This window comes from Nocardioides sp. LML1-1-1.1 (assembly GCF_040676175.1).
GTDB lineage: Bacteria > Actinomycetota > Actinomycetes > Propionibacteriales > Nocardioidaceae > Nocardioides.
On sequence record NZ_JBEGHK010000001.1, the window covers coordinates 1,111,128 to 1,331,328 of the forward strand.

The following is a 220,201-nucleotide window of genomic DNA, read 5'->3' on the forward strand; positions in this document are numbered from 1 at the left end:
TGGCCGAGCAGGTCCGCGGCGGTGGCCTTGCGCAGCGCCTTCTCCATCCGCGAGAAGCCCGCCCGCAGGTCGTCGCGCACCCGCGGCAGGTCGAGCACGACCAGGGCGTGGCTGTGCGCGATGTCGGCGTCGACCAGCCAGCCGTCGCCGGCGGCGCGGTAGAGCGCCGCCACCTGTGACTGCACGTGCTGGATGCTCGGCAGACCGGTGAGCGGGTCCGCGCAGCTCAGGCTGTTGTAGCGCTCCTGCGCGGCCTCGGCCCAGCCCAGCGACACCTGCCGGGTCAGCACCAGGTCAGCGGGCTCGCCGCCGACTGCCCGGCAGGTGTCGTCGAGCTCGGCGAGGCAGACGTCGAGGCCCTCCCCGTCGTGGGCGTACGACGTCCCGAAGGCCCACGACGCGTCCTCCAGCGCCACGCCGTGGATCAGCGCGTCGGCCAGGTCGCGGGCGCGGTGCGGCACCAGCGCGGTCGGGCGCGCGCCGCGTCGTACCGGCCGGAAGAGGGACATCACGCGACCGCCGCGGCGGCACCCACGCCGAGCAGCGCGGCGATCGCCTCGGCGGAGCGGACGCCGGCGGTGCCGTCGCCGAAGGGGTTCGCGATCCGGGCCATCGAGCGGTAGGCGACGGGGTCGTGCAGCAGGCGCAGCGCCTCGCTGACCAGCAGCCGCGGGTCGGTGCCGACGAGCCGCGCGGTGCCGGCCTCGACCGCCTCGGGCCGCTCGGTGCTCTCCCGGACGACGAGGACCGGCTTGTCGAGGCTGGGCGCCTCCTCCTGGATCCCGCCGGAGTCGGTGACGAGCAGGTCGGCGGCGGCGAGCAGCGAGACGAACTGCGGGTAGGGCATCGGTGCGCAGACGGTGATGTCGGGGCAGCGGTCGACGACCTCGCCCACGCTGGCGCGCACCTGCGGGTTGGGGTGCAGCGGCAGGACGACCTTGAGCCCGGGGGAGCGCCGGGTGAGCTCCTCCAGCGCCTCGGCGACCCGGCGCAGCGGCGCGCCGTGCGACTCGCGGCGGTGCAGGGTCGCCACGACCAGCCGCTCGGCGGAGCCGATCGTCGCCTGGACCGCCGCGTCGTCGATCGGGTGGGCACGGTCGCTGGTCTCCAGCAGCGCGTCGATCACGGTGTTGCCGGTGACCACGATCGCCTCGTCGGCGACCCCCTCGGCCAGCAGGTTCCGCCGCGAGAGGGCGGTCGGCGCGAGGTGCAGGTCGGCCATCACGCCGGTCAGGCGGCGGTTCAGCTCCTCCGGGAACGGCGAGAGCAGGTCATGGGTGCGCAGGCCGGCCTCGAGGTGCACGACCGGCACGCCGGCGTACCGGGCCGCGAGGGCGCCGGCCATCGAGGTGGTGGTGTCGCCGTGCACCACGACCGCAGCGGGCCGCAGCCGCTCCAGCTCGGCGCTCAGCGCGACGAGCACCCGGCTGGTCAGCCCGGGCAGGCCCTGGCCGTCCGTCATCACCGCGAGGTCCACGTCCGGCTGCATCCCGAACCAGGCGTGCAGCTCGCCGAGCAGGTCGCGGTGCTGGCCGGTCGAGACCAGCACCGGGCGCAGCCGCGGGTGGGCCTCGAGCGCGCGCCACAGCGGGGCGACCTTCACGGCCTCGGGGCGGGTGCCGTAGACGATCGCGACAGGCAGGCGGGTGGGCGGGTGGTGCACGGGTCCTCCGGGGTCTCGGGTGGTGGGCGGCCTCCCTCCAGCCGCCCACCACCATCCGGACACCCCTCGTGCCGGTTCCTTACGCGGCTCGGCGCATCCCGTGTTGCCGGATCCGGTCCCACCCCGAAGGTAAAGAAATCCAGAACCGCGTAAGGAAATGCCTCCTGCGCCGTCTAGGTCGTGTCGGCTTCGCCGACTCGGCCCGCGCTCCCAGAGGCGCGGGCTCGGGGAACCACCAGCAGTACCGGGGACCAACAGTGGAGCAACGAGACCGAGTGACGGCGCTGCCGTCGCGGCGGGAGCCTGCGCCCGCGCCGGACGGGACGGCCCGTCACCGCGCCGGGGCGGTACGACGCGCGCCCGCCGAGCGTCGTCGGCTCGGCGTGCTCGTGACCGCCGAGCTGGTGCTGACCGCCAGCGTGCTCGTGCTGCTCTACCTCGGCTGGTACCTCGTCGTCGACGACCGGGTCGCCGCCCACCGGCAGACCTCCTCCGCGACCGACCTGGAGCGGGCGTGGGACGCCGCGCCCGCGCCCTCGCCCGTGCCGGAGGCGAGCGCGCCGCGCACCGGCGAGGCGTTCGCGACGATCCGGGTGCCGCGCTTCGGGGCGGACTGGCGCCGGATGGTCGTCGAGGGCACCGACGTCGAGGAGCTGGCGCGCGGGGTCGGTCACTACACCGGGTCCGCGCTGCCCGGGCAGGTCGGCAACTTCGCGGTCGCCGGCCACCGGCTCACCCACGGCAGCGCCTTCACCGAGATCGACCGGCTGCGGGACGGGGACGTGGTCGGCGTACGGACGGCGGGGACGTGGTTCGTCTACCGCGTCACCGGCCACGAGATCGTCGAGCCCCGCCAGGTCGACGTCGTCGCCGCCGTGCCGGGCGAGCCCGGGGTGGCGCCCACCCGCGCGCTGATGACCCTCACCTCGTGCCACCCGCTCTACGGCAGCAGCCAGCGCTACGTCGTGCACGCCGCCCTGGACCGCACCCAGCCGGCCGCCGACGGGGTGCCCGTCGAGCTGCGCGAGGCGGTGCGCTGATGTACGCCTGGCTCTGGCGCCACCTCCCCGGGGGCCGACGCGCCCGCCTCGCCCAGCTGGCGGCGGCCGCGGTCCTCCTCCTGCTCGTGTGCTTCGTGTGGGTCTTCCCCGCGATCAGCACGCTCTCGGAACGCAATGGCGCGACCGTGGGGTCCGCGCCCTCCTCCACCGAAGGAACTGTCCCGTGACCGCTCAGATGGTCGACCCGCTGCAGGACGGCGATCCCGTCCTGCTCAGCCGGGTCCGCGCCGGTGATCCCGACGCCTACGCCCAGCTCTTCGAGCGCCACCGCGGCGCCGCCACCGCCTTCGCCGGCAGCCTCGCCGGCCACAGCCACGCCGACGACCTGGTCGCCGAGGCCTTCGCCAAGGTCCTCGACGCGCTCCAGCGCGACCTCGGCCCGACCGTGTCCTTCCGCTCCTACCTGCTCACCTCGATCCGCAGCATCTGGAGCAACACCGTGCGCACCGAGCGCCGCTACGACCTGGTCGACGACTACGAGACGCTGCCGCCGACCGAGGCGCTGACGTTGAGCGACGACCCGGACCAGCGCTTCGACAACCAGGCCGTCGCGGAGGCCTACCGCAGCCTGCCCGAGCGCTGGCAGGCCGTGCTCTGGTACACCGCCGTCGAGGGCCTCCCGCACCACGAGGTCGCCCTGCACCTGGGCATCAAGGCCAACGCGGTCGCGGCGCTGAGCTTCCGCGCCCGCGAGGGACTGCGCCAGGCCTACCTCTCCGCCCACCTGAGCACCGCCGCCGAGCCGGCCTGCCGGACCTGGGCACCGCTGCTGCCGGCGTACGCCCGCGGCACGCTCGACCGCCGCAAGCGTCCGGGCCTGGTCGCCCATCTCGACGGCTGCTTCGAGTGCGCGCTCGCGCTCGCCGACCTCGACGAGGTCAACAACCGCCTCGGCGCGCTGCTGGTCCCGATCGTGCTGGGCCCTGGCGTGCTCGGCCTGCGGGGCCTGTGGTCCGCGGTCAGTACGACGGGCGCCGCCACCCACGGCGGCGGTGGTCTCCTCTCCGCGGCCAAGACCGGCATCGTCGCCACGGTCGCCGCGGGTGTGGTCGGCGGCGCCGTCGTGCTGCCGATGGTCCTCACCGGCTCCGACGCGCGGCCCGACCAGGCCGCGGCCACCAGCGCGCACGCGGTCGACCCGGCCCCCGCCGAGGTCCTGCGGCAGCACGGCCCGGCACCGGTCCGCCGGCACGCCGTCGGCCCGCGCACGACCCGGACGGCCCCGGCGGCACCGAGCACCCCGGTCGCGCCGAGCACCCCGGTCGCGCCGAGCACCCCAGCGGCGCCGGTGAGCGAGGAGCCGTCGACGAGCATCCCGACCACCCCGACGGCCCCGACCACCCCGGCGCCGACGGCGCCGACGGCGCCGACCACTCCCACGACCCCCACGACGCCGACCACCCCGACGACGCCGACGACCCCCACGACCCCGCCGGGCATCTCGCCGGACGTCGCGATCGCCACGCCGACCGTCGGCACCACGTCCGTCCTGGGCCAGCCGCTGACCCGGCTCACCGTGCCGCTCACCAACGTGCGCACCGGCACCGAGGTGACCGTGGTCCTCACCAACGTGGTCGGCTACCCGGTCAAGGTGGGCAGCGCCGGGTGGCGCTGCCCGGGCCTGATCGGCGGCCTGATCGGCTCGCTCCTCCAGCCCACGACGACGGTCACCTGCACCTGGACCGGCGCCGACACCGCGGCCACCGAGCTCAGCCTCGGGATGCTCACCGACGGCACCTCCGAGGCGACCGTCGGGGTCGCCCAGGTCGCCGGTGTCGTGGACCCGAACCCGGCCAACAACGGCGCGACGGTGACGATCGCCGGATGAGCACGCTCGCGGGACACCCGACCGCGCGCGACGTCCTCGACGGCGTCGCGCGGGCGGACGCCCTGCTCCTGGACCAGCCGCACATCCTGGTGTGCACCGACCGCGGGACCGGCGTGACGACGTACACCGGCCCCTTCCCGACGGGGTACGACGCCCTGGCCGCCCTCGACGAGCACGAGGCCGGCCAGCAGCCGGTCCCCGGCGGCCAGTCGGTGGTGTGCGGCCTCGCGCCGCTGCTGCCGCGCGGTCCCGACGAGACCTGAAGCAAAATCCCCGCCGACTCGCGTAAGCAACGGCGTCCTCGGTTGTCAGGAGAGAGACAGCACGAGAGCAGCGCGAAGCGAGGAACGATGTACAACGGCGGCACGACGGTCACCGGCGCCACGGGAGGCGTCCTGGCGGCGACCGGTTTCGAGGGTGTCGGGTTCCTGCTCCTGGCCCTGGCGGGCGCGATGGCGGGGCTGTTGCTGCTGCGCTACGCGGCGATCGACCTGAGCCAGCGGACCCGCTGACGTGGCGCGGGGAAAGCGCGCGGCCGAGCGGCCGCGCCGGTTCGCGCGCCGTCACCTGGTCGCGCTCGGGCTGCTCACCGTGGCGGTGCTGCTGTTCGCCTTCGCCCGCGAGGTCCGGCTCGGCGAGGCCTGGGTGCAGACCCGGCTGCTCGAGCTCGGCGGGGTCGACGCCCAGCAGATCGGCACCGCGGTGCTGGTCGACATCGACGGTCAGCAGGCCGGGGTGAGCCTCGCGGCCGGCTGCAGCATCGGCCCGTTGCTGGCGATCCTGCTGCTCTGCTGCGCCCCCTTCGTCTGGTACCGCTCGATGCCGGTCGGCCGGGTCGCGGTCTCGGTCGCCCAGCTCGCCGCGGTGCTCGTGCTCGCCAACGAGATCCGGATCGCGGCGATCATCTTGTCGATGCGCGAGTGGGGCTTCGAGCGCGGCTACGACTTCTCGCACGTCTTCCTCGGCAGCGCGATCACCACGGTCGGCTTCGTGCTCGGCGCGATGCTCTTCCTCCGGCTGTTCGTCTCGCGACCCAAGGACGCACTGCGGTGATCCTCGGTTCCGCCGCGGTCGACCTGGCCGCGCTCGTCCTGTGCGTGCTCTTCCTGGCCTACGTCCTCGCGATCCTCGTGCCCTTCCTGCGCCGGCGACCGGAGCCGGCCGGGGACGCGCGCGACCTCGACGTGCACCTGATCCTGCCCTGCCTCGACGAGGAGGTGGTGATCGCGCGCACCGTCGCGCGGCTGCGCCACGACCACCCGACCGCGCACCTGTGGTGCGTGGACGACGACTCCGCGGACGCGACCGGCGCGATCCTCGCCGGGCTGGCCGCGGCCGACGACCACGTCCACCTCGTCAGCCGCCGCGCCCCGGAGGCCCGCCAGGGCAAGGGCGCCGCGCTGAACGCCGCCTGGCGGCTGATCAAGGCGTGGCTGGCCGCCGACGACCCGTCGTACGACGCGACGCGGGTGGTCGTCGGGGTCGTCGACGCCGACGGCCGGCTCGCCCCCGACGCGCTCGACGTGATCGCCGGGCCCGGTGGCTTCGGCGACCCGCGGGTGGGCGCGGTCCAGGTGCAGGTGCGGATGATGAACCGCGGTCTCGCGGGCCGTCCCGACGCCGACGACCCGGCCGCCGACACCCGGCTCGGGCGGCTGCTGGTGAGCCTGCAGGACCTGGAGTTCCGCACCGTCATCGCCGCCATGCAGCACCTGCGGCACCGGATCGGCTCGGCGGGCATGGGCGGCAACGGTCAGTTCACCCGGCTCGTCGTCCTCGACGCGATCGCCGCGGAGAACCAGACGCCGTGGCACGGTGCGCTGCTCGAGGACTTCGAGCTCGGCCTGCACGTGCTCCTCGCCGGCTGGGACAACCGCTACTGCGACGACACCTGGGTCGCCCAGGAGGGCCTGCCCCGGGTGCGTCCGCTGATCCGGCAGCGCGCCCGGTGGGCGCAGGGCGGGATGCAGTGCGCGAAGTACTTCCGGCGCGTCCTGCTCAGCAAGCAGATCTCGACGCCCTCGGCGGTGGAGATCTCCTACTTCCTGATGATCCCGTGGACCCAGCTGGTCGGGACCCTCGTCTACACCGCCTCGACCGCGATCCTCGCCTACTGGGCGCTGATCCACCCGACCGGCGTGACCGGCTGGTTCCTGGAGGGCGCCTGGGGGCTGATCCCGCTCGTCGCGGCCTTCGGCATCGGCCCGCTCGTGGTGTGGGGCCTCGTCTACCGGCTGCGCTGCGAGCCGACCCTGTCGCGCCGGGCCGCCGTCGGCCTCGGTCTCGCGTACTGGGGCTACACCTACCTGATGCTCGCGTCCGTGTGGACCGGCTTCTACCGCGTCCTGCGGTCCCAGCACGGCTGGGCCAAGACCAACCGCGTGCTCGCTCCCAGCACTTCGGCCGTCGTACCCGACGGTCCCTCGATGTCCGGCGCCAGCAGGGCCCCGGCGATCCAGTGAAGGAAAGAAACATGTCCCGTACCCCCGGACTCCGCGGCCTCACCCACGGGTTGCGGATCGTCTCGGCCGCTGCGGCTCTGACCGTGCTCACGGCGGGCACCGCCCAGGCGGCCACCGTGAGCCAGGCCGAGGCCTCCGCGATCCAGATCGCCGCGCTGACGGTGCCGTTCATCCCGGACTCCGACGCCGCCAATGACGGCTCGGTCCCGAAGGTGACCGACTCCCTCGACGGCATCATCCCGCTGTTCCCCGGCGTCAGCCTGACCAACACCGGTGTCTACAACCAGACGGCCGTTGCCCGTGACAACGGCACCTCGGCAGCCTGCGCCGGCATCGTCGGCAACGGCGGCACCCTGTCGGTCGGCAACGACAACACCTGTGTCCCCTCCACCTCGGGCCCGGCGATCGTCAACCTGCCGAGCTTCGCGGTCGCGGGCACCGGCTTCCGGTTCCGGCTCGAGGCGAGCGCGCTCTACTCGTACTGCACCGCCGGCCCGTCCGACGCGAAGACCGGCTTCTCGGCCGGCTCGACCCTGGCGAACGTCACCCTGGTCGCGCAGACGGTCGTCCTCGGCATCCCCGGTCCCGAGGTGAAGATCCCGATCAACGCCAACGGCTCGTTCTCCATCCCGGCGCCGTTCTCGTCGGTCATCAGCCTCGACGTCAACAAGGTCGACACCACCGCCCCGCAGACCTCGGCCACCGCGCTGCACATCGGGATGGGCCCGAACAGCTCGATCGCCTCGATCGACATCGGCAAGTCCGTCTGCGGTGGCAACGCGCTCACCGCGGACGTCCCCAGCCTGCCGCTGACCCCGGCCGGCATCGCGACGGCCGCGGCGACCGCCGCGGTCCTGGGCGGCTCGGTGTACGCCGGCCGCAAGCTGCGCAAGGGCTCGGCCACCGCCGCCTGAGCGCACTCCCGGCGCCCCGGGTGTCCTGACGTCCTCAGGGCACCCGGGGTCCGGCCATACTCGGGGACATGAACCCGGTCGACATCGCCGAGCCGCTCCGCTCGCGCTGGAGCCCCAGCGTCTTCGACGCCGAGCACGAGCTGTCCGCCGCCGAGGTCACCCGGCTCCTGGAGGCCGCGCAGTGGGCGCCCAGCTCGGGCAACCGCCAGCCCTGGCGCTATGTCGTCGCCACCCGCGGCAGCGCCGCCCACCGGGTCCTCGTGCCGCACCTGAGCCGGGGCAACTCCGGCTGGGTGCCGCGCGCCTCGGTCGTCTTCCTCTCGGTGGCCGTGATCGGCCAGGACGGCACCGAGCTCAGCGACCTGCTCGTCCCGCTCCACGACGTCGGCCAGGCCTCCGCGCACCTCACCCTGCAGGCGCGGGCGATGGGCCTGCACGCCCACCAGTTCGGGGGCTTCGACCACCACGCCGTCGCCGCCGGGCTCGGGGTGCCCGCCGACGCCCGCCTCGTCGCCGGCATCGCCGTCGGGGTGCGGGGCAACCCCGCCGAGGTGCCCGAGCGCGACGCCGAGCGCGAGCACCGGGTCCGCTCCCGCCGGCCCCTCGCCGAGACCGCCTACGACGAGCAGTGGGGGTACGCCTGGCCGGGGCTGGTCCCGTCCGGGCCCGAGACCGCATGACCTCGGAGGTCATCGTCACGGACACCTGCGCCGGGTGAGGCTTCGGGCAACCGATCCCCAGCCCTCCCAGGAGGAGACATGACCACTCTCGCCACCACCCCGGCCCCCGCGACCCGGCTCCGTCTCTGGTTCGGCGCCGATGCCGTCGTCACCGGCGCCAACGCGCTGGTCTACCTCGCCGCCGCCGGCCCGCTCGCCGACCTGCTCGGCGGGGAGGCGGCGACCTACCGTGTGCTCGGTGCCTTCCTCGCCCTCTACGCCGCCGGCGTCGCGCTCTACACCCGCGGCAGGCTCGGCCCGGCGGGCGGCTGGACCATCGTCGGCGCCAACGCGGTCTGGGTCGCGGCGTCCCTCGACGTCGCCGTCACCGGCGCCCTCGACCTGGGCACGACCGGACGGGTCTGGGCGCTCGCGCAGGCCCTCGTCGTGGCCGAGCTCGCGCTGCTCCAGGCGCGCGGGCTGCGGCGCCGGTGACACACTGGACGCCATGACCAGCCTCAGCGACTTCACCGCCACCGGCATCGACGGGCAGCAGGTCGACCTGTCGTCGTACGACGGCTCGGTGGTCCTCGTCGTCAACACCGCCTCCAAGTGCGGCTTCACCCCGCAGTACCAGGGCCTCCAGGAGCTCTACGACACCTACGGCGAGCGCGGGTTCACCGTGCTCGGCTTCCCCTGCGACCAGTTCGGTCACCAGGAGCCGGGTGACGAGGACGAGATCGCCACCTTCTGCGAGCGCAACTTCGGCGTCAGCTTCCCGCTGTTCTCGAAGATCGACGTCAACGGCGACGACACCCACCCGCTGTTCGAGTGGCTCAAGAAGGAGCAGGGCGGCCTGCTCGGCGGCAAGATCAAGTGGAACTTCACCAAGTTCCTGGTGGGCCGCGACGGTCAGGTGATCGACCGGTTCGCCCCCACCACCAAGCCCGAGAAGCTCACCTCCGACATCGAGAAGGCCCTCGGCTGAGCGCACCCCCCACGTCGACTTGGGACTTCCCACCCGCGAGTTGGGACTTCCCACCGGCGAGTTGGGACTTCCCACCGTCAATGCACGAGTCCCCCGGCCGAGGTGGCCGGGGGACTCGTGCGTGAAGGGTCGGAAACCCCCACTCGACGGTGGGAGGTCCCCAGTCGACGTCAGACGCCGGCGAGGGCGCGGTCCTGGTCGAGGTCGTTGTCCAGGTCGCCCCGCTCGCCGGGGGCGCGGCGCTCGAGGGACTCACCCTCGACGTCGACGTTCGGCAGGATCCGGTCCAGCCACTTCGGCAGCCACCAGGCCTTCTCGCCGAGCAGGTAGAGCGTGGCGGGGATCAGCACCAGGCGGACGATGAAGGCGTCGAACACGATCGCCGAGGCGAGCGCGAAGCCCATCGACTGCACGATCGGCTCGCTCTGCAGCATGAAGGCCGCGAAGACCGCGATCATGATGGTCGCCGCCGCGGTGACCACGCGGGCGCTGTTGCGGAAGCCGTCGACGACCGCCTCGCGGGTGGTCATGCCGTGCACGTGCGCCTCACGCATCCGGGTCACCAGGAACACCTGGTAGTCCATCGCCAGGCCGAACACCAGGCCGATCAGGAAGATCGGCATGAAGCTCACGATCGGCTGCGGCTCGAAGAGCCCGAAGGTGCCGTTCTGGAAGATCGCGACCGTGGCGCCCAGGGTGGCGAGCACCGAGAGCAGGAAGCCGAGGGTCGCGGTCAGCGGGACCAGGATCGAGCGGAAGACCAGCATCAGCAGCAGGAACGCCAGGCCGATCACGATCGCCAGGTAGATCGGCAGCGCCGAGCTGAGGCGGTCGGAGATGTCGGTCGTGATGGCGGTCAGGCCGGTGATGCCGATCGTCGCGCCGGTGTCGGACTCGATGCCGGCCTGGCCGTCGCGCATCGCCAGCAGCAGGTCCTGGGTGGCGGTCTCGTCCGGGCCGGAGGAGGGCGTCACCTGGATCATCGCGCCGGTGCCGTCGGCGTTCGGGGCGACGAGCTGGGCGTTCTCGACGTCGTCCAGGCCACCGGCCCAGGCGGTCACGTCGGCGAAGGCCTGGCCGCGGTCGGCCTCGGGCACCTCACGGGCGTCCACGACCACCAGGAGCGGGCCCTCGCGGCCGGCGCCGAAGTGCTCGGTCATCAGGTCGGACGCCTTGCGCTGGGTGGTGTCGCTCGCCGCGGTGCTGTCCGTCGGGAACGCCAGGTGCAGGTCCTTGAGCGGCAGGGCGAGGGCGCCGAGGGCGACCACCACGACCGCGGTGAAGGCGAGCGGGTACTTGCCCACGGTGCGAGCCCAGCGCACGCCGTTGTTGAGGACCCGGCCCTCGTCGTCGCGCTTCGGCTCGTAGCGGCGTACCCGTCCGCGGAAGGCCCACGACTTCAGCAGGCCGAGGATGGCCGGCAGCAGGGTCAGCGCGACCAGCACGGCGACGAACACGGTCGCCGCGGCGGCGAGGCCCATCGCGGTGAGGAACGGGATGTTGACCACGGAGAGCGCCGACAGCGCGATGAGCACGGTCAGGCCGGCGAAGACGACGGCCGAGCCGGCGGTGCCGACGGCGAGGCCGATGGCGTGGGCGCGGTCGTCGGTGTGCTGCAGCTCGTTGCGGTAGCGGGCCAGGATGAACAGGGCGTAGTCGATGCCGACCGCGAGGCCGACCATCGAGGCGAGCATGGTCGTGGAGGAGTTGAGGTCCATCAGCGCGGTCATCGCGGTGACCCCGGACAGGCCGATGCCGACGCCGATGACGGCGGTGACCAGCGGCATGCCGGCGGCGATCAGCGCGCCGAAGGTGAGCACCAGCACCACGAGGGCGACGGCGATGCCGATGAGCTCGGAGGTCATGCCCATCTCGGGCTGGGTCTGCGAGCCGGCGCCGTTGTACTCCGCGACCAGACCGTCGTCGCGAGCCTGGTCGAGCACCTTGTCGAGGGCGTCGATGCTCGTCTGCTTCACGTCGGCCGGGCTGTCGACGTCCCAGGAGAACGTGAGGAGGCCGAACCGGCCGCCGTCGGCCACCGGCGAGGTCGCGGCCGCGTTCGCACGGGCCTCGGCGACGTCGCCGCCGGAGTCCTGCGCGCCCTTCACGTAGCGGTCGAGGTCGCTCTTCGCGAGCTCGACCGGGTTGGCCAGCCGGGCGGTCGCGGCCGGGTCGTCCGACATCTGCGGGAGCTTCTTGAGCTCCTGCACCAGGTCGGCGACGACCGGCGCGGTGGTCGCGTCGTCGAGGGTGTGCCCCTCGCGCGCGCCGACCACGATGGTGACGCTGGCGTCGTCGAAGGCGTCACCGGAGTCGGGGAACAGCTCCTTCTGGATCTGCGCCGCCTTCTCGGACGGGATGCCGGGGATGCTGAACTCGTCGTTGAACGGCTTCGCGACGGTGCCGGCGAGGGCACCGACGACGACGGCGAGCAGCAGCCATGCGGAGATGAAGATCGGCCAGCGCCGGTAGGCGGTGGAGCCGAGCTTGTAGAGCAGGCGGGCCATGGTGGAGGTCTCCTGGTGGGAAGGTCCTGTCCGGGGTTCTCCGGGCAGGTGCTGCGTGGGGGAGGGGTGGAGGGAGATCAGGTGAGGATCGTGCGGAGGTCGGCCACCGTCGCGTCGAAGTGCTCGGCGAAGGTGTGCTCGGCGTCGTCCGCGGTGCGCTCGAGGGCGTGGTCGAAGCAGGTCATCAGGGTGCGCAGGAGCAGCCGGACCCGGTCGTCGGGGAAGTCGGCGCCCTCGCGCTGCCGGACACAGTCGCCCAGCAGGGCGGCAGCCATCTCGAAGCGCTCGTGCACCAGCCGGAGCAGGCGCGGGTCGTTCATGACCGCCTCGCGGACGGCCGCGATGTGGTGGTCCGACTCGGCCTTCTCGCGGGTCGCCTCGTGGGCGAGCTCGAGCAGGTCGTCGAAGAGCCGGCCGGTGGGACCGCCCGCGACGAAGGCGTCGAGGCGCTCCTGGTCGACCTCCGGCTCCGGGCCGAGGACCACCTCGGCCTTGCCGTCGAAGTAGTTGAACACGGTGCGGCGCGAGACGTCGGCGGCGACGGCCAGGTCGTCGATGGTCCAGCCGTCGAAGCCCTTGTCCACGGTCAGCCGCACCGCGCACTGCTGGAGACGCAGCGCGGTCTGGTACCGCTTGGCCTCTCGGCGATTGCACAGCTGATCCATGAGTGCATCTTTGCACTCTTTGGTACAACGGTGCAACTTTGTGACGACCGTCACGTGGGTTTCCGCCGGGGTGGGCCTGGATACGATTCGCGGCACCTGCCGGATCCGCCGGCCCCAGTGCTGGAGCATCCGTGACCGTCTTCCTCGTCCTCGGCCTCGTCGGGCTCGCCGTCCTGCTGGTCTCGCTGGTCGCCGGCGACGTCCTCGACGGCCACCTGGACGCGCTCGAGGCCGACTGGATCTCGACCGCCGTCATCGGCGGCTTCGTCTCCGCCTTCGGCTTCGGTGGCGCGATCGCCGACGGTGCGGGCGCGCCGATGGTCGTCAGCCTCGCGGTCGGCACGGGCTCCGGGGTCGTCGTCGGCTGGTTCGCCTCGTGGCTGACCCGGCTGGTCAAGGACGGCCCGAGCGACGGCACCGTCAGCATCGGCGACAGCGTCGGGCGCACCGCCCGCGTGATCACCGCCATCCCCGCCGAGGGCTACGGCGTCGTACGGGTCCTCGTCGGCGGCCACCCCCTCCAGCTCAACGCCAGCGCGCACCTGCCCATCGAGGCCGGTGCCGAGGTCAACGTGACCGGCGTGCTCTCCCCGACCGCGGTCAGCGTGACCGAGGTGTGGCAACCCCCGAACCCCGAGTGAAAGTCGAGTCCATGGATTCTGTGTGGGTGCCGATCGCCGGCATCGTCGTCCTGCTGGTGCTCCTCGTGCTGCTGGTCACCAGCCGCTACAAGGTGGCCGGTCCCAACCAGGCGTTCATCGTCACCGGCCGCAAGGGCAAGGCCGTGGTCAACCCGGAGACGGGCGAGCTGACCACCGACCTGTCCGGGCAGAAGGTCGTGCTCGGCGGCGGTGTCTTCGTGGTGCCCTTCGTGCAGAAGCTCGCCACGATGGACCTGTCCAGCCGCCGGATCTCGGTGCAGATCCGGGGCGCGGTCTCCGGCCAGGGCATCAAGCTCAACCTCGACGGCGTGGCGATCGTCAAGGTCGGCGGCAACGCCGACCAGATCCGGCTCGGCGCGCAGCGCTTCCTCAGCCAGCAGGCGGACATCGAGACCTTCACCCAGGAGGTGCTCGCCGGTGCACTGCGCTCCATCGTGGGTGGCCTGACCGTGGAGCAGATCATCCGCGACCGGGCGGCCTTCGCCCAGCGCGTCGCGGACGAGTCGGAGAGCTCGCTGACCGGCCAGGGCCTGATCCTCGACGCCTTCCAGATCCAGGACGTCACCGACGACGGCACCTACCTCGCCGACCTCGGCCGCCCCGAGGCGGCCCGGGCCAGCCAGGCCGCGCGGATCGCGGAGGCCAACGCCCGGCAGGCCGCCGAGCAGGCGCAGATCGCCGCCGAGCAGGAGATCGCCGTCGCCCAGCGGGCGCTCGCGCTCAAGCAGGCCGAGATCAAGGCCGAGACCGACGCCGCCGCGGCCACCGCCGCCGCATCTGGCCCGCTCGCCCAGGCCGACCGGGACCAGGCGATCCTCACCGAGCAGGAGAAGGTCGCCGTCCGGCAGGCCGCGCTGACCGAGCGCCAGCTGGAGACCCAGGTCCGCAAGCCGGCCGACGCCGAGCGTTACCGCGTCGAGCAGGAGGCCGAGGCGCGCCGTACCGCCGAGATCGCGGCCGCCGACGCCCGCAAGGCCGCCACCATCGCCGCGGCCCAGGCCAAGGCGGAGGAGACCAAGCTCAGCGGTGAGGCCGAGAAGGGCCGCCGTGCCGCGCTCGCCGAGGCCGAGGCAATCGAGGGCATCAAGCGCGGTGAGGCCGAGAAGGGCCGCCGTCTCGCCGAGGCCGACGCGACCCGGGCCGAGGGTGAGGCACAGGCCGCCGCGACCCTGGCGATCGGCCAGGCCGAGGCGGAGGCGATGGACAAGCGCGCCGAGGCGTTCGCCAACTACAACGACGCCGCGGTGCTGCAGATGCTCATCGAGGTGCTCCCGCAGGTGGCCAAGGAGGTCGCCGCGCCGATCGCCGCGATCGACCAGCTCACCGTGCTGTCCACCGATGGCGCGGGCGCGCTGCCCAAGCAGGTCACCGACAACGTCGCGCAGACCCTGCAGATGCTCAAGACCTCGACCGGTCTCGACCTGGAGGGCCTGATCCACAAGTCCGTGCAGCGGGCCGCCTCCACCGACGGCAAGGACGGTACGACGCCCGTCGAGTGACGCATCAGGACCGGCCCGGCCGCACCAACCCGTTGTCGTAGGCGTAGACGATCGCGGCCGGCCGGTCCCGCAGGCCGAGCTTGGTGAAGATCCGTCCGACGTGGCTCTTCACCGTCAGCTCGGAGATCACCAGCTCGTCGGCGATCTCGCCGTTGCTGCGGCCCAGCGCGATGGCCTGCAGCACCTCCAGCTCGCGCGCCGTCAGCGGGTCGACGGCGGAGCGGGCGGGCGCGGGCGCCGGGCCGGTGCGGAACTGCTGCAGCACCCGGCCGGTCACCGACGGGTCGAGCCAGTGCCCGCCGTCGGCGACCGTGCGGACCGCGCGGATCAGGTCGTCGGCCGAGGAGTCCTTGAGCAGGAACCCAGCGGCGCCGGCGCGCAGTGCGCCCGAGAGCATCTCGTCGTCGTCGAAGGTCGTCAGCACCAGCACCGGCAGCCCGTCGCCGCGGGCCAGGATGTCCGCCGTGGCGGTGATCCCGTCCACGGTGCGCATCCGCAGGTCCATCACCACGACGTCGACGCCGCGGTCCTCCCCGGACGACAGCCCGTCCAGGGTCGCGGGCACCTCGCTGCCGTCGCCGCACTCGGCGACGATCTCGAAGCCGTCGCGCCGGCGCAGGATCCGGCGCAGCCCCGAGCGCACCAGCTCCTGGTCGTCGACCAGCACCACCCGGACCTCGCTCATGCCAGCCCCGACCTCCACAGCGTGCGCCCGCAGGGCAGCTCGACCCCCGACCGGGTCCGTACGTCGACCGCCCAGCCCTCCTCGTCCGGGCCGGCCTCCAAGGTCGCGCCCAGCTGGGCCGCGCGGGCCTGCATCCCGGCGAGCCCGGATCCCAGCCCGTCGCCGCGCGGGCGGCCGGCCGGCAGCGGGTTGGTGATCCGCAGGTGCGCGCCGCTGCCGTTGACCCGCAGCCGCACCCGGGCGTGCGCGTCGGTGCCGCCGTGGCGCGCCACGTTGGCGAGCGACTCCTGCACGATCCGGTAGAGACCGAGGCCGGTGGCGGCGGGCAGCGAGCCCGGGTCGCCCTGCTCGTCGTACTCCACCGCGAGGCCGGCACCGCTCATCTCCCGCACCAGGGCGGCGATGTCGCCACCGCCGGGCAGCGCGTGCCGGTCGGCGCTGCCGTCCGCCATCGCACTGACCGTACGACGGATGTCGGCCATCGCCCGGCGCCCCACCTGCTCGGCGTCGGACAGCGCGGCGTCCACCTCGGCGACGGCGTCCGCGGTCTCCTGCGGGTCCGCGGACGCGGTGACGTCCCGCAGCGCCCGCCGCGCCCCGGTGACCTGCAGCAGGGAGATGCTCAGCGAGTGGGCCACGAGGTCGTGGATCTCGCGGGCGATCCGCTCCCGCTCGGCCGTGGTCGCCTGGTCCCAGGCGCGTTCGCGGGCCGCCCGCTCTGCGACCAGGGCCCGCATCTGCCACAGCAGCATCGCGCCGACGACGAACCCGAGCACCAGCTCCAGGGTGTGCACCGGCGCACCGGTGAGACCAGGCCCGAGCGTCGCACCGACGACCACCGCCCCACCGATCACGGCGACGGCGAGGCCCTCGCGCAGGCCGTCGCGGGCGGTGATCTCCGCCGTCGCGAGGGCGAGCAGCGCCGGCGCCAGGTCGACGGCACCCTCGACCGGCCGCGTGAGCAGGAGCACCGCGGCCAGCACCGGGCCGAGGATGTCGATCCACCAGGGCAGCCAGGCCCGGGTGCGGAACTGGACGACCGGCGGCGCGAGCACCAGCAGCACGCAGAGCAGCAACGGGTCCAGCGGCCACAGCGCGTCCCGGGCCCAGAGCGAGCCGACCACCGCGACGAGCTGGCCGAACGTGCACACGGCCGGCACCCACCAGGGGTAGAGGATCCCGTGGTGGTCGAGGTTCGCCTCGATCCCGGACCGCAGCCAGCGCAGCATGACAACAGCGTAGGGAGCCGCGCGCCGCCGGTCATCCCGCCGCGGCAGCACCGCACCCTCCTCCCTGGGTAGGAGGCCGGTTGCCTGCCGTCGGCCGATGTCCGGGTCCGGGCGCGCGACGTAGCGTCGGGCCATGACCTGGAACGAGACGCACCGGCGCTGGCAGGCACTGCGCGCCATCGAGGAGCAGCTCGCGGCGTCCGAGTCCGCCGAGCTGCCGTGGAGCGAGGAGCACGCGCTGGTCTTCGGCGACCGCGCCGGCCTCGTCGCCGCCCTGCGCTACCGGTGGGAGCTCACCGTCAACGCACAGCTCGACACCCACCTGCCCGAGCGCGAGCTCGACGAGCACCGGCAGCGGCTGGCCCGCCGGGCCCGCGGTGTGCTCCGGGTGCTGGAGGCGGAGGACGCCCGTGCCGTCGCCTGAGGCCGTACGGCGCCTGGCCGGCACGCCGCGCTCGTTCACCGCGTGGGCGCTGGCCCACGGCCTGCAGCGGGCGGTCATCCGGCGCGGCGCGCGCAAGGGCGACCTGATCGGCCGGATGGTGGTGGAGCCCGGGCTGCGGGAGGACCCCTTCCCGGCGTACGAGGAGCTGCGGGCGCAGGGGCCGATCGCGGCCAACCCGTACATCTCGGCCAGCGTCGACCATGCGGTCTGCAACGAGGTGCTGCGCAGCGACGCCTTCGGCACGGCCGGTGGCCAGGGCGAGCTGCCGAAGCCGCTGCAGCGGCTGCACCACTGGGCGATCCAGGACGACACCCTCGGTCCGGTCGACCCGCCGTCGATGCTGGCGGTCGACCCGCCCCTGCACACGCGCTACCGCAAGCAGGTCGCGCGGGCGTTCACCGCGCGCAAGGTCGGCCGGATGGGCGACCGGGTCGAGCAGGTCGCGAGCGCGCTGCTCGACGACCTCGACGGGGCCACCGGCTTCGACCTGGTGGAGCGCTACGCCTCGCAGCTGCCGGTGACCGTGATCGCCGACCTGCTCGGCGTCCGTGAGCAGGACCGCCCGCGCCTGCTGACGCTCGGCAACGAGGCCGCGATCACCCTCGACCCGGGGCTGAGCTGGAAGGACTACCGCCGCGCGGAGGACGCGCTGCGCGAGCTGCACACCTGGTTCCGCGGGCACGTCGAGGACCTGCGCGCGCACCCCGGGGACGACCTGCTGAGCCAGCTCGCGCTCGACGACGGCCCGGACCGGCTCAGCCCGGTCGAGCTGCACCAGGTCGGCCTGCTCGTGCTTGCGGCCGGCTTCGAGACCACGGTCAACCTGATCTCCAACGCCGTCGTGCTGCTCGACCAGCACCCCGAGCAGGTGCGCTGGCTGCGGGACAACCCCGACGGCTGGGGCAACGCGGTCGACGAGGTGCTGCGCCACCAGTCGCCGGTCCAGATGACTCTGCGGGTCGCGCTGCGCGAGACCGAGGTCGCGGGCAAGACCTTCGCGCCCGGGCACGGCATCCTGGTCTACCTCGGCGGGGCCAACCGCGACCCGGCGGTGTTCCCCGACCCGGACGCCTTCGACGTCACGCGGGCCAACGCCGACCAGCACGTCGCCTTCTCCGCCGGCGTGCACTACTGCCTGGGCGCGAGCCTGGCCCGGCTGGAGGCGGCGGTGGCACTGCGCTCCCTCTACGAGCGCTTCCCCGACCTCACCGTCAGCGGCACGCCGCAGCGGCGCCCCACCCGGGTGCTGCGCGGCTACGAGTGGCTGCCGGTCAGCACCCGGGCCTCGGTGAGCGCCTGACCCAGACCTCGCGGCCGGCCCGTCGACGCCGACGAATGCTCGGGAACCATCGGTACCTCCCACCGACCTCCGACGCCCCGGCGCTCCCCGCAACAGCCCTTGCCGGGCCGGCCGCGAGTCCCGCTCACGCCGACTTGGCCGTGAGCGTGGCGATCGCCTGCGCGGCCCGCTCGGCCTGGGGGAGCCCGAGCCCGGCGTACCGGGCGTGGGCCTCGGCCCAGTGCGTCACGGCGGTGTCCGTCTCACCGCGACAGGTCGCCGCGGCCGCCAGCCCGGCGTGCGCCCGGGCCTCCTCGTAGCGGTCACCGGCCGCGGTCGCCGCCGTGAGCGCCCGCGCGTGCGCCGCGCCCGACTCCGCCGGCGCACCGTCGCCGAGCAGCACCTCGCCCAGGGTGTTCAGCAGGTCGGTCTCCACGCCCTCGGCGCCGACCGAGCGGGCCAGGGCGAGTGCCTCGTCGAGGTGCGCGCGGGCGGTCGCGGTCTCCCCGAGCGCGGCCCGGATCTCCCCCAGGTTGCCCAGCGCACGGGCCGATCCGCCGCGGTTGCCCAGCCGGTCGAAGATCGCCAGCGCGTCCTCGGTGTGCCGCAGCGCCAGCTCGGGCTCCCCGAGCCGCAGGTGCACGACCCCGATGTTGATGCCCAGGGTCGCCGCGCCGTGCTCCAGGCCGAGGTCCCGTGCGATCGTCCACGCCCGGCCGTACGACGCGAGCGCGTCGGCGTAGGCCCCCTGCTGCTCCTGCACGTTGCCCAGGTTGTTGAGGGCGCCGGCCTCGGCGTACCCGTCCCCGGTGCGGCCGGCGATCTCGATCACCTCCAGGTAGTGGGCCACGGCCTCGCCCGGCCGGCCCAGGCGCAGGCAGCCCGCCCCGAGCGTGGAGATCAGCGAGAGCTCCTCGCTGACCAGGCCCTGGGCGCGGGCCGCGGCCCGGCCCGCCTCGAGGACCCGGATCCCGTCGAGGTGGCGCCCGCTCTCGTCGAGGTGGCGGCGCAGCCCGCCGGCGAGCGCGGTGGTCCGGGCCAGCTCGCCGGCCGCGAGGGTGGCACCGACGAGGTCGACGAGGTCGGTCCAGTGCCCGTCGAGCCAGCGCCGCGCGGCGTCGACGTCGGCCTCGCTCGCGACGTCCCTGCGCTCCAGCGGGTGCAGCACCTCGACGGCCGCCCCGAGCCGCGCGACGAGGTGGTCGAGCAGGCGCTCCCGCGCCTCGTCCAGGCCGGGCTCCTGCGCCGCCCGGTCGCGGCTGTAGTCGGCCAGCAGGTCGTGCATCGTCGTCGCCCCGCGCCCGTCCAGGCCGACCAGGTGCGCGTCGACCAGCTCGGCGAGGGCCCGCCCGGCGGCCGACGCCGTCACCCCGAGGTACGCCGTCAGGTCGTCCGGCTCCAGACTGGCCACCGGCGCCGAGCCGAGCAGCCGGAACGCCCGGCCGGCGGCAGCGCTCAGCCGCTGCTCGGACCAGCCGAAGACCGCGCGCACCGAGGTCGCCGGGTCGCCGCTGTCGCCGCTGTCGAGCCCGTCGAGACCGGTCAGCCCGTCGAGCGCGGCGGGCTCGCCGGCCAGCCGGGCCGCGACGATCCGCAGCAGCAGCGGCAACCCGCCGCACCGGTCCGCGAGCGCCGGCACCCCGGGCACGCCGCGCAGCTGGGCCCGCAGCAGCCGGGCCGCGGCCCGCGGCGCCAGCGGCTCCAGCGCGAGCGGCTGCGCACCGGGGCTGACCGCCAGGCCGGACAGGGTGCGCCGGCTGGTGACCAGCGTCAACGACTCGCCGCTGCCCGGCAGGAGCGGCCGCACCTGCTCGGCGTCGAGCGCGTTGTCGAGCAGGACGAGCAGCTGCCGGCCGGCGACCGTGCTGCGCCAGCGGTTGACCCGCTCGTCGGGATCGGTGGGGATCGCCACGTCGCTGGTGCCGAGGCTGCGCAGGAAGGCCGCCAGCACGTCGTGGGGGTCGCGGGGCTCGCGTGCGGAGAAGCCCAGCAGGTCGACGTACAGGATGCCGTCGGGGAAGCCGTCGGCCACCTGGTGGCCCCAGTGCACCGCGAGCGCGGTCTTGCCGACACCGGGCTGGCCGGACAGCACGACCACGCCCGGCCCGCCCGCCGCCGCCTCGGCCCGGGCGGCGTCGAGCAGCGCGCTCTCCGCCTCGCGCCCGGTGAACCGCGCCGGGGCGATCGGCAGCTCCCGCGGCACCACCCGGGACGGTACGACGGCGGCCGGGCCCGCCGCGCGGGGCTTGCGCCGCCGGGTGTCGAGCTCGTCGCGGGCGGTGCCCAGCGCCCGTGCGGCATCGGCCGGCACGGCGAGCTCGTGCAGCAGGAGGTCGAGGACGTCGCTCGGCGGCAGGGTCGTCCCGGCGAGGTAGGCGTAGAGCGTGCTCTGGGAGATCCCGAGCCGTTGCGCGAGCGCGCCGACCTTGAGGTGCCGCAGCGGGCTCTGGTGCAGGGCCCGCTTCAGCTCCTCGCCGAACGCCTTCACCGAACGAGCAGTCATCCCGAGATTCCAGACTTTTCCAGAGTTCTCCACTTCGCGTCGTCGCCCATGATGCGCTAGCGCCGGACACCTGACAATCGGGCGTCCAGCCACGACCCTCTCGGGAAAGGTACGTCGTGAACCCCTTCACCTCGCGTGCGCGTGTGCGCCGCCTCCTGCTCACCTTCTTCCTCCTGCTCGGCGGTGTGGCGCTGCCCGGCATGACCCTGGCCTCGAGCCCCGCGAACGCCGCGGGCCCGCACTACTACGTCCTCATCGGCGGCACCTGCGACGGCAACGCCACCGTCTACAACGGCCTCGACCTGCGCGGCGGCGTGCCGCTGGTCGTCAGCTACCCCGCCGGCGGCGTCGGCCTGCCCAACTGCAACCAGACCCCGATGGACCAGTCCTGGGAGATCGGCCGGCAGAACGCCCGCCAGGTGATCCTCGACCACTGGGACCCGACCGCCCGCTACACGCTCGTCGGCTACTCGCTCGGTGCGATCGTCGTCAACAAGGTCCTCGCCGACCTCGTCGACGGCCGGCTGCCGCTGGACCGCAGCCGCTTCGACGCCAAGATGTACGGCGACCCGATGGCCCCCGTCGGTCCTCCGGGACGCGGTGTCGGCGCGGTCATCCCGGCCGGCTGGGGCGTGCCCTCGCCGTTCCTCGGATACGTCTCGCCGGGCGCCGGCCGTACGTCGTACCCGGGCATCCCGTTCGTGCGCTACTGCATCGACACCGACGGTGTGTGCGACTTCGACGACATCCAGGGCCCGGGCGGCTACTTCGCCCAGCACTGGTGCTACCGCTGGGTCCGCCCGAGCGACGGCCGCTCGATCATGGGCGACACCATCGCCGACGGCTTCTACAACAACGGTCCGGTCGCGATCGGCAAGCAGGACTGCTGGGGCGGCCCGATCAAGCCGTAGCGCACCCGTTCCTCCACCACTCGCCCGCACGAACCGATGGGAATCCCCATGTCCGTACGCTCGTCCCTGCCTGCCCGCGTGGCGCTGCGCGCCGTCGTCCTGGCGCTCGCCGCGTTGGCGCTCGTCGTACCGCTCGGCCAGCAGACCACACCCGTCGCCTCCGCGGACTCCGCGGTCGACGGCCCGATCACCCGCACCGAGATCCTGCAGCGCGCGGAGTTCTGGGTGAACCGGAACGTCCCCTACAGCCAGGAGGCGTGGTACCCCGACCCCCAGGGCCGCAACTACCGCACCGACTGCTCCGGCTTCGTCTCGATGGCGCTGCACCTGTCGTCCTCGCCGAACACCGTGTCCCTGCCCAACTACCTGGTCCCGATCGGCTGGGCGGACCTGCGCCCCGGTGACGTGGTCGGCACGCTCGGCCCCGGCACCAGCGGGGACGCCGGTCACGTGGTGCTCTTCAACGGCTGGTCCAACGCCGCGCACACCCGCTTCTTCACCCTGGAGGAGCAGGGCGGCGCGGGCGCGGTGCGCTACGAGCGGCCGATCAACTACACGGTCGGCTCGTTCGTCGCCAAGCCCTACCGCTACCCGAAGGTGATCGAGGACGCGCCGCAGGCGCGCTCGGCCCAGGAGTCCGGCCGGGTGGTCTCGGCGCAGTCGGCCGACGGCCGGCTGGAGGCCTTCGCCGCCGGCTCGGACGGGGTGTGGCACGCCTGGCAGACGAAGGTGAACGGCGACTGGTCGGCCTGGGAGAAGATCGGCGGCCCGGCGAACGCCGAGCTCGCCCTGGCCCCCAACGCCGACGGGCGCCTGGAGCTGTTCGCGATCAACGGCTCGACCTTCGAGCACCGCTGGCAGACCGCGCCGTCGGGCTCCTGGTCGGCGTGGGAGAACTTCGGTGGCGGTGGCGCCGACATCGCGGCGGGCTTCAACAAGGACGGCCGGATCGAGGTCTTCGCCTCCAGTGGTGCCGGGGTCTTCCACCGGTGGCAGACCGCGCCCTCGGGCGGCTGGTCGGCCTGGGAGGGCACGCACGGCGGCCCGGCGAACGCCCAGCTCGCCGTGGAGTCCAACACCGACGGACGTCTGGAGGTCTTCGCGCTCAACGGCTCGACGTTCGGCCACCTGTTCCAGACCGCGGCGTCCGGCGCCTGGTCGGCGTGGGAGAGCTTCGGCGGGGGTGGCACCGACCTGACGGTGGACCACAACGCCGACGGCCGGATCGAGGTGTTCGCCTCGGGCCCGGTCGGGGTGTTCCACAAGTGGATGACCGGCGCGACCACCTGGTCGGCCTGGGAGTCGCTCGGTGGGCCCGCGAACTCGGACCTGACCAGCGACCGCTCGCCCGACGGCCGGATCGAGGTGTTCGCCATCAACGGCGACACCGCCGCGCACACCTTCCAGACCGCCCGCAACGCGGGCTTCGCGGCCTGGGAGTCGTTCGGCACCGGTGGCACGGAGATCGCCGCGACCCACAACCGGGACGGCCGGATCGAGGTCCTCGCCGGCAACCCGACCGGGGTCTTCCACAAGTGGCAGACCGGCGCGACGACCTGGTCCGCGTGGGCCTGGCTCCGTGACGCCGGCCCGGGCCTCAGCTGACGACGGATCGGAGAACGACGATGAACCGCAACCGCTCGCTCCGCGCCGGCCTCGCCGCCGTCGCGGGCCTGGCCCTCACCCTGTCCGTCGCGGCGCCCGGCTCGGCCGAGCCGCGGCCCAAGGACCCGGACGAGATCTATCCGAGTGACACCGCCAAGCTCGCTGCGGCCGCCACCGTGCCGTGCGTGGCCGGCGGTCCGACCGCCGACGACCACGCGCTCGCGACGCAGCTCAACGGCCAGCTCACCAACAAGATGGCCGGCTACCTGAACGGCTACCGGGTGTCCTGCGCCCGCGCCGTCGTGCAGACGGTCAAGGGCGACGGCTTCAACCAGAAGGCGGCGGCGATCGCGATCGCCACCACCATCGTGGAGTCGAGCATCGACAACCTGCGCGACCCGGTCGACTACGACTCGGTCGGGCTGTTCCAGCAGCGGCCCTCCGCGGGCTGGGGCACGGCCGACCAGTGCCGGGACGCGGTCTACGCGACGCGCTCGTTCCTGCGGGTGATGCAGCAGTTCTACCCGAACGGCTCGTGGGACAGCGCGCCGATCGGCGAGGTCGCCGCCGACGTCCAGCGCCCCGCCGCGCAGTACCGCTACCGGTACGGCGTGGAGGCCAACGACGCGATCAAGATCGTCGCGGCCCTGTGGAGCCGCGGCGCCCGGCCCCGCTCGGCCCAGGAGTCCGGCCGGATCGTCTCCGCACAGTCCGCCGACGGCCGGTTGGAGGCCTTCGCCGCGGGTGCGGACGGGGTGTGGCACGCCTGGCAGACGCAGGTGAACGGCGCGTGGTCGGCCTGGGAGAGGATCGGCGGCCCGGCGAACGCCGAGCTGGCGGTGGCGCCGAACGCCGACGGGCGGCTGGAGCTCTTCGCGATCAACGGTTCGACCTTCGACCACAAGTGGCAGACCAGCGCGTCGGGCTCGTGGTCGGGCTGGGAGAGCTTCGGCGGTGGAGGCAAGGACATCGCCGCGGGCTACAACGCCGACGGGCGGATCGAGGTCTTCGCCTCCAGTGGTGCCGGGGTGTTCCACCGGTGGCAGACCGCGCCCTCGGGGGGCTGGTCGGCCTGGGAGGGCACGCACGGCGGCCCGGCGAACGCCCAGCTCGCGGTGGAGTCCAACTCCGACGGACGTCTGGAGGTCTTCGCGTTGAACGGCTCGACGTTCGGCCACCTCTTCCAGACCGCCGCCTCGGGGTCGTGGGGCTCGTGGGAGACCTTCGGCGGCGGGGGCACCGACCTCACGGTGGACCACAACGCCGACGGCCGCCTAGAGGTCTTCGCCTCCGGCCCGGTCGGGGTCTTCCACAAGTGGATGACCGGCGCCACGACCTGGTCGGCGTGGGAGTCGCTGGGTGGGCCGGCCAGCTCGCAGCTGACCAGCGACCGGTCGGTGGACGGGCGGATCGAGGTGTTCGCCATCAACGGCGACACGGCGTCGCACACCTTCCAGACCGCCCGCAACGCCGGCTTCGCCGCGTGGGAGTCGTTCGGCACCGGTGGCACGGAGATCGCCGGCACCCACAACCGGGACGGCCGGATCGAGATCCTCGCCGGCAACCCGAGCGGGGTGTTCCACAAGTGGCAGACCAGCGGCACCACGTGGTCCGCCTGGGCTTGGCTGCGCGACGCCGGACCGGGGATCGGCTGAGCGTCGTACGCCGGGGTGGGGCGGCCCGGCGACCGGAGACGGTCGCCGGGCCGTGGCCCTTTTGTGGCGTCCGACACTTTACAACCAGCGCCCTCTTGTCAAAGCACCTTTACAAGTCCTACCGTTCTGTCAAGCAGCCGACGATGGCGGCGCGGAAGGAAGGCACCACGATGACCGGATCGACGCAGATCGGACAGACCGTCCCCGACGGCTCCACCGAGAAGTGGAAGGACAAGAAGCGCTACCTCTGGCTCTGGGGCCTGATGGTGCCCGGCTTCGGGGTGCTCTTCGCCGTCGCCTACATCGCGACCGGCGGTTGGTGGGGCTTCACCCTGGTCGCGCCCTTCCTGATCAACTTCATGATCCCGCTGTTCGACCTGATGATGGGCACCGACCAGAGCAACCCGCCGGACGAGGTCATCGACGAGCTCGAGAACGACAAGTACTACCGCTGGGTCGTCTTCGCCTACGTGCCGATGATGTTCGCGCTGGTCTTCGCCGGCTACTACATCATCGGTGAGGGCAACCCGGTGGCCTGGCTCGTCAACCACGTCGGCCTCGGCGACTGGGGCGAGGCCCACCTGAGCGCCAACCTGATGGCCGACCACCTCGAGCTGCCCTGGTGGGAGAAGGCGCTGTGGGCGCTCTCGATCGCCGGTGTCGTCGGCATCGGCATCAACACCGCGCACGAGCTCGGCCACAAGAAGGAGTCGCACGAGCGCTGGCTGGCGAAGATCACCCTCGCGCCGACGTTCTACGGCCACTTCTACATCGAGCACAACCGCGGCCACCACGTCCGCGTCGCCACCCCCGAGGACCCGGCGTCCTCGCGCCTCGGCGAGAGCCTCTACCGCTTCTGGCCGCGCACCGTGTGGGGCTCGCTGAAGAGCTCGTGGGAGGTCGAGGCCAAGCGCTACCGCCGCAAGGGCACGCACCCCTTCCACATCGGCAACGACGTCCTCAACGCCTGGGCCATGTCGGTCGCGCTCTGGGCCGCCGTCATCGCGCTCAACGGCTGGGAGGTCGCGGTCTACATCCCGATCACCGTCGTCTTCGGCTTCTCGCTGCTCGAGGTCGTCAACTACCTGGAGCACTACGGCCTCAAGCGTCAGCGGGTCGGCGAGAAGCAGCGCTACGAGCGGGTGCTGCCCATGCACAGCTGGAACAGCAACAACATCGTGACCAACATCTTCCTCTACCACCTGCAGCGCCACAGCGACCACCACGCCAACCCGACCCGGCGCTACCAGGCACTGCGCGACTTCAAGGAGTCCCCGGCCCTGCCGACCGGCTACGCCGGCATGATCAACCTCGCGCTCATCCCGCCGCTGTGGCGCAAGGTGATGGACCACCGAGTGGTGGAGCACCTCGACGGCGACGTCACCCTCGCCAACATCGCGCCGGGCAAGGAGGCGAAGTACCTCGCCCAGTTCCCGCCGCCGGTGGAGCACGTGCTCAAGACCGACGACCTCTTCGCCCAGAAGTTCGAGGGCGAGGTGCTCGCCGCCAAGTGCCCCGGCTGCGGCTACGTCTACGAGGTCGCCGCCGGTGACGAGCACGAGGGTTTCGCCGCCGGTACGGCGTGGGCCGACATCCCCGACGACTGGTGCTGCCCGGACTGCGGCGTCCGCGAGAAGATCGACTTCGTCCCGTTCGACCCGGAGAAGGTGCAGGCCTGATGTCCATGAAGATCGTCGCTGATCTCGACAAGTGTGAGGGCCTCGGCATGTGCGAGGCGATGGCCAACGACTTCTTCGAGGTCGACGAGGACGAGGACCGCGTCCACGTCCTCGACGAGAACCCACCCGAGTCCGAGCGCGCCCACGTCTTCGCGGCCGTGCAGGCGTGCCCGGTCCTGGCGCTCACGCTCGAGGGGTAGGTTCGAGCCATGTCGATCCTCGCGGGCCGCTCCGCGACGCGCGAGCAGGGGGCGTTCGCCGGTGCGCCGGCCGCCCCCTCCTCGCTGCGCGAGCGCCTGCTCGAGGCCGCCGTCGAGATCATGACCACCGACGGCTGGGGGCGGGTCACCATGGCCCGCCTCGCCGACCACGTCGGGGTCAGCCGGCAGACGGTCTACAACGAGATCGGCACCAAGAACGACCTCGCCGAGGCGGTGGTCCTGCGCGAGCTCGACCGTTTCCTCGCCGGCGTCAACCGCTCGTTCGACGAGAACCCCGACGACCTGATCGGCGCCATCCGCGACTCCGCGCGCCGGGTCCTGAAGTACGCCCAGGACAACGCCCTGCTGCACGCCGTCGTCTCCGCCACCCACGGCGCGGACACCGAGCTCCTGCCGCTGCTGACCACCCACTCGGAGTACCTCCTCGAGGGCGCCAAGCTCGTCGTCGCGGAGCGGGTGGCCTCCTACGACGTCGACCTGCCGGAGGCGCGTCTCGACGCGAGCATCGACATGGTCGTGCGGCTGGTCCTCAGCCACGTCATGCAGCCCACCTCGACCCCCGCGCAGACCGGCGAGGACATCGCCTGGATCGCCGCGCGGGTGCTGGGCTGACCTGGGCGTTCGGGCCCTGGTCCTGTTGCCACGTACTACCCTCGGTGGCGGGAGGACTACCGGGAGGGCCGGTGGCGGGGAAGGGGCCATGGCGCTGGCGAGACGCGCGCGGTTGACGGCTGGGCTGACGGCAGGGGCGTCGGCCCTGCTGGTCGCTGCCCTCCTGTCCGGCTGCGGCACGTCGAGCAAGGACGCCGGCGAGAAGGACGACCCGACCAAGGCGGCCGCCTCGACCAGTGCGGTCCCGACGAACGCCCTCGACCCCGCGCACGCGGTCTCCGCGCCGGGGAGGTTCGACGGCACCCAGTACGGCGACGACCTGCTGCTGGTCAGCGACGAGACCCTCCCGGCCGACGTGCTGAAGCAGATCGTCGGGATCACGGTCGGCACGGGCAAGGCCCAGAAGAAGGGGATCGCGGCCTACGACCTGCTGTCCTACGGAAACTTCTCGGTCGAGAACAAGCTCTACAACATCGCGGCCGTGGACGCGGCGAAGTACCGCGCCTTCACCGGCTCGCGCAGCGCGGAGTTCCAGGAGCAGTGGGACCGCGTCGCAGGCGGCGAGATCGCGATCATGGACCGGCTGCAGAAGGAGATCCCCGTCGACGGCGAGGGGTACGTCGAGGTGGGCAAGCAGCGCCTCCACGTCGGCGCCTGGTCGCCTGCCGAGGTCGACGCGATCGACGCGATGGTCAACGAGAAGTGGGGCGAGACGCTCGGTCTGCCCGAGGACAACGCGATCCTCATCAACACCGGCATCGCATCGCCCCAGGCCGTCCGCGAGGTCATCGAGAAGAGATTCGGCGTCAAGCGCTTCTCGATCACCGCGCTCGACATCGTCGCCTCCGAAGGCCTCGACCTGAAGGCGTACCAGAACGTGATCCCCGTCGGCGCCTTCGGCGACGCCGTCGGTGTCTTCCGCTACCGGCCCATCGGCGGCGGGCGGATCGCTCCGGATCCTGGCTGGGTCAAGGCCCACATCGTGACCGAGCAGGTGCCGATCCTCGGCACGGTCACGTGCAACCGGTACATGATGCCGCAGCTGAAGGCGGCTCTCGCTGAGGTGCAAGCGAGCAAGCTGGCCGACAAGATCCACCCGGACGAGTACGCCGGCTGCTACTACCCGCGCTTCATCGCCGGCTCCAACAAGCTGTCGAACCACTCGTTCGGGCTGGCCCTCGACTTCAACGTGCCCGGCAACCAGCGCGGCACCGTCGGTCAGATGGACCGTGGCGTCGTCGCCATCTTCAAGCGCTGGGGCTTCGCCTGGGGTGGCGACTGGGCCTACACCGACCCGATGCACTTCGAGCTGGCCAAGATCGTCAACCCGGGCTGATCCAGCCCCGCCCTCGCTGGTGGAGCAGCCCCCGTCGGTCGAGCAGCCCGAGCCCCTGGGCGAGGGCGTGTCGAGACCCGGCGAGTCGGTGCCGGGACCTCGCCCGCGTCCGGCTCCAGATCTCGGCACGCGCGTCGCGACCTCGGGCCTCGGTCGCGGCGCTGCTCGATCTCGCTGCCCGGGGGCGCTTCTCGTTCCTCGGAGTGCCTCCGGACAGTGACAGCACTACTGTCACGATCCGTGCCATGATGCGGCCATGACGTTCGCGCTGGGTCAGGGAACCGGTCCGCTCAAGGGCCTCAAGGTCGTCGAGATCGCAGGCATCGGGCCCAGCCCGCACGCCTGCATGATCCTGGCCGACCTCGGCGCGGACGTGATCCGCGTGGAGCGTCCCGGCGGCCAGATGCTGACCGGCGGCTCGCACGACCTGCTCAACCGCGGCCGGCCGAGCGTGGCCCTGGACCTGAAGAACCCCGAGGCCGTCAGCACCGTGCTCGACCTGGTCGAGCAGGCCGACGTGCTCGTCGAGGGGATGCGGCCCGGCGTCGCGGAGCGGCTCGGGTTCGGTCCCGAGGACTGCCACGCGCGCAACCCGCGGCTGGTCTACGGCCGGATGACCGGGTGGGGCCAGGACGGCCCCTGGTCGCAGGCCGCCGGCCACGACATGAACTACATCGCCATCACCGGCACCCTGCACGGCCTGGGCCAGGTCAAGGAGAAGCCCCAGTTCCCGACCAACCTGGTCGGCGACTTCGGCGGCGGCTCGACGTACCTCGTGATCGGGATCCTGGCGGCCGTCCTCGAGGCGAAGACCTCCGGCCAGGGCCAGGTCGTGGACGCGGCGATCGTGGACGGCACCGCCCACCTCAACGCGATGACGGCGGCCTTCCTGGCCGGCGGCGGGTTCAAGGAGGAGCGGGCGGCCAACCTGCTCGACGGCGGGGCGCCGTACTACGACATCTACGAGACCGCCGACGGCGAGCACATGTCGGTGGGCGCGCTGGAGCCGCAGTTCTACGACCTCTTCCTCACGCTGCTCGGCATCGCGGACACCGCGCCGGACCGCTGGGACCTGGAGAAGACCGACGAGCTGCGCACGCTGATCGCGACCACCTTCGCCACCAAGACCCGCGACGAGTGGTGCGCGATCTTCGACGGCACGGACGCCTGCGTCGCGCCCATCCTCAAGATCAGCGAGGCTCCCGAGCACCCGCACATCAAGGGCCGCGAGGTGTTCGTCGAGCACGAGGGGATCGTCCAGCCGCAGCCCGCGCCGCGCTTCTCGCGGACCGGTGCCACGCTCTCCCACCCGCCCGCGCCGGGCGCCGGTGCCCACACCCGTGAGGCGCTGGAGGCCTGGGGCGTCGAGGACGTCGACGGCCTGGTCGAGCGCGGCGCTGCGGTGCAGATCACGGAGTGAACGCGCGCCGGGATTGAGGTCCTCGGTACGCCGGCCGGTAGCCTGAGAGCACCGATCCGGCCAGTCTTGCCCCGGATCCCGGCGCATCGCGAAGCCGACGCGCCCCTCACCAGAGGCACCGCTCCGACGCTCGTCGCCCGACGAGCAGCACGGCGAGACGCCCACCTGAGGGGATCGCCGCGTCCGCGCAGCGCTCTCCGGAGAGAAACACCGTGACTTCCACCTTCGCCGACCTCGGCGTGCCCGCCGACCTGCTCGCCGTCCTGGACGCCGAGCAGATCACCGTCCCGACGCCGATCCAGGCCGCGACCCTGCCCGACTCGCTGCGTGGCCGCGACGTCCTCGGCCGCGGCCGCACCGGCTCCGGCAAGACCTACGCGTTCGCGCTGCCGCTCGTCGCCCGGCTCTCCGCCGCGCCCCGCAAGCCCGTCGCCCGCCGCCCGCGCGCGCTGGTGCTCGCCCCGACCCGCGAGCTCGCCTCGCAGATCGCCGCGACCGTCACCCCGCTCGCCGAGGCCGCCGGCCTGCGCACGACGATCGTCTTCGGCGGGGTCGGCCAGGGCCCGCAGGTCACCGCGCTGCGCAACGGCGTCGACGTGCTCATCGCCTGCCCCGGCCGGCTCGAGGACCTCATCGGCCAGGGTCACTGCAGCCTGGCCGACGTCGAGGTCACCGTGCTCGACGAGGCCGACCACATGGCCGACCTGGGCTTCCTGCCCGCCGTACGACGGCTGCTGGACCAGACCCCCAAGGGCGGCCAGCGGATGCTGTTCTCCGCCACGCTCGACAACGCGATCGACGTGCTGGTCAAGCGGTTCCTCAAGGACCCGGCCGTCCACGAGGCCGACTCGGCGCAGTCGCCGGTGGCGAAGATGGACCACCACGTGCTGCACGTCGAGCGAGAGCACCGCCTGCCCGTCCTGCTCGACCTCGTCAGCGCGCCGGGGCGCACGGTGGTCTTCACCCGCACCAAGCACGGCGCCAAGGCGCTGGCCCGCCAGCTCAACAAGAACGGCGTGCCCGCCGTCGACCTGCACGGCAACCTGAGCCAGGGCGCCCGCACCCGCAACCTCGACGCCTTCCACAGCGGGACGGCGACCACGCTCGTCGCGACCGACATCGCCGCCCGCGGCATCCACGTCGACGACGTCTCGCTCGTCGTGCACGCGGACCCGCCGGCCGAGCACAAGGCCTACCTGCACCGCTCGGGCCGCACCGCCCGCGCGGGCGCCGCCGGCACGGTGATCACGCTGATGACGTCCGAGCAGCGCAGCGACGTCCGGGCGCTGACCCGCGCGGCCGGCATCACGCCGACCACCACCAAGGTCAACAACCCCAACCACCCGCTGCTGCAGGACCTGGCCCCCGGCGAGCGCTCGCGCCCCGGAGGCATCGACCTGACCCCGGCCGCGCCCCAGGGCGGCGGCAGGGGTGGTGCGAAGAGCGGTGGCGGCAACGGCGGCGGCCGCCGTCGCAACGGCCCGAAGAAGCCGGCGGCGAAGAAGACCGCGGCGGCCAAGCCCGCCGGCCAGAAGTCCGGCGGCGGCCGCAACCGGTCCCGCTCGCGCGGCGGCCACGGCTCCGGCGGCAGCCACAGCGCCGCCGGCTTCAGCTCCGGCCGGCGTTGAGCCTCAGCGGGTCGCGCGCGGGTTGCGCGCGGCCCGCGCCACGGCCGCCTCGTACGCCGAGACGAGGCCGCCGACCGAGAGCGGCTTGAGCCGCTCCATGATCTCGCGGAAGTGCTCGGAGGCGGCCGCGTCGTCGTAGAGCGGCGCGAGCTTGTCGTTGACCACCTCGGCGAGCTCCTTGGCCATCTGCTCGCCGTGCACCTGGTAGACGGCCGCGGCCGCGACCGCCACCTCGCGCGGGAAGCCGAGCTCGAGCAGCCGGGTGCCGATGGTGAGCTGGTTGGCCGCCACCAGGTACGACGAGCCGCGCACCCGCAGCACGCCCAGCGCCTGCAGGGTGGCGATGTCGTCGGCCGTCAGGGGGTGCCCGACGCGCTTCTCCAGCTGCGCGCGGTCCATCTCCACCGGGAGGTCGGACTGCCAGGGCGCGAGCATGGTCCGGGCCAGCGCGATCTCCTCGGGGGTGGCGTCGTCAGGGATCCCGGCGACGTACCGCTCGATGGCCGAGAGCGTGAACCCGTGGCTCTGCAGCTCCAGGACCAGCTCGATCCGGGCGACGTGCACGGCGGAGTAGTAGCCCGAGCGGCCGCGCCGGATGGGCGGCGGGACGAGGTTGCGCGAGGTGTAGAAGCGCACCGTCCGCACGGACAGCCCGACCCGCTCGGTGAGCTCGTCGAGGGTGAGCAGCGCGGCCTCCTCGTCGCGGCCGGGTGCGGTGTGCGTCACACCCTCGGACGGGCCCTCGCTCTTGACCATGACAGTAATAGTGTCACAATCGTCCGTGGGGACACCCCACTCCACGCCAAACGAACCAGGCAGAGAAACAAGGACGGTCATGGCAGAAGCATTCGTGTACGACCACCTCCGCACGCCGCGCGGAAAGGGCAAGGCCAACGGCTCCCTCCACGAGTCGAAGCCGGTCGACCTCGTCGTCGGGCTGCTCGACGCGCTCCAGGAGCGCAACCCGGGCCTCGACCCGAACCGCGTCGACGACGTCGTGCTCGGTGTCGTCTCGCCCGTCGGCGACCAGGGCGGCGACATCGCCAAGACCGCGGCCATCGCCGCCGGCCTCCCGGACACCGTCGCCGGTGTCCAGCTCAACCGCTTCTGCGCCTCGGGCCTCGAGGCGGTCAACCAGGCCGCCAGCCGCGTCCGCGGCGGCTTCGAGGACCTGATCATCGCCGGTGGCGTGGAGTCGATGAGCCGCGTCGCGATGGGCTCCGACGGTGGAGCCTGGGCGTCCGACCCGGCCACCGCGTTCAAGGCGGGCTTCGTGCCGCAGGGCATCGGCGCCGACCTGATCGCCACGATCGAGGGCTGGAGCCGCGAGGACGTCGACGCCTACGCCGCCGAGTCGCACCACCGCGCCGCCAAGGCCTGGGCCAACGGCTACTACGACAAGCCCGTCGTCCCGGTGAAGGACGTCAACGGCCTGGTCCTGCTCGACCGTGACGAGACCGTGCGCCCCGACACCTCCGTCGAGGGCCTCGCCGGCCTCAAGCCGTCGTTCGCCCAGCTCGGCGCCGACGCCGGCTTCGACGACGTCGCGCTGGAGAAGTACCACTGGCTGGAGAAGATCAACCACGTCCACCACGCCGGCAACTCCTCGGGCATCGTGGACGGCTCGGCGCTGACGCTGATCGGCAGCGAGCAGGTCGGCCAGGACCTCGGCCTGACCCCGCGCGCCAGGATCGTCGCGACCGCCGTCTCCGGCGCGGACCCGATCATCATGCTCACCGGTCCCGCCCCGGCCGCCCGCAAGGCGCTGGCCAAGGCCGGGCTCGAGGTCGGCGACATCGACCTGTTCGAGATCAACGAGGCGTTCGCCGCCGTGGCCATGCGGTTCATGCGCGACATGGACATCAGCCACGAGATCACCAACGTCAACGGTGGCGCCATCGCGATGGGGCACCCCCTCGGTGCGACCGGCGCGATCATCCTCGGCACCCTCATCGACGAGCTCGAGCGGCGCGACCTGCGCCGCGGCCTCGCCACGCTCTGCGTCGGCGGCGGCATGGGCATCGCCACGATCGTCGAGCTCGTCTGAGCAGCGGACCAGAGACTTCAGGACAGGAACGACATTGAGCACCGACACCCAGAGCGCCGTCCGCTACGACCGTGACGCCGACGGCATCGTCACCCTCACCCTCGACGACCCCAACCAGAGCGCCAACACCATGAACGAGCTCTACCGCTCGTCCATGGAGGCGGCCGTCGAGCGTCTGTACGCCGAGCAGGACGACATCACCGGCGTCGTCATCGCCTCCGCGAAGAAGACCTTCTTCGCCGGCGGTGACCTCAAGCTGATGGTCCAGACCACCAAGGAGAACGCCGGCGACGTCTTCGCCCAGTGCGAGAGCATCAAGCAGTCGCTGCGCCGCCTCGAGCTCTTCCCCAAGCCGGTCGTGGCCGCCATCAACGGCGCCGCGCTCGGTGGTGGCTACGAGATCACCCTCGCCACCCAGCACCGGATCCTCGTCAACGACCCGAAGATCAAGGTCGGCCTGCCCGAGGCGACGCTCGGCCTGCTGCCCGGCGGTGGCGGCGTGACCCGCGCCGTGCGCAAGTGGGGCCTGCAGACCGCGCTGATGGACGTCCTGCTGCAGGGCACCCAGTTCAACCCGGAGACCGCGCTGAAGAAGGGCGTCGTCGACGAGCTGGTCGCCACCCAGGACGAGCTGCTCCCCGCCGCGAAGGCGTGGATCAAGGCCAACCCCGAGGCCGCGCTGTCGCCGTGGGACGCCCCGGGCTACAAGATGCCCGGCGGCACGCCGAAGAGCCCGGCGCTCGCCGGCTTCCTGCCGGCGTTCCCGGCGCTGCTGCGCAAGCAGCTGAAGGGTGCCGACTACCCCGCCCCGCGCGCCATCCTCTCGGCCGCGGTCGAGGGTGCGCAGGTCGACTTCGACACCGCCTCGCGGATCGAGTCGCGCTACCTGGCCAACCTCGTGGTCAACCAGGGCTCGAAGAACATGATCCAGGCGTTCTTCTTCGACCTCCAGGCGATCAACTCCGGCTCGCTCCGGCCGCAGGGCATCGAGCCCTACAAGGCCAAGAAGGCCGTCGTCCTGGGCGCCGGCATGATGGGTGCGGGCATCGCCTACGTGCTGGCCAAGTCCGGCACCGAGGTCGTCCTGAAGGACATCTCCGTCGAGGCCGCCGAAAAGGGCAAGGCCTACTCCGAGGGCCTGCTCGACAAGGCGATCAGCCGCGGCAGGTCGACCGAGGAGAAGAAGGCCGAGCTGCTCGGCCGGATCACCGCGACCGACGACCCGGCCGCCGCGGCCGGTGCCGACATCGTGGTCGAGGCGGTCTTCGAGGACCCGGCCCTCAAGGCCAAGGTCTTCGCCGAGATCCTGCCGCACCTCGCGCCCGACGCCGTGCTGTGCTCCAACACCTCGACGCTGCCCATCACCGAGCTGGCCGCGGGCCTGGAGAACGCCGAGGACGCCAAGCGCTTCATCGGCCTGCACTTCTTCAGCCCCGTCGACAAGATGCCGCTGGTCGAGATCATCGCCGGCAAGGAGACCTCCGACGAGGCGCTCGCCAAGGCCTACGACGTCGTCCTGCAGATCCGCAAGACGCCGATCGTGGTCAACGACAGCCGCGGCTTCTACACCTCGCGGGTCATCGGCTTCATGGTCAACGAGGGCATGGCGATGCTCGCGGAGGGCGTGGCGCCGTACTCCATCGAGCGGGCCACCACCTCGGCCGGCTACCCCGCCCCGGTGCTGCAGCTCTCCGACGAGCTCAACCTGGAGCTGATGGCCAAGATCGCCAAGGCGACCATCGAGGCCAACCCCGAGCTGCCGGTGCACCCGGGCCAGGCCGTGGTCGGCAAGATGCTCGAGGCGGGCCGTGCCGGCCGCCTGCGGGGCGCGGGCTTCTACGACTACGAGGACGGCAAGCGCGGCTCCATCTGGGCCGGTCTCGCCGACCTCTTCCCGGTCGCGAAGGAGCAGCCGCCGATCGAGGACATCCGGGACCGGATGCTCTTCGCCGAGGCGCTGGAGACCGCGAAGACCTTCGAGGAGGGCGTCATCACCTCGGCGGCCGCCGCGAACATCGGCTCCATCATGGGCATCGGCTTCCCGCCGAACACCGGTGGTGCCGCGCAGTTCATCACCGGCTACGAGAACAAGGCCACCGGCGAGATCGGCATCGACGCCTTCCTCGCCCGGGCCGACGAGCTCGCGGCGACGTACGGCGAGCGGTTCCAGCCCACGCAGTGGCTGCGTGACCTCGCCGCGTCGGGCAAGGGCTTCCCCGCCTGATCCCGCTGCGCTGATCGGTCGACCGGGCCGGCACGAACGGACTACCCGTTCGTGCCGGCTCGGCCCTTTTTCGCGCTCTCCCGGGTCGCGAGGATGGGGACATGACGGGGAGGGCAGCCTTCCGCGGCGTCCGGGTGGACGGACTGCGGGTGCGCTTCGGCGCGGTCGAGGCGGTGACGGGGGTCGACCTGCGGGTCGAGCAGGGCCAGGCGATGGCCCTGCTGGGCCGTGAGGGCGCGGGCAAGTCGACCACGATGCGGGTGCTGGCCGGCGACGTACCACCGAGCGAGGGCACCGCCTCCGTGGGTGGGTACGACGTCCGCAAGGCCGCCCACGACGCGCGGCGCAGCGTCGGCTACTGCCCCGAGACCGGCGGCCTGCTGCCGGGCGCGACGCCCTGGGAGCACCTCCAGGCCACCGCCCGGCTGCACGAGCTGCCGCGCTGGGAGGCGCGGGGCCGCGGGCTGCTGGAGCGCTTCGGCCTGGCCCCGGTGGCTCACCGGGTGACGGCCGGGCTGGGCCACGGTCCGTCCCGGCGGCTCGGCGTCGTGCTCGCGGCGCTGCCCGAGCCCGACGTGCTGCTGCTGGACGAGCCCTTCGACGGGGTCGATCCCGTCGGGGTGGAGGCCACCTTCGACGTGATCGAGGACGCCCGGTCCCGCGGTGCCGCCGTGCTGGTCTCCACGCGCCTGCGCGACCTCGCCGTCGAGGTCTGTGCCGAGGTGGCCGTGCTCAGCGGTGGCAGCCGCCTGGCGACCATCCCGGCGGGGTTCATGGCCGGCACCGAGGGTGCCCGCGCCTACCGGGCGCTGCTCGCCGGCTGAGCCACCGCCGGGCCCACCGGATCGGTAGGGTCGGCCGGGTGACCGACCACCCCACCCGCGTCCTCATCACCGGCGCCGCCTCCGGGCTCGGCGCGGCCCTCGCCTCGGCCTGGGAGGCCCGCGGCGCGCAGGTGCTGCGCACCGACCGCACCGACGCCGACGGTGTCCTCCGCCTCGACATCACCAGCGACGCCGACTGGGCCGCCGCGCGCGAGCACGTCGAGCGGACCTGGGGCGGGCTGGACGTGCTCGTCAACAACGCCGGCATCGCGGGCGGTGGCCGCCTCGACGTCTCCGGCATCGACGAGTGGCAGCGGTTGGTCGACATCAACCTGCTCGGCGCGGTGCGCGGCACGGCCACGTTCACGCCGCTCTTCAAGACCCAGCACAGCGGCCGGATCGTCAACGTCGCCTCGCTGGCGGGGCTGGTGCACCCGGCCGGGATGGCGGGCTACAACGCCACCAAGGCCGCGGTCGTCGCGCTCACCGAGACCACCGGGCACGAGCTCGCCGCCCACGGGGTGAGCGCGCACGTGGTCTGCCCGTCGTACTTCCGCACCAACCTGATGGCCGGCGTCGAGGGCCGTGACGCCGCGCTCCAGCAGGTGATGAGCAAGCTCGTCGAGGACAGCCCGGTCAGCGCCGACGACATCGCCGCGGCGGTGCTCGACGCGATCGACGCCGGGACCGAGCTGATCATCCCGGACGAGGCCGCCCGCGGGGCCTACGGGCTCAAGCAGGCCGACCGGGCGTCGTACGACGCGGTGATGCGCGCGCAGGCCCGCAAGCTGGAGGCGATCGCCGATGAGTGAGCCCCGCGACGACTCCCGTCCGGTCCGCGACGAGGACGCCTTCGACGTCGCGGCCGTCGCCGACTGGCTGGGCCGCGGCCCGGTCGCGGAGGTGCGCCAGTTCCCCGGCGGCGCGTCCAACCTGACCTACCTGCTGCGGATGGCCGAGGGCCCCGAGCTGATCCTGCGCCGTCCGCCGGCGGGCACCAAGGCCAAGGGCGCCCACGACATGGGCCGGGAGTTCCGGATCCAGGAGGCGCTGGCGCCGGTCTTCGCGCAGGTGCCGGCGATGGTCGCCTACTGCACGGAGGCGGACAGCCCGATCGGCAGCGAGCTCTACGTGATGGAGCGCCTGCACGGGCTGATCCCACGCCGCGACTTCGGCTTCCCGGTCAGCGCCGAGCAGGCGGACGCACTGTGCGGCAACGCCGTCGACACCCTGGTCGCCCTGCACGCCATCGACGTCACCGCGGTGCCCGGGCTGGCGGCGTTGGACAAGGGCGAGGGGTACGTCGCCCGCCAGGTCGGCGGCTGGACCAGGCGCCTCGACGGAGCCCGCACCGACGACACCGGTGACTGGTCCGACATCACCGGTTGGCTCGACGCGCACCAGCCCGCCGACGTCGGCTCGGCGATGATCCACAACGACTACCGCTTCGACAACATGGTGCTCGCCGCCGACGACCCCACGCGGATCGTCGGCGTCCTCGACTGGGAGCTGTCGACGGTCGGCGACCCGCTGATGGACCTCGGCTGCGCGCTGTCGTACTGGGTGCAGGCCGACGACGACGAGTTCTTCACAATGACCCGGCGCCAGCCCACCGCGGACCCCGGGATGTGGACCCGCCAGCAGGTGATCGACGCCTACCTCGAGCGCAGCGGCCGCTCGCTCACGCCGGAGCAGTGGCACTTCTACGAGGTGTTCGGGCTGTTCCGCTTCGCGGTGATCGCCCAGCAGATCTGGTACCGCTACTTCCACGGGCAGACCACCAACGAGGCCTACGCCGCCTTCGGCCCCGCCGTCGCCGGCTTCGAGGCCCGCTGCCGCCGGATCCTGCGCGGCTGATGGGCGTCCTGCTGCTCGTCCGGCACGGCCAGGCCTCCTTCGGTGCCGACGACTACGACGTGCTCTCGGAGACCGGCTGGGAGCAGGGCCGGGCGCTCGGCCGCTGGCTCGCCGAGCACGGTCCCGCGCCGGTCTCGGCCGTCCACGGCGGGATGCGCCGGCACCGCGAGACCTGGGAGGCGATGGAGCTCGGTGGGCTGAGCGCCGCCGTCGACGAGGACTGGGCCGAGTTCGACCACCTCGCCGTGCTCGCCCGGCACGCCGAGGCGACCGGCGTCACGATGGGCCACGACGCCGACCGCCGCGCCTTCCAGGAGCACTTCGAGGTCGCCACCGGGCACTGGACCACCGCCGGCGACACCGCCGGCTACCCCGAGCCGTACGACGCCTTCGTCGCCCGCGCGCGCCGGGCGCTCGCCGCCGCGGCGGACCTGCCCGGGCCCACCGTGGTCGTCACGTCCGGGGGAGTGGTCGCGGCGCTGGCGGCCTCGCTCGTCGTACCGGAGGGTGGGGAGGTGGGTCCGGTCTGGGCCCGCTTCAACACGGTCGTCGCGAACACCTCGGTCACCCGGGTGATCGTCGGCGCGAGCGGCGCGCGGCTGCTGACGTTCAACGAGCACCCGCACCTGCCGCGTGCGCTCGTCACGTACCGCTGATGTCCGACCAGCTGACCAACGCCCTGGTCGCGATCGTCCTCGGCACGGCGGTCGCGGTCGTCCTGCTGCTGCCCGTCGCAGCGGTGCAGTACCGCCGCGACGGCCGGCTCGGCCCGCGCGACCTGCTCGTGCTGCTCACCGGAGCGGTCTACGGGCTGGCGCTGTGGACCTACACCCTGCTGCCGATGCCGGCCGACGGCGACTACACGTGCGCAGGCCGCCAGACCACCCCGTTCGACACGATCGGCGCGATCGCCTGGCGCGACGCCGGGACCCGGGAGGGGCTGGCCGCGCTGGCGCGGGACCCGGCGTTCTTGCAGGTCGCGCTCAACGTGCTGCTGTTCGTCCCGCTGGGCTACTACGTGCGGCTCGTGCTGCGCCGCGGGGTCGTGGCCGCGACCCTGCTCGGCCTCGGCATCTCGTTGCTGATCGAGACCACCCAGGCGACCGGCGTGTGGCACCTCTACTCCTGTGCCTACCGGCTCTTCGACGTCGACGACCTGATCGTCAACACGGCGGGCGCGACCCTCGGCTCGCTCGTCGCCGCCGTGCTCGTACGACGCAAGCGGCCCGAGGTCGTCTGGCCGACCTCGCTCACGGCGGGCCGCCGGCTGGTCGGGATGGGGTGCGACGTGCTGTTCGTGCTGCTCCTCGGCTCGGCCCTGGCCGTGGCCTACCGCGGGGTGCAGCTGTACCTGCTCGACGTGCCCTTCGCGGACCTGGAGACGACGCCGCAGCGCCTGCTGCAGTGGGGCGTCCCGGCCCTCGTCGAGGTGGTGGCCGTGCTGCTCGCCGGCCGCACGGTCGGCGAGTGGGTGGTCGCGGTGCGCGCGGTGGCGCGGACGATCCCCGCTCCGCTCGCGCGGGTCGTCAAGCTGCTCTCCGGCGTCGGCCCGTTCCTCGTGCTCGGCGCGGTCGAGGCGGCGTGGAGCGGGCCGGTGCTGCTGGCCTTCGCGGTCCTGAGCGTGGTCGGCGTGCTGAGCACCCGCGATCGCCGCGGGCTCTCCCACGCGCTCTCCGGGATGGACCTCGAGCTGCGGGAGCCGCCGCGCGGGTCATGAGGCCTCCGCGTCGAGACCGCCACCCCGTCCAGGCTCAGCGGGCGTCGTCGTAGCCCCACCGGAGGCCGAAGCTGCCCGGCCCGAAGCCGCGGCGCACGGTGTGCACGCTGGACCCGGCGAGCTCGCGCGGGATCGGCGGCGAGCCGTCGTCGGAGAACTCCTCGACCCAGCTCGGGGGTGCCTCCGGCGCGAAGCGCACCCAGATCAGGGTCTCCCGGTTCTTGCGGGCCACGCCGTGGGCGACCTCGCGGATCGTGGGGAAGCCCTCGGGCAGCTCGGTGCACCAGTCGAGGATCGCCGTGTCGGGCGCGGTCAGCGGCTCCTCCAGCTCGAAGACGACGCCGAAGACCCGGCCACCGGGGTGGTCGTGGCGCCGGCTGACCCGCGCCCCGGCGCCGGTGACGATCTCCATCGGGAGGTCGGTCGGCTCGGGCGAGGAGTCGGTGTAGGGGATGTCGCGGATCGTGCCGGACGTCGCCTGCAGGAGGATCCGGGTGTGCCGGCGCCGCAGCCGGCCCTGGGCGTCCACGTCGACGACGACGGTGGCGGAGAGGTCGCGCAGGTTGCGCACGTCGGCGGCGCCGAGCTCGTCGAGGGTCTCCTGGACCGCGGTGAGGAGCACGTCGCTGTGGAAGCTCGCCGGCTCGCTGACCGGGACCGTGCGCCGGCTGTCGCCGACGAGGTCGAGCAGCTCGCCGGGCAGCAGGCCGAGCAGGTCCTCGATCTCCTCCAGGGCGTTCAACGAGCTCGTGCCCTCGGGCCGGCGGCGTCCGGACCGCCAGTAGCTCAGCGTCGTCAGGGAGACCGGGCTGCCCCGCTCGGCGAGGCGCTCCTTGAGCCAGACCAGGGTCACGCCCCGGCGCGCGATCGCGGCATGGAGCACCGGCGCGAGCTCCTCCGGCTCGCTCGCGCGCTCTTGTTTCACAGCAGACCCCCCGGTATGTGAAATCACCGAACTAGCGTGATCGTACGGCTGGGGACACCGGCGACGAGGAATCTCGGGGGATGACGATGGCGTGGGTGGGTGACCCTTCGGGGGACAGCTTGCGGGACCGCGTGCTGCGGGCGTGCACGGCATCGGCCGCGCGCGGGCCGGGACACGGCCGGATCCTGGCCAACCTGGCCGCGGTGGTCGAGCAGGGCTCGGCGGAGGACTTCCGCCTGCTGGCCCGGCTGGTCACCGAGCAGGGGCCGGAGCGGGTCGCTTCGGTGCAGCGCGAGGTCGACGTCCTCCTCGGCTCGGCCGACCGGCTGCCGGTCACCACGGCCGCGGTGGTCGCGATGTGCGACCGCGCCCGGGTGGTCCGCCTGCTGCTGGACGACGGCGCGACGGCGAAGGGCGCCGCCGTGGTGGCCGACCTCGTCGAGCGTCAGGCGTGGCACCTGCTGGTCTCCGGGATCGACGCCTCGGGCAGCACGGCCACTGCCGTCCCGCCGGTCGGTACGGCGGCCACCTTCGACGCCGCACGCTGGCGGGTGCTGCTCGGGCCGCTGCTCACCGCGCCCTGGTCCGGCCGCGCCGACCAGCTGCAGCGCGAGGTCGCCGCGAGCGAGGACGCCTGGCTGGTCCGCCTGCTGGAGGGCTGCTCGGTGGTGATCCGCGAGCTCCAGGCCGAGTGGGACCGTCAGGCGATCGCCCGCGAGATCCGCCGGCTGGTGACCTCGAGCGGCGTCACCCAGCGCGACTTCTCGGCGCTGGTCGGCACCTCGCAGTCGCGGTTCTCGACGTACATCAACGGCCGGGTGACGCCCTCGGCCACGATGATGCTGCGCATCTCCCGCACCGCGCGGACCCTGCGCAAGCGGAACGCCGCGACCGACCCCGAGGTCAGATCAGCTTCTTGAGGACGCCCAGCGGGGCGTGCTTCATCACCGGGGCCATCGCGGCCCAGGGCAGCGGCGGCACGCACGCGTCCGCCACCTCCTTCTCGATGGCCGCGACCATGGCGGCGACGCCCTTCTCGGTCGAGGCCATCAACGGCGTCGACTGGTCGACCTTGTCGTTCATCTCCGAGCGGATGTAGCCCGGGTAGAGCACGCTCACCTTGATCTTCTTCTGCAGCCGGGTGCCGTGCAGCTCGGTGCGCAGCCCCTCGGCGAGGTGGGCGACCCCGGCCTTGGTGGCGGCGTAGGTCGTCATGGCCGACGGCATCCCGCGCATCGCCGACATCGAGGAGACCATCACCAGGTGGCCCGCCTCCTGGTCGCGGAAGATCTCCATCGCCGCCTCGGTCTGCGCGAGCGCGCCGACGAAGTTGGTCATGGCGGTCTCCAGGTTGGCGTCGAAGCGCCCGGTGCCGAGCTTGGCACCCTTGCCGAGACCGGCGTTGACGACGACCCGGTCGAGCCGGCCGAGCTCCTCGCGCAGCGCGCCGAAGACCCGGAAGACCGCGGCGTGGTCGGTGACGTCGAGCGCGCCGAGGGCGACCCGGCGCTCCGGCGAGGTGGCCAGGATCTCGGCCTTCAGCTCCTCCAGGCGTTCGGTACGACGGGCGGCCAGCCCGACGTCGTACCCCTTGGCCGCGAACTGGCGGGCCATCTCGGCGCCCAGCCCGCTGGACGCACCGGTGATGAGGATCGTCTTCGCCATGGCGCCCAGTGTGGCCCATCCGGGCGCGGTGACTGAGGCCACCCTTCCTTGTTCTTGCAACTCATTTGCAATAGCAATTGGATGTCAGCAACCCCGATCGAGGAGTCCCGGTGTCCGTCTACGCCCTGCCCGACCTGCCCTACGACTACGCCGCTCTCGAGCCCTACATCTCCGGCGAGATCATGGAGCTGCACCACAGCAAGCACCACAACGCCTACGTCACGGGCATCAACACCGCCGTGGACCAGCTCTCCGAGGCCCGGGAGAAGGAGTCCTTCGGCAGCCTGTCGACGCTGGAGAAGAACCTCGCCTTCCACCTCGGCGGGCACGTCAACCACTCGGTGTTCTGGCCGAACATGTCGCCCGACGGCGGCGACAAGCCGACCGGCGAGCTCGCCGCGGCGATCGACGAGTACTTCGGCGGCTTCGACAAGTTCCGCGCCCACTTCCAGGCCAACGCCCTGGGCGTGCAGGGCTCGGGCTGGTCGGTGCTCACCTGGGACTCGCTGGCGCAGCGGCCGTACATCATCCAGCACTTCGACCACCAGGGGAACGTGCCGATCTGCATGACCCCGCTGCTCATGCTCGACATGTGGGAGCACACCTACTACCTGCAGTACAAGAACGACAAGGCGACCTTCGTCCAGCAGTGGTGGAACATCGTCAACTGGGCCGACGTGCAGCGGCGGTTCGAGGCCGCCCGGTCGCAGACGCCGGGGCTGATCGCATGAGCGAGCGCCGCGCGGAGCTGGCGCCGGTCGTCGAGGCGGCGCAGCGGGTGGCCGGCCTGCTCGCCGCCCGCGGGCGCGGTGACCGCGACGGCGCCGCCGCGCTGATGGCCGGCTTCGCCGACGACCGGGAGCTCGCGGGCGGTGCGCTGCTGGTCGCCGAGCTGTGCCTGGGCCAGCTCGGCGCGGAGCGCGGCGAGGAGGTCGGGGAGTCGGTGCGCCGGCTCTGCGTGGACATGGAGGCCGCGCTGGGCTGAGGACTCGACAGGCGTCTGCATACCGGGTATACATATCTATACCCGGTATGCATTCCCCGCTCGGAGGTCCCCCATGTCCGTCAAGCACGCCCTGCTCGCCCTGCTGGAGCATCAGCCGATGTACGGCTACCAGCTGCGCGCCGAGTTCGAGCAGCGCACCGGCACCACCTGGCCGCTCAACGTCGGGCAGGTCTACACGACCCTGACCCGGCTCGAGCGCGACGGCCTCGCCGCCGCCGAGGGCGAGGACGCCGAGGGCCACCAGGTCTACCGGATCACCGAGGCCGGCCGCGACGAGGTGGCCGCCTGGTTCACCACCCCGGTCGCCCGCACCCAGCCGCCGCGTGACGAGCTCGCGATCAAGCTGGCGCTCGCCGTGACGGTGCCCGGCGTCGACGTCGGCACGGTCATCCAGCAGCAGCGCAGCGCCACCATGGCCGCGCTGCAGGACTACACCCGGCTCAAGCGCCGGGCCGGGGCACCGACCACCGCCGAGCCCGCCGACCTGGCGTGGAGCCTGGTGCTCGACTCGCTCGTCTTCGGCGCCGAGGCCGAGCTGCGCTGGCTCGACCACTGCGAGGCGCGGCTGCGCCGGGCGGCGACCACCCGCCCCGCCAGCAGTACGACGGCCTCCGCCCCCACCACCGAGCGGAGCGTGCGATGAGCGGCACCGTCCTCGACCAGGCCCGGCGCCTCGACAGCGTCGAGCGGCGCTGGCTCGCCGACGCCCGGGACCGGCTGCGCCGGACCCGCCGGACCCGCCGCCCCGTCGCCGTCCCGGTCCGGAAGGCGGCCGGGCGATGAGCGTGGTGCTGCAGCTGCGCGACGTCACCCGGGTGCACGGCTCGGGCGCCGGCGAGGTGCGCGCGCTCGACGGGATCTCGTTCACGGCGTCGGCCGGCGAGCTGGTCGCGGTGATGGGGCCCTCCGGCTCCGGCAAGTCCACCCTGCTGACCATCGCGGGCGGGCTGGACACCCCGACCGCCGGTGCGGTGAGCGTCGAGGGCACCGACCTCGTGGGGCTCTCGGCGGAGGGCCGGGCGCGGATGCGGCGTACCTCCATCGGCTACGTGTTCCAGGACTTCAACCTGATCCCCGCGCTGACCGCCGCCGAGAACGTCGCCCTGCCGCGCGAGCTCGACGGGATCGCCACCCGCCAGGCCCGCGAGGAGGCCCGGCAGGCGCTGGCCGAGGTCGGCATCGGCGAGCTCGCCGAGCGCTTCCCCGACGACATGTCCGGTGGTCAGCAGCAGCGGGTCGCGATCGCCCGCGCGATCGTCGCCGACCGCCGGCTGATCCTCGCCGACGAGCCGACCGGAGCGCTCGACACCGAGACCGGCGAGGAGATCCTGCGGCTGCTGCGCGCCCGCTGCGACGCGGGCGCGGCCGGCGTGATGGTCACCCACGAGGCGCGGCACGCGGCCTGGGCCGACCGGGTCGTGTTCCTGCGTGACGGCGTGGTGATCGACGAGACCGGGGCGGACCCGGTCGAGTCGCTGACCGAGCCGGCCACCCGATGAGCACCCGGGGCGGGTGGCGGGTCGCCCTGCGGCTGGCCCGCCGCGAGGCCGTGCGCCGCAAGGGCCAGACGCTGCTCATGCTGCTGCTGATCGCGCTGCCCGTGCTGGCCGTCACCGCGGCGGCGATCGTGTGGCGCACCCAGGACGTGTCCTCGGTCGAGAGCGTGCAGCGGCGGATGGGCGCCGCGGCCGCCGTGGTCGAGGACAGCGGGTCGGCCGTCGTCTACCAGGCCGGCGACCCCGACGACCGGGTCAGCTACGGCGACCAGGCCGCGCCCGCGCCGCGCACCGAGCGCGACCTGCGCGCCGTGCTCGGCGACGAGCGGGAGCTCGTGCCCTACCTGCGCGACTCGCTCTCCTTCGTGACCGACAAGGGCCGCGCCGACGCCGGCGTCGTCGCGACCGACCTCGACAGCCCGCTCACCACCGGCCTCTTCGAGCACGTCGCCGGGGCGAGCAGCCCCGGCCCCGGGGAGGTGCTCGTCAGCCCGGAGGTCGTCGAGCGCGGCCCGGGCATCGGCGAGCAGCTGACCCTGCTGCGTGCCGTCGACGGCAAGGAGCAGCGGATCCAGGTCCGGGTCGCCGGCGTCGTGGACGCGACCGACACCCGCGGGGCTCCCTTCGTCGTGGGCGCACCCGCCACCTTCGGCACCGTCGAGGGCTACGGCCGCTGGCTCGTCGGTGGTGGGCCGGTGACCTGGGCGGACGTCCGGGCGCTCAACGCCGCCGGCTTCATCGGCGCCTCCCGCGCGGTCCTCGCCGACCCGCCGCCCGACTCCGCGCTCCCGCCGGAGCTCGCCGACGACGGCGGCACCGACCAGGCGGCGCTGACCGCCCTCGCGACGATCATCGCGATGGTGCTCCTCGAGGTGGTGCTGCTGGCCGGGCCGGCGTTCGCCGTACGGGCCAAGGCGCAGGCGCACACCCTCGCCCTGGTGGCGGCGACCGGCGGTACGCCGCGCCAGGCACGCCGTACCGTGCTGGCGACGGGGGTCGTGGTCGGCCTCGTCGGCGCCACCCTGGGCGTCACCCTCGGCATCGCCGCCGGGACCCTGGCGGTGCCGGTGGCCCAGCACTTCGACGTGACCCGCTTCGGGCCGTTCGAGGTGCCCTGGCTGCTGCTGGTGCCGGTCGTCGCCTTCGGCATCATCTCCGCACTGCTCGCGGCCGTCGTCCCGGCCTTCTCGGCCTCGCGCCAGGACGTGGTGGCCGTGCTCGCCGGGCGCCGCGGCGAGGGCCGCCCGGGGCGGCGCTCGCCCCTGGTCGGGGTGCTCCTGCTCGCCGTGGGCATCGTCGCCGCCGTCCTCGGCAGCGGCCCGGGCTCAGCCGCGCCGGCGCTGGTCGCCGGCTCCGCGCTGATCTGCGTGCTCGGCATGATCCTGCTCGTCCCCGTCGCGGTCAGCCTGGCCGCGCGGCTCGCCGCCCGGCTGCCCCTCGCGCTGCGCTTCGCGACCCGCGACGCCGCCCGGCACCGCACCCGCACGGTCCCGGCGGTCGCGGCCGTCGGCGCCACCGTCGCCGGCGTGGTCGCCCTGGGCATCGCTCTGAACAGCCAGGAGGTCGCCAACGCGCAGCGCTACACCCCGCAGCTGCCGGAGGGCTACGGCTCGGTGTCGATCGGCGACGGCAGCGACCGCGCCGCCATCGAGGCCGTGCTCGCCCGCTCGTTGCCGGCGGACCGGGCGATCGCGGTCGAGGGCGTGAAGACCTGGGACGCCGAGGGCGGCTTCTCCGAGCTGGAGTTCCGGGAGGGCCAGGGCGTGCTCGACCTGCCGTACACCTCGAGCCTGGGCACGCCGTACCTCGTCGCGACCGGGATCCCGGGCTGGATCGGCATGACGGAGGCGGACCGGCAGCGTTCCGCCGAGGTCCTGGAGCGGGGCGGCATGGTCCTGCTGTCCTCGCCGCCGGCCGAGGACGGGGCCGGTCCGCCGGCGCCCCGGCTCACCGGGGACGAGGCCACGCTGGACGTCCTGCACACCTCGACGGAGTCGATCGAGGCGGGGACCGGGCCCGAGCGGACCGGCTCGGCGACCGCTCCCGCGCGTGTGGTGACGGTGACCCGGACCTCACCCGTGATGGCCGTCCTCGCGCCCCGCCTCGTCCAGCGGGTCGGCCTGGAGCGCACGACCATCGGCCTGCTGCTGCCGGGCCCGATCAGTCGCGCCGCGCAGCAGGACATCACCGAGGCGATGGGGGCGATGTCGAACGGCGGCTACCTCTACGTCGAGCGCGGCTACGAGACCGGGACGGACGTCAAGGTCATCCGCGCGGTGCTCGTCGCGCTCGGCCTGGTGCTGATGCTCGGGGGCACGCTGACCGCGACCTTCCTCGCCCTGTCCGACGCCCGTCCGGACCTGGCCACGATGGCCGCCGTCGGTGCGCGGCCCCGGACCAGACGCGCGGTCGCGGCGTCGTACGCCGCGGTGGTGGGCTTCGTCGGCGCGCTCCTCGGGGCACCCGTCGGCTTCGTCCCCGGCCTGGCGGTGAGCCGGCCGCTCACCCAGGACTTCGACACCGGCGCGACGGTGCTCGCCGTCCCGTGGCTGCTGGTCCTGCTGGTCGTCGTCGGGCTGCCACTGCTCACCGCGCTCGTGGTGGGGGCCTGCGCCCGGGGACGGCTGCCGATGACGGCGCGGCTCGGGTGAGACAATAAACAGTCAGTCTTGACTGTTTGTTTGTCAGCGGCCATGCTGGCCGCATGACCGCCACCACCCGCGTCCCGCAGGAGGAGCGCACCCGCGCCATGCGGCAGCGGCTGATGGAGGCGACCGTCGAGCTGCTCGTCGAGCGCGGCTTCAGCGGTACGACGACCACGCTGGTCTCCGAGCGCGCCGGCGTCAGCCGCGGGGCGCAGCTGCACCACTTCCCGACGAAGAACGACCTGGTCGTCGCGGCGGTGACCCACCTGACCGAGATCCGGGGCTCGGACCTGGAGGCGGCGGTGGCCCGGCTGCCGCGGGGCCGGCACCGCACCGCCGCGATCATCGAGATGCTCGGCGACCACTTCGCCTCCCCGGTGTTCACCGCGGCGCTGGAGCTGTGGGTCGCCGCGCGCACGGACCCCGCCCTGCTGGAGGCGGTCGCGCCGCTGGAGCAGCGGGTGGGCCGGGAGACGCACCGGCTGACGGTCGAGCTGCTGGGCGCTGACGAGTCGCGCCCCGGCGTACGCGAGCTGGTGCAGGCGACCCTCGACCTGGTCCGCGGCCTGGGCCTGGCCAACACCCTCGGCGACGACGCCCGTCGGCGCCGCAAGATCCTCGCCCAGTGGGCGCGCACCCTCGACGCCGCCCTCGACCCCCAGGAGAACCGATGAGTGTCCTCGACGACGTGGTCGCCGACCTGACCGCGGAGGGTGACCAGCTGCGTGCGGCGGTCGCCTCCCTCGACGAGGCGGGCTGGCGCACGGCCACCCCTGCCGAGGGCTGGGACGTCGCGACCACCATCGCCCACCTGCTGTGGACCGACGAGGTCGCCGTGCTCGCCGCCGGCTCGCTCACCGAGGAGGGCAAGCAGGCCTGGGACGCGGTCGTGCTCGACGCGATCGCCGATCCGGCCGGCTTCGTGGACACCGAGGCGCTGCGGATCGGCAAGGAGTCGCCCGAGGTGCTGCTGGCCCGCTGGGACGCCGCCCGCCCGGCGCTCACCGATGCCCTGCGGGCCTACCCGGACGGCCTCAAGATGCCGTGGTTCGGCCCGCCGATGGCGCCGGCCTCGATGGCGACCGCGCGCTACATGGAGACCTGGGCACACGCCCTCGACGTCTACGACGCGCTGACCTCGACGGGCTCGATCCCCGGTCGGCCCGCGGTGACCGACCGGATCCGCCACGTCGCCCACATCGGCGTCCGCACCCGCGGCTTCGCGTTCGCCAACAACGGCCTGGAGGCACCGGCCGAGGAGGTCCGGGTCGAGCTGACCGCGCCCAGCGGGGACACCTGGACCTGGGGCCCGGAGGACGCCGCCCAACGGGTCACCGGCGACGCCTACGAGTTCTGCCAGCTGGTCACCCAGCGCGTCCACCGCGACGACACAGCGCTGGAGGCGGTCGGTGCGGACGCCGAGAAGTGGTTGACCATCGCGCAGGCGTTCGCCGGTCCGGCCGGCGGCGGGAGGGAGAAGAAGTGAGCATCGTCAGGATCGCCAACTGCTCGGGCTTCTACGGCGACCGGCTGTCCGCGCTGAAGGAGCAGCTCGAGGGCGGTGAGGTCGACGTCATCACCGGCGACTACCTCGCCGAGCTGACCATGCTGATCCTCGGCATGGACACCCTGCGCGACGCCGACCTCGGCTACGCCCGCACCTTCCTGCGCCAGCTCGAGGGGACCCTCGGCCTCGCGCTCGACAAGGGCGTCAAGATCGTCACCAACGCCGGCGGGCTCAACCCGGCCGGCCTGGCGACCCAGGTCCAGAAGGTCGCGGCCGAGCTGGGGCTCGACGCCAAGGTCGCCCATGTCGAGGGCGACGACCTGCGCGCCGCCAACCTCTTCGACGGCGCGCTCACGGCCAACGCCTACCTGGGGGCCTTCGGCATCGCCTCCGCCCTGACCCGTGGCGCCGACGTCGTCGTCACCGGGCGCGTGACCGACGCCAGCGTCGTCGTCGGTCCCGCGATCGCCCACCACGGCTGGACCCCCACCGACCACGACGCCCTGGCCGGCGCCGTCGTCGCGGGCCACGTCATCGAGTGCGGCACCCAGGCCACGGGTGGGAACTTCTCCGGCTTCACCGAGCTGTTCCGCGCGGGCGCCCCGATGGACAAGCCGCTCGGCTTCCCGATCGCCGAGGTCGCCGCCGACGGCAGCAGCGTGATCACCAAGCACGCCGGCACCGGCGGCGCGGTCACCGTCGACACCGTCACCGCGCAGCTGCTCTACGAGATCCAGTCGACGCGCTACCTCAACCCCGACGTCACCACCCGGCTCGACTCGATCCGGCTGCGCCAGCAGGACGCCGACCGGGTCGAGATCACCGGCGTCACCGGGGCTCCGCCCGCCGAGCAGCTCAAGGTCGCGGTCAACACCCTGGGCGGCTACCGCAACCAGGTGGAGTTCGTGCTGACCGGCCTCGACATCGACGCCAAGGCGGCGTGGCTGCGCGCACAGCTCGACCCGCAGCTCACCGCCGCCGAGGTCACCTGGGCCCAGACGCCCGCCCGCGGCGGCGACTCCGAGACCGAGGAGGGCGCCTCGGTGATCCTGCGCTGCATCGGCAAGGACGCCGAGGCCGGTCCGCTCGGCAAGCCGTTCACCGGCCCGGCCGTGGAGCTCGCGCTCGCGAGCTACCCCGGCTTCACGATGACCACCCCGCCGCAGAAGCCCAGCCCGTTCGGCATCTACCGGCCCGAGTACGTCGACCGGAGCGCCGTCGAGCACACCGTCGTCCACCACGACGGCTCCCGCGAGGTGATCGCCGACCCCACCGAGTTCGCCGGCCCCGAGGAGCTCGACGGCGACCTGGGCAAGCGGCCCTCGCCGTACCCCGCGCCGGCGGACACGATCACCCGCCGCATGCCGCTGGGCACCTTCGTGCACGCCCGCTCCGGCGACAAGGGCGGCAACGCCAACCTCGGCCTGTGGGTGAAGAACGACGGCTCGGACAAGTACGAGGCACGGGTCCAGTGGCTCGCCAAGATCGTCAAGGACCGCAAGGTCCGCGAGCTCGTGCCCGAGGCGGACGAGCTCGACATCGACGTCTACGTGCTGCCGAACCTCGGCGCCGTCAACGTCGTCATCCACGGCCTGCTCGGCGACGGCGTCGCCGCGTCCACGCGCTTCGACCCGCAGGCCAAGGGCCTGGGTGAGTGGGTCCGCAGCCGCATCGTCCACATCCAGGAGGACCTTGTATGACCTCGTTCGACCACGGCTGGACCGAGGAGCAGCGCGCTCTCAAGCAGTCCGCCATCGCGTTCACCCAGCGCGAGGTGACGCCCCACCTCGATCAGTGGGAGAAGGACGGCGAGCTCCCGCGCGAGCTGCAGAAGAAGCTCGCCCACGCGGGCCTGCTCGGCGTCGGCGTCCCCGAGGAGGTCGGCGGCGACGGCGGCACCCTGCTCGACATCTGCGCCGCCCAGGAGGGCTTCATGGAGGCCGGCTGGTCCGGCGGCGCCATGGCCAGCGCGTTCACCCACGGCATCGCGATCCCGCACATCATCCAGAACGGCAGCCCGGAGCTCATCGACGCCTGGGTCCGCCCGACCCTGGCCGGCGACCTGATCGGCTCGATGGCGGTCACCGAGCCGGGCACCGGCTCCGACGTCGCGAGCATCACCACCCGCGCCGTGCGCGACGGCGACCACTGGGTGATCAACGGCGCGAAGACCTTCATCACCTCCAGCGTCCGCGGCGACTTCGTCACCACCGCGGTGCGCACCGGCGGCGAGGGCGCGCACGGCATCTCGATGATCGTGGTGCCGAAGGGCACGCCCGGCTTCACCGTCTCCCGCAAGCTCGACAAGATGGGCTGGCTGGCCTCCGACACCGGCGAGCTGTCGTACGTCGACGTACGGGTCCCGGCCGGCAACCTCGTCGGCCAGGAGAACCACGGCTTCTACTACATCGCCGAGAACTTCGTCACCGAGCGGATCTTCCTGGCGCTGATGGGCTACGGCCACGCCCTGCGCTGCCTCAACCTGAGCGTGCAGTACTGCAAGGACCGTGAGACCTTCGGCAAACCCCTGGTGAAGAACCAGGTGGTGCGCGCCAAGCTCGTCGAGATGCACCGCCAGGTCGCGGTGGCGCGGGGCTACACCCTCGAGGTCGCCCAGCGGTACGTCGCCGGCGAGAACGTCATCGCCGAGGCATGCCTGGCGAAGCAGACCGCCGTCGACACCGCGGTGTGGGTGGCCGACCAGGCCGTCCAGCTGCACGGCGGGATGGGCTACATGCGCGAGTCGGAGGTCGAGCGGCACTACCGCGACGTCCGCCTGCTGCCGATCGGCGGTGGTGCCACCGAGGTGCTGACCGACCTGGCCGCCAAGCTGCTGGGCTACTCCTGAAAGGGCCGACGATGAGTCTGATCAAGCCGCTGGGCGGCGAGGTGACGGTGCACATGAAGGCGCCGGTCGAAGAGGTCTGGGCGCTGGTCAGCGACGTGACCCGGATCGGGGAGTTCTCCCCGGAGACCTTCGAGGCGGTCTGGACCCACGGCGCCACCGGTCCCGCGGTCGGGGCGCGCTTCAAGGGACACGTGAAGCGCAACGGCGTCGGGCCGGTCTACTGGACCCCCTGCACCGTGACGAAGGCCGTCGAGAACGAGGTGTTCGAGTTCGGCGTCGGTCTCGACGCGAGCCCGATCAACACCTGGGGCTACCGGATGCAGGCCGAGAACGGCGGCACCCGGGTCACCGAGTACTTCCGGCTCACGCCGGCCTGGTACATCCGCGGCTACTGGCTCCTCCTGGGCCGGCTGCGCGGCAAGACCAACGAGCGCGGCATGCGCACGACCCTGGAGAGGATGAAGGCGGTGCTTGAAGAGGTGAGCGAGGCATGACGACGCAGACCACGGAGACCGCGTCCGTCGCGCCGGAGGTCGAGCCTGTCGAGACCCCCGAGCAGGCGCGTCGAGCGGCCATGGAGGCCAAGCTCGACGCGCTGCACGCCGAGCAGGCCAAGGCGGTCGAGGCGGGCGGGAAGTACATCGCCCGGCACAAGGACCGCGGCAAGCTCACCGCCCGCGAGCGGATCGAGCTGCTCGTCGACGAGGGCTCGGCGTTCCTGGAGCTGATGCCGCTGGCGGGCTGGGGCAGCGACTTCGCGGTCGGCGCCTCGCTCGTGACCGGCATCGGCGTCGTCGAGGGCGTGGAGTGCATGATCATCGCCAACGACCCCACGGTGAAGGGCGGCGCCCTCAACCCGTGGTCGTTGAAGAAGTCCTTCCGCGCGGCCGAGATCGCCGAGAAGAACTTCCTCCCCTCGATCAACCTCACCGAGTCCGGTGGCGCCGATCTCCCCACCCAGAAGGAGATCTTCATCCCCGGCGGCCGCGGCTTCCGCGACCTGACCCGCTCCAGCGCGCGCAAGCAGCCCACCATCTCGGTGGTCTTCGGCAACTCGACCGCGGGCGGCGCCTACGTCCCCGGCATGAGCGACTACGTGATCATGGTCAAGGAGCAGGCCAAGGTCTTCCTGGCCGGCCCGCCGCTGGTGAAGATGGCCACCGGTGAGGAGTCCGACGACGAGACCCTCGGCGGCGCGGAGATGCACTCGCGGATCTCCGGCTCCTCCGACTTCCTCGCCGTCGACGAGCACGACGCGATCCGGCTCGCCCGGCGTGCCGTGGCCCGGCTCAACTGGCGCAAGCGGGGCGACGTCCCGACGGCGCCCTTCGCCGAGCCGGACCTCGACCCCGAGGACCTGCTGGAGCTGATCCCGACCGACCTCAAGGAGCCGTTCGACCCGCGCGAGGCGATCCTGCGCATCGTCGACGGGGTCTCGACGGGCTCGACCTCCGGGGAGGGCAACGAGGTCGCCTTCGACGAGTTCAAGCCGCTCTACGGCTCCGCGCTGTGCGTCGGCTGGGCCAAGCTGCACGGTCACCCGATCGGCATCCTCGCCAACGCGCGCGGCGTGCTGATGAGCGAGGAGGCCCAGAAGGCCGCACAGTTCATCCAGCTGGCCAACCAGAAGGACACCCCGCTGCTCTTCCTGCACAACACCACCGGCTACATGGTCGGCGCGGAGTACGAGCAGGGCGGCATCATCAAGCACGGCGCGATGATGATCAACGCGGTCTCCAACTCCAAGGTCCCGCACCTGACGGTGATCATGGGCGCGTCGTACGGCGCGGGCAACTACGGCATGAACGGCCGCGCCTACGACCCGCGCTTCCTCTTCACCTGGCCGTCGGCGAAGTCCTCGGTGATGGGCCCGGCGCAGCTCGCCGGCGTGCTGGAGATCGTCGCGCGCGAGTCCGCGGAGAAGAAGGGACAGGTCTTCGACGCCGAGGGCTTCGTCGCCATCAAGGAGATGGTCGAGACCCAGATCGAGGAGCAGTCGCTGCCCTACGTCCTGTCCGGGATGGTCTACGACGACGGGGTCATCGACCCGCGCGACACCCGGACGGTGCTGGGCATCTGCCTGTCCGTCATCGACAACCAGCCGATCGAGGGCGCCATGAACTTCGGCGTCTTCCGGATGTGAGGGCCTGATGGTTCCGACAAGCTCAACCACCGTGCGGCGCCTGCTCGTCGCCAACCGCGGCGAGATCGCCCGCCGGGTCTTCCGCACCTGCCGCGACCTCGGCATCGAGACCGTGGCCGTGCACTCCGACGCCGACGCGGGGATGCCCTTCGTGCGCGAGGCGGACGCCGCCGTACGGCTGCCGGGGAACACGCCCGCCGAGACCTACCTGCGGGGCGACCTCGTCATCGAGGCCGCCCGCAAGGCCGGCGCCGACGCGATCCACCCGGGCTACGGCTTCCTGTCCGAGAACGCCGCCTTCGCCCGCCAGGTCACCGAGGCCGGGCTGACCTGGGTCGGCCCGGACCCCTCCTCCATCGAGCGGATGGGCTCGAAGATCGAGTCCAAGAAGCTGATGGAGGCGGCCGGCGTCCCGGTGCTCGGCAACTTCACGGCTGACACGGCGAGTGCCGACGACCTGCCGCTGCTGGTCAAGGCCTCGGCCGGTGGCGGTGGCCGCGGCATGCGGATCGTCCGGGCGCTCGACGACCTGGCCGGCGAGATCGAGAAGGCGTCCTCGGAGGCCGAGTCGGCGTTCGGCGACGGCACCGTCTTCGTCGAGCCGTACGTCGAGAGCGGTCGTCACATCGAGGTCCAGGTCCTCGGTACGCCGGACGGCACGATCGTCTTCGGCGAGCGGGACTGCTCGGTGCAGCGCCGCCACCAGAAGGTGGTCGAGGAGGCACCGGCCCCCGCACTGCCCGAGGCCACCCGCACCGCGCTGCACCAGGCGGCGCAGGCCGCGGCCGAGGCGATCGACTACCGCGGCGCCGGGACGGTCGAGTTCCTCTACGACCCCGCCAAGGACCGCTTCTACTTCCTGGAGATGAACACCCGCCTCCAGGTCGAGCACCCGGTCACCGAGGCGGTCTACGGCGTCGACCTGGTCGCGCTGCAGATCGCGGTCGCCGAGGGCGGCCTCGACCGGCTCGACCCGCGGATCGCCGAGCTCGGCGAGCCGAACGGGCACGCCGTCGAGGTCCGGCTCTACGCCGAGGACCCGGCGCGCGACTACCAGCCGCAGAGCGGGCGGATCAGCCGGTTCGACGTGCCCGGCGTCGTCTCCGCCTTCGAGGGGCCGTCGTCGTACGGCGTCCGGCTGGACTCGGGCGTCGGCTCGGGCGAGGAGATCGGCACCTTCTACGACGCGATGATCGCGAAGGTGATCGTGCACGCGCCGACCCGCGAGCAGGCGCTGCGCCAGCTCGCCGGCGCCCTCGCGAAGGCCCGTCTGCACGGGCTGGTCACCAACCGCGACCTGCTGGTCAACCTGCTGCGCGACCCGGTCCTCGTGGACGCGCGGATGCACACCACCTGGCTCGACACCGCCGACCTGGCCGCGCTCGCCGCGGCGCCGGGCGGCGAGGGCACGGTGGAGCTGTCGGCGTTCGCGGCGGCGGTCGCGCTCGCCGAGGCGGCCCGGCTGGCGCGTCCGGTGCAGGGTGCGATCCCGGCCGGCTGGCGCAACGTCGTCGCCGCGCCGCAGGTGACGACGTTCCTGGTCTCGACCGGCTCGACCGGCGAGCCGGCCGAGCTCGCCGTGCGCTGGTACGGCGGCCGGGGCTTCCGCTCTGCCGACCTCGAGTCGGTGACGGTGGTCGCCGCCGGCCCGGACCGGGTGGAGGTCGAGGTCGACGGTGTGGCCCGCACCTTCGAGGTCTTCGTCGACGGCGACCGGGTGGACGTGGAGTCCTCGCTCGGCCACGTGGCCCTGCGTCGCAAGCCCCGCTTCGTCGACCCCTCCACCCAGGTCGCGGAGGGCTCGCTGCTCGCGCCGATGCCGGGCAGCGTCGTCAGCGTCCGCGCGGCGGTCGGCGACGTCGTGACCGAGGGCCAGCCCATCCTGGTGATGGAGGCCATGAAGATGCAGCACACCATCGCGGCGCCGTACGCCGGCACCGTCACCGAGCTCTCGGCCACCGCCGGGCAGCAGGTCGAGGCGGGCACCGTGCTCGCCGTCGTCGAGCCGGAGGGCTCGGAGGAGGAGATCGCATGAGCACGTTCACCGAGCCCGAGGAGCGCGTGGCGCTGCGCGAGTCGGTCAAGAAGCTCGCCGGCAAGTACGGCCGGGAGTTCGTCGAGAAGCAGGCCCGTGAGGGCGGCAAGATGACCGAGATGTGGCTCGAGATGGGTCAGGCCGGCTTCCTCGGCGTCAACATCCCCGAGCAGCACGGCGGCGGGGGCGGCGGCATGGCCGACCTGGCCGCGGTCCTGGAGGAGTCGGCGGCGGCCGGCGCCCCGCTGCTGATGATGGTGGTCTCGCCCGCGATCTGCGGCTCGATCATCGACCGGTGCGGCACCGAGGAGCAGAAGCAGCGTTGGTTGCCCGCCATCGCCGACGGCAGCCTGCTGATGGCCTTCGGCATCACCGAGGCCGACGCCGGCTCCAACTCCCACCAGATCACCACCACCGCGACCCGTGACGGCGACGGCTGGGTGCTCAAGGGCCAGAAGACCTTCATCTCCGGCGTCGACGAGGCCCAGGCGGTGCTCATCGTCGCGCGCACCGAGGACGCCAAGACCGGCAAGCTCAAGCCGGCCCTGTTCGTCGTGCCGACCGACGCGGAGGGCTTCTCCAAGCAGCCCATCCCGATGTCGTGGCAGGCGCCGGAGAAGCAGTTCACGCTCTTCATCGACGACGTCCGGCTGCCGGCCGACGCGCTCGTCGGCGACGAGGACGGCGGCCTGTGGCAGCTCTTCGCCGGCCTCAACCCGGAGCGGATCATGGGCGCGGCGATGTCGTGCGGGCTGGCGCGCTACGCGCTGGAGCGGGCCACGGAGTACGCCAAGGAGCGCTCGGTCTGGAAGGACCAGCCGATCGGCGCGCACCAGGGCATCGCGCACCCGCTGGCCAAGGTGAAGATCGAGCTGGAGCAGGCCCGCCTGCTGTGGCAGAAGGCCGCGGCGCTCTACGACGCGGGTGACGACTTCACGGCCGGTGAGTACGCCAACATGGCCAAGTACGCCGCCGGCGAGGTCGCCTGCAACGCCACCGACGTCGCGGTGCACACCCACGGCGGCAACGGGCTGACCCAGGAGTACGGCCTCGGCAACATGCTCGTCGCCGCGCGCCTGGGCCGGATCGCCCCGGTGAGCCGGGAGATGATCCTCAACTTCGTCGCCATGCACTCCCTGGGCCTGCCGAAGTCCTACTAGATCCGATACCGGGCCGCCGCGATCCGCGGACACGGCGGCCCGGCTCGGGCATGATCCCGCCATGCTGCGCTTCCTGCCCTACGCCGCGGTCGGCGTGCTGTGGCTGTTCTGCCTCGTCGACGTGATCACCTCGCGCGAGGACAGCGTGCGCAACCTCGCCAAGACGTGGTGGCTGCTGATCGTGCTCTTCTTCCCGCTGGCCGGCTCGATCGTGTGGCTGGTGGCCGGGCGACCGCAGGCGGCGCGGCCGATGACGCGCGACCAGGGCGCGGCGCCGGGCTTCCCGGAGTACGAGCGCCGCGGCCGCTTCGCCTCGGCGGACCCGGCGAAGGACGACGACTTCCTGCGCAAGGTCCGCGAGCGGGCCGAGGAGCAGCGCGCGCGCTACGAGGCGGAGCGGCGCGAGGAGCAGCGCCGCCGCGAGCAGGGTGAGGATCCCGTTCCCTAGGACGCTCCTCATCAAAGTCGAGTAAGTCTGTGTACTATCTCGGCTTATGACTCGGCATGATGTGCTCCCCTCCCGTCGCACCGTCCTCCAGGGAGCGGCGGTGGGCGGCGCCGCCGCCCTGGTCCCGCTGGCGGACGTGGCCACCGGCGCCACCGCCTCCGCCGGCGTGCTGCCCACCCGGGCCCGCCCCGCCGTCGACCGGCCCAACATCATCGTGGTGTCGATCGACGACCTCGGCTGGGACGAGCTCGGCTGCTACGGCAACAAGTTCAACGAGACCCCGCACATCGACCGGCTGGCGCGCGAGGGCACCCGCTTCACCCAGGCCTACGCCGCCGCACCGCTGTGCTCGCCCACCCGCGCCGCGCTGGTGACCGGCCGCTACCCGGGCCGGACCGGGATCACCGACTACCTGCGGGCCGAGGGCGCGGCCAGCGACCTGCACCTCTCGACGCGGATCCCCGGCATCCCGTCGGTGCTGAAGCCACGGGGCTACCGCGTCGGGCACATCGGCAAGTGGCACCTGACCGAGACCTACCACGGGGCCTACCGCTCGCGGCCGGGCAACCCGTACGCCCACGGCTTCGACGAGGTGATCGCCTCCGAGCGGCGCTACATCGGCGGTGGCGACTACTTCGCGCCGTACGCCCACCTGCCGGGGCTGCCGAAGGGCGCGTCGCACGAGTACCTCACCGACCGGCTCGGCCTGGAGGCCGACCGGTTCATCCGCCGCCACCGCAACCGGCCGTTCTTCCTGCACGTGTCCAACTACGCCGTGCACACCCGGCTCGCCGGGAAGGCGGGGCTGGTGGCGAAGTACCGGCGCAAGCACGGTGCCGGTCACGCCGGCGCCCGGCCGGCCCTGGCGGCGATGCTGGAGAGCGTCGACGACCAGGTCGGCCGGATCGTGCGCACGCTGCGGGAGCTCGGCCTGGCCCGCAACACGCTGGTCCTCGTCACCAGCGACAACGGTGGCCAGAACCGGCCGGCCAACCGCCCGCTGCGCGGCGGCAAGGGCGAGCTCTACGAGGCCGGGATCCGGGTGCCGCTCATCGCCTGGTGGCCGGGCCAGGCGCGCGCCGGGACGGTCACCGAGGAGCTCGCCAGCACCATCGACATCCTCCCGACCGCGGCCGCACTGGCCCGCGGCCGCACGCCGGCCGGGGTCGACGGGATCGACCTCAGCCCCGTGATCCGGGGCCGGGCGAGCAGCCGGGACACGCTGTTCTGGGCCTACCCGCACCACATCGGTGCCTGGCACCCGGCCGCCGCGGTGCGCCAGGGCGGCTTCAAGCTCGTCCGCCGGCTGCGTGACGGCCGCGACCAGCTCTTCGACCTCGTCGCCGACCCGGCCGAGACGACCGACATCGCCGGCCGGGCGCCCGAGGTCCGCAAGCGGCTCGCCACCCTGCTGACCCAGCACCTCGACGAGCTCGACCTCTACCCGCCGCCGCCGAGCGCGACCGACTACCCACGGGCCGCGACGGCCACCGGCTTCCGCCCGGTCGCCGGGCGGCCGCTGCGCCGCAGCGCGCAGCACCTCACGTCCAGCCGGTTCGCGCTCACCCTGCGGACCGCGCCGCTGGTCGCGGCCGGGCGCAAGGAGATCCGGCTCGGCGTCGTCCAGGACGCCGGCAACCTGCTGGTGCTCCGCTACTCCCACCGCCGCCGCGCCATCCGCTGGGAGCTGCGCCACCGCGGCCGCCTGATCACCCAGGGCGCCGAGCCGCTGAGCGGCCTCGACGGCACGGTCGACCTGTCCCGGCCCGGTGCCCGGCTGGCCATGGCGGTGCGCGGCAGCCAGGTGACGGCGTACGCCGACGAGGGCTCGGGCCGGTGGGAGATGCTCTTCCGCTGCGACGTTGGCGGGGTGCTCGACTTCGCCTCGCGCACGAACCGCGGGCGCTACCGCTACGCCACCACCGGCACGCGGGGGTTCCAGGCCCGGGTCGCCTGAGCCCCGCCCGCCGGGCCGGGCGCGGGGGATGATGGGATCGTCCGGTGGGAGGTGTGCTGGAGGGCTTCGCGACGCTCGCCGTCGTGATCGCCCTCGGTGCCCTGCTCGCCCACCTCGGGATCATCGACCTCAAGGGCCAGCGCAGCCTGTCGCTGACCGCCTTCTACGTCGCCAGCCCGGCCCTGCTCGTGACGGTGCTGGAGGACTCCGACCCCTCGCGGGTGCTGTCCGGGCCGCTCGTCGCGACCGCGGCGGGGGTGGTCGTGAGCGCCGGGCTCGTCGTGGCCTACGCCCTGGCCCGCCGCCGCGACCCGGGCACGACGGTGGTCGCCATGCTCTGCTCGGCGTACGTCAACGCCGGCAACCTGGGCATCCCGATCGCGGCGTACGCGCTGGGGGACGCCGCGCTCGTCGTACCGGCGCTGATGATGCAGCTGCTCGTCCTGCAGCCGCTGGCGCTGACGGTGCTCGACGTGGTCACCAGCCCGCAGCGGCCCTCGATCGCCAAGATCCTGGCCCGGCCGGTCACCAACCCGCTGACCATCGCCTCCTTCCTCGGGCTGACGCTGGCGATCACCGGCTCCGAGCTGCCCGCGGCCGTGCACCAGCCGCTGGAGCTCGTCGGCGGGATGGCGGTGCCCGCCATGCTGATCGCCTACGGCGTCGCGCTCCGTCTCGGCCCGCTGCCCGGGCGCGGCGTGGCGCCCGAGGTGCTCGCCACGGTGTCGGTGCTGAAGATGGCCGTGCAGCCCGTCGCGGCGTACGTCGTGGGGCGCTTCGCGGTCGGGCTGGACGGCCACGACCTGTTCGCCGTCACCCTGCTCTCGGCGCTGCCGACCGCGCAAAACGTCTTCGTGATCGCGACCCGCTACGACCGGGGGACGTTGCTCGCGCGCGACGCCATCTTCGTCACCACCCTGGCCTCCGTGCCGGTCGCCGTGGTGATCTCGGCGCTGCTCGCGTAGCCCGTTCGGGGCGGTGGTCCGCCGGTCGTCGTACCCGATGCCATAGGTTTCGTTCGTGGGAGTCGTCGGAGACATCGATCGCGGTCAGCGCCGCAGTTCGATCTTCGGCTTCCCGCTGGCCGTGGTCTACAAGTTCTTCGACGACCAGGGCAACTACCTCGCGGCGATCCTCGCGTTCTACGCCTTCCTCTCGATCTTCCCGCTCCTGCTGCTCGCCACGTCGATCCTCGGCTTCTTCCTCGACGGCAACCCGCGGCTGCAGGAGCAGGTGCTCGACTCCGCGCTCGGGCAGTTCCCGATCATCGGCGACACCCTCGGCCGCCCGGGCGGGATCAAGGGCTCGACGGGCGGCATCATCGTCGGCTCGCTGACCGCGCTCTACGGTGCCCTGGGCCTGGGCCTGGCCCTGCAGAACGTCCAGTCCGCCGCCTGGGCCGTGCCGCGCAACAGCCGCCCGCACCCGGTGATGACCCGCGTCAACAGCCTCTTCATCCTCGGCGTCGCCGGCACGATCATCTTCACCATCTCGATCGGCTCCGCGGTGCTCACCGAGACCCGCCTGGTCGGCGAGCTGTCCCAGCACGGCTGGTTCCACTGGCTGGTGCGGCTGCTGACCGTGCTCATCCTCGGCTTCGCGATGACCCTGCTGCTGCGGATGGCCGCCGCGCGCGCGATCCGCGCCAACGTGGTCCGCGCGGCGCCGGGCGGGTTCACCATCGCGGTGCTGTGGCAGTTCCTGCAGTGGATCGGCACGGCGTACGTCACCAACGTCATCGCCAGCGCCGACCGCAACAGCATGGCGCAGGTGTTCGGCATCGTGCTCGGGCTGATGGGCCTGCTCTACATCGGCGCCGTGATGGGTGTGCTCGGCATCGAGGTCAACGTCGTGCTCGCCCGCCGGCTGTGGCCGCGCGCGCTGCTCACCCCGTTCACCGACTCCGTCGACCTCACCGACGCCGACCGCCGCGCGTACGCTATGTACGCCCAGATGCAGCGGCACAAGGGCTTCGAGACCGTGGCCGTGCGCTTCGAGGGCCGCGACGGCGACACCCACGACATCGTGCTCGACCCGCGCACCGAGAAGGTCATCAAGCAGCACCTGCCGGGCATGCCGCCGCGCCCCGAGGCCGCCGACGAGCCGACCCAGCCGTTCAAGCTGCCGCCGCCCCCGGCGATCTGAGAGCGGCGCGCGCGGCGCTTGTAACTACGTGTTCATGCCTCTACCAGGGTGGTAGACCACCCTGGTAGAGGCCACAACACCCGGGTAGAGGTCTGGACACGTAGTTACATGTTCGTCCCGTATGGCCATCACGAGGTGCGGAGCAGGCCGCGCAGCGCGTCCAGGGTGGCGTCGTCGAGGCCCAGCCCGTCCCGCAGGTACGACGCCCGGTCGCCGTGCACCTCGGTGATCGTGGCGGCCGCGGCCCGCAGGTAGCCCACGTCCACGACGAGGGTCGGCTCGAAGACGTCGACCGCATCCGGCCCGAGGTGCCGGGCGATCTCGGCCTCGGCCCGGGCCCGGCTCGCGGCGGTGCGCGCGTTGGTGAGCAGGTAGTCCGCCTCGATGGTGGCGTCGTCGACCCCGGCGACGTGCAGGAGCAGGGCGGCGACCCAGCCGGTGCGGTCCTTGCCGGCGGAGCAGTGGAAGAGCTGGGGGCCGCCGGTGGCGAGCTGGCGGAGCACCGCGCCGAAGGCGGCGAGCGACTTCGGGTGGGTGACGAAGGCCCGGTAGACCTCCTCCATGATCGCGACCGCGTCGGCCCGCGAGGTGAGCGCGGCGATCCGCTCCATCGGGATGCCGATGGCGTCGAAGTGCAACGCCTCGGCCCCCGGTACGTCGGGGTCGGGGTGCAGCGCGATCTCGGCGGGCGAGCGCAGGTCGATGACGGCGCGCAGCCCGATCCCCTCGAGCAGGCCGTGGTCGGCGTCGGTCAGGCGGAGGTCGTTGGACCGGTAGAACACCCCGGTGCGCAGCCGGCCGCCGTCCGCCGTGGCGTAGCCGGTGCCGGCGACGTCGCGGAAGTTGTCGGCGGAGGCCAGCCGGAGGTACTCCTCGTTCTCGCTCACGACGAGCAGCCTAGGGACTCCTCAGCGGCGGGGCGGCAGCGGCAGGAAGCCCGACGTGCGCGCGGCGTACTCCGGGTAGCCGGGCCGCTGCATCATCGTCTGCTCCAGCAGCCGCGCTCCCGTGGCGAAGACCAGGAAGTAGGTCATCACCACCGGCGCGAGCACGGTGGCGAGGCCGGCGACCCAGCCGGAGGCGAGCCCACCGGCGAGCCAGATGCCCCACCACACGCACGCGTCGCCGAAGTAGTTCGGGTGGCGGGTGTAGCGCCACAGCCCGGTGTCGAGTACCTGCGGACGCTGGTCCTTCGGCTTCGCCCGGTACGCCGCGAGCTGGGCGTCGCCGACCGCCTCGAAGACCACGCCGACGAGCCACAGCACGGCCCCGACGACGACCAGCGGCCACCAGCGCACCTCGTGGGCGGCGCCGACGGCGACGGGCAGCGCCACGAACGCCAGCGCGACGCCCTGGATGCCGAAGACCTTGCGCACGGCCACGCCCATCCCGACCTCACGGAGCGGGCCGCCGAGGACCTTCTCGTAGCGGGGGTCCTCCTCCGTGTGCGCGGCCGTACGACGGCCGATGTGCCAGGCGAGGCGCCCGCCCCAGACCACCACGAGGCCCACCAGGACCAGCGTGCGCCACGCGTCACCGGTGTCGCGCAGCAGGCCGACCGCTCCGGCCGCGAGCGCGGCGACCACGAAGCCCAAGCCCCACGCCACGTCCACGACCGCCACCCGGCCCTGCCGGCGCGCGACGAGCGCGGTCGTCGTCATGACCGCCGCCGCGGCCACGACGACGGCCAGGACCGAGACCAGGACGTCCATCACCAGTCCCGCGTCCAGGGCAGCTGGTGCGGCGCACCAGGCCGCACCAGCAGGAACTGGTCGACGCCCATCCGCCCGTCGCGGAAGGCCATCGACCCGCCGACGAGGTAGAGCCGCCAGACCCGCACCAGCTCCTCGCCGACGAGCTCGGTGATCGCGTCGATGTTCTTCTCGAAGCGCTCCAACCAGCCCGCGACGGTGAGGACGTAGTGCTCGCGCAGCGCGTGCACGTCGCGCAGCTCCAGGCCGGAGGACTGCAGCAGGTCGGCGGTCTCGCCGGCCGGGCGCATGTGCATGTCGGGGGCGATGAAGGACTCGATGAACGGACCGCCGCCGGGGTGCTTGCCGTTGCGCGACATCTGCTGCACCAGCACCCGGCCGCCGGGGCGGACGTGGTCGTGCAGGACCTGGGCGTAGGTGCGGTAGTTGGCCTCGCCGACGTGCTCGCCCATCTCCAGGGAGACCACCGCGTCGTACTGGCCGGCGACGTCACGGTAGTCCTGCAGCCGGATGTCGACCCGCTCGGACAGGCCGCGCCGCACCGCCTCGGCCGAGGCGTAGCCCTGCTGCTCGGCGGAGATCGTGACGCCGGTGACCTCGACGCCGTAGTGCTCGGCGGCGTAGAGCGAGAACGAGCCCCAGCCGCAGCCCACGTCGAGCACCCGCATGCCGGGCTCCAGGCCCAGCTTGCGGCAGACCAGGTCGAGCTTGGCGCGCTGCGCCTCGGCCAGCGGCTGCGACGGCGAGGTGTGGTAGCCGCAGGAGTAGGCCATCGTCTCCGGGTCGAGGATCAGCCCGTAGAACTCGGCACTCGTGTCGTAGTGGTGGCTGATCGCGCTGCGGTCTCGCTGCTTGCTGTGCAGGCGGCCGCGGAGCTTGGCCTGGGTCGCGGGAGGAGCGGGCGGACGGCCGATGAGCTCCAGTCCGATCGCCGTCCGCACCGCTCCCGTCAGTGCCCGCAGGCTCGGCCGCCGGTCGGCCAGCCCGCGCTCCCGTGCCACGGCGAAGGCGTGCGTCAGGGCGATGTCGAGGTCGCCCCACACGTCCAGCTCGCCGGTGACGTAGGCCTGGGCCGCGCCCAGCTCGCCGGGGTGCCACAGCAGCCGGCGCAGCGCGTCCGGGGAGCGCAGCTCGACGACCGGCGCGCCCTCCGGGCCGGCGTAGCTGCCGTCCCACGCGACCAGCCGGACCGGCAGGTCGCCACCGATGAAGGGGCGCAGCGCCTCGGCCAGGGTGTCGGCGATCATCGGGCCGCCTCCGGGGTCGCCTTGGTGAAGGTGAGCTGGTGGTCGTCGATGTAGCCGGCGGTGAACCCGGCGCGGCAGTACTCTAGGTAGAAGTGCCACATCCGGGCGAAGGTCGCGTCGAAGCCGAGCGCCGTGACCTCCTCGCCCGCCGCGACGAAGGCCTCGTCCCACAGCCGCAGCGTGGTCGCGTAGTGCTGGCCGATCGCGAGGTCGTCGGTCACCCGCAGGGCGGTGTGCCGTGCGGTGACCTCCTCGATCGCGCGCACCGACGGCAGCGCGCCTCCGGGGAAGATGTACTTGGTGATGAAGGTGTGCGTCGAGCGGGTCGCGAGCATCCGGTCGTGCGGGAGCGTGATCGCCTGCAGCGCGACCTTGCCGCCCGGCACGAGCACGTGGTCCAGCGTCTGGAAGTACGTCGGCCAGAACTCCGCGCCGACGGCCTCGATCATCTCCACCGACACCACCGCGTCGTACGCCGCGCCGGGCTCGTCGAGCAGCGCGCGGTAGTCGCACAGGTCGACGACCACGGCGTCGGTGTGCCCGGCGGCGGCGATGCGCTTCTCGGCGAGCCGCTGCTGCTCGACCGACAGCGTGATCGAGCGGACCTCGGCGCCCCGGGCGGCGGCCCGGATCGCGAGCTCGCCCCAGCCGGTGCCGATCTCCAGCAGGCGGGTGCCCTCGCCGACGCCGGCCTGGTCGAGCAGCCGGTCGATCTTGCGGTGCTGCGCGGCCACGAACTCCGCCGTACCGGCGTTCGCGGGGTCGTCGAAGAGCGCCGAGGAGTAGGACAGCGTCGGGTCGAGGAAGGCCGTGAACAGGTCGTTCGACAGGTCGTAGTGGTGGGCCACGTTGGCCTGGGTGTTCTCCCGGGTGCCGCGCTGGCTCCGCGGCAGGCGCGGCACGACGAAGGCGCGCAGCCGCTGCAGGGGCTCGGGCACCAGGCTCGCCATCTCCGCCGCGAGGACGGCGAGGAAGTCGCCGAGCACCCCGTCGCCGGGGACCCCGTCCTCGGACCAGGCGCCGGTCAGGTAGGCCTCGCCGAAGCCGATCAGCTGGTCGCGGCCGATCCGCGCGAAGAGCTCGGCGGGACGGTGCACCACGATCGCGGGCCCGCCGCGGCCGATGACCTCCTCGGTGCCTCCGGATCCCCCACGGATCCGGACGGTCACGTCGAGCCGGTTGATCGCGGAGCGGAAGAGCCACTCGGCGATGCGCGCGGCCACGCCGCCGGGCGCGGGCGCCGGGTGGAGGTCGGGCCAGGTGCGGACGTCGGGAGCCTCGGTCACGGTCATCGGATGCTGCCTTCCCGGTCAGAGGTGCGGGGGGATGCGGGCGACTGCTGGGGGGAGTGCTGGGGTGAGTGCTCGGGGCGCGGCTGCACGGGCAGCCGGCGGGCCCACAGGGCGATGCCGTGGGCCCGGATCAGCGCGGCGCCGCGGAGCCCGGCGAGCGGGACACGGGGGACGGGCGCCGGCTCGCCGCTCACGGCGGCGTCGAAGCGGGCGCCGTCGGCGGTGACGAGACGGACCGCGACCCGGAGCCGGCCGGTCGCCGGGTCGGGCGGCGGCGCGAGCACCTCGTAGTGGCCGTCGACGCCGTGGAAGGGCGAGACGTAGAGCGCCTTGTCGACGCGTCCGCGGCCCTGCTCGTCGGTGTCGAGCAGGTAGGTGTGCCGCTCGCCGTAGGTGTTGTGGACCTCGACGACGGTGGCGTCGGGGCGGCCGGTGCCGTCCGCGTCCCGCCACACCCAGTGCACGCTGATCGGGTTGAAGCAGTGGCCGAACGCCCGCGGCTGCGCCGCCATCAGCGCCCGTCCGCCCCGGAGGTCGATCCCGTTGGCGTCGAGGAACCGGTCGAGGCCCTCGCGCACGCTCGCGGTGTCACCGCCGAAGTGGTCGCGGCCCAGGAAGCGTCCGCGCCCGCCGGGGACCCGGCCGTCGCGGCCGACCCGGTCGAGGTCGACGACCCAGGAGCGGGTCTGGTGCTCGAAGCGGTGCTCGATCGGCTGGCGGCGGTGGTGCACCAGCGTGGTCCGGTACGACGTCGCGGCCGGTGCCGCCCAGGACAGGCCCAGCCGCTCGGCGGCCCGCAGGCCCGAGCGCGCGCCGTCCTCGTGGAAGCCCCACCCGTGGTAGGCGCCGGCGAAGACCAGCCGGTCGGAGTCGATCTCCGGCAGCCGGCGCTGCGCGGCGACGGACTCCGGCGTGTAGAGCGGGTGGGCGTACTCGCGGCGCACCAGCACCGTGGCGGGGTCGACGAGGTGCTCGCCGCCGAGGGTGACGAGGTAGCGGGTGTCGGTGGGCAGCCGCTGCAACCGGGTCAGGTCGTAGGTCACCAGCACCTGCGCGCTCGGCTCGGCCGGACGGCGGAAGTTCCACGACGCGGAGGCGTCCGTCGCCCGCGGCAGCAGCCGGGTGTCGGTGTGCAGCAGCGCGGTGTTGCTGGCGTAGGGCAGCGCGCCGAGCACCTCGCGCTGGGCGGCGGTGGGCTCGGTGAGCAGGCGCAGCGCCTGGTCCGGGTGGGTGGCGACCACGACGGCGTCGTACTGCTCGGCGCCGGCGGCCGTGGTCACCTCGACGCCGTCGGGCAGCTCGCGGATGCCGAGCACCGGCGTGCTGCGACGCACCTCGCCGCCGCGCCCCCGGAGCGCGGCGGTGAGGGCGTCGACGTAGGTGCGCGAGCCGCCGCTGACGGTGCGCCAGGTGGGGGAGCCGAAGACCTGCAGCATCCCGTGGTGGGCGAGGAAGGAGAACAGGTACGCCGCCGGGTAGTCCAGCGCCGTGTCCGGGTCGCACGACCAGACGGCTGCGACGAGCGGCTCCATGAAGTGCCGGCGGAAGTACGGCGAGAAGCCGCCGGCGTCGAGGAAGGCGGCCAGCGTCGTCGGGTCCCCGGCCGGGTCGGCGCAGTCGTCGAGCAGGCGGCGGGCCCGGCGGTGGAAGCGTGGGATCTCGCGCAGCATCCGCAGGTACGCCGGGTTGCGCAGGTTGCCGGTCCCGCGCGGGAAGATCCCGCGCCGGCCGAGCGCGCCGGCCCACTCCAGGCCGGTGCCGTCGTCGCTGATCGACATCGACATCTCCGACTCCTGGGTCGGGACGCCGAGCTCCTCGAACAGCCGCAGCAGCACCGGGTAGGTGCGCCGGTTGTGGACGATGAAGCCGCTGTCGATGCGCAGCGTGCGTCCCGACGGGTCGGTGACCACGTGGGTGTCGGCGTGCCCGCCGATCCGGTCGTCGGCCTCGAGCAGCGTGACGTGCGCGGTGCGCGAGGCGACGTAGGCCGCGGTGAGCCCGGCCACGCCGGAGCCCACCACGGCGACGCGCCGCGGAGGAGTCGCGGTCATCACGCCTCCAGCGGGAAGAGCGCGATCGGCTTGGAGGTCGGGTGGTCCGACCCGCCGTCGGGCTCCACGGTGATGCCGACACCGGTCGCCTTGGAAGCGTCGCCGTCGAGGACGTACGTCGTGTCGGCCTCCTCCGGCATCAGCCCGGCCGGCACCATCTCGCCGGCGGGCGACTGCAGCCACAGCTGGTAGGTCTTGCCGCTCGGCGGCAGCGCCATGTGCCGGGTCCGGATGACCGCCTTGCCCTGGCTCCGGGAGACGACGAGGGTCGCCTTCGAACCGTCGGGGAAGGCCTGGGCGACCTCGGTCGCGTCGGCGGCAGAGAGCACGCGGTCGGCCGCGGTGGGCGGCTCGTTCGCGGTGTCGTCGCCCGTCCAGGGCCGCACGAGGGCGGTGCCGACGGCGAGCAGCAGGACGACGGCGGCGGCGACGAGCAACGGGGTGCGGGTGAGCCGGTGGACCAGGCCGCGGCGGGCGCGGCGCTCGGCGAGCTGGTCGACCTCCGCCGGCACGGCGGCCGGGGTCTCCACGATCGGGGGCAGCGGACGGATCGACTGGATGCTCGCGAGCACGGCGTCCCGGACGGAGGCCGGCGGCTCGACCGGGTCGGTGCCCAGCAGGGCAGCGGCCTCCTGGAGGCTGGCCACCTCCTCCTGGCAGTCCCGGCACTCACGCAGGTGCGCCTCGAAACGGGCGCGCTCCTCGGCGTCGAGGGCGTCCACGGCATAGGCGCCGGACAGCGCGTGCTCGTGATCGGTCATCGTCCTACTCCGATCGTGTCGCGCAGCCTGATCAGGCCGTCGCGGATCCTTGTCTTTGCAGTCCCGACCGGTAGGTCGAGCAGGGCGGCCACCTCCGTGTGGGTGTAGCCGCCGAAGTACGCCAGCTCGATGGCCTCGCGCTGGACCTCGGTGAGCTGCCCGAGCGCGGTCCGCACCCGGTGCGCCTCCAGCGAGGCGTGGGCCGCCTCGGCGGTCTCGTCGTGGGGCACGCTCTGGTGGCCGTGCTCGTAGGTGAGGTCACGCCGGGTGGCGGCCTCGGCGCTGCGGACCCGGTCGACCGCCTTGCGGTGGGCGATGGTCATCAGCCAGGCCGAGGCGCTGCCGCGGGCGGCGTCGTAGCGGCTGGCCTGGCGCCACACCTCGAGGAACACCTCCTGGGTGACCTCCTCGGACTGGGCCCGGTCGCGCACCACGCGCAGCACCAGGCCGTGGACGCGGGGCGCCGTGGCGTCGTAGAGCTCGGCGAAGGCCGCGGTGTCACCACGCGCGGAGCGCTTCAGCAGCGCGCCGAGGTCGGGACCAGCGCCGGACGGCGCCCCCACGTGGGGGGCGCCGCCCGGGTTGCCGGGGACCGGATCCATGGTGCTGATCCTTCCGCCTTCTGCTCTCGCTGACGAGGGGTCACTTGACCCCGGTCAGCACCTTGTCGATCACGTAGACGGTGGCGTTGGCGGTCGGGATGTTGCCGCACAGGACGTTCGCCGTGACCGTGCCGTCACTGACGGTCATACCCGACTCGGGGTCACCCGAGACGGTCAGCTTGTCGCCCTTGAGGGTCGTCTTCTCGCCGGTGACCGCGTCGGCCTTGTCGTTCTCGCCGAGCACGTGGTGGGCCAGGATGCCGTAGAGGGCGGACTTGTCGCCCATCTTCTTGCCGTCGGCGACCATCGCGTTGAGGTCCTTCTCCGGGATCGCGGCGAAGGCGTCGTTGTACGGCGCGAACACGGTCAGCGCGGCGGCACCGTTGAGCGTGTCGCCCAGGCCGTCGATGCTGCCCACGGCGGTGACCAGGGTGCTCAGCAGCGGGTTGTTGCTGGCGGCGGTGGCGACCGGGTCCTTGACCATGCCGTCGAACGAGCCCTTGCCGGAGGTCGGGATCTTGGAGCAGCCGGGGCCGAAGGTGTCGGCGGCCGCGCCCTGGGCGTCGCTGCTGCTGTCGGTCATCGAGTCCGAGCTGGACTTGTCGTCCGAGCCGCTCGCCTTGGTGTCGTCGTCACCACAGGCCGCGAGGCCGGCGGAGAGGGCGAGCACGCAGGTGGCGATGCCGGCGTTGCGGCGAAGGTTCTGGAGCTTCATGGTGATGCCTTCCGTAGAGGGAGTCTCTGTCATTGATTCGGAGTGGTGCGGGACCCGGATGGGCCATTTCTCGGGCTTTTTCGCGCTACTTCACGGTGACGAGGAACTCGTGCAGGCCACTGGCGCCGTCGGGGAAGGGCTCGGCGCGCACCGCGGTCTGCTCGTCGCCGTTGCCGGCGACGGCGCGCACCGCGATCCGGTGCGACCCCGACGCGGCGTCCCAGCGGTAGAACCACTGCCGCCAGTAGTCGTTGCCGCCGTCCGGCCCCAGCTGCGCGTCCACCCAGCCGCCCCCGTCGATGCGGACCTGCACCTTCGCGACGCCGCCCCGCTCCTGCGCCCACGCGACGCCGCCGACCACGACGTCGCCCGGGTCCACCTGGGCGAGCGCCTTCGGGGTGTCGATGCGCGCGGAGATCTTGATCGGGGCGTCCGTCGCCCACTTCCGCTCGGTCCAGTAGGCCTGCTGGTCGTCGTACGTCGTCAGGGTGAGCCGGGTGACCCACTTGGTGGCGCTGATGAACCCGTAGAGGCCGGGGATCACCATCCGCACCGGGAAGCCGTGCTCCCGCGGGAGCGCCTTGCCGTTCATGCCGATCGCCAGCATCGCGTCGCGCCCGTCGGTCGCCAGGTCCAGCGGGGTGCTGATCGTCATCCCGTCGAAGTCGGTGGACAGGATCTGGTCGGCCTTGGTGCCGTCGATGCCGGCCTTGGCCAGCACGTCGGTGAGCCGGACGCCGAGCCAGCGGGCGGCGCCGACGTACGGGCCGCCGACGCTGTTGCTGACGCAGGTCAGCGTGATGTCCCGCTCGATCAGCTCCATGCCGAGCAGGTCGTCGAAGGTCAGGGTGACCTCGCGCTCCACGTCGCCGTCGATGGTGAGCTCCCAGTCCTCGCTGTCCACGACCGGTACGTCGAGCCGGGTGTCCACCCGGTAGAACTTCCCGTTGCTCGTGCGGAACGGGGTGATCCCGGGGACCTGGTCGTCCAGGCCGCGCGGCAACGGCGGCGCCGGGCTGGCGGGCTTCGGCAGGTTGATGTCCTCCGGGCGGCGCTTGACCGCGGCGACGAGCCGGCCCGCGACGCCGCCGACGGCGGCCGTGGCGCTCACCGCGGCGATCGTGATCAGCAGCGTGCGCCGGCTCCCGTCGCTCTCGTGGGCACGCCGGTCCGTGGTCGCCAGCAGCCGCAGCGCCAGCGGGCCGACGACCAGCGCGACCAGGGTCGGCACCAGGTCGACGGCCTCCGTGCTCGGGCGGGTCAGCACGGCCCCGCCGGCGACCACGACGAGCACCGCGAGCAGCGCCATCCCGGCCACCAGGCTGCGCCGGGCGAGCACGCCGGCCAGCGCGGCCAGCAGGAGCACACCCGCCATCACCGAGCCCACCAGGATGGTCTTGTCGGCGCTGCCGAACTGCCGGATCGCCCACTCCTTCATCGGCGTCGGCGTCTGGTCGATGACCGCCGAGCCGACGGCGAGCACCGGCGAGGAGGCGGGGTCGGTGAGGGCCGCCGCGAGGTGGGCCAGCCCGATGCCGACGAGGGTCGCGAGGACGCCGTACCAGGCCCAGAGGAGTCGTGCCTTCATGGAGGTGGTTCGGAGCGGACCACCCGACCGGATCGGTCTACGGCGTGTGCGTCGTCGCCACGTGCACCAGCGCGTCCCCGGCGTTGACGATCGGTGCCCGGGTCAGCCCGATCACGATCCCGGCCCGGTCGGCGTGCACCAGGCGCACCCGGCGGCCGAAGGTGTCGGACAGCCCGCCGAGCCGCTGCCCCGCCTCGACCCGCTCGCCGAGGTGGACCTCGAGGTGCAGGATCCCGGTGCCGCGGGCCCGGACCCAGCCGCTGGAGCGGGACTCCACGACCTCGACCGGCGCCTCGTCGGGAGCCGGCTCGTCGTCGATCATGCCGAGCGAGGCGAGCACCCGTCGTACGCCGCGCACGCCGACGGCGATCGCGTCCTCGTCGAAGCGCAGCGCCTCGCCGGCCTCGTAGAGCAGCACGGTCGCGCCGCGGTCGCGGCCGGCCTGGCGCAGCGAGCCGTCGCGGAGCCGGGCGTGCAGCATGACCGGGGCGCCGAAGACCTCGGCCAGCTCGCGGGTCCGCGGGTCGTCGAGGTCGGCGCGGATCTGCGGGAGGTTGGCGCGGCGGTCGGCGGCGGTGTGCAGGTCGATGCCGACGTCGCACTTGCTGACGACCTCGGTCATGAACAGGTGCGCGATCCGGCTGGCCAGCGAGCCGCGGGCCGAGCCGGGGAACGAGCGGTTGAGGTCGCGGCGGTCGGGCAGGTAGCGGTCGCCGGTCATGAAGCCCAGCACGTTGACGACCGGTACGGCGACCAGGGTCCCGCGGAAGGTGCGGGCCGAGAGCGTCGCCATCGCCTGGCGGATCACCTCGACGCCGAGCACCTCGTCGCCGTGGATCGCGGCGTTCACCCAGACCGTCGGCCCGTCCTCGCGCCCGTGCACGACCCGGACCGGCAGGCTGACGTCGCCGCCGGTGACCAGGCGGGTGATCGGGAGCTCGACCTCCTTGGTCGAGCCGGCGCGGACCCGGACGTTGCCGATCGCGAACGACTCACGCAGTGCCACGTGGTGGGACCCCCCGGTTCTTGCGGCGCACGCGGCGCGGCGGCCGGCCGCCCAGGTAGGAGCGGCCGGAGTCGACGAGGAAGCCCTGGCGCAGCGCCTCGCGCCCGACCAGCATCCGGAAGCCCATCTCGTCGCGGCGGGTCAGGGTGAGCTCGGTGGTCACGGTCCGGTCGAGCAGCTCGATCGCGGTGAGCACCACGAAGCGCTCCTGGGTGTGGCCGGTGGAGCTGCGCACGACCCGCCGGTCGTGCACCGGGCACTCGACGAGGACCGCGTCCTCGGCGGAGCGCTGCCACGGGTGCACCGAGAAGCGGACCCACTCCCGGCCCTCGCGCTCGAAGGGCTCGAGGTCGAAGGCGTGCAGCGCCGACGTACGGGCGCCGGTGTCGAGCTTGGCCTTCACCGGCCCGACGCCGAGCCCGGGCAGGCGCACCCACTCTCGCCAGCCGGCGACGACCGGAGGGCTGCTTGAATGGGGACTCACCACGCCAGCAATCCAATCAGGTCGGAATGAAGCTCGCGATCCTCTCCCGCGCCCCCCGCTCGTACAGCACCCAACGACTGCGCACCGCCGCCCTCGACCGGGGGCACGACGTGAAGGTGCTCAACACCCTCCGGTTCGGCATCGACCTGTCCGGCGACCTGCCGGACCTGCAGTTCCGCGGCAAGCAGCTCTCGGACTACGACGCCGTGCTGCCGCGCATCGGCAACTCGATCACCTACTTCGGCACCGCCGTGGTCCGCCAGTTCGAGCAGATGGACGTCTACACGCCCAACACCGCCAACGGCATCTCGAACTCGCGCGACAAGCTGCGCGCCTCGCAGATCCTGTCGCGGCACAACATCGGCATGCCGGCGACCACCTTCGTGCGTGACCGCGCCGACGTGATCCCCGCGATCGAGCGGGTCGGTGGAGCGCCGGTCGTGATCAAGCTGCTGGAGGGCACCCAGGGCATCGGCGTGATCCTGGCGCCGGACATCAAGGTCGCCGAGGCGATCATCGAGACCCTGCAGAGCACCAAGCAGCAGGTGCTCATCCAGCGCTTCGTCAAGGAGTCGCGCGGTCGCGACATCCGCGCGCTCGTCGTCGGCGACCGGGTGGTCGCGGCGATGCGACGGGTCGCGCAGGGTGACGAGTTCCGCTCCAACGTGCACCGCGGCGGCAGCGTCGAGCGCGTCGAGCTGGACCCGGAGTACGAGCGGGTCGCCGTCCGGGCCGCCCAGATCATGGGTCTCAAGGTCGCCGGTGTCGACATGCTGGAGGGCGACGAAGGCCCGCTGGTCATGGAGGTGAACTCCTCGCCCGGCCTGGAGGGCATCGAGCAGGCCACCAAGCTCGACGTCGCCGGCGCGATCATCGACTACATCGACAACCAGGTCGCCTTCCCGCAGATCGACGTGCGTGAGCGCCTCTCCGTCTCCACCGGCTACGGCGTCGCCGAGCTGCTCGTGCACAGCGACGCCGACGTCGTCGGCAAGACCCTCGGTGACTCGGGCCTGCGCGACCGGGACATCACCGTGCTGACCCTGCACCGCGGCACGACGGTGATCCCGAACCCCTTCCCGCACCACGTGCTGCAGCCCGACGACCGGCTGCTATGCTTCGGCAAGCTGGAGGAGATGCGCTCGATGATCCCGGCCCGCCGCAAGCGGACCCGGGTGAAGAAGCTCCCGAAGCAGCCGATCCACGATGCGGCAGGATGACCGCCATGACTGACGCACCCGCCGAGCTGGTCCACCTCGACGTCGCCGACGGCGTCGCGACGATCACGCTCGACTCGCCGCACAACCGCAACGCGCTGTCCCGGCAGCTGGTCACCGAGCTGGTCGGCCACCTGACGACGGCGGACGCGGCGACCGACGTACGGGTGGTGCTGCTGAGGTCGTCCGGCCGGGTGTTCTGCTCCGGCGCGGACCTCTCCGAGGCCGCCACCACGCCGATGCAGGAGGGCGCGCGGGCGATCGTCGCCCTGCAGCGGCAGATCGTGGCGATGGGCAAGCCCGTCGTGACGGTCGTCGAGGGCGCGGCCCGGGCCGGCGGCATCGGCATCGTGGCGTCCTCCGACGTGGTCGTCGTCGCCGAGGACGCGACGTTCGCGCTCACCGAGGTCAAGCTCGGCCTCACGCCCGCGGTCATCTCGCTGACCGTGTTCCCGCGGATGACCCCGCGCGGTGCGGCCTTCACCGCGCTCGGCGGCGAGGTCTTCACCGGTGCGGAGGCAGCGGCCTACGGCCTGGCGACCTTCGCGGTGCCGGCGGCCGAGCTCCAGGCGAAGGTCGACGACGTGGTCGCGAAGATCGCCACCGGTGCGGCCCAGGGCCTGCGCGAGACCAAGGGCCTGCTCGCCGCCGAGCTGCTGGAGCGGATCGACAGCAAGGGCGAGGAGCTCGTCGAGCTCAGCGCGCGGCTGTTCGGCTCCGACGAGGCGCGCGAGGCGATGACCGCCTTCCTCAGCCGGAAGAAGGCCTGACCCGGCTCGCCAGACCGGCGAGCGCGCTGTCGAGGTCGTCGGCGACGACCGCGTCGTCGAGCGCGGACTGGCGCAGGAAGCCCGCGTCGACCAGGCCCTGCAGCGCGTGGAGGAACGGCTGCCAGAAGCCGCCCACGTCGTAGAAGCAGACCGGGTCGTCGTTGAAGCCGATCTGGCGCCAGCTCCACACCTCGACGATCTCCTCCAGCGTGCCGAGCCCGCCGGGCAGGCACAGGAAGGCGTCGGCCTTCTCCGCCATCAGCGCCTTGCGCTCGTGCATGGTCTCCACGACGTGCACCTCGGTGAGGTCGTCGCGGCCCCACTCGCGCTCGACCATGCTCCGCGGGATCACCCCGATCACCTCACCGCCCGCGTCGAGCGCGCCCTGCGCGACCGCGCCCATCAGCCCGCTCCCGCCCGCGCCGTAGACCAGGCCGAGGCCGCGCTCGGCGAGCCCCTTCCCGACGTCGTACGCCGAGCGGACCAGGCTCTCGTCGTGGCCCGGGGAGGAGGCGCAGAAGACGGCGACACGGCGCAGCTCGGAGGTCATGGCGACGAGGCTAGGCCAGCCACCAGCTCGGCCGCGCCTGCGGTGGCGCCGCGGATCAGGCCGAGCCCGGCCGCGTCCCCCACCACCCGGACGTCGACCCCGGGCAGCCCGGCCGCCAGCGCGTCCCGCACGGACGGGTCGGCGACGACCTCGCCGGCGAGGACGACCGCGTCGGCGGGCAGGTCGCGCGGGGTGCCGTGGGTGGGTGTCCACCGCACGCCGGTCCCGGTGACGGCGTGCACCGCGCAGCCGGTGTGCACGGTGACACCGAGCCGGTCGAGCCGGTCCATGTGCTCGGTGCGCCGCTTGGCGCCCGCCTCGGGCGCGATCTCCGGCCCGGTGTGCAGCAGCGCGACCAGCCGGCCGGCGCGGGCCAGCACCTCGGCCCACTCGACGGCGGCCATCCGGCCGCCGACCACCACGACCCGGCGCCCCTCGGGCACCTGCGCCGGGTGGACGCCGGCGACCACGTGCGGCAGGTCGGCGCCGGGCAGGTCCGGCAGGTCGACCCGGCCGCCGGTCGCGACCACCACGACGTCCGGGTCGAGCTCCCGCACCGTCGCGAGGTCCGCGGTCACGCCGAGCCGTACGTCGAGGCCGGCGACCTCGCCGAGCAGCCAGTCGAGGTAGGGCCGGTTCTCCGGGTGCACCGCGCAGGCGTCGTGCAGCGCGCCGCCGAGCCGGTCGCCGGCCTCCAGCACGCTCACCGTGTGCCCCGCAGCGCTCGCCAGCCGCGCGGTCTCCAGGCCCGCGGGCCCGCCGCCGGCCACGACCACCCGCCGAGCCGGGCCGGCCGCCACGACCCGGTCCAGGTCGTGGCCGGTGAAGGCGTTGACCGCGCACTCGGTGGCGAGCTTCTCCTCCAGGGTGTCGATGCAGCTCTCGCACGAGATGCACCCGCGGACCCGTCCGCCGCCCCAGCCGGCGAGCTTGCGGGGCAGGTCCGGGTCGGCGAGCAACGGGCGGCCGAGCGCGACGAAGTCGGCGCGCCCCTCGGCCAGCACCCGCTCGGCCAGGTCCGGGTCGTGCAGCCGGCCCACCGCGATCACCGGGACGTCGACGACCTCCCGCACCGCGGCCGCCCCACCGACGTTCAGACCGTCGCCGTCGTCGGCCGCGTTCACCATCCCGGTCACCAGCCGGTCGATCACCCCGCCGCTGACGTGGAAGGCGTCCACGCCGGCCTCCACCAGCAGCGGCGCCATCGCCGCGGTGTCCCAGATCGGCCGGCCGCCGGCCACCCGCTCGTAGCCGGAGATCCGCAGCGTGAGGGGGAAGTCCGGGCCCACCTCGGTGCGGATCGCCGTCAGCGCCTCGAGCAGCACCCGGGCCCGTCCCTCCGGCGAGGTCCCGCGGTAGCGGTCGGTGCGCCGGTTGCGCTGCGGGGCCAGGAAGGAGCCGAGGAACATGTAGCCGTGGGCGGCGTGCAGCTCCAGGCCGTCGTACCCCGCCTCGCGGACGCGCACCACCGCGGCCCGGTAGCGGTCGAGGACCGCGCCGATCTGCTCCTTGGTGACCGCGGCCGAGGGGCGGCCGGTGAGGTAGGAGCCGATGACCGACGGACCGAGCGAGGTCACCCCGAACATCTCGGGACCGAGGCCGTCCGGGCCGGCGTGCACGACCTGGGGCTGGACCCGGGCGCCGTGCGCGTGCACGGCCTCGACCAGGCGCCGGTGGGCGGCCACGGCGGCGTCCTCGCCGATCTGCAGCCCGCCGGGTGTCTCCGGGTGCCGCGGGTCGATCCCGGTCGCGCCGACGGTCAGCAGCCCGGCACCGCCCTCGGCGCGGCGGGCGAAGTGGGCGACGGTGCGCGGGGAGGGGTGGCCCTCGGGCGTGCCGTACATCGTCTCCATCGGGGACAGCACGATCCGGTTGCGCAGCTCCATCGTGCCGATCCGGCCGGGCGCCAGCAGGTGCGGATACATAGAACATGTTCTACTCCACGGCTACGCTGCCCGCGTGGACTTCGCGATGGTCACCGCCTACCAGCCGATCGACCAGCTGGTGCCGCTCGCCCGCGCCGCCGAGGAGGCCGGCTTCCGCGCGCTGAGCCTCGCCGACCACGTCGTCGACCTGGAGACCGTCGCGACGCCCTACCCCTACACCTCCGACGGCTCCCGGCGCTGGTCGCCCGACGTCGACTGGCCCGACCCGTGGGTGACGATCGGCGCGCTGAGCCAGGCCACCACCCGGCTGCACTTCTTCACCTCGATCTACGTCGCCGCGATGCGCAACCCCTACGTCGTCGCCAAGGCGGTCGGCACGGCGGCCGCGCTCTCGGGCGGCCGGGTCGCGCTGGGCGTCGGGGTGGGCTGGTGCCGTGAGGAGTTCGAGCTGCTGGAGCAGGAGTTCGGCACCCGCGGCCGCCGCACCGACGAGGCGCTGGACCTGGTGCGGGCCTTGTGGGCTCCGGGCTGGACCGAGTTCGCCGGTGAGTTCTACTCCTGCGAGCGGCTGGCCATGAAGCCCGAGCCGCCCGGGCCCGTGCCGGTCTGGGTCGGCGGGCTCTCCGACGTGGCGCTGCGGCGGGCGGCCCGCCACGACGGCTGGATCGGGGACCTGGCCACGGTGGACGAGGCGGTCGCGATCGCGGGCCGGCTCCGCGAGCTGCGGGCCGAGGCCGGGCGGGACCTGGCGGAGCCCTTCGACGTCGTACCGGCGCTGACGGACGCGTGGCTGCCCGAGCACTTCGCCCGCGCGGCGCAGGGCGGGGTGACGATGTGCATGACGATGCCGTGGATGTACTACGGCGCGGCCGACGCGCCGCTGGAGGACAAGCTCGCCGCGGTCGCCCGCTTCGGGGCCGAGGTCATCGCGCCGGCCCGCGCCCTCGGCTAACCCTGCAGGTACGACGTGAGCGCGGCGACCAGCGTCGTGTGCGCCCGGTCGACGTCGATCGAGGTGCCGAACACCTGGTCCATGCGTAGCCCACGCATGGCGCTGGGCAGCACCGCCGCCACGTCGTGCCCGCGCTGGTCGCTGTAGCCCTCGCCGAGGCCGTCGAAGAAGACCAGGAAGGCCCGCTCCCACAGCTCGTCTAGGTTCGCCAGCGAGGCCGCGGTCTTCGGGTGGGTCTCCGAGAGCACCTCGCGCGGCCGGGGCAGCCCGGCCCGGATCGTCTCCACCGCGACGGCGTACGGCGACGCCAGCACCCCGCGGTAGAGGTCCGCCACCTCGGCGACCCGTCCCGCGATCGTCTCGCTGACCGGCTCGGCCCACAGCTCCGGGCCGGCGTCGATGATCAGGTCGACCACGGCGGACCAGAACCCGTCGGAGTCGCCGAACAGGTTCTGCACCGAGCCCCAGCTCAGCCCGGACTCCTTCGCGACCAGGTTGATCGACACGGCCTCCGGCCGCCCGTCGCCCAGCAGCCGCAGCGCGGTGCTCAGCAGCTGTTCGCGGGCCGCCACCCCGCGGCGGTTCGGTTTGCGTGTCGAAGCGGTCGAAGCATTTGGCGTCGTACTCATCAGCCCCCCTAGGCGATGCCCCTGCCCACATTCTGACACCGCCTTGGCCCTGTAGAGTTGACTGCTTGCTGAACGGAATCCGTTCGGCACCCAGAACAAGAGCGGACAGCGGGGGCATCGAGTCAGTGGCAGACGAGCTGGTGGCGCGCGAGGTGGCAGCCGAGCAGGCCTTCGTCGACCGGGTCTACCGGCAGCTGGAGGAGGCCGGCAAGGCCGCCCAGCAGCTGGCGAAGGAGGGGCACTCCCGCGGCCGGCTGGGTCACGAGGGTGGTCTCGTGGAGCGGGACGCGATGGTGTTCCAGGCGGCGAAGCGGATCGCCCAGCTCGACGCCGCCCAGGAGGGCCTGGTCTTCGGCCGCCTGGACATGGACGCGGCGCTCGACCCGCAGCCCCGCTACGTCGGCCGGATCGGCCTGCGTGACGACGACCGCGACTCGCTCCTGATCGACTGGCGCGCCCCCGCGGCGGCCGTGTTCTACCAGGCGACCGCCGCCGAGCCGCAGTCCGTGATCCGCCGCCGGGTGCTGCGCAGCTCCGGCGCGCGCGTGGTCGGCGTGGAGGACGAGCTGCTCGACGCCGATGCCGCCGCCGTGGCCGAGGAGCAGGGCCGGGAGCTGCCGATCGTCGGTGAGGGCGCGCTGATGGCGCAGCTCTCCCGGGCCCGCGACCGCTCGATGCACTCCATCGTCGCGACCATCCAGGCCGAGCAGGACAAGGCGATCCGGGCGCCCGCCAAGGGTGTCGTCAGCATCTCCGGTGGTCCCGGCACGGGCAAGACGGTGGTGGCGCTGCACCGTGCGGCGTACCTGCTCTACACCGACCGCCAGCGCTACGAGCGCGGCGGCGTCCTCGTCGTCGGCCCCTCGGGCGTGTTCATGCGCTACATCGAGCGGGTGCTGCCGTCGCTGGGCGAGACCGCGGTCGCGCTGCGCAGCCTCGGTGAGGTCGTCGACGACGTCCGCACCACCCGCCACGACGAGCCGGCGGTCGCCGACGTCAAGGGCTCGGTGCGGATGGCGGAGGTCATGAGGCGCACCGCGCGCCAGCAGGTGCCGGGCAGCCCACGGGAGTACCGCGTGTTCTGGCGCGACGACCGGCTGGTCCTCGACCGTGGCCGGCTCGGCCAGATCCGCCGTCAGCTGATGTCCTCGGGCCTGCGCAACAAGCAGCTCCCGCGCGTGTCGAACGCGTTGCTCGACGCGCTGTGGCGCCAGGTCCGCGGTGAGCGCGGTCGCGAGCAGGGCCGGGAGAAGTTCAACGAGGAGATCCTCGGCCGTCAGGACTTCCTCGACTTCGCGCTCGCCTTCTGGCCGCCGCTCGACGCGCCGACCGTGCTGTGCTGGCTGCGCGACCCAGAGTTCCTCGCCCGGGTGTCCGACGGCGTGCTGTCGGCCGAGGAGCAGCGCCTGCTGGCGAAGTCCTGGGCCCACCTCGACCCGAGCCGTCCGATCAGCGGGCAGATCGCGATCGAGGACGTCCCGCTGCTCGACGAGCTGCGCTACGCCCTCGGCGACGTCCCGCAGAAGGCCGACGACGAGCGCGACGACCCGCTCGCCATCATCGAGGGAGCGGTCGACATCCAGGAGCTGATGACGGCCTCCGACCGCGAGTTCGCGGCCGGGCCCGCCTGGCGCCCGCCGACCTCCAGCATCGAGGACGACGGCTACGCCCACGTGCTGGTCGACGAGGCGCAGGACCTCACCCCCATGCAGTGGCGGATGGTCGGCCGCCGCGGGCGTACGGCGTCGTGGACCATCGTCGGCGACCCGGCGCAGTCCTCGTGGCCGCTGCCCGCCGAGGCCCGCGACGCGCGGGCCGCAGCGCTGGAGCGCAAGCAGGTGCACGAGTTCCACCTGTCCACCAACTACCGCAACTCCGCGGAGATCTACGCCCACGCCGCGGCGTACGCCGAGCGGGTCGGCCTCGACGCCGACCTCCCCGACGCGGTGCGCCGCACGGGTGAGGAGCCGCGGGTGCTGCCGGCCGAGCCGGACCTCGAGTCCGCGACCCGCGCGGCCGTCCTCGAGGTCGCGGGCCGCGTCTCCGGCACGGTCGGCGTCGTCGTGCCGGTCGCCCGGCGCTCGGAGGTCAACGCCTGGCTCGCGTCGTGGCCCGAGCTCGCCGAGGACGCCGCCGGCGCCCGTGCCGCGGTCAACTCCTCGGTCACGCCGTCCGGCGAGGACCGGGTCGTCGTGCTCACCGGTCTCGACACCAAGGGCCTGGAGTTCGACGGCATCGTCGTGGTCCACCCGCAGGAGATCGAGGACGAGTCCGCCACCGGCCGCGCGACGCTCTACGTCGTGCTGACCCGCGCCACGCAGCTGCTCACCACGGTCGGGTAGAGCCGCATCTGCGCCGCCTCGTCCGAATCTGTCAGTGAATCTTGTCGGAAATCTGCTGATCTGCGGTCCGCGGGAGCCATGCTGTCGACATGCTGTTCCTGCTCGACAGCAACATTGCGATCAAGAGTGACCCGCTGTCCGCCGCGGTGGAGCCCGATGCTGCCCTCGCGATGGAGTTTCATCGGCTAGCGACCACGCACAATCACGGCCTGCGGGTGCATGTCGCGTCGCTCGACGATTTCGGCCGCATCAAGGATCCGGCGAAGCGTTCGGCTCGGCTGACGGTGTTCAAGCGCTACGAGCGGATCGTGAACCCACCGGTCGTCAGCGAGAGCCAGCGGACTCAGCTCGGCACGCCAACGCCTGGATCGAACGACGACGTGGACCAGCGGCTACTCGCCGCGGTGGTCGGGCACGCCGTCGGTTACCTGGTCACCCAAGACCAGGGGATTCATTCGATGGCCCATCGCCTGGGCGTCGGAGACCGTGTGCTGACGCTCGCGGACGCGCTCGCATTTCTTCGGAACCTTCACCCAGCGCCGCCGACTCCACCCCCCGCGGTTCGCCGTATCAAAGCCCACGAGTTGCGCTTGGGCGACCCAATCTTCGACGGACTGCGCGCCGACTACGGGGACACTGCATTCGATACGTGGTTCCTGGAGAAGGCGGCCCAAGGAGGCCGAGATGCGCTCCTCATCGATGGGCAGGGCGAGGCTCACGCAGCGATCGCGCTGCTGAAGGCCGAGCCCAACGGAGAGCACGGCATTCAAGGCCCGCTGTTGAAGATCAGCACGTTCAAGGTCGCTCAGACCTACAGCGGTCAGAAGTACGGCGAGTTGCTGCTCAAGGCCATCTTCGAGCAGGCGCACCGCGAATCGATGGCGGGGATCTTCGTCACCGCCTTCCCCAAGCAGCAGGCACTCATCAACCTGCTCGATGACTTCGGCTTCCAGGTACGACCGGTCAGGACCGGAGTTGGAGAACTGGTGCTTGCGAAGGATCTGCGCCGGCATCTCGCGCCGTCGTCGATGGATCCGCTGGCGTATCACGTCAGACACGGGCCGCCGGCTCTCCGAATGGCGGCAGCCCGATCATTTCTGGTGCCCATCGAACCGCGGTGGCACCAAGTGCTCTTCCCGGACGCCGAGCCACTTGACCCCCAGGGCGGCTTGTTCCCGGCGCTGTTGGGGCACCAGACTCAGCCCTTTGGAAACGCGCTTCGAAAGGCGTATCTCTGCAACTCGCCGACGCGCCTCCTCATGCCGGGATCGCCGTTGCTGTTCTATCGGAGTCGCGATGAGAAAGCGGTCTATGTGGTGGGCGTCTGTGAGCAGACGTACGTCAGTCGAGATCCCGCCGAGATCGCATCCCTCGTCGGCAGGCGGACGGTGTATTCGTACTCTGAGATTGAGGACCTTGCCCGGCTCGGTGAGGTCCTAGTGGTGCTGTTCCGGCAAGACCGGGTCCTGCGCGAAGACCCGATCACTCTTGAGGACCTGCGGCGAGAGGGCGTCTCGCTGACGTGGCCCCAAACCATCACCCGTACGCGACCCGAAGGAGCGAAATGGCTTCAACAGCGACTGGACGCGTAGCCCTGTTCTCGATCCACCCGCGGTACGCCGAGGCACTCCTGTCTGGGACGAAGATGGTCGAGTTCCGAAGGACGCCGATCGCTGATGACGTCACCCACGTCGTCGTGTACGCAACTGCCCCGACGAAGATGGTGGTCGGCATCTTCGAAGTCGACGCGGTCGAGGCACTGACGCCGGCGTCTGCTTGGCGTAAGTTCGGGAAGGTCGGCGCCATCGATCCAGACGCTTTTGACGCCTATTACCAGGGCGCCGCCACGGCACATGTCATCAAGGTCCGGCGCGCGGAGCGGCTCGCTTCGCCGCTGTCGCTCGCTCAGATCGACCCAGCTCTTCGGGCTCCCCAGTCCTTTCAGTACTTGGACGCGGACGTGATCGATCGGATCGCGCCGAGTCGACCGGCGGTCTCTGGAGCCGTTGGACGTGGTTCGTCGCAGCTGCTCACCACGGTCGGCTGAGCGGGCTCAGACCTCGCGCGGGTCGCCGGGGACGACGTCCTCGAAGGCGATCTCGACCTGCCCCGGGCCGAGGTCCGGGTCGGGGCCGAGCAGGTCCCGCACCACCGCGAGCACCTCGGCGCGGACCTGCTCGCCGAGCTCGGGCAGCTCGACGCCGTACGCCGCGGCCAGGCGCACCCGGACCGCCGTCAGCCGGCGCTCGTGCACCTCGAGGTCGATGCCGGCCGGCGCGTGCGTGGGCGCCGACTGCAGGAGATGGCGCAGCGCGGTGGTGAGGATCCGGCTGGACAGGTAGGTGTGCGAACCGGCGTCGTCCTGGGCCGCCTCGCCCGCCGCCGTGTGCACCAGCAGGGGCTCGCCGGGCCGGGCCAGGGAGGCCACCCGTCGCATGACGGAGGACGAGACGTCCACCCATCCGGGCTCGGTCCGCCGGGCCGCCGCCAAGGCACGGGTCAACGGGTCGTCAGGCTCTAGCGCCATCTCGCCATCCTCTCCGAGACGGTCCGCCGGGCACGGTACAGCTGTCCGCGCACGCTGCCCACCGGCAGCGCCAGCGTGGTCGCGATCTCCTCGTAGCTCATCTCCTCCAGCTCGCGCAGCAGCCACACCGCGCGCTGGTTCCAGGGCAGCTCGTCGAGGCACTGCTGCAACGCCGCCAGCAGCTCCTCGTCGAGGACCTGGCGCAGCGCGTTGTCCTCGGCGCCCGGCACCAGGTGGGAGAGGAGCTGGTCGTCGATGGGCACCGCCTTGCGCGACCGGTGGAGGTCGGCGGCCCGGCGGTGCACGATCCGGAACAGCCAGGTCTTCAGGCTGGAGGTGCCGGCGAAGGTCGCGAGACCCTGCCAGGCCGAGACCAGCGCGTCCTGGGTGACCTCGGCGGCGTCGGCGTCGCTGCCGCCGACCAGGCGCAGGGCGTAGCGGTGCATGCCCGGGCCGTGTCGCTGGACCAGCACGGCGAACGCCTCCTCGTCGCCCACGCGCGCGGCGCGGACCAGTGCCTCGTCGCTCGCGGCACCCGAGTGCGCGCGCCCCCCGTATCCCCCCGACACTCCTTGGTGGTGCCCGAATCCTCCTCGTCGATACCCGCGCCCGCCGGCCCGGGCCCTGTGGTCCACCTCACAGCACCTGGCGCGTGACGAATGGCGTGCTGCCCGCGACCAATCTGTGTCAACGACGACGACGAAGGAGAGAACATGAGCGACAAGCAGGCCACCACCACGCCCGAGGTCCGCCGTGACGCCGGGGCGCTGGTCTCGGAGCAGGGCCGCACCTCGATCGCCGACACCGTGGTGTCGAAGATCGCCGGCATCGCCACCCGCGAGATCTCCGGGGTGCACGACCTCGGCGGCGGCACCGCCCGCGCGGTCGGCGCCATCCGGGACCGCATCCCCGGCTCCCGCACCAACCTGGGCCAGGGCGTGGCCGTGGAGGTGGGCGAGCGGCAGGCCGCCGTCGACCTCGACATCGTCGCCGAGTACGGCGTCGCCATCGCCGACCTCGCCGGCGCGGTCCGCCGCAACGTGGTCACCTCGGTCGAGCGGATGACCGGCCTGGAGGTCACCGAGGTCAACATCACCGTGCACGACATCCACGTCGAGAGCGACACCGACGAGGACGCGGCGGCGCGGGTCGAGTGATGACCGACGCGGTCGAGCCGGTCGAGCCCGCCGAGGCGGTCGCCGCTGCCGTGCGCGCCGTGCCCGGGGTGCTGGACCTGCACGGCGGCCTGCTGAGCGAGGTCGCGACCTACCTGCCGGGCCGCATGGTCCGCGGGGTGCGGCTGCGTGAGCCCGGCGCCGAGGTCCACGTCGTCCTCGCCTGGGGTGCCGCCCTGGACGAGACCACCGCCGCGGTCCGCTCCGCCGCGGCGGGCGTGGTGGGCCTGCCGGTCGACGTGTGGGTCCAGGACGTCCGCGAGCCGGAGCCGTCGTGACCCCCGCCGAGCGCCGGGCCCTGCTGCGCCGGCACCACCCGGACCTCGGGGGCGACCCCGAGGAGTTCGTGCGGCTGGTCGCGACGCTGGACGCGGCCGTGGCGAGCCCCGGGACCGACCCGGCCGGGGTCACCACCCTGCTCGCGCGCCGGCCGCTGCGCGCGGCCTGGCGCCGTCGTACCCGCCTGCTGGCCCGTCGGGTCAGCACCGGCCTCCCGCGCCGCCTGCCGGGCACGCGGCGCTACGGCCAGCTCTGAGACCCGGCGCAGGACTCTCGAAAGGAAGCACGATGACCACCTCCACCCTCGGCCTGATCGCCGGGCTGCTGCTCACCATCGCCGTCGTCACCGGCGGCCTGGTCGGGCTGCTGCTCGGCGTGGTCCTCGGTGCCGCCGGCTACCTCGTCGGCGCGCACGTCGACGGGCAGGTCGACCTCGGCGAGCTGCTGAGGAACCGTCGTGGCTGAGCAGGCGATCGATCCCGCGGAGCGCGGCCGGCTCGACGTGCGCCACCGCGTGCTGACCCGGATCGTCGAGCAGGCGATCCGCGGGCTGGGCGCGAGCTCCGAGCGCACCTCCGCGCTCGGCGAGGGCGTCGGCCGGTTGACCGGCCAGCAGCTGCCGCGCGCCGACGTCCGCGTCGTCGGCCGCGCCGTGCACCTCCACGTCGAGGTGGGCTGTGCCTGGCCCCGGCCGGTGGCCTCCTTCGCCGAGGAGGTGCGCACCACCCTGCGCGAGGAGGTACGCCGCCAGACCGGCCTCGACGTGCGCACGCTCGAGGTCGTGGTGCACCCGCTGGTCGTCGCCACGGGCAGGGGCCGGGTCGCATGAGCGCGCCGCGGATCCCCGAGCCCCGCGGCCGGCCGGCCGCTGCCACGACGGCCGTCCTGCTCGCGCTGGTGCTGCTCGTCGGCGGCGCCGCCCTGGTGGTCGACGCCACCGGCAGCGGTGGCCGCGAACGGTCGGCGTCGGTGCGGTGGGTGCTCGAGCAGCTCGACGGCCTGCGGGCCGACGAGGCCACCACGGCGATCGGCGCCGGTGTGGTGCTCGCCGGGCTGGTCCTGGTGGTCCTCGCGCTGCGCCCGCGCCGCCGCACCCACCTGCCGGCCGGCGACCCGGACCTGTGGCTCACCCCGCGGGCCGCGGGCGTGCTCGCCGCCGAGGAGGCCGAGCAGCACCGCGACGTGCTCTCGGCCCGGGTCGCCTCGGCCGGGCGGCGGCGGCTGGTGCTCGCCGTCGTACCGCGTGAGGTGGAGCCGCCGCCCACGCTGGCCGCCTCGGTGCGCGACGCCGTCGTCGAGGCCGTGCCCGCGCTGCGGAGCAGCCGGGTGCTCGTCCGGGAGGAGGAGGGATGAACGGACGTCACGTGACCGACCGCGTCCTGGTCCTGCTGGCCGGGCTCGGCCTCGTCGCCGGGGGACTGGTCCTCCTCGACTGGGAGCCGGGCCGGGTGCTCGACCTGGAGCCGGTGCTGCGCACCGGGTCCGCCCGCGACCTGCTCGACCGCGACTGGTGGCCGTGGGCCCAGGGCGGTGCAGGCGCCGTGCTCGCTCTGCTCGCGCTGTGGTGGCTGCTCGCCCACCTGCCCCGGCGCGGGCCCACCCGGCTCGGCCTGCCCGCCCCCGAGGGCTCGGACCGGGTCGCGCTCGCGACCGGTCCCCTGGGCGAGGTGCTCAGCGAGCGGGTCGAGAGCACCGGCGCCCTCGACCACGCCCACGTCGACTTCGCCCGGCACCGCGGCGCGACCACCGCCACGGTCCGCGCCCGGGTGCAGCAGGACGCCGACCTGGTCGCCGTCCGCGAGGCGGTGGCCGAGGTCGCCGCCGAGGTCGGTGCCGCGCTGGCCGGCGCGGCGCTGGCCGTGCAGTTCCGGGTCGCCGCCCCGCGCCGGGCCGGCTCGCCCCGCCGCAGCCGCCGGGGGACCGTGCGGCTCCAGTGATCTGCCGGGGGCGCCCTGCCCCCGGTCCCACCCGAAGGAGGAAGAAGATGGGTTTCACCGAGAAGGCCAAGAACGCCGCCGAGGACCTCGCGGGCAAGGCCAAGGAGGCCGCCGGCAAGGTGACCGGCAACGACGAGCTCGAGGCCGAGGGCAAGGCGGACCAGGCGAAGTCGTCGCTCAAGGACGGCGTCGAGGACGTCAAGGACGCCTTCAAGAAGTGAGGCGTCGCCCTGGGGCCCGGTCCGCGCGGACCGGGCCCCGGTCGCTTTTCCCGTCCGCGCACACTGGAGGGATGAGCGTGCGCGACCGCCTGGGCGAGGCGATCTTCCACCGGGTCGCCGGGCCCGACGGTGCGCGCCACCGCGACCGGATCCACGGCCGGCCCGGGCCGCGCTGGTTCGCCCCGGGGAGCCCGATCGCCCAGGTGCACGGCGACGCCTCGATGTTCGTCGGTGGGATCCGGGCGCTGCTGCTGCAGAGCCTGCACCCGGCCGCGATGCGCGCGGTCTCCGAGCACTCGGGCTTCCGCGGCGACATGTGGGGCCGCCTCGCCCGCACCAGTCGCTTCCTCGCGGTCACCACCTTCGGCACGGCCGACGACGCCCAGCAGGCCGTCGACGCGGTCCGCGCCATCCACGACCGGATCGCCGGCGAGATGCCCGACGGCTCGTCGTACGCCGCCTCCGACCCGCACCTGCTGCGCTGGGTGCACGTCGCCGAGATCGACAGCTTCCTGCGCGCCCACCAGCGCTACGGCGCCCGCCCGCTCGACGCCGCCGGGCGCGACGAGTACGTCGCCCAGACCGCCGAGGTCGCCCGCCGCCTCGGCGTCGTCGACCCGCCGACGACCGAGGCCGAGCTGGCGGCCGTGCTCGCCTCTTACCGGCCCGAGCTGCGCGGCACCCCGGAGGCTCGCGAGGCGGTGACCTACGTCCTGCTGCGCCCGCCGCTGCCCCTGCTCGCCCGGCCGGCGTACGGCGTGCTGGCGGCCGCCGCGGTCGGGCTGATGCCCGCCTGGACCCGGCTCCCGCTGCGGCTGCCGTGGCTGCCGGTCACCGAGCGCACGGTGGTCCGGGTGCTCGGCGGGGCCGCGGTCGACACGGTGCGTTGGGCGATGACGCCGCCGCCGGCCCGCGCGGCGACGTAGCATCGCGTCATGGAGCGGGACGAGGACGAGCCGCGACCGTGGACGCCGGCCGAGCACCTGCCGACCGACGCCCAGCGGATGGGCCTGAGCCGCAACGTCCCCGACGGCGCGATGCTCGACTTCGCCGGCGCCCTCGACAGCTCCAAGCTCTCGCACCGGCTGGTCGCGTGGGTGCTGCTCGCGGCCTTCTTGGTGCCGGTCCTGCTGACGGTGCTGCGCCTGCTCGGTTAGCCGATCGCCGCCTGCGCCCAGCGCTCGACGCCGTCCGCGTCGATGGGCAGGGCCGCCGAGAGGACCTCGTTACCGGTGGCGGTGACGAGCAGGTCGTCCTCCAGGCGGACGCCGACGCCGCGCAGCTCGGGCGGGACGGTGCGGTCGTGGGCGTGGAAGTACAGCCCCGGCTCGACGGTGAGCGCCATGCCGGGTGCCAGGGTGCCGTCGGCGTGCTCCTCGCGCGGCAGGCCGAGGCAGTCGTGCACGTCGAGCCCGAGGTGGTGGCCGACTCCGCAGGCGAGGTAGCGGCGGTGCTGCTGGCCGGCAGGGGAGAGCGCCTCGTCGACGGAGACCGGCAGCAGGCCCCAGTCGCTCAGCCCGGTCGCGACCACCTCCATCGACGCGTGGTGGAACTCGGAGAAGGAGACGCCGGGGCGCACGGCGGCCAGGCCGGCGCGGTGGGCGCGCTCGACCAGGTCGTGCACCTCGCGCTGCACGGGGCTGAACCGGCCCGACGGGGGGACGGTGCGCGTCACGTCGGCGGTGTAGAGGCTGTCGATCTCGACGCCGAGGTCCAGCAGGAGCGCCTGGTCGGGCAGGATCGGCCCGTCGCACCGGGTCCAGTGCAGGGTCGGCGCGTGCGGCCCGGACGCCACGATGGAGGCGTAGCCGGGACCGTTGCCGAGGGTGCGGGCGTGCCGGTCGAAGGTGCCCTGCAGCCAGCGCTCGCCCCGCGGGTGGGTCATCGCGGTCGGCACCTCGGCGAGCACGGCGTGGAAGCCCGCGACGGTGGCGTCGACGGCGGCCCGCAGCTGCGCGACCTCCCAGTCGTCCTTGACCATGCGCAGCTCGGCGAGGACCGCCCGCAGGTCCGGCCCGTCGGTCGGCTCGACGGTCAGCTCGGCGAGCGGGCGGACGGCCAGGTCGAGGGCGGCCGACCACGACGCCAGCCCGGGCTGCGGCCCGATCCAGAGCTCGCCGTGGTCCGGATCGGCGAAGAACCCGGCCTCGCCGGGGCCTGCCGGCGGGGGCAGGTAGAGCGTGGCCTCGTGGCCCGCCGGGGTCGGCTCCAGCACCACGACCGCACCCTCCGCGGCGCACCCGGTCAGCCAGAACACGTCGCTGTCGGCCCGGAACTCGTACGACGTGTCGCCGCTGCGCCGCGGTGCGGAGCCGGAGGCGAGGGCGACCCGCTGCCCGGGCAGGCGCGCGCTCAGTGCGGCCCGGTGCCCGGCCGCGGCGGCGGCCGCACCGGGGACCACGGGCACCGGCGCGTCCGCGTCGGCCCACCCCGAGGCGATCGCGGTGCGGAACGCGGGGACGTCGGCGAGGCGGGGCGGCCGGCCGTGGTGCAGGGTGCGGGTCATCGGAGTCCTTCCGCTGGAGGTGCTTGCGAGTTCAGTACCATGTCACATACTATCACCGGGTGACCGACTTCGAGAAGACGACCGACCGCCCCTGGCGCGGGATCCACGTGGCGACCGCCCTGCCCTTCCGCGACGACCTCGCCGTCGACTACGACGCCTTTGCCGAGCACGTGCGCTGGCTGGCGGACAACGGCATGGACGGGGTCACGCCCAACGGCTCGCTCGGCGAGTACCACACGCTCACCGACGAGGAGCGCGCCCGCGTCGTGGAGGTCGCCGTCGAGGCCTCGCCCGAGGGCTTCCGCGTGATGCCCGGCGTCGCGGCGTACGGCTCCCAGGAGACGGTGCGCTGGATCGAGCAGGCCGGCGAGGCCGGCGCGCAGTCGGTGCTGCTGCTGCCCCCCAACGCCTACCGCGCCGACCGCGAGACCGTCGTGGAGCACTACCGCGCCGCCGCTGCCGTCGGTGTGCCGGTCGTGGCCTACAACAACCCCTACGACACCAAGGTCGACCTCACCCCCGACCTGCTCGCCGAGCTGTACGACGAGGGCCTCGTCGTCGCCGTCAAGGAGTTCACCGGGGACGTCCGCCGGGCCTACGAGATCCGCGAGCAGGCGCTCGGCCTGGACCTGCTGATCGGCTCCGACGACGTGCTGCTCGAGCTCGGCCTGGCCGGTGCCGTGGGCTGGATCGCGGGCTACCCGAACGCCGTGCCGGAGGTGTGCCGTCGGCTCTACGACCTCGCCACCTCCGGCACGGCCACGGACGTCGCCGAGGCGCTGCCGCTCTACCGCGACCTCCACCCGTTGCTGCGCTGGGACTCCAAGACCGAGTTCGTGCAGGCGATCAAGCTGTCGATGGACGTGGTCGGCCGTCCGGGCGGCGCCTGCCGCCCGCCGCGCCGTGCGCTGTCGCCGGAGATCGCGGAGCGGGTCAGCGCGGACACCAAGCGGGTGGTCGCGCAGGGCTACCGCTGAGCGGTCTCGGCCACAATGACTGCGAGGAGGACCCGATGACATCCGTGGACACCGAGACGGTGGCCGACCTCGTCGCCGCCGCGGCAGACGCCGGCTGGGCCTGGGCGGCCGTGCCGGCCTCCGAGCGCGCGCGCGTGCTCGACGCGGTGGCCGACGCCCTGGACGCCGAGGCCGACCGGCTGGTGCCGCTCGCGCGGGCCGAGACCCGGCTGCCCGAGGCCCGGTTGCGCGGTGAGCTCACCCGCACCACCTTCCAGCTGCGCCTGCTCGGAGCCGCAGCGGCGGAGGGCGCCCACCTCGGCGTACGGATCGACCACGCCGATCCCGACTGGCCGATGGGCGCGCCGCGGCCGGACCTGCGGCGCAGCGTCGTACCGGTGGGGCCGGTGCTGGTCTTCGCGGCGTCCAACTTCCCCTTCGCCTTCAGCGTCGCAGGCGGGGACACCGCCTCCGCGCTGGCCGCCGGCTGCCCGGTGGTCGTCAAGGTCCACGAGGGTCACCCGGAGCTGTCGTCGGCCGTCGGCGAGGTCGTCGCGGGCGCGCTGGCCGCGGCCGGGGCGCCCCACGGTGTCTTCGCGCTGGTCCACGACCAGGCCGACGCCCGCGCCCTGCTCGTGCACCCGGACATCCGGGCCGCCGCGTTCACCGGGTCGATCCCGGCGGGCCGGGCGCTCTTCGACCTCGCCCAGTCCCGGCCGGACCCGATCCCCTTCTACGGCGAGCTCGGCAGCGTGAACCCGGTCTTCGTGACCGAGCGGGCCGCGGCGGCGAGGGCCCAGGAGATCGTCGACGGCTTCGTGGGCTCCTTCACCCTGGGCGCCGGTCAGTTCTGCACCAAGCCGGGTGTGCTGCTCGCGCCGGCGGACTCCGCCGTCACCGCACGGCTGGCGGCTGCCGAGCTGCCCGGCCCGGCGCCGTTGCTCAACGACCGGGTCGCGGAGGGCCACCGGCGCTCCCGGGCCGCGTTGGCCGACCGCCCGGGCGTGGCGGTGCTGGGCGCGCCCGACGCACCCGACGACGCACCCGTGCTGCTGATGACGACCGTCGCCGCCCTGCTCGCCGACCTCGACCAGCTGCTCACGGAGTGCTTCGGGCCCACCGCCCTCGTCGCGACGTACGCCGACGAGCGCGAGCTGGTCGACGTCGCCGCGGCCATCGACGGCCAGCTCACCGCCACTCTCCAGGCCGAGCCCGACGACGTGGTCGTGCCGGCGCTGACCGGGCTGCTGGCCCGCAAGGCCGGGCGGCTGCTCTGGAACCAGTGGCCCACCGGCGTCTCGGTGACCGCCGCGCAGCAGCACGGCGGGCCCTACCCCGCCAGCACCGCACCGGCCACGACCTCGGTCGGCACGGCCGCCATCGAGCGCTTCGTCCGCCCCGTCGCGTGGCAGGGCTTCCCCGACCACCTGCTGCCCGCCGAGCTGCGCGAGGGGGCCGCCCGGTGAGGAGCAACCGGCTGGTCCAGGCGGTCGACTCGCACACCGAGGGCATGCCCACCCGCGTGGTGACCGGCGGCGTCGGCGTCTTCCCGGGCGCCACGATGGCCGAGCGGCGGCAGTGGTTCATCGAGCACAACGACGACCTGCGCACCTTCTTGATGTGCGAGCCGCGCGGGCACGCCGCGATGAGCGGCGCGATCCTGCAGCCACCCACCCGGCCCGACGCCGACATGGGTGTCCTCTTCATCGAGGTGTCCGGCGTGCTGCCGATGTGCGGCCACGGCACCATCGGCGTCGCGACCGTCCTCGTCGAGACCGGCCTGGTGCCCGTCGTGGAGCCGGTCACCACCATCCGGCTGGACACGCCGGCCGGGTTGGTCGTCGTGGACGTGCAGGTCGACGACGGGCGGGCGCTCGCGGTGACCCTGCGCAACGTGCCGTCCTTCGTCCTCGGGCTCGACCGGGTCGTCGACGTCCCTGGCCTGGGCGAGGTGTCCTACGACCTGGCCTTCGGCGGCAACTTCTACGCGATCGTCGACCTGGAGCGGCTCGGCCTGCCCTTCGAGCTGGCCGCCAAGCAGCGGCTGCTCGACGCGGGGCTGGCGATCATGGCGGCCATCGACGAGCACGACGAGCCGCGGCACCCGCTGCGCGAGGACATCCACGGGTGCCACCACGTCTACCTGAAGGCACCCGGCTCCACCGCGCGGCACTCCCGGCACGCCATGGCCATCCACCCCGGCTGGTTCGACCGGTCGCCCTGCGGCACCGGCACCAGCGCCCGGATGGCGCAGCTGCACGCGCGCGGCGAGCTGCCGCTGGACACCGACTTCGTCAACGAGTCCTTCATCGGCACCTCCTTCACGGGCCGGCTGGTGGAGCGCACCGAGGTCGCCGGCTACGACGCCGTCGTCCCGACCATCACCGGCCGGGCCTGGGTCACCGGCACCTCGCAGTTCCAGCTCGACCCGCGGGACCCGTTCCCGGCAGGCTTCGAGCTGTGACCCGGGCGCCCGACGTCGTCGTGGTCGGTGCCGGCGCGCTGGGCGCCGCCACCGCGTGGTTCGCCACGCTCGCCGGGCTCCGGGTCGAGGTCGTCGAGCGTGGCCAGGTCGTCAGCGGCACGACCAGTGCCTGCGAGGGCAACCTGCTGGTCTCCGACAAGGAGGCCGGACCCGAGCTCGACCTCGCCCTGCTCTCCCACCGGACCTGGCACGAGGAGCTCGGCGAGCACGGCCACCTCTGGGAGCTGGAGCAGAAGGGCGGGCTCGTCGTCGCGTCCTCGGCGCAGGGTGCTCGGGGGCTGGCCGAGCTGACCGAGCGCCAGCGCGCCGCCGGGATCGACGTGACCGTGGTGGACGCCGACCGGGTCGCCGAGCTGGAGCCGCACCTGCGGCCCGGGCTCGCCGGCGCCGCGTTCTACCCGCAGGACTGCCAGGTCCAGCCGATGCTGATGGCCGCGCACCTGCTGCGGCTGGCCCGGGCGCGCGGTGCCCGGGTGCGCACCGGCACGACGGTCACCGGCTTCCTGCGCGACGGCGAGCGGGTCGTCGGCGTCCGCACGGACCGGGGCGACCTCGCCGCCGGCCACGTCGTCAACGCCGCCGGCACCTGGGCCGGCGAGCTCGCCGGCCTCGCCGGCGTGCACCTGCCGATCCTGCCGCGCCGTGGCTTCATCCTCGTCACCGAGCCGTTGCCGCCCACCGTCTTCCACAAGGTCTACGCCGGCGAGTACGTCGCCAGCACCCAGAGCGCCGAGGAGGGCCTGCAGACCTCGACCGTCATCGAGGGCACCCCGTCCGGCACGATCCTGATCGGGTCCTCGCGCGAGCGGGTCGGCTTCGACCGGACGGTCGCGCTCCCGGTGCTGCGCGAGCTCGCCCGCAAGGCGCTGGCGCTCTACCCCTCGCTCACCGACGTGGCCGTGCTGCGCTCCTACCTCGGCTTCCGGCCCTACTGCCCCGACCACCTGCCGGTCATCGGCCCCGACCCGCGCGCGCCCGGGCTGTGGCACGCCGCGGGCCACGAGGGTGCCGGGATCGGGCTGTCGGTGGGCACCGCCAAGCTCCTGGTCCAGGCGATGACGGGCGAGGTGCCGGACCTCGACCTGGCTCCGTTCGCCCCCGAGCGGTTCGCGGAGGCGTCGTGAGGCTGACCTTCGACGGCCGGGCGCTCCCGGCCGAGCCCGGCCAGAGCGTCGGCGCGGCCCTCACCGCGGCCGGCATCCGGTCGTGGCGCACCACCCGGATCGAGGGGCGCCCGCGGGGGCTCTTCTGCGGGATCGGGGTGTGCTTCGACTGCCTGGTCACGGTCGACGGCCGGCCCAACCAGCGCGCCTGCCTGACGCCCGTCCGCGACGGGATGGTGCTGGAGAGCGGAGGGTCCGATGGCTGAGCCCGACCTCGCCGTGGTCGGCGCCGGGCCGGCGGGCCTGGCCGCCGCCGTCACCGCGGCCGAGCACGGCCTGCGGGTGGTCCTCGTCGACGGCGCCGCCCGGCCCGGCGGCCAGTACTGGCGCCACGCCGACGAGGCGATCTCCCCGGGCCCCCGCTACGACGACCTGCGCGACCGGCTGCGCGCGGCCGAGGCAGCGGGCCGGCTCGACCGCGTGAGCGGCCACCAGGTGTGGTTCGTCGAGCCCGGTGAGGTCCCCACGCTGCACCTCACCCCGCGCCGGGAGCCGGTCCGGGCCCGCGCGCTGGTGCTGGCGCCCGGCGGGTACGACCGCCAGCTGCCGGTCCCCGGCTGGGACCTGCCCGGGGTGCTCGCCGCGGGTGGGGCCCAGGCGCTGCTCAAGGGCGGGCAGGTCGTCCCCGGCCGTCGCGCGGTCGTCGCCGGGACGGGGCCCTTCCTCCTGCCCGTCGCCACCGGTCTCGCCGAGGCCGGCGTCGAGGTGGTCGCGGTCTGCGAGGCCGGCTCGCTCGCCGGGTGGGCCCGCTCGCCCGCCGGCACGGCGGCCGTGCCCTCGAAGACCGTCGAGGCGGCCCGGTACGCCGCCGCGCTCGCCCGCCACCGGATCCCGTTCCACTCCCGCACCGCCGTCACCGCCATCCACGGCGACGACGCGGTCAGCGCGGTCACCCTGTCCCGGCTCGACCGCGCGGGCCGGGTCCGGACCGGCGTGCCGCCTCGGCGGGTGGAGGCCGACGTCGTCGCGCTCGGCTGGGGCTTCACCCCCTCGCTCGACCTGTTCACCACCCTCGGCGCGCGGCTGCGGGTCGACACCGACGAGTCGCTCGTGGTCGAGGTCGACGCGGGGCAACGCACCGACGTCCCCGGCGTGTACGCCGCCGGCGAGGTCACCGGGGTGGGCGGCGCCCTGCTCGCGCTGGCCGAGGGCGAGCTCGCCGCGCTCAGCGTGGCGGCCGACGCCGGCCGCCCGGTCGCCGAGCGCCGGGTGCGCGCCCTGCGCCGGGCGGTGGGCCGCGGCCGACGGTTCGCGGGAGCGATGCACCGTGCCCACCCCGTGCCGGCGTCCTGGGAGACCTGGCTGCGCCCGGACACCGTGGTGTGCCGCTGCGAGGAGGTCACCTACGCCACCGTGTGCACGGCTCGCGACGAGCTCGGTGCCGCCGACGCCCGCACCCTCAAGCTGCTCGCCCGGCCCGGCATGGGGTGGTGCCAGGGCCGGGTCTGCGGCTACGCCACCGCCCGGCTCGCCGCCGGCGACCGCCCGCTCACGGTGGACGACCTCGCCCCGACCTGCCGGCGCAGCATCGCCGTACCCGTGCCGCTGGGGGAGCTGGCGGACCCCTGACGGTGCCATGGCACGACCACTAGACTCCTCGTGTGCGAGGGTCCGCGTGAGCAGCATCAGGAGCATCCGGCCGGTCGAGAAGACCAGCCTGCGCGAGCGGGTCTCGCACGGGTTGCGGGCGGCCATCGTCTCCGGCGAGCTGGAGCCGGGGGTCGTCTACTCGGCGCCCGCGCTGGGTGAGCGCTTCGGCGTCTCCGCGACGCCGGTCCGCGAGGCGATGCTCGACCTGGTGCGGGAGAAGCTGGTCGAGACCGTGCCCAACAAGGGCTACCGGGTCACCGAGGTGGACGAGTCGGACCTCGACCAGATCACCGAGCTGCGGCTGCTGCTCGAGCCGCGCCTGGTCGCGCAGGTGACCCCCGACATCCCCGAGGCCGACTTCCGCCAGCTGCGGCGGATGGCACAGGCGATCGTCGACGGCGCCCTCGCCGGCGACCTGATCGCCTACACCGACACCGACCGGGCCTTCCACCTCCGCCTGCTCGCGTACGCCGGCAACCGGCGGATCAGCACCCTGGTCGAGGAGCTGCGCGCGCACACCCGGCTCTACGGCCTGGCCTCGCTCCTGGAGCGCGGCGAGCTGGTCGGTTGCGCGGAGGAGCACCACACGATCCTGGACGCGATCGAGGCGCGCGACACGGCGCTGGTCGAGCGACTGCTCGTCAGCCACATCGAGCAGGCCCGCGGCCGCTGGGCCCACCCCGTCACCGACTGAGCGGCCCGCACCGGCCGCGAGTCGTGGCGTTCTCGCTCTTGTGCCAGTGCAATGTCACATCGTAGTGTGACGCCTGTGAGCCAGGCCACGTCCCCGAGCAGCCCGTCCGGAGCGCCACCGCGCCCGGTGCGGGACCAGCCCTCAGCGACCGAGATCCGCGTCGCGCACCGGCTGCACGCGGGGTGGTGGGTCGCCACGGCGCTGGTCGCGGTCCTCGCGGCCGCGCTGCTGAGGTCGCTGCTGACCAACCCCAACCTGCAGCTGGACGTCGTCCGGGAGTACTTCTTCAGCGCCGAGATCCTCCGTGGCCTGGCTCGCACCCTCGAGCTCACCGCGATCGCGATGCTCGCGGGCATCGCGATCGGTGTCCTGACCGCCGTCATGAGGCTCTCGCCGGTCAAGCTGCTGTCGGGGATCGCCGGGGCCTACGTCTGGTTCTTCCGCGGCACGCCGCTGCTCGTGCAGATCATCTTCTGGTACAACCTCTCCGCGCTCTTCCCGGAGCTGACCCTGGGCATCCCGTTCGGCGGACCGACCTTCCAAGCGTGGGACACCAACGTGGTGGTCACCCCGCTGATGGCCTCGCTGCTCGCCCTCGCGCTCAACGAGGGCGCCTACATGGCGGAGATCGTGCGTGGCGGCATCCTCTCGGTCGACCAGGGCCAGCAGGAGGCGGCCCGCGCGCTCGGCATGCGCGGGCGCCGGGTGATGCGGCGGATCATCCTGCCGCAGGCGATGCGGGTCGTCGTACCGCCGACCGGCAACCAGGTCATCAGCATGCTGAAGTCCTCCGCGCTGGTCAGCGTGACCTCGATGCCGGAGCTGCTCTACTCCGCACAGCTGGTCTACCAACGCACCTTCCAGACCATCCCGCTGCTCATCGTGGCCAGCCTCTGGTACCTCGTCGTCACGACCCTGCTGAGCATCGGTCAGTTCTACGTCGAGCGCCGCTACGCCCGCGGCAGCCGCAACACGCTGCCGCCGACGCCCTGGCAACGGCTGCGGGCGCTGCGCGTGCGGGGGGCCGCGGCATGAGCGAGGTGATCCTGCGCGTGCGCGACGTGCACAAGAGGTACGGCGCGCTCGAGGTGCTCAAGGGCGTGGACCTGGACGTCGAGCGGGGCGAGGTGATGTGCATCATCGGCCCGTCCGGGTCGGGGAAGAGCACCCTGCTGCGCTCGCTGAACCACCTGGAGACCATCGACCGGGGCCGGGTGGAGCTCTCGGGCGAGCTGATCGGCTACCGCGAGCGCGGGCAGACGCTGGTCAGCCTGCCGGAGAAGGAGCTCGCGGCCCAGCGGGCCCGGATCGGCATGGTCTTCCAGTCCTTCAACCTCTTCCCGCACCTGACGGTGCTGCAGAACGTCGTCGAGGCGCCGGTCGGGGTGCTCGGCCGGCCCATCGCCCAGGCGCGCGAGGACGCGCGGCGGCTGTTGGCCCGGGTCGGCCTGGAGCACCGCACCGACGCCTACCCGCGCCAGCTCTCGGGCGGCCAGCAGCAGCGGGTCGCGATCGCCCGCGCGCTGGCCATGGACCCGGAGGTGGTCCTCTTCGACGAGCCGACCTCGGCCCTCGACCCGGAGCTGGTGGGGGAGGTCCTCGACGTCATGAAGGACCTCGCCGAGGGCGGTCTGACGATGGTCGTGGTCACCCACGAGATCGGCTTCGCCCGCGAGGTCGGCAGCTCGCTGCTGTTCATGGACGGCGGTGTCGTCGTCGAGCGCGGCGCCCCGCGCGCGGTCCTGGAGGACCCGCAGCAGGAACGCACTCGGGCGTTCCTCTCCAAGGTGCTCTGAGCACCGCCACCCGTCGTACCACCGAGAGGAAACCCCATGTCCCACCACCCGTCCCGGCTGCTCGCCGGGCTCGCCACCGCCGCCCTCACCCTGGGCCTGGCTGCCTGCGGCACGTCGTCCGCGGACGACGCGAAGGGCTCGATGCCCAGCAAGCCCCCGGCCGGCGACCTGGAGGCCGTGCCGGCGATCGCGAAGCTGGTGCCGGAGAAGTATCGCTCCGGCATCGACAACGGGCAGTACAACGACCTCCCGCCGCAGGAGTTCCTGCAGGACGGGGAGCTCGTGGGCATCCAGCCGGAGATCGTCCGGGCGCTCTCGCAGGTGCTCGGCGTACCGATCGAGAACCAGTCGATCGGCACCTGGGACTCCCTCATCCCCGGCCTCCTCGGCGGCCGTTTCCAGATCTCCTCCTCCGACTTCGGCGTCACCGCCGAGCGCCTGGAGCAGGTGGACTTCGTGACGGAGTTCAGCCTGGGCACCGCCTTCGCGGTGAAGAAGGGCAGCGACATCGAGGTGAAGGAGGAGGCCGACCTGTGCGGCCACTCCGTCGGCGTGCTCGCCGGGTCCTACTTCGTCGACCAGGTGAAGAAGGTCAGCGAGGAGTGCACCGCCGCCGGCAACGAGCCGGTCGAGGTGATGACCTACCCGACCGCCTCCGCGCAGATCCTGGCCGAGATGAACGGGCGCACCGAGATCACCGCCGAGGGCCAGGACACCCTGGGCTACACCGTCTCCTCGCAGAAGCTGCCGCTGGAGATCCAGGAGCTGGTCCTGGACTCGGTGCCCCAGGGGATCATCGTGGACAAGCGGACCGGGCTCGGGCCGGCCCTGGAGGCGGCGATGAAGGAGATCGTCCGCAACGGGACCTACGCGAAGATCCTGGAGCGGTGGAACGTCGCCGACCTCGCCGCGACCGAGGACGAGATCGAGCTGCTGACCGACCCGGCCCAGGCGCCCGCGGGGTGAGGGCGGGCTGAGCGCCCGTCAGTCCGGCAGGCTCATCTCCACCTGCGCCAGCACCGGGTCGCGCAGCCCGGCCGCGTCGTGCTCCCACCACACGTCGCGGTAGACGACCCGCCCGGTCATCCACGGCTCGTGCCCGCGCAGCGCGACCACCTGGAACGCCGGGCCGGGGATGCGGTGCGACGGTGCCTCGATGCCGTACGACGAGGCGGGGGCCCAGCCGTGCCGGGCGTAGTAGCCGGGGTCGCCCTCCAGCACCACCACCGGTACGCCGAGCCGCTCCGCCTCCGCCACCGCCGCGGCGAGGAGGGCGGCACCGATGCCGGTGCCCTGCCGCTCGGGGACGACGCTCAGCGGGCTGAGCACCAGGATGTCGATCAGCTCGGAGCGGGCGTCGAGCCAGGCGTGGCTGAGCCCGACGTGACCGACCACCTCGTCGCCGTCGGCCGCGACCAGCTGCGCGCGGGCCAGGCCGCGGGCGACCACGTCGGACCACACGCCGACGACCTGCTCGGCCTCGTCGCCGAACGCCGCCGCCACGACGCGCCGGCTCGCCTCCGTGTCGGCCTCGGTGGACGGCCGGATCTCGAACGAGGTCATCCCGCGATCGTGCCAGAACGGGCCACCGACGGCGGTAGTCCCTGACGAAAAGCACTCTTCCGGCGCCGGAATCAGTGCTTTTCGTCAGGGACTACCCCGCGAGAGCCTCCACCGTGGCCAGGTCGTACGCACCCGCGTCCGTGCCCACGCCCTGGGCCACCTGCGCGGCGGTCGCACAGCCGAGCCGGGCGGCGTCGGCCGGCGTACGGCCCAGGGAGAGGCCGCGCAGGAAGCCCGCGGAGAAGGCGTCCCCGCAGCCGGTGGTGTCCACGACCTCGATCGGGAGGGCCGGCACCTCGACGACGCCGCCGGCGGAGACGACGAGCGCCCCCCGCGCGCCCTGGGTGACGGCCACGCAGCCGACCCCGTGGGCGAGCAGCGCCTGGGCGCCCTCGGCCAGGGTGGCGGCGCCGGTGAAGCCGAGCACCTGCTCGTCGTTCGGCAGCAGGTAGTCGGTGTAGGGGAGGGCCCCGGCGATCCAGGCGAGCAGGTCCGCGTCCCCCGGTGCCAGGACGTCGACCGAGGTGGTCACGCCCGCCGCCCGGGCCCGCGCCAGCAGCTCCCCGGCCGCGTCGCCGCCGAGGAACTCCGGGCCGCCGAGGTGGAGGTGGGTGAGCCCGTCGAGCAGGTCGTCGGGGAGGTCGTCGAGGGTGAAGGCGCCGTTGGCGCCGATGCAGTGCCAGGCCGGCCGGTCGCCGTTCGGACGGACCGGGATGACGGAGGCGGAGGTCTGCGCGCCGTCCTTGCGGACCAGCCCGGAGGTGTCGACGCCCTCGCGGCCGAGCAGGGCGAGCAGGGTGTCGGCGACGGCGTCGGTGCCGACGGCGCCGTAGGACCGGACCGTCGCGCCGAGCCGGCTGAGCACCACGGCGGTGCCGCCGGCGGTGCCGGCGGGCGACATCCGGATCGTCTCGACGAGCTGGCCCTCGGAGCCCTGCGGGATGGACTCGATGCCGAGCACGTGGGTGTCGAGCACGTGGACGCCGACGGCAGCGACGGTCATGGTCATCGGATCTCCTGAGGGGTGCCGTAGCCGCGCTCCAGCGCGGCCCGGACGACGTCGGCCTGCTGCTCCTCGCTGAGCACCCGCGGCGTGCCGAGGGCGCTGGCGCGGTGGTGGAGCTGGCACAGCCACTCCAGCAGCAGGGCGTTGTCGACGGCCTGGTCGAGCCCGGCGCCGAGCGCGACCGAGCCGTGGTTGGCGAGCAGGGCGGCGCTGCGGCCGGCCAGCGCGCCGCGGACGTGGGTGGCGAGGGCGGCCGTGCCGAAGGTGGCGTACGGCGCGACGCGGATCGCGCCGCCGAGCGCGAGCTGTTGGTAGTGGAGCACCGGCAGCTCGTCGAGCACGCAGGCGAGGGCGGTGGCGAAGGGCGCGTGGGTGTGCACGACGGCGCCGGCGGGCCCGTCGTCGTAGACGCCGAGGTGGAGGGCGAGCTCGGAGGTGGGCGCCAGGCGCCCGGCGACGACCTCACCGGTCGGCGCGACCACGGTGACGTCGTCGGCGGTGCAGGCGCCGAGCGTGACGCCGGTGCCGGTGACCGCGACCAGGTCGCCGTCGCGGGCGCTGACGTTGCCGGCGGTGCCGACGAGCAGGCCGGCCTCGGCGAGCCGGCGGGCCGCCGCGGCGACCGCGGCGCGCAGGGCGTCGGTCACCGGGGGTCCGCCGTGACCCGGCCGAGGTAGCCGGTGACCAGCTCGATGGCCTGGTCGATGAGGAACTCGTCGCCGTGCGGGTCGCGCTCGAAGGCGAGCTGGAAGGCGCGGTCGCCCAGCTCGACGGCGAGCTCGCCGATGGCGTGCAGCTCGGTCTCGGTGAAGTCGCCGCGGTCGACGAGGCCGGCGTCGACGGCGAAGGCGAGCAGGTTCTCGGTGATCCGCTTGTTGTGGTGGCGGCCGTAGTCGTAGACCGCGGTGTTGGTGCGCCCGCGCATCCAGATCTGCATGAACGCCGGACGGCGGTGGTAGACCTTCACGAACGCCCGCATCGAGGTGTCCACGAGGCTGGCCATGGTGACCTCGGGCAGGGCCGCGAGGTCCTCGGCGACCTGGTCGTCCATCTCCGCCATGTCCCGCTCGCAGAGGGCGAGCAGGACGGCCTCCTTGTCGGCGAAGTACTGGTAGAGCGAGGCGACCGGCAGCCCGGCGGTGTCCGCGATCGAGCGCGTGCTCAGTCCTTCGACACCGTCGGCGACGACGAGCTGGGCGGCCGCGTCGAGGATCCGCTCGACCCGCTCGCGCGAGCGTGCCTGGGTGGGCAGTCGGCGGCGGCTCGGGCCGACAGCACCCGAGGCGCCCTCGGTCGTTGAGCCGTCGACGGTGGCGGAAGGCATGGCGGCAGTGTAGCCTCCCGAACCAGAAACTGACACAGATTCACGTTCTGCTGGAGGTCCGCGATGCTCCCCGACGACGCGATGACGGTGGGCCGCCGCGGCCTGCTGGCCGGAGGCGCCCTGGCGCTCGGCGCCCTGGCCATCGAGGCGCGGGCCACCGAGGCCCTCGCCGCCGAGGTCACGGCCGGCACCCTGCAGGACGGGCTGCCGCCCGAGGTCGACGTCGTCGTGGTGGGCGGCGGCATCGCCGGGCTGGTCGCCGCCGACCGGATCGCCCGCGCCGGCCGCTCGGTCCTCGTCGTCGAGGCGCGCGACCGGGTCGGCGGCCGGGTGCTCAACCACGGGCTCGACACCGGCGGCACCATCGAGGCGGGCGGCGCCTTCATCGGCCCGACCCAGAACCACATCAAGGCGCTCGCCGACGAGCTCGGCATCGCCACCTTCGCCGAGCACGCCACCGGCAAGAACGTCTACGTCTCCTCCCACCCGCTGCTGGGTCGCCAGGAGTTCACCGGCACCGTGCCGCCGGACCCGTTCATCCTGCTCGACGCCGCGCTCGCCCTCCAGCGCCTGGACGCGATGGCCGCCCAGGTCCCCGTCGCCACGCCGTGGACCCACCCGAAGGCCGCGGCCTGGGACGCGATGACCCTCGGTGACTGGATCCGGCGCAACACCCTCAACAGCAAGGGCATCGACAACCTGATCAAGGCCTGGACCCAGCCCGGGTTCGGCGCCGACCCCGACCAGCTCTCGCTGCTCTACGTCCTCCACTACATCTCCTGCTCCGGCGACGAGTCCCACACCGGCACCTTCGCCCGCAACTCCGACGTCGTCGGGGGTGCGCAGGAGCGCCGCTTCGTCGGCGGCTCGCAGCGGGTGCCGCTCGCCCTCGCCCGGCGGCTCGGCGGCCAGGTCGCGCTCGCGGCCGCGGTCACCCGCGTCGAGCACCTCGACGACCGCGCCGTCGTGCACACCACCCGCGGGCCGGTCACCTGCCGGCGGGTGGTGATCTCGGCGCCGCCGAAGCAGGTGCTCGACATCGACCTGCCCGGCCTGCCCGCCGGCCGCCGCGACCTGCTGACCCAGCTGCGGATGGGGCGGCTGATGAAGTGCGACGCGGTCTACGAGACGCCCTTCTGGCGTGCCGCCGGGCTGACCGGGTTCGGCCTCGCCGACGCCGGTGCGGTCCGGGTCGCCTTCGACAACGGTGTGGCGGACACCGGGCACGGCATCCTGCTGGCCTTCGTCGGCGGCTCGACGTGGCAGCAGTACGGCAGCCTGTCCCCCGCCGAACGGCGGACGGCGGTGCTCGCCGGGTTCGCCAAGATGTTCGGCCCGAAGGCGCTGACGCCGATCGAGTACACCGAGCACGACTGGACCCACGAGCAGTGGACCCGCGGCGGGCCCGTCGCGACGTACCCGCCCGGCGTCCTGGCCTCCCTCGGCCAGCACATCCGCACCCCCTACGGCCGGGTGCACTGGGCGGGCACGGAGACCTCGACGTACTGGACCGGCTACATGGACGGCGCGGTGCGCTCGGGCGGGCGCGCGGCCGCCGAGGTGCTCGCGCTGCTCTAGTACGACGGCGCCGGGCGCCGCCTCAGCTGACGCACCGACGGCGCGGCGAGCGCGGCGAGCGAGCTGACCCCCATCACGACCGCGACGACGACCAGCCACCGCTGGGTGCCGACGACGCCGGCGACGGGGCCGGTGAGCGCCAGGCCGAGCGGGCGGCAGACGAAGGAGCCGACGAGGTCGAAGGCGTAGACCCGGGAGAGCTTGTCCTCGGCGACGTTCTCCTGGATGGCGAGGTCCCAGCTGACGCTGAAGAGCTGGAGCCCGATGCCGTGCACCGCGGCGCCCGCGAGCACCAGCCAGAGGTCGTCGGCGAGGGCCATCGCCAGTGGGAAGGCGGCCGTCAGGCTCAGCACCACCACGCCCCCGCGCAGCAGGTGGGCCGGGCGCCAGCGCAGCGCGACCAGCCCGCCGACCACGAAGCCCGCCATCAGCGCGGCCATCGCCCAGCCCCAGGCCTGCTCGCCCCAGGTGTCGCCGACGACGATCGGGCCGAGCACGCCCTGGGCGCCGCCGAAGCACAGGTGGTAGAGCAGCGCCTGCCCGATGAGCAGCCACAGCCAGGTGTGGCGGAGCACCTCGCGCGCCCCGTCGGCGAGCTCGGTGAGGATCCGCTCACCGCCGGCGGCCCGGGGCGCGTCGGTCCGGATCAGGGCGAAGCAGCAGGCCGCCAGCGCGTAGGTCAGCGCGTCGACGGCGATCGCCCAGCCCGGGCCCGCGGCCGCCACGATGACCCCCGACGCCGCGAACCCCACGGCGTACGACGTCTGGTGGGCCAGGCTGCGCAGGACCACCGCCCGCGGCAGCTGCTGCTCGGTGACGGTGAAGCGGGTGAGCGCGTTGGAGGCGGGCTGCGCGATCGCGCCGAGGCAGCCGTTGACGACGCCGATCAGGCCGAGGAAGAGGATCGTCCCGTGCCCGGAGACCAGCACGACGGCGCAGATCGCCTGGCTGACGCAGGTCGCGGCGGCCGAGCCCTGCATGAGGAGCTGGCGCGGGAGGCGGTCGCCGAGCACGCCGCCGTAGAGGATCGTGACGACGTCGGCGAGCGCGAAGGCCGCGACGACCAGGCCGAGCTGGGTCGCCGTACCGCCGAGGTGGAGGACGGCGAACGCCAGGGCCACCGGGGTCATCGCGGAGCCGAGACCGCTGACCGTGATCCCGGAGACGAGCCAGCGGAAGTCGCGGGAGGTGAGCGGGGAGGACATCGGCGCAGAGACTAGTTCGCTAGCGAAGTATTCGGCAACTAAGTAACTCGCCGACTAGCCTGAGGTCATGGCCGAGGACTGGACGGACCGCCACGTCGCGCGGTGGCGCGACCACTGGCTCGACCTCGACTTCGACGAGCAGGTCGAGGCGGCGTTCGTGCGGATGGGCCGGATCGCGCGCTACCTGCGCCAGGCCAAGCAGCACGCGGTGGCCGACGTCGGGCTCACCGACTTCGAGTACGACACCCTGCACGTGCTGATGATCCGGGACACGCCCGGCTCCGCCTCCCCGACCGAGCTGGCCGCCGAGCTCGGCGTGTCCGGCGCCGGGATGACCGGTCGCCTGGACGGGCTGGAACGGGCCGGCTGGATCCGGCGGATCCCCTCGGTGGAGGACCGGCGCCGGGTGATCGTCGAGGTGACCAAGGCGGGGATCGCCATCTGGCGCCGCGCGATGGGCATCCGCGGCGAGGCGGAGAACGACCTGGCCGGCGCACTCAGCGAGCGCGAGCTCGCCACCTTGAACCGGCTGCTCAAGAAGGTCGCCGTCCGCACCGAGCAGCGCACGGCGACCACCTGAGCGGAGGCCACGTCGCCGGGCCCCACAACCCGGCGACGCGGCCGGGTCCTCAGCCGGCCCGCCGGTGGTCCACGGGCGCCGAGGTCCGGGCCTGGCGCAGGGTGAGGACGGCGAGCACCCGGCGGTCCAGGTACGGCGACGGCACCAGCCCGAGCGTGTCGAAGACCCGGCGGCAGGTCTCCTCGGTCGCGCGCAGGGAGAGCCCGAGCTGGCGGCCGATGGCCGCGTCGGACTGCCCGTGCGCGATCAGCTGGAGCACCCGGCGCTCCTGGTGGCCGAGCCGGTCCAGCCGGCTGGTGGCGGCGACGTACGTCAGCTCGAGCATCGTCGTACCCCGCTCAGACCGGCAGGACGGGCCCGCGGTGGAACCGACGGGACCGCGTCGGGGAGGGCAGGGGACGCGGTCCCGTCAGCGTCAGCAGCTCCGTGGCGGTGGCGTCCGCGCACCGGAGGATGGCCAGGGTCGCGGCCTGGGTGCGGCGCAGGCGGCCGTAGCTGTCGTCGAGCCGGTCCTCGCGGTCCTGCGGGTCGAGCTGGGCCTCGCACATGTGGTTCCAGCGGGCGCGGAGGGCCGCGACGAGGCCGGCGGGGCCGTCGAAGTAGGCGCTCCACTCCTCCCGCCACGGGAGGGCGCCGGTCATGTCGGCGGCCGCGGCCGCCTCGACCTCGCGGATGATGCGGATCCGCTCGTGGGTCTCGTTCCAGGTCATGTCGATCTTCCTTCCGGGAGCCGAGCGGTGGGAGCTCACCGCTGCGATCTGACGGGAGGAGGACCGGCCGGCGCCGGTGGTTGATACACGAGAATTCGAGGTATCTGCGGTACTGGCTCGGTGATCCGATGTGCGGGACGATGCACAGGTGCCGGAACCCCTGTCGACGCTCGTCCCCGCGGCGCGGGAAGGAGACCAGCATGCGTGGGACGCGATCGTCGACCGGTTCCTGCCGTTGGTCTGCGCGATCGTGCGGGGCCACCGGCTCTCCGAGGCCGACGGCGACGACGTCAGCCAGACCGTGTGGCTGCGCCTGGTGGAGCACCTCGGCGCGCTGCGCGAGGCCGACGCCCTCCCCGGCTGGATCCGTACGACGACCCGCAACGAGTGCCTGCGCCTGCTGGCCGCCCGCGGCCGGGTCCGGCCGGTGGACCCGCAGGAGGAGGCCGGTGCCCGCGGCGGGCTCGACGCCGTGGCCGACGACGTCGCCGAGGCGGACCTGCTGGCCGCCGAGCGCTGCCGGCTGCTGCGCGAGGCGCTCGAGGAGCTGCCCGCCGCGCGGCGCGACCTGCTCCTGCTGCTGCTCACCGACCCGCCCCTGGCCTACGAGGAGATCAGCCGCCGGCTGGGCATCCCGGTCGGCAGCATCGGACCGACCCGGGCGCGCGCGCTCGACCAGCTGCGCCGTACCCGCGCGCTGCGGGGGCTGGGACCTGATCTCGTGGGAGGGGAGAGATCGTGACTGAGTGGGACGCGATGGACGACGACGAGCTGATGGCGCTGCTGGGGCAGGCCGTCGCCGACGCCGAGGCGGTGCCCGAACGCCGCCGCGACGCGGCCCGGGCCGCCTTCACCTGGCGCTCGGTCGACGAGGAGCTCGCCGAGCTGCTGCACGACTCCGCGCTGGACGCCGGCGCCGCGGTGCGCTCGGCCGCCGACGGCCCGCGGTCGTTGGCGTTCGGCCGCAGCGGGCTCACCCTGGAGGTGGAGGTCGAGGGGGACCGCCTGCTCGCGGAGGTCGTCGCCGAGGGTGACGCCGCCGCGGGCGAGGGCCCGGCCACCGTCACCCTCCAGCGGCCCGGTGCCGACGACGTCGTCGAGAGCACCGACACCGCGGGCTTCGTCCGCTTCGCCGGGGTGGGCGCGGGCGCCGCGCGCTTCGTGGTCGCTCGTGGCGGGTGGTCGCTCACCACCCCGTGGGTGACCCTCTGACGCTCAGGTGAGCGGGCCGACCACCTGGATCTGCCCCGCCCGCGGGTCGGTGGTCGTCGTCGCGCCGGCGAGGACGTCGTTCCACGCGGAGCGGGCGCTCTGGCCCGTCGCCCGCATCCGGGCCGCGACCAGCCCCGTCACGACCGGCGTGGAGAACGACGTGCCGCTCCACCGGGCCAGGCCGTCGAAGGTCCGCACCTGCCCGGCGTTCGGCGGCTCGTGGCAGGTGTAGACGCCCTTCGGGAAGGCGTTGACGAGGTCGCGGCCCCGCGCGAAGACGTCCACCCACGGCCCGACGTTGGAGAAGTCCGACGCCTTCGCGTCCGGGTCGACCGAGCCGACGCCGACGACCCAGTCGAAGGCAGCGGGCCAGAACGGCTTGTCGCTGCCGTCGTTGCCGGCCGCCGCCACGACCAGGACGTCCTCGCGCTCGCTGAGCCGGTTGACCTCGCCGAGGACCGCGAACCCGAGCGAGGCGAAGTCGCCCCGGGTGTGCGTGCCCGCGGAGATGCTGATGACCTGCGGGTGGTCGTCGTCGTTGATCGCCTCGTGCAGCTGGGCGACGATCTCCGACTCGTAGACCGCGCCCCCGTGCGTCAGCACGCCCTCGACCTCGACCCGGGTGCCCGGCGCCAGGCAGCCGATCACGCCGGCGACGAAGGTGCCGTGGCCGGCGTAGGGGTGGATGGCCTGGGGGTCGACCACCTCGACGTCGCTCGGGTCGGCGAAGACCGTGCTCGCGTCGAGCCACGGTGACTGCTTGCTGCCGACGGCGTCCGTCCACAGCCCGGTGTCGACGACCGCCACCCTGACCTGCTCGCCGCGGCCCCGGGCGCTCGCGCGGGCGGCCGGGGGCCAGGGGCGGGGACGCCGGTCGGCCGGGGTCTCGGGCTCGGTGGCGGGGCAGAGGTAGCCCTTGGGCGTCACGTAGACGACGTGGTCGGGGGTGATCGCGTCGGGCGGCAGGATCCCGGCCTCCTGGATCTCCTCCAAGGTCGCGAGGACGTCGTCGCGCCGGTCGCGGCGACGGGGCAGCGTGGCGAGGACCAGCCCGGGCACCCGGCTCTCGTCCCGGCCCAGCTCTCCCTCGAAGCGCCGTCGCTGCTCGTCGGTGTCGAGGAAGTCCCGCACCCGTTCGAAGTCGGCCTCCCGCAGGAGCGCCCGGCCCGGACGGTAGAGGTAGTGGACGTCGGCATCGTCGCGCGGTGGCCGGCTGCCCTCGACGGGTGCGCCCGCCACCTCGAGCCCGGCCTCGCGGAACGCCCGGCGCAGCACGTCGACCTGGGCGCGCATCCGGGCCGCGGCGACGTCCTTGCCCGGCGGTCGCCCGCCACGGGAGAACGGAGGCCGCAGCCTGCGGACCAGCTCACGCAGCAGGCCGGTCGGAGACGAGGAACCCGCGGATTCGTTCATGACCGCTCCTGGGGGTGACGGAACAGGCGGTCGCCGACCGGCTGCGGCGCTAACGTAGTCCCGCCGCGCGGTGCCCGTAAAGGACCGCCGGGACGTCGGAATCGAGGACCGTCGTGGACGATCTGCTCGCGCTGGCGATCGAGGACCCTGCTGCCGCGCGGCGCCGCGCGCAGGCGGTCCTCGACGCGGAGGGAGACCCGTGCCTGCGGTCCTACGCGCACCAGTGCCTCGGCATCGTCCTGAGGCACGCCGGTGCGACCGCCGAAGCGATCGCCCAGCTGCGCCAGGGGGTGGTCGCGGCGGTGGAGTGCGGTGATCCCGGACGGGAGCAGGACGTCCGCGCCACCTTGGGCGGATCGCTGGCCTTCGCGGGGGACTTCCGCGCCGGGCTCGCCGAGCTCGACCGGGCGCTGCACGACGCGCGCGGGGCCCCGGCCGCCCGGATCCGGATGCGCAAGGGCGGCGTCCTCGCCGTGCTGGGCCGGTACGACGACGCCGTTGCCGTGCTGCGGGAGGCGATGCGCGCGCTGCCTCCCGACGACCACCTGTGGGTGGGACGCACCCGGGTGTGGCTGGGCTTCGTCGAGCTGCGCCGTGGGCGGATCGACGTGGCTCGCACCGAGACGGCGGCCGCGGCTGCCGAGCTGGCCGCGGCCGGCGCGGTGGTCGAGCGGATCGCCGCGCTGGAGAACCTCGCGGAGATCGCCGTCGTGAGCGGGGCGGTGGTCGATGCCCTCCGCCTCTACGAGCGGGCCCGGGCGGACTACCGCGCGGCCGGCGTCCCGCCACGCTTCGACCTCGTCGCCCTCTCCGCGTCGGCCTCCCTCGCGGCCGGCCTCCCGGACGAGGCGGTGCGCCTGCTGCGCGAGCACGACGCGGCCCGCGCCCTGCCGCTGGTCGAGCAGAGCGAGCTCGAGCTGCTGCTGGCCGGGGCCCGGCTCGCGGGTGGCGAGGCCAAGGAGGCGCGTGCGGCCGCGGAGCGTGCGACCACGATGTTCCGCGCCCAGGGCCGCTCATGGTTCGAGCGCCGCGCGCGGCTGATGTCCGCGCGGGCGTTGCACGCGCTGGGGGAGGAGCTGCCGGCGAGCTCCGCCGAGCTTGCGCGAGCGCTCGACGAGGAGCGCTCCGAGGACGCCCCGGTCGCGCTCACCCTCGCCGGGCACCACGCCACGGGACCGGCTCGCCTCACCCACTGGGAGCGGGCCGCGTCGTACCGGACCCACCCGAACGCGCTCGTCCGGGCCGCCGCCTGGCACGCCCGCTCCCTGGCCCGCGAGGAGATGGGCGATCGCGGCGGTGTGCTGCGGGCCGCGGCGGCCGGGCTCGACGCGATCGACGAGCACCGGCGGCTGATCGGCTCCTCGGAGCTGCGCGCTCTCGCGACCACCCACGGCCGGGAGCTGACGGCGATCGCCCTGCGGCACGCGGCGGACGACCCGCGCACGCTGCTGCGATGGAGCGAGCGGACCCGTGCGACGGCGCTCGCGCAGCCGCCGGCCACCTCGGACGCGGCGACGATCCCCCGCTCCCTGGCGGCGTTGCGCGACAACGGGCGGCGGCTGGCGGAGGCCCGGCAGGCCGGTGAGCCCGCCGACGCGCTGGCCCGGGAGCGGCTCCGGCTGGAGCGCGCCGTGCGTGCGGAGAGCCACACGCTGTCGGCGAGCACCGCGGCCCAGCAGCGGCCGCCGGGCGTGGAGGAGGTGGTGGCGGCGGTGGGCGACGGGTGCCTCGTCGAGCTCGTCGACGTGGACGGCGTGCTGCACGTGCTCGTCGTCTCCCACGGCACGGTACGACGCCGGGTCGCCGCCCCCACCGACGAGGTCGCCGCGCTGCTGGCTCCCACCCAGATGCTGCTGCGCCGGGCGTCCCGCGGCCGGGCGGCCGACATGCGCGGCCTGGGCGAGCAGCTGCAGCGGGCGATCCTCGGTGACGCCGCGCGGCTGCTCCCCGACGGACCGGTCGTGCTCGCGCCGACGGCCCGCCTGCACGGGCTGGCCTGGTCGCTGCTGCCCGTGCTGGGGGAGCGGCCCTTCGCCGTCGTGCCGTCGGCGGGGGCGTGGCTCCGGGCGCGGGCCACCCCGCGATCGCGGGACCGCCGCACCGTCCTCGTCAGCGGTCCGGGCCTGGCGACCGGTGGAGCGGAGGTGCCGCTGCTCGCGGCCGGCCACCCGGCCGCCACCCTCCTCGACGGGCCTGCGGCCACCCTCGACGCGGTGCTGCGGGCGCTCGACGGCGCCGACCTCGTCCACCTCGCGGCGCACGGCAGCTTCCGCGCCGACAGCCCGCTGTTCTCGGCGCTGGACCTGGCGGACGGGCCGCTGACGGTGCACGAGCTGGAGCGGGTGCGGCGGGCGCCGTACCGGGTCGTGCTGTCGGCGTGCGAGTCCGGTGTCGTGGCGCCGGTGGGTGCGGAGGAGCTGCTGGGCCTGGCCGCGGCGCTGTTCGCGCTCGGCACCGCGGGACTGGTCAGCAGCGTGGCGGAGGTCAACGACGTCGCGACCGCGGACCTGATGGGCGAGCTGCACGCCGCGCTCGCGTCCGGCAGCGACCCGGCGACCGCGCTACACGCGGTCCGCGGGCACGCCGGTGGCGACCCGGTCATGGCCGGTACGGCGGCCGCGTTCCTCGCGCTGGGGGTGTGACGACGGCTAGCCTGCCGGTGTGGCCGAGCCGCCCGTCGAGGAGTCCGCCGTCCGAGGTGGTCTCGTCGGCCTCCTCATCGCCCTCGCGCTCGCCGCCCTCGTCGTCGGTGCCGTCTCGGTCGCCGGGTGCGTGCACATGGCCCGCCACCCCGATCGGTACGCCGGCCTGGCGACCTTGCCGGACCTCGCCGCCGGCGCGATCATGCTGGCTCTCGCGGTCCTCCTCGTCCAGGTGGCCCGGGTGCGCTGGTCGCCCGCCGTCGACTGGCGCACGGTGCTGCTGGCGTTCGCGGTCGCCGTGCTGCCGGCCTGGTCGCTCGTCCTCGTCCTGGCGGGGCGCCTGGCGGGGCGCCTGGCGGGCGCTGTCGCCTGAGACCCTCGCGGCGCCGTACCCGCGCCCGCATAGGCTTCGGCCATGACTGGATCCAGCCTCACCGCCCGGGAAGCCATCGCGGCCGTCCAGGGGCACGAGGCTTGGGCGATCATCCGGCGCTCCACCCGCGCGGGCGACCGCGACACCGTCGGCGTGCTCGGCGGCACCCGCTCGGAGGTGGAGTCGATCACCGACATCCCCCTGGAGACGGGCATCCCGGAGCCGGGGCACATCTGCGACCGGCTGGTCGCGGTCCCCTTCCGGCAGGTGCGCGAGCGCGGCTTCGAGGCGCACGACGACGGCACCCCGCTCGTCGTGGTGGACGTGCGGTCCGAGCACGAGTTCTCCGTCGCCGACGTGGTGGCCGCGATCGACGAGGTGCCGGTGGAGTTCACCGACCGCGGCGGCTTCGAGACCGACGACGAGGACTACGGCAAGCTCGTCGCGCAGATCATCGGTGAGGAGATCGGCCAGGGCGAGGGCGCCAACCTCGTCATCGGCCGCAACTACCGCGCCGTCGTCGCGGACTTCGGCGCCGACGTCGCGCTGACTGTCTTCCGGCGCCTGCTGGAGCGCGAGCGCGGTGCCTACTGGACCTTCGTCTTCTTCACCGGCGACCGCTTCCTGATCGGCGCGAGCCCCGAGCGGCACGTCTCGGTGCACGGCGGCGATGTCCGGATGAACCCCATCTCCGGCACCTTCCACCTGCGCCCGCCCGCCGGCGACACCCGCAGCACGGAGGCGCGGATGCGGGAGTTCCTGCGCGACGAGAAGGAGATCTACGAGCTCTTCATGGTCGTCGACGAGGAGCTCAAGATGATGTGCGACATCTGCACCGAGGGCGGCCAGGTGCTCGGGCCCTTCCTCAAGCCGATGACGCACCTGATCCACACCGAGTACCTGCTCGCCGGGCGCACCACGCGCGACGTCCGCGAGGTCCTGCGCGACACGATGTACGCCGCCACGGTCACCGGCTCGCCGGTGGAGAACGCCTGCCGGCTGATCAAGCAGTACGAGCCCGAGGGGCGTGGCTACTACGCCTCCGCGCTGGCCCTCCTCGGCCGAGACGAGGCCGGCGAGGCCGTGCTCGACAGCCCGATCATCCTGCGCACCGCGGACGTCTCGCCCGCCGGCGAGCTGAAGGTCACCGCGGGTGCGACGCTCGTGCGCGACTCCGTGCCGGCGTACGAGGTGGCCGAGACGCACGCGAAGGCCGGCGGCATCCTCTCCGCCTTCGGCCTGGTCCCGCCGGCTCCCGTGCCCACCACCGACATCGCCACCCTGGTCGCCGACGAGGAGGTGCTGATCGCGCTGAACAGCCGCAACAACCGGCTCTCCGGCTTCTGGCTCGCCGACCAGGCCGGCACCCCCGCGGACCCGCGACTGGCCGGCAGGAGCGCGGTGATCCTCGACGGCGAGGACGACTTCGTGAACATGCTGCGCCACCTGCTGGCGCGGATGGGGATGACCAGCGAGGTCGTGCGCCACGAGGAGTACGCCGACGGCGTGCTCGACGGCTACGACCTCGTCATCGTCGGCCCCGGTCCCGGTGACCCGCGCGACGACGCCGACCCGAAGATGGCCAACCTGCGCGCGGCCGTCTCCTGGCTGCTCGCCCACGAGAAGCCGTTCCTGGCCGTGTGCCTGGGCCACCAGGCGCTCTGCCACACCCTCGGCATCCCGCTGGCCTACAAGGACATCGTCTTCCAGGGCACCCAGGCGACCGTGCTGCTCGACGGCCGCCCCGAGCGGGTCGGCTTCTACAACACCTTCGTCGGCCGGGTCGCCGAGGACACCCCGCTGCCCGACGGTGTCCGGGTCGACGCGGACCCCGGGACCGGCGACGTGAACGCCGTCGCCGGCCCGCACTTCCGCGGCGTGCAGTTCCACGCCGAGTCGATCCTGACCGAGCACGGGTTCGCGATCATCCACGACCTGTTGTCAGACGTCCTGCTGTGAGCCGAGTCGTCCACGGCTGGCGCGATCGCGCTGGCGTGGCCTCGCCCCGGACGGCACGATCGTCGCCATGAGTCCCGGCGCCACGACAGGGTCATGCCGGTGACGACCCCCGACGTCCTGGTCGTCGACCACCGCGACTCCTACACGTGGAACCTGGTCCACCTCGTCGCCGGTGTGACCGGCGTGCTCCCGACGGTCGTGCAGTGGGACGAGCCGGTCGACCTCGCGTCGTACTCCCACGTCGTGCTCTCGCCCGGCCCCGGCCACCCCCGTGAGTATCGCTGGACCTTCGAGGACGATCAGCCGGTGCTCGGCGTCTGCCTCGGGATGCAGGCCATCGTGCTCGCGCACGGCGGCGAGGTCGGCCGTGTCGAGCCGGCGCACGGGACGGTGGAGGCGGTGACCCACGACGGGCGGGGGGTGTTCGCCGGGCTGCCGTCGCCGCTGGCCGCCGTGCGCTACCACTCGCTCGCGGCAGTGCGGCTGCCCGACGTGCTAGAGGCGACGGCGTGGGCCGCGGACGGCACGGTCATGGGCGTGCGGCACCGGAGCCGGCCGATCGAGGGCGTGCAGTTCCACCCCGAGTCGGTGCTCTCCGAGCACGGTGCCCGGATGGTGGCGCGCTTCCTAGACCGCTAGCAGGCGGCGCAGCTGCTGCTCGGCGAACGCCCGCAGCCGCGCGGGCGGGAAGTCCTCGGGCTCGGTCAGCACCGTCCGTCCGGACTCGACGGCGACCGCGACGAGCAACCGCGCCAGCACCGGTACGTCGGTCGCCGTGCCGGCCGCGTCCAGTGCCGTCTCCAGTGCCGTCTCCAGCGTCGTGACCACCCCGCGCCGGCCCCGGTCGAGCCGGGCCCGGAAGGCCGGGGTGCTGCTGTCGGCGATCATGAAGATCGCCCGCCACCGCTCCGGCTCCTCCAGCACGGCGTCGAGGTAGCGCCCGAAGGTGGCGACGGCACTCTCGGCGAAGGACTCCTCGCGCCCGTCGGGCAGCACCCGCGCCATCTGCTCCAGCGCGCCCTGCTCCTCGCGGTCGAGGGAGGCGCGCAGCAGCGCGTTGCTGTCGGCGAAGTGGGCGTAGACGACCGGGCGGGTCACGCCGGCCTCGCGGGCGACCACGTCGATGGAGACCTTGTGCACGCCCTGCTCGGCGACCACCCGCAGCACCGCGTCGAGCAGCTGCTCGCGGCGCTCGGCGGGAGCCATCCGCGCGGCGTACGGCCGTCTGCCCGGCGTGCTGCTCGTCACTCGGCCGATCCTCCTCCACCCGTTGACATCCTCGCCAATGCTACACAGACTGTAATCTACAGTCACTGTAGGAATGAGGCGGCGATGGACGCGGAGGACCGCAGCGAGCGGGTGTGCCTGGTGGGCGCGGGCTATGCCGGCAACGGCCTGGCCCGGGCGTTGAAGCAGGCCGGCATCGCCTACGACCAGCTGGAGGCGACCGACCGGGTCGGTGGCAACTGGTCGCACGGCGTCTACGACTCGACGCACCTGATCAGCTCCAAGGCCTCCACGCAGTACGTCGAGCACCCGATGCCCGAGGACTACCCCACCTTCCCCAGCGGCGCGCAGATGCTCGCCTACCTGGAGTCGTACGTCGACCGGTTCGGCCTGCGCGAGCACCTCGAGCTGGGGGTCGAGGTGACCAGGGTCCGGCCGGTCGACGGCAACGGCACCGCCGGTTGGTACGTCGAGCTGGCCGACGGCCGGGTGCGTCGCTACAAGGCGGTCGCACTGGCCAACGGTCACTACTGGGACCGCAACATCCCGGACTACCCGGGCGAGTTCACCGGCCGGCAGCTGCACTCGAAGGACTACAAGCGGCCCGCCGACCTCGGCCCCGGCGACCGGGTGCTCGTCGTGGGTGCCGGCAACTCCGCCAGCGACCTGGCGGTCGAGGCGTCGACGACCTTCGGCAGCGCGGACATCTCGATGCGCCGTGGCTACTGGTTCCTGCCCAAGACCATGTTCGGCATCCCGTCCTCGGAGCTGGACCGGGTCTGGGCGCCGCTCGCCCTGCAGCGACTGGTCATGCACCCGCTGCTCCGGATGAGCTGGGGCGACTACCGCTGGTACGGCCTGCAGAAGCCCGACCACCGGTTGTTCAGCAAGGACGTCACCGTCTCCTCCACCCTGCTCTACGCGCTGCGCCACGGCCGGGTGAAGGTGCGCCCCGAGATCGAGCGCCTCGACGGCGAGGTCGTCTTCTTCCGCGACGGCAGCTCGGAGAAGTACGACTGCCTGGTCTGGGCCACCGGCTTCCACACCCGCTTCCCGATGCTCGACGACGACGTGCTCTCCTGGGAGGACGGCCAGCCGCTGCTGGTCCAGCACGCCCTGGTCCCGCGCTACGCCAACCTCTACGTCTGGGGCACCGTCGCGCCGCGCTCGGGTGCCGGCCGGATCATCTCGCACGGATCGGACTTCCTCGCCGAGGCGATCCTCGCGCAGGACGAGCTCGACCAGCCGCTCTCCGACGTGGTCGCCCGCTGGCTGCCGGCGCGCTCCTCGATGCTCGCCAGCTCCGCCGACCTGGTCGGCCGGATCCGGCTCGCCCGGGTCCTGCTGCGCACCCTGCACGCCACCCGCTCCCTGAGAGGACGTCGAATGACCCTGCCCACCCCCACCGCGTCCGGCCGTGCCGTGGTCACCGGCGCGTCCAGCGGCATCGGTGCCGCGCTCGCCGAGAGCCTCGCCGCCCGCGGGCACGGGCTCGTGCTCGTCGCCCGGCGGGCCGACCGGCTCGAGGAGCTCGCCACCCGCCTGCGCAGCGACCACGGCGTACCGGTCGACGTGCGGCCGGCGGACCTCGCCGACCCGGACGAGCGCGCCAGGCTGGTCCGGGCCCTGCGCGAGTCGCCGATCGACGTGCTCTGCCTCAACGCCGGGTTCGCGACGTACGGCGCCCTCACCGAGCTCGACCCGGACCGCGAGCGCGAGCAGGTCGCCGTCAACGTGGTCGCGGTGCACGACCTCGTCCTCGACCTGCTGCCGGGCATGGTGGCCCGGCGGCGTGGCGCGGTGCTCGTGACCGGGTCCACGGCCGGCAACCAGCCCAGCCCGCACAACGCGACGTACGCCGCCTCGAAGGCCTTCGCCAACACCCTCGCCGAGTCGCTGCACACCGAGCTGCGCGGCACCGGCGTCACCTGCACCCTGCTCGCGCCCGGCCCGGTGCGCACGGAGTTCGCCGACGTGTCCGCGCTGGGCGCCCTCGCGGACCGGCTGCCGTCGTTCGCCTGGGTCAGCGCGGAGGAGGCCGCCGAGGCCGCCGTCACCGGCCTCGAGCGGGGCCGCCGGCGGGTGGTGCCGGGCACGACCGCGAAGCTGCAGGACATCGGCGGCCAGCACGCCCCGCGCAGCATCCTCGGTCCCGTCCTCGCGCGGGTCTACGGACGCGGCCGATGAGCGGCCGCGACGCCCGTGTCGGGATCCGTGAGCTGCTGCGCCTGGCCCCGCCGCGCGGCCTGCTCTACCGCGACGCGCACTACCTCGCGGCCACCGTCGAGGTGGACCCCGCCGTGATGCGCCCCTGGCTGCCCTTCGGCGTACGCCTCGCCGAGCCGGCGCGCGCCGACCTCTTCACCGCGTGGTTCCCGGACTGCAACTTCGGCTCGGTCTACCACGAGGCCGGGCTGTTCGTGCACGTGAAGACCCTGCGGGGCACGGGGATCCACTGCCCGTGGATGATCCTCGACGACGACGTCGCACTGATCCTGGGCCGCGAGCTGCTGGGCTACCCGAAGAAGCTCGGCGAGATCGACTGGCGGCTCGACGGCGACCGGGTCGCGGCGAGCGCGACCCGCAAGGGTGCGCGGCTGCTGACGATGCGCGGGACCCTGGGCGAGGTGCTCGACGACGCGCCGCCCTTCCTCGGCCGCCCGCACCGCAACGTCATCGGCACGATGGGCCTGGCGTTGCCGCGGTTGCTGGCGTTCACGCCGGGCGAGCACCCGATCGAGACCCGCCGGGTCGACCTGGAGGTCGAGGTCGGCGGCTCCGAGCGCGACCCGCTGCACCGGATGGGGCTGGGCCGGGTCGTCGATGCCCGCCTGCACCGGGTCGACCTGTCCGCCGGCAGCCCGCCCGTCCCGGTCCGGCCCCTCACGCCGCTGTTCCCCGCCACCCGTCTCCGACCGAGAGCGCTCTGACATGACCACGACCCTGTCCTCCCCCCTCGAGCTCCCCTGCGGCGTCGTGCTGCGCAACCGGCTGGTCAAGGCGGCCATGAGCGAGCAGCTCGCCCGGCGCGACGGCACGCCGAGCGACCGCCTCCGCCGCCTGTACGCCGTGTGGGCCGGCTCCGGCGCCGCCGTCCTGATCACCGGCAACGCCATGGTCAGCCGCGACGCCCTGACCGAGCCGGGCAACGTCATCCTCGACGACGACCGCGCCCTTGACGCCGTCCGCTCCTGGTCGGCCGCGGCCCAGCAGGGCGGAGCGCAGGTCTGGATGCAGGTCAACCACCCCGGCAAGGTCGCCGTGACGCCGTTCGACCGCCGTCCGGTCGCGCCGACCGCGCGCCGCAGCGCGGTGCCCGGCTACAACATCCGCAAGCCGCGCGAGCTGACCCCGGCGGACATCGCCGACCTGGTCCAGCGCTTCGCCCGCACCGCCGAGCTGGCCGTCGCCGGCGGCTTCGACGGAGTGCAGGTGCACGCGGCGCACGGCTACCTGCTCTCGCAGTTCCTCTCCCCGCTGCACAACCGCCGCGACGACGCCTGGGGCGGCGACGCCGAACGCCGCCGCCGGCTGTTGCTCGACGTGGTCGGCGCCGTCCGCGCCCGGGTCGGGGACGGCGTACCGGTCTCGGTGAAGCTGAACTCCCGGGACTTCGTGCACGGCGGCTTCGAGGAGGGCGAGGCGCTCGACGTCGCGCTCGCGCTGGCCGACGCCGGCGTCGACCTGCTGGAGGTCAGCGGCGGCGGCTACGAGCAACCCGCGATGACCGGGGTGGCGCGGGGCCAGGACCGCGCGGAGGAGGGCTACTTCACCGGCTTCGCCGCCGCGGTCTCAGCCCGGACGACGATGCCGGTGCTGCTGACCGGCGGACTGCGCAGCCCGCAGCGGATGGCCGAGCTGCTCGCCTCGGGCGCGATCGACGCGGTCGGCCTGGGCCGGCCGATGGCCTTCGTCCCGGACTACCCGCGCCGGCTCCTCGCCGGCGAGCAGCCGGCCCTGCCGCCGGCCCCGCGCCGCTGCGGCGTCCGGGCCCTCGACGGTTTCGTCGGCCTGGCGATGAGCTACGGCCAGATCCACCGGATCGCGGCCGGCCGGACGCCCGAGCGTCGGCCCGGCGCGCTCACCGTCGCCCGCTCCGGCGCCCGGATCGCGCGCGGGGCGCTCCAGCAGGTCACCGTCCCGGACTGAGCCGCGGGGGGCTGGGTCGTGGGAGGCTGGGCACCGTGGTGACGTCATGGTGACCCAGGGCGACCCGGTCGAGGCGTTCGCCCGTCTCCAGGCGCGGCACGACCGCTGCGTGTGGCTCGACGGTGGCGGCGCCCGGGACTGGTCGCGCCGTCGCTCCATCCTCGGCTGGCTCGACGACGACGACGTCTCGCTGTCCTACGACGCCGCGGCGCGCGAGGTCACCCGCCACGCCGGGGGCCGTTCGGTGGTCGTCGGCGACGACCCGTTCACCGTGCTGGAGGCGGAGCTCGCCGCCGGCCGGTCGAGCGACCAGTGGTTCGGCTACCTCGGGTACGCCGCCCGGCCGGACCTGCCCGCGACCCCGGACCCGGACCTGCCGGACGCGGTGTGGCTGCGGCCCTCGCACCTGCGCGAGTACGACCACCCGGTCCTCGCCCCGGCCGTCACCGGTGACCGGCCGACCGCGCCCTTCGACGGGGTGCCGGGCGACTACGCCGCCGCCTTCGCCACCGTGCAGGAGCACCTGCGCGCCGGCAACTCCTACGAGGTCAACCTGACCTACCGCACCCGCACCGCGAGCCCGCTGAGCCCGGCGGCGGCGTACCTCCGGCTGCGGTCGGGCAACCCGGCGCCCTATGCGGGCTACCTCCAGCACGACGTGCCGGGCGCGGAGGCGTGGCTGCTGAGCTCCTCGCCCGAGCGGTACGCGCTCGTCACCGCGGACCGGGTGCTGGAGACCAAGCCGATCAAGGGCACCACCCCGCGTGGGGCGACCCCGGCGGAGGACGAGGCCGCGCGCGCCCACCTCGCCGCCGACCCCAAGTTCCGCGCCGAGAACCTGATGATCGTGGACCTGCTCCGCAACGACCTCGCCCTGGTGTGCGAGGTGGGCTCGGTCGACGTACCGGTGCTGATGGAGGTGGAGTCCTACACCTCCGTGCACCAGCTGGTCTCGACCGTGCGCGGTCGGCTGCGCCCGGACGTCAGCACGGTCGGTGCGCTGCGGGCGCTCTTCCCGGCGGGCTCGATGACGGGCGCGCCCAAGCTGCGCACGATGGAGATCATCGAGGAGGTCGAGGCCAGCCCGCGCGGGGCCTACGCCGGCGCCTTCGGCTGGATCTCCGGCGACGGCCGGGCGGACCTCGGGGTGGTGATCCGCAGCTTGGTCAGCGCGGGGGGCGACTACCTGCTCGGCACCGGCGGGGGGATCACCGTCGCCAGCGACCTCGAGGAGGAGTGGGCCGAGACCGGGTGGAAGGCCGCGCGGCTGGTCGCCGCGGTCAACCCGGCGGACCCGGGCTGAGACGCGGAACATTCCTTCCGCCCTCACACCAGATCGTCTGGTTATCGTTCCGGGGCACGACCACGACCGGAACGGGGGACGACAGTGGCCGCAGGTGACCGGAGCGACCCGCAGTGGGCGCACCTGTCCTTCGACGAGACGTTGCGGGCCGCCCTGGACGCCAGCGGGTTGTCGCTGTCGCGGGTGCGCTCCCGGCTGCGTGCCCAGGGGCTCTCGGTCGGGGAGTCGACGCTGAGCTACTGGCAGCGCGGGCTCCGGCTGCCGAACGCCGGGTCGGCCGCGGTGGTCGCCGCGCTGGAGACGCTGCTCGGCATGCCCGCCGGTGTCCTGGACGACGCCCTGGCCCGCCAGCGCCGCCTGGGCACGGGCGTGCGCGGGCAGTACTCCTTCCGCGAGCTGCGCGGCGAGTGGGGGATCGCTCCCGACGAGCTGTTGACCACCTTCGGCGCCGGGACGCCGGACGTCGTCACGCCCCAGCCGAGCCTGCGCCACCTGCTCACCCACGACCAGCTCCACCTCGACGCGCAGGGCCGGCAGGTGTCGGAGACGACCCGGGACGTGGTGGCCGCGGTCCGGGCCGGGGTACGACGGCGGATCGTCAGCTTCGACACCTACGACACCGCCGACGATCCGACGAGCAGCATCGACGACGTGCGGGTGCAGGCGCTGGAGGGCTGCCGGCTGGGCCGGGTCGCGCGCGACCAGGAGGCCCACCTGCTGATGGCCGAGCTGCTCTTCGACCGGGTGCTGGCGGTCGACGACGTGCACGTCATCGCGCACGAGGTGACCACGCCGCGGATCCGGTGCCCCGGCACCTGGCGGATCATCCGGAGCGAGGGCGGACCGTTCCTGCAGCAGGTGCACTTCGACCCGGGCTGCCTTCCGGTGCGCTGCGTCCGCGAGGTGCACGTGCCCGGGGTGGAGGCGCCGGTCGAGAGCGAGGAGCTGGTGATCGACCGCACCTGCGTGGCGAGCGCCTGGTTCCCGCGACGCTCACCCGGACGGGCCGGCATCCGGCTCGAGTGGGCCGCCCCCGGCGGGTGAGCCGGGGGCGGCCGTTCCTCGGTGCCGCTGAGCCGTTCGGGCAGCTCAGTTGTAGGTGAGGCCGTAGCGGGAGAGCACGTCGTTCACGGGCTGCACCAGCGAGGACTTGCCGCTCTGGAAGCCACCGTTCCAGCCGCAGGTCTGCCCGGTCGGGCCACCCGAGGTCAGGCCGACGCCGTAGCCGCCGGCCGAGTAGGCGCCACCGGAGTCGCCCTCGGACGTGCAGGCGCTGGTCTCGGCGAGGCCGCGCACGACCGCCACCGTCCGACGCTGCTTGTCGACGTAGGTCACCGTGTTGTCGTAGCTGGTGATCTCGCCGCAGGTGATGCCCGAGGTGGCGCCGGTGCGGCAGACCTCGGTGCCGACGGGCGGCTTGGCCGAGCCGCGGGAGGCGTCGAGGTCGTAGGTGGTGCCGTACTGGTTGGCGGTGACGCTGATCGAGTCCTCCGCGTCGATGCGGACGTAGCCCGTGTCGTAGTCGTCGCGGCCGTCGTAGCTGACGAAGTCGCCGTCGCCGTAGGTCCCGATCCGGGTGCCGGACTTCTCGAAGGACGAGGCGCCCTCCACGCAGTGGCCGACCCAGACCATGACGAGTGCGCCGTTGCCGTCGTGGCCGGGGAAGCCGGCCGAGCAGTAGCCGCCGCCGTCGATGGTGATCTTGTCGCCGCCCTTGACGGTGGCCTGGGTCTCGTACGCCGCGCCCTGGCGCACGACGACCGCCCCGCCCTGGGCGCGGATCGCCTTGTCGAGCGCCGGCGCGAGCGCGCCGGAGCGGGTGACGACGACCCGGTCGTGCTCGAGGTCGACGCCGATCTTCGCGACGCCCTGCAGGGACTGCCGGCTCAGGCTCGCCTGGATGGCGCTCAGCCGCGCCTGGCCGTACGCCGGGTCGCGGACCGTCGCACCCGCGGCCTTCGCCGCGGCGGCAGAGGCGCTGCCCGGAGCGGCCTGGACGACGAGGTCGCCCTTCGCGTCCAGGAAGAGGCCGTCGAAGTGGTGGCCGGCGGCCTGCAGCCGGGCCGCGGTGTTGTTGGCGCGGTCCTGGCGCTGCAGGCGCGCCTGCTGCTCCGCGACGGTGCGGCCGCTGGTGCGCGCCATCAGGGCGACCACGTCGGCGCTGTAGCGCGTCGAGACCGCCTGCTGGGCGACGGGTGCCGCCCCGTCGTGACGCGCGACGGGCGCCGCGACGTCCACGGACGCCGTCGCGGTGCTCGTGCCGGCGGCGCCGGTGAGGAGGAGTGCGCCGACCGCGGACAGGGCGGCGGTCGAGGCGAGGGTGGTGCGTGTCTTCATGTGGTTCTCCCGAGATAGGTGGTGATCCGGGTCACAGCCAATCGGGAGGGCGGAGGAGGAACGATCCCGGAACATTCACGGAACGACCGCGGAAGCCCCTCAGGAGGGGTCGGCGCCGGCGTCCTTCTCCTGGGCGTGCGCGGAGAGCCGGGCGAGGGTCGCGGTCACGCCGCGCACGGCCCGCGCCTCGTCGTACGGCAGCGGGTCGACGAGGTTGACCACCTCGAAGAGCGCGCCGTTCTGCACGAAGCCGGTGACGTAGAGCTGGTCCTTCTCGGCCGAGACCACGATCCGGGCGGCGTCCGCGCCCGGCACCTGCGGGTCGCGGACGTCGGCGTCCTCGGGCTGGCCCATCCGCTTCCAGAACTCCTCGAGGGTGCCGCTGAAGAGCTGGTAGTTGGCGGACAGCGCCGGTTGGCCGGAGCCCTTCGCGGGCGCGAAGCGGCAGTCCGGTGCCGTCGGGGTGCCGGCGTTCTTGGTGGTGGTCGCGCCGAACTGCGCCTTGACGAAGGCGACGTCGAGCGCGTCGCAGGGGTTCCACAGCGCGGGTGTCTCGGTCGGCAGGTCCGGCTTGGCGCCCACGTCGTCGTTGCCGCAGCCGGCGACCAGGGCGGCGACGGCGAGCAGCGGGGCGAGGGGGCGGAGGTCAGGCATGGGGGTTCTTCTCCCGTCCGGGCAGGCGGAGCACGAGACGTGCGCCGCCGCTGGCGTTGTCGGTGGCGTGCACGGCGCCGGAGTGCCGCTCGGCGACCTGGCGCACGATGGCCAGGCCCAGACCGGAGCCGGGCATGGTGCGGGCGTCGGGGGAGCGCCAGAAGCGGTCGAAGATCCGCGCCCGGTCGGCCTCGGCGATGCCGGGGCCCTGGTCGTCGACGGTGAGCACGCCGTCGCTGAGCCGGACGGTGACCAGCCCGTCCTCGGGGCTCCACTTGGCGGCGTTGTCGAGCAGGTTGGTGACCGCCCGCTCCAGCTCGGAGTCCTCCCCGATCACCCACCAGGGGCGGGTGAAGACCTCGAAGGTCAGGCCGGGCGCGCGACGGCGGACCCGCTGCACGGCGTGGTCGACGACGTCGGCCAGGTCGACGGGCTCGACCTGCACCCGGATCGGCTCGTCGCGCGCGAGCGCGGTGAGGTCGCCGATCAGCGTGGTCAGCTCCTGGATCTGCGCCTGGACGTCGTCGAGCAGCTCGTCGCGCGCGTCGGTCGGCAGGCTCGCGAGACCGTCGCCGCGGGCGCTCATCGTCAGCAGCTCCACGTTGGTGCGCAGCGCGGTGAGCGGGGTGCGCAGCTCGTGGCTGGCGTCGGCGACCAGCTGGCGCTGGCGGATCCGGCCCGCGTCCAGGGCGAGCAGCATGTGGTTGAACGCCGTGGCCAGGCGGGCGATCTCGTCGTCGCCCTCGACGGGCATCGGGGTGAAGTCCTCGGTGCGGGCGATGTCCTCGACGGAGGCGGTCAGGCGGCGTACCGGGCGCAGGCCGTTGCTGGCGACCGCCCAGCCCGCCAGGCCCGCGGCGAGGACGCCGAAGACACCGAAGGCCACCGTCACCCAGCCCAGCCGGGTCAGCGTGCGGTCCTGGTCCTCCAGCGGCTGGGCGATGACCAGGGCGAGGCCGTCGCGCTTGGTGGGGACGGCGACCACGCGGTAGCGCTCGCCCGCGATCTCGATGGTGCGCAGGCTCTGCCGCTCCTCGCCCTGGGCGACCTCCAGCTCCGGCTCGCCGAACTCGATCGTCGGCCCGCGGTCGAGGACGCCCGTGATGCCCTGGAAGTTGAGGAAGGCGATCCGTGCCTCGCCCGCGCCGAGCGCCCAGGACGGGACGCCCGCTTGGCCGGCGGTCAGCAAGGTGTCGGAGCGTGCGGCCTTCTCGGCCCGGTCGACCAGCGCGTTGTCGAGGGCGTCCTGCATCTGGACCCGCGCGGTGATGTAGGCGCCGACGGCGACCAGGGCGACCGAGGCCGCCACCGCGACCGTCGTCAGCCAGATCACCCGGCTCGCCAGGGAGCGCCGGTAGTGCCAGCGCCGGTCCAGGCTCGTCACGTGTCGGACGCGCGCAGCACGTAGCCGATGCCGCGCACGGTGTGGATCAGGCGGGGCTCCTCGTCGGCCTCGGTCTTGCGTCGGAGGTAGCCGACGTAGACCTCCAGGGAGTTGGCGGTGGTGGGGAAGTCGTAGCCCCACACCTCCTCGAGGATGAAGCTGCGGTCCAGCACCCGGCGGGGGCGGCGCAGGAACATCTCCAGCAGGGTGAACTCGGTCCGGGTCAGCTCGATGGACCGGGTGCCGCGCACCACCTCGCGGGTGGTGACGTTCATGGTGAGGTCGGCGAAGGAGAGCACCTCCTCCTCGCCGCCGTCCTCGGCCGGGATGACCCGGCGCAGCAGCGCCCGCAGCCGGGCCAGCAGCTCCTCCAGCGCGAACGGCTTGGTCAGGTAGTCGTCGGCCCCGGCGTCCAGGCCCTCGACCCGGTCGCCGACGGCGTCGCGCGCCGTCAGCACGATGACCGGCACGTCGTTGCCCGCGGCCCGCAGCGCCCGGGTCGCCTCGAGCCCGTCGAGCTTGGGCATCATCACGTCCATCACCACCACGTCGGGCGCGATCGCGCCGATCCCCGCGAGGGCCTCGGCCCCGTCGGCGGCCAGGTGGACGTCGTAGCCGTTGAAGGCGAGGGAGCGCCGCAGCGACTCGCGGACCGCGCGGTCGTCGTCGACGACGAGGACGCGGGCGGGCGCAGCAGTACCGGACACGACCCCATCATGGCCGATGGGCCTGAGCGGTCGCTGAGAGACGCGGGAGCCCGGACGGACAGCGACCGGGGGTGGACCGCCGTGACAGCGGTCCACCCCCGGCCTCGTGCTGCGAGACGCGTGGCTCAGGAGCCGTAGAGCGCGCGCACCCCGGTGGCGTCGGAGGCCTGGAACTTCAGGTTGGCCGAGCCGCCGTTGCACTGCGGGTAGTGCATGATCGAGGAGGAGTCGTACGGCGTGAGCGGGCGCCAGTTGTTGTCCTCGAAGCAGGTGCCGGCCTCGGGGCGGGTGTGCTCGTGGCGGAAGCCGAGCGTGTGGCCGAGCTCGTGGCCCAGCACGTCACCGGGCGTCCAGCTGCCCGAGGACCAGATCGAGTCGTCGACGAGGACGTTGCGCTGGCTCTTCGGGCTGCTGGGGAAGAACGCCCGCGCGATGTACTGCGTGGTCTGCACCGGCTCGACGGAGAAGACGACGTTGCTGTTGGACGTGGTGCAGTTCGAGTTCTGCGAGGAGACGTAGACGAAGTTGACCTTCGACGACGCGGCCTCCCAGAGCCCGGCACCGGTGGCCATGGCGTTGACCACGTCGGCCTGGCGCGTGCCGAACTTGGTGCTGACGCAGTAGGTCAGGTTGGCGACCTGCGAGGCGCTCCACTTGTCGTCGACGCCGCCGACGGTGTTGACGATGAGGCCGTCGTGCATCGACTGGGGGGCCACGACCTTGTCGTAGAACTCCTTGAGCTGCTTGTTGCCGGAGACGATCTCGTCGCCGTTGACGACGTAGGCGCCGTCGACGTCCTGGTAGGTCGACGCCTTGAACTCCTTGTACGACGGCACGTCGGTGTCGCTGCCCGTCGCCGAGGCGGCGGTGCCGGCGGCAGCGAAGGCGGCCACCAAGCAGGCGGTGCCGATGGAGATCCTGCTGATTCGCGATGAAGACATCCAAGAACCTTTCTTCCGAGAGTGGATCTCGATCGACTCAACCGTCGCGACGCCGTCGCGACAAGAGAATCTGCGGTTCAGAAAGGCGCGATGCAGGAACCTGAGCGGTGCCTGAGAGGTTTCTCAGGCGTAACGGGCGGCGACCCGGGCCGCGCGGGCGCCGTACTGGCCGCCGAAGAGGCAGGCGTGCACGAGCAGCGGGAACAGCTGGTGGAAGCCGAGCCGGTCCTCCCAGCCGTCCGCGAGCGGGGCGGCCTCGGCGTAGGCGTCCATCACCTGCGGCAGCTGGGGCAGGCCGAAGAGCGCGAGCATGGCGAGGTCGGCCTCGCGGTGACCGCCGTAGGCCGCCGGGTCGATGACCACGGCACGGTCCTCGGCGGTCCAGATGACGTTGCCGTTCCACAGGTCGCCGTGCAGGCGGGCGGGCGGCTCCGCCGGGACGATCTCGGCGCCCCGGGCGACCGCGGCCTCGACGACGGCGGCGTCCTCGGCGGTGACGATGTCCTTGTCGCGCAGCACCTTCAGGTACGGCGCGATCCGGCGCTCGGCGTAGAACTCAGCCCACGTCGGCAGGCTCCGGTTGAGCAACGGCAGGCGGCCGATGTAGCCGTCCTCGTCGGCGCCGAACGCCTCCGCGCCGGCGCGGTGGGTGGCGGCGAGCGCACGGCCGAAGACGTTCGCGGCCTCGGCGCTCGGGCGCGCGGACTCGACCCAGCCGAGGATCAGCACGTCGGAGTCGACGGCCAGCACCTCCGGGGTGGCGACCCCGCCGCCGGCGGTGGCCTCGCCCAGCCAGCGCAGCCCGGCGGCCTCCCGCTCGAAGAAGTGCGGGGGCGCCCCGGTCAGCGTCTTGAGGAAGGCGGTGCGGCCGCTGGACAGGCGCAGCTTGACCGCGGTCGCGATGTCGCCGCCGGCCACCGGTGCGGTCGCGACCACCGCGGCGCCGAGCAGCTGCTCGGCCCGCTGGGCGACGACCGGTTGCCTCGGCATCGGCGTGCTCCCCGGTCGTCCCCGGCTCGGCTCAGGCCTTGGCCTGGCCCTTGAGGGCGCGCGGGATCTCCTTGCCCTGCTCGATGGCGCGCTCGGGTGCCTTGACCTTCTTGAAGCTGCGGATCGCCAGGAACACCAGCAACCCGGCGAGCAGGACGTAGAAGCCGAACACGATGAGGAACGCCCAGTGCAGGTCGAGGCCCGAGCCGTTCCAGTGGATGAAGTAGGCGATGGCGACCGAGAGCATGATCACGGCGAGCACCAGCAGGAACAGCGCGGCGCCGATCAGCCCGGCGCCCACCCCTCCCGCGGTGACGCTGACCTTCAGCTCGGACTTCGCGAGCTGGATCTCCTTGCGCATGATCGTGGAGAAGTCGGTCTGCGCGTCCTTGATGAGGCGCCCGATGGTCGGCTCTTCGCGGAGCGGTTCGATGGCCATGCGTCCGACCTTACCGACATCGGTAGGATGGCTGCAGGTGCGCCGGGAAGTCTGGTCGGCAGGTGATCATCCCTGCCCGCCACCCGATGGAGACCGATCCATGACCCTGCCGCCCTCCGCACCGCACCAGGCCCCCGACGAGCTGTGGCGCGGGAAGCCCGTCTGGACGGCCAGCGACCGCCCGCTGGCGCGGTACGTCGCCCGCCCGGTCCGCGAGTTCCTGCGGGTCGAGGCGGCGGGCTCGGTGCTGCTGCTCGCGGCCACCGTCGTCGCCCTGCTCTGGGTCAACCTGCCGTTCGACGGCTGGGCCTCGGCGTACGACCACTTCTGGCACACCCCGCTCGCCCTCGAGCTCGGCGACTGGCGGATCGAGGAGTCCCTCCAGCACTGGGTCAACGACGGCCTGATGACCCTGTTCTTCTTCGTCGTCGGCCTGGAGATCAAGCACGAGCTGGTCCACGGCGACCTCCGCGACCCGCGTACGGCGGCGCTGCCGATCGTCGCCGCGATCGGGGGGATGGCCGTGCCCGCCCTGCTGTACGTCGTGATCGCCGGCGGCGGTGCGACCGGCGCCGGGTGGGGGATCCCGATGGCGACCGACATCGCCTTCGCGGTCGGTGTGCTCGGTGTGCTCGGGCGCCGCATCCCCTCGGCGGCGCGGCTGTTCCTGCTGACGCTGGCGATCGTGGACGACATCGGCGCGATCCTGGTGATCGCGGTCTTCTACACCGACGAGCTCTCCCTCGGCTGGCTCGCGATCGCCATCGGCCTGCTGGTGGTGATGGCCGTGCTGCGGGCGCTGCGGGTGTGGGCGGTCCCGGTCTACGTCGTGCTCGGCGCCGGGGTGTGGTTCGCGCTGCTGGAGTCCGGCGTGCACGCCACCCTCGCCGGCGTCGCGATCGGCCTGCTCACCCCGGCCGTCGCGCTGCTGCGGCCCGAGGTCGCGACGGGGTACGCCGCCGGTGCGCTGCGCGACAACGAGCTCGACGCCGACGAGCTGCACCGGCTGCGCTTCCTGGTCGGTGAGTCCGTCCCCGTCGTGGAGCGGCTCCAGGCGCGCCTGCACCCGTTGTCGTCGTACCTCGTGCTGCCGGTGTTCGCCCTCGCCAACGCCGGGGTCGCGCTGGACGGGATCGGCGAGGCGGTCACCTCGAAGGTCGGCCTGGGTGTCGGCATCGGGCTGGTGCTCGGCAAGCCGCTCGGCATCGCGCTGGCCTGCTTCCTCGCGATCCGGCTCGGCGGCGCGCGGATGCCGGCCGGTACGACGTGGCGCCACCTGGTCGGCGTCGGCGCGGTGGCCGGCATCGGGTTCACGGTGTCGCTGTTCATCGCCGGGCTGTCCTTCAGCGACCCGGTGCTCACCGACGACGCCAAGATCGGCATCCTGCTCGCCTCGGTGCTCTCCGCCGTCGTCGGGGTGGCGATCCTGCTGACCTCCTCGCGGCGGTCCGCGGAGCCGGCTCCCGCCGACGGGGAATGAAGGCGGCCTCCCCGGTTGCTCCACCTCCATGACGACCGTGGGCATCATCGGAGCAGGACACATCGGCAGCGCGATCGCGCAGGGCCTCCTCGCGCAGGGGCACGAGGTGGTGATCGCCAACTCGCGCGGACCCGAGACGCTGGACGACCTCGTCGCCAGCCTGGGCGAGGGGGCCCGGGCCGCGACCGCGAGCGAGGCCGCCGAGGCGGGTGAGTGGGTGGTGGTCACCGTGCCGCTGAAGGCGCTGGACGACGTCCCGGCCGCGCCGCTGGCCGGCAAGGTCGTGCTGGACACGAACAACTACTACTTCGAGCGCGACGGCCACATCGCCGAGCTCGACGAGAAGCGCACGACGACCTCGGAGATGGCGCAGCGGCACTTCGCCGGCGCCAAGGTGGCCAAGGCCTTCAACCACATCGCCGCCGCCGACATCAACACCGACGGTGCCCCCGCCGGCTCCCCGGACCGCCGCGCGCTGGCGACCGCGAGCGACCACCCGGAGGCCGTCGAGCTCGTCACGGCGGTCTACGACGCCTTCGGCTTCGACACCGTCGACGTCGGCTCGCTCGCCGAGACCTGGCGCGTCGAGCGCGACCAGCCGGCCTACGTCGTGCGGCAGAACGCCGAGGAGCTGCGCGCCAACCTGGCGCGCGCCGAGCGCTGAGGCCTCAGCGGGGCAGCACCTGCGAGGAGCCGAGGAAGCGCTCCACGGTGATCCTCAGGGCGACCCGGGTGGGGTTCTCGCGCGGCACGCGGTAGCGCTCGGCGTACCGCGCGCAGGCGTGGGCGACCGACGCCGCGTCGTCGAGCACCTCGGCGGTGCCGATGATCGTCGACCACCGTGCGCCCTCGACCTGGCTGACCGCGAGCCGCCCGTCCCGGCGCAGGTTCGTGGCCTTCTGCGAGCCGCCGTCGGTGATGATCCAGGCGCACCGCTCGGCGTGGTCGAGCACCGCGCCGACCGGTACGGCGTGCGGGGCGCCGTCCTTGTCGAGGCTGCTCAGCGTGCACAGGTGCCGCTCGGTCCAGAACTCCACCAGGGCAGGCGGGAGCGCGGACCAGTCGACGGGATGCAGGACGGGCACGGTGGGTTCCTCCCCGGTGGGCCGAAGGGTGCGATGATCCCCGAACCTAGTGGCTCGGACACCTCGGGAGGTCCTCATGGACGACGACGCCTTCGACCAGCTCTTCGCCGACGGCCCCGAGGTCGCGGCCGCGCGGGTGTTCGCGGAGGTCTTCGGGCCGGGGGCCCAGCCGGTCCGCTCGTTCAAGGACGTGCGCGCGCGGGTCGCGCGGCTCGGCGGGGTGCGGCAGCGCAGCCGGTTCCTCACCACCTCGGCGATGGCCGAGCCGGCGTACGCCGCGGGCATGGAGGTCGCGCTGCTGTGGGAGCACGCCTACCTGGCCGCCCGGATCCCCGTCGGCGACCAGGGCCTGCACATCGTCCTGCTGCGGGAGGGCCTGCGGGCGCAGCGCGCCGCGGACCCGTACGCGGCCGCGCTGGCGGTCCTGCGCCGGTCCGGCCGGGGCTGACCCCGGCCGGACGAGCAGGGGTCAGTCCTCGGTCGAGGTGGCCTGGCCGGCCGAGATCAGGTCCATGATCGAGGCGTCCGCCAGCGTCTGGGTGTCGCCGACGGCGCGGCCCTCGGCGACGTCGCGCAGCAGCCGGCGCATGATCTTGCCCGAGCGCGTCTTCGGCAGCTCGGGGACGATCATGATCTGCCGCGGCTTGGCGATCGGGCCGATCTCCTTGCGCACGTGGTCGCTGAGCTCCTTGACGATGTCCGGGCCACCGTCACCGGCCTCGTTGCGGAGGATGACGTAGGCGACGACGGCCTGGCCGGTGTCCGGGTCGGTCGCGCCGACCACGGCCGACTCGGCGACCTTCGGGTGCGAGACCAGGGCGGACTCGATCTCGGTGGTGGAGAGCCGGTGGCCGGAGACGTTCATGACGTCGTCGACCCGGCCGAGCACCCAGATGTCGCCGTCGGTGTCCTTCTTGGCGCCGTCGCCGGCGAAGTAGAAGCCCTGCTTCTTGAAACGCGACCAGTACGTGTCGACGTAGCGGTCGTCGTCGCCCCAGATCGTGCGCAGCATCGAGGGCCACGGCGAGGTGACGACGAGGTAGCCGCCGGAGCCGTTGGGCACCGAGCGGCCCTCGTCGTCGACGACGTCGGCCTCGATGCCGGGGATGGCCTTCATCGCCGAGCCGGGCTTGCCGGCGGTGACGCCGGGCAGCGGGGAGATCATCACCGCGCCGGTCTCGGTCTGCCACCAGGTGTCGACGACCGGGGTGCGGTCGCCGCCGATGACGTGGCGGTACCAGACGTAGGCCTCCGGGTTGATCGGCTCGCCGACCGAGCCGAGGATCCGCAGCGAGGAGAGGTCGAAGGAGTCCGGCACCTCGTGGCCCTGCTTCATGAAGGAGCGGATCGCGGTGGGCGCGGTGTAGAAGAGCGTGACCTTGTGGTCCTGGATGATCTTCCACCAGCGGCCGGGCTCGGGGGAGTCCGGCGTGCCCTCGTAGAGCACCTGCGTGACGCCGTTGGCGAGCGGCCCGTAGACGATGTAGGAGTGCCCGGTGACCCAGCCGATGTCGGCGGTGCACCAGTAGACGTCGGAGTCCGGCTTGAGGTCGAACACCGCGTTGTGCGTGTAGGCCGCACCGGTGAGGTAGCCGCCCGTGGTGTGCAGGATGCCCTTGGGCTTGCCGGTGGTGCCGGAGGTGTACATGACGTAGAGCGGGTGCTCGGCGTCGAAGGCCTCGGGGGTGTGCTCGGTCGAGGCGGAGCCGACGGCGTCGTGCCACCACACGTCGACGTCGTCGTCCCACGCCACGTCCTGCCCGGTGCGACGCACGACGAGCACCTTCTCGACCTTGTCGGTCTTGGTGCGCGCCTCGTCGACGGCGGGCTTGAGCGCGGACGGCGTGCCACGGCGGTAGCCGCCGTCGGAGGTGACGACGACCTTGGCCTCGCAGTCGTCGATGCGCGAGGCGAGCGCGTCGGCGGAGAAGCCGCCGAAGACCACGGTGTGCGGGGCGCCGATCCGCGCACAGGCGAGCATCGTCACGATCGCCTCGGGGATCATCGGCAGGTAGATCGCCACCCGGTCGCCCTTGCCGACCCCGAGCCCGGTCAGCGCGTTGGCGGCCTGGGAGACCTCGTCCTTGAGGTCGGCGTAGGTCAGGTCGCGGGTGTCGCCCTCCGGCTCACCCACCCAGTGGATCGCGACCTTGTCACCGCGGCCGGCCTCGACGTGCCGGTCGACGCAGTTGTAGGCCGCGTTGAGCGTGCCACCGACGAACCACTTCGCGAACGGTGCGTCGCTCCAGTCGAGCACCTGGTCCCACTGCCGGTCCCACGACAGCCGGGACGCCTGCTCGGCCCAGAAGGCCTCGCGGTCGGCCGCCGCGGCGTCGTAGGCCTCGGCCGTGACGTTGGCGTTCGCCGCGAGGTCCGCGGGAGGCTCGAAGCGGCGGTCCTCCTTCAGCAGGTTCGCGAGGGTCTGCTCGGTGTCGCTCACGGTGAATTCTCCTGATCATGAATTGGGTGGCACGGCCCACACTAGGCGTCGTACCCACTGTGCTCGCAAGGGGTTGCATCCGAGTTGCCGGAGGCCGGGACGGGTACGCCGTCCCGGCCTCCGGGCGTCGGTGGACGGGTCAGTGCTGCACGGCCTGCTCGGCGCCCGCACCGGTCAGCGCCCGGACCTCGAGCTCGGTGAACCGCTCCTCGGCCGCCGGCTCCTTGGACGTGACCGTCCCGAGCCAGCCGAAGAAGAAGCCCAGCGGGATCGAGATCAGGCCCGGGTTCTCCAGCGGGAACCAGTGGAAGTCCACACCCAGCGGGAAGAGCGCCTTGCTGACGACGTCGCCGTCGGCGTTGAGCCCGGTCTTGCCGGAGACCACCGGCGAGAAGAACACCAGCGTGATGCAGGAGATCAGGCCGCCGTAGATGCTCCAGGTGGCGCCGCGGGTGTTGAAGCGCCGCCAGAACATGTTGTAGACGATCGACGGCAGGTTGGCCGAGGCCGCCACCGCGAAGGCGAGCGCCACCAGGAACGCGATGTTGAGGTTGCGGGCCGGGATGGCCAGCAGGATCGCGACCAGGCCGAGGCCCGCGGCGGCGTACCGGGTCACCCGGATCTCCTCCTCCTCGGTGGCCTTGCCCTTGCGGAGCACCGAGTTGTAGATGTCGTGGGCGACCGAGGTCGACGACGTCAGGGTGAGCCCGGCGACCACCGCGAGGATGGTCGCGAAGGCCACGGCCGAGATCAGTGCCAGCAAGATGGCCCCTCCGGTCGATCCGGCGCCACCACCGACGGCCTCGGCGAGCAGGGGTGAGGCCAGGTTGCCGTCGCTGTTGGCGACGTCGCTGCCCGCGCCGGTCTTGAGCAGGGCCGCGGCGCCGAAGCCCAGGACCAGGGTGAACAGGTAGAAGACGCCGATCAGGCCGATCGCCCAGAGCACCGACTTCCGCGCGTCCCGCGAGGTCGGCACGGTGTAGAAGCGGACCAGGATGTGCGGCAGGCCGGCCGTGCCGAGCACCAGGGCGATGCCGAGGCTGAGGAAGTCCAGCTTGTGGGTGGTGTCGATGCCGTACTTCAGGCCCGGCTCCAGGAAGCCCGGCTTGCCCGACTCGGCCGCGGCCGTGCCGAGCAGCTCGGACAGGTTGAAGTCGAACTTCGCGAGCACGAGGACGACGATCAGCGCCGAGCCCGCCATCAGCAGCACGGCCTTGACGATCTGCACCCAGGTGGTGCCCTTCATGCCGCCGACCGTGACGTAGACGATCATCAGCGCACCGACGCCGGCGATCACGCCGCTGACGGCGAGGGTGTTCTCCTTGTCGATGCCGAGCAGCAGCACGACCAGGCTGCCCGCGCCGACCATCTGGGCGAGCAGGTAGAAGATCGACACCACCACCGTCGAGGTCGCGGCCGCGGTGCGGACCGGGCGCTGCTTCATGCGGTAGGCGAGCTGGTCGGCCATCGTGAACTTGCCGGAGTTGCGCAGCATCTCGGCGACGAGCAGCAGGGCCACCAGCCACGCCACCAGGAAGCCGATCGAGTAGAGGAACCCGTCGTACCCGGCGAGCGCGATGGCGCCGGAGATGCCGAGGAAGGACGCGGCGGACATGTAGTCGCCGCCGATGGCGAGGCCGTTCTGGAAGCCGGAGAAGGAGCGGCCGCCGGCGTAGAAGTCGGCGGTGCCGCTGGTCTGGCGGCTGGCCCGGATCGTGATGAACAGGGTCAGCGCGACGACGGACAGGAACAGGACGGCGGTCAGCACCTGGTGGTCCATCAGCGCTCACCCCCCTGCGCGCCCCGCGACCGGGTGCCCTGCGAGAGGGCGACGAAGCGCTCGTCGAGCTCGCGGGCCAGCGGGTCCAGCTTGGCGTTGGAGTAGCGGCTGTAGAGCCAGGCGATCGCGAAGGTCGTGGCGAACTGCAGCAGCCCGAAGACCAGTGCCACGTTGATGTTGCCGACCACCTGCTTGCCCATGAAGTCGCCGGCCCAGTTGGAGAGCACGACGTAGAGCAGGTACCAGGCCAGGAACGCGATCGTCGCGGGGAAGACGAACCCGCGGTAGCGGCGGCGCAGCTCGGCGAACTCCGCCGAGGCGTGCAGCTCGTCGTACACGGGGTCGTGGCGGGCCGCGAGGTCGTGCGACTCGGGTGGATCGTGGGGGGAGAGGTCGGATGACACGGGCTGCCTCCTCGGGATGGGTGTGACCGCGGTCACGGACATCCCGACGCTAGGAGTGACCGCGACCACACCGGCAGGGGTGCGGGCGGGCTGCGCGGTGAGTGGGTGCGGGTTGTCGACGAGCGGTCGGTACGACGCGACGAACGGCTGCCCGTGAGCCGCCTGCCGTTCACCCGGGCGTCGGCTCGGCTCCACGCCCGGCGGCTTGGCTGGGCCGATGACCACTCGACGCACCATGCTCGCCGGCGGCGCCGCCGGTGTCGGCCTCGCCGTGACCGGCTCGATGCCCACCCTCGCGCAGGTCTCGCCCGGCCACGGCAAGGGCGACGGCGGCCACCCGGGCCGCCCGGGCCACGGCCGGGGCATCACGCCCTTCCCGCCGCTCCAGGACGACCCGGCCGGCCTGCTCGCGCTGCCCGCCGGCTTCCGGTACGCCGTCGTCACCCGCGCCGGCGTCACCAAGCTCGCCGGGGGCGGGCTCACCCCCGACGGCCACGACGGCACGGCCGTGTTCTCGACCGGTCGCGGCCGCTACCGGCTGATCCAGAACCACGAGCTCAAGGCGGGCTCCGAGCTCGGCGTGCCGCACCGCCCCGGGACGGTCTACGACGAGGGCGCGGTCGACGCCGGCGGGTGCACCGTCATCGCCACCGACAGCCGCGGCAGCAACCTCGGCGAGCACGTCGCCATCTCCGGCACCTCCACCAACTGTGCCGGCGGCCCGACCCCGTGGGGCACCTGGCTGACCTGTGAGGAGACCGAGGACCGGGCCGGGAAGTCCTGGAGCGGCAACGGGAAGAGCGGCACCTACGCCAAGGACCACGGCTACGTCTTCGAGGTCTTCCACGACGGACGCACCAACCCCAAGCCGATCAAGGCGTTCGGCCGCTACGCCCACGAGGCGCTGGCGATCGACAAGTCCCGCAAGCACGTCTTCCTCTCCGAGGACGCCTCGGGCCCGAACGGCCTGTTCTACCGCTGGACCGCGCCGCGCGGGGTCGAGCTCGGCCCGAACCTCGCCGACAGGCTGGCCGACGACGCCGGCGTGCTGGCCGCGATGCAGATCCTGCTCCCCGACGGCTCGGTGCTGCCCGACGTCGCCTACCTGACCTCCGCCCAGCTCGGCCTGCCCTTCGCGGTGACCTGGAAGCCGGTCCCGGACCGCGACGCCAAGAAGACCTCGACCCGCAAGCAGCTCGCCGACGGCGAGGTCACCCGCGGCAAGAAGTTCGAGGGCGTCTACGGCACCGACGAGGGCGTCTACGTCGTCAACTCGTTCGCGTTCGCGGAGGCCGACCTGCCGGCCGACGCCGTGCCGCACGACGGCATGGTCTGGTTCTACGACTACAAGCGCGAGACCATCCAGCTCGTCGCCTACTTCCCGCACCAGAAGACGGCCGTCTCCGGCGCCGCCGCGAAGTACGACGACCTCGTCTTCGACGGCCCCGACAACGTCACGGTCACCCCGTGGGGCTCGCTGGTGCTCGCCGAGGACGGCGTGGGCGCCTCGCACGTGCTGTCCGCGACGCCGTACGGCCCGGCGCAGGCGATCGCGCGCAACCAGCTCAACGACTCCGAGTTCACCGGCCCGACGTTCTCCGAGGACGGCAAGGTGCTCTTCGTCAACATGCAGGACCCGGGGCTGACCTTCGCGATCACCGGCCCCTGGGAGAAGTACCTCGGATGACCCGCGGCCGCGGGGGCGTGCTGTGATCCGACGCACAAGCCCCCGCGGTGGTGCCCGAGCGGGCGATCTGGTTAGGTGAGGCTTACCTGATCTCGGAGGAGAGCCTTCCCGTGCCCCAGCTCCCGCTGCACCACGTGTTCCATCCTGCCCACGCGGACCACTACGCCGACACCATCGGCGCGGGTCTCGACCACCTGCTGACCCACCTCAAGGGCGTCAGCGGCCCGGCGACCGGACGCCAGCCCGACGAGGCCGAGGCCCGGGTCGCCGCGATCGACCTCGAGCGCCCGCTCGAGGGCCTCGACGCGGTCCTCGACGAGGTCTCCGAGCTGTGGCTGAACGACGCCGTGTGGTTCCACGAGCCGCGCTACGCCGCCCACCTGAACTGCCCGGTCGTCGTACCGGCGCTGCTGGCCGAGCTCTTCGTCGCCTCGGTCAACAGCTCGCTGGACACCTTCGACCAGAGTGTCGGCGGCACCTTCATCGAGCGCCGGCTGATCGCGTGGACCGCCGAGCGGATCGGCTTCGGGGCCGAGGCCGACGGCGTCTTCACCAGCGGCGGCAGCCAGTCCAACCTGCAGGGCCTGCTGCTCGCCCGCGGCCGCCACGAGCGGGTGGACGCCGGCCGGCTGCGGATCCTCGCCTCCGCCGAGAGCCACTTCTCGGTGCAGAAGTCGGCGCGGCTGCTCGGTCTCGGCGACGAGGCGGTCATCAGCGTGCCGACCGACGAGCGGCACCGGCTCGACCCGGCGGCGCTAGAGCGCTCGCTCGCCGCCTGCGTCGACCTGCACCTGGTGCCGATGGCCATCGTCGCCACCGCCGGTACGACGGACTTCGGCGCCATCGACCCGCTGCCCGCGATCGCCGACCTGGCCCGGGCCTACGACGCCTGGCTGCACGTCGACGCGGCGTACGGAGGTGGCCTGCTCGTCTCGCCCACCCGCCGCTTCCGGCTCGACGGCATCGACCGCGCGGACTCGGTGACGATCGACTTCCACAAGACCTTCTTCCAGCCGGTCTCCTCCAGCGCGATCGTGGTCCGCGACCGGGCCACCCTGCGGCCCGCGACCTGGTACGCCGACTACCTCAACCCGCGCGAGTCGACGAGCCCCAACCAGGTCGACAAGTCCCTGCAGACCACCCGCCGCTTCGACGCGCTCAAGCTCTGGATGACCCTGCGCACGATGGGCCCCGACCTCCTCGGCCAGTACGTCGACGCGGTCGTCGACCTCGCCGCCGAGGTGCACGCGCTGGTGGCCGACGAGCCGGACCTCCGCTTCGCCGCGGCGCCCGAGCTGAGCACCCTGGTGTTCCGCTACGTCCCTCGCGACACCGACCTCGACGACGCCGCGCTGGCGCTGCTCAACACCGCGATCCGGGCCGAGCTCTACGCCAGCGGCACCGCGATGGTGGCGGCCACCAAGGTCGACGGCGTGCAGTACCTCAAGCTCACCCTGCTCAACCCGGTGGCGACCGCCGCCGACATCGTCGGCGTGCTCGACACCGTGCGTGCGGTCGGTGCCCGGCTCGCCTCCGTCCCCGCGGAGGTGGCCCGGTGATCACCCACGACTTCGTCGGCATCGGCCTCGGCCCGTTCAACCTCGGCCTGGCCTGCCTCACCGACCCGCTGCGCGGGTCCGACGACCTCGACGGAGTCTTCCTGGAGGCCCGCGACCGCTTCGACTGGCATCCCGGGATGCTCCTCGACGACGCGACCCTGCAGGTGCCCTTCCTCGCCGACCTCGTCACGATGGCGGACCCGACCTCGCGCTGGTCCTTCCTCAGCTACCTCAAGCAGAGCGGCAACCTCTACCCGTTCTACATCCGGGAGAGCTTCTACCCCCTGCGCCGGGAGTACGACGACTACTGCCGCTGGGCTGCCGAGAGCCTGCCCGGGATCCGCTTCGGCCAGGCCGTCACCGACGTCGAGCACGACGGCTCGGCGTACCTGGTCCGGACCTCGGCGGGCGCGAGCTTCCGCGCCCGCCGACTGGTGCTCGGCGTCGGCACCTCGCCACGGGTGCCGACGCCGTTGCGCCCCCTGCTCGGGGAGCGCGGGGTGACCCACTCCGCCGACTACCTCGCCCACCGGGAGGAGCTGCAGCAGGAGGAGCGGATCACCATCGTCGGCAGCGGGCAGAGCGCCGCGGAGATCTACCTCGACCTGCTCTCGGCCGCGCCCGAGCACGGCTACGAGCTGGTGTGGCTCACGCGCAGCCCGCGCTTCTTCCCGATGGAGTACACCAAGCTCACCCTGGAGATGACCTCGCCGGAGTACGGCGCCTACCACCGCGCGCTGCCGATGGAGACCCGGGACCGGCTGGCCCGCGACCAGCGGCACCTCTTCAAGGGGATCAGCGGCGACCTCGTCGACGCGATCTACGACCTGCACTACCAGCAGCGGGTCACCGCCGACGGCCCGCGCACGACGCTGCTCACCAACACCGAGGTGCGCGACGCCCGCCCGCTGGGGCGCGCCGGTGCCGACCTCGACCTGCTCCACACCGAGACCGGCGAGGCGTTCTCGCTGCGCACCGGTGGGCTGGTCCTCGCGACCGGCTACGGTCCCACCGAGCCGGCCTTCCTGCGGGGCGTGGAGGACCGGATCCGCCGCGACGCCAAGGGCCGGTACGACGTCGCGGAGGACTACTCCGTCGACGTCGCGGGCGGCGAGATCTTCGTGCAGAACGCCGAGGAGCACACCCACTCCCTGCTCGCGCCGGACCTCGGCATGGGCCCCTACCGCAACTCCGTCATCATCGCCGCGATGCTCGGCCGGGAGGCCTACCCGGTCGAGAAGCGGATCGCGGTGCAGACCTTCGGAGTCCCCGACCAGCTGCGACAGGAGGTCGCCCGATGACCGTCTCCCTGATCGGCCAGATCACGATCGAGCCGCTCGACCTCGCCCGTGACCTCGAGCTGCTGCACGCGTGGGTCACGCACCCCCGCTCGGCGTACTGGATGATGCAGGGCGCCTCGCGCGAGGACGTGCGCCGCGAGTACGCCGCCATCGCCGCGAACCCGCACCACGACGCCTTCCTGGGCCGGGTGGCCGGCCGCCCGGCGTTCCTCGTCGAGACCTACGACCCCGCCCACACCGAGGGCCTGAGCGAGCTGCCGGAGCTGCGGCCGGGCGACGGCGGCATGCACGTGCTGGTCGCGCCGCCCGAGGGATCGCCGGTCCCGGGGCTCACGACGGCCATCTTCGACGCGGTGATGGCCTTCTGCTTCGCCGACCCGGCCGTGCGGCGCGTCGTTGTGGAGCCCGACGTCCGCAATGCCCCGATCCGCGCCAAGAACGTCGCTGCCGGCTTCACCGAGCTGCGCGAGGTCCCGCTGCCCGGCAAGACCGCCATGCTCTCGGTCTGCCCGCGCGAGGACTGGCACGCCCCGGACCTCGTGATGGTCGATCCTGGCATCGGCGGGGCATCCGGCGGGGTAGTCCCTGACGAAAAGCACGCTTTCGACCCCGAAATCAGTGCTTTTCGTCAGGGACTACCGTCCGCGGAGCACCTGACGCCCGAGCTGATGGCGCGCGCGCAGCGGCACCTGGTGGCCAAGGCGCTGGGGGAGTTCAGCCACGAGCGGCTGATCGCGCCGGTGCCCGTGCCCGGCGAGGAGCGCTGGCGCGTCGACACCGACCTGGCGTCGTACACCTTCGCGGCCCGGGTGCACGCCCTGGAGCACTGGGTCGTCGACCCCGCCTCGGTCGTGCGCACCGTCGACGGCGAGTTCGCCGAGCCGGACGCCCAGGAGCTGATCGCCGAGCTGGCGCCGGTGCTGGGGATCCCGGACTCGCTGCTGCCGACGTACCTGGAGGAGATCGCCTCCACGCTCGCCTCGCACGCCTGGAAGCTGCGCCACCGCGCGGTCCCGGTGGACGAGCTGGTCGACGCGTCGTACCAGCAGCTGGAGTCGGCGATGACCGAGGGCCACCCTGCCTTCGTCGCCAACAACGGCCGGATCGGCTTCGGGTACGACGACTACGTCGCCTACGCCCCCGAGACCGGCACCCCCGTGCACCTGGAGTGGGTCGCCGCCCGGCGCTCGCTGTCGCACCTGTCGCTGGGCGAGGACCAGACCGAGCAGGACCTGTACGACGGCGAGCTGCCCCCGTCCGTGCGGGCCCGCTTCGAGGCCCGGCTCGGCGACCTGGGCCTGGCGGCCGAGGACTACCTGTTCCTGCCGGTGCACCCGTGGCAGTGGCGCAACAAGCTGGCGATCACGTTCGCGCCCGACGTCGCCCGCCGCGACCTGGTGCACCTCGGTGCCGGCGAGGACGAGCACCACCCGCAGCAGTCGATCCGTACCTTCTTCAACGCCAGCCGTCCCGAGCGGCACTACGTGAAGACGGCGCTGGCGATCCAGAACATGGGCTTCGTGCGGGGGCTCTCGCCGAAGTACATGGAGGCCACGCCGGCCATCAACGACTGGGTCGCCTCGGTCGTGCACGCCGACGACGAGCTCGCCGGGTGCGGTTTCGAGGTGCTGCGCGAGGTGGCGGCGATCGGCTACACGGGCGATGCGTTCCACCGCCTGGCCGGCACGTCGCCGTACCGGAAGATGATCGCGGCGCTGTGGCGCGAGAGCCCGGTCCCGCGGACCGCGGAGGGCGAGCAGCTGAGCACGATGGCCGCGCTGCTGCACCGCGACGCCGACGGCGACGCGCTCGTCACCGCCTGGATCAAGGCCTCGCCGGTGGACGCGGCGACCTGGGTCCGGGCCTACCTCGACGCCTACCTGCGCCCGCTCGTGCACTGCCTCCACGCCTACGACCTGGCGTTCATGCCGCACGGGGAGAACCTGCTGCTGCGGCTGCGCGACCACGTCCCGGTGGGGGCGTACATGAAGGACATCGGTGAGGAGGTCGCCGTGATGGGCGACCTGGCGCTGCCGCCGGAGGTGGAGCGGATCCGCGCCGCCGTACCGGACGACACGAAGCCGCTGGCCATCCACACCGACGTGTTCGACGGGGTGCTGCGCTACGTCGCCGCGATCCTCGACGAGGACGGGATGCTGCCGGAGACGGAGTTCTGGGCGATCGCGCGGGAGGTGATCGAGGCGCACGCCGCCGCGCACCCCGAGCTCGCGGAGGCTGCGGCGCGCTACGACCTGCTCAAGGACCGCTTCCGGCACTCCTGCCTCAACCGCCTCCAGCTGCGCAACACGCTGCAGATGGTCGACATCGCCGACCAGGCGGAGTCGCTGATCTTCGCGGGCACGCTGGCGAACCCGGTCGCCCGGGAGCCACGGTGACCCTCCGGTGATCACCAGGGATGCGTGGGGCATCCCGCAGGTCAGCGCAGGCTCGGTCCTCGAGGTGGCGCGCGAGCAGGGCCGGGTGACGGCCCGGGACCGCGGGTGGCAGCTCGAGGTGGAGCGGCGCCGGGCCGAGGGCACCTGCGCCGAGGTCTTCGGAGAGTCCGGCCGTGAGTGGGACCTGCTCGTTCGCCGGTCCCTGCTGGCCGACACCGCACGCCGTGCGTACGCCGCGCTCGCCGCGGAGAGCCGCGCCTTCGTCGACGCCTACGTCGAGGGCGTCAACGAGGTCGTCGAGCGGCCCTGGCAGCGCTGGACCCCGCTCGGCGTCTTCGCCGTGCAGCACCTGTTGTTCTCGCGCTTCCCGAGCAAGCTCTGGCAGGACCACCTCGCCCGGGTGCTCGGCCCGGACGCCGTCGGCGCCCTGGCCCTGCTGCGCACCGAGGGCCTGCCCGGTGGCAGCAACGCCGTCGCGGTCTCCGGCGCGCGCACCGCCAGCGGTCTCCCCCTCGTCGCGGGGGACCCGCACCGGGTGATCGAGGCGGCCGGTTGCTACCAGCAGGTGCGCCTGGTCTGCACCGATCCCGCGGACGCCTTCGACGTCGCCGGGCTGACCTTCGTCGGCGTCCCCGGCATCCAGCACTTCGGCCACGCCGGCTCCGTCGCCTGGGGCGTGACCAACGCCGTGGCCGACGACGAGGACGTGTACGTCGAGGAGCTCGTCCGCCACGCCGGCGCCGTCGTCGCCCGCGGCGCCTCCGGCTGGGAGCCGGTCGCGCGGCGGGTCGACACGATGCGCGTGCGCACCGGACCCGACCGCTACGACGCCGAGCAGGTCGAGGTCCTCGTCACCGAGCGCGGCCCGGTCGTCGTCGGTGGTCCCGGCACCGCGGCGACCTTCAGCCTGCGCACGCCGGCCTTCGTGCTCGGCGACCTCGGCTTCGACGCGCTGCTGCCGCTGCTCCGCGCCCGCACGACCGCCGACGTGGTCGACGCGTTCGCGCACTGGGTCGGTCCGGTCGACAACCTGCTGGTCGCCGACGCCGCCGATGTCGTGGAGCACCGGGTCGTCGGCCGGGTCCCGGCCCGCGACGCCGTCACCGGGACGTGGACCGGGTGGGTCGCGGACCTGCCGCGGCGCACCGGCGCGGCGACGGGCGGGGTGCTGGTCAGCGCCAACGACCGCGCCACCGAGGACTTCGCGCGCATCGGTGACGACTTCGCGCCGCCGTACCGGGCTGCCCGGATCACGGCCCTCCTCGCCGACGGTGTCGTCACCCCCGAGCGGGTGGCCGACGTCCTCGCCGACGACCTGCAGACGGCCGGCGCGGCCCTGCTCGACCTGGCCGCTCGTCTTGCCGACCTCACCGCACCGGCCGCCGCCCTGCGCGACCGGCTCCTCGGCTGGGACCGACGGATGGCGGCCGACAGCGTCGACGCGGCGCTCTTCGCTGCCGTCCGGGCCGCGGTGGTCGAGGCGTTCGCGGCCTCGCCCGTGCTCGCCGGAGCCGACGTGTCGCCGTACGGCGAGATGTACGCCCCCTGGTTCGACCTGCGCGCCCGCCTCCGGCTCGCGCTGCCGGCCCTGCTCGTCGCCGAGAAGCCGTTCGCCGTCGACCCGCTCGCCGCCGTCGCCGCCGCGCTGGAGGAGGTCGCGGTTGCGCCCACGCCGCCCGCATGGGGCAGCGCGCACCTGGCGTACCCGCTCACCCCGCACCAGCAGTTCGGCCAGCCCGCGCCCGAGGGCCACGCCCCGCCCCTGGTCCCGCTCGCCGGCGACGACGACTGCGTGCAGGCCACGCGGGCCATCGGCGGCACCGGGGTGTGCGTGCACGGACCGGTCGCCCGGTTCGTCTGGGACCTCGCCGGCGCCAGTCGCTGGGTCGTCCCGCTGGGCGCCGCCGCCGACCCCGCTTCTGTGCACCACGCCGACCAGCAGGCGGCCTGGGCCGCCGGCCGCACCATCCCCCTGGAGGACCGATGACCGTCACCCTGCGCCGCGTCGACCCCGACGCCGATGCCGCCCTGCTCACCGGCTGGGTCACCGAGGAGCGGGCCGTCTTCTGGGGGATGGCGGAGCTGAGCGAGGAGGACGTGCGCGCGGTCTACACCTACATCGACGAGCAGGAGCACCTCGCGGCGTACCTCCTCGTGCTCGACGGCGAGCCGATCGGCCTGCTGCAGACCTACGACCCGGAGGTGGACGAGATCGGGGAGTGGTACGACCGCGCGCCCGGTGACGTCGGCATCCACCTCCTGCTCGCCTCCGACGAGCGCCGCGCCGGACGCACGCCGGAGGTGCTCGCGGCGGGCTTCGCCTTCGTCGCGCACCTGCCGGGTTGCCGCCGCCTGGTCCTCGAGCCCGATGCGCGCAACGTCGCCTCCGTGGCCCTGCTGGAGCGCCTGGGCGCCGAGCGCGGACCGTTGGTCGACCTCCGCACGAGCATCGCGGAGAAGCCCGCCCAGTTCTTCTTCCTCAGCCGCGAGCGCGCGCTGGAGCTCGCGGGGGCCTTCCCCGGCTAGGCTCCCGCCATGTCCGGGGGAGCGCACGCGGCACCGAACCCGTTGCCGGGACCGCTCTGGTCACGTGCGCGCTACGGCTCGGCGTCGGGACGTCGTCCGGTCGAGATCGCGTTGTTGGTCCTCCTCTCCGTGGCTCTGCTCGTGGTGGCCGTGGCGGACGGCCGCAGCATCGGTCAGTGGTGGTGCGTCGCCGGTGTGGCCGGCGTGCTGGCGGCCCCCGGCTTCCGGCCCGCGGGTGCCGTGCCCATGGGCGCGGGCAGCATCGTCGTCTCCGCTGAGGCCGCCCTGCGCGGAGCCTTCGACGGAGCGCAGGCGGTGATCGGTCTCGGCTCCATGGCGGCCCTGCTGCTCGTCATCAGTGCCGTCGGCTTCCGCGACGACGACGACCGACGCCGCACCTGGGGCGAGCCGCGGACGTTCCTGCCGAGCGAGCCCGGCCCGCTCCTCGCCTGGTCCCGCCTGCGCGACCGCGGCCTCCGCTTCCTCGGCGAGCTCGCGAGCGTCGTGCTCGGCGGCGCCGTCCTGGTCGCCTACGCCGTCGTGCAGGACGCGAACCCGTCCCCGATCATCGTCGGGACCGGAACCCTCCTCGTGCTCGCCAGTGCGCCGCTGCGCGCGCCGCTGTGGCCGGTGGTCTGCTGGCTGGGCCTGGTCGTCGCGGTCGCCGGATCCTGGGCGTCGATCTCGTCGCGTGCCGCGCTCGGATCCGCCGTGCCCCTCGTCGCGCTCGCCTTCGTCATCCGCGAGTGCGCCTGGTCGTCGGCGCCGGCCGCTGACGACACCGCAGCGCTCCCCGCCTCAGTCGAGCAGGGCTGAGAGGTCCAGCTCCACCTCCCCGAGATCGGCGACCGCGATCGAGCCCGTCGGCCTCTCCTCGGTCAGCGCCAGCCCGATGTCCCACTCCTCGCCGGCGTTGACCAGGACGCTCAGCGTACGGGCGACGCGGTCGACCACCCAGTACTGCGCGATGCCGGCGCGGCGGTAGTCGGTCGCCTTGCGGAACAGGTCCTCCTCGCGGGTGGACGGCGAGAGGATCTCGACGACCAGGACGGGCACCTCGGGCGACCAGTGCTCGTCGTCGCGGACGACCTGGACCGAGATGTCCGGCACGCGCAGCGAGCCCGACGGGAGGGCGAAGCCAGCCTCGGTGCGCACGACGGCTCCGGGTAGTGCCTGACGCAGGGCGACCAGCACGTTGCCGGTCACGTCCTGGTGCCGCCCGCGGGCGGGTGGGCTCATGATCGCCACCCCGTCGACGTACTCCGCGCGGACACCCTCGGGCAGGGCGTCGAAGTCGGCGCGCGACATCGGCGTCCGTTCGAGCCGTTCGAGGGTCGGCTGGTCCATGGCGGTTTCCTGACGAATCGACACATCGTGCTCCTCCAGTGTGCATGCCTCCCCCGAGATGGAGAAGCAGGACGATCGTGCGCCAGGGGTCCGACACAAACCCCCGCGCCACCCGAGCGGGGGTGAGCCCGTGAGGGGTGTGAGCCCGTGAGACGGAGTTGACGCAACGAGATCCGTCGAGCCGTCGGACCGAAACCAGCGCGGCCCAGGATCCTCGGCATGACCCTCACCAGCCCGAGCGACGACCTGGTCGCGAGCAGCACCCCCACGATCAGCCGCCGTCGCGGCCGGTGGATCGACGACTGGCGCCCCGAGGACCCGGAGTTCTGGGACTCGGTCGGCGCCCCGGTGGCCAAGCGCAACCTGGCCTGGTCGATCTTCGCCGAGCACCTCGGCTTCTCGGTCTGGTTGATCTGGAGTGTGTCCTCGGCCTTCCTGGTCGCCCAGGGCTTCAGCTTCACGCCGCAGCAGCTGTTCTTCCTGGTCGCGATCCCCAACCTGGTGGGCTCGCTGATCCGGGTGCCCTACACCCTGGCGGTCGGGCGGTTCGGCGGCCGCAACTGGACCATGGTCAGCGCCGGGCTGCTGCTCATCCCCACGCTGTCCTTCGCCTACGCCGTCACGCAGCCCCAGACGCCGTACTGGGTCTTCTGCGTGATCGCCGCGACGGCGGGCTTCGGCGGTGGCAACTTCGCCAGCTCGATGGCGAACATCAACTTCTTCTACCCGGCGAGCAAGAAGGGCGCCGCGCTCGGGCTCAACGCGGCCGGCGGCAACCTGGGCGTGGCGATCATCCAGCTCTTCCTCCCCGTGCTGGTCGGCGGTGCTGGCATCTTCGGGCTGGTCAAGGCGAGCGAGGGTGGCATCCACCTGGAGCGCGCCGCCTGGGTGTACGCCGGACTCGCCGTCGCCGCGGTGCTCGCCGCTTTCTTCTTCATGGACAACCTGTCCACGGCCAAGACCGACACCAGGCAGCAGCTCAGCGTCCTCACGCACCGCCACACCTGGGTGATGGCGCTGCTCTACATCGGCACCTTCGGCTCGTTCATCGGCTACTCCGCGGCGATGCCGCTGCTCATCAAGCTCAACTTCTGGCGCCAGCCGGTCCCGGCCGTCGAGGGCATCGGCATCAACTTCGCGTTCTACGCCTTCCTCGGCGCCCTGGTCGGCTCGGTCGCGCGACCGCTCGGCGGCCACCTCGCCGATCGCTTCGGCGGCGGCCGGATCACCTTGCTCGCCTTCAGCGGGATGGTCCTCGGCACGCTGGGCATCCTCGTCACGCTGAGCATGCTGGAGCCGCTCCCGCCGGCGCCCGACAAGGCCAAGCTCGCGGAGATCGCGGCGAACCCGGGCGGCTTCCAGTTCCCCGAGGCGGTGCGCTCCGCGGTCGAGTCCAACGCCGGCGTCTTCCCGCTGTTCCTCGGGATCTTTCTCTTCGTCTTCGCCTGCACCGGGATCGGCAACGGCTCGACGTACAAGATGATCCCGGCGATCTTCCGCACCGACGCGGTCCGCGCGACCGCCGAGGGTACGCCGGAGCGGGAGCTCGCCCTGCTCGACGGCACCAAGAAGTCCTCGGCCGCGGTGGGCATCATCGGCGCGGTCGGCGCGATCGGCGGCTTCCTGATCCCGATCACGTTCGGCTCGCCGTGGGTCACCGACCCGCTCGCGGCGACCAAGACCGCGTTCGTCGTCTTCACCACCTTCTACGTGCTCTGCGCGCTCGTCACCTGGGCGGTCTTCCTGCGCAAGCCCGCGAAGGCGGACCGCGGCTACGCCGGGATCGGCATCTGATGGCGGGGACCGCCCCGGCGCGCACCCACTGCCCCTACTGCTCCCTGCAGTGCGGGATGGCGGTCACGCGCCAGGGGCGGTCGGGCATCGAGATCGGCGCGTGGGAGGACTTCCCCGTCAACGAGGGCGCGCTGTGCCGCAAGGGCTGGACGTCGGGCGCGCTGCGGGGGAGCCGCGAGCGGCTGACCCAGCCGCTGGTCCGCGACCGGGCGACCGGGGAGCTGCGGGCCGCGGAGTGGGACGAGGCGCTGGACCTGGTCGCCGACCGGATCCGCAGCCTCCAGGCCGCGCACGGCAAGGACGCGGTGGCGGTCTTCGGCGGGGGCGGGCTGACGAACGAGAAGGCCTACCAGCTGGGGAAGTTCGCCCGGGTGGCGCTGGGCACGAGCCAGATCGACTACAACGGCCGTTGGTGCATGAGCTCGGCGGCCAGCGCGGCCAACCAGGCGTTCGGGGTGGACCGCGGGCTGCCCTTCCCGCTCGCCGACATCGAGCGGACCGACGTGCTGGTGCTGGTCGGCTCCAACCTGGCGGAGACCATGCCGCCGGCCGCACGGCACCTCGACCGGCTGCGGGAGCGTGGCGGCAAGGTCGTCGTGGTCGATCCTCGCCTCACCCCCACGGCCGAGCGCGCCGACCTCTTCCTGCAGCCTGTCCCGGGCACCGATCTCGCGCTGGCACTGGGGATCCTCCACCTGCTGGACGCCCGCGGCGCCGTCGACGAGGAGTACGTCGCGGCCCGCACCACCGGCTTCGAGGAGGTCCGCCGCTCGGTGGCCTCCTGGTGGCCCGAGCGGGTGGAGCGCGTCACCGGTGTCGCCACCGACGAGCTGCGCGCGCTGGCCGACCTGCTCGCCGAGGCGGGCACGGTGACGGTGCTGACGGCCCGCGGTGCGGAGCAGCACGCCCAGGGCACGGCCACCGTGCTGGCGTGGATCAACGTGGCCCTCGCGCTCGGCATGCCCGGGACGCCGTACGCCGGCTACGGCTGCCTCACCGGCCAGGGCAACGGCCAGGGCGGCCGCGAGCACGGCCAGAAGGCCGACCAGCTGCCGGGCTACCGGATGATCGACGACCCGGCGGCCCGCGCGCACGTGGCCGGGGTGTGGGGCGTGGACCCCGACTCCCTGCCGGGCAAGGGCAGGTCGGCGTACGAGCTGTTGACCTCGCTCGGCCAGGACGGCGGACCGAAGGCCCTGCTGGTGCACGGCTCCAACATCGTGGTCTCCGCGCCGCACGCCACCCACGTCACGCAGCGGCTGGAGGCCCTGGACCTGCTGGTCGTCTGCGACATCGTCATGTCCGAGACGGCCGCGCTCGCCGACGTCGTCCTGCCGATCACCCAGTGGGCGGAGGAGAGCGGCACGATGACCAACCTGGAGGGCCGGGTCATCCTGCGCCGGCGTGCGATCGCCCCGCCCGCGGGGGTGCGCAGCGACCTCGACGTCATCGCCGGCCTCGCCGAGCGGCTCGGCTCACCGGTCGGGTTCTCGGTCGAGCCGGAGGAGGTCTTCGCCGAGCTGGGCCGCGCCTCCGCGGGCGGCAAGGCCGACTACGCGGGCATCACCTATGCGCGGATCGCCGAGGAGAAGGGGGTCTTCTGGCCCTGCCCCACGCCCGAGCACCCGGGCACCCCGCGGATGTTCGCCGACTCCTTCGCGACCGCCGACGGCCGCGCGCGCTTCCTGGTGCAGGAGCACCGGGGCGCGGCCGAGCAGCCGGACGCATCGTACCCGGTCCACCTCACGACGGGCCGGGTGCTCGCGCAGTACCAGTCCGGTGCGCAGACCCGGCGGATCAAGGCGTTGACCGACGAGGGTGCCTTCGTCGAGCTGCACCCGATGCTCGCTGAGCGGATCGGCGCCCACGACGGCGAGCCGGTCGTCGTCCGCACCCGTCGGGGCGAGATGAAGGCGCCGGCCCGGGTCGTGACCACGATCCGGCCGGACACCGTCTTCGTGCCCTTCCACTGGGTGGGCGCCAACCGGCTCACCAACGACGCGCTCGACCCGTCCAGCCGGATGCCGGAGTTCAAGGTCTGCGCCGCCGAGGTGCTGGTCTGACTACTCGTTGACGAGGTTCGTCACGCCGTACGACGCGGACGCGACCCGGGCGCGCAGCGCCGCGGGCACCGGGACGACGAAGGACACCGACTCCTCCGGGTGACCCTCCTCGTGGTGGCCCTCCTCCGGCGGCACGAAGTCCCAGCGGGCCTCGCCGAGGTAGGCGCCCTGGTCGTCGTAGAAGCCGCCGAGGACCTGGAGCGCGAGGATCTCGCTGACGTCGCTGGTGATGGTGAGCCGGCCGCGCAGGGCACGGCCGTCGAAGCGCACCCCCTGCGTGGTGAACCGGTCGTCGAAGGGGCCGACGAGACGGCCCACCGAGTCCGGCGCGGGCGAGAGGTCGCGCAGCCCGGGCAGCTCGGGGTCCCCGGTCGGGGTGGGCAGTCCGAGCGAGGTCTGGACGACGGGACCGGTGGGCGTCTGCTCCGCGGCCGGGCTGTCGTCGGAGCCGCTCGCGGCGAGCCAGAGGCCGGCGACGAGGGCGAGGGAGGCGGCGCCGGCGGTGCCGGCGGCGACGAGGGGCTTCACGGGTGTCTCCTGGAAAGGGGGTGGGGGCCCGCGCCGTCGCGCGGGCCCCCGAGGGTGGATCAGGCGGTCAGCGGCGGGCGGTGACCGTCAGGGTGGGCGTGACCGACGGGAGCGTCTTCGACGACCCGGCGTACGACGCCGCGAGGCGGTGCGCGCCGCGCGCCAGGCGCAGGGTCACCGTGGCGCGGCCGTTGCGGACCACGACGGTCCGCACGACGCGGCCCTTGTCCTTCACGACGACCTTGCTGCCGCTCGGGACGCGGCTGGCGACGATCCGGTAGGTGACGGTGCGGTTCGGCTTGACCACGGTCGGGCCGGTGATGCCCAGCGCGGTGGCGACCTTGCCCGGCGCCGGCGTGGCGGTGACCGTCACGGTCGGCTCGGCCGGGACCGGGATCCGCGGCCGGACGCCGAGCGCGGAGCCGACGATGCCGAACAGGTCGGTGTTGTCGATCTCGCCCTCGAGCAGCTTCGAGCCGGCGCCGAAGGAGAAGATCGGCACGTCCGCACCGGTGTGGTTGCCGGAGAGGTAGGTCAGCCAGAGCGCGCCGTTCGGCGTACCGTCCAGGGAGGTGTAGTTCTCACCCTGGTCGACCGTGCCGAACGTCGCCGGGGCGAAGTTCTTCACGTCCGCCTGGCCGGCGTCGCCGTCGTTGATGAAGCCGTGCGAGCGGGTCCCGTCCTTCGCGCCCGCGGTGGCACGCGAGGGGTTCGAGGTGTTCTTGCCGTCGGTGTTCGACGGCGGGGCGGCGGCCTCGGCGTTGACGTAGCTCCCCTTCTCGATGATGTTGAAGCCGGCGCACTCGTGGTCGGCGGTGACGATGACCAGGGTGTGGCCGTCGGCCTTGGCGAAGTCGTAGGCGACCTTGACGGCGTCGTCGAACGCCTTGGTCTCCTCGAGCGTCTGGGCCGCGTCGTTGGCGTGCGAGCGCTTGTCGATGAGCGCGCCCTCGACCTGCAGGTAGAAGCCCTTGCCGGTCTTGGCCGACTTGGTCTTCAGCAGCTCGATGGCCTTGGTCGTCATGTCGGCGACCGTCGGCTCCTGCGCGGCGGCGTCGGCGGGGTTCTCGCGCTTGTACTTCTCGATGGTCATGTTGCCCTTGGAGAAGAGCCCGAAGACCTTGCCGGCGTTGGCGTCGACGCCCGCGAGGTCGGTCTTGCTCGCGACCGTCTGGGAGCCCGGGGAGCCGATGACGGTGTAGCCGTTGGACTTGAGCGAGTCCTCGTTGGCCTGGTCGAAGCGGCTCAGGCCGCCGCCCAGGATGACGTCGGCGGTCTGGTTCGTCGCGATCTGGTCGGCGATCGGGGTGACCCGCAGGTCGCTGGTCGGCAGCGGGTTGCCGCCGGTGACGTCGGGGAGTTGGCAGGAGGCCTCGACGTAGCTCGGCCCCTGGCAGGCGCGCTGCAGGGTGTGGCTCATCTGGCCGGCGGGGGTCGCGTCGGTGATCTCCGCGGTCGACACGTTGCCGGTCGAGAGGCCGGCCTGGTGCGCGAGCTCCATCAGGGTCGGGGTGATGTTCGCCTTGGCGTCGATGCCGTTGGCGTTGTTGTAGGTCTTCACGCCCGAGGACCACGCGGTGGCCGCGGAGGAGGAGTCGGTGACGTAGTTCGGCACGAAGTCCGCGGCGCCGGGCTGGCCCGAGTTCTTCTGCACGGCGTACGTCGCGACCTGGCCGGTCGTGCCGAGCTTCTCCATGTTCAGCTCGCCGTCGGCGCCGTAGTAGCGCTGTCGGGCGGCGCTCACCTGGGTGCGGCCCATGCCGTCACCGAGCAGGTAGATCACGTTCTTGATGCCGTCCTCGGCGTTGGCCGAGGCGGACGGGGTGGCCACCAGGGTGCTGCTCGCGGCGCCGACGAGCGCCAGTGCGGCGAGGGCCGCAGTCTTCATCCGGGGGTGCACGTGCACTCCTTCGTTGTCCCGTGCGCGGTCGCGGACCGACCACGCTCGCCGGGAGGCTAGGGAACCCCGCGAGCCACCGGTCGGGCGGCGAGCAGACAACGGGTGGACCGCAGGTGAAGGCCTGGTGGCAGGTCAGCCGAGCAGCACGCGGACCACCGGCGCGCCGAGGGCGCACAGGAGGGCGGCCGCGCCGAGCGCGACCGTACGGCGCTCGCGCGTGGTCATGCCCCTCTCTTCTCCACCTGGCGGCGTTTCACACCTCGGTGAGGCTGTGAGGAGGAGTTGACCTCGTGGTGCACCCGGCGCGCCGGACGTGAAATCTGCGCGGCCGAGCATGGAGCCATGACCGAGAGCCCCGCCCCGCCGCGACCGCGGCTGGTGGTCGTCGGCTCCGGCATGGCCGCGACCCGGCTGGTCGAGGAGCTGGTGGCCCGCGGCGCGACCGAGCGGATGCAGGTCACCGTGCTGGGCGAGGAGCCGGTGGCGCCGTACAACCGGATCCTGCTCTCGGCCGTCCTGGAGGGCACGCACCGGCCGGAGGCGCTGACCCTGCGCGCTCCCGGGTGGTACGCCGAGCACGGCATCGACCTGCGCCTGGGCGCCCGCGTGCTGGGGGTCGACCGCGACCACCGGGACGTGATGCTGGTCGACGGCACCCTGGTCGAGTACGACGTGCTGGTGCTCGCCACCGGCAGCATCCCGACGCTGCCGCCGATCCGCGGCCTGGTCCGGATGGACGGCTCGCTGCACGACGCGGTGCACGCCTTCCGCAGCCTGGCCGACTGCCGGCGCCTGCTGCAGGCGCTCGAGCGTCCGGGGAACCGGCGCGCGGTCGTCGTCGGGGGCGGTCTCCTCGGCCTCCAGGTGGCCCGTGCGCTGGGGACCCGTGGTCTCCAGACCGAGATCGTCGAGGGCGCCGAGCACCTGCTCCACCGTCAGATCGACACCGCCGCGGGCCGGATCCTGGCACGGGACCTGAAGAGGCTCGGGGTCGCGGTCTACACCGGCGCCCGGGCGACCCGCCTGCTCGACGGGCCGGCGCTGCGGCTCGACAACGGCTTCACCCTCGACACCGACCTGCTCGTCCTCACCGCGGGCGGGCGGCCCTCGACGGCGCTGGCCCGCGGCGCGGGCCTGGAGGTCCGCCGCGGGATCGTCGTCGACGACCGGCTCGCGAGCGTCACGGACCCGAGCATCCACGCGCTCGGCGACTGCGCCGAGCACGGCGGCCGGACCACGGGCTTCGTGCCGCCCGCCTGGGAGCAGGCCGGCGTCCTCGCCGGCATCCTGTGCGAGGAGGCGGTCACCTACGACGGCGCCCGGGTCGTCGCCCGGCTGCGGGCCACCGACCTCGACGTCGCCGTGCTCGGCGACGCCGCGGCCGAGCTCGACGCGGGCGGTGAGCTCGTCGAGGTCGCCAACCCGATCGCCGGCTCCCACCGGCGGCTCGTGGTCCGCGACGGCCGGATCGTCGCGGCCACCCTGGTCGGCGACCTGTCCCGGGTCGGCCTGATCACCCAGCACTTCGACCGGCGGACCGTCCTCGGGCCGCGTGAGCCCGGGCACCTGCTCCTGCCGGAGCGGGCGGACGGGGGCAGCGTCGCCCTCGCCCTGCCCGACGACGCCGAGGTGTGCGCCTGCGCGGGCGTCACCGCGGGCCGGATCCGGGCCTGCTCGTCGTACGAGCAGGTCCGTGACACCACCCGTGCGACCACCGGCTGCGGTGGTTGCGCCTCCACGGTCCGGCAGCTGCTCAGCAGCCCGGACCGATCTGTCCTCGCCACGAAAGGTCCCTGACATGGCCCCGCACCTTCGCAAGCAGCTCGTCGTCGTCGGCCACGGGATGGTCGGGCACCGCTTCGTGCAGGCCGCGATCGAGCGCGGTCTCACCGAGACCCACGACATCGTGGTGCTCGGCGAGGAGCCCCGGCCGGCGTACGACCGGGTGGCGCTGACGTCCTACTTCGAGGTGGGCGCGCAGGCGCTCTCCTTCCTCCCCGAGGGCCGGTACGACGACCCGCGGGTCACCCTTCGCCTCGACGCCCAGGTCGTGGCCATGGACGCGGCCGAGCAGACCGTGACCCTCGCCGGCGGCGACACCCTCGCCTACGACGAGCTGGTCCTCGCCACCGGCGCCGCGCCCTTCGTGCCGCCGGTGCCGGGCAAGGACCTCGACAACGTCTTCGTCTACCGCACCATCGAGGACCTGGAGGCGATCCGCGCGGCGTCGCAGGGAGCGCGGGCCGGCGCGGTCATCGGCGGCGGCCTGCTCGGGCTGGAGGCGGCGAACGCGCTGCACCAGCTCGGCGTGCCGACGCACGTGGTGGAGATGGCGCCCCGGCTGATGGCGGTGCAGGTCGACGACGTGGGCGGCGCGACGCTGAAGCGGCACATCGAGGACCTCGGCCTCACCGTCCACACCGGTGTGATGACCGAGCTGATCGACGGCGACGCGGACGGTCGGGTCAGCGCGATCAAGTTCAAGGACGAGGAGCCGCTGCCGCTCGACATCGTGATCTTCTCGGCAGGCATCCGCCCCCGCGACGCGATCGCGCGGGCCGCCGGCCTCGACGTCGCCGAGCGCGGCGGCGTCCTGGTCGACGAGCAGTGCCGCAGCTCCGACCCGCACGTGTGGGCGATCGGGGAGTGCGCGGCGCCGGGTGGACGGATGTACGGCCTGGTCGCGCCGGGCTACACCATGGCCGAGGTCGTCGTGGACACCCTGCTCGGTGGCGCGGCCGGCGCCTTCACCGGCGCCGACATGTCGACCAAGCTCAAGCTGCTCGGCGTCGACGTGGCCTCCTTCGGCGACGCCTTCGCGACCACGGAGGACTGCCTGGAGCTGGTCTTCTCCGATGCCGTGGCCGGCGTCTACAAGAAGCTCGTGGTCAAGGAGAACGCCGCCGGCGGCGTCGAGCTGCTGGGCGGCATCCTGGTGGGCGACGCCTCGGCGTACGGCGTGCTGCGCCCGCTCGTGGGCAGCGGCATGGTGCTGCCGGACAACCCCGAGGAGCTGATCCTGCCGGCGGGACGGGTCTCGACGGGCTCGACCACCGACCTCCTGCCCGACGAGGCGCAGGTCTGCTCCTGCAACAACGTGACCAAGGCCGAGATCGTCGCCGCGGTCTCCGAGGGCGGCGGCTGCGACAGCCCCGCGTGCGTCACGAAGTGCACCCAGGCGGGTGCCACCTGCGGCTCCTGCAAGGTCGTGGTGAAGAAGATCGTCGAGGACCACTTCGCCGCCACCGGCAAGAGCGTCGACAAGTCGCTGTGCGAGCACTTCCGGATGACCCGGCAGGAGCTCTTCGAGGTGGTCGCGGTGCACGGCTACAACCGCTTCGACGACATCGTCGCCGGGCACGGCACCGGCCGGGGCTGCGACATCTGCAAGCCCACCGTGGCCTCGATCCTCGCCAGCCTGCTCAACCACCACGTCCTCGACGGCTCCAACGCGACGCTGCAGGACACCAACGACGCCTACCTCGCCAACCTGCAGAAGAACGGCACCTACTCGGTCGTCCCGCGCATCCCCGGCGGCGAGATCACCCCCGACAAGCTGATCGTGATCGGCGAGGTGGCCCGCGACTACGGGCTCTACACGAAGATCACCGGCGGCCAGCGGATCGACCTGTTCGGTGCCCGGATGGAGGACCTGCCGGCGATCTGGAAGCGTCTCGTCGACGCCGGCATGGAGTCCGGCCACGCCTACGGGAAGTCCCTGCGCACGGTGAAGTCCTGCGTCGGCTCGACCTGGTGCCGGTACGGCGTGCAGGACTCCGTCGGCATGGCGATCGAGCTCGAGCTGCGCTACCGCGGGCTGCGCTCGCCCCACAAGCTCAAGGGCGGCGTGTCCGGCTGTGCCCGCGAGTGCGCTGAGGCGCGCGGCAAGGACTTCGGGATCATCGCCACCGAGAAGGGCTGGAACCTCTACGTCGGTGGCAACGGCGGCGCGATCCCCGCGCACGCCCAGCTCCTGGCCGGTGACCTGTCACGGGAGCAGCTCATCCGCTACCTCGACCGGTTCCTCATGTACTACGTCCGCACCGCCGACCGGCTGCAGCGGACGTCGTACTGGATGGAGGAGATCGGCGGCCTGGAGCGGGTCCGCGAGGTCGTCGTCGACGACAGCCTCGGCCTGGGCACGGAGCTGGAGGCCTCGATGGCGGCGCACGTCGACTCCTACTTCGACGAGTGGAAGGCCACCATCGAGGACCCGGAGAAGCTCGCGCGCTTCGTCTCCTTCGTCAACGCCCCCGGCACGCCGGACCCGAACATCGCCTTCCGCGAGGAGCGCGGCCAGGTCCAGGCCGCCAACAACGACGGGCCGGTCTCGCTCGGCTCCACGATCCCGGTCGGAGGCCCGCGATGAACCCCACGGAGCACGCGATCGACACCGTCGTGTGCCGTCTGGACCAGGTCCGCCGCGAGTCCGGCGTCCTCGCGCTCGTCGACGGCGAGGCGGTCGCCGTCTTCCGCACCTACGACGACCGGGTGTTCGCGCTGTCGAACTTCGATCCCTTCGGTCGTGCCTCGGTGCTGTCCCGCGGCATCGTGGGCACGCTCGGCGAGGACGCGGTCCCGTTCGTGGCGAGCCCGCTGCTCAAGCAGCGCTTCGACCTGCGCACGGGGGTCTGCCTCGACGACCCGGCGGTGGCCGTGCCGACGTACGACGTCCGCGTGGTCGACGGCGTTGTGGTGGTCGGGGCTCGGCGCGAGACACTGGACCCGTGAGCGACCTGCCCCTGTCCGGCTTCAGGATCGGGGTCACCGCCGCCCGGCGGGCCGAGGAGCAGGTGAACCTGCTGGAGCGGCGCGGGGCCGAGGTGATCCACGCCCCTGCGCTGTCCGTCGACCCCAACCGGATCGACGAGGCCGGCTTGCGCGCCGCGACCGAGGAGGTGCTGGCCCAACCGGTCGACATCTTCGTGGCGACGACCGGGATCGGCCTGAAGTCCTGGTTCGCCGCGGCCGAGCGGTGGGGCCTGCTCGACGACCTGCTCGCCCACCTGGGGCAGGCGGAGATCCTCGCCCGCGGGCCCAAGAGCGTCGGCGCGCTGCGCCGGGCCGGGCTGCGCGAGCTGTGGGCACCGGAGTCCGAGGCCTTCGACGACGTGCTCGTGCACCTGCGCGGGCGTGACCTGGAGGGCCGGCGGATCGTCGTCCAGGAGCACGGCCAGTCGCTGTCGATGGCGGCCCACGCGTTGCGGCGGCTGGGTGCGGACGTCACCACGGTCGCGGTCTACCGGGTCGAGGGCGCTGCCGACCCCGAACCGATGTTCCGCCTGATCGAGCAGGTCGCCGGGCGCCGGGTGCACGCGGTCACCTTCACCGCCGCGCCGGCGATCGCCGCGATGATGGAGGCCGCCACCTCGACCGGCCACCGCGACGAGGTCGTCACGGCCTTCCAGGCCGACGTGGTCGCCGCCTGCGTCGGGCCGGTCACCGCGGCCGCCTTCGAGATGTGGGGCGTGCCGTCGATCTACCCCGAGCGCTCCCGGCTGGCGGCGATGGTCAAGCAGCTCGAGACCGAGCTGCCCTCGCGCGCGGCCGGCACCACCTTGGAGGTCGCCGGCCACACCCTCCTGCTGCACGGCGACGACGTGCTCCTCGACGGCGTCGAGGTGAAGCTCTCGCCCGCGCCGTACGCCGTCCTCCAGGCACTGCTCGTCAACCCCGGCACCGTCGTGTCCCGCCGCGACCTGCTGACCGCGCTGCCCTCGGGGACCGCCGGCTCCGAGCACGCCGTGGAGATGGCGGTCGCCCGGCTGCGGGCCGCGCTCGGCACCCGCTGCGTGCAGACCGTGGTGAAACGGGGCTACCGCCTGGCGGTCTCGGCATGAGGCTGCTCACCGTCGCCCACGGCACCCGTACGACGGCCGGCAACCTCGTCGCGGCCGAGATCACCGCCCTCGCGGGGGAGCGGCTGGGCTGGCCGGCCGCGACGTCGTACGTCGAGCTCTGCGCGCCGCTGCTCACCGATGCGGCCGCTGCGGTCACGGAGCCGACGGTCGTCGTCCCGATGCTGCTCTCGACCGGCTACCACCTGCGCCAGGACCTGCCGCGCGCGGTCGCCGCCGCCCCGCCGGGCCTCGTCCGGCTGGGCTCCTCGCTCGGCCCCAGCCCGCTGCTCGCCGCTGCTCAGGTCGAGCGCCTCCGCGCCGCTGGCGCCACCCCCGGCCAGGCGGTCGTGATGGTCGCCGCCGGCTCCTCCGACCCGCTCGCCACGGCCGACCTGGAGGGTGCCGCGACGCTGCTCGCCCGGGCGTGGGGCGGACCGGTCCGTCTCGCCACCCTCTCCGGGCGGGGCGAGCGGCTCGCCCGGGTCGTGCGCGCGGGGGACGCCGTGTCGACGTACCTGATGGCGACGGGGCACTTCCACCGCACCGCCCGCCACGACGCGCTCGCCGCCGGCGCCTCGGTCGTGGCCGACGTGCTCGGGCCACACCCGCTCGTCGTGGACCTGGTGGTCGCGCGGGCGCGGGCGCTGGCCTCGTCCCTGGCCCTGGCCTGACCTAGGCTCGACGCATGAGCGAGAGCTGGGAAGGCGTCGTCCTGAAGAAGTCGCGCGGTCTCTACGACGGCGCCAACCTCTACCGCCGGCTGAAGGTGCGCACCTCCGCGGGCACCGTCGTCAAGGCGCGCGTGGACCGCGCGCTGTGGGACGCGGTGAGCGTCGGGGACGCCGTGCGGCGCGACGCCGACGGCACCATCACGAAGGACTAGGGGGCTCGGCCGCCGGGAGCCGGCTCCGCGCGGTCGGCATCTCCTTGTAACTCGGTGTTCGGGCATCCACCACAGACTCGTGACCGGTCAGGAGTCCGTGGTAGATGCCCGAACACCGAGTTACGAAGGGTCGCCCCCGCGCGCCTCAGTCGACCGCGACCGACCCCACGAACCGGGCGAGCGCGGCCAGCTCGGGGATCTCGCCCGCCTCGTCGAGCGTGGTGCGCAGCACCTCGTCGTGCAGCGGGCGCGCCTTCTTCAGCAGCGCCCGGCCGGCGGGCGTGAGCTCGGTGTAGATCCCGCGCCGGTCGTCGGCGCAGAGGATCCGGGTGAGCAGCCCGCGGTTCTCCAGCCGGGTGACCAGCCGGGTCGTCGCGGACGCGGAGAGCGCGGCGGCGCGGGCCAGCTGCTGCATCCGCATGTGCCAGCCGTCCTGGCGGCTGAGGGCGTCGAGGACGGTGTACTCCACGACCGACAGGCCGTGCTCACGCTGCAGCGCCTTCTCCAGCGCGCCCTCGATCAGCCCGTGCACGGCGGCCAGCGTGCGCCAGCCCTGCGCGCGCACCTCCACGGCGTCGTCGGCGATACCCATGGCGCCCACTCTACCCGAGTTGCGCAGATAGTCCGCGCGTGCAACTATCGATAGTGCGCGTGTGCAACTAATGCAGACGCTGACTATCTACTGACGCACTCAGGAGAACCATGCCTGTCGCCCTGCTCGCCCTCGCCATCGGCGGCTTCGGGATCGGACTGACCGAGTTCGTGATCATGGGCCTGCTGCCCGAGGTCGCGGACGACTTCGCCGTCACCGAGACCACCGCCGGCTACCTCATCTCCGGCTACGCGCTCAGCGTCGCGGTCGGCGCCGTCGTGCTGACCCTCGCCCTCACCCGGGTGCCCCGCAAGACCGCCCTGCTCGGGCTGATGGTGCTCTTCGTCGCCGGCAACCTGATCTCGGCCCTCGCCCCGTCGTACGGCGTGATGATGACCGGGCGCGTGGTCGCCGCACTGTGCCACGGCGCCTTCTTCGGCATCGGGGCGGTCGTCGCCGCCCAGCTGGTCGGCCCGGAGCGCAAGGCCAGCGCCATCGCGTTCATGTTCGGCGGGCTCACCCTGGCCAACGTGCTCGGCGTGCCGCTCGGGACGCTGCTCGGCCAGGCGGCGGGCTGGCGCTCGACGTTCTGGGCGATCACCGTGATCGGCGTGCTGGCCCTCGCCGGCATCGCCGCCCTGGTCCCCGCCCACACCGGCCGGGGTGGGGCCGCGAGCAGCGTGCGCACCGAGCTCGCGGCCTTCCGCAGCCCGCAGGTGTGGTTCTCGGTCGCGATCACCGTCCTCGGCTACGGCGGCATGTTCGGCGGGTTCACCTACATCGCCTTCACCCTCACCGAGGTCAGCGGCTTCGCCTCCGGCGCCGTGCCCGCGCTGCTGGTGCTCTTCGGCGTCGGCCTCTTCGCCGGCAACCTCCTCGGCGGCCGCGCCGCCGATCGCGACCTGGTCCGCACCCTGCAGGTCGCCCTCGCGGCGCTGACCGTCGTGCTCGCCACCTTCGCGCTCGTCGCGGGCAGCCAGGTGCTCACCGTCGTGATGCTGGTGCTCATGGGCGCGGTCGGCTTCGGCACGGTGCCGGGCCTGCAGATGCGGGTGATGGCGTACGCCGACCGGGCGCCCACGCTGGCCTCCGGCGCCAACATCGCGGCGTTCAACGTCGGCAACGCGCTGGGCGCGTGGGTCGGCGGGCTCACCCTCGCGGCCGGGCTCGGCTACACCTCGCCGCTGTGGGCCGGAGCGGGCGTGACCGCACTGGGCCTGGTGGTCCTCCTGGTCGCGGTGCGGGCGCCCGGCGGCGAGCGCCGTCCGGCCGCCTCGGGCGTCGAGGGGTGGGGAGAACCCCACCTCCGGGTCGGGGCCTGACCTCCTCGCGGGCGCCGCCCGCTGCGACGAGCGTGGAGCCATGACCACCACGACTCTCGGGCCCACCCGACGCAGCGAGCGAGCGCTCGCTCCTGACCTGATCCGCGGCGCGATGCTGCTCTTCATCGCCCTCGCCAACGCCGGCAACTGCGCCTTCGCGGGCCAGCCCGGCCTCGACCCCGACCCGCACGGCCTCGCCCGCGTGCTGAACTTCGGGCTGTCCCTGCTCGTCGACAGCCGGGCCTACCCCGTCTTCGCGATCATGTTCGGCTACGGCCTGGTCCAGATCGCCCGCCGCCAGGAGGCCGCCGGTGGCGATGCCCGGCGGGTGCTCGTACGCCGCAACGCGTGGCTGGTCGGCTTCGGACTCGTGCACGCGACCCTGCTCTACTTCGGGGACTTCCTCGGTGCCTACGGCCTGATCGGCCTGGCGGCGACCTTCCTGCTGGTGCGCCGCTCGGACCGTTTCCACCGGGCCGTGCTGTGGGTGTGGGGGCTCCAGTCGCTCTACCTCGTGGTGCTTCCCGTCCTCGCCCTCACCCACGACTGGTCCGGCGGCGCCGGGCTGGTCAATTCCCCGAACCCCTCGCTCGCCGCGGACTCCTACCGCGCCTCGATCGGCGACCGGCTCGCCGAGTGGCCGGCGCACACGCTCTCCGTGCTCCCCGCCGTCTTCATCGTGTGGCTCGGCATCTGGGCGGCCCGGCGCGGGATCCTGGAGAACGTCGACCAGCACCGCACCCTGCTCGTCCGCACCGCCGTCATCGGTCTCGGCATCGCGGTCCTCGGCGGCCTGCCCTACGCCCTCGTCGCCGCGGGCGTGCTGCACCCGGCCGCGGGCACCGTCGACATCCTCTCCCTGCTCCACGACGTCAGCGGTGAGTACGCCGGACCGGGCTACATCGCCGCGATCGCACTCCTCGGGGCCCGGCTCTCCCGGACCGGCCGGGTCGGTGCCGTGGCCGCCCTCGGCCAGCGCTCGCTGTCGGGCTACCTGTTCCAGTCGGTGTGCTGGCTGGTGCTGTTCACCCCCTTCGCGCTGGACCTCGGCGGCCACACCGTCGTGGCGGTGCTCGCCGCGATCGGTGTCTGGCTCGCCTCCGTGGCCCTCGCGGCCGCGCTCCAGCGCCGCGGCCACCCGGGCCCGGCCGAGAAGGTCCTGCGCCGGCTCACCTACGGCCGGCGCTGAGGCCCTCCGCGCCGAGGCTCTCCGGGGTGTGCAGCCGGACCAGGAACCGCCGGGCGTGCGCGGGAGCGCGGGACGCGGTGGCCAGCGACACCAGCACCATCACCGCGAACGCCAGCGGCACGCTCCACGCCGCGGGCTGGGCCAGCAGCGCACCGGCCCAGCCCGCGGCGTCGACGCCTGCCAGGTTCAGCACCGCCGCTCCGCCGGCGCCCAGGCCGCCGGCCGCGAGCCCGGCGAGCGCCCCGGCGTCGGTCAGCCCGCGCCACCAGATCCCCAGCACCAGCAGGGGGCAGAAGGTCGAGGCGGCGACCGCGAAGGCCAGGCCGACGGACTGGGCGACGCCCACCTCGCCGACGACCAGCGCCACCAGCAGCGGTACGACGACCGCGACGGCCGCCGCGAGCCGGAAGGCGGTCGCCACCGAGCCGGGCTCGCGCGCCGTCACCAGCCGGCTCGTCACGTCCTGGGTGAGCACCCCGGAGACCGCGACGACCAGGCCGGACGCGGTGGACAGGAAGGCTGCGAAGGCGCCGGCCGTGACGAGACCGGTCAGCAGCTCCCCGCCCACCCCGTCGACCATGAGCCGCGGGAGCTCCAGCACCAGCACGTCGGCGTGACCCTCACGGACCAGCCGGTCGCCGTACACGCGGCCGAGGGCGGCGTAGACCGGCGGCCAGACGTAGAAGAGCCCGAGCAGCGCGAGCACCGCCAGCGTCGTACGGCGTGCGCCGCGGCCGTCGGGGTTGGTGTAGAACCGCACGACCACGTGCGGCAGGCCCATCGTGCCGAGGAAGAGCGCGATGATCAGCGAGTACGTCGAGTAGAGCCCGATCCCGCCACCGCCCGCGACCGGGTCGGACCAGCCGCCGCCGACGCCCTGTCCGGCGGGCCGGCCCTCGCCCCACCAGACCACGACCAGGACCATCGCGGGGAAGAGGATCGCGGTGAGCTTGAGCCAGTACTGGAAGGCCTGCACGAAGGTGATCGAGCGCATCCCGCCGGACATCACGTTGACGAGGACGACCAGCCCGACGATGACCGGACCGACCCACACCGGCGCGCCGATCGCGGACTCCAGGGTGATGCCGGCGCCCTTGAACTGGGGGACGAGGTAGAGCCAGCCCACGCCGACGACCAGCAGCGAGCAGGCCGAGCGCACCCAGCGTGAGGCGAGCCGGGCCTCGGCGAAGTCCGGCAGCGTGTAGGCGCCGGAACGGCGCAGGGGAGCGGCGACGAGGACCAGCAGGACCAGGTAGCCCGCGGTCCAGCCGACGGGGTACCAGAGCATGTCCGCGCCGCCGACGAGCAGCAGGCCGGCGACCCCCAGGAAGGACGCGGCGGAGAGGTACTCCCCGCCGATCGCCGAGGCGTTGAGCCGCGGCCGCACGGTGCGCGAGGCGACGAAGAAGTCGCTCGTCGTCCGCGAGAAGCGCAGGCCCCACGTGCCGATGGCGACCGTGGCGATGGTGACCGCGAGGACCGCCACCAGGCCGGGGACCGCGTCCGTGCTCACTCCGAGCCCTCCGCCCGGCCCTCGACCAGGTCGGCGAAGTCCCGCTCGTTGCGCTCCACGCGGCGCACGTAGCGCCAGCCCAGCAGGACGAGGCAGGGATAGACGACGACGCCGAGCAGCAGCCAGGCCAGCGGTACGCCGAGCACGTCCACCGCCGCCAGCCCCGGCCAGAGGTGGAAGGCCAGTGGCAGCGCGCCCAGGGTGACCGCGAGCGCGACCAGCACCGCGAGCGCCAGCCCGAGCTGCTCGCGCAGCAGCGAGCGCAGGTAGACGTCGCCGAGCGCGGTCTGCTCGTGCACGTCGCCCAGCCGGCTGGCCGGCCGGCCCGCGGCGTCGTGCCGAGGGGGACCGGTGACCCGGACCCGCTCGGTCACCGCGGCCGCCTCACTGCTGCCCTCTCACGGTGCCCTCTCACTGCGGGGCCCGGGCCCGGCGGACCAGCACGTCGCGCAGCGCGCGGGTGTGCCGGCGGCTGACGGGCAGCTCGGTCCCGCCGACGACGACCGACGTACGGCCGGCCTCGGTGCGGACCTCCGTCACGTGCGCCAGCGCGACCAGCAGCGAGCGGTGGATGCGGTGGAAGCCCGCGGGTGCCCACTCCTCCTCGAGCGTGGTGAGCGGGACCCGCACCAGGTAGGCCTCGCCGGCGGTCGTGTGCAGCCGGGCGTAGTCGCCCTGCGCCTCGACGTGGGTGATGTCGCCGCGGTCGACGAACCGGGTGACACCACCCCGCTCGACCGCCACCTGGGCGTCCGGCGCGGGGGCGGGCGGAGCGTTGGCGGCCAGCACCCGTCGGACGGCCTCGGCGAGACGCTCGGGCCGCACCGGCTTGAGGACGTAGTCCACCGCGTGCAGGTCGAAGGCCTCGACGGCGTGCTGCTCGTGCGCCGTCACGAAGACCACCGGCGGCGGCTGCTTGAAGCGGCCCAGCACCTCGGCCAGCTCCAGCCCGCTCAGGCCGGGCATCTGGATGTCGAGGAAGACGCAGTCGACCTCGCGCTCACGCAGCAGGCGCAGGCTGTCGGTCGCCGACTGGCAGGCAACCACCTCGCCGACCCGGTCGTCGGCCTCCAGCAGGTAGGTCAGCTCGTCGAGCGCCGGCCGCTCGTCGTCGACGACCAGCACGCGCAGCCGCGGCGGGTCGAGCTTGTCGGGACCCGTCACACCGTCACCCCCGGCGCGAACTTCGGGACGCGGACGACGACCTTCGTCCCCGCACCCGGCGCCGTCTCCACGACGAGACCGTAGTCGTCACCGAAGGTCGCGCGCAGCCGTGCGTCCACGTTGCCGAGGCCGACCGAGTCGAGCGCGGTGTCGCCGGCGAGCGCCCGTCGTACCTTGTCGGGGTCCTCGCCGACGCCGTTGTCCTCCACCTCGATCACCGCCTCGTGCCCGCGGTCGTGGGCGTTGATCGTCAGCAGGCCGGTCTGGTCCGCGCTCTCGAGGCCGTGGCGCACGGCGTTCTCGACGAGCGGCTGGACGCACAAGAACGGTACGACGACCGGCAGCACCTCCGGAGCGACGTTGAGCGTGACCTGCAGCCGGTCGCCGAAGCGCGCCTGCTCCAGCAGGAGGTAGCGCTCGATGGAGTTCAGCTCCTCGGCGAGCGTCGTGTACTCGCCGTGGCGGCGGAAGGAGTAGCGGGTGAAGTCGGCGAACTCCAGCAGCAGCTCGCGCGCCCGGTCGGGGTCGGTGCGCACGAAGCTCGCGATCGCGTTCAGCGAGTTGTAGACGAAGTGCGGGCTGATCTGGGCCCGCAGTGCACGCACCTCGGCCTCGATCATCCGGTTGCGGTGGGCGTCCAGCTCGGCCAGCTCCAGCTGTCCCGAGACCCACTCGGCGACCTCCTCGGTCGCGCGCACCAGGCCGGCGGTCGGGGTCGGCGAGAACGCCTGCACCGTCCCCAGCACGCGGCCCTCTACCACGAGCGGGCTCACCACGCCGGTGCGCACCGGGCAGCCGCCGACCGTGCAACCGAGCTGGTCGCGGTCCACCGTGCGGGTGCTGCCCTTGTCGATGGCGAGCAGGCCGACGACGGCCGCCTGGTCGACGTGGTGGCCGCCGATCCCGTCCCAGGCCAGCACCGACTCGGTGTCGGTGATCGCCAGCGCCGGCGTGCCGAGCAGCGTGCGCAGGTGGCGGATCGCCCGCTCCGCGCTGGTGGTCGTCAGTCCCTCACGCAGGGCCGGCGCCGCGAGCGAGGCCTGGTGCAGCGCGCGGAAGGCAGCGCGGTCGGCATCGCTGCCGAGGTTGCCCCGTCGCCACCGTCGTCCGCCCGCCATGGCCCCATCCTGGCGGTCGGGGTCAGCGGAAGTCGATCAGCAGCATGCCGGTGTCGTCGTCGGCCGGCGGCTCGACGGCGGGCGGGACGTTGCTCGCGGTGCTCGCTCCGATCGGGACGGTGTCCTCGCCGACCGGCTCCTCCTGGCCGTCGCCCGTCGCGACGACGGCGGGCTCGGGACGCGCGGTCCTGGGCTGGATGCCGACGACCGCCCGGAAGCACTCGGTGACGTAGGGCAGCTGCATGCCGTCCATGCCGCGGCCGAAGTCGTCGTAGAACGCCAGCACCTCGCGCAGCCGCGACTCCTGCGCGGTGCGCTCCAGCACGGCGACCTCCGGCAGCGAGCGGACCAGGTCCTGCACCGAGTCGCGGTTGATGACCTGCCACTGCTTGAAGGAGGCGTCGTCGGCCGGGCCGAAGTACGGCGAGGCCTCGATCGCGTCGTGCAGCCCGGCGCCCGCGGTGTGGTGACCGATGATGTTGCCGAGCCGCTTGACCCACGGGATCCGCTCGTCGCGCAGGTTGGCGATGATCGCGAAGGTGCCGCCGCGCTTGAGCACCCGCGCGATCTCCGGCAGCGCCTTCTCGGCGTCGAAGTGCTCGAACGCCTCGCCCGCCACGACCAGGTCGTAGGTCGCGTCCGCCGCCGGGATCTCCTCGGCCGAGGTCTGCGAGACGCGCTGCTCCGGCAGCCGCAGGCCGAGCCGGTCGAGCATCCGCGGGTCCGGGTCGGTCGCGTGCACGTCGTGGCCCAGCGCGACCAGGTGCTCGGTCAGCTTGCCCGTCCCGGCGCCCAGCTCGAGCACTGTCAGCGGCTGCTCGCCCGTCAACCACGCCACGGCCTCGCGCGGGTAGCCGGGGCGGCCGCGGTCGTAGGCCTCGGCCACGGCGCCGAACGAGAGCGCGGCCGGGGTCGGGGTGGTGTCGTCGGTAGCCATCAGGGCGAGGGTACGGCGGCGGGCGGGCTCGATCGCGGAGGCACGCCTGCGTCCGCTCCGGCTCAGCGGGCAGGCAGCACGTCGGTGTGCGTGAAGTCGTCGCCCTTGAAGAGCAAGGGCTCGCCGCTGGTGGCCGAGAGCGCGTAGGCGAAGCAGTCGCCGAAGTTGAGCCGGGCGGGTGACCCGGATCCGCGGCCGTAGCGGCGAAAGGCGATGCGGGCCGCGCGGGCGTGGGACTCGGTGACGGGCTCGATGACGATGCGTGCGGTCGCGACCAGCCGGTCCAGGCGGTCGCCCCGGTCACCCCGGTCACCCTCGGCGACCATGGCGGCCTCGACCCAGTTCGCGGCCGATATCCGGGCTGGTTGGTCCACGATCAGCTGTGCGAACTCGTCCCGTTCGGGCTCGTCGCGCAAGATGGCGATCAGCGCGGAGGTGTCGACGATCATCAGACCGGCAATCCGGTGGCGGGGTCGTAGAGGTCGTCCTCGTCGCGGACCCGGTCCGCTCCCTCGGCCTCGGGGAGCTCGTGCCACTCCAGTGCGATCGTCCGGATCACGTCGACGCGTTGCCGCTTGTCCTCCTCGGCAGGGTCGAGCCCGTAGAACGCGAGGAGTCGCTCCAGCGCTTCCTCGATCGCGCTCGTCTGGCTCTTCCCGGTGATCCGGGCTGCCTGGCGGGCAAGTGCGTGCACCCGCTCGTTCTTGATGTTCAGGCTCATGACGACCTCCACATCGGAGTCTACCTTTCCACCCTTGACCTCTTCTACCTTTCTACCCTCCTAGGCTTCCTCCCGTGAGCACCGATCCCCATGCCTGGCTGGTCTCCCTGGAGGGCGTGCCGTCCGGCTTCACCGCCGCCCGCGACGGCATCGACGTGCTGCTCCGCGACCGCGGCCTGCGTCGTACCGGTCCGGAGCTGACGGGCGAGTCGCTGCTCCGCGGCGCGCACGCCAGCGCCGTGCTGGAGGGGTCGGGCTCGTCGTTGGAGGAGATCCGCTCCGGTGGGGGTGACGAGATCGCCGCCGACGCGGTGCGCGTCTCGACCGAGCTGCTGTCGCTGGTGCCGGTGCTCCGGCGCCAGCCGCTGCAGGCCTTCGCGCGCCTGCACACCCTCGCCGCCCGCGGCGCCCTGCCCGACGAGCTGCTCGGCCGGCCGCGGGACGGCGAGGCGGCCTCGAAGCTGCGCGGGATCGCCGAGCTCGCCACCGCCCGGACCTCGGCGCCTGCGCTGGCGGTCGCGGCCGTCGTGCACGCCGAGCTGGTGACCGCCGCGCCCTTCGGCTCCCACAACGGCATCGTGGCCCGGGCGGCGGAGCGGCTGCTGCTCGCGGTCAAGGGCGTGGACGAGAAGTCGCTCGTCGTACCGGAGGCGGCGCACCTGGCGCTGCGGCCGCAGTACGAGTCCAACCTCCGCGGCTGGGCCACCGGCGGCCAGGCGGGCATGCACGCGTGGCTGATCTACGCCACCGAGGCGTACGCCGCCGCGGCCGAGGCCAGCCCGCTCAACGGCTGAAGCACCCGGACATGCAGGTGGCACCCGAGCCTTGGATCGTCTCGGGTGCCACCGCTGACACGTGAACCATGGCTACCAGGCGTGCACACTCAACTGCTGCCCCGGAAGTGTTCCGGTGGGCCAGCGCCCTGTTAGGAAGGGTGGATCGCCGCGTGGGTACCGGGATCACGTGTTGCTCTTGAGTTCTTGATGTCCTTTGTACGCCGACCTGGGTCCACCTTCAAGGCTTGTCTTTCGGCCCGATCCGGGGAACGCTGGGCGGTTGGGACGGGAGCTCAGGCGGGGCGGCGCTTGGCGCCGATCCACACCGCGGCACCGACCGCCACGACCCCGCCGACCGCCAGCGCGGCGAGCGTCGGCTTCGGCGGCGGCAGGTGCAGCCGAGACTGCAGCTCGACCGGCCGGTTGAAGACCAGCACGGGCCAGCCACGGGTCGCCGCGGCCTTGCGCAGCTCCCGGTCCGGGTTGACCGCGTGGGGGAAGCCGACCGCCTCCAGCATCGGTACGTCGGTCACCGAGTCCGAGTAGGCATAGCTGTTCGCGAGGTCGTAGCCCTCGCTCTCCGCGAGCTGCCGGATCGCGTTCGCCTTCTCCTCGGCGTAGGCGTAGTACTCGATCTCCCCGGTGTAGCGGCCGTCCTCGGCCTTCAGCCGGGTCGCGACGACGCGGTCCGCGCCGAGCATGCGGCCGATCGGCTCGACCACCTCGCTGCCGGAGGTGGAGACGATGACGACGTCCCGGCCCGCGGCGTGGTGCTCGTCGATGAGGCGGACCGCCTCGTCGTACACGAGCGGGTCGACGATGTTGTGCAGCGTGTCGGCGACGATCTCGCGCACGGTCGCGACGTCCCAGCCGGCGCACAGCTGCGACATGAACTGGCGCATCTTCTCGACCTGGTCGTGGTCGGCGCCACCGACCATGAAGACGAACTGGGCGTACGCCGAGCGCAGCACCGCCCGGCGCGAGATGAGGCCGCCGGCCTGGAACGGCTTGCTGAACGCGAGCACGCTCGACTTGGCGATGATCGTCTTGTCGAGGTCGAAGAACGCCGCGGTCGGCGCCGTACCCGGTCGGGCCATGGGCTCATCGTAGGTGTCACCCGTTGCGAAAACGTCCATCTCCCCTCCACAGGGGCGTTTCCGGTGCGGTCCCTCCACAGGGGGCCGAGGCGGGAGCGTGGTCGCGTCGGGGGTGGGCGAGAAGGTCGGCATGTCCCGAGATCCGATCCCCGCCCGCCGGCCCGTCGCCGGCCCGGCGGACGTCCCTGTCCTGGTGGTGACCGCCGATGACGACCTGCTCGCAGCCCTGCTGCCGCTCGCCGCCGCGGCCGACGTCGCCCCCACCATCGCCCGCGACCCGTTGACCGCGCTGCGGTCCTGGTCGGTGGCGCCGGTCGTCCTCGTCGGCGCCGACCTGGCCGAGGAGATGGTGCGCCTCGTGCCCGAGCCACGCGCCCGCTGCTTCGTCGTCATCGGCGAGCGTGCCCCGCACGAGCTGTTCCGGACCGCGCTGCGCCTGGGCGCCGAGCAGGTCGTCGAGCTGCCGGGCTCGGAGGCCTGGCTGGTCGAGCTGCTCGCCGACCTCACCGAGCGACAGCCCGGCCGTGCCCGCGTGATCGGCGTGATCGGCGGCAGCGGTGGTGCCGGCGCCACCACGTTCGCCTGCGCGCTGGGCCAGTGGGCGGCGCGCTCGGGCGACGCCGTGGTGATCGATTGCGATCCGCAGGGCCCGGGCCTGGACCGGATGCTCGGCGTCGAGCGCCGCGACGGCTTCCGCTGGGACGCGCTGTGCCAGACCACGGGCCGGCTCTCCGCCCGGGCGTTGCGCGAGGCGCTGCCGCGCAGCGGCGCCCTCGGCGTGCTGTCCTGGTACGTCGACGGCCGGGTCGCCTCGCTGCAGGCCTTCGCCGCCCGGGAGGCGCTGTCGGCCGCCCGCCGCGGTCACGCCGTCGTCGTGGTCGACCTCCCGCGCTCGCCCGACGCGCTGGTCGACGAGCTCGCCGCGCGCTGCGACCTGCTGCTGGTGGTGACCGTGGCGAGCGTCGTCGGCGTGGCCGGCGCGGCCCGGATGGGGGCGCGATTCGCCGGGCACCCGGACGTCGCGGTGGTGCTGCGCGGTGAGGCACTCGCTCCGGAGGACGTACGCCGTGCCGCCCGCCTGCCGGTCCTGGTGCAGATGCGCGACCAGCGCGGGCTCGCGGAGGCCGTCGACCTCGGGCTCGGTCCGCTGCGCAGTGCCCGGGGACCGCTCGCGCGCGCCGCAGCGCAGGTCCTGGGCGAGCCCGGCGGGCCCGGCGCGGACGCGCAGGTCGTCGTATGAGTCCCGCCGACCCGACGCTCGCGGCCCTCGTCGAGGAGGTCCGGCGCCGGCTCGCGGCCGAGCCCGGCGCGCTCACCCCGCACCGGGTCGCCGACGCGCTGCGGGCCGCCGGCCGGCCGGTCGGCGACGCGACGGTGCTCGCGGTCTACGAGGGCCTGCGTCGCGAGGTCGTCGGGGCCGGTCCGCTCCAGCCGCTGCTGACGCTCGCCGGCGTGACCGACGTGCTCGTCAACGGTCCGGGCCCGGTGCGGATCGACCGCGGCCAGGGCCTGGAGGAGTCCGCCGTGGCGCTCGGCACCGAGGAGGAGTGCCGTCGCCTCGCCCAGCGTCTCGTCGCCAGCGGCGGGCGCCGGCTCGACGACGCCGCGCCCTGGGCCGACGTCCGGCTGCCCGACGGGACCCGCTGCCACGCGGTGCTGGCGCCGATCGCCCAGCCCGGGACCGCCATCTCGCTCCGGGTGCCGCGCCGCGGCGGGTTCTCGCTTCCCGAGCTGCGTGCCGCCGGCGCTCTGACCGATGCGGGCCACGAGCTGCTCGTGCGGATCGTCGCCGCCCGGCGGGCCTTCCTGGTCTCCGGCGGCACCGGCTCCGGCAAGACCACGCTGCTGGCCGCGCTCCTCGGCGTCGTCGACCCGGCCGAGCGGATCGTCGTCGTGGAGGACGCCGCCGAGCTGCGCCCCGGCCATCCCCAGGTGGTCGGCCTGGAGGCCCGGCCCGCCAACCTCGAAGGAGCCGGCGCCGTCGTGCTCCGCGACCTGGTCCGCCAGGCGCTGCGGATGCGTCCCGACCGGCTCGTCGTCGGAGAGGTCCGGGACGCCGCGGTCGTCGACCTGCTCGCTGCCCTCAACACCGGCCACGAGGGCGGGTGCGGCACCCTGCACGCGAACTCCGCGGCCGACGTACCGGCCCGGGTGGAGGCGCTCGCCCTCACCGCCGGCCTGGGCCGCGCCGCCGCGCACAGCCAGCTCGCGTCCGCGATCGACCTCGTCCTGCACGTCGTCCGCGACCGCGGTTCCGGGCGGCGTCGGCTCGGCGAGATCGCCGTCCTGGCGCGGGACCCGGACGGCTGGGCGCGCACCGAGACCGCGGCCTCCTTCGCCACTGACGGCCGGCTCGTCGAGGGTCCCGGCAGCAGCCGGTTGCTCGCCCTGCTCGACCAGGTGGCGTCGTGAGCGCCCTGCTCGCCGGCGTGGCGCTCGCGCTCGCCGTCGCGCTCCTGCTCCCCGTGCCCGCCCGCCTGCCGCGCCCGGCCGGGCGACGCCGGCCCCTGCTGCTGCTCGCGCCGCCGGTGGCGCTGCTCGTCGCCGGCTCGCCGCGGCTGGCCGTCCTGGGCCTCGTCGGGCTGGGCCTCGCCGGAGGTGCCCACCGCATGCTCCGCCGCACCCGGGCGGCCCGGCGGGCCGCCGTCCACCGCACCCGCGTCGTCGAGCTGTGCGACGCGGTCCAGGCCGAGCTCGCGGCCGGCCAGAGCGCCGAGCAGGCCCTGGGCCGCGCCGCCGACGACTGGCCGTTCGTCGGTCCCGCCGCCCGGGCCGCCGCCACCGGAGGTGACGTGACCGCCGCCCTCCGCGAGCTGGCCGCGGTCCCCGGGGCCGGCTCGCTGCGGGTCGTCGCGGCCGCGTGGCTGGTCGCGCACCGCACCGGCCACGGTCTCGCCGACGCCCTCGGCCGGGTCGCCGACGACCTGCGCGCTGCCGAGCAGACACACCGGGTCGTCGTCGGTGAGCTCGCCTCGGCCCGCGCCACCGCGCGCCTCCTCGCCGCGCTGCCGGTCGTCGCCCTCGCCCTGGGCGCGGGCGCCGGCGCCTCGCCGTGGGCGTTCCTGCTCGGCTCGACCGCCGGACTGGCCTGCCTGGTCGCCGGTCTCGCCCTCGGGTACGCCGGGCTCGCCTGGGTCGACGCCCTCGCCGCCGACGTCGACCGGGACGCGTGATGCTCGCCGTCGCCGTCCTGCTCGCGGCCGCCGCGGTGTCCCTCCTGCTCCCGCCCGTGCCGCGCTCCGCCGAGCCGCGGCCGGTCGCCCCCGTGCCCGGCCCCGCCTCCGGGGAGAGCCTGCTCCGCCGCGGACGCTGGACCTGGGCGGTGCTCGCGGGTTCCGGCGCGGCCGCGCTGCTCGGCGGTCCGCTCGCCGTCCCGGCCGGCCTCCTGACCGGGGGCGTGGTCGGTGTCGTCGCGGGACGGCTCGAGCCGGCCGTCGTACGACGTCGCCGGGAGCAGGTACGACGCGACCTGCCCCACGTCGTCACCCTCCTCGCCGCCGCGCTCCGCTCCGGAGCCGCCCCCGCCGAGGCGGTCGAGCTCGTGTGCCGGGCGCTGCCCGGAGCGGCCTCCGACCGGCTGGTCCCGGTCGCCGCCCGGCTCCGGCTCGGCGGCGACCCGCAGGCGATCTGGGCCGCGCTCGGGGACGACCCCGAGCTCGCCTCCCTCGGGCGCACCCTCGCCCGCGCCCAGCGCACCGGTGCGCCGATCGTGGCGGCGGTCGAGCGTCTCGGCACCGAGCTGGCCCGCCGCGCCCGTGCCGAGGTGGAGGACCGGGCCCGCGCCGTCGGGGTGCGCGCCGCCGTACCGCTCGGCCTCTGCCTGCTGCCCTCCTTCCTTGTGCTCGGCATCGTCCCGCTCGCCGTGTCGCTGGCCGCCACCATCACCCACTAGCCCCGCCTCTCCCAGGACCGGCCACCGAGCCGCCCTTCCCCTGTGGATCGCCGCGCTCTCTCCACAGGCCGCTCCCGCCCAGCCGCCTCTCTTCACCTTCTCCGCCCACGCTGACCCCTCCACCGGCCGCACCCCGCGGCCGCCACCGAAGGGAGATCCCATGTTCCGCTCGACCGTTCGCCGGGCCGGGCCCGACGAGCGCGGCGTCACCACCGCCGAGTACGCCGTCGCCACGGCTGCCGGCGCCGGCTTCGCCGGACTGCTCTACAAGCTGCTCAGCGGCGGTTTCGGCACCCAGCTCATCAAGACGCTGTTCAACCACGTGCTCAGCCTCCTGGGGCTGCGATGAGCAGGCGGGCTGCCGCTCCTCTCGCTCCGCCCCGCCCGGCCCCTCCGCCCGATCCACCGCGTCCGGGGCGCCCCCGTCCCGCGCGCCCCACACGGCCCCGGCTCCGCGCCGGGCGTCCCGACGCCCGCGGTGCCGTCACGGCCGAGCTCGCCGTCGGTCTGCCGCTCCTGCTCGCCGTGACCGCCGGACTCACCTGGTTGATCGCCGTCGCCATCAACCAGACGCGCACCGTCGACGCTGCCCGCGAGACAGCGCGGGCCCTGGCCCGCGGCGACGACCAGGTCGCGGCGGTGGCGGCGGGCGAGCGGGTCGCGCCCGACGGCGTCCGCATCTCGGTCACCCGGTCCGGCCGTGAGGTCCACGTCCGAGCCACCGGCCGCATGGCCGGGCCCGGTGGACTTCTCGCCGCCCTCCCCGGAGCGGAGCTCGACGCCGAGGCCGTGGCGCTCGCCGAGGAGGGCGCCACGGACCGGCCGGCCGCGGGCGCGGGGTCGGGAGCCGGCCCGTGATCGGCCGGTGGCTGCGGCCCCGCCGGTCCGCCGCCGATCGGGGCGCCGCGACCGTGCTCGTCGTCGCCATGACGGGCCTGCTCCTGCTCGTCGGCTCCGCCGGGGGAGTGGTCGGCGCGATCGTCGTCGCCCACCGCACCGCTCAGGCTGCGGCCGACCTCGCGGCCCTCGCCGGAGCCGCGGCAGCGGTCGAGCCTGCCGGCCGCGACCCCTGCCGGGCGGCCGGCGAGATCGCCGCCGCCAACGGCGCCGCGCTCGTCCGGTGCTCGGTCGACGACGACGACGTGCGGGTCGAGGTGTCCGTGCCCGGACCGCGCTGGCTCGGGCAGGACCAGGACCTGTCCGCCGAAGCCCGTGCTGGACCCGCGGAGGCGGACGTCGCGCCCTGAGCCGCCCGCGGCGAGGGCGGCGGGCTCAGCGCGTCAGTTGTCGTCGTCGCGGGACAGGTCGTCCCGGCGTCGCTCGAGCTCGACCTCGTCCAGCTTCTCCGACAGCTCCGTGAGCCGCTTCTGCTCCTTGCGGCGCTTCCAGCCCTGCTTGGCACCGGCCTTCATCATCCAGAGGCCGAGCGCGATGAGCAGGGTGGAGATGGCGCCCCAGAGGACGAGCGTGCCGGGGGAGACGTCCCAGTTCAGGATCTCCGTCGAGCGGTGCTTGTAGTCGACGCTCGCCCCGAAGAAGCTGGCGATCAGTGCGATGACGCCGAGGAGCAGGACGACCAGTCCGAGGAGCAGCATGTCGGCAGGTTAGGCCATCGGAGCGTCCGGCGCTCCCGCAAGCAGCACGTCGAGCAGTGCGACCGCACCGCGTTTGTCGAGCGGGTCGTTGCCGTTGCCGCACTTCGGGGACTGGATGCAGGAGGGGCAACCGGTCGCGCACTCGCACGCGGCGATGGTGGCGCGGGTGGCACGCAGCCACGCCGCCGCCGTCCGGTAGCCCCGCTCGGCGAAGCCCGCCCCGCCCGGGTGGCCGTCGTGCACGAACACGGTGAGCACGCCGGTGTCGGGGTGACGCGCGGTCGACACGCCGCCGATGTCCCAGCGGTCGCACGTCGCGAACAGGGGCAGCAGTCCGATCGAGCAGTGCTCGGCCGCGTGCGCCGCGCCCGGCAGGTCGCTCACCTCGAGCCCGGCGGAGTCGAGCATGGTCGCGAGCACCGCGTCCGGCACGGTCCACCAGACGGCGGTGGTGGCCAGGGTCCGCGGGGGCAGGTCGAGCGGCGTCTCGTCGATGACCTCGCCGGTGCGGGCCCGGCGGCGCAGGTACGACGTCACCTGGCTCGTCACCTCGACCTGCCCCAGCGAGACCCGGCACGGTCCCCAGTCGACGTGCTCGGCCTCGGCGACGATCGCGATGTCGGTGACGTCGCGTGCCGAGGTGGTGTGGTCGACGTCGGCGCGGTGGAGGGTCGCGACGTGCTGGTCGAGGTCGAGCTCGTCGACCAGCCAGGTCTCGCCGCGGTGGAGGTAGACCGCGCCGGTGTGCGCCGTCCCGTGGGCCCGGCCGCCGTCGACGGTGCCGACCACGCGGCCGGTGCCGGCCTCGACGAGCGAGACCTGCTGTCCGCCGGCCGAGCGGATGTCGGCGAGGTCGCAGGCGCGGGATCGGTCGGTCCAGAACCAGCCCGCCGGCCGCCGGCGCAGCATGCCGCGCTCGACCAGGGAGCCGAGCACCTCGCGGGTCCGTGGCCCGAACAGCGCGTGGTCGGCGACGGTGATCGGCAGCTCCTGCGCCGCGGCGCACAGGTGTGGGCCGAGCACGTAGGGGTTGTCGGTGTCGAACACCGTCCCCTCGACCGGCCGGCCGAGCAGCGCCTCCGGGTGGTGCACGAGGTAGGTGTCGAGCGGGTCGTCGCGCGCGACGAACATCCCGAGCGCCCCGCCGCCGTCGCGTCCTGCCCGGCCGACCTGCTGCCAGAACGCCGCCCGGGTGCCGGGATAGCCCGTCACCAGCACGGCGTCGAGCCCGCTCACGTCGATGCCGAGCTCCAGCGCGTTGGTGGCGGCCATCCCGAGCAGCCGTCCGCTGCGCAGCGACTGCTCCAGGGCGCGCCGCTCCTCGGGCAGGTAGCCCCCGCGGTAGGAGTCCACGCGTCCCACCAAGGACGGGTCCACCTCCGCGACGAGCTCGCCGGCGCGCCTAGCGACCGTCTCCACGCCGTGCCGGGAGCGGACGAACGCGAGCGTGCGGACGTCGTCGACCACCAGGTCGGCCAGCAGGTCGGCCGTCTCGGCGGTGGCCGGACGCCGCACGGGTGCGCCGTTCTCCCCGGTGTACGACGTCAGGGGTGGCTCCCACATCGCCACCGCGACCTCGCCGCGCGGTGAGCCGTCGGCGGTCACCGTCGTGACGTCGAGACCGGTCATCCGCCGTGCGGTCAGGTCGGGGTCGGCGACGGTGGCCGAGGCGAGGATGAACGTCGGCGACGCGCCGTAGGAGGCGCACACCCGTCGCAGCCGCCGCACCACCTGGGCGACGTGCGCCCCGAACACCCCGCGGTAGTGGTGGCACTCGTCGATGACGACGTAGCGCAGCGACCGGAAGAACTGGGTCCACCGCTCGTGCCCGGGCAGCAGCGAACGGTGCAGCATGTCGGGGTTGGTGAGCACGTACTCCGCGTGGTCGCGGGTCCACTCCCGCTCCTCCAGCGTGCTGTCTCCGTCGTGCGTGGCGGTCCGGACGTCGAGCCCGAGGGCGCGGATCGCGGCCCACTGGTCGTGCGCGAGCGCCTTGGTCGGGGCGAGGTAGAGCACCGAGGCCCCGCGCTGCCCCCGCGGACCGCGGGCGGCGCGGATCGCCGAGAGCGTGGGCAGCAGGTAGGCCAGCGACTTGCCGGATGCCGTCCCCGTCGCGACGACCACGTGCTCACCACGGTGCGCCGCCTGCGCGACCTCCACCTGGTGCGCCCAGGGCAGCCCCACCCCCCGCGAGCGGTACGACGCGAGCAGGGTCGGGTCCGTCCAGGCCGGCCAGTCGGCGGTGCGCGCCGGGCGTGCCGGCAGCCGTTCGAGATGGGTCATCCGGTCGGCCCGATCGGGCAGGGCGGTGAGTCGTCCCAGGACCGCGGCCGGGTCGCGCCGGGCGGGCGGACCCGGCAGCGTCGGTCGGAGCTCGGCGGTCATGCGTCGATTGTCGCAAGCACCCCCGACACAACGGGGGCGACCACGCGGTCGACACCGCATCTGGTGATGGCTTGGTAGCCGTCTTCGTGCGCGCCGGGGAACGGCATGGTTTGATTGACTCCATTGCACTGTAGGTGAGCCATCCCGGGGTGAGGTCGTTGAATCTGACACTGTCGACGCGCGAGGTCGGTGGTCGCACCGTCGTCGCCGTGGGTGGCGAGATCGACGTCTACACCGCCCCGAAGCTGCGTGACACCATCACCGAGCTGGTGGCGGCGGGCACCTACCACCTGGTCATCGACATGCAGGGCGTGGAGTTCCTCGACTCCACCGGCCTCGGCGTGCTGGTCGGCGGGCTGAAGAAGGTCCGCGCCCACGATGGCTCCCTGGAGCTGGTGTGCAACGCCGACCGCCTGCTGAAGATCTTCAAGATCACCGGCCTGGCGAAGGTCTTCGTCATCCACGACACGCCCGAGACCGCGCTGGCTTGATGGCGCGAGCGTGTCGGCGCTTCGCTTGACACGCTGCCGCGCCGCGGTTGGCTTTCGTAGGGCTCGTCTCCGCCTGGCGGCAGGCCTGCCGGCGCGCGGGACGGCGCATCCCTGCGCCTGCGGGCGCTCGTTCCTCGCTTCCTCCGGCTCCGGGCCGGCTTCGTCCCGTGCTGCCGGCACTGCGTCTGACGGAGCCGGTCCGTAGGAGTGCTCGGACCCGGTTCGCCTGTGACTCGCGTCACAACCGTCGTGTGCTCCAGGTCACAGTCTGCGTAGACTCCGGCCCACGAACTCAGACCTGGGCCCTGACCCGCACCTGAACTCCTCCAGGAGGCACTCGCATGCCCCGTCCGTTGCTCGCCGACATCGAAGTCTCGGGGGGCGACCTCGCCCTCGTGATCGTCGTTGCTGCCATCGCCCTCGGCTCCCTCGCCATGGCGACCCTGTTCAGATCCGAGGTACTCCGGGCGGGAGAGGGCACGCCCAACATGCAGCGCATCGCCCAGGCGGTGCAGGAGGGCGCGAACGCGTACCTCACCCGCCAGTTCCGCACGCTGACGATCTTCGCGGCGATCGCGTTCGTGGTGCTGCTGGCGCTGCCGGCACACACCGCGGACGGCGCGAGCGGCCTGCAGTCGGAGTGGGCGGTGCGGGTCTTCCGCTCGATCTTCTTCGTGATCGGGGCCTGCTTCTCCGGCGCGATCGGCTACCTGGGGATGTCGCTCGCGGTGCGCGCGAACCTACGGGTGGCGGCCGCTGCCAACGAGCAGGGGCGCGACCCGGCGATGAACATCGGCTTCCGCACGGGGGCCGTGGTCGGCATGGCGACGGTGGGCCTGGGCCTGCTGGGGGCGAGCGTCGTGGTGATCGTCTTCCAGGACGCCTCGCCGAAGGTGCTGGAGGGCTTCGGCTTCGGGGCGGCGCTGCTCGCGATGTTCATGCGCGTGGGCGGCGGCATCTTCACCAAGGCCGCCGACGTGGGCGCGGACCTGGTCGGCAAGGTCGAGCAGAACATCCCCGAGGACGACCCCCGCAACGCCGCGACGATCGCGGACAACGTGGGCGACAACGTCGGTGACTGCGCCGGCATGGCGGCGGACCTCTTCGAGTCGTACGCCGTCACCCTGGTCGCGGCGCTGATCCTCGGCTCGCAGGCGTTCGGCGACAAGGGCCTGGTCTTCCCGCTCATCGTCCCGGCGATCGGCGCGCTCTCGGCGATCGCCGGCGTCTACCTCACCCGCCCGCGGGCCGGTGAGAGCGGGCTGACGACCATCAACCGCTCGTTCTACATCTCCGCCGCGGTGGGGGCGGTCGCCAGCGCGATCGCCGCCTTCGTCTACCTCCCGAGCGAGTGGTCGGAGCTCAACGGCGGCGGGGTCGGCCTCGGCAGCCTCGCCAGCGGCGACCTGCCGTCGGTCGGGCCGGCCACCTTCGCCGCGGGCGCGGTCGTCATCGGCATCGTGCTGGCGGCGGCGATCCTCGCGCTGACCGGCTACTTCACCGGCACCGAGCACCGACCGGTCAAGGACGTCGGCCGGACCTCGATCACCGGTGCGGCCACCGTCATCCTGTCCGGCCTCTCGGTGGGCTTCGAGTCGGCGGTCTACACCGCGATCGTGATCGGCGCCGCGGTGTTCGGCGCGGCCCTGCTCGCCGGCGGCTCGACGGCCCTGGCCCTCTTCGCGGTGGCCCTGGCCGGCTGCGGCCTGCTGACCACGGTGGGCGTCATCGTCGCGATGGACACCTTCGGCCCGGTCTCCGACAACGCCCAGGGCATCGCGGAGATGTCCGGCGACGTCAGCGAGGAGGGAGCGCAGATCCTCACCGAGCTCGACGCGGTCGGCAACACGACCAAGGCGATCACCAAGGGCATCGCGATCGCGACGGCGGTCCTGGCCGCGAGCGCGCTCTTCGCGTCGTACACCCAGTCGGCGGTGGAGTCGCTCCTCGACACCGAGGGCGTCAGTGCCGCGGACGGCGACGCGTTCGGACTGGCGTTCCTGGTCTTCGACGCCAAGCTCATCGTCGGCACCCTGCTCGGGGCGGGCGTGGTCTTCCTCTTCTCCGGCCTCGCCATCAACGCGGTCGGCCGCGCGGCGGGCGCCGTGGTGATGGAGGTACGACGCCAGTTCCGCGACATCCCCGGGATCATGGAGGGCACGGCGCGACCGGAGTACGGCCGCGTGGTCGACATCGTCACCCGCGACTCGCTGCGCGAGCTGGCCACGCCGGGCATCCTGGCGATCCTCAGCCCGATCGCGGTGGGCTTCGGCCTCGGCGTCGGTCCGCTGGCGGGCTTCCTGGTCGGGGCGATCGCGACCGGCACGCTGATGGCCGTCTTCCTCGCCAACGCCGGCGGCGCCTGGGACAACGCCAAGAAGCTCGTCGAGGACGGCAACCACGGCGGCAAGGGGTCCTCGGCCCACGAGGCGACGATCATCGGCGACACGGTCGGCGACCCGTTCAAGGACACCGCCGGCCCGGCCATCAACCCGCTGCTCAAGGTGATGAACCTGGTCTCGCTGCTCATCGTCGGCGCGATCGTCAGCCTGTCGTACGGCGACAGCCAGAACGACCTGGTGCGGATCCTGATCGCCCTCGCGGCGGCCGCCGGGATCTTCGCCGCGGTCTTCATCTCCAAGCAGCGCTCGTCGGTGATCGGTGACGACGCACCGGCCGCGGCCGCGGTGGAGTCCGCCTAGCGTGCTCCGCCGGCTCGGGACGTTCCTCGTCGCGCTGGCGGTGGCCCTCGTGGTCACCGCCGGCGCGACGCCCGCACCGGCTCGCTCCGCCCCGGCCGCGGCGCCGGCCCAGCAGGCGGCGACGACCGTGCAGCGCACGGTCGTGATCGGCCAGTCCGTGCGCGGCCGGTCGATCCGCGCCTACTACCGCGGTGACCCGAGGGCCACCCGCGTCCTGCTCGTGCTCGGCCAGATGCACGGCGACGAGAGCGCGGGACGCAGCACGGTCGGCTGGGTCTGGCAGCACGTGCGTCCCCGGGCCGGCACCGGGCTCTGGGTGATCCCGTCGATCAACCCCGACGGCGCGGCCCGCCACCGCCGTACGAACGCCCGGGGCGTCGACCTCAACCGCAACTGGCCCACGAGCGGCTGGCGGCGCACGGCCAAGGGCAGTCGCTACTACGGCGGCCCACGGCCCGGGAGCGAGCCGGAGACCAAGGCGCTGATGAGGTTCCTGGCAGGGGCGCGGCCCAACTACGTCGCCTCGATCCACCAGCCCCTGCACGGCGTGGGCCGCAGCGGGCCGGGCATCGCGTGGGAGCGGCGGCTGGCGCGCAACCTCGCCCTCCCGCTGCGCTCCTTCGGCGTCGGCAACCCCACCGGCACGGTCTCGCCGACGATGACCGGCTGGTACAACCAGCGCTACCGCGGCATCGCCACCACGATCGAGTACGGCGCCCGCCCGTCCACCCGGTTCCGCACCGTGGTGGCCGGCCGCGGGATCGCCCGCGCGGCCGGCATCTACTGAGCGAGGATCAGGGACGCATCCAGTGCGGGTGCGAGCGGTTGCCCTTGCAGACGTAGCGGCGGCCCTTGGCGTCCCACCCGCTCTTGCCGTACTTGGCCTTCGGGCAGAACTGCCCGCCGCGGATGCACTTCCCGCTGCTGGTCTTGGTGCACGGACGCGCGTGCGAGATCGAGACGGTGTCGGCGACGGCCGCTCCGGGTGCGGCGGTCGCGGTCCCGGCGGGTGCGACGAGGCCCATCAGGGCGACGGCCAGGGCGGCCATGAGCAGCTTGAGGCGCATTGAGATCTCCGAGTTCCTAGGACGCCGGTCTGCCCGGCGGACGGCACACCGTGACACACCGACCCGGTCCCTGTCCGCGGAACGGCGGAGACGGTGACAACCCGCCGGGGACGGCGGTCTAGCGTGGTGCCGTGCTGCCCGTCGCCCTCGCCGCCCCGCTCCGCGAAGCCCTGCTCGCCGCCGACTTCACCTACGACGCCGTCAGCGCGCTGCTCGGCCCGGAGGCGCACCAGGCGCTGTCGCGCAACGAGACCACCCCCGGCCTGCGGCGTACGACGGACGGTGGTCCGCTCGCCACGCTGGCCCGGCTGTTCCTGCTCCAGACCGCGGTCCCGGCCGCCGACGCCGAGCGCGCGCTGCCCGGTCTCGTGGACCGGCTGGTCAACGCGGGCGCCCTGGTGCAGAGCGTCGGCGAGGTGGCGGCGCGCCTCGACGTACGCCCCTATGCGACCGACGAGGGCGACCTGTGGGTCGTCAGCGACCTGACGCCCGGCCTGAACGGGGTCGCCACCCGGGTGACGGGCGACTACGTCCTCGGCATCAGCCCGGCCTCCTCCAGCCTCGCCCAGCTCACCCTGCGCCACGACGTCGACAGCGCGCTCGACCTCGGCACCGGCTGCGGGGTGCAGGCCCTGCACCTGGCGACGCACAGCGACCGGGTGGTGGCCACGGACGTCAACCAGCGCGCGCTCGCCCTCGCCCGCTTCAACGCGGCGCTCAACGACGTCGACGACAAGGTCGAGGTGCGCGACGGCTCGTTCTTCGCGCCGGTCGCGGGGGAACGGTTCGACCTGATCGCCACCAACCCGCCGTTCGTGATCTCGCCCGCGACGGGCGAGCGGCTGGTCTACCGCGACTCCGGCCTGCCCGGCGACCAGGTCGTCGAGCACATCGTGCGCACCGCCCCGCGCCACCTCACCGAGGGCGGCTGGTGCCAGGTCCTCGCCAACTGGGTGATCGACCGCGACCGGCCGTGGGACGAGCGGCTCGCCACCTGGCTGCCGGAGGAGTGCGACGCGCTGGTCGTGCAGCGCGAGGTGCTCGACCCGGCGTCGTACGTCGAGCTGTGGCTCAAGGACGCCGGCCACCACCCGGCCACCGGCGGCGACCCGGCGGCGTACGTCCAGCGCTACGACACCTGGCTCTCGTGGTTGCAGGAGCAGGGCGTCGGCGGCATCGGCTTCGGCTGGATCAACCTGCACCGCACGGGCGGCAGCACCCGCGACCTCCTCGAGTGGCCCTACGACGTCGAGCAGCCGATCGCGCCGGCGATCGCGGGCTGGGCGGAGGCCGCCGCCTCGGCCCGTTCCGTGGGCCCCGACACGCACCTGGTGCTGCGCGCCGACGTCGTCCAGGAGACCTCCGGCCCGGTCGGCGCCGAGGACCCGGCGGCGATCGTGCTGCGCCAGCAGCGCGGCTTCCGGCGGGCGCGCCAGGTCGACACGGTCACTGCGGCGGTGGTCGGCGCCTGCGACGGCGACCTCGCGGCCGGTCCGCTCCTCGACGCGGTCGGTCACCTGCTGGAGCGCGACGCGGCCAGCCTGCGCGAGGTCTACCTGCCCGAGCTCGCCGAGCTGGTGGCCGAGGGTTTCCTCGCGCCGCGTGCGGCAGACTAGGGCCGTGACGAACGCAGGCTGGTACCCCGACCCCGCTGGCGCCCCCGACACCTACCGGTACTGGGACGGCCAGGCGTGGAGCCAGATGACCACGAGCACGCCGCCCGGAGGCAGTGCTCCGCAGCCGCCCCAGCCGCAGCAGCCGCAGCAGCCCGGCCCGCCGCCGTACCAGCAGGCGACCCCGAACCCCTACGGCGCCGTCCCGCCGGTGGCCCCGCCGCCGGTGGGTGGCTACGGCCAGCCGCAGTGGAGCCCCGGCCCGCAGCCGGGCGGCGGTGGCAACGGCAAGACCATCGGCATCGTGATCGCGGCGGTGCTGGTGCTGCTGCTCATCGGTGTCGGCGGCTTCTTCGGCGTCCGCGCGCTCAGCGGTGACGACGACGGCGACGGCGACAAGAAGGCCGACGACGACACCTCGGAGACCACCGAGACCACCGGGCCCACCGACGACGGCTCCAGCACGGTCGCGCCGACCGGCGTGCAGTGCACCGGTGGCCAGCCCACGCCGGCGACCAACCCGGGCGCCAACCCCGCCACGATCAGCGGCGGCGGGCTGACCATCCCGGTCGCCAAGGGCTACCAGGTCGACACCCGGCTCTCGAAGTCGCACGCCTTCGCCGACAAGATCCTGGTGCAGTACAAGCTCGTCGAGAAGAGCTGGATCAGCGAGTTCGCGGTCGGTGGCCTGCTCAAGTCCAACGGTTTCGAGGACCTCGCCGAGTCGGCCGAGATCATCATGCAGTGCCTGACGACGAGCGACCAGATCTACGACGGCTTCACCAGCCGCAAGGACCTGAAGAACGAGGACATCACCGTCGACGGCAAGAAGGCCCACCGGATCACCGCGGAGATCCGGGTCGACAACCCCGACGTGCAGGCCGAGGGCGACGTCACCACGGTGGCCGTCGTCGATACCGGCGACCCGGACCAGCTGGGGCTGTTCATCGGCGTCGGGACCATCGGCGACCAGGTCACCATCGACCTCAGCGAGCAGATGCTGCAGTCCGCCAAGGTCGGCTGACTCTCCCCGTCGTACCGGACATATCTGTCGTGAATCGGTCCCGATCACGACAGATATGTCCGGTACGACCGCCGCCGGCGGACCGACCACTCTGGACGCCGCTCGCGACGGCGCTGGACAGCACGCGCTACCCAGCGGCAGCGCGTGCTGCCCAGCGCCTGCTGCGCGGCGTCCAGAGCGGCCGTCCGCGGCGTTGTCGTCGGTCGCCGGGACTCCGTCCCGCCTCCCTCCTCCGCCTTGCGGGCCGACCACTCTGGACGCCGCTCGCGACGGCGCTGGACAGCACGCGCTACCGTGATCGGCCGTAAGGCTCAGCACGTCCCGTAGAGCACGTCCAGTAGAGAAGGTCCCTGTGGCACACAAGTTGGTGATCGTCGAGTCGCCGGCGAAGGCCCGCACCATCGGCGGGTACCTCGGCGACGGCTTCGTCGTCGAGTCCTCCATCGGCCACATCCGTGACCTCCCGAACAACGCCGCGGACACCCCGGCGAAGATCAAGGACAAGCCGTGGGGCCGCCTGGCGATCGACGTGGAGAACGGCTTCGAGCCCTACTACGTCGTCCCACGCGACAAGAAGTCCCACATCTCCAAGCTCAAGAGCCTGCTCAAGGACGCCGACGAGCTCTACCTCGCCACCGATGAGGACCGCGAGGGAGAGGCCATCGCCTGGCACCTGCTGGACGAGCTGAAGCCGAAGGGCATCCCGGTCAAGCGGATGGTCTTCCACGAGATCACCAAGGCCGCCATCCAGGAGGCCGCCGCCAACCCGCGCGAGCTCGACATGGACCTCGTCGAGGCCCAGGAGACCCGCCGGATCCTCGACCGTCTCTACGGCTACGAGGTCTCGCCGGTGCTGTGGCGCAAGGTGATGTCGGGGCTCTCGGCGGGCCGCGTGCAGTCGGTCGCGACCCGGCTCGTGGTGGACCGCGAGAAGGAGCGGATGGCCTTCAAGGTCGCCTCCTACTGGGACCTCGAGGGCACCTTCGACGCCGGCTCCAAGCACGACCAGCGGATGTTCCCGGCCAAGCTGCACACCATCGACGGCACCCGTGTCGCGAGCGGCTCGAACTTCGGCCAGGACGGCCTGCTCAAGCCCAAGGCCGACGTGGTCCACCTCGACCAGCGGCGTGCGGACGCCCTGGTGGCCGCGCTCTCCGACACCTCCTACGACGTCCGGTCGGTCGAGGCGAAGCCGTACCGTCGCTCGCCGTACGCCCCGTTCCGGACCACCACGCTGCAGCAGGAGGCCAGCCGCAAGCTCGGCATGAGCGCCTCGGTCACGATGAGCGTGGCGCAGCGGCTCTACGAGAACGGCTTCATCACCTACATGCGGACCGACAGCACCACGCTGTCCGGCAACGCGATCGGCGCGGCCCGCAACCAGGTGGCCGAGCTCTACGGCAGCGAGTACCTCCCCGACGCGCCGCGCACCTACGCCAGCAAGGTCAAGAACGCGCAGGAGGCGCACGAGGCGATCCGCCCGGCGGGCGACTCGTTCCGCACGCCCGCCCAGACCGGGCTGACCGGTGACCAGTTCCGCCTCTACGAGCTGATCTGGATGCGCACCGTCGCCTCGCAGATGAAGGACGCGGTCGGCCAGTCGGTCACGATCCGGCTCGGCGGCGCCGCGACCACCGGCGAGGACGTGGTGTTCTCCGCCTCCGGCCGGGTGATCACCTTCCACGGCTTCCTCAAGGCCTACGTCGAGGGCACCGACGACAACGCGGCGAAGGACGACCAGGAGACCCGCCTGCCCAACCTGGTCGAGGGCGACCCGGTCAGCGCGGCCTCGCTGTCCGCCAACGGCCACGAGACCAAGCCCCCGGCGCGCTACACCGAGGCGACGCTGATCAAGGAGCTCGAGGACCGGCAGATCGGCCGCCCCTCGACGTACGCCTCGATCATCGGCACGATCCTCAACCGCGGCTACGTCTACAAGAAGGGCACCGCGCTGGTGCCGGCGTGGATCGCGTTCTCCGTGGTGCGGCTGCTGACCGAGCACTTCAGCCGGCTGATCGACTACGACTTCACCGCGCTGATGGAGACGGTCCTCGACGACATCGCCCGGGGCGAGAAGAGCCGCGTCTCCGAGCTGTCGGAGTTCTACTACGGCTCCGAGGACCGCGAGGGCCTCCAGCCGCTCGTCACCGGCCTCGGCGACATCGACGCCAAGGAGCTGGCCACCTTCCCGGTCGGCACCGCCGAGGACGGGATCGACCTGCGGGTCGGCAAGTACGGCCCGTACCTCGAGGGCCCGGACGACGGCGCCGGGACGCGGGTCCGCGCCAACGTGCCCGACGACCTGCCGCCCGACGAGCTCACCGTGGCCAAGGCCAAGGAGCTGCTGGCGAACCCGGCCGGCGAGGAGATCGACCTCGGCGTGCACCCGGAGACCGGCCTGCAGGTGGTGGCGAAGAACGGCCGCTTCGGCCCGTACGTCACCGAGCTGCTGCCCGAGGACGCTCCCAAGAGCGCCAAGGCGCGCACCGGCTCGCTGTTCAAGTCGATGTCCCTCGACACCGTCACCCTCGACGACGCGGTCAAGCTGATCTCGCTGCCGCGGGTCGTCGGGGCGGGCGAGGACGGCGAGGAGATCACCGCGCAGAACGGCCGCTACGGCCCGTACCTGAAGAAGGGCACGGACTCCCGCTCGCTCACCAGCGAGGACCAGATCTTCGGGATCACCCTCGACGAGGCGCTGAAGATCTACAGCCAGCCCAAGCAGCGCGGTCGCGCGGCCGCCGCGCCGCCGCTCAAGGAGCTGGGCAACGACCCGGTCTCCGGGCAGCCGGTGGTCGTGAAGGCCGGCCGGTTCGGGGAGTACGTCACCGACGGCGAGTACAACGCGACGCTGCGCAAGGACGACTCGGTCGAGGCGATCACGATCGAGCGGGCCGCCGAGCTGCTCGCCGAGCGGCGCGCGAAGGGCCCGGCGAAGAAGGCCGCCAAGAAGGGCGCGAAGAAGACCGCGGCCAAGAAGACGGCGAAGAAGACCACCGCGAAGAAGACGGCGGCGAAGAAGACCGCCGCCAAGAAGGCAGCCAAGAAGTCCTGAGCCCGCCCTCACAAGGTCTCCTTGTGAGGGCCCAGGGACGACCTCGTTCCGCCGGCCTACGCCAGCGGGCACCGTGGGGGACGTGATCCCCTACGGACCCAACTGGTACGCCGCCGTCATGGGCACCGGCATCCTCGCCGTCGCCCTGAGCGACCTCCCGTTCGACCTGCCCGGGGCGTCGTACGGCGCGACCGCGGCGTGGCTGCTGGCGCTCGCCCTGCTCGGTGCGGTCACCGTGGTGGGGGCGCGTTCCGGGCGCCCGTTCGGACATCTCGGCGACCCGGTGCTGGCGCACTTCTACGGTGCCACCGCGATGGGCCTGATGACCGCCGGCGCCGCGACCGGGGCCGTGGGTGGGCCGTGGCTCGGCCCGGCGGTCCTGCCCCTGGAGGTCGCGCTGTGGGTGATGGGCACGCTGCTCGGCCTGGTCACCGCGGTCGTCGTGCCATACCAGGCGATCACGGTCCACGAGGTCCGCGACGACAGTGCCTTCGGCGGGTGGCTGATGCCCGTCGTACCCCCGATGGTGAGCGCGGCGACGGGCGCCGCGCTCCTGCCGCACGTGCCCGCCGGCGAGCCGCGCGCCACCCTGCTCGCGCTGCTGTGCGCGTGCTTCGGGGTCGCCCTGCTGGCGACGCTGCTGGTCCTGCCCGCGATCTGGCAGCGGCTCCTGCGGCACGGGCCGGGCGCGCCCGCCCTGGTGCCGACGGTGTGGATCGTGCTCGGCCCGCTCGGGCAGTCGATCACCGCGGCGCACCACCTGACGACGGCGGTCTCCGGCCCCGACCCGGCGGTGCTGCGGCTGCTGTTCCTCGCCTTCGCGCTGCCGGTCTGGGGGTTCGCGCTGCTCTGGCTGGCGCTCGCGGCCGCGCTCACCGCGCGCCAGGTGCGCGCGGGCCTGCCGTTCGCACCGACCTGGTGGTCGTTCACCTTCCCGGTGGGCACTCTCGTCACCGGTACGACGGCCCTGGCCGACGCGACCGGGCTGGTCCTCTTCGCCCTCGCCACGGCCGTGCTGCTGGCGCTCCTGCTCGTGGCCTGGGGAGTGGTCGCCGTCGCGACGGCCTGTGCGATGCGCCCTGCCGGTCCCGCGACGCGACCCGCCCGCGACAACCGTCGGTCCCGTCTCGTAGGTTCGTCTCCGTGAGCTCCCCCGGTCTGTACGCCGACACCGGCGTCTTCGTCTGCTTCGAGGGCGGCGAGGGCGGCGGCAAGTCGACCCAGTCGCGCCTGCTGCGCGAGCGCCTGGTGGCCGGGGGCTACGACGTGGTGCTGACCTTCGAGCCCGGCGACACCCCCGTCGGCAAGGAGATGCGCCGGATCGTGCTCAGCCCGGAGACCGGCACGCTGGCCCACAAGACCGAGTTCCTGCTCTACCTCGCCGACAAGTCCGAGCACATCGAGACCCTGGTGCGCCCTGCGCTCGACCGCGGCGCCGTCGTGGTCACCGACCGCTACGTCGACTCGACGCTCGCCTACCAGGGCGCCGGCCGCGACCTCGACGCCGGCGAGCTGGAGGAGGTCGCGCGCTGGGCCACCGGCGACCTGCGTCCGCACCTGACGGTGGTGCTCGACCTGGAGCCGTCGGCCGGGCTGGCCCGGTTCGAGGAGCGCGACCGGATCGAGGGCGAGTCGCTGGAGTTCCACCGGCGGGTGCGGCAGTCCTTCCTCGACCTCGCCGCCCGCGATCCCGAGCACTACCTCGTCCTCGACGCGCGCTCCTCCATCGAGGACATCGCCGCCGCGATCGCGGCGCGGGTCGAGCCGCTCCTGGCCCGGGCGGTGCGCGGATGAGCATCTGGAGCACCCTGGTCGGCCAGCGCGCGACCGTCGAGCTGCTGCGCAGCGCCGCCTCCGGGCACGGGATGACCCACGCCTGGCTGTTCACCGGCCCGCCGGGCTCGGGTCGCTCCAACGCCGCCATCGCCTTCGCCGCGGCCCTGCAGTGCCCCGACGCCGGGCTCGGCCCGGACTGCCCCGACCGCTGCCACGCCTGCCACACCGTGCTCGCCGGCTCGCACGCCGACGTCACCGTGATCCGCACGGAGAAGCTCTCCATCGGCGTCGACGAGGTCCGGGAGCTGGTCCGCCGGGCGTCGCTCAGCCCGATGGGCGACCGGTGGCAGGTCCTGGTCGTCGAGGACGCCGACCGGCTCACCGAGCAGGCCTGCAACGCGCTGCTCAAGGCGATCGAGGAGCCCAACGGGCGCACCGTGTGGATGCTCTGCGCGCCGACGGTCGAGGACGTGCTGCCGACGATCCGCTCGCGCTGCCGCCTGGTCACGCTGTCCACCCCGACCACCGAGGAGGTCGCCGGCTTCCTGGAGGCACGCGGCATCGGGGCCTCCCTGGCGACGTACGCCGCCCGGGCCAGCCAGGGCCACATCGGCCGGGCCCGCGCGCTGGCCTTCGACGAGGACGTGCGCACCCGGCGCCAGGAGGTCGTCGCGATCCCGGCGCGGCTGACGACGCTCGGGCGCTGCATGGACGCCGCCTCCCGGCTCGCGGCGACCACCAAGGAGGAGGCCGACGCGATCACCGCGGAGCTGGACGCGAAGGAGAAGTCCGACCTCGACGCCGCCTACGGCGTGGTCGAGCGGGGCCGGCGCCCGCGGGAGTACGGTCCCGCGCTGGCGGCCCTGGAGAAGGGCCAGCGCACCCGCGCCAAGCGCCGCCACCTCGACGTGGTCGACCGCGGCCTGACCGACCTCGTGTCGGTCTACCGCGACGCCATCGCGCTGGCCACCCGCGCGCCCGGAGCGCTGGTCAACGAGGAGATCCGCGACCAGGTCGAGCAGATCGCCGAGCAGACCTCGGCGGAGCTCAACCTGCGCCGGATCGGGTGGATCTTCGCGGCGCGGGAGCAGATGCTGGAGTTCAACGTTCCGGTCGCCTTGGCGCTGGAGTCGATGATGGTGGCACTCAAGGCGCCGCAGCGCTGAGCCGGACGGAAGAGGGACGCGAGTGAGCAAGAAGCTGATCGTCGCCGTGGGCGTGGTCTGGGCACTGGTGGTCGCGGGCGCGATCGGGATCGGTGTCGTGGTCCTCACCGGTGGGGACGACGACGAGCCCGGCCCCGACGCGAAGGTCACCGACACGGTGAGCCCGAGCGCCGACGGACGCACCATCGACGACTTCTACGGCCAGAAGATCTCCTGGACCGAGTGCGGCAGCGACGAGTGCGGCACCCTCGACGTCCCGATCAGCTACCAGGACCCGGGCGCGGGCTCGATCAAGCTCGCGGTCGAGCGCACGAAGGCCACCGGCAAGCGGATCGGCTCGCTCGTGGTCAACCCGGGCGGCCCGGGCGCGGGCGGCACCTACCTCGCCGAGCAGGCGGACTCCTACTTCGCCCCGGAGCTGCGGGCGGCGTACGACATCGTCGGCTTCGACCCGCGCGGCACCGGCGACTCCTCGCCGGTCGACTGCCTCACCGACGACCAGCTCGACGACTTCATCGCCGCCGACCCCGACCCGGACACCCCGGAGGAGGTCACCGAGGGCGAGGACAACACGGCGGAGTTCTGGTCGGGCTGCAAGGCGAAGTCTGCCCAGCTCGGCGGTCACGTCAGCACCGTCGAGGCCGCCCGCGACATGGACGTGCTGCGGGCCGTGCTCGGCGAGGACAAGCTCGACTACCTCGGCTTCTCCTACGGCACCCGGCTGGGCGCGACGTACGCCGAGCTCTACCCCGACAAGACCGGCCGGCTGGTGCTCGACGGCGCCGTCGACCCCGCACTGGGCGCCCGCGAGGGCGCGCTGAGCCAGGCGGCCGGCTTCGAGACCGCGCTGCGGTCCTACATCCAGAACTGCGTCGACGGCGACAGCTGCTTCCTCGGCGACAGCGTCGACGCCGGCCTGAAGACGATCAAGGACCTGCTCGACTCGATCGACAAGAAGCCGCTGGAGACCAGCGACTCCGAGGACCGCGAGCTCACCGTCGGACTGGCGTTCTACGGCCTGATCACCCCGCTCTACAGCAAGGACAACTGGTCCTACCTCGACCAGGCGCTGAAGACCGCGCTCGACGGCGACGGGAGCACGCTGCTGCAGCTCTCCGACTTCTACGGCTCGCGGGAGAAGGGCAAGTACACCGACAACAGCCTCGAGGCGATCTCGGTGATCAACTGCCTCGACGACCCCTACTCCATCACCGCCGACGAGGTCCCCGCCCAGTTCCCCGACTTCGAGAAGGCCTCGCCGACCTTCGGCAAGGTGTTCGCGTGGGGGCTCACGACCTGCCACGGCGACCCGTTCAAGGCCACCGACGAGCCGGACCTGGAGATCGACGGCGCGGGCGCGGCGCCGATCGTGGTGCTCGGCACGACGCGCGACCCCGCCACGCCGTACGAGGAGGCGGTGGCGATGGCCGAGGAGCTGCAGTCGGGCGTGCTGGTCAGCCGCGACGGCGACGGGCACACGGCGTACAACAAGGGCAACCAGTGCGTCGACGACGCGGTGCACTCCTACCTCATCGACGGCAAGGTGCCGGCCGACGGCCTGAAGTGCTGAGGGCCTAGACCGGCTCCAGGATCGCCTGGATCCGCTGGGTGGCGAGGTCGATCATCAGCCGCGCGGCGGGGGAGAGCGTCGCCCCCGCGCGGTGCACGATCGCGATCGTGTCGTAGACCCGCGGCCGCAGCGACACCCAGCCGGCGTCCGGCGCCAGCCGGGGCAGCAGCTGCAGGGCGGCGCTCTGGTGGGTCACCGTGTCGGCGAGCCCGCGTCCGGCCAGCTCGATGGCGGTCTCCACGTCCTCGACCTCGATCCGGGTGCTCGGGTTGTGGCCGGCCTCGTGCAGCATCCGGCGCAGCACCAGGCGCGCGGAGTCGGAGTCGCGCCAGGTGGTCTCCGGCATCACCAGCCTCGCCTCGGCGAGCCGGCGCGCCGTCACCGGCGAGGCCAGCCGGGTGGGGTCGGTCGAGACGTAGACGAGCTCGTCGCGGGCGATCGGGGTGATCGTCAGGCCCTCGCTCGACAGGCCGGCGGCCGCGATCATCGCCGCCTCCAGCCGGCCACGGCGCAGGTTGTCCTGGACCTCGCGGGAGTGCTGCCCGACCAGCTCCACCCGGACCCCCGGGTAGCGCTCCAGCACGTCGGCGACGAGCCCCGCGCCGCCGTAGAGCCGGGCGACGCCGAACATCCCGAACCGGATCGTCCCGGTCTCCAGCGACTTGATGCCCGCCACCGCGCGCTGCGCGTCGTCCGCCGCGGCGAGCACCCGCTCCGCGTGCGGCCGGAAGGTGTCCGCCGCCGTGGTCGGTACGACGCCGCGGCCCACCCGCCGGAACAACGGCACACCGAGCTGCTTCTCCAGGTTGCGCACCTGCTCCGACACCGACGGCTGGGCGTAGCCGAGCTCCTCGGCGGCGCGGGTGAGCGAGTGGTGCTCGTAGGTCGCGAGGAAGCAGGTGAGCTGGTGCAGCGAGAGCATCTGACCTCAAGGGAGTCCCTAGGGGAACGGCTGGAAAGAGAGCCTACCCCTTGGGATGAGCGCGACGGAGAATAGGAGGACAACCGCGATCGGACCTCGAAGGAGGCCTCCCATGTTCACCCACGACTGCACGTCCTGCGGCCGCCACGAGCTGATCTTCCCGGACCAGATCACCGGCCTCGACCACCGCGACGACAGCTTCCTCGTGCACTTCACCTGCTGGTGCGACGCCCCGCAGACGCACGTCGAGCAGCGCCTCGTCGCCGCCGCCTGAGCGAACCCCCGCGCGTCGTACGGGGCGCGATTGGGTGGCGGATCGCCGGGGTCGGTATGCTTCCGCGGTCGCCCTTGGGCGGCGCGCCGCCTTAGCTCAGTCGGTAGAGCGAGTCACTCGTAATGACTAGGTCGTCGGTTCGATTCCGACAGGCGGCTCCGACGATGGCCCCAGTCCGCGGACTGGGGCTCTTCGCATTTCTCCCTCCCTCGGATCCGAGGGTTCGGCGCCCCGGCGGGGATGGCCGCCGGCGGCGGGGGTAACGGCAGGACAAATACGGGGACGACACCTATCAAGGGGGAAGGTTTCATGTCCGTCCACAAAGCCCGTGCCGCGCAGCCGGTCGACGAGGTCGCCGAGATGCCGGGCATCGTGCTCATGCTGCTCGTCGTCGCCATCGCCACCGCGCTGGTCTGCCTGCTCGCCTGAGAAGAGGGAAGAACATGTACATCGGACTCGGAATCGTCCTGCTCGTGCTCGGCCTGATCCTCGTCTTCGACGTGGTCACGGTGGACCTGAGCTTCGTGAACGACGGAGCGCTCGGCACGATCCTCATCGTCGCCGGGGTGCTCGCGATCGTGCTGTCCCTGCTGTACGCCCGGCCCGGACGCCGCCGCGACGACGTCGTGGTGCACCACCGGGACGACACGTTGCGGTGACGGCGACGCGCTGAGACGCGCAGGCGAGGGGCCGGGTCCTGGTGCGATCCGGCCCCTCGTGCTGTCCGGGCCCTTACAGTTCTCCCGTGACGAAGCGCTCGGGGGTCGTCGTTCTGGTGTTCGGTCTGCTGCTCTGTGTGCTGCTCGCGGGCGGCGGCACGACGCCCGCGCACGCTGCTCCCGAACGCGCCGCAGCGGGCTACCGCTGCATCATCGACGCCTTCGGGCACACCGCGGGTGGACGGATCACCCTGCGCCGGGTGGTGAACACGCGGGTCACCGTGAGCAAGAGGACCGCGCAGTCGTTCCGCTGGCGGCCGATCGCGTGGGGCCTGGTGTCGGCCGAGACCTGGCCCGGCCACGAGACCACGCGCCAGCTCGTCGCCGCGACCGACGGCCGGATCCGGCTCGTGGAGACCCGGTGGGACACCGGCAGCGCGCTGCGTGTGCGGGTGCTGCGGGTCGTCGGCTCCGGGTACCCCGCCCGCCTGGTCGCCTTCGACGACCACTCGCTCTACTGGGTGGCCGCCGACCGCTCGCTGCACCGCGCGACCTGGACGGGGAGCCGTCTGGTGCGCCCGACGCGCCTCCCGGTGACGCTCGGCGGTGCCACGGCGCTCGGCGCCCGGACGACCGACTACGGCATGCGCGTCTACTGGACCGACATGACGGGCGCGCTGCACCTGGTCGCCGACGCCGGCGCCGCGTCCACCGACCGGGTCCTCAAGTCCAGCGGGTTCCGCGGGTTCACCGGCCTGAGGACCGGCGTGTGCATGTCGCCCGACCAGGCCCGGGTCCGTCCGTACGACGGCCTGCTCAGCGTGGACCGGACCCGGGGGATCGCGCGCTTCCAGCGGGTGCTGCGGCCGGCGTCGCCCGCCGTCAGCAGCGTGACGGCGCCCGCGCGGGTCGGCCGCGCCGACTGGACCTGGCCCCACCTCGGCTGAGGCGGGTCCTCAGAGCACCGTCAGCTCCGCCGGTACGACGGCCGCGAGCGCCTCGCGGCAGGCCCGGATCGCCGGCGTGCCGCTGATCGCGGTCCGGGTGGCGGTGAAGACCGACCGGCGGCGCTCGTCGACGTCGACGACGCGCAGCGCGGGCGGGCGTCGTACCCGCATCAGGTCGGGGAGGATCGCGACGGCGTTGCCGCTCTCGATGAGCGCGATCTGCGCCTCGAGGTCGTCGGTCTCGAAGCGCACGTCGGGCTCGAAGCCCGCCCGGCGGCACAGCTGCTCGGCCCAGTGCCGGGAGGCGGTGCCGGCCGGCTCCATCGTCCAGGGCAGGTCGGCGGTGTCGGCGACGCAGGTGATGGCGTCCCACGGCTCTCCCGAGGGCGGTACGGCGAGCCGGAGCAGGTCGGTCGTGAGCGGCTGGCGGTCGATGTCGGGATACACGCGGGCGGCGTGCCCGGGGTACTCCTCGGCGACGACGAGGTCGAACTCGCGCATCCAGGTCTCGTAGAGCGCCTGCTCCGGCTCACGCTGGGACATGGTGACCCGCAGGCGGGGGTAGCGGGCGGCGAGCTCGGTGAGCATCTGCGGCATGAAGGCCGACGCGGCGGACTGGAAGACCGCCAGCCGCACGGTCCCGGAGGCGCCGTGGGCCTGGCTGGCGAGGTCGGAGGCGGCCAGCTCGAGGCGCTGCAGGATGACCGCGGTGTGCTCGACGAGGACCTCCGCGGCGGGGGTGAGCCGGACCCGGCGGCCCACCTTCTCCAGCAGCGGCACGCCGGCCTCCCGCTCCAGCTGCGAGAGCGCCTGGGACACCGACGACGCGCTCTGGTGCAGGGCCTCGGCGACCTCGGCGAGGGTGCCGCGACGGCTGAGCTCGTGCAGCAGTCTCAGGCGGCGGACGTCGAGCTGCTCTGCCCGTGGAATCATCAGCCCTGCTTAATGGTTTGCGTCGGAATTCATCGCTTTATCCTAGCGGTCTCCCGGCGCGACGATGGCTCCATGACCGACCCGCGCCCGGACGCCGGCCTGCTCGCCGACGTCGACACCCTGGTCCGCAGCTGGCTCGACGAGGCGGCCGAGCAGCCCTCCGCCGCCGCGGCCCGGCGGCTCGCCGACGTGCTGCGCGACCCGTCCGGGCTGGACTTCACCGTCGGCTTCGTGGACCGGGTGATCCGGCCCGAGGACATGAAGGTCGCGGCGGCCAACCTGCGCGAGCTCGCGGGCAGCGCGCCGCGCTTCCTGCCCGTGCACCTGCGCCTGCTGCTCCGGCTCGGCGCGCTGCTGTCCGTCGTCGCGCCGGGCATCGTCATCCCGATCGCCCGCCGCGCGCTGCGGCAGATGGTCGGCCACCTGCTGGTGGACGCGACCGACGCCCGCCTGGGCCGCTCGATCGCCCGGATCCGCGAGCGCGGCGTACGGCTCAACATCAACCTGCTCGGCGAGGCGGTGCTCGGCCAGGCCGAGGCCGCGCGCCGGCTGGAGGGCACCCGCCGGCTGCTGGCCCGCCCGGACGTCGACTACGTCTCCATCAAGGTGTCGGCGACCGTGCCCCCGCACTCGCCGTGGGCCTTCGACGAGGCCGTCGACCACATCGAGAAGAGCCTGCTCCCGCTGTTCGAGATGGCCGCGGCGTCGCCGACGCCGAAGTTCATCAACCTCGACATGGAGGAGTACCGCGACCTCGAGCTGACCATGGCCGTCTTCACCCGGCTGCTCGACCGCCCCGAGCTCGAGCGCCTGGAGGCCGGCATCGTGCTGCAGGCCTACCTGCCCGACGCGCTCGCCGCGATGATCCGTCTGCAGGAGTGGGCCGGCGCGCGCCGTGCCCGCGGTGGCGCCGGCATCAAGGTGCGCCTGGTCAAGGGCGCCAACCTGCCGATGGAGCACGTCGAGGCGTCCCTGCACGACTGGCCGGTCGCCACGTGGTCGACCAAGCAGGAGTCGGACACCCACTACAAGCGGGTCCTCGACTACGCGCTGCGGCCCGAGCACGTCGCGAACGTCCGGCTCGGCGTCGCCGGCCACAACCTCTTCGACATCGCCTACGCCTGGACCCTCGCCGGCCGGCGCGGGGTCCGCGACCGGATCGAGTTCGAGATGCTGCTGGGGATGGCCGAGGGCCAGGCCGAGGCGGTACGACGCACGGTCGGCGGGCTGCTGCTCTACGTCCCGGTGGTGCACCCGAAGGACTTCGACGTCGCGATCGCCTACCTGGTGCGCCGGCTGGAGGAGGGCGCCAGCCAGGACAACTTCATGTCGGCGGTCTTCGACCTGCACGACGACAGCACCCTGTTCCAGCGCGAGCGCGACCGGTTCCTGGCCTCGCTGGCGGACCTCGACGACGTCGTACCGCTCCCGAACCGGCGGCAGGACCGGGCGAGCGAGGAGCCGCGCGCGATCGCGCCGGGCACGTTCGACAACTGCGCGGACACCGACCCCGCGCTCCCCGGCAACCGCGCCTGGGGCCGCGCGATCATCGAGCGGGTCGCCGGCTCGACCGCCGGCGAGGCCCTGGTGGCCGAGCACACGGTGGCCGACGAGGCCGGCCTGGAGCAGGTCCTCTCGACCGCCGTCGCCGCGGGCGCCGACTGGGGTGCCTTGGCCGGCGCGGAGCGCGCGGCGGTCCTGCGCCGCGCGGCGGTCAGCCTGGAGCAGGCCCGGGCCGAGCTGCTGGAGGTGATGGCCACCGAGTGCGGCAAGACCCTCGACCAGGGCGACCCGGAGGTCTCCGAGGCGATCGACTTCGCCAACTACTACGCCCTGCTCGCCGAGCAGCTCGACGAGGTCGACGGGGCGCGGCAGGTGCCGGTCGGCCTGACCGTGGTGACCCCGCCGTGGAACTTCCCGGTCGCGATCCCGGCGGGCTCGGTGCTCTCCGCGCTGGCGGCCGGCAGCCCGGTCGTCATCAAGCCCGCGCCGCAGGCCCAGCGCTGCGGCTCGGTGATGGTCGCGGCGCTGTGGGCGGCCGGCGTGCCGCGCGAGGTGCTGCAGCTCGTCCACCTCCCGGAGAACGACCTCGGCCGGCGCCTGGTCGCCGACGAGCGGGTCGGCCGGCTGATCCTCACCGGAGCCTTCGAGACCGCCGCGCTGTTCCGCGAGTTCCGCGCCGACCTGCCGCTGCTCGCCGAGACCAGCGGCAAGAACTCCATCGTCGTCACCCCGCACGCCGACCTCGACCTCGCGGTCAAGGACCTCGTCTACTCCGCCTTCGGCCACGCCGGGCAGAAGTGCTCGGCGGCCTCGCTCGGCATCCTGGTCGGCTCGGTCGCGACCTCGCGCCGGTTCCGCGACCAGCTCGTCGACGCGGTGTCCTCGCTTACCGTGGGCTACCCGTCGGACCCGACCACCCAGATGGGCCCGGTCGTCGAGCCGGTCAGTGGCAAGCTGGAGCGTGCGCTGACCGAGCTCGCGCCCGGGGAGTCCTGGCTGGTCGAGCCGCGGCGGCTCGACGACACCGGCCGGCTGTGGTCGCCCGGGGTGAAGACCGGCGTACGACGCGGCTCGGAGTTCCACCTCACCGAGTACTTCGGCCCGGTGCTGGGCCTGATCGCCGCCGACGACCTCGACGAGGCCCTCGCGATCCAGAACCAGGTCGACTACGGCCTGACCGCCGGACTGCACTCCCTCGACCGGGCCGAGATCGAGCACTGGGTCGATCGGGTCCAGGCCGGCAACGCCTACGTCAACCGCTCCACCGTCGGCGCCATCGTGCGCCGTCAGCCCTTCGGCGGCTGGAAGAAGTCGGCCGTCGGTGCCGGTACGAAGGCCGGTGGCCCGAGCTACCTCGTCGGACTCAGCGACTGGGAGCCCGCGCCCGCCACCGCCACCGCCCCGCTCGGCGCGACGGGCCGCCGGGTGCGCGACGCCGCCCGCGGCCTCGTCACGGACGCCGACCGGATCGCCTCCCTGGAGCGGGCCCTCGGGTCCGACGCGCTCGTGTGGGGGCGGGAGCTCGGCGTACCACGGGACGTGTCGGGGCTGATGGCGGAGAAGAACGTGCTGCGCCACCTCCCTGTCCCGGTGACCGTGCGCGACGAGCAGGGCGACGCCGCGGCCCTGCTCCGCGTGGTCGCCGCGGGGCTCCTCGTCGGTGCACCGGTGACCGTGTCCTTGCCAGCCTCGCCGGACCGTGCGCTCGCGGACGCGCTGGCCGGGCTGGGCGTGACCCTGCGGGTCGAGGACGGTGCCGCGTGGCGCGCGGTGCTCACCGAGCAGCCGCCGGCCCGGGTCCGCCTGCTCGGCGGCAGCCGGCGCGCCTTCGCCGAGGCCAGCGCCGGCCGGGTCGACGTCGCGCTCTACGCGCAGCCGGTCGTCGAGGCGGGCCGGGTCGAGCTGCTGACCTTCCTGCACGAGCAGGCGGTCGCGGTCACCGCCCACCGGTTCGGCTCGCCGACGCCGCTGGCGGAGGGGCTGTTCGGCTAGCCCGTGCGCGGCGCGGCACAATCGCCGCATGGCCTCCGAGCACCTCGTCCTGCGTCCCGGTGAGCCGGACGTCAACGCCTACCGGCTGCTGACCGCGCTCGTCGTACCGCGGCCGATCGCGTGGGTCTCGACCCTCTCGGCGGACGGCGTGGGCAACCTGGCCCCGCACTCGTTCTTCACGATCGCCAGCGCCAGCCCGCCGATCGTCCAGCTCACCTCCGTGGGGGCGAAGGACACGCTGCGCAACGTCGAGGAGACCGGCGAGCTCACGATCAGCCTGGCCAGCGAGCCGCTCATCGACCTGGTCAACGACACCAGCGCGCGCTTCGAGGCCGACGTCGACGAGGCCGACCGGCTCGGGATCGCGATGGCGCCGAGCGCGGTCGTCGCGCCACCGCGGGTCGCGGACTCGCCGGCCTCCCTGGAGTGCCGGCTGCACCGCACGATCCCGGTCGGCGACTCCGTGCTGGTGCTGGCTGACGTGGTCGCGGTGACCGTCGACCCCGACGTGCTCGTCGACGGGCACCCGGCGCTCGACCGGCTGGCGCCGCTGTCGCGGCTCGGGGCCGACGAGTGGGGCCTGGCGCCCCGGGTCGTCACCCGCGAGCGTCCGCGTTGATCCCGTCCAGGATCTCGACCTGGCGCGCCCAGGCGGGCGAGGCCGGGTCGATGACGACGAAGTGGTCGCCGGCGACCTCGACGAGCTCGGCGGTGCCGCCGGCCGCCTGGGCGCGGGCGACGTAGTCGACGGACTGCGACAGCGGGACGTTGGCGTCGTCGGTGCCGTGCACGCACCAGACCGGTACGCCGAGCGGGAGCTGTTGCGCGGGGTCGTACCGCGCGTCCGCGGTGGTCGGCTCGTGGCCCAGGAAGTCCTTCACGGCACCGGCGCCGAGGTAGTCCCGTGCCGCGGCCCGCAGGTCGAGCACGCCCGCCTGGCTGACCACGTGCGTGACCGGGACCTGCTCGCTCCAGCCGTGCGCCCCCCGCCCGGCCGCCCAGGTCGCGAGGTGCCCGCCCGCGCTGTGACCGAGGGTGACCACGGTCGAGGTGTCCAGGTCGAGGGTGGCGAGCAGGTCGATGCCCGCGGCGACGTCGTCGAAGGTCGCGGGCGCGCCGCCTTCCCCGCCGAGCCCGGGACCGACCCGCCGGTACTCCAGGTTCCACGCCGCCCAGCCCCGCCGGGCGAGGTCGCGGGCCAGCGGGGTCCCGAGCGAGCCGGCGTCGTACTGGGAGCGCCAGAAGCCGCCGTGGACCACGACCACCACGCCCCGGGGCGTGCCCTCGGGGAGGTGCAGCTCGCCGTACTGGCTGGGGCCGGGTCCGTAGTCGTGGCGCACCGCGCCCTTCGCTGGGGCCACTCGCCGCTCCTCCTCCTCACCGCACGCCGTCAGGACCGCGCCGGCGGCGCCGAGGGCCGCCAGACCCAGCACGGTACGTCGGCGCACGACGCCATCCTCGCACCCGTGCGGATGGCTCACCGCGCACCGGGCACACTGGGGACACCACACCCGTCCGACCCCGCCCAGCCGCCAGGAGCACGATGAGCACCGCGAGCGTCCCTCTCCCCGACGAGAGGAACCAGCCCGAGGACCACGTGCCGATGGCCGTCGAGGACGTCTCGGCGCTGGCGCAGGAGCTCGGGGAGTTCCTGCTGCACTACAAGTTCGGCCTCGACGAGATGCTGACGAAGATCAACATCCTGCGCGAGGAGCTCTCCTTCCGCGGCACCGGCAACCCGATCGAGCACGTCAGCTCGCGGTTGAAGTCGATCGAGAGCCTGCGCGCGAAGGCGAGCCGGCTCGGCGTCTCCCACGAGCTGGACGAGATCGGTGAGCAGATCACCGACATCGCGGGCGTGCGGATCGTGTGCAGCTTCATCTCCGACGCCTACCAGGTGCTCGACATGCTCACCACGCAGTCGGACATCACGGTGCGGGTGATCAAGGACTACATCGCCCGGCCCAAGCCCAACGGCTACCGCAGCCTGCACGCGATCGTCGAGCTGCCGGTCTTCCTGTCCGACGACGTACGACGGGTGCCGATCGAGCTGCAGATCCGCACGGTCGCGATGGACTTCTGGGCCAGCGTCGAGCACAAGATCTACTACAAGTACGACAAGGACGTCCCGCGCGAGCTGCTCGTCGAGCTGGAGGCCGCCGCGGACGTCGCGCACGACCTGGACGAGCGGATGGCCGAGCTGCACCGCACGGTGCACGGGGCCGGCTAGCCGAGGCGCTCCGCCAGCGCCGCCCGCTCGGCCTCCGGCACGCCGAGCAGGCTCAGCCACTCCTCGCGCTCGCCGTCGCGCAGCTCGCGGTGCTCGGTGCCGGCGCCCGGGCGTCGTACGGTCACCGTGGTGGCGGTGAGCGAGACGTGCCGGCCGTCGAGGTGACGGGTCACCATCAGGCCGCTGCGGAAGTGCGAGGCGGGGAAGGTGCTCGTCCAGTGGTGGCCGATGGCGACGTCGACGGGCAGCACGGGCAGCTCGTCGGTGGTGTGGGTGAGCTCCCAGCCGCCCTCGCGCAGGCGCTCCAGGCCCCAGCCCGCGTCGGAGCGGACCACCCGGTAGCGCCAGCCGTCCTGGTCGGACTCCGCGCCGTCGACGAGCGGCACCGGGCGCAGCAGGCTCATCCCGAAGCCGGGGTCGCACAGCAGCCGCTCGCCGTCGAGGACCACCTCGACGGTCATGTGGGTGCGGCCCTGGACGGTGCCGGCGGCGGGGTCGCCGACCCGCCCGAGGTGACGCCGTACGTCGTACCCGAGCCGGTCGAGCGCGGCGGCGACGACGGTGGCGTGCTCGAAGCAGTAGCCGCCCCGGCCACGACCCACGAGCTTCTCGTCCAGCACGTCGAGGGTGATCCCGGGGTGCTGGTCGAGCAGCACGTCGACGTTGTCGAAGGTGAAGGTGCGCACGTGCGCCTCGTGCAGGGCGTCCAGCGCGGCTCGCGAGGGCGCGGCGCGGGCGACGCCGAGCCGCGCGAGGTAGCCGTCGAGATCGAGCCGGTCGGTCTGCCACGCGTCGGTCATGCGCCGATCGTAGACAGCAGACAACAGGTAGAACACGTTCTATTCTGTGCGCATGACCAGCACCGCGCGCCCGCCGCGCTTCTCCGATCGCCGTGTCGTCGTCACCGGGGCCGCCGGCGGCCTGGGCCAGGTGGTGGCCGCGCTCTTCCGCGAGGAGGGCGCCCGGGTCGTCGCGACCGACGTGACGGCGGCGGAGGGCGTCGTGCCCTGCGACCTGACCGACGACGTGGCCCGCGAGGAGCTCGTCCAGGCCAGCCTCGCCGAGCTGGGCGGGCTCGACGTGCTCTGCAACGTGGCCGGCATCCAGCAGTTCGCCGAGCTCGGCAAGATCACCGCGGCCGGCCTGCGCAAGCACCTCGACGTCAACGCCGTCGCGCCCCTCCTGCTCACCCAGTCCTACGCCGAGGCGCTGGTCGCCAGCCAGGGCAACGTGGTGTCGGTCGCCTCGATCTCCTCGGTGATGGGCCAGCCCTACAACGCGCAGTACTGCGCCTCCAAGGCCGCGCTCCTGCTCGGCATGCGCTCGCTCGCCGTCGAGCTCGGCACCCGCGGGGTCCGCGTCAACTGCGTCTCCCCGGGCGGCATCGCCACCCCGATGATCGAGGCCGCGGCCGCCGGGCTGCCGGCGGACGCGAACTGGGACCTCGTCGCCAAGAGCACCTCGGTCATCCCCGGCTTCATGCCGCCGGCCGACGTCGCGGAGTCGCTGCTCTTCCTCGCCTCGGACGCGGCGGCGTCGATCACCGGCGCCAACCTGGTGGTCGACCGCGGCGTGGTCTGGTGATGGACGTCGGGATGACGCTGCCGGTCATGGAGCCGGACGTCACCCCGGAGCTGCTCCGTGACTGGGCCGAGCGGATCGACGCGGGCCCGTTCGCCTCGCTCTGCTTCGGCGAGCGGGTCGTGTTCGACAACCCCGACGTGCTCACCCTGCTCGGTGCGGTGGCGGCGTGGACGAGCCGGGTGCGGATCGGGGCGACGGTCGTCGTACCGCAGCTGCACGAGCCGGTGCTGCTCGCCAAGGCGCTCGCCACCGCCGACCGGCTGTGCGCCGGGCGGCTCTCGGTCGGGCTCGGCGTGGGCGGGCGCGAGGAGGACTACGCCGCGGTCGGGGCGGACTGGTCGACCCGCACGATGGGGGAGATGGCGCGCCGGGCGGCCACGCTGCGCGAGGTCTGGGCCGGCGGCGAGGTCGGCCCGCGCCCCCACCGCCCCGGTGGTCCCGAGCTGCTCGTCGGCACCCTCGGTGAGCGCACCCTGCGGCACGCGGCGCGGTGGGCCGACGGGCTGGCGGGCATGACGCTGGATGCCGGCGTGGAGGAGACCGCGAGGCTCTTCGCGGTCGCCCGCGACGCCTGGGCCGAGCGCGGACGGCCCGCGCCGCGGCTGACGACGTCCTTCTGGTTCGCGCTCGCCGAGACCGCGCCGGACCCGCGGGCCCAGGTGCACGCGCACCTGCGGCACTACATGAGCTGGCTGCCGGCCGACCTCGTCGACGCGCTCGCCGTCACCGCCGGCTTCGCGGGCACGCTCGACGAGCTGGGTGCACTGCTCGACCGGTTCGCCGCGATCGGCGCGGACGAGGTGCAGCTCATCCCGACCGACGGCGACCCGCGCCAGGTGGACCTGGTCGCGGACCTGCTCGACCGACGGCTCAGTCGAGGGGCGTGATGCCCGCGGCGTGCCGGCGCGCCAGGTCGGCGTAGTAGGGCGCGTTCGTCTCGATCCAGAACTGGGCGCCCGTGCCCTCGATCGGCTTCTTGACCTGGGCCGGGCTGCCCGCGGCCAGCACGCCGTCCGGGATCTCGGTGCCCGGCGCGACCAGCGAGCCCGCGGCCACCAGCGTGCCGGCGCCGATCTTGGCGCCGTCGAGGACGGTCGAGTCGTTGCCGACCAGGCCCTTCTCGCCGAGCGAGTCGCCGTGGAAGACGCAGGCGTGCGCGACGGTGGAGTGCGCGCCGATCTCGACGGTCACGTCCGGGGCGCCGTGCACGACCGAGTTGTCCTGGATGTTGGCGCCCTCACGCACGATGATCGTGCAGATGTCGGCGCGGAGCACGGCGCCGTACCAGACGCTGGCGCCCTTCTCGATCCGTACGTCGCCGATCAGCGTGGCGGTCGGGGCGACGAACGCCTCGGGGTGGACCTGCGGGGAACGGCCTTCGAACTCGTACGCGAACACCCCTGCACGCTAGCGGGCCGCCAGCCCGAGCTCGCGCGCGCCCACCGGCGCGAAGTAGGCCTCGACCGCGGCGTCGTCGACCTCGGCCAGGGTCGCCGGCCGCCACCGCGGGTCGCGGTCCTTGTCGACCACCTGCGCGCGGACCCCCTCGACGAAGTCGTGCGAGGAGTGGAAGCCCAGCGCCAGCCGGTACTCCAGGTCCAGCGCCGGCTCCAGCCGGTCCATGGCGGCCGCCTCGCGCAGCGCGCGCAGGGTGACCTTGACCGAGGTCGGCGACCTCGCCTCGATCGCGTCGGCGGCCCGCGTGGCGTCCTCGATGCCCAGCGCGCGCAGGCGGCCGACGATCGCGAGGGCGTCGTCGCCGTCGTACGCCGCGTCGAGCCAGGTGCGCGCCTGGTCCAGCGGGGACGGCGGCGCCGGCTGCTCGAAGGCGGCGAGCGCCTCGTCGGCGTCGGTCGTCGCGAGCGCGGCGACCAGCTCGGGGAGCCGCTCGGAGGGGACGTAGTGGTCGGCGAAGCCGATCGCGATCGCGTCGCCCGCGCCCACCGAGCCGGCAGTCAGGCCGAGGTGGGTGCCGGTCTCGCCGGGCGCGTGGGAGAGCAGGTAGGTGCCGCCGACGTCGGGCAGGAAGCCGATCCCGGTCTCCGGCATCCCGATCGCGGAGCGCTCGGTGACCACGCGCTGCGGCGCGTGCGCGGACAGCCCGATCCCGCCGCCGAGCACGATGCCGTCCATGATCGCCACGTAGGCCTTCGGGTACGACGCGATGAGCGCGTTCAGCCGGTACTCGTCGGCCCAGAACGCCGCCGCCTCGGTGCCGCCCGCCTTCGCGTCGCGCCACATCGCCACGATGTCGCCGCCCGCGCACAGCCCGCGCTCACCGGCGCCGGTCAGCACGACGGTGCGCACCGTGTCGTCCTCGCGCCACTCCTCGAGCGCGGCCGTGATGATCCCGACCATCTCGTGGGTGAGGGCGTTGATGGCCCGCGGGCGGTTGAGCACGACGTGGGCCGCGTGGCCGTCGCGGTGGAGCAGGACCGGAGGCTCGCTCGTCATGGCCGTCATTGTGCCGGGCGGCGCAGCTGGGCCGTGCGGAGGGCGGCGGCCGCGAGCGCCGCGCCCGTGAGCACCAGGTACGGCGTCAGGGTGCCCAGCGGCGCGCGCAGCGCCTCGATCAGCACCGGCAGCCCGAAGCCCAGGTAGGTGCACACGTAGTAGACCCCGATCACCGCGCCGCGGTGCTCGGCCGGGGTGAGCGTCTCGACGTCGACGAGGCCCGCGCGCAGGCACAGCCCGTAGGCCGAGCCCAGCAGCACCGAGGTCAGCACGAAGAGCGCGACCCCCGCGGTGTGGTCGACGACCGCTGCCAGGGCGAAGCCGGTGGCGGCGAGCAGCGCGCCGACGACGCCGGCCCGCGGACCCCAGCCCACGCGGCGCGCGACCACCTGGGTCACCACGCCGGTGCCGAGGGCCAGGGCGGAGGCGACGCCCGCCAGCCACGGGCCGCCGTGGGTGCTGACCCGGCCGGCGAGCACCACGATCGGCACGGTCACCGAGGCGAACACCCACAGCGCCATCGGCACCGACCGGGCCAGGGCCCTGCCGACGCCGAGCCGCTCGCCCTCGGGCTGCGCCACGCCGGCGGGCCCGGTGCCGCCCGAGGAGGGCGGTGCCGCCACCACGCCGAGGACCACCCCGGCGAGCGAGAGCACGATCGTGAGGGCGAAGGGCGCGACCAGCTGGGCGGAGCCGGAGACGAATTCGGCGACCAGGCCGGTGGCGAGCGGTCCGGAGGCGAAGCCCGCGGTGAGCACGGTCCCGGCGATCGTCGTACCGGTGCGGCCGCCGAGGTCCGCCGCCCACGCCGTACCGGCGCTCATCGCGAGCCCGACCCCGACGCCGACCACGAGCCGGCCGAGGTAGATCCCCGCGACCGGGTGCCAGCACAGCATCAGCAGGTTGCCCGCCGCCGCGACGGTGGCGCCGGCGAGCACGAGCGGCCGGCGGCCGGTGCGGTCGGACAGGGCGCCGCCGCCGAGCAGCCCCGGGAGCAGGCCGAGGGCGTAGATCCCGAAGGCGCCGGCCAGCACGGTCGCCGAGAGACCCTCCCGGTCGCGCAGGACCGGGATGATCGCGGCGAAGTGGTTGGTCGCCCAGCCGGAGACGAAGAGCAGGACCGCGACGACGGCGAGGCCGGGACGGCGGGCGGAGGTCACGTCAGGGACCCTACGGCTCGCCTAAGGTGGCCTCCATGTCCGCACCCCGTCGTGCCGTCGTCACCGGCGCGAGCCCCGGCTCGATCGGCGAGTCGGTGGCCCGGGCGCTGGTCGAGGACGGCTGGGAGGTCGTGGTCACCACCCGCGAGGTCCCGGTCGACGGGCTGGAGTGGCACCCGCTGGACCTCGCCGACCGCGGCTCGGTCGCCCGCTTCGCCCACTGGTACGCCGACCGGTCCGACCGCCTCCACCTGCTGGTCAACAGCGCGGGGATCCACCTCGACCTCGGCTCGCGCTGGTCCTCGCCGCAGCTCGTCGACGGCCACGAGGTGCACTGGCGCACCAACTACCTGGGCACCGTCGACCTCACCGAGGCGCTGCTCCCCGCCCTGCTCACCGCGGCCACGGCCGACGGCGACGCGCGGGTGCTGCACGTCGTCTCCCAGCTGCACGAGCGCGGCACGGTGGACGCGCTGCTGGGGCGGGAGACGGCCTACGACTCGTGGGCGGCGTACGGCACCTCGAAGCTGGCGTTGGTCCACCACGCGGCATGGCTGGCCGCGGAGCACGAGTGCCACGGCCTGCACGCGATCGCGGTGCACCCGGGTGCGGTGTCGACGAACATCGCCAGCCGGGGCCTGGAGACCCGGCCGGTGCTGCGCCTGCTGCGCAACCTCGCCCGCCCGCTCGAACGCCGGGTGCTGCTCTCGCCGCGGGAGTCGGCGGCCCACCTCGTCCGGCTCGGCACCACGCCCGAGGGCGTCTCCGGCTACTACCGCAAGAGCCGGCCTGCGGAGCCCGCGCCGGCCGCCACCGACGAGGAGGCCCGGGTCGCGCTGCTCGACCGGACGAACGCCTGGCTCGCCGGCCGCGGGTGACTCAGGCCTGAGCGAGCAGCTCGGCCAGGTGCTTCGGCTGCGTGCCGGGCGCCAGCTCGTCGATCTGGGTGCGGCAGGAGAAGCCGTCGGCGAGCACGACCCGCTCGGCCGCGGGTGCGCGGAGGGCGGGCAGCAGGTTGGCCTCGGCGATCGCGACGGACACCTCGTAGTGCCCCTGCTCGACGCCGAAGTTGCCGGCCATCCCGCAGCAGCCCGCGATGCTCTGCACGCGCGCACCGGCACGCTCCAGCAGCGCCCGGTCGGTCTCCCAGCCCATGATCGCGTGGTGGTGGCAGTGCGGCTGCGCGACCACGGTGGTGCCGGACAGGTCGGGCGGCGTCCAGCCCTCGACCCCGGAGAGCAGCTCGGCGAGGGTCACCGTCGCCGCCGCGACCCGGGCGGCGTCCTCGCCCTCGACCAGCTCGGTCAGCTCGTGGCGCAGCACGGCGGTGCACGACGGCTCGATGCCGACGACCTGGAGCCCCTCGCGGACGTCGGGCGCCAGCGCGTCGACCATCGAGCGCAGCCGCTTGGCCGCACCGTCGAGCTGGCCGGTGCTGATCCACGGCAGCCCGCAGCACTCCTGGTGCCGGGTGATCCGCGGAGCGAAGCCCGCGTCGCGCAGCACCTTCGCGGCCGCGTCCGCGACCTGGGGTGCGAAGTGGTTGGTGAAGGAGTCGACGAAGAGCACGATCGGCGTGCCGGTCGTCGCCGGCTCGAACGTGCGCCGGAAGGTACGACGGGCGAACGCCGGCATCCGCCGCCGCGTGTCCACGCCCGCCGCCTTGAGCGCGACCTTGCGCAGCGGGGTGACGTCCATCGACTTGTTCGCGAAGCGCGGCATCGCCGAGCCGACCTTGGCCCAGCGCGGCAGCCAGCCCACGGAGTAGTGGCTGCGCGGGCGCAGCTTGCGCTTGTAGGTCTGGTGCAGCACCTCGGCCTTGTAGCTGGCCATGTCGGTGCCGGTCGGGCAGTCCGACGCGCAACCCTTGCAGGCCAGGCAGAGGTCGAGCGCCTCGTGCACGGCCGGCGATCCCCAGGTGATCTCGCTGTCGCCGTTGACGATCTCCTGCAGCAGCCGGGCGCGGCCCCGGGTGGAGTGGATCTCCTCCTTCGTGGCCTGGTACGACGGGCACATCACCCCGCCCGAGCCGGTGTTGTCGGCGCGGCACTTGCCCACGCCGGTGCAGCGGTGCACGGCCTGGCCGAAGTCGCCGCCGTCGCTCGCGTAGGCCATCGCCAGGCCCTTGCGCAGGCCCGCCTGCACGCCGTAGCGCAGGTCGGCGGTCATCGACGCGGCGTCGACGATGATCCCGGGGTTGAGCACGCCGTCGGGGTCGAAGGCGCGCTTGACGCCGGACATCAACGCGAGCGCCCGCGGGGAGTACATCCGCGGCAGCAGCTCGCTGCGCGCGCGGCCGTCGCCGTGCTCGCCCGACAGGGAGCCGCCGAGCGAGGTGACCAGGTCGGCGGCGTCCTCGACGAAGGAGCGGTAGCGGTCCGGCCCGTCGGGGGAGTCGAAGGCGAAGTCCATCCGCACGTGCACGCAGCCCTCGCCGAAGTGGCCGAAGGGCATCGCGGTCAGCCCGTGCGTGGTGAGCAGCTCGTCGAAGGAGGTCAGGTAGGTCCCCAGCCGGTCCGGCGGCACGGCGGCGTCCTCCCAGCCGGCCCAGGCCGGCCGGCCCGAGGGGGCGCGGCCGGCGAGCCCGGCGCCGTCGGCCCGGATCCGCCACAGCCGCTCCACCGCGACCGGGTCCTCGACGACCAGCGCGGAGACGCCGAGCCCGACGCCCGCGAGCAGGTCGGCCTTGCGGCGCACCTCCGCGGGGTCCTCGCCGGACAGCTCGACGAACATCCAGGCGTCGCCCGCCGGCAGGTCCGGCACCGCGGTGGCGCCGTTGCGCTCGCGGATCACGTCGACGATCCGGCGGTCGATGCCCTCGCACGCGGACGGCTCGAAGGCGAGCACCTCGGGCGTAGCGTGCCCGGCGGTCGGGAAGTCGGGGAAGCCGATGACCACGAGCAGCTTGGCCGCGGGCGTGCCGACCAGGCGGACGGTGGCCTCGGTGATCACGGCGAGGGTGCCCTCGGAGCCGACCAGCGCGCGGGTCAGGTCGAAGCGCTCGGGGAGGAGGTGCTCCACCGCCAGGCCCGAGACATGGCGGCCGAAGGTGCCGAACTCGGTGCGCGCGGTCGCCAGGTCCGCCGCGACCAGGTCGCGGACCCGGTCCAGCACGCCGTTGCCGGCCTGGGCGGTGCCGGGACCGGTCACCAGCTCGGTGCCGTCGGCGAGCAGTGCCCGCAGCCCGAGGGTGTTGTGCGAGGTGCGGCCGAAGGCCAGCGAGCGCGCCCCGCAGGCGTCGTTGCCGATCATCCCGCCGATCGTGCAGCGGGTGCTGGTCGAGGGGTCCGGCCCGAACCGCAGCCCGTACGGCGCCGCCGCGGCCTGCAGCGCCGCCTGCACCACGCCCGGCTGGACCACGGCGGTCGCCGCGTCGCCGTCGATGCTCAGCACCCGGTGCATGTGCCGGCTGAAGTCGAGCACGATGCCCGGGCCGATCGCGTTGCCCGCGACCGACGTACCGGCGCCGCGGGCGGTGACGCTCAGGCCCAGCTCGCGGGCGGCGGCCAGCGTCGCGCGGACGTCGTCGGTCGCGCGCGGGAAGACCACCGCGGCGGGCGGGACACGGTAGAGGGAGGCGTCGGAGGAGTACGCGGCGAGGACGGCCGCGTCGTCGTTGACGTCGGTTGCTCCGTGCCGCCGGATCTCAGGAGCGATACCGGGCACAGGCGAAATCTATCGGGTGCCGCTACGGCTACGCTCCGCAGCATGACCGCTGAGCAGCGCTTCACCGTCACCTACGACGCCTCCGTGGCCACGGTCGCGCTGGCCGGCCCCGGCGGCAAGGCCGTCATGGACGAGGACTTCTTCGCCGAGCTGGCCGCCACCTTCACCGCCTTCGAGGACGACCCGGAGGTGCGCGCGGTGGTGCTGACGGGCTCCGGCCCGCACTTCTCCTTCGGTCTCGACCTGGGCGCCGCGGCGGCCACCTTCGCGCCGCTGCGCAGCGCCACCGACGCCGGCGCCCGCCAGCACCTGCTCGCCCTCATCCGGCGCTGGCAGGGTGCGCTCGACGCGGTCGCGAGCCTCCGCAAGCCCACGGTCGCGGCGATCACCGGCTGGTGCATCGGCGGGGGCGTGGACCTGGCGGCGGCGTGCGACGTACGGATCGCCTCGGCCGACGCCCAGTTCAGCATCCGTGAGGCGAAGGTCGGCATCGTCGCCGACCTCGGCAGCCTGCAGCGCCTGGTCGGCATCATCGGCGATGGCCACCTCCGCGAGCTCGCGCTGACCGGCGACGACGTCGACGCCGGGCGAGCCGCCGCGATCGGCCTGGTCAACTCGGTGCACGACGACGCCGAGGCCACCCGTACGGCGGCCGGCGAGCTCGCCGCCCGGATGGCGGCCAACTCGCCGCTGGTCCTGCGCGGCATCAAGGACGTCCTCGACGCCGAGCGCGGCCCGCGGGTCGAGGCGGGGCTGCGCTACACGGCGGTGTGGAACTCCGCCTTCCTGCTCAGCGACGACCTCGACGAGGCGATGCGCTCCTTCGTCGAGCGGCGCCCGCCGGAGTTCACGGGCCGGTGACCTCCGGGCCGAGGACCTCCCGTTTGGCGATGGTGATCCGGGCGACCTCGCGGCCGTAGCGGACCGGGACGGCGCCGAGGGCGAGCGCGCGCTGCCGCATCGGCTCGCGCAGGTCGAAGTGCTCGGTCGCGGTGCCCTCGTTCTGGATCCAGCGCGGGTCGACGCCGAGCCGCTCGACGAAGGCCAGCAGCTCGCGGGTCCCCTCCGGCCCGGGGACGTCGGAGAGCAGGTGCGACCACACGCCCTCGACCGGGCCGACCCGGGCGGGGAGCTGCATGTCGTCGACGTAGATCGTCATGGCACCGGGTCCGTCGCGGTGACCCGCCAGGTGTCGCCCGAGCGCTCCAGGGTGAGCCGGGCGCGCGTCGTCGCGCTCGCGACGAGCACCGTGGCCCGGTCGCCGGACAGGTCGGTGAGGGCGCTCGCCCAGATCTCCCCGGGTGCCTGCGCCGCTGCCGCCGCGAGCACCGCCCGTCGGTCCGGGTCCGGCTCGGCCGGGTCCTCGCCCCGGTCGGCGCCGACCAGGAGGTCCGCCACCAGCCAGCGGTCGCCGGCGCGGGCCAGCCGCACCACGACGCTGGGCGTGGTGGGCGGCGCGGGGGCGCCGGCCCGGCTGGAGGTCTGGGTGGCGAGGAGCAGCACCTTCGCACTGTCCTCGTCGATGCCGACCAGGCCCGCATCCTGCACCGTGCCGGTGACCGTCAGCCGCTGGGAGAGGACCGTGGCGCGCACGGCGCCGATCGAGCCGTCGTACCGCTCGGCCTGCTCGGGGGTCATCAGGTCCTTCGCGGCGGCGACGTCGGCGTCGAAGGTCTGCCAGGTGTAGCCGATGATCTTCGGCAGTGCCGTCCGGGCCGCCTCGACGGCGCCGGCCCGGTCGATCCCGGGTGCGGCGCTCGTGGTGGACGGTCCGGCCGACGGCTCCGGGTCGTCGTCCCCGTCGGCCAGGACGAGCGCGACGGTCACGGCGGCGATCACCAGCACCAGGGCGAGCACGCCGCCGACGACGGCGAGCAGCACGCCGCGCGAGCGTCTCGCCGGCGGGTACGACGGCGGCGGGAACGGTGGAGGGGGCGGGATCGACACACGGTCAGCATGTCCCATCCCGGGCGGCGAAAACGACCGACCGCCGGCCCCGCCTCATACGGGGGACCGGCGGTCGAGGTGCGGTGCGGGTCAGCGGACCCGGCCGTAGAAGACCGACGAGGTCCAGATCCGCTCCTTGGCGACCGGGTGGCCCGGGCGCGAGGCGTGCCACAGCATGTGGCGGCCGGCGTAGATGCCGACGTGGTAGACGTGGCCGCCGCTGGTGAAGAACACCAGGTCGCCGCGGCGCGGGTGACGCACGTGGCGCACGGCACCGGCCTGGGCGCTGGAGGTGCGCGGCAGGCGCTTGCCGAGCTTCTTGTAGACCCACTGGGTCAGGCCCGAGCAGTCGAAGGCGCGCGGGCCGGTGGCGCCGTAGCGGTAGGCGCTGCCGGCGCGGCTGCGCGCCTTGGCGACGGCCCGCTTGCCGAGCAGGATCCGCTTCTCCTCGCGGGTCATCGGCGCGGGGGTCGTGGACGGGGCCGGAGCCGGGGCGGGCGCGGTCGTGGCACCGCTGACGCCGGGCGCCGGGGTGAAGACGTCGTCGGCGCGCGACGGGGCGCTCGGCAGGGCGAGCAGCACCGACGTGGTGACCGGTACGACGAGGAGGCGCGCGGCAGCGCGCGTGAACGTGGTGGACATGAAGTCTCCGCAGCGACGCCTGCGAGAGGTGACCTGTCGGGCTAGGGCTGCTGGTGCCCTGGAACGCGTTCCTTCGCCCCGAGCCGTCCGCGTGAAGGCGGCCGGCGTACTGCTGGTTCTCCCGTGCCCGCGACTACTTCATCGTTCTCCGATGTCGCTCCACGTCGTCGCGGGCCTCGGCGCGCGTGGGCGGCCTCCCCGGGTCGGGGAGGTCTGACCGACTGATTCCACCTGCTTGCAATAGTTAGCGCAGTGGTCCGGGTCACGTTCGGGACGTGGCATCCCTCACGGCGGGCGGCCGTAACGAAGGGCCGCCCTCACGACATGGGCAGGTCCTCGACGTGGGGGTCGGCCAGCAGGTACTGGGTCATCCGGCCCTCCCGCGAGCGCCGCGGGCGCACCGGCTCGGGCACCATCCGGCCCTCCGCGGTGTCCCAGAACCGGTCCACCCGGACCGCCACCCGCCGGGCCAGCCGCCCGCTCAGGCCCCGGTGCGGGAGGTAGGGGTGCGGCCGGGTGGCGACCCGCCGCTCGGTGCGGAACAGGCGCTCGGCCAGCGCGTCGCGCTCCGCGGTCGTGGTGCGTCCCGCCAGGTCCGCCACGAGCGCCCGCTCGACGATCCAGAAGGCGTCGAGCTCGTCGTCCACCTCGTGCCAGATCGAGGCCCACGGCCGGCGTACGACGAAGGTCGAGCCGTAGAGCTTGGCCTTGGTCTGGAACAGCGCGCCCTCCAGCCGCCGGCTCTGCCGCGCCAGCTCCTGGGCGCGCCGCCGCCCGTCCGGCAGGTGGTGCCGCGCGGCCCGGCCCAGCACCTGGTTGGCCGCGCAGACGTGGCGGCTGGCGCTGGCGAGGAACGGGTCGGTGGCCCGCAGCCGGTCACGGGGCAGGTCGCGGGTGGGCCGGCACGCCTCGGCGTCGGCCAGGCGTGCGGCCAGCACGTCGTGGGTCTCGGTGACGGTGTCGGCCAGGGTGTCGGCGCCGTTGCTGCTCTCGCTCATCGCGCGTCCCTTCGGGAGAACCCCCCTCCTTGCAGTGTGCGCCTGCCGCGAGGGTGTCGCAAGGACCGCTCAGGTGCGGCTCAGGCCCCGCCGCGGGCCGTGTCGAGGATCCGGTGCAGGGACCAGAGCAGGTCCTCCTCCGCGTGCCGGTCGGCGACCATCTCGAAGCCGACCAGCGTGCTCAGCGCCCAGGTCGCGTAGCGCCGCGCGTGCCGCTCGCCCACGAGCTCGGTCATCGCCTCCAGCACCACCTCGTGGCGGCTGTCGTCGACCCGGCGCTGGACCGTGGCGACCCGGTCGTCGACCCCCGCCCAGACCCGGATCGCCGCCTCGGTGCGGTGCAGCAGGTCCGCGCTGGCCTGCGCGAGCACCAGCAGCCGCTCGGTCGGGTCGTCGTAGCGGCGGGCGAGCTCGACGGTCTGCTCGGTGCGCTCGCGGACCCAGTCGTCGAGCAGCGCGTCGGTGAAGTCCTGCCAGCTGTCGAAGGAGTGGTAGAACGCGCCGGTCGTCACGCCCAGGCGGCTGCACAGCGGGGCCAGCTTGAGCGCGCCGTAGCCCTCGCCGGCGAGGATCTCGTGGGCGCCGCGGAACCAGGCGTCGCGCAGTGCCGCGTTGCGGCGGGCCGGGCGCTCGGTCATCGGGTGCTCCTCGGGTCGGGCGGCCTCATCGTAGGGGCCGGTGGCCGGTGGGCGATGATGGCGCGCATGGCGCTCACCCTCGTGACCGGAGGCACCCGCGGGATCGGGGCGGCCGTCGCCGCCCGGCTGGCCGCCGAGGGCCACGACCTGGTCCTCGGCTACCACCGCGACGCCGCCAGCGCGGCCGCCACGGTGGCGGCGGTCGAGGCGCACGGCGTGCGCTGCGTCGCCGTGCCGGGCGACCTGACGACGGACGCCGGCATCGCCGCGCTCTTCGCCGCCGCCGCGGAGCTCGGCGAGCTGACCGGGGTCGTCAACAACGCCGGTGCGACCTACCGTTTCGCCCCGCTCGCCGACACCCCCGCGGACGAGGTACGACGCACGATCGACGTCAACCTCACCGCACCGATCCTCGTCGCCCGGGCCGCCGTCACCGCGCTCGGCCGCGGCGGGGTGGTCGTCAACATCACCTCCGGCGCGGCCACCCTCGGCTCGCCCGGCGAGTACGTCCACTACGCCGCCGCCAAGGCCGGCCTGGACCTGGTGACCCGCGGGCTGGGCCTGGAGGTCGCCGAGCGGGGGATCCGGGTGGTCGCGGTCGCCCCGGGCCTGATCGCCACCGACCTGCACGCCACCACCGGCGACCCGGAGCGGGTCGAGCGGATGGCGCCGCAGATCCCGCTCGGCCGGGCCGGTCAGCCGGAGGAGGTCGCGGAGGCGGTCGCCTGGCTGATGAGCGAGCAGGCGTCGTACGTCACGGCGACGACGCTGCGGGTCGCCGGGGGCCGCTGAGCTCAGGCGACGGTGGTGCCCTCCTCGCAGGCGGTGCACGACCACCACTGGACGAGGACCGCGCCGTCGGTGGCGCGCGTCGTCGGCCCGAGGACGTGGGGTGCGCGGGCACCGCACGACAGGCAGCGCAGCATCCGCTGCGCGCCGGGCCGCCTGCCGGGCTCGGCTGCCAGTGCCTTGCGGAGCGTGGGGGAGAGCATCCGGTCGACGGCGCCGCTCAGGTGGCTGAGCCGGAGGCGTGCCGAGTGCGCGGCGGCCCGGTCGCGGCACCGGAGCAGCTCCGTCGTACCGGCACAGTCCATGAAGCGGACGTCGCGCAGGTCGAGGGCCACCGCGTGCGGACGCGCCTCGAGGCAAGCGTCCACGGCGGTCCCGAGCAGCGCGACGGTGGTGACGTCGAGGTTGCCACCGACGACGACCACGCCGACCGAGAGCTCGACCTCGGCGGTGATGGTGAACTGGAACGTCGCTGACGGACGCATCGTCCGGCCCTTCGGAAGATTCCTTCGGCCAAGAACGGAGACGCCGTGGACGGCGGGACGCGGGAGACCCTCGGCTGTGCTCGACGTTACGCCGACGCCACGCGGAGCACCAGCACCCGTGCGGCAGGATGGCGCCACCATCCGCCGAACCGAAGGAACGAGCATGCGCCTCGGAATGATCATCGACTACTCCGGCGGCTTCGCCGAGACCGTCGAGCTGGTGCAGGAGTACGAGCGCAACGGCCTCGAGCTGGTCGCCATCCCGGAGGCGTACTCCTTCGACGCGGTCAGCCAGCTCGGCTACCTCGCCGCGCGCACCGAGAAGGTCGAGCTGATGTCGGCGATCTTCCAGATCTACACGCGCACGCCTTCGCTGACCGCGATGACCGCCGCGGGCCTGGACTTCGTCTCCGGCGGCCGGTTCACCCTCGGCCTCGGCGCGTCCGGCCCGCAGGTGATCGAGGGCTTCCACGGGGTCAGGTACGACGCCCCGCTGGGCCGCACGCGCGAGGTGATCGAGGTCTGCCGCCAGGTCTGGCAGCGCCAGCCGGTGGAGCACCGCGGCAAGCACTACACGGTGCCGCTCACCAAGGAGGACGGCGGCTCCGGGCTCGGCAAGCCGCTGAAGATCATCAACCACCCGGTCCGCTCCGAGATCCCGGTCTCCGTCGCCGCCCTCGGCCCCAAGAACGTCGCGCTCGTCGCCGAGCTCGCCAACGGCTGGCAGCCGCTGTTCTTCCACCCGCACAAGGCGCAGCACGCCTGGGGCGAGTCGCTGGAGGAGGGCTTCGCCAAGCGCGACCCCGCCCTCGGTGAGCTCGACATCCAGCTGCAGATCCCGTTCCTGCTCGGCGAGGTCTCGCCCGAGGCCGAGCAGGCGATCCGCAACCAGCTCGCGCTGTACGTCGGCGGGATGGGCGCGCGCGACAAGAACTTCTACAACCAGCTGGCCCGCCGCTACGGCTACGACGCGGAGGCCACCGAGATCCAGGACCTCTACCTGTCGGGCAAGAAGGCCGAGGCGGCGGCCGCCGTACCGGACGAGCTGGTGGACGCCGTCAGCCTGCTCGGTGACGAGGACGCGGTGCGCCAGCACGTCCGTGACCTGTGGGCGGCCGGTGTCCGCACGCTGCTGCTGAACCCGCTGGCCGCGACCGACGAGGAGAAGGTCGCGCAGGTCCGCCGGCTCTCCGAGATCGTCGCGGAGGTGAAGGCCGCGCGCTCGTAGCGTGCGGCGCTTGTAACTCGGTGTTCGTGCATCCACCACGGGGTCCTGACGCGTCAGGACCCCGTGGTAGAGGTCGTAACACCGAGTTACAAGGGCGTCAGGCGCGCGGCAGCGTGGCGTACTCGACGCCGGAGATGTACTGCACGGTGCGCAGCACCTGGCAGGAGTAGCCGAACTCGTTGTCGTACCAGACGTAGAGGATGGCCGAGTCGCCGTCGACGATCGAGGCGCCGCCGTCGACGATCGAGGCCGCGCGGGCGCCGATGAAGTCGGTGGACACCGCGTCGGTGGCGGTCGTGTAGTCGAGGTTGCGGGCCAGCGGGCCGACGAGGGAGGCCTGGCGCAGGTGCTCGTTGACCTCCTCGCGGGTGGTCTCGCGCTTGAGCTGCAGGCTCAGGATGGCGATCGAGACGTCCGGCGTGGGGACGCGGATCGAGTTGCCGGTGATCTTCGCGTCGAGGTCGGGGAGCACCTTCGCGACGGCCGAGGCGGCGCCGGTCTCGGTGATGACCAGGTTGAGCGGCGCGGAGCGGCCGCGGCGGTCGGCCTTGTGGTAGTTGTCGAGCAGGTTCTGGTCGTTGGTGAACGAGTGCACGGTCTCGACGTGGCCGCGCGAGATGCCGAACGCGTCGTCCATGGCCTTCAGCGGCGGGACGATCGCGTTGGTCGTGCAGGAGGCGCAGGAGAGCACCTTCTCCGAGAGGTCGACGTCGAGGTGGTTGACGCCGTGCACGATGTTCGGGACGTCGCCCTTGCCGGGGGCCGTGAGCAGCACCTTCGCGATCCCGGGGCGCAGGTGCTCCGAGAGTCCCTCGCGGTCGCGCCAGATGCCGGTGTTGTCGATCAGGATGGCGTCGTCGATGCCGTAGTCGGTGTAGTCGATCTCGGCCGGCGAGTTCGAGTAGATCACCTGGATCACGTTGCCGTTGGCGATGATCTGGTTCTTCTCCTCGTCCACGGTGATCGAGCCGTTGAAGGCCCCGTGGATCGAGTCGCGGCGCAGCAGCGAGGCGCGCTTCTTGAGGTCGTCGCCCTTGGCCTTGCGGACCACGACCGCGCGCAGGCGCAGGCCGTTGCCGGAGCCGGACTTCTCCACGAGCAGGCGCGCGACGAGGCGGCCGATGCGGCCGAAGCCGTAGAGGACGACGTCCTGCGAGCCGGGGCCGGGGTTCTTGTTCTCGCCGGTCGCCTCGGCCAGCGCCTGCGCGGTGAACTCCGGGATCGAGCTGGGCTCGCCCGCGGCGCGGTAGGCCCGGATGAGCAGCGCGAGGTCGATCTTGACCGCGCCCAGGTCGAGGCCGGCGATCGTCTCGAGGAAGGGGAAGGTGTCGGAGACCGACAGCTCGACGCCGTCGATCTGGCGCGCGTAGCGGTGCGTCTTGAGGATGTCGATGACCGACTTGTTCACCAGCGAGCGGCTGTGGAGCAGGATCGTGACGTCCTTCTCCCGGTGCAGCTTGCCGACGATCGGGATCATCGCCTCCGCGGTCTCCTCGTGGTGCTTCCAGCGGTCGAACTTGTCCTCGATGACGCTCAACGAAATCCCCTATGGCGAGTCGACAAAACCGCTCGATCGTAGGCCGGGGGACCCGCTGTCCGGGTAATCGGGCCGTTCCGTGGACCGCGTGGAGTTGGTCACAGGGCGGCTAGATGTGATGTCCGGGGAGGTTGGTCATCCGGGTGATCGGTGGCCGGCCTCCGATCGCGGAGTGGGCTCGGTGGTGATTGTAGAAGTGGAGCCAGTCGGGCAAGGCTGCTCGGCGGGCGGCTTCTGAGTC

The 220,201-nt window shown here is 73.3% G+C and carries 216 protein-coding genes, 1 tRNA gene and 2 pseudogenes (1 of these 219 running past the window's edge); 141 read left to right on the forward strand and 78 right to left on the reverse strand.

Going from position 1 to position 220,201, the window contains the following annotated elements; translation table 11 throughout:
* Positions 1–509, reverse strand: the 5' portion of a protein-coding gene (locus MRBLML1_RS05470; RefSeq protein ID WP_364512494.1) for a hypothetical protein. It extends 223 nt beyond the left edge of the window; only the first 509 of its 732 coding nucleotides appear in the window; the start codon lies at positions 507–509; the stop codon falls past the left edge of the window.
* Positions 509–1,663, reverse strand: coding sequence for a non-hydrolyzing UDP-N-acetylglucosamine 2-epimerase (gene wecB / locus MRBLML1_RS05475; protein WP_364512496.1), 1,155 nt, complete (start codon positions 1,661–1,663; stop codon positions 509–511). The genes MRBLML1_RS05470 and wecB overlap by 1 nt, the downstream gene beginning before the upstream one ends.
* Before the next feature lie 275 nt (positions 1,664–1,938).
* Here wecB and MRBLML1_RS05480 point away from each other — a divergent pair, with 275 nt between their 5' ends.
* The 11 genes from MRBLML1_RS05480 to MRBLML1_RS05530 all read left to right on the forward strand — a co-directional run bounded on the left by MRBLML1_RS05480 (position 1,939) and on the right by MRBLML1_RS05530 (position 9,575).
* Positions 1,939–2,703: a class E sortase gene (locus MRBLML1_RS05480; protein ID WP_364512499.1), complete on the forward strand. Its 765-nt coding sequence runs from the start codon at positions 1,939–1,941 to the stop codon at positions 2,701–2,703.
* A complete protein-coding gene (locus tag MRBLML1_RS05485; protein ID WP_364512502.1) occupies positions 2,703–2,891 on the forward strand; it encodes a hypothetical protein in 189 nt (62 codons plus the stop codon). The genes MRBLML1_RS05480 and MRBLML1_RS05485 overlap by 1 nt, the downstream gene beginning before the upstream one ends.
* Positions 2,888–4,552 carry a sigma-70 family RNA polymerase sigma factor gene (locus MRBLML1_RS05490; RefSeq protein ID WP_364512504.1) on the forward strand — a complete coding sequence of 555 codons (1,665 nt, stop codon included), beginning with the start codon at positions 2,888–2,890 and terminating at the stop codon, positions 4,550–4,552. Before MRBLML1_RS05485 ends, MRBLML1_RS05490 begins: the two co-directional genes overlap by 4 nt.
* Positions 4,549–4,815, forward strand: coding sequence for a hypothetical protein (locus tag MRBLML1_RS05495; RefSeq protein ID WP_364512507.1), 267 nt, complete (start codon positions 4,549–4,551; stop codon positions 4,813–4,815). The genes MRBLML1_RS05490 and MRBLML1_RS05495 overlap by 4 nt, the downstream gene beginning before the upstream one ends.
* An 87-nt stretch (positions 4,816–4,902) precedes the next feature.
* Positions 4,903–5,064 carry a hypothetical protein gene (locus tag MRBLML1_RS05500; protein ID WP_364512509.1) on the forward strand — a complete coding sequence of 54 codons (162 nt, stop codon included), beginning with the start codon at positions 4,903–4,905 and terminating at the stop codon, positions 5,062–5,064.
* Between the two features lies 1 nt (position 5,065).
* Positions 5,066–5,605, forward strand: a complete 540-nt coding sequence (locus MRBLML1_RS05505; protein WP_364512512.1) for an archaeosortase/exosortase family protein — start codon at positions 5,066–5,068, stop codon at positions 5,603–5,605.
* Complete coding sequence (locus MRBLML1_RS05510; RefSeq protein ID WP_364512514.1) at positions 5,602–7,014, forward strand: glycosyltransferase family 2 protein; 1,413 nt, start codon at positions 5,602–5,604, stop codon at positions 7,012–7,014. Before MRBLML1_RS05505 ends, MRBLML1_RS05510 begins: the two co-directional genes overlap by 4 nt.
* Before the next feature lie 11 nt (positions 7,015–7,025).
* Positions 7,026–7,928 carry a hypothetical protein gene (locus MRBLML1_RS05515; protein WP_364512517.1) on the forward strand — a complete coding sequence of 301 codons (903 nt, stop codon included), beginning with the start codon at positions 7,026–7,028 and terminating at the stop codon, positions 7,926–7,928.
* A gap of 68 nt (positions 7,929–7,996) precedes the next feature.
* Entirely contained in the window at positions 7,997–8,608 is a 612-nt protein-coding gene (locus tag MRBLML1_RS05520) for a nitroreductase family protein (protein ID WP_364512520.1), read from the forward strand.
* A 78-nt stretch (positions 8,609–8,686) separates the two neighbouring features.
* The gene (locus tag MRBLML1_RS05525; protein WP_364512522.1) at positions 8,687–9,082 is read left to right on the forward strand and encodes a hypothetical protein; all 396 of its coding nucleotides are present in this window, start codon (positions 8,687–8,689) and stop codon (positions 9,080–9,082) included.
* Positions 9,083–9,095: 13 nt separating this feature from the next.
* Positions 9,096–9,575, forward strand: a complete 480-nt coding sequence (locus MRBLML1_RS05530; RefSeq protein ID WP_364512525.1) for a glutathione peroxidase — start codon at positions 9,096–9,098, stop codon at positions 9,573–9,575.
* A gap of 170 nt (positions 9,576–9,745) precedes the next feature.
* On the opposite strand, the gene MRBLML1_RS05535 is transcribed toward MRBLML1_RS05530, so the two are convergent.
* Together MRBLML1_RS05535 and MRBLML1_RS05540 are read right to left on the reverse strand one after the other, a co-directional pair.
* Positions 9,746–12,082: an MMPL family transporter gene (locus MRBLML1_RS05535; protein ID WP_364512528.1), complete on the reverse strand. Its 2,337-nt coding sequence runs from the start codon at positions 12,080–12,082 to the stop codon at positions 9,746–9,748.
* A 77-nt stretch (positions 12,083–12,159) separates the two neighbouring features.
* Positions 12,160–12,747: a TetR/AcrR family transcriptional regulator gene (locus tag MRBLML1_RS05540; protein ID WP_364512531.1), complete on the reverse strand. Its 588-nt coding sequence runs from the start codon at positions 12,745–12,747 to the stop codon at positions 12,160–12,162.
* A 131-nt stretch (positions 12,748–12,878) separates the two neighbouring features.
* On the opposite strand from MRBLML1_RS05540, the gene MRBLML1_RS05545 reads away from it, so the two are divergent.
* Positions 12,879–13,388 carry a hypothetical protein gene (locus MRBLML1_RS05545; RefSeq protein ID WP_364512534.1) on the forward strand — a complete coding sequence of 170 codons (510 nt, stop codon included), beginning with the start codon at positions 12,879–12,881 and terminating at the stop codon, positions 13,386–13,388.
* Positions 13,389–13,399: 11 nt separating this feature from the next.
* The gene (locus MRBLML1_RS05550) at positions 13,400–14,908 is read left to right on the forward strand and encodes a flotillin family protein (RefSeq protein ID WP_364512537.1); all 1,509 of its coding nucleotides are present in this window, start codon (positions 13,400–13,402) and stop codon (positions 14,906–14,908) included.
* Between the two features lie 4 nt (positions 14,909–14,912).
* On the opposite strand, the gene MRBLML1_RS05555 is transcribed toward MRBLML1_RS05550, so the two are convergent.
* On the reverse strand, positions 14,913–15,593 hold the full coding sequence (locus MRBLML1_RS05555; protein ID WP_364512540.1) for a response regulator transcription factor: 681 nt from the start codon (positions 15,591–15,593) through the stop codon (positions 14,913–14,915).
* Entirely contained in the window at positions 15,590–16,822 is a 1,233-nt protein-coding gene (locus tag MRBLML1_RS05560) for a sensor histidine kinase (RefSeq protein ID WP_364512543.1), read from the reverse strand. Before MRBLML1_RS05560 ends, MRBLML1_RS05555 begins: the two co-directional genes overlap by 4 nt.
* Before the next feature lie 133 nt (positions 16,823–16,955).
* Here MRBLML1_RS05560 and MRBLML1_RS05565 point away from each other — a divergent pair, with 133 nt between their 5' ends.
* Together MRBLML1_RS05565 and MRBLML1_RS05570 are read left to right on the forward strand one after the other, a co-directional pair.
* Complete coding sequence (locus tag MRBLML1_RS05565) at positions 16,956–17,246, forward strand: hypothetical protein (RefSeq protein WP_364512546.1); 291 nt, start codon at positions 16,956–16,958, stop codon at positions 17,244–17,246.
* On the forward strand, positions 17,233–18,567 hold the full coding sequence (locus MRBLML1_RS05570; protein WP_364512549.1) for a cytochrome P450: 1,335 nt from the start codon (positions 17,233–17,235) through the stop codon (positions 18,565–18,567). The genes MRBLML1_RS05565 and MRBLML1_RS05570 overlap by 14 nt, the downstream gene beginning before the upstream one ends.
* A gap of 124 nt (positions 18,568–18,691) precedes the next feature.
* Here MRBLML1_RS05570 and MRBLML1_RS05575 read toward each other — a convergent pair whose 3' ends face one another.
* Positions 18,692–21,049 (reverse strand): ATP-binding protein, encoded by a 2,358-nt coding sequence (locus MRBLML1_RS05575; RefSeq protein ID WP_364512552.1) that lies wholly within the window; start codon positions 21,047–21,049, stop codon positions 18,692–18,694.
* Positions 21,050–21,165: 116 nt separating this feature from the next.
* Between MRBLML1_RS05575 and MRBLML1_RS05580 the strand changes: the two genes are divergently transcribed.
* From MRBLML1_RS05580 to MRBLML1_RS05620, 9 genes are all read left to right on the forward strand, one after another.
* The gene (locus MRBLML1_RS05580; RefSeq protein ID WP_364512555.1) at positions 21,166–21,960 is read left to right on the forward strand and encodes a PE-PPE domain-containing protein; all 795 of its coding nucleotides are present in this window, start codon (positions 21,166–21,168) and stop codon (positions 21,958–21,960) included.
* Positions 21,961–22,008: 48 nt separating this feature from the next.
* Entirely contained in the window at positions 22,009–23,565 is a 1,557-nt protein-coding gene (locus MRBLML1_RS05585) for a hypothetical protein (protein ID WP_364512558.1), read from the forward strand.
* 20 nt (positions 23,566–23,585) lie between these two features.
* A complete protein-coding gene (locus MRBLML1_RS05590) occupies positions 23,586–25,220 on the forward strand; it encodes a hypothetical protein (RefSeq protein WP_364512560.1) in 1,635 nt (544 codons plus the stop codon).
* A gap of 170 nt (positions 25,221–25,390) precedes the next feature.
* On the forward strand, positions 25,391–26,899 hold the full coding sequence (locus tag MRBLML1_RS05595; protein WP_364512563.1) for a fatty acid desaturase: 1,509 nt from the start codon (positions 25,391–25,393) through the stop codon (positions 26,897–26,899).
* Positions 26,899–27,099, forward strand: coding sequence for a ferredoxin (locus tag MRBLML1_RS05600; protein WP_364512565.1), 201 nt, complete (start codon positions 26,899–26,901; stop codon positions 27,097–27,099). The genes MRBLML1_RS05595 and MRBLML1_RS05600 overlap by 1 nt, the downstream gene beginning before the upstream one ends.
* Before the next feature lie 9 nt (positions 27,100–27,108).
* Positions 27,109–27,732: a TetR/AcrR family transcriptional regulator gene (locus MRBLML1_RS05605; protein ID WP_364512568.1), complete on the forward strand. Its 624-nt coding sequence runs from the start codon at positions 27,109–27,111 to the stop codon at positions 27,730–27,732.
* Between the two features lie 88 nt (positions 27,733–27,820).
* A complete protein-coding gene (locus MRBLML1_RS05610) occupies positions 27,821–29,068 on the forward strand; it encodes a M15 family metallopeptidase (RefSeq protein ID WP_364512571.1) in 1,248 nt (415 codons plus the stop codon).
* A 256-nt stretch (positions 29,069–29,324) separates the two neighbouring features.
* Positions 29,325–30,488 carry a CaiB/BaiF CoA transferase family protein gene (locus MRBLML1_RS05615; protein ID WP_364512574.1) on the forward strand — a complete coding sequence of 388 codons (1,164 nt, stop codon included), beginning with the start codon at positions 29,325–29,327 and terminating at the stop codon, positions 30,486–30,488.
* Between the two features lie 212 nt (positions 30,489–30,700).
* Positions 30,701–32,116, forward strand: coding sequence for a DEAD/DEAH box helicase (locus tag MRBLML1_RS05620; RefSeq protein ID WP_364512577.1), 1,416 nt, complete (start codon positions 30,701–30,703; stop codon positions 32,114–32,116).
* Between the two features lie 3 nt (positions 32,117–32,119).
* Here the strand turns inward: MRBLML1_RS05620 and MRBLML1_RS05625 are convergent, their stop codons facing one another.
* On the reverse strand, positions 32,120–32,872 hold the full coding sequence (locus MRBLML1_RS05625; protein WP_364512580.1) for a MerR family transcriptional regulator: 753 nt from the start codon (positions 32,870–32,872) through the stop codon (positions 32,120–32,122).
* A gap of 79 nt (positions 32,873–32,951) precedes the next feature.
* Here MRBLML1_RS05625 and MRBLML1_RS05630 point away from each other — a divergent pair, with 79 nt between their 5' ends.
* The 7 genes from MRBLML1_RS05630 to MRBLML1_RS05660 all read left to right on the forward strand — a co-directional run bounded on the left by MRBLML1_RS05630 (position 32,952) and on the right by MRBLML1_RS05660 (position 40,785).
* Positions 32,952–34,163, forward strand: coding sequence for an acetyl-CoA C-acetyltransferase (locus MRBLML1_RS05630; protein WP_364512583.1), 1,212 nt, complete (start codon positions 32,952–32,954; stop codon positions 34,161–34,163).
* 34 nt (positions 34,164–34,197) lie between these two features.
* Positions 34,198–36,387 carry a 3-hydroxyacyl-CoA dehydrogenase NAD-binding domain-containing protein gene (locus tag MRBLML1_RS05635; RefSeq protein WP_364512586.1) on the forward strand — a complete coding sequence of 730 codons (2,190 nt, stop codon included), beginning with the start codon at positions 34,198–34,200 and terminating at the stop codon, positions 36,385–36,387.
* A 101-nt stretch (positions 36,388–36,488) separates the two neighbouring features.
* Positions 36,489–37,211, forward strand: a complete 723-nt coding sequence (locus MRBLML1_RS05640) for an ABC transporter ATP-binding protein (protein WP_364512589.1) — start codon at positions 36,489–36,491, stop codon at positions 37,209–37,211.
* Positions 37,212–37,249: 38 nt separating this feature from the next.
* Positions 37,250–38,023 carry an SDR family NAD(P)-dependent oxidoreductase gene (locus MRBLML1_RS05645; RefSeq protein ID WP_364512592.1) on the forward strand — a complete coding sequence of 258 codons (774 nt, stop codon included), beginning with the start codon at positions 37,250–37,252 and terminating at the stop codon, positions 38,021–38,023.
* Positions 38,016–39,068, forward strand: coding sequence for a phosphotransferase family protein (locus MRBLML1_RS05650; RefSeq protein ID WP_364512595.1), 1,053 nt, complete (start codon positions 38,016–38,018; stop codon positions 39,066–39,068). The genes MRBLML1_RS05645 and MRBLML1_RS05650 overlap by 8 nt, the downstream gene beginning before the upstream one ends.
* Entirely contained in the window at positions 39,068–39,724 is a 657-nt protein-coding gene (locus tag MRBLML1_RS05655; protein WP_364512598.1) for a histidine phosphatase family protein, read from the forward strand. Before MRBLML1_RS05650 ends, MRBLML1_RS05655 begins: the two co-directional genes overlap by 1 nt.
* A complete protein-coding gene (locus tag MRBLML1_RS05660; protein WP_364512601.1) occupies positions 39,724–40,785 on the forward strand; it encodes a VanZ family protein in 1,062 nt (353 codons plus the stop codon). Before MRBLML1_RS05655 ends, MRBLML1_RS05660 begins: the two co-directional genes overlap by 1 nt.
* A gap of 34 nt (positions 40,786–40,819) precedes the next feature.
* Here the strand turns inward: MRBLML1_RS05660 and MRBLML1_RS05665 are convergent, their stop codons facing one another.
* Positions 40,820–41,710, reverse strand: coding sequence for a hypothetical protein (locus tag MRBLML1_RS05665; protein WP_364512604.1), 891 nt, complete (start codon positions 41,708–41,710; stop codon positions 40,820–40,822).
* Between the two features lie 95 nt (positions 41,711–41,805).
* On the opposite strand from MRBLML1_RS05665, the gene MRBLML1_RS05670 reads away from it, so the two are divergent.
* The gene (locus tag MRBLML1_RS05670) at positions 41,806–42,630 is read left to right on the forward strand and encodes a helix-turn-helix domain-containing protein (RefSeq protein ID WP_364512607.1); all 825 of its coding nucleotides are present in this window, start codon (positions 41,806–41,808) and stop codon (positions 42,628–42,630) included.
* On the opposite strand, the gene MRBLML1_RS05675 is transcribed toward MRBLML1_RS05670, so the two are convergent.
* The gene (locus MRBLML1_RS05675; RefSeq protein ID WP_364512610.1) at positions 42,614–43,375 is read right to left on the reverse strand and encodes an SDR family oxidoreductase; all 762 of its coding nucleotides are present in this window, start codon (positions 43,373–43,375) and stop codon (positions 42,614–42,616) included. The two genes, MRBLML1_RS05670 and MRBLML1_RS05675, sit on opposite strands and share 17 nt — an antisense overlap.
* A gap of 110 nt (positions 43,376–43,485) precedes the next feature.
* On the opposite strand from MRBLML1_RS05675, the gene MRBLML1_RS05680 reads away from it, so the two are divergent.
* From MRBLML1_RS05680 to MRBLML1_RS05765, 18 genes are all read left to right on the forward strand, one after another.
* A complete protein-coding gene (locus MRBLML1_RS05680) occupies positions 43,486–44,106 on the forward strand; it encodes a superoxide dismutase (protein ID WP_364512613.1) in 621 nt (206 codons plus the stop codon).
* Positions 44,103–44,360, forward strand: coding sequence for a hypothetical protein (locus tag MRBLML1_RS05685; protein WP_364512615.1), 258 nt, complete (start codon positions 44,103–44,105; stop codon positions 44,358–44,360). Before MRBLML1_RS05680 ends, MRBLML1_RS05685 begins: the two co-directional genes overlap by 4 nt.
* A 73-nt stretch (positions 44,361–44,433) precedes the next feature.
* A complete protein-coding gene (locus MRBLML1_RS05690; RefSeq protein ID WP_364512618.1) occupies positions 44,434–45,024 on the forward strand; it encodes a PadR family transcriptional regulator in 591 nt (196 codons plus the stop codon).
* Positions 45,021–45,164: a hypothetical protein gene (locus MRBLML1_RS05695; RefSeq protein WP_364512621.1), complete on the forward strand. Its 144-nt coding sequence runs from the start codon at positions 45,021–45,023 to the stop codon at positions 45,162–45,164. Before MRBLML1_RS05690 ends, MRBLML1_RS05695 begins: the two co-directional genes overlap by 4 nt.
* Positions 45,161–45,880, forward strand: coding sequence for an ABC transporter ATP-binding protein (locus MRBLML1_RS05700; RefSeq protein ID WP_364512624.1), 720 nt, complete (start codon positions 45,161–45,163; stop codon positions 45,878–45,880). The genes MRBLML1_RS05695 and MRBLML1_RS05700 overlap by 4 nt, the downstream gene beginning before the upstream one ends.
* On the forward strand, positions 45,877–48,528 hold the full coding sequence (locus MRBLML1_RS05705; RefSeq protein WP_364512627.1) for an FtsX-like permease family protein: 2,652 nt from the start codon (positions 45,877–45,879) through the stop codon (positions 48,526–48,528). The genes MRBLML1_RS05700 and MRBLML1_RS05705 overlap by 4 nt, the downstream gene beginning before the upstream one ends.
* A gap of 53 nt (positions 48,529–48,581) precedes the next feature.
* Complete coding sequence (locus tag MRBLML1_RS05710) at positions 48,582–49,196, forward strand: TetR/AcrR family transcriptional regulator (RefSeq protein WP_364512630.1); 615 nt, start codon at positions 48,582–48,584, stop codon at positions 49,194–49,196.
* Positions 49,193–50,008, forward strand: coding sequence for a TIGR03084 family metal-binding protein (locus MRBLML1_RS05715; RefSeq protein ID WP_364512633.1), 816 nt, complete (start codon positions 49,193–49,195; stop codon positions 50,006–50,008). Before MRBLML1_RS05710 ends, MRBLML1_RS05715 begins: the two co-directional genes overlap by 4 nt.
* Entirely contained in the window at positions 50,005–51,729 is a 1,725-nt protein-coding gene (locus MRBLML1_RS05720; protein WP_364512636.1) for an acyclic terpene utilization AtuA family protein, read from the forward strand. Before MRBLML1_RS05715 ends, MRBLML1_RS05720 begins: the two co-directional genes overlap by 4 nt.
* Positions 51,726–52,877, forward strand: a complete 1,152-nt coding sequence (locus tag MRBLML1_RS05725; RefSeq protein WP_364512639.1) for an acyl-CoA dehydrogenase family protein — start codon at positions 51,726–51,728, stop codon at positions 52,875–52,877. Before MRBLML1_RS05720 ends, MRBLML1_RS05725 begins: the two co-directional genes overlap by 4 nt.
* Before the next feature lie 11 nt (positions 52,878–52,888).
* Positions 52,889–53,371: an SRPBCC family protein gene (locus MRBLML1_RS05730; protein WP_364512642.1), complete on the forward strand. Its 483-nt coding sequence runs from the start codon at positions 52,889–52,891 to the stop codon at positions 53,369–53,371.
* An 80-nt stretch (positions 53,372–53,451) separates the two neighbouring features.
* Positions 53,452–55,020: an acyl-CoA carboxylase subunit beta gene (locus tag MRBLML1_RS05735; RefSeq protein ID WP_364513136.1), complete on the forward strand. Its 1,569-nt coding sequence runs from the start codon at positions 53,452–53,454 to the stop codon at positions 55,018–55,020.
* Positions 55,021–55,051: 31 nt separating this feature from the next.
* A complete protein-coding gene (locus tag MRBLML1_RS05740) occupies positions 55,052–57,055 on the forward strand; it encodes an acetyl/propionyl/methylcrotonyl-CoA carboxylase subunit alpha (protein ID WP_364512645.1) in 2,004 nt (667 codons plus the stop codon).
* Positions 57,052–58,215 (forward strand): acyl-CoA dehydrogenase family protein, encoded by a 1,164-nt coding sequence (locus tag MRBLML1_RS05745; protein WP_364512647.1) that lies wholly within the window; start codon positions 57,052–57,054, stop codon positions 58,213–58,215. Before MRBLML1_RS05740 ends, MRBLML1_RS05745 begins: the two co-directional genes overlap by 4 nt.
* 61 nt (positions 58,216–58,276) lie before the next feature.
* Positions 58,277–58,663, forward strand: coding sequence for a PLD nuclease N-terminal domain-containing protein (locus tag MRBLML1_RS05750; protein WP_364512650.1), 387 nt, complete (start codon positions 58,277–58,279; stop codon positions 58,661–58,663).
* Between the two features lie 46 nt (positions 58,664–58,709).
* Positions 58,710–60,620, forward strand: a complete 1,911-nt coding sequence (locus tag MRBLML1_RS05755) for a sulfatase (RefSeq protein WP_364512653.1) — start codon at positions 58,710–58,712, stop codon at positions 60,618–60,620.
* Between the two features lie 44 nt (positions 60,621–60,664).
* Positions 60,665–61,585 carry an AEC family transporter gene (locus tag MRBLML1_RS05760; protein ID WP_364512656.1) on the forward strand — a complete coding sequence of 307 codons (921 nt, stop codon included), beginning with the start codon at positions 60,665–60,667 and terminating at the stop codon, positions 61,583–61,585.
* Positions 61,586–61,640: 55 nt separating this feature from the next.
* The gene (locus tag MRBLML1_RS05765) at positions 61,641–62,765 is read left to right on the forward strand and encodes a YihY/virulence factor BrkB family protein (RefSeq protein WP_364512659.1); all 1,125 of its coding nucleotides are present in this window, start codon (positions 61,641–61,643) and stop codon (positions 62,763–62,765) included.
* A gap of 128 nt (positions 62,766–62,893) precedes the next feature.
* Here the strand turns inward: MRBLML1_RS05765 and MRBLML1_RS05770 are convergent, their stop codons facing one another.
* The 11 genes from MRBLML1_RS05770 to MRBLML1_RS05820 form a co-directional block, all read right to left on the reverse strand.
* Positions 62,894–63,652 (reverse strand): tyrosine-protein phosphatase, encoded by a 759-nt coding sequence (locus MRBLML1_RS05770; protein ID WP_364512662.1) that lies wholly within the window; start codon positions 63,650–63,652, stop codon positions 62,894–62,896.
* A 21-nt stretch (positions 63,653–63,673) separates the two neighbouring features.
* Positions 63,674–64,477: a DUF1295 domain-containing protein gene (locus tag MRBLML1_RS05775; RefSeq protein ID WP_364513139.1), complete on the reverse strand. Its 804-nt coding sequence runs from the start codon at positions 64,475–64,477 to the stop codon at positions 63,674–63,676.
* A complete protein-coding gene (locus MRBLML1_RS05780; protein ID WP_364512665.1) occupies positions 64,477–65,724 on the reverse strand; it encodes a cyclopropane-fatty-acyl-phospholipid synthase family protein in 1,248 nt (415 codons plus the stop codon). The genes MRBLML1_RS05775 and MRBLML1_RS05780 overlap by 1 nt, the downstream gene beginning before the upstream one ends.
* Entirely contained in the window at positions 65,721–67,016 is a 1,296-nt protein-coding gene (locus MRBLML1_RS05785) for a class I SAM-dependent methyltransferase (RefSeq protein WP_364512668.1), read from the reverse strand. The genes MRBLML1_RS05780 and MRBLML1_RS05785 overlap by 4 nt, the downstream gene beginning before the upstream one ends.
* On the reverse strand, positions 67,013–69,067 hold the full coding sequence (locus MRBLML1_RS05790; protein WP_364512670.1) for an FAD-dependent oxidoreductase: 2,055 nt from the start codon (positions 69,065–69,067) through the stop codon (positions 67,013–67,015). Before MRBLML1_RS05790 ends, MRBLML1_RS05785 begins: the two co-directional genes overlap by 4 nt.
* Positions 69,067–69,828: an anti-sigma factor gene (locus tag MRBLML1_RS05795; RefSeq protein WP_364512672.1), complete on the reverse strand. Its 762-nt coding sequence runs from the start codon at positions 69,826–69,828 to the stop codon at positions 69,067–69,069. Before MRBLML1_RS05795 ends, MRBLML1_RS05790 begins: the two co-directional genes overlap by 1 nt.
* Complete coding sequence (gene sigK, locus MRBLML1_RS05800) at positions 69,825–70,430, reverse strand: ECF RNA polymerase sigma factor SigK (RefSeq protein ID WP_364512675.1); 606 nt, start codon at positions 70,428–70,430, stop codon at positions 69,825–69,827. The genes MRBLML1_RS05795 and sigK overlap by 4 nt, the downstream gene beginning before the upstream one ends.
* A 40-nt stretch (positions 70,431–70,470) precedes the next feature.
* Positions 70,471–71,145, reverse strand: coding sequence for a fasciclin domain-containing protein (locus tag MRBLML1_RS05805; protein WP_364512678.1), 675 nt, complete (start codon positions 71,143–71,145; stop codon positions 70,471–70,473).
* 85 nt (positions 71,146–71,230) lie between these two features.
* Positions 71,231–72,733 (reverse strand): molybdopterin-dependent oxidoreductase, encoded by a 1,503-nt coding sequence (locus MRBLML1_RS05810; RefSeq protein ID WP_364512681.1) that lies wholly within the window; start codon positions 72,731–72,733, stop codon positions 71,231–71,233.
* 37 nt (positions 72,734–72,770) lie between these two features.
* The gene (locus MRBLML1_RS05815; RefSeq protein WP_364512683.1) at positions 72,771–73,739 is read right to left on the reverse strand and encodes a succinylglutamate desuccinylase/aspartoacylase family protein; all 969 of its coding nucleotides are present in this window, start codon (positions 73,737–73,739) and stop codon (positions 72,771–72,773) included.
* The gene (locus tag MRBLML1_RS05820; RefSeq protein ID WP_364512686.1) at positions 73,726–74,226 is read right to left on the reverse strand and encodes an ATP-dependent zinc protease; all 501 of its coding nucleotides are present in this window, start codon (positions 74,224–74,226) and stop codon (positions 73,726–73,728) included. Before MRBLML1_RS05820 ends, MRBLML1_RS05815 begins: the two co-directional genes overlap by 14 nt.
* A 23-nt stretch (positions 74,227–74,249) precedes the next feature.
* Here MRBLML1_RS05820 and MRBLML1_RS05825 point away from each other — a divergent pair.
* From MRBLML1_RS05825 to MRBLML1_RS05835, 3 genes and pseudogenes are all read left to right on the forward strand, one after another.
* Positions 74,250–75,110: pseudogene (locus MRBLML1_RS05825) on the forward strand (ATP-grasp domain-containing protein); the annotation flags it as partial.
* Between the two features lie 27 nt (positions 75,111–75,137).
* Complete coding sequence (locus MRBLML1_RS05830; RefSeq protein ID WP_364513142.1) at positions 75,138–75,443, forward strand: cation:proton antiporter regulatory subunit; 306 nt, start codon at positions 75,138–75,140, stop codon at positions 75,441–75,443.
* A gap of 5 nt (positions 75,444–75,448) precedes the next feature.
* Positions 75,449–76,210 carry an enoyl-CoA hydratase-related protein gene (locus tag MRBLML1_RS05835; RefSeq protein WP_364512689.1) on the forward strand — a complete coding sequence of 254 codons (762 nt, stop codon included), beginning with the start codon at positions 75,449–75,451 and terminating at the stop codon, positions 76,208–76,210.
* On the opposite strand, the gene MRBLML1_RS05840 is transcribed toward MRBLML1_RS05835, so the two are convergent.
* Together MRBLML1_RS05840 and MRBLML1_RS05845 are read right to left on the reverse strand one after the other, a co-directional pair.
* The gene (locus MRBLML1_RS05840; protein WP_364512692.1) at positions 76,191–76,760 is read right to left on the reverse strand and encodes a TIGR00730 family Rossman fold protein; all 570 of its coding nucleotides are present in this window, start codon (positions 76,758–76,760) and stop codon (positions 76,191–76,193) included. The two genes, MRBLML1_RS05835 and MRBLML1_RS05840, sit on opposite strands and share 20 nt — an antisense overlap.
* Positions 76,757–78,685, reverse strand: a complete 1,929-nt coding sequence (locus MRBLML1_RS05845; RefSeq protein ID WP_364512695.1) for an FAD-dependent oxidoreductase — start codon at positions 78,683–78,685, stop codon at positions 76,757–76,759. The genes MRBLML1_RS05840 and MRBLML1_RS05845 overlap by 4 nt, the downstream gene beginning before the upstream one ends.
* A gap of 34 nt (positions 78,686–78,719) precedes the next feature.
* Here MRBLML1_RS05845 and MRBLML1_RS05850 point away from each other — a divergent pair, with 34 nt between their 5' ends.
* Entirely contained in the window at positions 78,720–79,598 is an 879-nt protein-coding gene (locus MRBLML1_RS05850) for a TIGR03619 family F420-dependent LLM class oxidoreductase (protein WP_364512697.1), read from the forward strand.
* Here MRBLML1_RS05850 and MRBLML1_RS05855 read toward each other — a convergent pair.
* Positions 79,595–80,170, reverse strand: coding sequence for a TetR/AcrR family transcriptional regulator (locus tag MRBLML1_RS05855; protein WP_364512700.1), 576 nt, complete (start codon positions 80,168–80,170; stop codon positions 79,595–79,597). The two genes, MRBLML1_RS05850 and MRBLML1_RS05855, sit on opposite strands and share 4 nt — an antisense overlap.
* A gap of 182 nt (positions 80,171–80,352) precedes the next feature.
* Between MRBLML1_RS05855 and MRBLML1_RS05860 the strand changes: the two genes are divergently transcribed.
* The 3 genes from MRBLML1_RS05860 to MRBLML1_RS05870 all read left to right on the forward strand — a co-directional run bounded on the left by MRBLML1_RS05860 (position 80,353) and on the right by MRBLML1_RS05870 (position 84,616).
* Positions 80,353–82,569 carry a HelD family protein gene (locus MRBLML1_RS05860; RefSeq protein ID WP_364512703.1) on the forward strand — a complete coding sequence of 739 codons (2,217 nt, stop codon included), beginning with the start codon at positions 80,353–80,355 and terminating at the stop codon, positions 82,567–82,569.
* 89 nt (positions 82,570–82,658) lie between these two features.
* Positions 82,659–84,161: a hypothetical protein gene (locus tag MRBLML1_RS05865; protein WP_364512706.1), complete on the forward strand. Its 1,503-nt coding sequence runs from the start codon at positions 82,659–82,661 to the stop codon at positions 84,159–84,161.
* Positions 84,162–84,214: 53 nt separating this feature from the next.
* Positions 84,215–84,616 carry a hypothetical protein gene (locus tag MRBLML1_RS05870; protein ID WP_364512709.1) on the forward strand — a complete coding sequence of 134 codons (402 nt, stop codon included), beginning with the start codon at positions 84,215–84,217 and terminating at the stop codon, positions 84,614–84,616.
* Positions 84,617–84,622: 6 nt separating this feature from the next.
* Here the strand turns inward: MRBLML1_RS05870 and MRBLML1_RS05875 are convergent, their stop codons facing one another.
* Together MRBLML1_RS05875 and MRBLML1_RS05880 are read right to left on the reverse strand one after the other, a co-directional pair.
* Positions 84,623–85,096 carry an Asp23/Gls24 family envelope stress response protein gene (locus MRBLML1_RS05875; RefSeq protein ID WP_364512712.1) on the reverse strand — a complete coding sequence of 158 codons (474 nt, stop codon included), beginning with the start codon at positions 85,094–85,096 and terminating at the stop codon, positions 84,623–84,625.
* Positions 85,087–85,665: an RNA polymerase sigma factor gene (locus MRBLML1_RS05880; protein WP_364512714.1), complete on the reverse strand. Its 579-nt coding sequence runs from the start codon at positions 85,663–85,665 to the stop codon at positions 85,087–85,089. Before MRBLML1_RS05880 ends, MRBLML1_RS05875 begins: the two co-directional genes overlap by 10 nt.
* Positions 85,666–85,809: 144 nt before the next feature.
* On the opposite strand from MRBLML1_RS05880, the gene MRBLML1_RS05885 reads away from it, so the two are divergent.
* The 10 genes from MRBLML1_RS05885 to MRBLML1_RS05930 all read left to right on the forward strand — a co-directional run bounded on the left by MRBLML1_RS05885 (position 85,810) and on the right by MRBLML1_RS05930 (position 89,865).
* A complete protein-coding gene (locus MRBLML1_RS05885) occupies positions 85,810–86,253 on the forward strand; it encodes an Asp23/Gls24 family envelope stress response protein (protein ID WP_364512716.1) in 444 nt (147 codons plus the stop codon).
* Positions 86,253–86,549: a hypothetical protein gene (locus MRBLML1_RS05890; RefSeq protein WP_364512719.1), complete on the forward strand. Its 297-nt coding sequence runs from the start codon at positions 86,253–86,255 to the stop codon at positions 86,547–86,549. Before MRBLML1_RS05885 ends, MRBLML1_RS05890 begins: the two co-directional genes overlap by 1 nt.
* Positions 86,546–86,806, forward strand: a complete 261-nt coding sequence (locus tag MRBLML1_RS05895) for a hypothetical protein (protein WP_364512723.1) — start codon at positions 86,546–86,548, stop codon at positions 86,804–86,806. The genes MRBLML1_RS05890 and MRBLML1_RS05895 overlap by 4 nt, the downstream gene beginning before the upstream one ends.
* A 32-nt stretch (positions 86,807–86,838) precedes the next feature.
* Positions 86,839–87,015, forward strand: coding sequence for a DUF2273 domain-containing protein (locus tag MRBLML1_RS05900; protein WP_364512726.1), 177 nt, complete (start codon positions 86,839–86,841; stop codon positions 87,013–87,015).
* Positions 87,008–87,379: a hypothetical protein gene (locus MRBLML1_RS05905; RefSeq protein ID WP_364512728.1), complete on the forward strand. Its 372-nt coding sequence runs from the start codon at positions 87,008–87,010 to the stop codon at positions 87,377–87,379. The genes MRBLML1_RS05900 and MRBLML1_RS05905 overlap by 8 nt, the downstream gene beginning before the upstream one ends.
* Entirely contained in the window at positions 87,376–87,903 is a 528-nt protein-coding gene (locus tag MRBLML1_RS05910; RefSeq protein ID WP_364512730.1) for a hypothetical protein, read from the forward strand. The genes MRBLML1_RS05905 and MRBLML1_RS05910 overlap by 4 nt, the downstream gene beginning before the upstream one ends.
* The gene (locus MRBLML1_RS05915) at positions 87,900–88,487 is read left to right on the forward strand and encodes a hypothetical protein (protein WP_364512732.1); all 588 of its coding nucleotides are present in this window, start codon (positions 87,900–87,902) and stop codon (positions 88,485–88,487) included. The genes MRBLML1_RS05910 and MRBLML1_RS05915 overlap by 4 nt, the downstream gene beginning before the upstream one ends.
* Positions 88,488–88,534: 47 nt before the next feature.
* Positions 88,535–88,708 (forward strand): CsbD family protein, encoded by a 174-nt coding sequence (locus tag MRBLML1_RS05920; RefSeq protein WP_364512734.1) that lies wholly within the window; start codon positions 88,535–88,537, stop codon positions 88,706–88,708.
* A 71-nt stretch (positions 88,709–88,779) separates the two neighbouring features.
* Positions 88,780–89,634, forward strand: a complete 855-nt coding sequence (locus MRBLML1_RS05925) for an oxygenase MpaB family protein (RefSeq protein WP_364512737.1) — start codon at positions 88,780–88,782, stop codon at positions 89,632–89,634.
* A gap of 9 nt (positions 89,635–89,643) precedes the next feature.
* Positions 89,644–89,865 (forward strand): hypothetical protein, encoded by a 222-nt coding sequence (locus tag MRBLML1_RS05930; protein ID WP_364512740.1) that lies wholly within the window; start codon positions 89,644–89,646, stop codon positions 89,863–89,865.
* Here the strand turns inward: MRBLML1_RS05930 and MRBLML1_RS05935 are convergent.
* Positions 89,862–91,214, reverse strand: coding sequence for an aminopeptidase P family protein (locus MRBLML1_RS05935; protein ID WP_364512743.1), 1,353 nt, complete (start codon positions 91,212–91,214; stop codon positions 89,862–89,864). The genes MRBLML1_RS05930 and MRBLML1_RS05935 overlap by 4 nt on opposite strands.
* Before the next feature lie 59 nt (positions 91,215–91,273).
* Between MRBLML1_RS05935 and MRBLML1_RS05940 the strand changes: the two genes are divergently transcribed.
* The 10 genes from MRBLML1_RS05940 to MRBLML1_RS05985 all read left to right on the forward strand — a co-directional run bounded on the left by MRBLML1_RS05940 (position 91,274) and on the right by MRBLML1_RS05985 (position 100,864).
* Positions 91,274–92,191: a dihydrodipicolinate synthase family protein gene (locus tag MRBLML1_RS05940; RefSeq protein ID WP_364512746.1), complete on the forward strand. Its 918-nt coding sequence runs from the start codon at positions 91,274–91,276 to the stop codon at positions 92,189–92,191.
* Between the two features lie 35 nt (positions 92,192–92,226).
* Positions 92,227–93,636: an aldehyde dehydrogenase family protein gene (locus MRBLML1_RS05945; RefSeq protein ID WP_364512749.1), complete on the forward strand. Its 1,410-nt coding sequence runs from the start codon at positions 92,227–92,229 to the stop codon at positions 93,634–93,636.
* On the forward strand, positions 93,633–94,634 hold the full coding sequence (locus MRBLML1_RS05950; protein ID WP_364512752.1) for a proline racemase family protein: 1,002 nt from the start codon (positions 93,633–93,635) through the stop codon (positions 94,632–94,634). The genes MRBLML1_RS05945 and MRBLML1_RS05950 overlap by 4 nt, the downstream gene beginning before the upstream one ends.
* Entirely contained in the window at positions 94,631–95,779 is a 1,149-nt protein-coding gene (locus tag MRBLML1_RS05955) for an NAD(P)/FAD-dependent oxidoreductase (protein ID WP_364512754.1), read from the forward strand. The genes MRBLML1_RS05950 and MRBLML1_RS05955 overlap by 4 nt, the downstream gene beginning before the upstream one ends.
* Complete coding sequence (locus tag MRBLML1_RS05960; RefSeq protein WP_364512757.1) at positions 95,776–96,024, forward strand: (2Fe-2S)-binding protein; 249 nt, start codon at positions 95,776–95,778, stop codon at positions 96,022–96,024. The genes MRBLML1_RS05955 and MRBLML1_RS05960 overlap by 4 nt, the downstream gene beginning before the upstream one ends.
* Positions 96,017–97,387, forward strand: coding sequence for an FAD/NAD(P)-binding oxidoreductase (locus MRBLML1_RS05965; RefSeq protein WP_364512759.1), 1,371 nt, complete (start codon positions 96,017–96,019; stop codon positions 97,385–97,387). The genes MRBLML1_RS05960 and MRBLML1_RS05965 overlap by 8 nt, the downstream gene beginning before the upstream one ends.
* Before the next feature lie 46 nt (positions 97,388–97,433).
* On the forward strand, positions 97,434–98,102 hold the full coding sequence (locus MRBLML1_RS05970; protein ID WP_364512762.1) for a GntR family transcriptional regulator: 669 nt from the start codon (positions 97,434–97,436) through the stop codon (positions 98,100–98,102).
* A 75-nt stretch (positions 98,103–98,177) separates the two neighbouring features.
* Positions 98,178–99,137: an amino acid ABC transporter permease gene (locus MRBLML1_RS05975; protein ID WP_364512764.1), complete on the forward strand. Its 960-nt coding sequence runs from the start codon at positions 98,178–98,180 to the stop codon at positions 99,135–99,137.
* Positions 99,134–99,898 (forward strand): amino acid ABC transporter ATP-binding protein, encoded by a 765-nt coding sequence (locus tag MRBLML1_RS05980; RefSeq protein ID WP_364512767.1) that lies wholly within the window; start codon positions 99,134–99,136, stop codon positions 99,896–99,898. The genes MRBLML1_RS05975 and MRBLML1_RS05980 overlap by 4 nt, the downstream gene beginning before the upstream one ends.
* 36 nt (positions 99,899–99,934) lie before the next feature.
* Positions 99,935–100,864, forward strand: a complete 930-nt coding sequence (locus MRBLML1_RS05985) for an ABC transporter substrate-binding protein (RefSeq protein ID WP_364512769.1) — start codon at positions 99,935–99,937, stop codon at positions 100,862–100,864.
* Between the two features lie 18 nt (positions 100,865–100,882).
* On the opposite strand, the gene MRBLML1_RS05990 is transcribed toward MRBLML1_RS05985, so the two are convergent.
* The 4 genes from MRBLML1_RS05990 to MRBLML1_RS06005 all read right to left on the reverse strand — a co-directional run bounded on the left by MRBLML1_RS05990 (position 100,883) and on the right by MRBLML1_RS06005 (position 103,791).
* Complete coding sequence (locus MRBLML1_RS05990) at positions 100,883–101,461, reverse strand: GNAT family N-acetyltransferase (RefSeq protein WP_364512772.1); 579 nt, start codon at positions 101,459–101,461, stop codon at positions 100,883–100,885.
* Between the two features lie 91 nt (positions 101,462–101,552).
* Complete coding sequence (locus tag MRBLML1_RS05995; protein WP_364512774.1) at positions 101,553–102,470, reverse strand: carbohydrate kinase family protein; 918 nt, start codon at positions 102,468–102,470, stop codon at positions 101,553–101,555.
* Positions 102,467–103,114 (reverse strand): class II aldolase/adducin family protein, encoded by a 648-nt coding sequence (locus MRBLML1_RS06000; protein ID WP_364512777.1) that lies wholly within the window; start codon positions 103,112–103,114, stop codon positions 102,467–102,469. The genes MRBLML1_RS05995 and MRBLML1_RS06000 overlap by 4 nt, the downstream gene beginning before the upstream one ends.
* A complete protein-coding gene (locus MRBLML1_RS06005; RefSeq protein WP_364512779.1) occupies positions 103,111–103,791 on the reverse strand; it encodes a TetR/AcrR family transcriptional regulator in 681 nt (226 codons plus the stop codon). The genes MRBLML1_RS06000 and MRBLML1_RS06005 overlap by 4 nt, the downstream gene beginning before the upstream one ends.
* Positions 103,792–103,854: 63 nt before the next feature.
* Here MRBLML1_RS06005 and MRBLML1_RS06010 point away from each other — a divergent pair, with 63 nt between their 5' ends.
* Positions 103,855–105,369: a flavin monoamine oxidase family protein gene (locus MRBLML1_RS06010; protein ID WP_364512782.1), complete on the forward strand. Its 1,515-nt coding sequence runs from the start codon at positions 103,855–103,857 to the stop codon at positions 105,367–105,369.
* Here the strand turns inward: MRBLML1_RS06010 and MRBLML1_RS06015 are convergent.
* Positions 105,366–106,574 carry an MFS transporter gene (locus tag MRBLML1_RS06015; protein WP_364512785.1) on the reverse strand — a complete coding sequence of 403 codons (1,209 nt, stop codon included), beginning with the start codon at positions 106,572–106,574 and terminating at the stop codon, positions 105,366–105,368. The two genes, MRBLML1_RS06010 and MRBLML1_RS06015, sit on opposite strands and share 4 nt — an antisense overlap.
* A gap of 67 nt (positions 106,575–106,641) precedes the next feature.
* Here MRBLML1_RS06015 and MRBLML1_RS06020 point away from each other — a divergent pair, with 67 nt between their 5' ends.
* A complete protein-coding gene (locus MRBLML1_RS06020; protein WP_364512788.1) occupies positions 106,642–107,154 on the forward strand; it encodes a MarR family winged helix-turn-helix transcriptional regulator in 513 nt (170 codons plus the stop codon).
* A 49-nt stretch (positions 107,155–107,203) separates the two neighbouring features.
* Here MRBLML1_RS06020 and MRBLML1_RS06025 read toward each other — a convergent pair whose 3' ends face one another.
* Both MRBLML1_RS06025 and MRBLML1_RS06030 read right to left on the reverse strand, forming a co-directional pair.
* A complete protein-coding gene (locus tag MRBLML1_RS06025; RefSeq protein WP_364512790.1) occupies positions 107,204–107,479 on the reverse strand; it encodes a hypothetical protein in 276 nt (91 codons plus the stop codon).
* Positions 107,480–107,492: 13 nt separating this feature from the next.
* Positions 107,493–107,864: a hypothetical protein gene (locus tag MRBLML1_RS06030; RefSeq protein WP_364512793.1), complete on the reverse strand. Its 372-nt coding sequence runs from the start codon at positions 107,862–107,864 to the stop codon at positions 107,493–107,495.
* Positions 107,865–108,012: 148 nt separating this feature from the next.
* Here MRBLML1_RS06030 and MRBLML1_RS06035 point away from each other — a divergent pair, with 148 nt between their 5' ends.
* Entirely contained in the window at positions 108,013–108,606 is a 594-nt protein-coding gene (locus MRBLML1_RS06035) for an RNA polymerase sigma factor (RefSeq protein ID WP_364512796.1), read from the forward strand.
* Positions 108,603–109,076, forward strand: a complete 474-nt coding sequence (locus MRBLML1_RS06040; RefSeq protein WP_364512798.1) for a hypothetical protein — start codon at positions 108,603–108,605, stop codon at positions 109,074–109,076. The genes MRBLML1_RS06035 and MRBLML1_RS06040 overlap by 4 nt, the downstream gene beginning before the upstream one ends.
* A gap of 3 nt (positions 109,077–109,079) precedes the next feature.
* Here MRBLML1_RS06040 and MRBLML1_RS06045 read toward each other — a convergent pair whose 3' ends face one another.
* Positions 109,080–110,489, reverse strand: coding sequence for a S8 family peptidase (locus MRBLML1_RS06045; protein WP_364512801.1), 1,410 nt, complete (start codon positions 110,487–110,489; stop codon positions 109,080–109,082).
* A gap of 113 nt (positions 110,490–110,602) precedes the next feature.
* Here MRBLML1_RS06045 and MRBLML1_RS06050 point away from each other — a divergent pair, with 113 nt between their 5' ends.
* The 4 genes from MRBLML1_RS06050 (at position 110,603) to MRBLML1_RS06065 (ending at position 116,102) form a co-directional block, all read left to right on the forward strand.
* Positions 110,603–113,131: a CHAT domain-containing protein gene (locus MRBLML1_RS06050; RefSeq protein ID WP_364512803.1), complete on the forward strand. Its 2,529-nt coding sequence runs from the start codon at positions 110,603–110,605 to the stop codon at positions 113,129–113,131.
* Between the two features lie 19 nt (positions 113,132–113,150).
* Positions 113,151–113,504, forward strand: a complete 354-nt coding sequence (locus MRBLML1_RS06055; protein ID WP_364512806.1) for a hypothetical protein — start codon at positions 113,151–113,153, stop codon at positions 113,502–113,504.
* 42 nt (positions 113,505–113,546) lie between these two features.
* Complete coding sequence (locus MRBLML1_RS06060) at positions 113,547–115,463, forward strand: anthranilate synthase family protein (protein ID WP_364512809.1); 1,917 nt, start codon at positions 113,547–113,549, stop codon at positions 115,461–115,463.
* Positions 115,464–115,556: 93 nt separating this feature from the next.
* Entirely contained in the window at positions 115,557–116,102 is a 546-nt protein-coding gene (locus MRBLML1_RS06065; protein WP_364512812.1) for an anthranilate synthase component II, read from the forward strand.
* On the opposite strand, the gene MRBLML1_RS06070 is transcribed toward MRBLML1_RS06065, so the two are convergent.
* On the reverse strand, positions 116,091–116,711 hold the full coding sequence (locus MRBLML1_RS06070; protein ID WP_364512815.1) for a TetR/AcrR family transcriptional regulator: 621 nt from the start codon (positions 116,709–116,711) through the stop codon (positions 116,091–116,093). The genes MRBLML1_RS06065 and MRBLML1_RS06070 overlap by 12 nt on opposite strands.
* 84 nt (positions 116,712–116,795) lie before the next feature.
* On the opposite strand from MRBLML1_RS06070, the gene MRBLML1_RS06075 reads away from it, so the two are divergent.
* From MRBLML1_RS06075 to MRBLML1_RS06095, 5 genes are all read left to right on the forward strand, one after another.
* Complete coding sequence (locus MRBLML1_RS06075) at positions 116,796–118,877, forward strand: SDR family NAD(P)-dependent oxidoreductase (protein WP_364512818.1); 2,082 nt, start codon at positions 116,796–116,798, stop codon at positions 118,875–118,877.
* Positions 118,874–119,620 (forward strand): acetoacetate decarboxylase family protein, encoded by a 747-nt coding sequence (locus MRBLML1_RS06080; RefSeq protein WP_364512821.1) that lies wholly within the window; start codon positions 118,874–118,876, stop codon positions 119,618–119,620. The genes MRBLML1_RS06075 and MRBLML1_RS06080 overlap by 4 nt, the downstream gene beginning before the upstream one ends.
* Before the next feature lies 1 nt (position 119,621).
* A complete protein-coding gene (locus MRBLML1_RS06085; protein WP_364512824.1) occupies positions 119,622–120,839 on the forward strand; it encodes an NADH:flavin oxidoreductase in 1,218 nt (405 codons plus the stop codon).
* Between the two features lie 46 nt (positions 120,840–120,885).
* Positions 120,886–122,142 carry an anthranilate synthase component I family protein gene (locus MRBLML1_RS06090; protein WP_364512827.1) on the forward strand — a complete coding sequence of 419 codons (1,257 nt, stop codon included), beginning with the start codon at positions 120,886–120,888 and terminating at the stop codon, positions 122,140–122,142.
* Between the two features lie 84 nt (positions 122,143–122,226).
* The gene (locus MRBLML1_RS06095) at positions 122,227–123,186 is read left to right on the forward strand and encodes a hypothetical protein (RefSeq protein ID WP_364512830.1); all 960 of its coding nucleotides are present in this window, start codon (positions 122,227–122,229) and stop codon (positions 123,184–123,186) included.
* Between the two features lie 45 nt (positions 123,187–123,231).
* On the opposite strand, the gene MRBLML1_RS06100 is transcribed toward MRBLML1_RS06095, so the two are convergent.
* The 7 genes from MRBLML1_RS06100 to MRBLML1_RS06130 form a co-directional block, all read right to left on the reverse strand.
* Positions 123,232–124,479 carry a S1 family peptidase gene (locus MRBLML1_RS06100; protein ID WP_364512833.1) on the reverse strand — a complete coding sequence of 416 codons (1,248 nt, stop codon included), beginning with the start codon at positions 124,477–124,479 and terminating at the stop codon, positions 123,232–123,234.
* 99 nt (positions 124,480–124,578) lie between these two features.
* A complete protein-coding gene (locus MRBLML1_RS06105; protein WP_364512835.1) occupies positions 124,579–125,133 on the reverse strand; it encodes a hypothetical protein in 555 nt (184 codons plus the stop codon).
* The gene (locus MRBLML1_RS06110; RefSeq protein ID WP_364512838.1) at positions 125,126–126,517 is read right to left on the reverse strand and encodes a sensor histidine kinase; all 1,392 of its coding nucleotides are present in this window, start codon (positions 126,515–126,517) and stop codon (positions 125,126–125,128) included. Before MRBLML1_RS06110 ends, MRBLML1_RS06105 begins: the two co-directional genes overlap by 8 nt.
* The gene (locus MRBLML1_RS06115) at positions 126,514–127,224 is read right to left on the reverse strand and encodes a response regulator transcription factor (RefSeq protein ID WP_364512841.1); all 711 of its coding nucleotides are present in this window, start codon (positions 127,222–127,224) and stop codon (positions 126,514–126,516) included. The genes MRBLML1_RS06110 and MRBLML1_RS06115 overlap by 4 nt, the downstream gene beginning before the upstream one ends.
* A gap of 125 nt (positions 127,225–127,349) precedes the next feature.
* Positions 127,350–128,165 (reverse strand): M57 family metalloprotease, encoded by an 816-nt coding sequence (locus tag MRBLML1_RS06120; RefSeq protein ID WP_364512843.1) that lies wholly within the window; start codon positions 128,163–128,165, stop codon positions 127,350–127,352.
* Between the two features lie 123 nt (positions 128,166–128,288).
* The gene (locus MRBLML1_RS06125) at positions 128,289–129,155 is read right to left on the reverse strand and encodes a fructosamine kinase family protein (protein ID WP_364512846.1); all 867 of its coding nucleotides are present in this window, start codon (positions 129,153–129,155) and stop codon (positions 128,289–128,291) included.
* 31 nt (positions 129,156–129,186) lie between these two features.
* Complete coding sequence (locus MRBLML1_RS06130) at positions 129,187–129,594, reverse strand: phage holin family protein (RefSeq protein WP_364512848.1); 408 nt, start codon at positions 129,592–129,594, stop codon at positions 129,187–129,189.
* Positions 129,595–129,694: 100 nt separating this feature from the next.
* On the opposite strand from MRBLML1_RS06130, the gene nhaA reads away from it, so the two are divergent.
* Both nhaA and MRBLML1_RS06140 read left to right on the forward strand, forming a co-directional pair.
* Positions 129,695–131,074: a Na+/H+ antiporter NhaA gene (gene nhaA, locus MRBLML1_RS06135; RefSeq protein ID WP_364512851.1), complete on the forward strand. Its 1,380-nt coding sequence runs from the start codon at positions 129,695–129,697 to the stop codon at positions 131,072–131,074.
* Between the two features lie 22 nt (positions 131,075–131,096).
* Positions 131,097–131,738: pseudogene (locus MRBLML1_RS06140) on the forward strand (NADPH-dependent F420 reductase); the annotation flags it as partial.
* Between the two features lie 4 nt (positions 131,739–131,742).
* On the opposite strand, the gene MRBLML1_RS06145 reads toward MRBLML1_RS06140, so the two are convergent.
* On the reverse strand, positions 131,743–132,159 hold the full coding sequence (locus MRBLML1_RS06145) for a pyridoxamine 5'-phosphate oxidase family protein (RefSeq protein ID WP_364512853.1): 417 nt from the start codon (positions 132,157–132,159) through the stop codon (positions 131,743–131,745).
* A gap of 76 nt (positions 132,160–132,235) precedes the next feature.
* Here MRBLML1_RS06145 and MRBLML1_RS06150 point away from each other — a divergent pair, with 76 nt between their 5' ends.
* Entirely contained in the window at positions 132,236–132,607 is a 372-nt protein-coding gene (locus tag MRBLML1_RS06150; protein WP_364512856.1) for a hypothetical protein, read from the forward strand.
* Between the two features lie 21 nt (positions 132,608–132,628).
* Here the strand turns inward: MRBLML1_RS06150 and acs are convergent, their stop codons facing one another.
* From acs to MRBLML1_RS06165, 3 genes are all read right to left on the reverse strand, one after another.
* A complete protein-coding gene (acs, locus tag MRBLML1_RS06155; RefSeq protein ID WP_364512859.1) occupies positions 132,629–134,599 on the reverse strand; it encodes an acetate--CoA ligase in 1,971 nt (656 codons plus the stop codon).
* 139 nt (positions 134,600–134,738) lie between these two features.
* The gene (locus MRBLML1_RS06160) at positions 134,739–136,379 is read right to left on the reverse strand and encodes a solute symporter family protein (protein ID WP_364512862.1); all 1,641 of its coding nucleotides are present in this window, start codon (positions 136,377–136,379) and stop codon (positions 134,739–134,741) included.
* The gene (locus tag MRBLML1_RS06165; protein WP_414691225.1) at positions 136,379–136,783 is read right to left on the reverse strand and encodes a DUF485 domain-containing protein; all 405 of its coding nucleotides are present in this window, start codon (positions 136,781–136,783) and stop codon (positions 136,379–136,381) included. Before MRBLML1_RS06165 ends, MRBLML1_RS06160 begins: the two co-directional genes overlap by 1 nt.
* Positions 136,784–137,000: 217 nt before the next feature.
* Here MRBLML1_RS06165 and MRBLML1_RS06170 point away from each other — a divergent pair, with 217 nt between their 5' ends.
* From MRBLML1_RS06170 to MRBLML1_RS06200, 7 genes are all read left to right on the forward strand, one after another.
* A complete protein-coding gene (locus MRBLML1_RS06170; RefSeq protein WP_364512865.1) occupies positions 137,001–138,470 on the forward strand; it encodes an alkaline phosphatase PhoX in 1,470 nt (489 codons plus the stop codon).
* A 110-nt stretch (positions 138,471–138,580) separates the two neighbouring features.
* Complete coding sequence (locus tag MRBLML1_RS06175) at positions 138,581–140,029, forward strand: pyridoxal phosphate-dependent decarboxylase family protein (protein WP_364512868.1); 1,449 nt, start codon at positions 138,581–138,583, stop codon at positions 140,027–140,029.
* Complete coding sequence (locus MRBLML1_RS06180) at positions 140,026–141,330, forward strand: lysine N(6)-hydroxylase/L-ornithine N(5)-oxygenase family protein (protein WP_364512870.1); 1,305 nt, start codon at positions 140,026–140,028, stop codon at positions 141,328–141,330. Before MRBLML1_RS06175 ends, MRBLML1_RS06180 begins: the two co-directional genes overlap by 4 nt.
* Positions 141,327–143,726 (forward strand): GNAT family N-acetyltransferase, encoded by a 2,400-nt coding sequence (locus tag MRBLML1_RS06185; protein WP_364512872.1) that lies wholly within the window; start codon positions 141,327–141,329, stop codon positions 143,724–143,726. Before MRBLML1_RS06180 ends, MRBLML1_RS06185 begins: the two co-directional genes overlap by 4 nt.
* A 7-nt stretch (positions 143,727–143,733) precedes the next feature.
* Positions 143,734–145,713, forward strand: coding sequence for a penicillin acylase family protein (locus MRBLML1_RS06190; protein WP_364512874.1), 1,980 nt, complete (start codon positions 143,734–143,736; stop codon positions 145,711–145,713).
* The gene (locus tag MRBLML1_RS06195) at positions 145,710–146,252 is read left to right on the forward strand and encodes a GNAT family N-acetyltransferase (protein WP_364512877.1); all 543 of its coding nucleotides are present in this window, start codon (positions 145,710–145,712) and stop codon (positions 146,250–146,252) included. Before MRBLML1_RS06190 ends, MRBLML1_RS06195 begins: the two co-directional genes overlap by 4 nt.
* Positions 146,253–146,261: 9 nt before the next feature.
* Positions 146,262–147,068 carry a hypothetical protein gene (locus MRBLML1_RS06200; RefSeq protein WP_364512881.1) on the forward strand — a complete coding sequence of 269 codons (807 nt, stop codon included), beginning with the start codon at positions 146,262–146,264 and terminating at the stop codon, positions 147,066–147,068.
* Here the strand turns inward: MRBLML1_RS06200 and MRBLML1_RS06205 are convergent.
* Entirely contained in the window at positions 147,051–147,599 is a 549-nt protein-coding gene (locus MRBLML1_RS06205; RefSeq protein WP_364512884.1) for a Uma2 family endonuclease, read from the reverse strand. The genes MRBLML1_RS06200 and MRBLML1_RS06205 overlap by 18 nt on opposite strands.
* 219 nt (positions 147,600–147,818) lie before the next feature.
* Between MRBLML1_RS06205 and MRBLML1_RS06210 the strand changes: the two genes are divergently transcribed.
* Together MRBLML1_RS06210 and MRBLML1_RS06215 are read left to right on the forward strand one after the other, a co-directional pair.
* A complete protein-coding gene (locus MRBLML1_RS06210; protein WP_364512887.1) occupies positions 147,819–149,393 on the forward strand; it encodes an MFS transporter in 1,575 nt (524 codons plus the stop codon).
* Positions 149,393–151,456: a molybdopterin oxidoreductase family protein gene (locus tag MRBLML1_RS06215; protein ID WP_364512890.1), complete on the forward strand. Its 2,064-nt coding sequence runs from the start codon at positions 149,393–149,395 to the stop codon at positions 151,454–151,456. The genes MRBLML1_RS06210 and MRBLML1_RS06215 overlap by 1 nt, the downstream gene beginning before the upstream one ends.
* Here the strand turns inward: MRBLML1_RS06215 and MRBLML1_RS06220 are convergent, their stop codons facing one another.
* Both MRBLML1_RS06220 and MRBLML1_RS06225 read right to left on the reverse strand, forming a co-directional pair.
* Positions 151,457–151,984 (reverse strand): hypothetical protein, encoded by a 528-nt coding sequence (locus tag MRBLML1_RS06220; protein ID WP_364512892.1) that lies wholly within the window; start codon positions 151,982–151,984, stop codon positions 151,457–151,459.
* A gap of 67 nt (positions 151,985–152,051) precedes the next feature.
* On the reverse strand, positions 152,052–153,872 hold the full coding sequence (locus tag MRBLML1_RS06225; RefSeq protein ID WP_364512895.1) for an alkaline phosphatase: 1,821 nt from the start codon (positions 153,870–153,872) through the stop codon (positions 152,052–152,054).
* 354 nt (positions 153,873–154,226) lie between these two features.
* Here MRBLML1_RS06225 and MRBLML1_RS06230 point away from each other — a divergent pair, with 354 nt between their 5' ends.
* Genes MRBLML1_RS06230 through MRBLML1_RS06255 form a run of 6 tightly spaced genes read left to right on the forward strand, consistent with a single transcriptional unit; the run spans position 154,227 to position 160,607 of the window.
* The gene (locus MRBLML1_RS06230) at positions 154,227–155,681 is read left to right on the forward strand and encodes an FAD-dependent oxidoreductase (RefSeq protein WP_364512898.1); all 1,455 of its coding nucleotides are present in this window, start codon (positions 154,227–154,229) and stop codon (positions 155,679–155,681) included.
* A 1-nt stretch (position 155,682) separates the two neighbouring features.
* The gene (gene nirB / locus MRBLML1_RS06235; protein ID WP_364512900.1) at positions 155,683–158,253 is read left to right on the forward strand and encodes a nitrite reductase large subunit NirB; all 2,571 of its coding nucleotides are present in this window, start codon (positions 155,683–155,685) and stop codon (positions 158,251–158,253) included.
* The gene (gene nirD / locus MRBLML1_RS06240) at positions 158,250–158,615 is read left to right on the forward strand and encodes a nitrite reductase small subunit NirD (protein ID WP_364512903.1); all 366 of its coding nucleotides are present in this window, start codon (positions 158,250–158,252) and stop codon (positions 158,613–158,615) included. Before nirB ends, nirD begins: the two co-directional genes overlap by 4 nt.
* Positions 158,612–159,724 (forward strand): uroporphyrinogen-III synthase, encoded by a 1,113-nt coding sequence (locus MRBLML1_RS06245; protein WP_364512906.1) that lies wholly within the window; start codon positions 158,612–158,614, stop codon positions 159,722–159,724. The genes nirD and MRBLML1_RS06245 overlap by 4 nt, the downstream gene beginning before the upstream one ends.
* A complete protein-coding gene (locus MRBLML1_RS06250) occupies positions 159,721–160,395 on the forward strand; it encodes a sirohydrochlorin chelatase (RefSeq protein WP_364512909.1) in 675 nt (224 codons plus the stop codon). Before MRBLML1_RS06245 ends, MRBLML1_RS06250 begins: the two co-directional genes overlap by 4 nt.
* A gap of 14 nt (positions 160,396–160,409) precedes the next feature.
* Positions 160,410–160,607: a DUF7489 domain-containing protein gene (locus MRBLML1_RS06255; RefSeq protein ID WP_364512911.1), complete on the forward strand. Its 198-nt coding sequence runs from the start codon at positions 160,410–160,412 to the stop codon at positions 160,605–160,607.
* 145 nt (positions 160,608–160,752) lie between these two features.
* Here MRBLML1_RS06255 and MRBLML1_RS06260 read toward each other — a convergent pair whose 3' ends face one another.
* Complete coding sequence (locus MRBLML1_RS06260; RefSeq protein WP_364512914.1) at positions 160,753–161,199, reverse strand: MarR family winged helix-turn-helix transcriptional regulator; 447 nt, start codon at positions 161,197–161,199, stop codon at positions 160,753–160,755.
* A gap of 110 nt (positions 161,200–161,309) precedes the next feature.
* Between MRBLML1_RS06260 and MRBLML1_RS06265 the strand changes: the two genes are divergently transcribed.
* Together MRBLML1_RS06265 and MRBLML1_RS06270 are read left to right on the forward strand one after the other, a co-directional pair.
* Positions 161,310–162,521: an MFS transporter gene (locus MRBLML1_RS06265; RefSeq protein ID WP_364512917.1), complete on the forward strand. Its 1,212-nt coding sequence runs from the start codon at positions 161,310–161,312 to the stop codon at positions 162,519–162,521.
* Between the two features lie 40 nt (positions 162,522–162,561).
* Positions 162,562–163,710 (forward strand): DUF418 domain-containing protein, encoded by a 1,149-nt coding sequence (locus tag MRBLML1_RS06270; RefSeq protein WP_364512920.1) that lies wholly within the window; start codon positions 162,562–162,564, stop codon positions 163,708–163,710.
* Here the strand turns inward: MRBLML1_RS06270 and MRBLML1_RS06275 are convergent.
* The 7 genes from MRBLML1_RS06275 to MRBLML1_RS06305 form a co-directional block, all read right to left on the reverse strand.
* Positions 163,691–165,223, reverse strand: a complete 1,533-nt coding sequence (locus tag MRBLML1_RS06275; protein ID WP_364512923.1) for a cation acetate symporter — start codon at positions 165,221–165,223, stop codon at positions 163,691–163,693. The two genes, MRBLML1_RS06270 and MRBLML1_RS06275, sit on opposite strands and share 20 nt — an antisense overlap.
* Complete coding sequence (locus tag MRBLML1_RS06280) at positions 165,220–165,597, reverse strand: hypothetical protein (protein WP_364512926.1); 378 nt, start codon at positions 165,595–165,597, stop codon at positions 165,220–165,222. The genes MRBLML1_RS06275 and MRBLML1_RS06280 overlap by 4 nt, the downstream gene beginning before the upstream one ends.
* 37 nt (positions 165,598–165,634) lie before the next feature.
* Positions 165,635–166,387, reverse strand: a complete 753-nt coding sequence (locus MRBLML1_RS06285; RefSeq protein WP_364512929.1) for a LytR/AlgR family response regulator transcription factor — start codon at positions 166,385–166,387, stop codon at positions 165,635–165,637.
* Positions 166,384–167,505 (reverse strand): sensor histidine kinase, encoded by a 1,122-nt coding sequence (locus MRBLML1_RS06290; RefSeq protein ID WP_364512932.1) that lies wholly within the window; start codon positions 167,503–167,505, stop codon positions 166,384–166,386. Before MRBLML1_RS06290 ends, MRBLML1_RS06285 begins: the two co-directional genes overlap by 4 nt.
* A 22-nt stretch (positions 167,506–167,527) precedes the next feature.
* Positions 167,528–168,442, reverse strand: a complete 915-nt coding sequence (locus tag MRBLML1_RS06295) for a class I SAM-dependent methyltransferase (RefSeq protein WP_364512934.1) — start codon at positions 168,440–168,442, stop codon at positions 167,528–167,530.
* A gap of 62 nt (positions 168,443–168,504) precedes the next feature.
* The gene (locus MRBLML1_RS06300; protein WP_364512937.1) at positions 168,505–168,891 is read right to left on the reverse strand and encodes a type II toxin-antitoxin system VapC family toxin; all 387 of its coding nucleotides are present in this window, start codon (positions 168,889–168,891) and stop codon (positions 168,505–168,507) included.
* A complete protein-coding gene (locus MRBLML1_RS06305) occupies positions 168,891–169,163 on the reverse strand; it encodes a type II toxin-antitoxin system VapB family antitoxin (protein ID WP_364512940.1) in 273 nt (90 codons plus the stop codon). The genes MRBLML1_RS06300 and MRBLML1_RS06305 overlap by 1 nt, the downstream gene beginning before the upstream one ends.
* Positions 169,164–169,237: 74 nt before the next feature.
* Here MRBLML1_RS06305 and MRBLML1_RS06310 point away from each other — a divergent pair, with 74 nt between their 5' ends.
* Positions 169,238–169,957, forward strand: coding sequence for an oxidoreductase (locus MRBLML1_RS06310; protein WP_364512942.1), 720 nt, complete (start codon positions 169,238–169,240; stop codon positions 169,955–169,957).
* A gap of 275 nt (positions 169,958–170,232) precedes the next feature.
* On the opposite strand, the gene MRBLML1_RS06315 is transcribed toward MRBLML1_RS06310, so the two are convergent.
* Complete coding sequence (locus MRBLML1_RS06315; protein WP_364512948.1) at positions 170,233–171,036, reverse strand: HAD family hydrolase; 804 nt, start codon at positions 171,034–171,036, stop codon at positions 170,233–170,235.
* A 130-nt stretch (positions 171,037–171,166) separates the two neighbouring features.
* On the opposite strand from MRBLML1_RS06315, the gene ssd reads away from it, so the two are divergent.
* The 7 genes from ssd (at position 171,167) to MRBLML1_RS06350 (ending at position 176,175) form a co-directional block, all read left to right on the forward strand.
* Positions 171,167–172,276, forward strand: coding sequence for a septum site-determining protein Ssd (gene ssd / locus MRBLML1_RS06320; protein WP_364512950.1), 1,110 nt, complete (start codon positions 171,167–171,169; stop codon positions 172,274–172,276).
* Entirely contained in the window at positions 172,273–173,448 is a 1,176-nt protein-coding gene (locus MRBLML1_RS06325) for a TadA family conjugal transfer-associated ATPase (protein ID WP_364512953.1), read from the forward strand. Before ssd ends, MRBLML1_RS06325 begins: the two co-directional genes overlap by 4 nt.
* Positions 173,445–174,209: a type II secretion system F family protein gene (locus MRBLML1_RS06330; RefSeq protein ID WP_364512956.1), complete on the forward strand. Its 765-nt coding sequence runs from the start codon at positions 173,445–173,447 to the stop codon at positions 174,207–174,209. The genes MRBLML1_RS06325 and MRBLML1_RS06330 overlap by 4 nt, the downstream gene beginning before the upstream one ends.
* A complete protein-coding gene (locus MRBLML1_RS06335; protein ID WP_364513147.1) occupies positions 174,209–174,928 on the forward strand; it encodes a type II secretion system F family protein in 720 nt (239 codons plus the stop codon). Before MRBLML1_RS06330 ends, MRBLML1_RS06335 begins: the two co-directional genes overlap by 1 nt.
* Positions 174,929–175,088: 160 nt before the next feature.
* Positions 175,089–175,277 carry a DUF4244 domain-containing protein gene (locus MRBLML1_RS06340; protein WP_364512959.1) on the forward strand — a complete coding sequence of 63 codons (189 nt, stop codon included), beginning with the start codon at positions 175,089–175,091 and terminating at the stop codon, positions 175,275–175,277.
* Entirely contained in the window at positions 175,274–175,786 is a 513-nt protein-coding gene (locus tag MRBLML1_RS06345) for a TadE family type IV pilus minor pilin (protein ID WP_364512962.1), read from the forward strand. Before MRBLML1_RS06340 ends, MRBLML1_RS06345 begins: the two co-directional genes overlap by 4 nt.
* The gene (locus tag MRBLML1_RS06350) at positions 175,783–176,175 is read left to right on the forward strand and encodes an Rv3654c family TadE-like protein (RefSeq protein ID WP_364512964.1); all 393 of its coding nucleotides are present in this window, start codon (positions 175,783–175,785) and stop codon (positions 176,173–176,175) included. The genes MRBLML1_RS06345 and MRBLML1_RS06350 overlap by 4 nt, the downstream gene beginning before the upstream one ends.
* 33 nt (positions 176,176–176,208) lie before the next feature.
* Here MRBLML1_RS06350 and MRBLML1_RS06355 read toward each other — a convergent pair whose 3' ends face one another.
* Together MRBLML1_RS06355 and MRBLML1_RS06360 are read right to left on the reverse strand one after the other, a co-directional pair.
* Entirely contained in the window at positions 176,209–176,523 is a 315-nt protein-coding gene (locus tag MRBLML1_RS06355; protein ID WP_364512967.1) for a hypothetical protein, read from the reverse strand.
* Between the two features lie 9 nt (positions 176,524–176,532).
* The gene (locus tag MRBLML1_RS06360; protein WP_364512969.1) at positions 176,533–178,908 is read right to left on the reverse strand and encodes a DEAD/DEAH box helicase; all 2,376 of its coding nucleotides are present in this window, start codon (positions 178,906–178,908) and stop codon (positions 176,533–176,535) included.
* Positions 178,909–179,066: 158 nt separating this feature from the next.
* On the opposite strand from MRBLML1_RS06360, the gene MRBLML1_RS06365 reads away from it, so the two are divergent.
* The 3 genes from MRBLML1_RS06365 to MRBLML1_RS06375 all read left to right on the forward strand — a co-directional run bounded on the left by MRBLML1_RS06365 (position 179,067) and on the right by MRBLML1_RS06375 (position 182,888).
* Positions 179,067–179,399, forward strand: a complete 333-nt coding sequence (locus tag MRBLML1_RS06365; protein ID WP_364512972.1) for an STAS domain-containing protein — start codon at positions 179,067–179,069, stop codon at positions 179,397–179,399.
* A 341-nt stretch (positions 179,400–179,740) separates the two neighbouring features.
* The gene (locus tag MRBLML1_RS06370) at positions 179,741–182,101 is read left to right on the forward strand and encodes a sodium-translocating pyrophosphatase (RefSeq protein ID WP_364512975.1); all 2,361 of its coding nucleotides are present in this window, start codon (positions 179,741–179,743) and stop codon (positions 182,099–182,101) included.
* A 1-nt stretch (position 182,102) separates the two neighbouring features.
* Entirely contained in the window at positions 182,103–182,888 is a 786-nt protein-coding gene (locus tag MRBLML1_RS06375) for a DUF2817 domain-containing protein (protein WP_364512977.1), read from the forward strand.
* Between the two features lie 7 nt (positions 182,889–182,895).
* On the opposite strand, the gene MRBLML1_RS06380 is transcribed toward MRBLML1_RS06375, so the two are convergent.
* Positions 182,896–183,168 carry a hypothetical protein gene (locus MRBLML1_RS06380; protein ID WP_364512979.1) on the reverse strand — a complete coding sequence of 91 codons (273 nt, stop codon included), beginning with the start codon at positions 183,166–183,168 and terminating at the stop codon, positions 182,896–182,898.
* 131 nt (positions 183,169–183,299) lie between these two features.
* On the opposite strand from MRBLML1_RS06380, the gene MRBLML1_RS06385 reads away from it, so the two are divergent.
* The 7 genes from MRBLML1_RS06385 to MRBLML1_RS06415 all read left to right on the forward strand — a co-directional run bounded on the left by MRBLML1_RS06385 (position 183,300) and on the right by MRBLML1_RS06415 (position 193,372).
* Positions 183,300–184,784 (forward strand): class I SAM-dependent methyltransferase, encoded by a 1,485-nt coding sequence (locus tag MRBLML1_RS06385; RefSeq protein ID WP_364512981.1) that lies wholly within the window; start codon positions 183,300–183,302, stop codon positions 184,782–184,784.
* A gap of 4 nt (positions 184,785–184,788) precedes the next feature.
* Entirely contained in the window at positions 184,789–185,805 is a 1,017-nt protein-coding gene (locus tag MRBLML1_RS06390) for a DUF2510 domain-containing protein (protein ID WP_364512983.1), read from the forward strand.
* A gap of 352 nt (positions 185,806–186,157) precedes the next feature.
* Positions 186,158–188,860, forward strand: coding sequence for a type I DNA topoisomerase (topA, locus tag MRBLML1_RS06395; protein WP_364512985.1), 2,703 nt, complete (start codon positions 186,158–186,160; stop codon positions 188,858–188,860).
* Between the two features lie 82 nt (positions 188,861–188,942).
* Complete coding sequence (locus tag MRBLML1_RS06400) at positions 188,943–190,007, forward strand: C4-dicarboxylate ABC transporter (RefSeq protein ID WP_364512988.1); 1,065 nt, start codon at positions 188,943–188,945, stop codon at positions 190,005–190,007.
* Entirely contained in the window at positions 190,004–190,654 is a 651-nt protein-coding gene (tmk, locus tag MRBLML1_RS06405) for a dTMP kinase (RefSeq protein WP_364512991.1), read from the forward strand. The genes MRBLML1_RS06400 and tmk overlap by 4 nt, the downstream gene beginning before the upstream one ends.
* On the forward strand, positions 190,651–191,802 hold the full coding sequence (locus MRBLML1_RS06410; RefSeq protein ID WP_364512994.1) for a DNA polymerase III subunit delta': 1,152 nt from the start codon (positions 190,651–190,653) through the stop codon (positions 191,800–191,802). Before tmk ends, MRBLML1_RS06410 begins: the two co-directional genes overlap by 4 nt.
* 22 nt (positions 191,803–191,824) lie before the next feature.
* Positions 191,825–193,372, forward strand: coding sequence for an alpha/beta hydrolase (locus tag MRBLML1_RS06415; RefSeq protein ID WP_364512997.1), 1,548 nt, complete (start codon positions 191,825–191,827; stop codon positions 193,370–193,372).
* Positions 193,373–193,376: 4 nt separating this feature from the next.
* On the opposite strand, the gene MRBLML1_RS06420 is transcribed toward MRBLML1_RS06415, so the two are convergent.
* Positions 193,377–194,294, reverse strand: coding sequence for a LysR family transcriptional regulator (locus MRBLML1_RS06420; protein WP_364513000.1), 918 nt, complete (start codon positions 194,292–194,294; stop codon positions 193,377–193,379).
* 112 nt (positions 194,295–194,406) lie between these two features.
* Between MRBLML1_RS06420 and MRBLML1_RS06425 the strand changes: the two genes are divergently transcribed.
* The 4 genes from MRBLML1_RS06425 to MRBLML1_RS06440 all read left to right on the forward strand — a co-directional run bounded on the left by MRBLML1_RS06425 (position 194,407) and on the right by MRBLML1_RS06440 (position 196,174).
* Positions 194,407–194,568 carry a hypothetical protein gene (locus MRBLML1_RS06425; protein WP_364513002.1) on the forward strand — a complete coding sequence of 54 codons (162 nt, stop codon included), beginning with the start codon at positions 194,407–194,409 and terminating at the stop codon, positions 194,566–194,568.
* Between the two features lie 85 nt (positions 194,569–194,653).
* Positions 194,654–194,726, forward strand: a tRNA-Thr gene (locus MRBLML1_RS06430).
* 285 nt (positions 194,727–195,011) lie between these two features.
* Entirely contained in the window at positions 195,012–195,227 is a 216-nt protein-coding gene (locus MRBLML1_RS06435; protein ID WP_364513005.1) for a hypothetical protein, read from the forward strand.
* An 86-nt stretch (positions 195,228–195,313) separates the two neighbouring features.
* Complete coding sequence (locus MRBLML1_RS06440; RefSeq protein ID WP_364513008.1) at positions 195,314–196,174, forward strand: hypothetical protein; 861 nt, start codon at positions 195,314–195,316, stop codon at positions 196,172–196,174.
* Positions 196,175–196,183: 9 nt separating this feature from the next.
* On the opposite strand, the gene MRBLML1_RS06445 is transcribed toward MRBLML1_RS06440, so the two are convergent.
* Positions 196,184–197,107 (reverse strand): LysR family transcriptional regulator, encoded by a 924-nt coding sequence (locus MRBLML1_RS06445; protein WP_364513011.1) that lies wholly within the window; start codon positions 197,105–197,107, stop codon positions 196,184–196,186.
* Between the two features lie 72 nt (positions 197,108–197,179).
* Between MRBLML1_RS06445 and MRBLML1_RS06450 the strand changes: the two genes are divergently transcribed.
* Together MRBLML1_RS06450 and MRBLML1_RS06455 are read left to right on the forward strand one after the other, a co-directional pair.
* Complete coding sequence (locus tag MRBLML1_RS06450) at positions 197,180–200,602, forward strand: bifunctional proline dehydrogenase/L-glutamate gamma-semialdehyde dehydrogenase (RefSeq protein ID WP_364513014.1); 3,423 nt, start codon at positions 197,180–197,182, stop codon at positions 200,600–200,602.
* Between the two features lie 28 nt (positions 200,603–200,630).
* Entirely contained in the window at positions 200,631–201,221 is a 591-nt protein-coding gene (locus MRBLML1_RS06455) for a flavin reductase family protein (RefSeq protein WP_364513017.1), read from the forward strand.
* On the opposite strand, the gene MRBLML1_RS06460 is transcribed toward MRBLML1_RS06455, so the two are convergent.
* The gene (locus MRBLML1_RS06460; RefSeq protein ID WP_364513020.1) at positions 201,199–202,050 is read right to left on the reverse strand and encodes an alpha/beta hydrolase family protein; all 852 of its coding nucleotides are present in this window, start codon (positions 202,048–202,050) and stop codon (positions 201,199–201,201) included. The two genes, MRBLML1_RS06455 and MRBLML1_RS06460, sit on opposite strands and share 23 nt — an antisense overlap.
* A 95-nt stretch (positions 202,051–202,145) precedes the next feature.
* On the opposite strand from MRBLML1_RS06460, the gene MRBLML1_RS06465 reads away from it, so the two are divergent.
* Positions 202,146–202,832: a GTP pyrophosphokinase gene (locus MRBLML1_RS06465; protein WP_364513023.1), complete on the forward strand. Its 687-nt coding sequence runs from the start codon at positions 202,146–202,148 to the stop codon at positions 202,830–202,832.
* Here the strand turns inward: MRBLML1_RS06465 and MRBLML1_RS06470 are convergent.
* Positions 202,829–203,632, reverse strand: a complete 804-nt coding sequence (locus MRBLML1_RS06470) for an arylamine N-acetyltransferase family protein (protein WP_364513026.1) — start codon at positions 203,630–203,632, stop codon at positions 202,829–202,831. The two genes, MRBLML1_RS06465 and MRBLML1_RS06470, sit on opposite strands and share 4 nt — an antisense overlap.
* Positions 203,633–203,684: 52 nt before the next feature.
* On the opposite strand from MRBLML1_RS06470, the gene MRBLML1_RS06475 reads away from it, so the two are divergent.
* Both MRBLML1_RS06475 and MRBLML1_RS06480 read left to right on the forward strand, forming a co-directional pair.
* Entirely contained in the window at positions 203,685–204,416 is a 732-nt protein-coding gene (locus MRBLML1_RS06475) for an SDR family NAD(P)-dependent oxidoreductase (RefSeq protein ID WP_364513029.1), read from the forward strand.
* Positions 204,417–204,427: 11 nt separating this feature from the next.
* Complete coding sequence (locus tag MRBLML1_RS06480; RefSeq protein WP_364513032.1) at positions 204,428–205,303, forward strand: LLM class flavin-dependent oxidoreductase; 876 nt, start codon at positions 204,428–204,430, stop codon at positions 205,301–205,303.
* On the opposite strand, the gene MRBLML1_RS06485 is transcribed toward MRBLML1_RS06480, so the two are convergent.
* From MRBLML1_RS06485 to MRBLML1_RS06495, 3 genes are read right to left on the reverse strand one after another with little or no spacing between them, the layout of a single operon-like run.
* On the reverse strand, positions 205,287–205,814 hold the full coding sequence (locus MRBLML1_RS06485; protein ID WP_364513035.1) for a gamma carbonic anhydrase family protein: 528 nt from the start codon (positions 205,812–205,814) through the stop codon (positions 205,287–205,289). The two genes, MRBLML1_RS06480 and MRBLML1_RS06485, sit on opposite strands and share 17 nt — an antisense overlap.
* A gap of 9 nt (positions 205,815–205,823) precedes the next feature.
* Positions 205,824–206,870: an enoyl-CoA hydratase/isomerase family protein gene (locus MRBLML1_RS06490; RefSeq protein WP_364513038.1), complete on the reverse strand. Its 1,047-nt coding sequence runs from the start codon at positions 206,868–206,870 to the stop codon at positions 205,824–205,826.
* A 5-nt stretch (positions 206,871–206,875) separates the two neighbouring features.
* Entirely contained in the window at positions 206,876–208,030 is a 1,155-nt protein-coding gene (locus MRBLML1_RS06495) for an MFS transporter (RefSeq protein ID WP_364513041.1), read from the reverse strand.
* Between the two features lie 35 nt (positions 208,031–208,065).
* On the opposite strand from MRBLML1_RS06495, the gene MRBLML1_RS06500 reads away from it, so the two are divergent.
* Positions 208,066–208,908, forward strand: a complete 843-nt coding sequence (locus tag MRBLML1_RS06500) for an SDR family NAD(P)-dependent oxidoreductase (protein WP_364513044.1) — start codon at positions 208,066–208,068, stop codon at positions 208,906–208,908.
* Position 208,909: 1 nt separating this feature from the next.
* On the opposite strand, the gene MRBLML1_RS06505 is transcribed toward MRBLML1_RS06500, so the two are convergent.
* Positions 208,910–211,696 carry an FAD-binding and (Fe-S)-binding domain-containing protein gene (locus tag MRBLML1_RS06505; RefSeq protein WP_364513046.1) on the reverse strand — a complete coding sequence of 929 codons (2,787 nt, stop codon included), beginning with the start codon at positions 211,694–211,696 and terminating at the stop codon, positions 208,910–208,912.
* A gap of 42 nt (positions 211,697–211,738) precedes the next feature.
* Between MRBLML1_RS06505 and MRBLML1_RS06510 the strand changes: the two genes are divergently transcribed.
* Positions 211,739–212,557 carry a crotonase/enoyl-CoA hydratase family protein gene (locus MRBLML1_RS06510; RefSeq protein WP_364513049.1) on the forward strand — a complete coding sequence of 273 codons (819 nt, stop codon included), beginning with the start codon at positions 211,739–211,741 and terminating at the stop codon, positions 212,555–212,557.
* On the opposite strand, the gene MRBLML1_RS06515 is transcribed toward MRBLML1_RS06510, so the two are convergent.
* From MRBLML1_RS06515 to MRBLML1_RS06535, 5 genes are all read right to left on the reverse strand, one after another.
* Positions 212,544–212,855 (reverse strand): DUF4031 domain-containing protein, encoded by a 312-nt coding sequence (locus tag MRBLML1_RS06515; protein WP_364513052.1) that lies wholly within the window; start codon positions 212,853–212,855, stop codon positions 212,544–212,546. The genes MRBLML1_RS06510 and MRBLML1_RS06515 overlap by 14 nt on opposite strands.
* A complete protein-coding gene (locus MRBLML1_RS06520; RefSeq protein WP_364513055.1) occupies positions 212,852–213,643 on the reverse strand; it encodes a hypothetical protein in 792 nt (263 codons plus the stop codon). The genes MRBLML1_RS06515 and MRBLML1_RS06520 overlap by 4 nt, the downstream gene beginning before the upstream one ends.
* Before the next feature lie 90 nt (positions 213,644–213,733).
* Positions 213,734–214,285: a C40 family peptidase gene (locus MRBLML1_RS06525; protein ID WP_364513057.1), complete on the reverse strand. Its 552-nt coding sequence runs from the start codon at positions 214,283–214,285 to the stop codon at positions 213,734–213,736.
* Between the two features lie 317 nt (positions 214,286–214,602).
* Positions 214,603–215,283 carry a hypothetical protein gene (locus MRBLML1_RS06530; protein WP_364513060.1) on the reverse strand — a complete coding sequence of 227 codons (681 nt, stop codon included), beginning with the start codon at positions 215,281–215,283 and terminating at the stop codon, positions 214,603–214,605.
* 80 nt (positions 215,284–215,363) lie between these two features.
* Positions 215,364–215,921: a TetR/AcrR family transcriptional regulator gene (locus MRBLML1_RS06535; protein ID WP_364513063.1), complete on the reverse strand. Its 558-nt coding sequence runs from the start codon at positions 215,919–215,921 to the stop codon at positions 215,364–215,366.
* A 66-nt stretch (positions 215,922–215,987) separates the two neighbouring features.
* Between MRBLML1_RS06535 and MRBLML1_RS06540 the strand changes: the two genes are divergently transcribed.
* Entirely contained in the window at positions 215,988–216,713 is a 726-nt protein-coding gene (locus tag MRBLML1_RS06540; RefSeq protein ID WP_364513065.1) for an SDR family oxidoreductase, read from the forward strand.
* A gap of 2 nt (positions 216,714–216,715) precedes the next feature.
* On the opposite strand, the gene MRBLML1_RS06545 is transcribed toward MRBLML1_RS06540, so the two are convergent.
* Positions 216,716–217,195 (reverse strand): STAS domain-containing protein, encoded by a 480-nt coding sequence (locus MRBLML1_RS06545; RefSeq protein ID WP_364513067.1) that lies wholly within the window; start codon positions 217,193–217,195, stop codon positions 216,716–216,718.
* 163 nt (positions 217,196–217,358) lie between these two features.
* Between MRBLML1_RS06545 and MRBLML1_RS06550 the strand changes: the two genes are divergently transcribed.
* Positions 217,359–218,423, forward strand: a complete 1,065-nt coding sequence (locus MRBLML1_RS06550) for an LLM class F420-dependent oxidoreductase (protein ID WP_364513070.1) — start codon at positions 217,359–217,361, stop codon at positions 218,421–218,423.
* 97 nt (positions 218,424–218,520) lie between these two features.
* Here MRBLML1_RS06550 and MRBLML1_RS06555 read toward each other — a convergent pair whose 3' ends face one another.
* Both MRBLML1_RS06555 and MRBLML1_RS06560 read right to left on the reverse strand, forming a co-directional pair.
* Positions 218,521–219,960: a glyceraldehyde-3-phosphate dehydrogenase gene (locus MRBLML1_RS06555; protein WP_364513072.1), complete on the reverse strand. Its 1,440-nt coding sequence runs from the start codon at positions 219,958–219,960 to the stop codon at positions 218,521–218,523.
* A 109-nt stretch (positions 219,961–220,069) separates the two neighbouring features.
* On the reverse strand, positions 220,070–220,201 hold a 132-nt coding region (locus MRBLML1_RS06560), incomplete at its 5' end, for an integrase core domain-containing protein (protein ID WP_364513150.1).

What these genes read in the sequence shown, in the direction of transcription:
- MRBLML1_RS05485 (WP_364512502.1), top strand. Translation starts at nt 2,703, where the DNA reads ATGTACGCCTGGCTCTGGCGCCACCTCCCCGGGGGCCGACGCGCCCGC.
- MRBLML1_RS05495 (WP_364512507.1), top strand. Translation starts at nt 4,549, where the DNA reads ATGAGCACGCTCGCGGGACACCCGACCGCGCGCGACGTCCTCGACGGC.
- MRBLML1_RS05500 (WP_364512509.1), top strand. Translation starts at nt 4,903, where the DNA reads ATGTACAACGGCGGCACGACGGTCACCGGCGCCACGGGAGGCGTCCTG.
- MRBLML1_RS05515 (WP_364512517.1), top strand. Translation starts at nt 7,026, where the DNA reads ATGTCCCGTACCCCCGGACTCCGCGGCCTCACCCACGGGTTGCGGATC.
- MRBLML1_RS05520 (WP_364512520.1), top strand. Translation starts at nt 7,997, where the DNA reads ATGAACCCGGTCGACATCGCCGAGCCGCTCCGCTCGCGCTGGAGCCCC.
- MRBLML1_RS05525 (WP_364512522.1), top strand. Translation starts at nt 8,687, where the DNA reads ATGACCACTCTCGCCACCACCCCGGCCCCCGCGACCCGGCTCCGTCTC.
- MRBLML1_RS05530 (WP_364512525.1), top strand. Translation starts at nt 9,096, where the DNA reads ATGACCAGCCTCAGCGACTTCACCGCCACCGGCATCGACGGGCAGCAG.
- MRBLML1_RS05535 (WP_364512528.1), bottom strand. Translation starts at nt 12,082, where the DNA reads ATGGCCCGCCTGCTCTACAAGCTCGGCTCCACCGCCTACCGGCGCTGG.
- MRBLML1_RS05540 (WP_364512531.1), bottom strand. Translation starts at nt 12,747, where the DNA reads ATGGATCAGCTGTGCAATCGCCGAGAGGCCAAGCGGTACCAGACCGCG.
- MRBLML1_RS05550 (WP_364512537.1), top strand. Translation starts at nt 13,400, where the DNA reads ATGGATTCTGTGTGGGTGCCGATCGCCGGCATCGTCGTCCTGCTGGTG.
- MRBLML1_RS05555 (WP_364512540.1), bottom strand. Translation starts at nt 15,593, where the DNA reads ATGAGCGAGGTCCGGGTGGTGCTGGTCGACGACCAGGAGCTGGTGCGC.
- MRBLML1_RS05560 (WP_364512543.1), bottom strand. Translation starts at nt 16,822, where the DNA reads ATGCTGCGCTGGCTGCGGTCCGGGATCGAGGCGAACCTCGACCACCAC.
- MRBLML1_RS05565 (WP_364512546.1), top strand. Translation starts at nt 16,956, where the DNA reads ATGACCTGGAACGAGACGCACCGGCGCTGGCAGGCACTGCGCGCCATC.
- MRBLML1_RS05575 (WP_364512552.1), bottom strand. Translation starts at nt 21,049, where the DNA reads ATGACTGCTCGTTCGGTGAAGGCGTTCGGCGAGGAGCTGAAGCGGGCC.
- MRBLML1_RS05585 (WP_364512558.1), top strand. Translation starts at nt 22,009, where the DNA reads ATGTCCGTACGCTCGTCCCTGCCTGCCCGCGTGGCGCTGCGCGCCGTC.
- MRBLML1_RS05590 (WP_364512560.1), top strand. Translation starts at nt 23,586, where the DNA reads ATGAACCGCAACCGCTCGCTCCGCGCCGGCCTCGCCGCCGTCGCGGGC.
- MRBLML1_RS05595 (WP_364512563.1), top strand. Translation starts at nt 25,391, where the DNA reads ATGACCGGATCGACGCAGATCGGACAGACCGTCCCCGACGGCTCCACC.
- MRBLML1_RS05600 (WP_364512565.1), top strand. Translation starts at nt 26,899, where the DNA reads ATGTCCATGAAGATCGTCGCTGATCTCGACAAGTGTGAGGGCCTCGGC.
- MRBLML1_RS05605 (WP_364512568.1), top strand. Translation starts at nt 27,109, where the DNA reads ATGTCGATCCTCGCGGGCCGCTCCGCGACGCGCGAGCAGGGGGCGTTC.
- MRBLML1_RS05610 (WP_364512571.1), top strand. Translation starts at nt 27,821, where the DNA reads ATGGCGCTGGCGAGACGCGCGCGGTTGACGGCTGGGCTGACGGCAGGG.
- MRBLML1_RS05615 (WP_364512574.1), top strand. Translation starts at nt 29,325, where the DNA reads ATGACGTTCGCGCTGGGTCAGGGAACCGGTCCGCTCAAGGGCCTCAAG.
- MRBLML1_RS05625 (WP_364512580.1), bottom strand. Translation starts at nt 32,872, where the DNA reads ATGGTCAAGAGCGAGGGCCCGTCCGAGGGTGTGACGCACACCGCACCC.
- MRBLML1_RS05630 (WP_364512583.1), top strand. Translation starts at nt 32,952, where the DNA reads ATGGCAGAAGCATTCGTGTACGACCACCTCCGCACGCCGCGCGGAAAG.
- MRBLML1_RS05640 (WP_364512589.1), top strand. Translation starts at nt 36,489, where the DNA reads ATGACGGGGAGGGCAGCCTTCCGCGGCGTCCGGGTGGACGGACTGCGG.
- MRBLML1_RS05650 (WP_364512595.1), top strand. Translation starts at nt 38,016, where the DNA reads ATGAGTGAGCCCCGCGACGACTCCCGTCCGGTCCGCGACGAGGACGCC.
- MRBLML1_RS05655 (WP_364512598.1), top strand. Translation starts at nt 39,068, where the DNA reads ATGGGCGTCCTGCTGCTCGTCCGGCACGGCCAGGCCTCCTTCGGTGCC.
- MRBLML1_RS05660 (WP_364512601.1), top strand. Translation starts at nt 39,724, where the DNA reads ATGTCCGACCAGCTGACCAACGCCCTGGTCGCGATCGTCCTCGGCACG.
- MRBLML1_RS05675 (WP_364512610.1), bottom strand. Translation starts at nt 43,375, where the DNA reads ATGGCGAAGACGATCCTCATCACCGGTGCGTCCAGCGGGCTGGGCGCC.
- MRBLML1_RS05685 (WP_364512615.1), top strand. Translation starts at nt 44,103, where the DNA reads ATGAGCGAGCGCCGCGCGGAGCTGGCGCCGGTCGTCGAGGCGGCGCAG.
- MRBLML1_RS05690 (WP_364512618.1), top strand. Translation starts at nt 44,434, where the DNA reads ATGTCCGTCAAGCACGCCCTGCTCGCCCTGCTGGAGCATCAGCCGATG.
- MRBLML1_RS05695 (WP_364512621.1), top strand. Translation starts at nt 45,021, where the DNA reads ATGAGCGGCACCGTCCTCGACCAGGCCCGGCGCCTCGACAGCGTCGAG.
- MRBLML1_RS05700 (WP_364512624.1), top strand. Translation starts at nt 45,161, where the DNA reads ATGAGCGTGGTGCTGCAGCTGCGCGACGTCACCCGGGTGCACGGCTCG.
- MRBLML1_RS05705 (WP_364512627.1), top strand. Translation starts at nt 45,877, where the DNA reads ATGAGCACCCGGGGCGGGTGGCGGGTCGCCCTGCGGCTGGCCCGCCGC.
- MRBLML1_RS05710 (WP_364512630.1), top strand. Translation starts at nt 48,582, where the DNA reads ATGACCGCCACCACCCGCGTCCCGCAGGAGGAGCGCACCCGCGCCATG.
- MRBLML1_RS05715 (WP_364512633.1), top strand. Translation starts at nt 49,193, where the DNA reads ATGAGTGTCCTCGACGACGTGGTCGCCGACCTGACCGCGGAGGGTGAC.
- MRBLML1_RS05725 (WP_364512639.1), top strand. Translation starts at nt 51,726, where the DNA reads ATGACCTCGTTCGACCACGGCTGGACCGAGGAGCAGCGCGCTCTCAAG.
- MRBLML1_RS05730 (WP_364512642.1), top strand. Translation starts at nt 52,889, where the DNA reads ATGAGTCTGATCAAGCCGCTGGGCGGCGAGGTGACGGTGCACATGAAG.
- MRBLML1_RS05735 (WP_364513136.1), top strand. Translation starts at nt 53,452, where the DNA reads ATGGAGGCCAAGCTCGACGCGCTGCACGCCGAGCAGGCCAAGGCGGTC.
- MRBLML1_RS05745 (WP_364512647.1), top strand. Translation starts at nt 57,052, where the DNA reads ATGAGCACGTTCACCGAGCCCGAGGAGCGCGTGGCGCTGCGCGAGTCG.
- MRBLML1_RS05750 (WP_364512650.1), top strand. Translation starts at nt 58,277, where the DNA reads ATGCTGCGCTTCCTGCCCTACGCCGCGGTCGGCGTGCTGTGGCTGTTC.
- MRBLML1_RS05755 (WP_364512653.1), top strand. Translation starts at nt 58,710, where the DNA reads ATGACTCGGCATGATGTGCTCCCCTCCCGTCGCACCGTCCTCCAGGGA.
- MRBLML1_RS05775 (WP_364513139.1), bottom strand. Translation starts at nt 64,477, where the DNA reads ATGGACGTCCTGGTCTCGGTCCTGGCCGTCGTCGTGGCCGCGGCGGCG.
- MRBLML1_RS05780 (WP_364512665.1), bottom strand. Translation starts at nt 65,724, where the DNA reads ATGATCGCCGACACCCTGGCCGAGGCGCTGCGCCCCTTCATCGGTGGC.
- MRBLML1_RS05785 (WP_364512668.1), bottom strand. Translation starts at nt 67,016, where the DNA reads ATGACCGTGACCGAGGCTCCCGACGTCCGCACCTGGCCCGACCTCCAC.
- MRBLML1_RS05790 (WP_364512670.1), bottom strand. Translation starts at nt 69,067, where the DNA reads ATGACCGCGACTCCTCCGCGGCGCGTCGCCGTGGTGGGCTCCGGCGTG.
- MRBLML1_RS05795 (WP_364512672.1), bottom strand. Translation starts at nt 69,828, where the DNA reads ATGACCGATCACGAGCACGCGCTGTCCGGCGCCTATGCCGTGGACGCC.
- sigK (WP_364512675.1), bottom strand. Translation starts at nt 70,430, where the DNA reads ATGGATCCGGTCCCCGGCAACCCGGGCGGCGCCCCCCACGTGGGGGCG.
- MRBLML1_RS05805 (WP_364512678.1), bottom strand. Translation starts at nt 71,145, where the DNA reads ATGAAGCTCCAGAACCTTCGCCGCAACGCCGGCATCGCCACCTGCGTG.
- MRBLML1_RS05810 (WP_364512681.1), bottom strand. Translation starts at nt 72,733, where the DNA reads ATGAAGGCACGACTCCTCTGGGCCTGGTACGGCGTCCTCGCGACCCTC.
- MRBLML1_RS05835 (WP_364512689.1), top strand. Translation starts at nt 75,449, where the DNA reads ATGACTGACGCACCCGCCGAGCTGGTCCACCTCGACGTCGCCGACGGC.
- MRBLML1_RS05840 (WP_364512692.1), bottom strand. Translation starts at nt 76,760, where the DNA reads ATGACCTCCGAGCTGCGCCGTGTCGCCGTCTTCTGCGCCTCCTCCCCG.
- MRBLML1_RS05845 (WP_364512695.1), bottom strand. Translation starts at nt 78,685, where the DNA reads ATGTATCCGCACCTGCTGGCGCCCGGCCGGATCGGCACGATGGAGCTG.
- MRBLML1_RS05865 (WP_364512706.1), top strand. Translation starts at nt 82,659, where the DNA reads ATGCTGTTCCTGCTCGACAGCAACATTGCGATCAAGAGTGACCCGCTG.
- MRBLML1_RS05870 (WP_364512709.1), top strand. Translation starts at nt 84,215, where the DNA reads ATGGTCGAGTTCCGAAGGACGCCGATCGCTGATGACGTCACCCACGTC.
- MRBLML1_RS05875 (WP_364512712.1), bottom strand. Translation starts at nt 85,096, where the DNA reads ATGGCGCTAGAGCCTGACGACCCGTTGACCCGTGCCTTGGCGGCGGCC.
- MRBLML1_RS05885 (WP_364512716.1), top strand. Translation starts at nt 85,810, where the DNA reads ATGAGCGACAAGCAGGCCACCACCACGCCCGAGGTCCGCCGTGACGCC.
- MRBLML1_RS05890 (WP_364512719.1), top strand. Translation starts at nt 86,253, where the DNA reads ATGACCGACGCGGTCGAGCCGGTCGAGCCCGCCGAGGCGGTCGCCGCT.
- MRBLML1_RS05900 (WP_364512726.1), top strand. Translation starts at nt 86,839, where the DNA reads ATGACCACCTCCACCCTCGGCCTGATCGCCGGGCTGCTGCTCACCATC.
- MRBLML1_RS05910 (WP_364512730.1), top strand. Translation starts at nt 87,376, where the DNA reads ATGAGCGCGCCGCGGATCCCCGAGCCCCGCGGCCGGCCGGCCGCTGCC.
- MRBLML1_RS05915 (WP_364512732.1), top strand. Translation starts at nt 87,900, where the DNA reads ATGAACGGACGTCACGTGACCGACCGCGTCCTGGTCCTGCTGGCCGGG.
- MRBLML1_RS05920 (WP_364512734.1), top strand. Translation starts at nt 88,535, where the DNA reads ATGGGTTTCACCGAGAAGGCCAAGAACGCCGCCGAGGACCTCGCGGGC.
- MRBLML1_RS05925 (WP_364512737.1), top strand. Translation starts at nt 88,780, where the DNA reads ATGAGCGTGCGCGACCGCCTGGGCGAGGCGATCTTCCACCGGGTCGCC.
- MRBLML1_RS05930 (WP_364512740.1), top strand. Translation starts at nt 89,644, where the DNA reads ATGGAGCGGGACGAGGACGAGCCGCGACCGTGGACGCCGGCCGAGCAC.
- MRBLML1_RS05935 (WP_364512743.1), bottom strand. Translation starts at nt 91,214, where the DNA reads ATGACCCGCACCCTGCACCACGGCCGGCCGCCCCGCCTCGCCGACGTC.
- MRBLML1_RS05945 (WP_364512749.1), top strand. Translation starts at nt 92,227, where the DNA reads ATGACATCCGTGGACACCGAGACGGTGGCCGACCTCGTCGCCGCCGCG.
- MRBLML1_RS05965 (WP_364512759.1), top strand. Translation starts at nt 96,017, where the DNA reads ATGGCTGAGCCCGACCTCGCCGTGGTCGGCGCCGGGCCGGCGGGCCTG.
- MRBLML1_RS05980 (WP_364512767.1), top strand. Translation starts at nt 99,134, where the DNA reads ATGAGCGAGGTGATCCTGCGCGTGCGCGACGTGCACAAGAGGTACGGC.
- MRBLML1_RS05985 (WP_364512769.1), top strand. Translation starts at nt 99,935, where the DNA reads ATGTCCCACCACCCGTCCCGGCTGCTCGCCGGGCTCGCCACCGCCGCC.
- MRBLML1_RS05990 (WP_364512772.1), bottom strand. Translation starts at nt 101,461, where the DNA reads ATGACCTCGTTCGAGATCCGGCCGTCCACCGAGGCCGACACGGAGGCG.
- MRBLML1_RS05995 (WP_364512774.1), bottom strand. Translation starts at nt 102,470, where the DNA reads ATGACCATGACCGTCGCTGCCGTCGGCGTCCACGTGCTCGACACCCAC.
- MRBLML1_RS06005 (WP_364512779.1), bottom strand. Translation starts at nt 103,791, where the DNA reads ATGCCTTCCGCCACCGTCGACGGCTCAACGACCGAGGGCGCCTCGGGT.
- MRBLML1_RS06010 (WP_364512782.1), top strand. Translation starts at nt 103,855, where the DNA reads ATGCTCCCCGACGACGCGATGACGGTGGGCCGCCGCGGCCTGCTGGCC.
- MRBLML1_RS06015 (WP_364512785.1), bottom strand. Translation starts at nt 106,574, where the DNA reads ATGTCCTCCCCGCTCACCTCCCGCGACTTCCGCTGGCTCGTCTCCGGG.
- MRBLML1_RS06020 (WP_364512788.1), top strand. Translation starts at nt 106,642, where the DNA reads ATGGCCGAGGACTGGACGGACCGCCACGTCGCGCGGTGGCGCGACCAC.
- MRBLML1_RS06025 (WP_364512790.1), bottom strand. Translation starts at nt 107,479, where the DNA reads ATGCTCGAGCTGACGTACGTCGCCGCCACCAGCCGGCTGGACCGGCTC.
- MRBLML1_RS06030 (WP_364512793.1), bottom strand. Translation starts at nt 107,864, where the DNA reads ATGACCTGGAACGAGACCCACGAGCGGATCCGCATCATCCGCGAGGTC.
- MRBLML1_RS06045 (WP_364512801.1), bottom strand. Translation starts at nt 110,489, where the DNA reads ATGAACGAATCCGCGGGTTCCTCGTCTCCGACCGGCCTGCTGCGTGAG.
- MRBLML1_RS06060 (WP_364512809.1), top strand. Translation starts at nt 113,547, where the DNA reads ATGACTGGATCCAGCCTCACCGCCCGGGAAGCCATCGCGGCCGTCCAG.
- MRBLML1_RS06065 (WP_364512812.1), top strand. Translation starts at nt 115,557, where the DNA reads ATGCCGGTGACGACCCCCGACGTCCTGGTCGTCGACCACCGCGACTCC.
- MRBLML1_RS06075 (WP_364512818.1), top strand. Translation starts at nt 116,796, where the DNA reads ATGGACGCGGAGGACCGCAGCGAGCGGGTGTGCCTGGTGGGCGCGGGC.
- MRBLML1_RS06080 (WP_364512821.1), top strand. Translation starts at nt 118,874, where the DNA reads ATGAGCGGCCGCGACGCCCGTGTCGGGATCCGTGAGCTGCTGCGCCTG.
- MRBLML1_RS06085 (WP_364512824.1), top strand. Translation starts at nt 119,622, where the DNA reads ATGACCACGACCCTGTCCTCCCCCCTCGAGCTCCCCTGCGGCGTCGTG.
- MRBLML1_RS06090 (WP_364512827.1), top strand. Translation starts at nt 120,886, where the DNA reads ATGGTGACCCAGGGCGACCCGGTCGAGGCGTTCGCCCGTCTCCAGGCG.
- MRBLML1_RS06100 (WP_364512833.1), bottom strand. Translation starts at nt 124,479, where the DNA reads ATGAAGACACGCACCACCCTCGCCTCGACCGCCGCCCTGTCCGCGGTC.
- MRBLML1_RS06105 (WP_364512835.1), bottom strand. Translation starts at nt 125,133, where the DNA reads ATGCCTGACCTCCGCCCCCTCGCCCCGCTGCTCGCCGTCGCCGCCCTG.
- MRBLML1_RS06120 (WP_364512843.1), bottom strand. Translation starts at nt 128,165, where the DNA reads ATGTCTTCATCGCGAATCAGCAGGATCTCCATCGGCACCGCCTGCTTG.
- MRBLML1_RS06125 (WP_364512846.1), bottom strand. Translation starts at nt 129,155, where the DNA reads ATGCCGAGGCAACCGGTCGTCGCCCAGCGGGCCGAGCAGCTGCTCGGC.
- MRBLML1_RS06130 (WP_364512848.1), bottom strand. Translation starts at nt 129,594, where the DNA reads ATGGCCATCGAACCGCTCCGCGAAGAGCCGACCATCGGGCGCCTCATC.
- nhaA (WP_364512851.1), top strand. Translation starts at nt 129,695, where the DNA reads ATGACCCTGCCGCCCTCCGCACCGCACCAGGCCCCCGACGAGCTGTGG.
- MRBLML1_RS06150 (WP_364512856.1), top strand. Translation starts at nt 132,236, where the DNA reads ATGGACGACGACGCCTTCGACCAGCTCTTCGCCGACGGCCCCGAGGTC.
- MRBLML1_RS06160 (WP_364512862.1), bottom strand. Translation starts at nt 136,379, where the DNA reads ATGGACCACCAGGTGCTGACCGCCGTCCTGTTCCTGTCCGTCGTCGCG.
- MRBLML1_RS06170 (WP_364512865.1), top strand. Translation starts at nt 137,001, where the DNA reads ATGACCACTCGACGCACCATGCTCGCCGGCGGCGCCGCCGGTGTCGGC.
- MRBLML1_RS06185 (WP_364512872.1), top strand. Translation starts at nt 141,327, where the DNA reads ATGACCGTCTCCCTGATCGGCCAGATCACGATCGAGCCGCTCGACCTC.
- MRBLML1_RS06195 (WP_364512877.1), top strand. Translation starts at nt 145,710, where the DNA reads ATGACCGTCACCCTGCGCCGCGTCGACCCCGACGCCGATGCCGCCCTG.
- MRBLML1_RS06200 (WP_364512881.1), top strand. Translation starts at nt 146,262, where the DNA reads ATGTCCGGGGGAGCGCACGCGGCACCGAACCCGTTGCCGGGACCGCTC.
- MRBLML1_RS06205 (WP_364512884.1), bottom strand. Translation starts at nt 147,599, where the DNA reads ATGGACCAGCCGACCCTCGAACGGCTCGAACGGACGCCGATGTCGCGC.
- MRBLML1_RS06210 (WP_364512887.1), top strand. Translation starts at nt 147,819, where the DNA reads ATGACCCTCACCAGCCCGAGCGACGACCTGGTCGCGAGCAGCACCCCC.
- MRBLML1_RS06215 (WP_364512890.1), top strand. Translation starts at nt 149,393, where the DNA reads ATGGCGGGGACCGCCCCGGCGCGCACCCACTGCCCCTACTGCTCCCTG.
- MRBLML1_RS06225 (WP_364512895.1), bottom strand. Translation starts at nt 153,872, where the DNA reads ATGAAGACTGCGGCCCTCGCCGCACTGGCGCTCGTCGGCGCCGCGAGC.
- MRBLML1_RS06230 (WP_364512898.1), top strand. Translation starts at nt 154,227, where the DNA reads ATGACCGAGAGCCCCGCCCCGCCGCGACCGCGGCTGGTGGTCGTCGGC.
- nirB (WP_364512900.1), top strand. Translation starts at nt 155,683, where the DNA reads ATGGCCCCGCACCTTCGCAAGCAGCTCGTCGTCGTCGGCCACGGGATG.
- nirD (WP_364512903.1), top strand. Translation starts at nt 158,250, where the DNA reads ATGAACCCCACGGAGCACGCGATCGACACCGTCGTGTGCCGTCTGGAC.
- MRBLML1_RS06250 (WP_364512909.1), top strand. Translation starts at nt 159,721, where the DNA reads ATGAGGCTGCTCACCGTCGCCCACGGCACCCGTACGACGGCCGGCAAC.
- MRBLML1_RS06255 (WP_364512911.1), top strand. Translation starts at nt 160,410, where the DNA reads ATGAGCGAGAGCTGGGAAGGCGTCGTCCTGAAGAAGTCGCGCGGTCTC.
- MRBLML1_RS06260 (WP_364512914.1), bottom strand. Translation starts at nt 161,199, where the DNA reads ATGGGTATCGCCGACGACGCCGTGGAGGTGCGCGCGCAGGGCTGGCGC.
- MRBLML1_RS06265 (WP_364512917.1), top strand. Translation starts at nt 161,310, where the DNA reads ATGCCTGTCGCCCTGCTCGCCCTCGCCATCGGCGGCTTCGGGATCGGA.
- MRBLML1_RS06270 (WP_364512920.1), top strand. Translation starts at nt 162,562, where the DNA reads ATGACCACCACGACTCTCGGGCCCACCCGACGCAGCGAGCGAGCGCTC.
- MRBLML1_RS06290 (WP_364512932.1), bottom strand. Translation starts at nt 167,505, where the DNA reads ATGGCGGGCGGACGACGGTGGCGACGGGGCAACCTCGGCAGCGATGCC.
- MRBLML1_RS06295 (WP_364512934.1), bottom strand. Translation starts at nt 168,442, where the DNA reads ATGGCTACCGACGACACCACCCCGACCCCGGCCGCGCTCTCGTTCGGC.
- MRBLML1_RS06300 (WP_364512937.1), bottom strand. Translation starts at nt 168,891, where the DNA reads ATGATCGTCGACACCTCCGCGCTGATCGCCATCTTGCGCGACGAGCCC.
- MRBLML1_RS06305 (WP_364512940.1), bottom strand. Translation starts at nt 169,163, where the DNA reads ATGAGCCTGAACATCAAGAACGAGCGGGTGCACGCACTTGCCCGCCAG.
- MRBLML1_RS06315 (WP_364512948.1), bottom strand. Translation starts at nt 171,036, where the DNA reads ATGGCCCGACCGGGTACGGCGCCGACCGCGGCGTTCTTCGACCTCGAC.
- ssd (WP_364512950.1), top strand. Translation starts at nt 171,167, where the DNA reads ATGTCCCGAGATCCGATCCCCGCCCGCCGGCCCGTCGCCGGCCCGGCG.
- MRBLML1_RS06325 (WP_364512953.1), top strand. Translation starts at nt 172,273, where the DNA reads ATGAGTCCCGCCGACCCGACGCTCGCGGCCCTCGTCGAGGAGGTCCGG.
- MRBLML1_RS06335 (WP_364513147.1), top strand. Translation starts at nt 174,209, where the DNA reads ATGCTCGCCGTCGCCGTCCTGCTCGCGGCCGCCGCGGTGTCCCTCCTG.
- MRBLML1_RS06340 (WP_364512959.1), top strand. Translation starts at nt 175,089, where the DNA reads ATGTTCCGCTCGACCGTTCGCCGGGCCGGGCCCGACGAGCGCGGCGTC.
- MRBLML1_RS06345 (WP_364512962.1), top strand. Translation starts at nt 175,274, where the DNA reads ATGAGCAGGCGGGCTGCCGCTCCTCTCGCTCCGCCCCGCCCGGCCCCT.
- MRBLML1_RS06355 (WP_364512967.1), bottom strand. Translation starts at nt 176,523, where the DNA reads ATGCTGCTCCTCGGACTGGTCGTCCTGCTCCTCGGCGTCATCGCACTG.
- MRBLML1_RS06360 (WP_364512969.1), bottom strand. Translation starts at nt 178,908, where the DNA reads ATGACCGCCGAGCTCCGACCGACGCTGCCGGGTCCGCCCGCCCGGCGC.
- MRBLML1_RS06370 (WP_364512975.1), top strand. Translation starts at nt 179,741, where the DNA reads ATGCCCCGTCCGTTGCTCGCCGACATCGAAGTCTCGGGGGGCGACCTC.
- MRBLML1_RS06380 (WP_364512979.1), bottom strand. Translation starts at nt 183,168, where the DNA reads ATGCGCCTCAAGCTGCTCATGGCCGCCCTGGCCGTCGCCCTGATGGGC.
- MRBLML1_RS06410 (WP_364512994.1), top strand. Translation starts at nt 190,651, where the DNA reads ATGAGCATCTGGAGCACCCTGGTCGGCCAGCGCGCGACCGTCGAGCTG.
- MRBLML1_RS06420 (WP_364513000.1), bottom strand. Translation starts at nt 194,294, where the DNA reads ATGCTCTCGCTGCACCAGCTCACCTGCTTCCTCGCGACCTACGAGCAC.
- MRBLML1_RS06425 (WP_364513002.1), top strand. Translation starts at nt 194,407, where the DNA reads ATGTTCACCCACGACTGCACGTCCTGCGGCCGCCACGAGCTGATCTTC.
- MRBLML1_RS06435 (WP_364513005.1), top strand. Translation starts at nt 195,012, where the DNA reads ATGTACATCGGACTCGGAATCGTCCTGCTCGTGCTCGGCCTGATCCTC.
- MRBLML1_RS06445 (WP_364513011.1), bottom strand. Translation starts at nt 197,107, where the DNA reads ATGATTCCACGGGCAGAGCAGCTCGACGTCCGCCGCCTGAGACTGCTG.
- MRBLML1_RS06450 (WP_364513014.1), top strand. Translation starts at nt 197,180, where the DNA reads ATGACCGACCCGCGCCCGGACGCCGGCCTGCTCGCCGACGTCGACACC.
- MRBLML1_RS06455 (WP_364513017.1), top strand. Translation starts at nt 200,631, where the DNA reads ATGGCCTCCGAGCACCTCGTCCTGCGTCCCGGTGAGCCGGACGTCAAC.
- MRBLML1_RS06465 (WP_364513023.1), top strand. Translation starts at nt 202,146, where the DNA reads ATGAGCACCGCGAGCGTCCCTCTCCCCGACGAGAGGAACCAGCCCGAG.
- MRBLML1_RS06470 (WP_364513026.1), bottom strand. Translation starts at nt 203,632, where the DNA reads ATGACCGACGCGTGGCAGACCGACCGGCTCGATCTCGACGGCTACCTC.
- MRBLML1_RS06475 (WP_364513029.1), top strand. Translation starts at nt 203,685, where the DNA reads ATGACCAGCACCGCGCGCCCGCCGCGCTTCTCCGATCGCCGTGTCGTC.
- MRBLML1_RS06480 (WP_364513032.1), top strand. Translation starts at nt 204,428, where the DNA reads ATGACGCTGCCGGTCATGGAGCCGGACGTCACCCCGGAGCTGCTCCGT.
- MRBLML1_RS06490 (WP_364513038.1), bottom strand. Translation starts at nt 206,870, where the DNA reads ATGACGAGCGAGCCTCCGGTCCTGCTCCACCGCGACGGCCACGCGGCC.
- MRBLML1_RS06500 (WP_364513044.1), top strand. Translation starts at nt 208,066, where the DNA reads ATGTCCGCACCCCGTCGTGCCGTCGTCACCGGCGCGAGCCCCGGCTCG.
- MRBLML1_RS06510 (WP_364513049.1), top strand. Translation starts at nt 211,739, where the DNA reads ATGACCGCTGAGCAGCGCTTCACCGTCACCTACGACGCCTCCGTGGCC.
- MRBLML1_RS06515 (WP_364513052.1), bottom strand. Translation starts at nt 212,855, where the DNA reads ATGACGATCTACGTCGACGACATGCAGCTCCCCGCCCGGGTCGGCCCG.
- MRBLML1_RS06525 (WP_364513057.1), bottom strand. Translation starts at nt 214,285, where the DNA reads ATGTCCACCACGTTCACGCGCGCTGCCGCGCGCCTCCTCGTCGTACCG.
- MRBLML1_RS06530 (WP_364513060.1), bottom strand. Translation starts at nt 215,283, where the DNA reads ATGAGCGAGAGCAGCAACGGCGCCGACACCCTGGCCGACACCGTCACC.
- MRBLML1_RS06535 (WP_364513063.1), bottom strand. Translation starts at nt 215,921, where the DNA reads ATGACCGAGCGCCCGGCCCGCCGCAACGCGGCACTGCGCGACGCCTGG.
- MRBLML1_RS06540 (WP_364513065.1), top strand. Translation starts at nt 215,988, where the DNA reads ATGGCGCTCACCCTCGTGACCGGAGGCACCCGCGGGATCGGGGCGGCC.
- MRBLML1_RS06545 (WP_364513067.1), bottom strand. Translation starts at nt 217,195, where the DNA reads ATGCGTCCGTCAGCGACGTTCCAGTTCACCATCACCGCCGAGGTCGAG.
- MRBLML1_RS06550 (WP_364513070.1), top strand. Translation starts at nt 217,359, where the DNA reads ATGCGCCTCGGAATGATCATCGACTACTCCGGCGGCTTCGCCGAGACC.